We start from the raw sequence: 165,880 nt of genomic DNA on the forward strand, positions 1-165,880 counted from the left end.
GCGCGCGCCTGGGCGGCGAGGAATTCGCCGTGCTGCTGCCCGACGCCAACCTGGAGACCGCGCTGGCGGTGGCCGAACGCGTACGCGCCGCGCTCGACCGCGCGCTGCAGCCGGCGCCGGGCATGATTCCGGTTGCCTATACGGTGAGTATCGGGGTGGCGATGCTGGAGGAAGAAGAAAGCATCACCGGCCTGATGGCGCGCGCCGACAAGGCGCTGTACGCGGCCAAGGCCGCAGGCCGCAACCGCGTGGTGAGTGCGCCGCTGGCGCTACTCGACCGGCACGATAAACGCAGTGAGGGGCGCTAGCGCGCATGCGGTGTCAGTTTGATGATGAAACTGTCCTGTTCGTGTTCGCAACACTTTCGGTGATGCGCAGCAGTTCGTCCATGGACAGCGGTTTGACCAAGTGTTCATTGAACTGCGCCGAACGCGTCAGGAAGAAATCTTCATCGCGTCCAAGTCCAGTCAGAGCGAACAGTGGCAGTTTCCGGCCGGTTGACGTCGCCCTGATAGTCAAAGCAACTTGCACACCACTGATATCTGGAAGGCCGAGGTCGATGAACGCCATATCCAGCTGTTGCGACTGGGCGATACGGACGGCATCGTGTCCGGTAAATGCCGTCACGGCGCGATGCCCCATTGCGTCGAGCAGGGTGGCAAGCGTTGTTGCACCGTCGACGTTGTCGTCGACAACCAGGATGTCTAGCGGCGTGGGTGCCGACGACAACGGGGCGCCTTGTTGCGAACTGCTTTCGCGTGCCTGCGTCAGCGGCAAGGTCACGGTGAAACAGCTTCCCTGATCGAGGCCATCGCTGGAGACCGATACATCGCCGCCATGTAGTTCCACCAGCTGCTTGACCAGGCTGAGGCCAATCCCCAGCCCACCCTGGGATTGCACACCTACCGAATGCACTTGTACGAAGATGTCGAATACGTCCTGCATTTGCGATTCGGTCAGGCCGATGCCTTGATCGCATATATTCACCACCGCTTTGCCATTCACACTGAGCTGTTCGACCTTCACCGTGGTCTCGGGTGGAGAATACTTCGAAGCATTGGTCAGCACGTTCGTGAACACCTGCACCAGACGCAGTTCGTCCCCCATGATCCACATGTCATCGTCCGGCATCCGGAGGTCGAGCTGCTGGCGTTTAAGACTCAGATGTGGAGTGACGCTTTCCGATGCGCGCTCCATTATTCGCTGTAGCGGCAATGGTTTGTTCTCGATCTCGATCTTGCCCGCGCTGATGCGGCCAACTTCCATCAGGTCGTTGATCAGGGCTGACAGGCTGGCAACCTGGCGCTCGATGACTTCGCGGGCTTTCTCGCGTGCCGGCCTATGCGATGACAACTTGATGAGCTGGACGGCGGAGGATATCGGCGCGAGCGGGCCCCGCAACTCATGCGCGAGGGTGGCCAAGTACTCGTTCTTGCGGCGGTCGGCGACGCGCAAGGCTTCACTGATCGCCCGCGTTTGCGCGGCCGCGCGCTCTCGTTCGGTATGGTCGGACGAGATGACCAGGATATTCAGCAGCCGCCCGGACGTATCGAGCACCGGAACCGCACGAGCAATGAAAAAACGGTCCGCACCATGCCGGTCCGTGAAGTCGAAGTCGAACTCCCGCTCGCATTTGCTGCGCATCACCCCATCGAGGACTGCGTTCCAGCGTGTCGCAAAGGGATAGTCGAAGCCGCTTTGGTCGACCCGTCTGCCGATATAGAACGAAGAGGGTTGGCCGGTCAACTCTTCGATTTTCTTGGAAATGAATAGGAAGCGACCATCACCGTCGAAGCGGCTGATGATGTCCGGCAAATTTTCGGCGACCACCATCAATTCCATCTCCTGGTGTTGCTTCGAAAGTTGCATTTGGGTTAACTCCGTGACGTCGATCACGACGCCGTTCAAACCCGTAGGATTGCCTTCCTTGCCATAGACGACCTGCCGCTACTCTGGATGTACCGAACCTGATCGCTACCGACGACAAGGCGATAGCGCATCTGGTAGTCGGTGCGGTCGCGCGATGAAGCGGCAAGCGCGTCTTCGACCGCCGCCAGATCCTCAGAGTGGATAAGAGACCGGAACATGGCATAAGTCACGGGCGAACCGGGCTGCTGTCCAAACATGCGGTAGCTACAGGACGACCAGCTGAGCTGATCGCTCTCCAGATCCCAGGTATAAGTGCCAATACCTGCCAGGTCGAGTACATGTTCAAGTACGCTGACCCGCTGGCCGGCGCCCAGCGCATCCTTGCGTCGTTCGCTCGCCGGATCTCTAAGTAGAGGGGCGGGAACGCGCTGAAGACGACCGGTAAGCCCAGCGGCAAGGACGGTCAGTCCAGCTCCCGCCAATATTCCGATGCCTGCCGCTGCAATTGCCACGCCGTCCATAACTCATCCTCCGTCAAGGTCAGGATTGTGGCATTTGTCGAATTTGAGCGCCAGTAAAATTACAATCTTTCTATTTAGCTATGAAAAATGAGGATTTTGAAGGTTACCGGCACTCGGCCGCCATGGCGCCGGCGCGGGCGCTGCGCTGGGTGCGCTCGGCGTCGCTGAGATAGCGTTTCTGGCCATCCGGGCCCATTTCGGCAATGCGGATGCCCGAGTCGTACATCTGCTTGGCCTTGCGGACCTCGGAACAGTATTCGGCGTTCTGCGCGTCGATGCGCGCCTTTTCCTGGGCCTTGAGGTCGGCTTCCTGGCTCTCCTTCTGGCGCTTGCGGAAATCGGCGTCCTTTTCGGCCAGGGTCTGCGGGCCTTTCGGCGCCTTGGCAGCCGTGCCGTCGGCCGGGGCGCCTGGCGTGACAGCGGCCGTTCCCGGAGGCTGGGCAGGCGCGGACGGCGGCTGCGCCGGCTTGGCGGCAGCGGCGCTGGCCGATGCCGGTTGGGCTGCGAACGCAGGCAGGCCAGGCGCCTTCAGGATGCGCGCCGGCGGCGTGCCCGGCGGAGGCGGCTGGTCGGAATAATGGCGCACGCCTTTCGGATCGACCCACACGAATTGCGCCTGGGCCAGGCCGGCGGCAAACAGCAGGGCGACGGCGGCGACACGGCGCAACAGTGGAGCAGGGGAGGAGTGCTTCATCAAATATTTCCTTACGTAACTATTCGAGATTTCGCCATGATTCACCCCGGCTGTCAATCGCGGATAAGGCTGGGCTGGTATTAATTTCGAGGGTCCGTGCGCCGAGAACCACAGGTTTCTGTATAATTCACTTTTGCGCCTATAGGAAAATGCTATGCGTCTACTCCAAAAAGCACTCACGTTCGATGATGTGCTGCTCGTCCCGGCCTACTCCAATGTTCTTCCGGCTGACACTTCCCTCCGTACCAAGCTGACCCGGAACATTACGCTGAACATCCCGCTGCTGTCCGCGGCCATGGACACCGTGACCGAGGCGCGCCTGGCCATTGCGATGGCCCAGGAAGGCGGCATCGGCATTATCCACAAGAATTTGCGCCCGGCCGACCAGGCTAGAGAAGTCGCGCGCGTGAAGCGCTTCGAAGCCGGCGTGTTGCGCGACCCGATCACCGTCCCGCCGACGATGACCATCCGCGACGTCATCGCCCTGCAGCACCAGCATGGTTTCTCCGGCTTCCCTGTCGTCGAAGGCAAGCAGGTGGTCGGCATCATCACCAACCGCGACCTGCGTTTCGAGGAAGACCTGGATGCGGAAACCCGCACCAAGATGACCCCGCGCGAAAAACTCGTGTACGTCAACGAGGAAGCGGACACCGAAGAAGCCAAGCGCCTGATGAACAAGCATCGCCTCGAGCGCGTGCTGGTCGTCAACGAAGCCTTCGAGCTGCGCGGCCTGATCACCGTGAAGGACATCCTGAAGTCGCACGAGCACCCGTTCGCATCGAAAGACGCGCAGGGCAAGCTGCTGGTCGGCGCCGCCGTCGGCGTGGGCGAGAAGGACCGCGAACGCGTGGAACTGCTGGTCGCTGCCGGCGTCGACGTGCTGGTGGTCGACACCGCCCACGGCCACTCGCAAGGCATCCTGGACGCCGTCAAGACGATTAAAACCCGCTACCCGCACGTGGACGTCATCGGCGGCAACATCGCCACCGCGGCCGCCGCCAAGGCGCTGGTCGAGGCCGGCGCGGACGCCGTGAAAGTCGGCATCGGCCCAGGCTCGATCTGCACCACCCGTATCGTCGCCGGCGTCGGCGTGCCGCAGATTACCGCGATCTCGAACGTGGCCGAAGCATTGGCCGGCACCGGCGTGCCCTGCATCGCCGACGGCGGCATCCGCTTCTCGGGCGACGTCTCGAAAGCCCTGGCGGCAGGCGCCTCCACCGTCATGATGGGCTCGATGTTCGCCGGTACCGAGGAAGCGCCGGGCGAAGTCATCCTGTACCAGGGCCGCAGCTACAAGTCCTACCGCGGCATGGGTTCGCTGGGTGCGATGGCCGAAGGCTCGGCCGACCGCTACTTCCAGGATGCTTCGGCCAAGGCCGAGAAGTTCGTCCCGGAAGGCATCGAAGGCCGCGTCGCCTACAAGGGCAGCGTGCTGGCGATCATCTACCAGCTGGTCGGCGGCGTGCGCCAGTCGATGGGCTACTGCGGCTGCGCGACGATCGACGAACTGCGCGAGCGCGCCGAATTCGTCGAGATCACCTCGGCCGGCATGCGCGAATCGCACGTCCACGACGTCCAGATCACCAAGGAAGCGCCGAACTACCGTTCGGAATAATGCTTGATAAGCGGCCGATAACGGCCGCTTTTGGTATTAATCTGCGCTCAGCCGCCTTTGTAGGGTGGGCACTCGTGCCCACCGCTCGCCATGTGAACATCCGCGACACGCATCTACCGGCGACCACAACATTCTTACTTTTTGACTGCCTCAATGCACTCCAAAATCCTCATCCTCGACTTCGGCTCCCAGGTCACCCAACTGATCGCCCGCCGCGTGCGCGACGCCGGCGTCTTCTCCGAAGTCTTCCCCTACGACATCGGCGACGACTTCGTCCGCAACTACGGCGCCTCCGGCGTCATCCTCTCGGGCAGCCACAACTCGACCCTGGAAGGCGACTCCCCACGCGCCCCGCAAGCCGTGTTCGAACTCGGCGTCCCGGTGCTGGGCATCTGCTACGGCATGCAAACCATGGCCGCCCAGCTCGGCGGCAAGGTCGAAAACGGCAAAGTACGCGAATTCGGCTACGCCGAAGTGCGCGCCCGCGGCCACACCAGGCTGCTGAACGGCATCAACGACTTCGTCACCGGCGAAGGCCACGGCATGCTGAAGGTCTGGATGAGCCACGGCGACAAGGTCCTGGAAATGCCGGAAGGCTTCAAGCTGATGGGCTCGACCGACAGCTGCCCGGTGGCTGCCATGGCCGACGAAGAGCGCCGCTTCTACGCACTGCAATTCCACCCGGAAGTCACCCACACCACGCAAGGCGAAGCCATCATCGGCCGCTTCGTGCACGAGATCTGCGGCTGCAAATCCGACTGGAACATGCCGGACTACATCGGCGAAGCTGTCGAAAAAATCCGCGCGCAAGTCGGTTCAGATGAAGTCATCCTCGGCCTGTCCGGCGGCGTCGATTCCAGCGTGGCCGCAGCCCTGATCCACCGCGCCATCGGCGACCAGCTGACCTGCGTGTTCGTCGACCACGGCCTGCTGCGCAAGGACGAGGGCAAGATGGTCATGGACATGTTCTCGAAGAACCTCGGCGTCAAGGTGCTGCGCATCGATGCCGAAGACCAGTTCATGGGCCACCTGGCCGGCGTGACCGATCCCGAGCAGAAACGCAAGATCATCGGCCGCGAATTTGTCGAAGTGTTCCAGGTGGAGGCGGGCAAGCTGACCAACGCGAAGTGGCTGGCGCAGGGAACGATTTATCCGGACGTGATCGAGTCGGCCGGTAAAGGTAAAAAGGGCCAGACGATCAAGAGCCACCACAATGTGGGCGGGCTGCCTGAGACCTTGAATTTGAAGCTGCTGGAGCCGCTGCGCGAACTGTTCAAGGATGAAGTGCGAAAACTCGGCGTGGCGCTGGGGCTGCCGCATGACATGGTCTACCGTCATCCGTTCCCGGGGCCGGGCCTGGGCGTGCGTATCCTAGGTGAAGTAAAGAAGGAATACGCCGACCTGCTGCGCGAGGCGGATGCGATCTTCATCGAAGAGCTGAGGAATACGCCGTTCGAGCTGCCAGCGGTGGCCGGGATCGATCCGGGCAAGGCGCCGGTGAACTGGTACGAGGCGACGTCGCAGGCGTTTGCGGTGTTCCTGCCGGTGAAATCGGTCGGCGTGATGGGCGATGGCCGTACTTATGAATACGTCGTCGCGCTGCGCGCGGTGCAGACGCTGGACTTCATGACGGCGCAGTGGGCGCATTTGCCGCATTCGTTGCTGGGTAAAGTGTCGAACCGGATCATCAACGAGGTGCGTGGGTTGAATCGCGTTGTGTATGATATTTCGGGGAAGCCGCCGGCGACGATTGAGTGGGAATGATTCCGCGTCTGGCACAGCCAGGCACCTGATGGCATGAAATGCCGCTAAGCCCGCGTAATTGCGGGCTTTTTTTTGTTTGTGTTTGGCACGATCTGGCAACGGGAGGAAGCGCCAAGCACCGTTTGAGCATGGCATTAAAGCTGGTATTATGGTTTGGCGATGCCATGATTGATGCCGATACCATGCTGCGTTCTTTTGTGTGTTCATGGTATTAATATTCTATAAGTTACTGTTTCGTAAGAAAAAATACGATAAATTCGAGATTTTTTCAGCATGGTATCGGAGACGAAGAAGGACAAGGTACATGCTGACCGATACCAAGCTGCGCAATCTCAAGCCCAGGGACAAACTCTACAAAGTGAATGACCGGGAAGGTCTCTATGTGGCAGTGACTCCAGCCGGCTCCATCTCGTTCCGTTACAACTACTCAATCAACGGTCGGCAGGAGACCATCACCTTTGGGCGTTATGGTGTCGGTGGCATCACCCTGGCCGAAGCCCGCGAGCTGTTGGGTGACGCCAAGAAGATGGTTGCGGCGGGCAAGTCGCCGGCCAAGGAGAAAGCCCGAGACAAGGCGCGGGTGAAAGATGCAGAGACGTTCGGTGCCTGGGCGGAGAAGTGGCTGCGTGGCTACCAGATGGCCGACTCCACCCGCGATATGCGCCGCTCGGTTTATGAGCGTGAGCTGAAGCCGAAATTCAGCAATCAGAAGCTGGTGGAGATCACCCACGAAGACTTGCGGGCGCTGGCTGATGCCATTGTTGAGCGAGGCGCACCGGCCACCGCCGTTCATGTGCGTGAAATCGTGTTGCAGGTATTTCGCTGGGCCATCGAGCGTGGGCAGAAGGTCGAAAACCCGGCAGAACTGGTGCGCCCAACAAGCATCGCTCGATTCGAGCCACGTGACCGAGCGTTGACGCCAGAAGAAATTGGGCTGATGTACCAGTACATGGAGCGAGTGGGCACAAGCCCAACAAACCGTGCGGCGGCCAAGCTGTTATTGCTGACGATGGTGCGCAAGAGCGAGCTGACCAATGCGACCTGGAGCGAGATCAATTTCAGCGAAGCGTTGTGGACGATTCCAAAGGAGCGGATGAAACGCCGTAACCCGCACCTGGTATTTCTGTCCCAGCAGGCTCTGGATATTTTCATTGCCATGAAAACCTTTGCCGGTGGTTCCGACTTCGTTTTGCCATCACGGTACGACTCGGATGCGCCGATGAGCGCTGCCACACTTAACCAGGTGCTGACGCTGACTTACAAGGCGGCGCAGAAAGATGGGAAGTCACTTACCAAGTTCGGACCGCATGATTTGCGGCGCACAGCCAGCACGCTGTTGCATGAGGCCGGCTACAACACCGACTGGATCGAGAAGTGCCTGGCGCACGAGCAGAAGGGCGTGAGGGCTGTCTACAACAAGGCTGAGTACCGCGAGCAGCGGGCGGCGATGTTGCAGGATTGGGCCGATATGATTGATGAGTGGACTTCGGGAGGCAGTAAGGGTTGATGTTTTTGCTATCTTTGATAGCATTGAAGTTGATGCCGTGAATTTATAAATAAGGCCGCCATTGGCATCGGGCAGGTCAATTACCGATTAGCTGCTTCGCGCAGCTACTCGATGAATAGCAACTATTCATTTGAGAGGTATTGACCCATGCAAAATATAAAGACCCTCATCAACAGGAAGAAGCTCCTGGAGATGATCCCGCTTTCGACACGAACAATTTATAACCTGGAGCAGCGAGGGGATTTTCCACGCCGTATCGCGTTAACCAATAGAAATGTCGCCTGGGATTTGTCAGAGGTCGAAGAGTGGATTGAGGCACGTAAATCATCGGGTGATCAAGCTGCGCGACCTGGCCCTATAGAGGGCTAGTTATATGGCTCTTGATCTTATGGCGGCTTTCACGGAATTGCCGCCACCCATTGATTATGTTCTGCCTAATATGGTTGCTGGCACTGTTGGTGCTCTTGTGTCGCCTGGTGGGGCTGGTAAATCCATGTTGGCCCTTCAATTGGCTGCACAGATTGCAGGCGGGCCTGATTTACTTGAAATAGGCGAGTTTCCCACCGGGCAAGTGGTCTATCTGCCTGCTGAAGATCCACCGGCCGCTATTCACCATCGTCTGCACGCCCTTGGGGCACACCTCAGCGCAGCGGAACGGCAAGCCGTGGCTGATGGTTTGCTCATTGAACCCTTGATCGGTAAATGCCCAAACATCATGGCTGCTAGCTGGTTCGATGCTCTCAAACGAGCCGCTGAAGGTCGTCGCTTGATGATCTTGGACACTTTGCGGCGCTTCCACATTGAGGAGGAGAACGCTAGCGGGCCGATGGCGCAGGTTGTTGGGCACATGGAGGCCATAGCCGCTGATACAGGCTGCTCCATTGTGTTTCTGCACCACGCGAGTAAAAGCGCAGCCATGATGGGGTCGGGCGATCAACAGCAGGCCAGTCGTGGATCGTCCGTACTGGTTGATAACATCCGTTGGCAATCGTACCTATCCGGCATGACGCAAGGCGAGGCCGAGATACTGGGGGTCGATGATTGTCAGCGTGGGTATTTTGTCCGCTTTGGCGTCAGCAAGGCCAACTATGGCGCACCTTTTCAAGAACTCTGGTTTAGACGGCACGACGGCGGCGTGTTGAAGCCTGCTGTACTGGAGCGGCAGTGCAAGGTGAAAAGGAGACAGCGTGAAGAAGCCTAAGCATGACCTGACCCACGTCCGACATGATCCCGCGCACTGTTTGGCACCTGGCCTGTTCCGCAGCCTCAAGCGTGGCGATCGCAAACGCTGCAAGCTGGACGTGACCTACACCTTTGGCGAGGACGAATCCATGCGTTTCGTCGGATTCGAACCTCTCGGGGCCGATGATATGCGTCTTTTGCAAGGCATCGTGGCCCTTGGCGGCCCGAACGGCATCTTGCTAACCCCGGAACCGACCAGTGAGACGGGGCGACAGCTACGGCTATTCCTTGAACCCCGTTTCGAAGCCATTGAGCAAGACGGCTTGGTGGTTCGTGAGAGCCTGACCAAACTGCTCTCAGAAACGGGCATGACGGATAGCGGCGACAACATCAAGGCGCTCAAAGCCAGCCTGCTGCGCATGTCGAACGTCACCATCCTTGTGACGAAGGGACGGCGGCAAGCCGCGTTCCACCTGATGAGTCATGCTTTTGACGAGACGGACGGCAGGCTATGGGTTGCCCTGAATCCGCGTATTGCCGAAGCGATCCTGGGGCATCGTCCATATGCCCGTATCGACATGGCGGAAGTGCGGGTGCTACAGACTGATCCGGCACGGCTGATGCACCAACGGCTATGCGGCTGGATCGACCCCGGCAAATCCGGGCGCGTGGAACTGGACACGCTTTGCGGCTATGTCTGGCCAGATGAAGCCAATGCCGAAGCTATGAAAAAACGCCGTCAGACTGCCCGGAAGGCACTGGCCGAACTTGCCGCCGTGGGTTGGGTAGTGAACGAATACGCCAAGGGAAAATGGGAGATCAAGAGGCCTGGCCCCACGGCAACTGCACCCGTTTACCGTCGTAACGTTCCCTTGTTACCGTCGTAACGCTCCCCTTCTGCCGTCGTAACGTTCCCCGTCCCAATTTGGAAAACCCAGACGGTGCGCTGCTTTGCGGGCAGTTTGGGAAATCCATCCAAGATTATCTAAAGATAATCCATCATGCGCGGTGCAGCTCGCGCCTTGAGGGCGCGTTCTGACCTTGCCAATAAAGCCCTGGCGGGCTTTATCAATCGGCCATAGGCCGATGGTTTAACGCCAAGAAGAGAAGGCGGCTTCAGTGGCCGCTGAAACGCCTTGTGAGAGGGGAAAACAACCCGGAGTCCCTTATTCCATGAGCTGAAGCAGAATCTGCGTCTAACGGTGCTGGAGGGCCGCTGTGTGCACTTGTAGTTATCTGTACTGAAACCTTGGCTCGAAACGTGAAATGGCTAAGCAGTGCCCATTCGTTCGGTAAGAATAATAAGAAGATTATTATTCTTATTATTACCAAGCAGGAATGAGCCGTGTGTGTTGGACGCCCATAACCAGTAACCTGCGTGAAGGTGTCAACATCAGGAAAGGTTGCCCCTCAAGTATCAATACGTCGCCTTAGTGGTATGACGGGAGGGGAGGCAAATTTCTTGTGTTCATTGACACTTGAGGGGCGGGTTATGCCCTTCTTTTTTGGCGTCCAACTCGCCCCATCGGGGCGAATGGTTTGTGTCGATTGTTGGCATTTTAGGTTCCGATTTAAAGCCGATTGAGCAGCGATTTTGAAGCGACTATGTCGATTGCAGGCCGATTTGGTGACGATTACGGTTATGTTGCCAAGAATCGGTGTTTGTTTGACGATAAAACGCTTTACGTTCGATATGCGCTAGATTTTCAATAGTGGGTGAAATGCGGGCAGGATGGGTGAAGTTAGCTAACCGGCAAGCCGGTTATCTATCTTCACTGTCCCTTATTCGCGCCGGGGGCACTCAACGGGAATCCTGCCCTGCGGGGCTGATCGGCTACCGCCGGTTGCAAGAGTATAGGTCTTGCTATTTTTAATATCTTTGATAGCATGGTTGTCGGGTACACCAAAAGGGTATTGATATGGCAAATGTGCTTATCAGGAATTTACCCGCCGAGGTGCACCGTGCGTTGAAAGTTCGAGCAGCGCTCAACGATAGGAGCACCGACGCGGAAATACGCGAAATACTGACGGCGGCAGTACAGCCGCTAGAGCTTGAAGAGATTGGCCGGGAAGTTGGCTTGTCCGAAAGCGATAAAAAAACAGAGTAGTTTTACGTTTGTAAGTCCGGGCCTCAGCGCCAAGGGCAATACCGATCAGCTAGTGGCGTAGCTCTTCGATGAAACGTTGCCGAGAACAAGCACAACGCTTGGTCAAGGCAATGCCTTCTTTTCATCGACGGAGTACGACCATGAAGTCCAAAATTTTAGCGGCTAAAAAAACCGCTCTAGCCGTTGCACTCGCAACCGGCTTTATCACCACTACCACCGCCCCTGTGCAAGCTGGTATCCCCGTCATCGACGGCGGCAACCTGGCCCAGAACATCATGACGGCCATCGAGTCGGTGGCGCAGACGCTCAAGCAGATTGAGCAGTACCAGACCCAGTTGCAGCAGTACGAAAATCAGCTCCAGAACACGATGGCCCCAGCCGCGTATATCTGGGATCAGGCGCAGACTACGATCAACCGGCTGATTGCCGCGCAAAACACGCTGGCCTATTACGAGAACCAGCTAGGCAGCCTGGATCGTTACCTGGCCAAGTTTCAGGACGTGGCCTATTACCGCAGCTCGCCATGCTTCAACGGCAGCGGCGGATGCACGCCGGCCGAAAAGGCAGCGATGGAAGAGAACCGCCGCCTGGCGTCAGAGTCGCAAAAGAAGGCCAACGATGCCCTGTTCCAGACCGTTGCCGACCAGCAAAAGGCTTTGAAGGATGACGCCCGTACCCTGGAGCGGCTGCAAGGCGCGGCCCAGGGTGCAACTGGCCAGCTACAGGCCATCGGCTACGCCAACCAGCTCGCCAGCCAGCAGGCCAATCAGCTCTTGCAGATTCGCACCATGTTGACCGCCCAACACAACGCGGAGGCAGCCCGGATTGCAGCAGAACTCGATGCCGAGGCGCGAGGTGATGCCAGGGCCGAGCAAATGCGTACCTGGACGTTTCGCCCGAGTCCGGCAGACAACTACTAGGGAGGCGGTGAGATGAAAAAAATCTTTTTTACTACCGCGGCTACGTTGCTGTTGTTGGCTGGATGTGAACAGGAAAGGATGCCCGAACCAAATGCGGCGACGTGTGCCCCCGATGCGTTCCAGGCAGCACTGAATGAAATGCGCAGCGAAGCGAACCGAGAGGCCTTTACCGAGGAATGCAGAGCATTCCAGAAGGCCAAGCAGATGCGTCAGTGGGAGTTCAAGCCCAGCCCTAAAGATGATTATTGAGGTGGTCGCCATGAGAAAGAAAATTGCTCTAGGTGGCTTGATGATGGTCGCCACAATGGTGCTGGCTGAACCTGCAATGGCGCAGGAGCTAAGTAGCAGCGGTGTTATGAATGATGTGCTCAAGCGTTTTCATGATGCTGCCGCAACATGGGGGCCAGCTATTGAGTCCGCTGCATCGCGTTTGTTCTGGACGCTGGTTGTGATTTCGATGGTCTGGACATTCGGCATGATGGCTTTGCGCAAGGCCGACATTGGCGAGTTCTTCGCGGAGTTCGTTCGCTTCACGATCTTCACCGGCTTTTTCTGGTGGTTGCTGACGAATGCGAACCAGGGCATGAATATCGCCGGTACGATTGTTCAGTCATTGCAAACTCTGGGCGCGCAGGCGGGGGGACTTTCCAATAGCAATCTTGGGCCCTCCAGCATCCTTGATCTTGGTTTCGAGTTATACAACCGCACAGTACAGGCCACCTCGGAGCTGGGATGGCGGCAGATGGCAACTGCTCTGGTCATGGAGCTAATGGCCCTGGCTGTTTTGTTTGTCCTGGCGTTGATTGCGGTCAACCTGTTGCTGTTGCTCGCATCAGCCTGGATTCTGTTGTATGCCGGTGTGTTCTTCCTTGGCTTTGGTGGAAGTCGTTGGACTTCCGACATGGCGATCAATTACTACAAGACCGTGCTGGGCCTGGCCGCACAGCTTATGGCAATGGTGCTTCTGGTTGCGATTGGCAAAGAGTTCATCAATCACTACTACACGCAAATCAGCGAGAACATGGCATCCCAGGAACTGGCCGTGATGTTGGTTATATCGGTCATCTTGCTTTTCTTGGTCAACAAAGTTCCGCCGATGATTTCTGGTCTTGTGTCTGGTGGTGGTATTGGCGCAGCCGGTGGAATTGGAAACTTCGGTGCGGGTGCGGCAGTTGGGGCGGCGGTGACGGCGGCCAGTATGGCAACTGGCGGCGCTGCCCTGGCAGGTAAAGCGGTTATGGGTGCCGCAGCCGGTGCAGCCGGAGGTGCAAGTGCACTCCAAGCGGCTTTTCAGAAAGCATCAGCGAGTATGGAAACCGGCGGTGACATGTCCAGCATGGGGTCAGTTGTCAGCAGTGGCGGAAACGGTGGTGGTGAAGCGGGTACTGCTGGCAGTAGCCCATTCGCCCAAGCGGCTGGCTTTGGTGACAGCGGCAGTAGCTCAAGCGGTGGCGGCTTTGCCAAGGCCGCGAAGCTGGCCACAGGCACGGCCTCCGAGTTAGCCAAGGGTGTCGGCTCTCAAGTGAAGCAGGGATTCCAGGAGCGAGTGAGCGAAACCACAGGCGGAAAACTGGCTGCTTCGATACGCGAAAGCATGGAGCCGAAAGAAGCAAGCCAATCTGGCCAGTTCGAGGGCAATAGCTTGGGCGCCGATTCTGGCCCAGATAGTAACGAAGTCAGGAGTTAGCACGATGACGACATCAACATACATGGCCGCATTGGCGGCCCTGGATGAAGCGCCAAGGGAAGAAGTCAGCCAGGTATTTATTTCGCCGCTGGGTGATCAATCGACCGAGGTCGATGCAGAGACAGAAACAGCCGCTTTTGTATCACGGCCAGACCCTATGAGAGAGAGCGAAACTAAGCCGATAAGTATTGAGGTTAATGGCGGCAGGAATGAGCGGTCAGCATTCGCGGAGGCGGCGGGGCTGTACCTGTAGGCGCACCGGGCTGGCCACAACCAGCCCGGCACTTTCAATCAACACCTACTGGAGAGGTGAATTATGACAACACAACATATTATCGAACCAGGGCAAGCAGTGCATCAAGCAGCGGCTATTCTTTCTTCTTTGGAGTACATCAACCAAGCGGAAGCGCGGAGCCTTGGGCCATTGGCCGAAGCCGTCGCTAATGCTTTTATGGTGGTGTACTACCAAGCTGAAACGGGCCGGGCGACACAGGCTGATTTTCAAGAAGCAATGAACGCCTTGCGCCAAGCGTGCAGCTAATGACGAAAGGGCGGCCACTCGAACTGGCCGCCTTTTTCAATCTTCACTGTTTGGCCATTCCCGACCCACAGACGGCGCATCCATCCATTCGCGTTCCTCCGGCGGCAGCGGGTAAGCCCCGGATGCTTCCGCGTCGGCCAGTAGTTCGGCCAGTGTGTAGCGCACCCGACCAGTGGAAACGGCGCGGGCCGGGTCGGCCTTCTCATGCAGCCTGTTCTCTAGGTTCTTTGGGTCTGTCATCGGGCGACCTCAGCAAGCATGGATACTAGGTGTTCCAGGTCAGTGATCGAATGCGCCAGGAAGCGGCCGGCGCGGCAATCTGCAATCATTTCCTCAGTTTTTTCCTACTCATGTTCAACCTCGTTCGTACCAGCTCTTCGAGCGATTCACCACGCGCACGACCAGCAGCATCACCGGCACTTCGACCAGGACGCCGACCACGGTTGCCAATGCAGCGCCGGAGTGCAGACCGAACAAGCTGATGGCGGCCGCCACGGCCAGCTCGAAGAAGTTGCTGGCACCGATCAGGGCCGAAGGACAGGCGACAGAGTGCTTTTCCCCCGCCCGCTTGTTCAGCCAGTAGGCTAACCCGGAATTGAAGAACACTTGAATCAAGATCGGCACGGCTAGCATGGCGATCACTAACGGCTGCCGGATGATGGCCTCGCCCTGGAAGGCGAACAGTAGAACCAACGTCAGCAGCAGCGCGGCCATCGACCACGGCCCGATCTTCTGCATGGCCCGTTCAAAGGCGGCCTGTCCTTGCTTGAGCAGATGCCGCCGCAAGAGCTGCGCCAGGATCACCGGCACGATGATGTAGAGCACGACCGAAATCAGCAGCGTGTCCCAAGGCACCGAGATCGAGGACATGCCCAGCAGCAGGCCGACGATGGGCGCGAAGGCCACGATCATGATGGCGTCGTTCAGAGCCACTTGCGAGAGCGTGAAAAGCGGGTCGCCGTTGGTAAGGCGGCTCCACACGAACACCATTGCCGTGCAGGGCGCGGCGGCCAGCAAGATCAAGCCCGCGATGTAGCTGTCCAGTTGATCGGCCGGCAGGAACGGAGCGAACACTTGTCGGATGAACAGCCACCCCAGCAGGGCCATCGAGAATGGCTTGACGGCCCAATTCACGAACAGCGTGACGCCGATGCCGCGCCAATGCTCTTTGACCTGGTGCAGCGCCCCGAAGTCGATCTTGACCAGCATCGGGACGATCATTACCCAAATCAGCAGGCCCACCGGCAAATTGACCTGGGCCACTTCCATGCGGCCTATGGCCTGGAACACGTCAGGAAGGCCCTGGCCGAGCGCAACACCGGCGACGATGCACAGGGCCACCCACAGCGTCAGGTAACGCTCGAAGCCGCTCATCGGGGCCTGGCGCGGCTTCGCGGCGATGGCCTGTGCGCCGGCGCTCATGCTTCCTGCTCGGTCTTGCCGATGTTCGCCAGCTCGCGCTTGATGGCCGTCTGGTCAAGCATTTTGAGAGGCAGATTCACGAACAGGCGGACGCGGTTCATCATGTGCCGGAAGGTTTGTTCGAAGGCCCGGCGCTTCTCGGCGTCAGTGCCTTCGACGGCGGCCGGGTCTTCAAATCCCCAATGCGCCGAGATCGGCTGACCAGGCCACACCGGACACATTTCGCCGGCGGCGTTGTCGCAGACGGTGATGATGAAGTCCATCTTCGGTGCGTCGGGCGTGGCGTACTCGTCCCAGCTCTTGCTGCGCAGATTCTCGGTCGGGTAATTCACCGACTCCACCTTTTCGACGGCGAAGGGATTGACCTTGCCGGTTGGGTGACTGCCGGCGCTGTAGGCGCGGAAGCGCCCTTGCCCCATCGTGTTGATGAGAGCTTCGGCCATGATGCTGCGCGCCGAATTGCCGGTGCAGAGGATGAGGACGTTATAGATTCTTTCGGTCATGATGTTTCGCTTTCTGGTAGTGGCTGGGGAGCAATGGCGATGGATGAAAGATCGGTGGCCTCGTCGATGACGTGGCCGGCCGCTTTCCGTTCGGAATAGCGGTCTGTCAGTGCTTCACGGTGCGGCCGTACCAGCGCCGTGAAGCGCACCAGTTCTTCCATCACATCGGCTATTCGGTCGTAGTACGGCGAGGGCTTCATGCGGCCCGCCGCGTCGAACTCTTGGAACGCTTTGGCGATACTCGACTGGTTCGGAATGGTGAACATTCGCATCCAGCGGCCGAGCAGACGCAAGGTGTTCACGGCGTTGAAGCTCTGCGAGCCGCCGGATACCTGCATCACGGCCAGGGTGCGGCCTTGGGTCGGCCGGATGCCGGCCATTTCAAGCGGCAGATGGTCAATCTGCGCCTTCATGACACTGGTAATCTGACCGTGGCGTTCCGGGCTGCACCAGACTTGTCCCTCTGACCACTCGGACAGGGCGCGCAGCTCCTTGACGGCCGGGTGATCGTCGCTTTGCACTTGATCGGGCAACGGCAAATCGGACGGGTCGAAGATGCGTGTTTCTGCGCCAAAGAATTGCAGCAGCCGGGCCGCTTCCTCGACGGCCAGCCGTGAGAACGAGCGGGCGCGCAGCGAGCCATACAGCAGCAGGATACGCACCGGCGGGGCGTCGGGTGCCAGCCCGAGCGCCGGGCGCTCGATGGCAAAGGATTTGTCCAAAGCGGGCAAAGAATCGGGGTCGGAAAGATGGCGAAGTCTCATGCCAACACCTTCCCGGCTTCCGTGGTGCAAGACAGGTTGCACACCTGGCCGCCGCAGCAGTTTTCCGTGAGAAAGGCCACCAGGTTAGTGGCCGTCGAAAAGTTCGCCTCGTAGATCACAAATCGGCCTTCTTGCCGCGACGTGACCATGCCGGCGTGTGCCAGCTCTTTCAGGTGGAAGGATAGCGAAGACGGCGGGATGCCGGCCGCTTCGCTGATTTTTCCGGCGGCCATGCCGGCGGGGCCGGCCTGGACGAGAAGCCGGAACACCGCGAGGCGCGATTCTTGAGCGATGGCCGCCAGGGCGGCTACAGCATTTATCGTTTCCATGTTTCAATAATAGTCGAAATATGGAGTGTGCTCAATAGCTCATTTAAGCTGTAAAAATGAGCTAGGCGCATTTAGATCGATATGTGATAAATTGGCCTGCCAGTTTAAGATGGGTGCATTTGAGTATGCCCAAAGGAGCCCGCAAGTATGCGCAGGACGAAGCCAGTAGCCGCGCCGATGGTGGCGCGGGTCTATCTGCGCGTCAGCACCGACGCGCAGGACTTGGAACGCCAAGAGGCGATCACTACGGCCGCGAAGGCCGCCGGCTACTACGTCGCCGGCATCTACCGTGAGAAGGCATCCGGCGCACGCGCCGACCGGCCTGAGCTGCTGCGCATGATCGGCGACCTACAGCCCGGCGAGGTGGTCATTGCCGAGAAGATCGACCGCATCAGCCGCCTACCTTTGCCCGAGGCCGAGCGCCTGGTGGCCTCGATACAGGCCAAAGGCGCACGCCTGGCCGTCCCTGGCGTGGTCGATCTATCCGACCTGGCGGCCGAGGCCCAGGGCGTCGCCAAGATCGTGCTGGAAGCCGTGCAGATCATGCTTTTTCGCCTGGCCTTGCAGATGGCCCGCGACGACTACGAGGACAGGCGCGAACGCCAGCGCCAAGGCATTGAGTTGGCCCGCCAGGCCGGGCGGTACAAGGGCCGCCGTGCTGATCCGAAGCGCCGCGCCCAAGTTGTCGCGCTGCGCAAGTCCGGCTACAGCATCAACAAGACCGCCGAGCTGGCCGGGTACAGTGCGGCCCAGGTGAAACGGATATGGGCCGAGGTCAGCCAGGCCGAAGCGAAGCAGCACGGCGCGTTCGTGGAGGACGCATTGACGGAAGCCGATGCCCTGGCCGCTGTCGGCCAGGATGAGCGCCAGGAGGAAAGGGCATGAAGAAGCCGAACCAAGACGACGAGCCGTTTTTCATCACCGAGGAGATTGCGGCCGAAATGATCGCCGGCGGCTATGAGTTCGAGCTGCCGCCCATTCCTTGCACCATCCGCCTACGCGACGTGCTGGAGCGCATGACCGATGCTGAGCTAGCATTGCAGCCGGGCGAGATCGCCGACCAGGAGCGTGAACGCTGCCGGCGCAAGCCGTGTTCAACCTCATGATCTGGTCATGGTATTTTTCATGGCACTGAGCCTGATAGTTCTTGCAAATTGTTGTCACTAAAGGGTTTTGTGTGCTTGTTTACAATCGAGTGGGAGTGACGGGCACTGGCTGGCAATGTCTAGCAACGGCAGGCATTTCGGCTGAGGGTAAAAGAACTTTCCGCTAAGCGATAGACTGTATGTAAACACAGTATTGCAAGGACGCGGAACATGCCTCATGTGGCGGCCAGGACGGCCAGCCGGGATCGGGATACTGGTCGTTACCAGAGCCACCGACCCGAGCAAACCCTTCTCTATCAGATCGTTGACGAGTATTACCCGGCATTCGCTGCGCTTATGGCAGAGCAGGGAAAGGAATTGCCGGGCTATGTGCAACGGGAATTTGAAGAATTTCTCCAATGCGGGCGGCTGGAGCATGGCTTTCTACGGGTTCGCTGCGAGTCTTGCCACGCCGAGCACCTGGTCGCTTTCAGCTGTAAGCGTCGCGGTTTCTGCCCGAGCTGTGGGGCGCGGCGGATGGCCGAAAGTGCCGCCTTGCTGGTTGATGAAGTACTGCCTGAACAACCCATGCGTCAGTGGGTGTTGAGCTTCCCGTTTCAGCTGCGTTTCCTGTTTGCCAGCCGGCCCGAGATCATGGGGTGGGTGCTGGGCATCGTTTACCGCGTCATTGCCACGCACCTGGTCAAGAAAGCGGGCCATACCCACCAAGTGGCCAAGACGGGCGCGGTCACCCTGATCCAGCGTTTTGGATCGGCGCTCAATCTGAATGTTCACTTCCACATGCTGTTTCTCGACGGTGTGTATGTCGAGCAATCCCACGGCTCAGCGCGTTTCCGCTGGGTCAAGGCGCCGACCAGCCCAGAGCTCACCCAGCTGACGCACACCATCGCCCACCGGGTGGGTCGCTATCTGGAACGGCAAGGCCTGCTGGAACGGGATGTCGAAAACAGCTATCTGGCCTCGGATGCGGTGGATGACGACCCGATGACACCCCTGCTGGGGCACTCGATCACTTACCGTATCGCTGTCGGTTCACAGGCGGGGCGAAAGGTGTTCACTTTGCAAACTCTGCCGACCAGTGGTGATCCGTTCGGTGACGGGATTGGCAAGGTAGCCGGGTCCAGCCTGCACGCCGGCGTGGCGGCCAGGGCCGATGAACGCAAGAAGCTCGAACGGCTGTGCCGGTACATCAGCCGCCCGGCGGTATCCGAGAAGCGGCTGTCGTTAACACGAGGCGGCAACGTGCGCTACCAGCTCAAGACGCCGTACCGGGACGGCACCACGCACGTCATTTTCGAACCATTGGATTTCATTGCAAGGCTGGCCGCCCTGGTACCGAAGCCCAGAGTCAACCTAACCCGCTTCCACGGGGTGTTCGCACCCAACAGTCGGCACCGGGCGTTGGTCACGCCGGCAAAACGGGGCAGGGGCAACAAGGTCAGGGTGGCTGATGAACCGGCAACACCAGCACAACGGCGAGCGTCGATGACATGGGCGCAACGGCTCAAGCGTGTTTTCAATATCGACATCGAGACCTGCAGCGGCTGCGGCGGCGCCATGAAAGTCATCGCCTGCATTGAAGACCCTATAGTGATCAAGCAGATCCTTGATCACCTGAAGCACAAAGCCGAAACCAGCGGGACCAGGGCGTTACCCGAAAGCCGGGCGCCACCGGCTGAGCTGCTCCTGGGTCTGTTTGACTGACGAGCCTGAAGGCCAACGATACCAATCAAAATGCTGCGTTCACAGCGCCGCGGCAGGGATCCGCCGTGCTGGTTGTCGGAAAAGGAGCCGCTAGTGGGAAAGAGGAGGGTAAATTTTCAGCGTTGCTGGCTCCCCGTCAGCCGGATTGGGTTGCATCGCAGGGGTGTCGAAAGAGTCAACTGCGGTCCAAAGCTGTTGGACTTGGGTGAAAAGGGCGTTTATTCTTCCTATACGTTGTCGGCAGCGGGCCAAAAAGGAATACGTCCATGCCCATCGAGGTGAAACCGGCTGTGAGCGCGGGTTCAAGCATATAGCCCGACAGGCGCGTATCCTTGCCGATCACGACACGATGGCGGTGGTCACCGCGACGAAAGACACGGCCAGCCGCCATGCCGACGCGCAAGGCGGTTTCCGCCGTCATCGCGCCTTCGTTGGCTTTGCCACGAATACCGTCTGTGCCGAAATATTTGCGCACCATAAGGTCGATTATCCTGTCGTCGGGTCGCCCTCAAAGGGGACATGCCTGCTGAACCGCGAATATAGAGAAATATCCCGAATGTGCAGTTAACGAATTCTTGCGGTTTCTTTCAGCGCCGCCAATACCGCCAGCCCGTCGCGCAAGGGGCGCGGCTCGTGTGTGCGGATGAAGTCAGCTCCACCTGCGGCGGCGGCAAGCTCTGCAGCGAGTGTCGCGGCCCCGACATCCCCCGGACCACGGCCTGTGAGCGCGCGCAGAAAGGATTTGCGCGAAACAGACAGAAGCACCGGCAAATCGAAGCGCAGCCGCAATTCATCGAACCGCGCCAGCACCGAGAGCGAGGTTTCGGGAGCAGCCCCCAGAAAAAACCCCATGCCGGGATCAAGGACAAGGCGGTTGCGTTTGATACCGGCACCCGTCAGCGCCGCGATGCGCGCGTCAAAGAACGCCGCAATGTGATCCATGATGTCGCCAGCGGGTGCCTCGCGCCGATCTGCCTGCCCGTCTTGCACCGAATGCATAACGACGAGTTTGGCAGATGATTTCGCCAATTGCGGATAGAACGCAGCGTCTGGAAAACCGCGAATATCATTGAGATAGGCCACACCACGCGACAAGGCATAGGCTTGCGTCGCGGGTTGATAACTGTCGAGCGAGACGGGAATGCCATCTGCCTTGAGCGCGTCCAGCACCGGCGCGATACGCGCGATTTCTGTGTCGGACGAAACAGGCGCGGCGTCGGGATTGCTGGATGCCGGACCGAGGTCGATCACATCTGCCCCCTCGGCCATCAGCTTACGCGCCTGCGCAATGGCTGCGTCTGGCGCCAGATACCGGCCTCCATCGGAGAAACTGTCCGAGGTTATGTTGACGATGCCGAAAATGATGAGCGATTTATTCATGGGGGCTTCTATAATAATAATCGAGCATGAGTCTCATACGGATGCTCGGGTCGAAAGGGAATCCCCAGGCGAGTAACCTGTTTGCGGTGATCCATTAGCTGCAGGAGCAGAAGAGCATACATCTGGAAGCAAAGCCAGGAAAGCGGCCTATGGAGCTGTGCGGCAGCGCTCAGTAGGCAATTTTTCAAAATATTGTTAAGCCTTTTCTGAGCATGGTATTTTTCATGGTATTACCAATTAGCAGGAAAATAAGCCATTGAATATAAAAGATAAAAATGTCTTGTTTACAATAGAGTGGGAATAAATAACGGCTCCGCAGGAGCTGGCGAGCTCAGGCATTAGAGCACATCGAAGCCCCTGATTTCAGGGGCTTTTTATTTCCAATTTAACGGCGATACCAGTGGCCGACGCAGTAAAGCACGAATTATTGATGGAAACGACTTTTCGCGATTATGCTTACTTATCGCGCAATCCAAAGAGATTATTGCTCTGTAAGCGACAGCGACAGCGACAGCGACAGCAACACCGCGCCTGTCGTCACAAGGGTATCTGGCGTTTAGATAAACAACAAATCAGTTTCACTGCTTTCTGCAGGGCCGCAGTGTGGTGCGCTTCTCGGGATCCGGTCAGTTCAATGACCCGGTGGCAGAAGTGACGGAACATGTAAAAAATGCCTTTTTGAACGCACGGATATGATACCGCGGATTTAGGAATGCTTGGGCCGTCTATGAAAAAGATGACTTGGATTCAAAATGCAATTGACCGTAAAGTTGCTGAAGTAAGTTCCGAAAAGAGAATATTATCAATCGCTCTTGCCAAAGCGGCAAGTCAGAGAAGTCTTCTGCTGACAGAGAACGAAATTCAACAACTGTCGTCTGCAATTCTAAGCGCAGAGGATGGAGCACTCGAAATTGATCTGGATCCGCTATGTGTTCTCGGCGCGACCGAAAGCGACAGGCAGGTGAACTTGCAAGCCCTCGTCGACGATATAACGAAGTCACTGCCTGAGGTCATGGATGATGTCATTTCTGCGGTAACCGAAGCGATACCAGAGGCGCTGGCTTCGGTAGCCAGGATATTTAGTGACCATATGTCCGAGCATCTGATCGAACATATGGCCGAGCTCAAACTGGCACATGAAGTCCGTTCCAAGGCAGTGCATCGTATCTGGGGTGATGTATTCGACCAACTGGATTTTTTGAGGCATCTTGCGCTGGAATGGGGGCATCATGCGCAGGACCTTCAGAGTGGTCCTTACAAGCAACCGAACACGGCATTTGCATTGAATCGACTCGTTGGCCGGGCCTATGAGATCGTCGGCGAGATCGTCGCTTTGACAAAAGCAGGATATGCGGATGGGGCACTGGCCCGGTGGCGTTCGCTTCACGAGCTTTGTGTAATCAGCATGTTCATAGCTAAGCAGCCGGATCGATGTGCCGAAATGTATTTGGCGCATCACCAGATCGAGGAATTGCGACTCTTGGAAATAGACAGGGCCAGTGGGACGGACAATGACCGCGACCGCGACCGTGATCGCTTTGTGGCGCACTTGCGCAGACAAAAAGTTCAATTGACTAGTAAATATGGATCGGCTTTTGGGGGAGATCTAGGGTGGGCGTCTATTGAGCTTGGCCGTGCCCGGACAACGTTTAGAGAGCTGGAGAGCCTTGTAGGACTCGATATTCTAAGGCGTGGCTATCAGCGAGCAAACAGTACGGTTCATGGTGGAGCGCTGGCCACGCTGACGCGGATAAGTGTTGAAGTAAGTGGAGCCGATAGCACAGTTGTTCCTGCAGCATATGGCTGTGAAGTCGCAGCACACTATACGACCGCATCGTTATCGATGCTGGTCGCTGAACTTTGTCTCACGACGGAGAATGCCGACTTGATCACCATGAGCATCGTGATGCAAAACCATGCATCCAAAATTTGTGAGCAGATAGCGAAGGCACAACGTGGGATGTCTGCCCAAACGCCGCGCGCAAAAATACTGATGCGCAAGGCATCACAGCGTCAATCTGCATCAGAACGTAGCAAGACTCGCGGAATGCGCCGGGGTGTACGTGCACAGGGTACAAAGTGAAAACAGATGTTGAGCCAAGGAAGAGCCTCGGCAGTCTTTGTGCAAGTTTTCGTTTTTTATCTTATTGCTTGCTGGTCAGCACAGTGCGGATCACGGGGATGGGAGGGGCCGCCAAGCGAATCCACTTCAAGAATCTGCCGCAGTTGCCGGAATCGATCATCCCCCAGGAAATCGATCGCTCCCGCGCTTCCAAGCGCATACACGTCGCTGGCGCGTCGCAAGCGCTGCAACAGCGGAGAAACGATCCCATCAACCAATTCGGCAAAGCCGATCACGTCCGAGTAACCCGTGGGGATCTTGTAGCCTCGCGGCGAGCTGGCAATGATCACTCCACGGTCGCGCAGCTTCGAAACGACATTTGACCGCAGATAATGTTTGTCGACGTCCTTGAAACCGAGCGAGCCGAGGTGTTCGATCAGCTCCGGGGTCGACATGAACTCTTCGTCGGAAGGGAACTGGGCGCGAAACAGCAGATAGCTCAGGAACGCATGCTGAATGCGGGCTTCAGTTTCCTCAGCCTCGGCAAACTCGCATAGGAATTGCGTAGCGGCGCGAAGCGATATCGTTCGCACCTGCTGGTTCAAATCGCTGGTGCCAGGCGCGGCAGGGTAATGGGTTTCAAACCGCGGCGGCCATTCGTCGATCCTGATCCGCTTCTGGCCCAGGAAATCAAGGAAGACCTTGCGGACCTCGGCGCTTACCTTGTTTTCATAGATCTTGGCTGCCGTACCGACGAGGAAGTCCGCCAACTGCACCAGCACCTCGTGCCTACTATCGACGACTTCTACCTGTGGACGCGAGAACAAGTCAGGGGCATGGGCGGTTTCCAGATACTTCTTGAAGCTTTCGATGAATTCGGCGCCCCCGTGGCCGTCAGCGTACACCGTCAGGTCCGTGAGGTTCTGGAACAGCGCGTTGTAAAGCCGGCCATTGGCAAACTTGATGAACGAAGTCTTGTATGCGAGGCCGCTGTCCCGATCTACGCGCGACTTGTCTACTGCGACAGCATAGAAGCGGAACGGGAGTGGCGCCAGTGCACTCAGGATGCGTATCCGGCGGTCTTCCTTTACCCGGCTGGATTTCATCTCTCCCTGGCCGAAGTAGTCGGCTTTTATCTGCGTGACGCCAGCCGTCAACGCAGGCAGTGAGTTACGCTCGACCACCACGGCCAGGACAATAAAATATCGCGACGCACCATCTTTCTCGGTCGCCAGATCATGGTTTCCTGATTCATCAATATAGGCTGGGTAACTGGCCATCGTTGCTCCTGAGGATAGATCATATCTTGATTCAGAGGACTACAACTGGACGCCGGAATACTTACGACAGCGACGACTGAAAACCGGCGTCACTAATTTTCTGGATCGCCTGCGCTGCTTTGGCTGAGAAATCTGCCGTGAACAGCGGGTAAATTAGTGCTGTTTGCCTCCATAACCTAGATGTCGTCATGCACAATTTGACGAACTGGAGGTCAGACAATTTACCTGTGCTCAGCCGACAATACGTTAGCTAGTTTAACTCAGCAAATGACTGAATTGTTCATCAAGTAACCCCCCCGTGCGCGTTTGGCCGATTACGTACGCGGACCAGTCGAAGGTCAGTCTAGTTAAGCGCGAGCTACCTATACTTGCAACTAGTGCGATGTGCACCGTACACTTATCTCGAGAATGGATTGGACTTGTTCAGCTAATTCCACTGTTCCTTCATGCTGCTACATTCTCACGGGTTGTCGAATCTCTGCCACTGAAATTCTACTCATGCACATAGAACTAAACCGGACCTTTCGCGAACTTCTGCGCGACGAAAAAAAAGGTGACGACGCCAGAGCGCTTTCACCGGGCAACGCTACGCTGACCTTGCCCGACCTGCTCGCTGAACCACGTGTGGTCATACTCTCCGAAGCAGGCTCGGGTAAGACGGAGGAAATCCGCGAAGCTGCCCGGAGCTTGAGAGCAGACGGCAAGGCAGCGTTTTTCCTGCGCCTGGAGCATATCGTCGTTGATTTCGACAGTGCATTCGAGGAAGGATCACTGGACGAATTCCAGGAATGGCTGTCATCATCCGAGCAAGGCTGGATACTGCTTGATTCTATCGACGAGTCGCGCCTGCGATCGCCACAGGATTTCGAGACGGCGATGCGCAAGGTTAGTAGTCGAGTGTCTACAGCAAAGCAGCGGATGCATCTGCTCCTTACCGGGCGTGCGCCTGCTTGGCGACCGAAAACCGATCTGGAATTGTGCGGCAAGCTTTTCCCTGTCGCCGATGTAAAGGCTACGGTTCCGTTGCGCCAGACTGGCGAGATGAAAGGCGATCGCAAGCGGGTAACAAGCGTTGCGAGTCCGTCCTCTTTCAAGATTGTCGCGCTGGAGGATCTTGTCTCCGAGCAGGTCAAACGATTCGCCGAAGAAAGGGGCATCACCGATATACAAACCTTCCTTGATGCTATTGAGCGTGCCGATGCCTGGTCGTTCACTGCCCGGCCGCAGGACCTCGATGAACTGACGGGGTTCTGGCTCGACAACGGCGCCATTGGATCCCGTCTCGACTTGATGGAGAACAGCGTCAAGCGCCGACTGAAGGAGCCAGACCAGACCCGTGCTGAAGCACTGCCTCTCACGAGCGACCGAACCCTGCACGGCGTTCAGATCATTGCTGCTGCCCTGATGCTGACGAACCAGCAGATCGTCCAAATACCAGACGGCGGCCAGAGTGCTCAGGGCTTGAGACTTGACGCCGTACTGACGGATTGGACTGATAAGGAAATGAGCACGCTGCTCCAGCGGCCGCTGTTTGCCCAGGATATTTATGGCGCGGTCCGCTTTCACCATCGCTCGGTGAAAGAGTACTTGGCAAGTCAGTGGTTTCTCAAGTTGCTCAGCCAGGAAGTATCGCGCCGGAATGTAGAAGGACTGTTTTTTCGAGAGCAGTATTGTATCGAGGTGGTTGTGCCGTCGCTACGACCGCTGCTACCGTGGCTTGCCATGGCCGACAATCGCATTCTTGCCAGGGTACGCCGTGTAGCACCCGAGATCGTGTTCGAAGGCGGAGACCCGGTTCAATTGCCACCTGATGTGCGAAGCAACATGTTGGAGCAGATCTGTGATCAGCTTGCCAGCGGCGCATCAACAAGATTGATGGCCGACTTCGCCGCGATCCAACGTTTCGCTGCGCCCGACATAACTGCGACCGTGAGCCGCCTGATCCAAAAGTACCGGGAAAACGACGACAACCTTTTTTTCTTGCTGCGAATGGTCTGGCAAGGCCGTCTGGATGGTGCGCTTCCGGAAGCGATCTGCGTGGCCTGCACAGTCACGGCCGACAGCGCTTCGCGTATCGCGGCTTTCCGTGCTGTCGCCGATCTGGGCACGTCAGAGGACATGGCATCGATTCGTACTACGTTCCTGGCGCAAGAAGATGCACTCGATCGTGAGTGCATGGCAGACCTAGTCAGCCACGTCCAGCACCCGGACGAGCAAACGCTCCAGTGGGTGTTGGATTGCATCCCGCGCTTGATGGAATACAACGAATACGGGAGCACGGGACTGTCCAGGGAAGTCGCCTCGTTTTTTGAACGGGTTCCGTCGCGGCTGGTCTACCGTGCGGTCGAGATGCTCCATGAATTCCTGACCTCCCCACCGGTCATCGAACGCCGGTACTGCGAACTCTCACAGCGCTATCGATGGCTGAGCCGCGCTGCGGGAGTAGCCATTCGCCGCTTGATCCTTGAACGCGACGATGCGGCATTCGAACCCAAGTCGCTCGATGTCTTTCATATGCTGCAGGTAAGCGGAGAATACGACGCTCGTGCGTTCGACATCAAAAAGCTGGGCTTGGTCGAGGCCATTCAGCAGTGGCCTGAACTGAAGCTAGCTTTGTTTTGGCACATCGTGGGACAGGTGCGCGAGGACAGGGCGGAGAACGGTGAACGACTGGCCGAAGACTGGCCGGCCTTGGTTGTCGCCTCTTATCTGTCCTTCGACAGCGACGATTTCGAAAGTGCCGTGCAGGCAATTTCAGACCGCTCGATGGGCGATGACAAGTTAATTGCACTGTCGCTCGCGTTCAGGTTGTACGTAGTGACCGACCGCCAGCGCAGTCGAGCAAGCCAGCTGAGAAAAGCCGTCGGCGATGACGGTGCCCTTCAGGTGCGTCTGGCTGAGCTCATGAATCCCCCGAAGAAATCTGAAGAGCACAAGAAAATGGATCGCGACAATGCACGTTTGCGCCGTCGTTCTGCCGCGCGTCGCCAGCGGGAGGAGAAGGCTCGGCTCGAGGCTCCTGGGAAGCTCGAGGCCCAAGCTGCCACCTTGCGCGACCCCGGCTTTGAGAACCCCTCAGCAGTCTCTCGATCGCAGTACTACTTGTACAACCGCATGCGCGCACTTGAAGAAAACAAGGGCAGCGCGAAATGGACCCATTGCAATTGGCGCGCGCTTGAACATGAATTCGGTCCCGTTACGCCCCGGGCATTCCGAGACGGTATGGTCCGGTTCTGGCGTGATCATGTTCCTCAGCTGGTTTCGGAGGGTGCTGTCCTGCACATCACTCCTGCCGCAGATCTTTTCGGTCTCGCAGGACTTACTATCGAAGCCGCTGAAACTCCGATGCTGTTTCAAAGCATGCCGCCTGCAGAGGCAGGCCTGGCGTTTCGGTACGCGATGTCGGAGCTGAATGGGTTTCCAGACTGGTTCCCGGCGCTGTCAAAGACCCACATCGACCTAATAAAGCCCATGATCTTGAAAGAGGTCGTTTTCGAATTTCAGAACGTCCAGCAAAACGTCAGTAATCAGTACATCATTTACGACCTGAGCCGGTATGGTGACTGGTTATGGGAGAAGGTTGCGCCAGACATCGTGACGTTGCTGGGAACATATTCGACGAAGAGTCCCGAACGTTTGCTGTATCTGTTAAATATCGTTCAGGCGTCGCAGCTGCCTGGTGCGGCGATTGCGGCGCTGGCAGCTGATAAAATCGCATCCAATGGCGAAGCCGAACATTGGCCGCTGTGGGCGGCCGTCTGGACTGGAATCGATCCGGAGCGTGCCATAGAGGCCGTGGAAGCCCAGTTGTCCGCTCTCGCAGATGCGAAGGAGCGTACTGCTTACGTCATGAAATATGTAACGCACCTCCTTGGTAGCCACTGGATGTCATCGCGAGTGCGCGATAGATTCCGTTCGCCCGCCATATTGCGGCGCCTGTATATTCTGGTGCACGAGCATGTGCGGTCTCACGAAGACATCGCTCGCGCTAACATGGGCGCGTATTCCCCCGGACTGCGAGACAACGCGCAGGATGCACGTGAAAGACTGGTTGGCATCCTGAAGGAGATTCCCGGTCGGGATGCATATATGGCGCTCAAAGCTATCTCCGAATCCCATCCTGAAGTAAGAAAGCGGCCTTGGTTCGTTCTGCAGGCTAGGTCAAAAGCAGAGGCTGATAGCGAACGGCCGGCATGGAAGGCCGAGCAGGTGAGCCAGTTTGGAAAGGACTTCGAGCGTACGCCGGCAAACCACCGTGAATTGTTCGATCTGGCGGTGTTGCGGCTGCTGGATTTGAAGCATGAGCTGGAGAATGGCGACGCCAGTATAGCGTCGGTCCTGATCCAGGCTGATCGCGAAACGTTGGTACGCAATTTTATTGCGGCTTGGTGCGGCAAGAGCTCGCTAAACCGGTACGTGATACCGCAGGAAGAAGAATTGCCCGATGCCAAACGACCTGACCTACGGTGGCATGGTTTCGCATTCAGAGGCCCGGTACCAACCGAGCTCAAAATTGCGGATAAGTGGACCGGGCCAGAGCTTTTCGAGCGGCTTGAAGGACAGTTGGCGGGTGATTACCTACGTGATGACGCATCAAGCCGCGGCATTTACTTATTAGTTCATCGCGGCGTGCAAAAACGTTGGGAACTGCCTGGCGGCGAGATGGGGAATTTCGAGGAACTCATCCGGGGGCTGCAGATGCATTGGTTGTCAGTTGCGACGGCGCACCCGGCTGTCGAAGAGATCAAAGTGATCGGTATTGACTTGACCAAGCGGGCCGAAATTTCGGCGCACATAAAAGTAGCGAGGGCAAGAAAAGCCGCTAAACAGAAGAGCACGACCTCGAAAAGCGCCGCAGGTACGGGGCCGGGTGCTAAGAAAGCCGCTTAAGAAAATTCTGGTCAAGCCAGCGCTCACTACAGCAGCGGCACAGACAGGCTCTCCTCAAGACGTCGCGACGACTGTAACGACACGCAAAAGTAGTCAGCCGCTAAGGTTCATGCCGACGTTGGGGCGCTGCGAGCCGATGAATTCACTGGAAGGACTGTTACCGCGATGATTGCTAAGGCGAGCAGGCCTGACGGTATCACTATAACAAATACCGGCAGCAACATCGGTGAACATGAGAATGCCGCCGCATGCGACGGTGGCCACTGCCCAGGTAGATGCCACGCTAGTTAGCTCTCCGTCCTGAGTGCCAAACCACAACAAAATCAACAGGACAAGCGTAACGGAACATATCAAATGAAGACCAGGCTTGGCCGCGCGGGTCGAAAAATGTTCTTTCGTTCCAATGGCTGCCGACTCGACGTCGTTTTAATTTTCCAATGTCTGCTTCCCTGACGTAATGATGTCACATGCAGTCTGGTCCTAGCGCAGACTGAAATAAACGCGGCGTGATAGGACAAACCGTCCAGCATGGTGGGACAGTCCGCTCGGCGAGCTTTTTTGCAAGATTCAGCAATGCGCGGCTAGTCGCGTGGGCTTGCTTCAAACATGGTTCATCCGAGAATCCTGAGAGGATCGCACTTGCCTGGCGAACGGATCGCGATTCTAGATAGGTTATTTAGGCAACGTCTTGCTCGGCCGTACCCAGATAAAGGCGCAGACCGCCGCGGCAGCGGCACTTGCAGCACACACCGCCAGCGCCGCATGAAACGGTGCCAGCAGGGCGCGGCCCTGTGCAGTGAGCACCACGCCCAGCATCGCCGTGGCGATCAGCCCGCCGCCACGCGCCACCGCGCTGTTAAAGCCGGATGCGATCCCGGTATGGCTTTCATCCACTGACGATAGCACGGCCGTGGTCAACGGCGCCGCCACACACGCCATGCCCAGCGCGATCACCAGCATGGCCGGCAGTACCGTCGTTGCATAGCTGCCGCCCCCGATGCGCATGGCCAGCAGGAAGCCGCCTGCCACGATCAGCGCGCCGATGGATAACGGCAGGCGCGAGCCGTGCTTGGCGGCGAAGCGCCCCATGAACGGCGAACCGATCGCCAGCACGATCGGAAAGGGCAGTAGCGCCGCCCCGGCTTGCTTGGCCGAGTAATCCAGCGCCTGGATCAGCACGAACGGTATCAGCAGCATCAAGGCGCCGAGCGCGCCGTACAGCAGGAAGGTCATCAGGTTCAGCCCGGAAAAGCCGCGCTCACCGAACAGTGTCAGGGGCAGCATGGCGCGCTCGCCGGCGCGGCGCTCGATCCACACGAAGGCCAGCAGGATCACGACGCCGGCCGCGAGCGCCATTCCTGCCCACAGGGTCAGGTGTTTTTCGGCCGATGCCTCGGCCAGGCCCCAGGTGAGGCAGGCGAGCCCCAGGCTGGCGAGCACCGCGCCGAGCGGGTCGAGCGGAACCCGCTTGCCGTTCGTTTTTACCTGCACGAAGCGCCATGCCATGAAGATGGCCAGCGCTGCAATCGGCAGATTGATGTAGAAAACCGCGCGCCAGCCCACGGCGTCGATCAGCCAGCCGCCCAGAAATGGTCCGATTGCTCCGGCTCCGGCGCCGGCCGCGGCCCAGATACCGACAGCCCGGCCACGCTGCTCCCCTTCGAAGGTCGCGCTGAGGATGGCCAGGCTGTTCGGCAGCACCAGCGCTGCGCCAATGCCTTGCAGCACTCTCCCGGCGACCAGCAGCGACAGCCGCGGCGCAAGCGCGCATAGCAGCGCGGCCAGCGCGAACACGGCCATGCCGATCACGAGCATGCGCTTGCGCCCGTAGTGGTCGCCCAGCGCACCGCCCAGCAGCAACAGCGAACTGAGCGGAAGCAGGTAGCCGTTGACCACCCACGACAGGTCGGCGCCCCGGCTGGCCAGATCCTGTCCGATCGCCGACAGGCCGACGTTCACCACCGAGCCGTCGATGAACGCCAGGCTGCTTGCCAGGATCGAGGTGCACAGCACCAGGTTCGGATGAGCGGGCGACTCGACCTGGGCCGGCGCGGCGCCCGCGGCGAGCGCGCGGTCGCAGTCGCTGGGCAGGACGCTCACGCGCGGGCCTCCGGGAGTCGGGATTCATGCGATGGCAGCATGATTGCAGCATGCTGATCCGCCAGGTTGACGTCTGTTCGTATGCGCACACTTGAGCGCGTTGTCATTGCGGAGACAAAAGCGTGGCTGGCGACTTGGACAGCCAGATCCACACCGATTTTCAGGTCGCGTACTCAGCGTGACAAGGAGTCGGTTTGAACTCCCTGGTGCGATCCTTGTTGCGCTTCTTGCAGCGATCCCTGCTGCGATCCCTGCTGTAAAGCACCCGGCCGAACTGCCGCGTGCAAGGCCGATGGGCGCAGCACCGGCGCCGGCTGCGCTCCCGGGCGTGCGGACGATCCGCGCCTGCTGTTCAGCACCAGATCGCTAGGCCGGTTCAAGCCCGTTGCCACCACCGTCACGCGCATCTCGTCGCCCAAGGTCTCATCGAAGACCGCGCCGAACTTGATGATCGCGTCCTCGCCCGTTTGCGCGCAGATGGCGTTCATCACCTGCTTGGTTTCGCGCAGTTTCAACGAGTCCTCGGAGGCCGCGATGTTCACCAGCACCCCGCGCGCGGCGCGCAGGTTGGCGCCGTCGAGCAGGGGGCAGGCGATCGCTTCCTCGGCCGCCCTGGCGGCGCGGTCCTCGCCGGCGTGCTGGGCCGTGCCCATCATCGCCATCCCGGTCTGGCGCATCACCGTGCGCACATCCTCGAAATCGACGTTGATCATGCCCGGGACGGCGATGATGTCGGCAATGCCGGACACCGCCTTGCTGAGCACCTCGTCGGCGGCGGCAAAGGCCTGCTTCTGGGTGACATCCTCGCCCAGCACTTCCTCCAGGCGGCTGTTCAGTACGATGATGAGCGAGTCGACGCAACGCGCCAGCGTCGCGATACCTTCTTCGGCCACGCGCATGCGCCGCGGCCCTTCGAAAGCGAAGGGTTTCGACACCACGGCCAGCGTCAGGATGCCCAGTTCGCGCGCCACTTCGGCAATGACGGGCGCGGCGCCGGTGCCGGTGCCGCCGCCCATGCCTGCGGTGATGAACACCATGTCGGCACCTTTCAGCGCGTCGGCGATGATGCTGCGTTCGCGGGTAGCAGCCTCGCGTCCGAGTGCCGGGTCGCTGCCGGCGCCGAGGCCGCTCTCGCCAAGCTGGATGCGGTGTTCGGTACGCGTGTTGGCCAGGGCTTGCGCGTCGGTGTTGGCGCAGATGAAGTCGAAAGCGGGCGCTTCCGACGCCGCCATGTGGTTGACGGCATTGCCGCCGGCACCGCCGACGCCGATGATCTTGATGACGGTTGCTGGCTGGGAAATTTTTGATTCGGACAAGGGACACTCCGTATGAAGAAAGGGCAGTCGGCCGCCATGTTGCCGGCGCGCTATGTACTGCTTGCTAACAAGCCCTGTAGCCTACTTGCTCGACCGCGCACACGAAAGTGTGAAAAGGTTTCAATCGAAACGATTTGTAAGAGCGCGTGCAATCGCGCGAAAGGGCTGGCATGCGCGTCCTGCCGATATGGCGGGCATGACATCGGCTGCCCCCACCGTTATAATTTTGGTCTCGATCGACCAGGAACGCGCCATGTCTCTGCTTGACCACCAGCTCGAATTGCTGTCGCCCGCAAAAACCGCCGAGATCGGCCGCGAGGCGATCCTCCATGGCGCCGACGCCGTCTACATCGGCGGCCCCGCATTCGGCGCTCGCCACAACGCCAGCAACTCGCTGGAAGAGATCGCCAGCCTGGTCCAGTTCGCCCACCGCTACCGCGCCCGCATCTTCGTCACCATGAACACCATCATGCACGACGCCGAACTCGACCTGGCGCGGGAGCAGGCCTGGCAGCTGTACGAGGCCGGCGTCGATGCGCTGATCGTGCAAGACATGGGCCTGCTGGAACTCGACCTGCCGCCGATCCAGCTGCACGCCAGCACGCAGTGCGACATCCGCACCGTGGAGAAGGCGAAGTTCCTGGGCGACGTCGGCTTCTCCCAGCTGGTGCTGGCGCGCGAGCTGACCATTCCCCAGATCCGCAGCATCCGCGCCCAGGTCGACACGCCGCTCGAATACTTCATCCATGGCGCCCTGTGCGTCGCCTTTTCCGGCCAGTGCTATATCTCGCATGCCGATACGGGCCGCAGCGCCAACCGCGGCGACTGCTCCCAGGCCTGCCGCCTGCCATACACGCTGACCGATAGCCAGGGCGGTGTGGTGGCCTACGACAAGCACCTGCTATCGATGAAGGACAACGACCAGAGCCGCAACCTGGAAGCACTGATCGACGCCGGCATCCGCTCGTTCAAGATCGAGGGCCGCTACAAGGACATGGGCTACGTAAAGAACATCACGGCCCACTATCGCCTGCTGCTCGACGCGATCCTGGAGCGCCGCGCTGGCTTCGTGCGCGCCGCCAGCGGCCACACCCAGATCTTCTTCACGCCCGACGTCGACAAGAATTTCAATCGCGGCCACACCGACTATTTTGCCCAGGGCCGCCAGGACGACATCGGCGCCTTCGATTCGCCGAAGTACCTGGGTGTGGAAGTCGGCACCGTCACCAGGGTGGGCCTCGACCAGTTCGAGATGATGACCGATGCGCCGCTGGCCAATGGCGACGGCCTGAACTACATGAACAAGCGCGCCAGCGTCGGCATCGCAGTGAACACGGTGCAGAAGCTGGGCGAAAGCGAAGAGGGCCAGTGCTGGCGCGTGTTCCCGAACGAGCCGGTCAGCGCCTTGCCCGGTCTGAAACCTGGCACCGAGGTCCACCGCAACCGCGACCATGGATGGGAAGCGGCGCTGAACAAGCGCTCGGCCGACCGGAAAGTGGCTCTGCACCTGACCCTGTCGGAGCGTGAAGACGGCCTGGCGCTGACCCTGCGCGACGAAGATGGCATCGAGACGGTGACGCGCGCCCAATTGCCGCTGCAGCCGGCGCACAATTACGAGCAGGCCGACGCCGCGCTGCGCACCAGCCTCACCAAGCTGGGCAACACGATGTTCGAGTCCGACGGCATCGCCCTGGACCTGTCGCAACCGTGGTTCGTGCCGGCCGCCGCCATCAACGCCTTGCGCCGCGACGCGGTGGCGGCGCATGAGGCGGCGAGGCTGGCCGCGTGGGAGCGCCCGCAGCGCAAGGTGCCGGCCGAACCGCCGGCCGTGTATCCGGCAACCCAGCTGTCGTATCTCGCCAACGTCTACAACGAAAAGGCGCGCGCTTTCTACCACAAGCATGGCGTGGGCCTGATCGACGCGGCCTACGAGGCGCACCAGGAAGCGGGCGAGGTGTCGCTGATGATCACCAAGCACTGCCTGCGTTTCTCGTTCAACCTGTGCCCGAAACAGGCCAAGGGCGTGCAGGGCGTGCAAGGCCAGGTGCGGGCCGAGCCAATGACCTTGAAGTCGGGTGAGGACACCTACACGCTGCGCTTCGACTGCAAGCCCTGCGAGATGCACGTCGTCGGTGCGATGAAGCCGGGCATCCTGCGCTCCCCGCCGCCGTCCGCCGTGGCCTACAGCCCGCTGACTTTCCACCGCCAGCGACCTCGATGAGTGCCTGCGCGTCGACCAGATAGCCGCATCGGGCGCAGGCTGCGCTCAGGCGCCGCGGCTCGCCGGCCAGGCGATCTCGAACGTCGTTCCGCCGCCGGCCGACGGGCGGCACGCGGCTTGCCCGCTATGCGCGTGGGCGATGGCGCGCACGACCGCAAGTCCCAGCCCACTTCCCGACGGCCGGCGAGTCCTGGCTTCCTCGCCGCGCTGGAAAGCCTCGAACACTTTTGCCACCGCCTCAGGCGCGATACCCGGCCCGTCGTCGCTGACCGCCAGGCGCGCCTGGCCGCCGGCGCAATCGAGCACGATGCGCAGCGTGCCGGGCAGGGCATGGCAGCGCGCGTTCTCCAGCAGCGCCAGCAATGCCTGCCGCATGCGACCCGGATCGCAGTCGATCTCGTCTTCGGCAAGGTCCAGCGCGGGCGCCAGGCCCGCAGCCTGCAGGTCCGGACCCAGCAGGGCGACGACACCGCGGATGTCGTCGGCGAGGCGGCAGCGTTCCAGGCGCAGGCTGAGGTGCCCGCTGTCGGCCAGGCCGACCACGCGCAGGTCCTCGATCAGGCCGCCGAGGTGCTCGGCCTGGGCCAGCAGGCTGCGAAACAGCTTCGGCTCCGGCAAGAAGACGCCTTCGGCCAGGCCCTGCAGGCGTCCGCGCAGTACCGTCACCGGCGTGCGCAGTTCGTGCGCGATGGCGGCGTTCCAGAAAGCCTGTTCGCTGGCCATGCGTTCCAACCGCTCGGCCATCGTGTTGAAATCCTCCACCAGCAGCGAGGCCTCGCCCACCGTGCCGTCGGCGCCGGTGGCGCGCGCGGCCAGGTCGCCCTGCGACACGCGACGCAGGTTTTCCGCCACCGAGGTCAGGGGCACCAGAAGCCGCTGCGACAGCTTGATCGCCACGGCCGCCGCCAGCGCCACGGCGCCCAGCGTCGACGAGAGGATCCAGCCCCATTCCGGGCCGGTCGGGAGCCATTCTCCCGGGTTGGAAATATGGTCGGGCGCGTAGGTGAACATCAGGCCGTAGAACACGTAGGAGCCGATCACCGTGGCCACCATCACGCTCAGCACGAGCAAGGCCACCGCCAGCACGATCTGGCGCCGCAGCCCGTGCATTCCGCTCATCCTGCCGCTCCCGATGGTTCCCCTGATGCCGCTCATGCTGCGCCACCGAAGCGGTAGCCGACGCCGCGCACGTTTTCCGGAATGCCGGTCACGCCCGCGTCTTCGAGCTTCCTGCGCAACTTGCTGATGTGGCTGTCCACGGTGCGCTCCAGCGTGTCGCCTTCGGGCAGGCAGTGCGTCAGCAGCTCGCTGCGGCTGAACACCTTGCGCGGCGCACGGGCAAGATGGGCGAGCAGGCGGAATTCGGTCAGGGTCAGCGGCAGGGCCAGTTCGCGGCCGTCCAGCTGCGCGCTCGCTTCGTGCTTGCCGAGGTCGATCGCCAGCTGCGCGGCGCGAATCACGTCCGGCGCCGCGCCGGGCTGGCGCGACGTCCGGCGCAGCACCGCCTGCACCCGCGCCACCACTTCGGCGGGGTTGAAGGGCTTGACCACGTAATCGTCGGCGCCGGTGCGCAGGCCCATCAGCTTGTCGATGTCCCCGTCCATCGCGGTCACCATGATGACCGGCGTGTCGCCGCGGCGGCGCAGTTCCGCCAGCACCATCCAGCCGTCGAGCACCGGCATCTGCACGTCCAGCAGGACCAGGTCGGGCCTGGCCGACAGGTGCAGGTCGAGCGTGCGCTGGCCGTTTTCCGCACGCAGCGTCCGGAAGCCGCCGCGTGCGCAATAGGCGGCCAGGATCGCGGCGATCTCGTCGTCGTCCTCCGCGATCAGTACCAGCGCCTGGTCCTGCATGGCGTTGCCAACGGCGCCGCTCATGCGGGCCGGAGGCGCAATTTCGCAGCCATCTCCATCGAATCTCCATCAAGTTGCAACCGAATCTCGACACGCGGACAACATACTCCCGCCTTTCGCCCCAGCGCGACATTTTATCGAGGGACCGCCCGCTCATGCTGCCGGTGCCCGGGATTATCGACCATGCCCCAGTTTTTCATCAAGCGCCCCGTCTTTGCCTGGGTGCTCGCACTCTTCATCGTCCTTGCCGGGCTGATCGCCATTCCGCAACTGCCGGTGGAGCGCTATCCGGAGGTGGCGCCGCCGTCCGTCAGCATCAGCGCAAGCTATCCGGGTGCCTCGGCCAGGACCATGAATGACGCCGTCGTCGGGCTCATCGAGCGCGAGCTGTCGAGCGTCAAGGGCATGCTGTACTTCGCATCGAGCACCGATAGCACCGGCAGCGCGCAGATCACGGCCACCTTCAGACCGGGCACCGATCCCGAGCTGGCCCAGGTCGACGTACAGAACCGCCTGAAGGCGGTGGAGCCGCGCCTGCCGCAGGCGGTGCGCCAGAACGGCCTGATGGTCGAGTCGGCGACATCGAACTTCCTGATGATCATCGGCTTGACGACGCCGGACGGCAGCTTCAGCGAAACCGACCTGGGCGACTACATGGCGCGCAACGTGGTCGAGGAGCTGCGCCGGGTATCCGGTGTCGGCAGGGTGCAGCTGTTCGGCGCCGAGAAGGCGATGCGTATCTGGGTCGATCCGGCCAAGCTGGTTGCCTACCAGCTGGCAATGAGCGACGTGACCGCCGCGATCGCACGCCAGAACGCCCAGATCGCGCCCGGCCGCGTGGGCGACGCGCCGGCGCTGCCCGGACAGCAGATCACGGTGCCGCTCAGCGCGCAGGGACAGCTGTCGACACCTGAAGAATTCGCCCGCATCGTCCTGCGCGCCAACGTCAGCGGCGCCAGCGTGGTTCTGGGCGACGTCGCCCGCGTCGAGCTGGGGGCGCAGAGCTATGGCTTCAGCACGCGCGACAACGGCCACACCTCCACCGGTGCGGCAATCCAGCTGGCGCCCGGCGCGAATGCCGTGGCCACCGCCAGCGCCGTGCGCGCGCGCCTGCAGGAACTGGCGCCGTCGATGCCGCGCGGGATGGAATACGCGGTGCCGTTCGACACGGCGCCGTTCGTGAAGATCTCCATCGAGAAAGTCATCCATACGCTGGTCGAGGCGATGGTGCTGGTGTTCCTGGTCATGTACCTGTTCCTGCAGAACCTGCGCTACACCCTGATTCCGGCGCTGGTGGCGCCGATCGCGCTGCTCGGCACCTTGACTGTGATGCTGGCGGCGGGGTTCTCGATCAATGTGCTCACCATGTTCGGCATGGTGCTGGCGATTGGCATCATCGTCGACGACGCCATCGTGGTGGTCGAGAACGTCGAGCGGCTGATGGCCACCGAAGGCCTGGGGCCGAAGGAGGCGACGATCAAGGCGATGAAGGAGATCACCGGCGCCGTCGTCGGCATCACGCTGGTGCTGACGGCGGTCTTCATCCCGATGGCCTTCGCGGGCGGCTCGGTCGGCGTCATCTACCGCCAGTTCGCGGTGGCGATGTCGGTGTCCATCCTGTTCTCCGCCTTCCTGGCGCTGAGTTTCACGCCCGCGCTGTGCGCAACGCTGCTGCGGCCGGTCCCGGCGGGGCACCATGACAAGCAAGGCTTCTTCGGCTGGTTCAACCGGGGCTTCGACAGGCTCACGCGCCGTTACGGCGCCGCCACGGCGGCCTGCATTGCCCGCCCGGTACGGCTGATGCTCGCCTGGCTGGCGATCGCGCTCGTGCTCGGGCTGGCCTTCCGCTCGCTGCCGGCCGCCTTTTTGCCCGAGGAAGACCAGGGTTACTTCATGACCTCGTTCCAGCTGCCTTCGGACGCCACGGGCGAGCGCACCCTGGAGGTGGTCAAGGCCTACGAGCGCCACGTGGCGGCGCGGCCTGGCCTGGGCGGCAACCAGCTGATCCTCGGCTTCGGCTTTTCCGGCTCGGGCGCGAATACCGCGCTGGCCTATACCATGCTGAAGGACTGGGACGAGCGCGCCGGAGCCACCGCACTCGATGAAGTGGCGCGGGCGCAGGCCGCGATGGCCGACAGCCGCGCGGCATCGGTGATGAGCCTGATGCCGCCGGCGATCGACGGGCTCGGTACCTCGTCCGGATTCGCGCTGCGCCTGCAGGACCGTGCCGCCCAGGGCCAGGCGGCCCTGCTGGCGGCCGAACGCCGCCTGATCGCGCTGGCGGCGCAAAGCAGCGTGGTGGCCGGCGTGTATTCGGAGGGCCTGCCGCCGGGCGTCAGCGTGCGCCTCGACATCGACCGTCCGAAGGCGGAGACCATGGGCATCGCCTTTACCGACATCAGCGACACGCTGTCGGCGGCGATGGGATCGGTCTACGTCAACGATTTTCCGAACGCGGGGCGGATGCAGCAGGTGATCGTCCAGGCCGAGGCCGGCGCGCGCATGCAGGTCGACGATGTCCTGCGCCTGAACGTGAAGAACGCCGGCGGGACGATGGTGCCGCTGGGCGAGGTCGTGCGACCGGTATGGACCGAAGAGCCGCCGCAGCTGATGCGCTATCTCGGCTATCCGTCGGTGAGCATTTCGGGCGCAGCCGGACCGAATTATTCGAGCGGCGATGCGATGGCCGAGATGGAGCGCCTGGCCAGGCAGTTGCCGGCGGGTTTTGCCCTGGAGTGGAGCGGGCAATCGCTGCAGGAACGCGAGTCCGCCGCGCAGGCGCCGCTGCTGATGGCGCTGTCGATGCTGGTCGTGTTCCTGGTGTTGGCCGCCCTGTACGAGAGCTGGTCGATTCCGGTGTCAGTGATGCTGGTGGTCCCGCTCGGCCTGGTCGGCGCGGTCGCGGCGGTCTTGATACGCGGGCTGCCGAACGACGTGTTCTTCAAGGTCGGCATGATCACGGTAATCGGTTTGTCGGCCAAGAACGCGATCCTCATCGTCGAAGTCGCGCGGCAGTTCCGCGCGGAGGGCAAGGGCCTGGCCAGGTCGGCCGTCGAAGCGGCGCGCCTGCGGCTGCGGCCCATCGTGATGACCTCGCTCGCCTTTGGCCTCGGCGTGATTCCGCTGATGGTGGCCGGCGGCGCCAGTTCGGAGACCCAGCATGCGATCGGCACTGGTGTGTTCGGCGGCATGGTCAGCGCGACCCTGCTGGCGGTGTTCTTCGTCCCGGTGTTTTTCGTGGTCGTGATGGGTATCCAGGAGCGAATCGCCGCGCGCCGGGGCAAGCGCAAGCCGGCGCCCGCGCCTGAGCCGGTTTGCGAGGAGGGCAGTTGAACCAGGACGGGCCGCAAGAAAGCCGTTCCTGCGACTGTCTTGCGGCCCGTGCCATGATTTGCTCAGTTCTTCTTGTCTTCCTCCTGCGGCCACGCCACGCCGGTCCACGCGGCATTCATCGACTGCTGGGCCGCGCTCGTCTTGTCGAGGGGCTTGACCTTGGCCTTGCCTTTCGGCTGCAGCAGCGGGGTGACCGGCAGTGCGAGCAGTTCGTCGCGGCGGAACAGGTGGACCTGGAACGGCCCGGCCTTCGACAGCGCCATCTTGTCGCCGATGTCCTTGGCTGACACCCGCAGCCCGTTCACCGCCAGCAGGGTGTCGCCCGCGACCACGCCGGCCTTCCATGCCGGGCTGTCGCGCTCGACGACGGTGACCACAGCCGGGTCGCTGCCTTCGCGCAGGGTCCAGCCGGCCCACCATTCCTGCTTTTGCTCGGCATCCTTCGGCACGTCGATCAGCTTCTGCAGGCCGACCTGGGCCAGCAGGGTGTCGAACGGGATCTCGGCGGTGCCGTCCACGTACTGGCTCCACCAGGCGCGCCAGTCCTGGCCGCTGACACCGCGCAGCGCGGCGAGGACCGCCGCCACGTCGTAGCCGCCCTGCGCGGTGGAGTGCTGCTCGAACAGGATGCGGTGCACGTCTTCCAGGCCTTTTTTTCCACCCGTCTGGCGGCGCAGCTCGATGTCCATCGCGAGCGCCAGCAGCTGGCCTTTCGAATAGATGTTGACCGAGGCGTTGCGGGCGCGCTCGCCGCCGACGGCGATCCACTCGTCAAAGCTGGAATCGGCCGCGCTTTGCTGGAAGCGGCCCGGCTGGTGCTGGTAGTCGTCGATCAGCTTCGCGTACTCTTCATGGAATTCGTCGCGCTTTTCCAGGCCGGCGCGCAGCACGATCAGCTCTTCGAAGTAGGACGTGTGGCCTTCGGCGACCCACAGCAGGCGGTTGTAGTTCTCGTTCTGGTAGTCGTAGGGGACCATCTCCTTCGGACGGTAGGCCTTGACGTTCCAGGTGTGATAGAACTCGTGCGCGGCCGTGCGCAGGAAGTTCAGGTAGGCCTTGCGCGGCGCGAAGGTCCAGCGCGGCTTCTGGATCACGGTGGAGTTGGCGTGCTCGGTCGCGCCGCCGGCGCCGTCGGTCGCGTGGACGATGAAGAGGTAGCGCCCGAACGGGTACTTGCCGTTGTAGAGCTTCGCGGTCTCGCCGACGATCTTTTTCAAATCGATCATCATCTGCTTGCCGTCGTGGTTGCCGCGGCCCCAGATGGCCAGTTCGATGGTGCGGCCGTCGACTTTGTCGGTGTAGAACTCGTGCAGGCCGGTCTCGATCGGCGCGTCGACCAGCACGTCGTAGTCGGCGGCGACGAAGCAGTGCTCGCAGCTGCCCGCGTCCATGCCCGAGCGCGACTTCCAGCCCTGCGGCACGTCCAGCCTGACGTTCACCTTCTCCTTGCGGAAGGGCGCGGCGTAGACGAACACGCCGCTGGCGTCGAGGTAGGCATGGGTGTCGTCGATGTGGCGGGTGCGCTCGCCCAGGGTGTTCGCATACAGCTCGTACTGCACGGTGACCGCGTCGCCCGGCCGGGTCTTGACTTGCCAGGTGCCCTTGTCGGTCTTCTCGACCGGCAGCGCGGCGCCCCTGGCGTCGAAGGCCTTGAACAGGCGCACGCCATTGGCCAGGTTCAGCATGTTGTAGCGGCCGGTGCGCCAGTTCGGCATCGACACGTCGAGCGTGGTTCCGCGCGTGGCCGGGAAGGTGGCGCGCACTTCGGCGAGGTGCTGGGCGGCGTCGGTGATCTTCAGCTGGTAGTCGACGTCGGCGCGCGCGCTGGCGCTGGCGCCGAGGAGAAGGACGGGGAGGGCGTAGGCAAGGAAAGATGGTCTCATGTTCGCAATCTGGTGTACGTCCGGGATGGGCGCGATATTGTGCGCGGGAGTGTATACCAGTCGGCGTACGGCGGAGAGCCCTGTTTTTGCCGTACATACGGGGCGGCGGGCATGCGTGCGCCAGGCTTGCCGTCCTGTGCCTACGATAGACATGTCACCACAAACCGGAGAAAAGCATGCCCAGAGGAGCCAGCCCGAAACGCGAACGCGAAGCGAAGAAACTCGAACGCAAGTTCAAGAAGGAGAAGCGTTACAAGGGACGCGAGGACGAAGTCGCGGCCCGCATCGTCAACAAGCAGCGCGCCGCCGCCGGCGAAACCAAGACCGCGCACAAGCACAAGCCGCCGCGCCGCACGACCTCGCGCCGCAAGAGCCGCAGCAGCCATTCGCGCGCGCGCCGCGGTACGAAGTCGGCGTCCTGAGCCGAACCCGCCATGCGCTTGCCTTGCAGGCCGCTCAGGACCTGCCGGCGTCTGGCGGCTAGACGGCAGATTGCCCGCGCATGGTCCGGAAGGCCGAACGGACATGGGCCGCGAATACGGACGGATTTTCCATCGCCGCAAAATGTCCGCCCCGGTCGGCTTCTTCGAAGAACCGCAGATCCTCGAAGCGCTTTTCCGCCCACCGTCGCGACAGGCGCACTTGCTCTCCAGGGAACATGCTGATGCCGGCCGGCAGGGCAATTGGGGAAGAAGGCATGCCCTTGGCCATTTCCTGCGCTGCTTCCCAGTAAAAGCGTGCGGAACTCGGGCCGGCGTTCGGCAGCCAGTACAGCATGATGTCGTCGATGAGATGGTCGAGCGCGATCACGCTCTCGGGATGTCCGCTGCTGTCCGTGACATCCTGGAACAGGGCATAGATCCAGCTGGCCAGCCCGACCGGCGAATCCGCCAGCGCAAACGCCAGCGACTGCGGACGCGTGCACTGGAGCTTCATGTAGCCCGAAAACTCGCGGTTGTAGCGTTCGGCATCGTCGAGCATGCGCCGCTCGGCGGGCGTCGCGTTCCCGATTTCCTCCTCGGTCGCGCTAAACATCACCATGTTGAGGTGAATCCCGGCCAGGCCGGGGGCGCGCATGTGGGCAAGCGCGGTCGTGATCGCCGCGCCCCAATCGCCGCCCTGCGCAAACCAGCCTGCGCCATAGCCAAGCCGTTGCATCAGCTCGGCGAAGGCGCGCGCCGTGCGTCCGACTCCCCATCCCGGCTCTGCCGGTTTGTCCGAGAAGCCGAAACCCGGCAGCGAGGGGATCACCAGGTGAAACGCGTCCGAAGGCGCGCCGCCGTGGCGGCGCGGGTCGGACAGGGGGCCGATCACGTCGCGAAACTCGAGTATCGACCCTGGCCAGCCGTGCGTGAGGAGCAGGGGAGCTGCGCCGGCTTCAGGCGACCGGATGTGCAGGAATTGAATGCCGAGTCCGTCGACGATGGTGCGGCTGCTGCCCCAGGCATTGAGCATCGCTTCGGTACGGCGCCAATCGTATTCGCCGCGCCAGGCTGCCACCAGCGCCTCGATACGCTCGTGCCTGGGTCCCTGCGATCCATCCTGCACCGTTCCGGGATCGGGCCAGCGAATCCGGTCCAGGCGTTCCTGCAGGCCGTCCAGGCTGGCCTGGGAAATGTGTATCGGGAAGGGTGTAATGGCGGTGCTCACATTGGATCCTTGTCGAGGAAGTACGTCTGCCGGTGGTCTGGGCGGGGTGGTTTACAGCGCGATTTCGCCTTCGTCGCGTCCGGCCCAGTAGTGGATTCGCTCGGCAATAACGCGTATCATCACGATCCCGGGCGTGTCGACACCTTGCTCGAACCAGTGGTCGAGATCGGGCGTCCAGTGTGCCGCGAACTGCGCCTTGTCGCGAATCAGGTCGGCGTTTCCTTCGACCGAGATGAACAGCGGCGGAGCGCCCTGCGGGTCCGGCGCGCCGGAGAAGGTCAGTCCAACCTGCGGCGTGGCGTCGATGTCCGCGACGGTGCGCGCATTTTCGTAGGTAAAGAAGTAGCTGTGACCCTCGTACTCCACTTCACCATTATTGCTCATGGGGCGGCTGGCGAATGCACCGCCTTCGGTGCGTGTCGTCAGCATGCCGAAGTCGATCTTGCGCATGGCGTCGGACAGGTCGTGCAAGGTTTTTGTCATGATGTTCTCCATTGGCGTTAACAAGATATTAAACTGAACTATACCATTCCGTTCAATTAAATGATGGATCAGCAAATGCAATCGAATCCAGGGGGCACCCAGATTGCGCCGGCAGCGCGCAGGCGCGGCGGCCGGCCGCCGGCAGACCAGGCGGGCGAGGCGGACAGGCGTATCCTCGACGCAGCCACTCGTTTGTTTCTGGAATCGGGTTTCGACGCGACCAGCTGCGACCAGGTGTTGGCGCTGGCGGGCGCCGGCAAGGCCACGCTATATGCGCGCTATGCCAACAAGGAAGCGCTGTTTTTCGCCGTGATAAGCCGTGCCATGGCGCGCGCGTCTTTGCCGGTACTGGAGATAAAGCAGGGCATGCCAGTCCGTGAGCGCCTGCGTGCAGCGGGCCGCGCGCTCCTGGTACGGGCGCTGGCCGATGAAGCGGTCGAGCTGATGAGAGTCTGCCTGGCCATCGCGCGGCGGATGCCGGATTGCGCGCGCATGGCCGATCGGAGCGAACGGCAAAGCGCGGTGGAATGCGTCGTCCTCGCCCTGGCGGGGGAAGCGGCGGCCGAGGGCAAGGGCGGGCAGGCGGCGCATGTCGCCGAACTGTTCGTCGACATGGTTTTCGTGGCGCCACGGATGCGCGTGCTCATGGGGGACGACCGGGAACGGCTGGACGCCACGGGAGCACGCCGGGTAGACGAGGCAGTCGACCTCCTGGCGCGTGCCGGGTGGCTGGACGAGTTCGGAACGCCGTAGGACGCGGTAGTCCACTGCCGGCCTGCATTCTGACTGCCGGCGTTGTCGCATCACAACGGGTTTCGCGCGCCCATTCGTCGATACCGCGTTCGATTGGATTCTGAAAAGCAATAAACGTTTTATCCTGCTATCCTTGTTTCTGTTTGGAAATCCCCACTGAACTCCCAGCAAGCATGTCCCCAGGCCCGCCGGTCGGATCGATCACGTCCGTCCCGCACGCGGCATGGCGCGCCATCTCATCAACCGGACGACAACACAACAAGAATGCTCACTTCCGCCACTCTCGCTACTGCCGACAGCCGGCTCGACATGGCCCACGCCGCACTCGACGCCATCCAGCGCACCCAGGCCGTGGTCGAATTCGACATGCAGGGCCATGTCCTGCATGCCAACCAGAACTTCCTCGATGCGATGGGCTACACGCTGGGCGAGATCGTGGGCCGCCACCACCGCATGTTCTGTGCGGCCGACGACGCTGTGTCCGACGCCTACCGCGTCTTCTGGGATACGCTGGGCAGCGGCCACCCGACCCAGGGCGAATACATGCGCATGCGGCTCGACGGCGTGCCGGTCTGGCTGCAGGCATCGTACAACCCGGTGTTCGACGGCGAGGGCCGCCCGGTCAAGGTGATCAAGTTCGCCACCGACATCACCAGGTCCAGGCTGCAGCAGGCCGAGAACGCCGCCAAGATCGACGCCATCGACCGGGTCCAGGCCGTGATCGAATTCGGCCTCGACGGCAGCATCCTGCACGCCAACGCCCGGTTCCTCGACACGCTCGGCTACACCCTCGAGGAGCTGCAGGGCCAGCATCACCGCCTGTTCTGCGACCCGGCCTACGCGGCCTCGCCCGAGTACGCGCTGTTCTGGGCCCACCTGGGCAAGGGCGAATTCCACTCGGGCCAGTTCAAGCGCCGCCACAAGTCCGGGCGCGAGGTCTGGATCAGCGCCTCCTACAACCCGGTGTTCGGCGCCGACGGCAAGCCCGTGAAGGTCATCAAGTACGCCACCGACATCACCGAGCAAACCCTGCGCAATGCCGACTACGAGGGCAAGACCCAGGCGATCGACCGCGTGCAGGCGGTGATCGAGTTCGACCTGCAGGGCAGGGTCCTCGCCGCGAACGCCAACTTCCTCGATACGATGGGTTACGGCCTGGAAGAGATCCGCGGCCAGCACCACTGCATGTTCTGCGACCCGGCCCTGGCCGGGTCGGCCGAGTACCTGGCCTTCTGGGAGCGCCTGGGGCGCGGCGAGTTCAATGCCGGCGAGTACCGCCGCGTGACGCGCGCTGGCAGGGAAATCTGGCTGCTGGCATCCTACAATCCGGTCTTCGACGCCGACGGCAAGCCGATCAAGATCGTCAAGTTCGCCACCGACATCACGCAGCAGAAGCGCCAGGACACGGAAATCAAGGGCAAGCTGGAGTCGATCGGCCGTTCGCAGGCCGTGATCGAATTCGACCTGCGCGGCAATGTATTGAGCGCGAACGAGAACTTCCTGCGCACCATGGGCTACACGGCCGACGAAGTGACCGGCGCCCACCACAGCATGTTCTGCGACCCGGCGCTGGTGAAAAGCGCGGCCTACCGCCATTTCTGGGCCAACCTGGCGCAGGGCCAGTTCCAGTCCGGACGCTTCCAGCGGCGCGGCAAGCACGACGCCGACATCTGGATCGTCGCCACCTACAACCCCATCCTCGACGTCAACGGCAAGCCCTATAAAGTCGTGAAATTCGCAATGGACGTCACCGAGCAGGTGCACCGCGAAGAGCTGGTCAGCGCCAAGGTCAAGGCGATCGGCGGCGTGCTGAACGAGCTGACCGAGTCGATCGCGGCGATTGCCCAAGGCTCGCAGCAATCGAGCGAACTGGCTACGCGCACCCAGCAGGACGCTGCCGAGGGCAGCAAGCTGCTGGAGCGCTCGCGCCAGTCGATCGCGGCGATCCAGCAGGCTTCGGGCGACGTGCGCGAGATCATCGACACCATCAGCGACATCGCCGGCCAGACCCACCTGCTCGCCTTCAACGCGGCGATCGAGGCGGCGCGCGCGGGCGAGCACGGCAAGGGCTTCTCGGTGGTGGCCAACGAGGTGCGCAAGCTGGCCGAGAAATCGGCGCTGGCCGCGCGCGAGATCGCCAAGCTGATCAACGAGACCGTGACCCGCGTCGGCGAGGGCACGCGCCTGTCCGGCGAGGTCGAGGGTGCATTCGGGCGCATCGTCGATTCGGTGGAAAAGACCAGCGCATCGATCGGCGGCATCCACGCCTCGACCAGCGCCCAGGCCAGCGCCACGCGCAACGCCTCGGCGCTGCTGGGCGAACTGGAACGCATCGCCACGGAGCGCTGAGCGATGGCTTCGGCACCACTCCTGCACCTGGCCGAAGCCGCCATCGGCGCGGTGCGGGTCGGCGTTCCGGCGGACAGCGTGCTGCAGGCGATCACGCTGCCGGCTGCGCCGGCCCTGTTGCCGCGCCGCCAGGGCGCGCTGGCCGGGGTGGTCGAGCACGACGGCCGGCTGGTGCCGGTGGTCGACCTGGCGCGCTGGGTCGACGTCGGCACGGCGCCGGACGAGGGGCTCGGTCCGGCGGCGGCGCGTGTCCTGGTCCTGCACGCGTTCGGGCGCACGATCGGCCTGAAGGTCGACACCGTCGGCGGCCTGGTCGAGGTGGCGGCGCACGACGTCACGCGCCTGCACCATGACGATTGCGAGGATGAAGTCTTTCACTGCGCGGTGCGCGTGCCGGATAGCGGCCGCATCCTGAGCTTGCTCGACGTCGACCGGCTGGCGCGGCTCGCTTCGGCCTGGCACCAGGACGCCGATGCGGCGCCGGCGCCAGGCATGCTGGCTTCCATCGCGGATGGGCCGCCGCCCGGCTCCCGTTCGTATGCTGTGCTGCAGGCGGGCGCGGCGCGGCTGGCGCTGGCGGCCGGCGCGCTGACCGAAGTGCTGCCCATGCCGGCGCTGGAGACACTGGGCGCCGGTTCCGGCGTGGCCTACTGCACCTGGCGCGGACGGCATGTGCCGGTGCTGGCGCATGCGGTGCTGGGGCTGGAGGCGCTGGCGGACGGCGCGCCTCCCGCGTTGCTGGCCGTCGTCGAACACGGCGGCCTGGCGCTGGGACTGCCGGTGCACGCGGCGCTGAGCCTGCACACCTTCGATACGGCAGGGCTGGCGGCGGACGGCTTGCTGTCGACCGTGTTCGAAGAGGACGGATCGCCGCTGCGCGTGCTCGACCAAGCGTGCCTGTTTGCGCGTTTTTCGGAAGCGGAGCTCAGCCGCGATTCGGGCGCCCTGGCCGGCGTGCGCCCCGGCGCCGGGCGCGAGCAGGATCGGCACGCGGCCAACGCCACCGCCTACATCGTGTTCGATGGCGATGGCATGCTCGCCACCGCCATCGACACGGTGGAGCGCATCGTCAGCCTGCGCGAGGTGGCGAGCGACGGCATGGGCGCCATGGCATGGGAAGGCCAGTCGATCCCGATGCGTGATTTGCGTACCGGCGCGGGCAATGCTGGCGCTGCTGCCGATCCTGGACGCGGCGACGTGATGGTCGTGCGCAGCGGGGCGGGGCACGTCGGCTACGTGGTTTCGCGCGTGCACCTGCTGCTGCCGCCCGGCAGCGGGCGGATCTACCGCATGGGCGGCGCGCGGGCGGGATGGGATTTCATCACGACAAACGGTGACGACGCCGGGCAGGCCAGCTACCGGATCGTCGACATGGGCGCGCTGGCGGCCTGAGTTGGCGGCAGGCGCCGGGCTGCCGGCGGCATCGCGCCGTTCCGGTGACCACGCAGGCGCTCGCTGCCGCGTGGCCGCTGCGCTCGCTGCGGCGATCGGGTCCGAGTGTAAGGATGCTTGGTCTTGTTAGGTATATGCTTACTTATGACCACTATATTCCGCCTCCACTCTGTACGCGCGCAGTTTTTCCGATTCCTGTTACTGGCCTTCTGCCTGTCGGCCCATGCGGCCCAGGCCGAGGACATCCAGTCTCCGCACCGCAACCTGACGCGCCACTTTGCACTGGTTGCGGATGGCGAGCCCACCTACAGCCTGAACTACAAGGGCCGCCCCGGCATCAAGACCAGCCGCCTCGGCCTCGACCTGAAGGTAGGGCCTGGCCTCGCCAGCGGCTTTGGCGCGGCGTCCAGCAGCACCAGCACCTTCGACGAGCGCTGGAATCCGGTGTGGGGCGAGGTCAAGACCATCCGCAATCACTACAACCAGTTGACCGTCACGCTGATCCAGGCAGCCACGAAGCGCACCATGCTGCTGCACTTCCGCCTGTTCGACGACGGCCTGGGCTTGCGCTACGCTTTTTCAAAGCAGCCGAACGACCATCCTGCCGTTCAGCCGGCTGATCCGCGGGCCGATGGACTATACGCCCGGAATTTTCGAAACCCGGATCGGCGCCTACAACCCGAAGAACAAATCATTTGTGCACAGCGCGCTGGCGTGCCAGCTGGCCCTGTACGTGGCCATGTACTCGCCGCTGCAGATGGCGCCGATCTGCCGGAGACCTACGAGAAGTATCTGGATGCGTTCCAGATCATCGAAGACGTGGCCGTCGACTGGGACGATACCAGGGGGCTGGAAGCGGGGCCGGGCGACTACATCGCGATTGCGCGCAAGGCCAAGGGGCAGAGCAGCTGGTTCTTGGGAGCACGTGCGACGAGCAGGGGCGGAATTCGGATATCGATCTGGGCTTCCTCGATCCTGGCAAGAATCACACTGCCACGGTCTATGCGGATCGCAAGGATGCGCACCATGAAACCAATCCGAAAGCTTACGCCATCCGCAAGATGGAGGTGAGCAGCAGGACGAAGCTGAGCCAGTACTGCACACCCGGCGGCGGCTACGCAATCAGTCTCGTTGTGGAGTAAAACATCTGGCGGGCTGCGCCTGTGCGCGCAGCCCGCCTTTTCTGGAACCGCCTGCCCCTAGCGCCGCGCTGCGCGGCGGCGTACGGTGCCGGCCAGGCCCAGGCCGGCCAGCACCAGCGCCAGCGAGCCGGGTTCCGGCACCTGCGCGGCGCTGTCGAAGCTCAGGTCGTCCATTACGTACGACGCCGGAAATTCGCTGGCCACGACAATCGTGTCGATTGCCCCCGTCCACCCGCCGCCGAGGTAGGATGGCACGTCCGACAACTGTAGTGTGGCCGAGCTGGCAACCAGCTCGCCGCCGAAGTACAGGTCGAAGCGCACGCTGCTGTCGCCATATCCCGAGAACCATGCCCCGCCGAAGATCGTTGGCGACAGGAAGTGGATGGTGCTGGCAACCGGCCAGTTGTCGGTCCAGTCGGTGGTGACGCGGCCCTGGCCGGAGTGGGCCGTGAACGGCGCCTGCTCCCAGGTGTAGACGGACATGCCCGCCTTCGACCAGTCCAGGCCGCCGTAGTTCACGGGCATGGCGGCGTGGCCGTCCGGGCCGACGATGTCATCGAAAGTAAGCACGGTGGCGGAGGCGATGGGAGCGCACAGGGCAAAGGCGGCGCTGACGGCGAGATTGCGGATGATGGGATGCATACGATTCCTTTCGGTGAAGTGCGGATAAGCGGAAGCAGCCGGCTGCGCACTGGCGGCATGGATTGATGCGAATGCGCGTTGTCAGGCACGGCCCAGCGCCGGGTCGCTGACCGTATGGCGGCCGGTCTCGACGCGCCCGGCGAAGCGCCGCACATAGTCGGTCTGGCCCGACACCGTTGCGCTGATGTCGTACCAGTAGCCATTGCTCGCCACCGGAATGCGCACCAGGAGCTCGGAGCGTGGCGCAACCGTGTGCATCTGCCTCAGCGCGGCATAGGCATTCGCGTTCAGGTTGAAGGTGCACGGCGCCGCGCCGGCGTTCACCAGGCGTAGCACCAGCTCCCCGCTGGCCCCATCGCAGCGCACCTGCACGTCGGGGCGCGGCTGGCCCGCCGCAACGGCACGCAGCGCGCTGCCGGTGAAGTGCCGGTGGTAGCCGTTCGGTCCCAGTACCCACAGGTCGTAAGGGCCGCCCACGGCCGGCGTCCACGCGTCCGACAGCGTTTTGCCTGCTTCGACCGTATAGCGGCGCGGGACCGCTGCCAGGTTCTTGCGGTCGTACACGTGGAAAACGGCACCCTGGCGGCCGGTGTTCACGAAAGTCAGGGTCACCTGCACGGCGGCCATCGTGGCGCCGGGGAGCACTTCGCAGATGGTCGCCAGTTCATACGGCAGCGCTCGCGAGGGACGGGTGCCAATGGCCTGCAGCGGCAATTGCGGCGATGCCGGCGGCGCGATCTGCCCCAGGCGTCCCTGGGCGGCGCGCAGGGCGTCGGCCTGGCTTTTGCTCTTGCGGCCTGCCAGCACCGGCAGGGCCTCGCTGTTCGGCGACTCGAAATTGAAGGCGCTGGTCAGGTCGCCGCAGACGGCGCGGCGGAAGGGGCTGATGTTCGGCTCCCTGACGCCGAAGCGCGTTTCCAGGAAGCGCAGCACCGAGGTGTGGTCGAACACCTGCGAGTTGACCCAGCCGCCGCGGCTCCAGGGCGAGATCACGTACATCGGCACGCGCGGGCCGGGGCCGTAGACGCGGCCGTCCGGCGCCGGCTGGCGGGTGCTGCCTTCCGGCCTGCCGTGCGTGAAGTATTCCGCGCTTAGTGCGCCCGGCGCCAGCGTGGTCTTGCCCGCATAGCCGCCCTTGCCGTCGGGCGAAGGCGCGGAGGGCGAGGGCACGTGGTCGAAGTAGCCGTCGTTCTCGTCGAAGTTCACGATCAGCACGGTCTTGCTCCACACCTCGGGATTCGCCGTCAGCGCGTCCAGCACCTCCTGCAGGAACCAGGAACCCTGCACCGGGCTCGATGGGCCCGGGTGTTCGCAGTAGATCGACGGCGCGTTCATCCACGAGACCTGCGGCAGCTTGCCCTCGCGGATGTCGCGCCTGAATGCGTCCAGGTACTGTTCCGGCTGGGTGCCGGGCAGGGTATTCGCGATGCCCTTGTACAGCGGGTTGCCGGCGTTGTCGGTGGCCGCATCGTAGGCGTGGTAGGGCAGGGCCTGGCCGGTGTTGGTGTAGGGCTGGTTCGGTGCGCCGCCGCTGGACACCGGATAGCCCGATGCGATATTCGCCCGCTTGAACTGGCGGAAGGCGCCGAGCATGTTGTCGCCCCATTCGTCGGGCATGTTCTGGTAGCTGATCCAGCTGATGCCGGCCGCCTCCAGGCGTTCGGCATAGGTGGTCCAGGTGTAGCCGGTGTTCACGCCGGCCACGGTGCCGTCGATCGCGTCCCACTCGTTGGTGACGAAGGCCTTGCCGGTAGGGACCGCGCCGTTGGTGCCGGTCAGGAAGAACGAGCGATTCGCGTCGGTGCCGGTGTGCATCGCGCAGTGGTAGGCGTCGCACAGCGTAAAGGCGTTCGCCAAGGCGAATGCGAACGGGATTTCGTTTTCCTTGAAGTAGCCCATCGAGATCGCGTTCTTGTAGCGCGGCCATTGGTCCATGCGGCCGTTGTCCCAGGCCAGCTGGCTGTCGAGCCAGTCGTGCGGGGTGCCGTTGGCGCGCTGGGCATTGCCTTTGCTGCCGTCGAGGTGGAAAGGCATTATCGGGTTGCCGTTGGCCATGCGCTGCTGCCAGACGTTGCGGCCTTCGGGCAGCGGAATCGGGAAGCGGTCGCCAAAGCCGCGCACGCCGGCCAGGGTGCCGAAGTAATGGTCGAAGGCGCGGTTTTCCTGCATCAGGATCACCACGTGTTCCACGTCCTGGATGCTGCGGGTGGCGTTGTTGGCCGGGATGGCCAGGGCGCGCTGGATGGCCGGCGGAAAGGCCGCGTAGGTGGCAGCGGCGATGCCCGCCTGGGCACTGCCGCGCAAGAATCTGCGTCGTGAGGTCATAACGTTTCCGAAGAAGGTGTGTTTGCTCGGAGGCAACTCGTGTTGCCAAGTGTTGTCATGCCGATACGACTGCAGGACGCAGTGAATGTAAGCGGCGCGCATGACGGTGCGATGACACGTGCATGGCGTGCAGCGGGGATGCGGGGCGGATCAGGGCGCGGAGAAAGGCTGACTGGGCGAATCCCCGGCGCAGGCGGGAAGCGCAGGCTGGATCAGGGACAGGCGGCCTGCGCGGGATGTCGATTGGCTGACGACCGGGCGGCGTCAGGGACGCCGCCCGGTCCTTCCGGTTTTACTTCGCAGCTGCCTCGTAGCGGCGGTTGACCTCATCCCAATTGATGATGTTGAAGAACGCGGCAATATAATCCGGCCGGCGGTTCTGGTAGTTCAGGTAATACGCGTGTTCCCACACGTCCAGTCCCAGGATCGGCGTGCCGCCCGACAGGCCGGCAAGGCTGCCCATCTGCGGATGGTCCTGGTTGGCGCTGCTTTCCACCAGCAGCTTGCCGTCCGTGCCCACCGTCAACCAGGCCCAGCCGCTGCCGAAGCGCGTCTGCGCCGCCTTGGTAAAGGCTTCCTTGAACTTGTCGTAGCCGCCGAGATCGCGCTCGATGGCCTCGGCCACCGCGCCCGTCGGCTGGCCGCCGCCGCCGGCCTTCAGCACCGTCCAGAACAGCGAGTGATTCGCGTGGCCGCCGCCGTTGTTGCGCACGGCGGTCTGGATCTGCTGGGGCAGGGTGTCGATTCGCGTGATCAGCTCTTCGACCGGCGCGCTGTCGCTGACGCCGGCTTCCTTCAGCGCATTGTTCAGGTTGGTGACATAGGTCTGGTGGTGCTTGGTGTGGTGGATTTCCATCGTGCGCGCATCGAAATGCGGCTCGAGTGCATCGTATGCGTAAGGCAGAGGTGGCAGTTCATAGGCCATGATCGTTCTCCTTTTCGGTCGATGGGACGCCGGACAGGCGGAATCGGCATCGCGCCGCCTGTCCTGCAAGCGTGCTGCCCGCTGTGGACGTCCGCAGTTGGACATGAGGTCAAGCGCTGCCGCTTGCCCCGACCCTGTTAGCGTAACCAAGAGATCAAGACCGGGGCGCGCGGCTGACCGGACCCGGGCCATGCGCTCCCGGAGGCAACGCGAAGGATAGCTGCATGGTGGATGTCGAACGTTCTCTGCGGCAGCAAAAACAGAGCGCGTGTTGCATCTGGGCAAAGGGGCGCAACACGCTGCTGTCCGAGCGCAAAAACGGCTCTGGCGCAAGCTGCGCGTCACCCGTCGTGGCGACGCGCTGCTACGCCGGAGCCCTGGCTCGCTGAACGATGCGATGCCGGGCCGCCTGGCAAGGCCTGGCTTATTGTGCGGCTGCCGCGTTCGGTTTCGGTCCGACCGCCCTGGCCAGGATCCGGACAGCCGTCCGGTTTGCCGGATCCACGGTGCTTCCGGTCGGGCTGACAATGCCGACTGGCGTGATGCGGGCGGCGTAGCCGATGGAATTGGCCAGCACGAAGCCCGAGTCGATCGCCTGCTGCGGGGCGATGATCGCGAAATACCTGCCTGGCTCGAGCACGACGTTTCCAAGGCTGGCCGTCTCGAAGGAAACTGTGAGCGGATCACGATCGTTGGTCAGCGGGGCTGCCGCGACCACGAAGGTGGGATCGGGCGCGCCATTCACCGAGCGCCGAATCTGGAACACGAAAGGCAGGGTATTGGGACAATATGGAACGCCTGCGACAATCGATGCGCAGTTGTTGACGAAGGCCCCGACCTGGGTAAGAACCGCGCGGCGTTTCAAGGTAAATGGAGGCCCGACGAACGCGTCGGAGAAGACGGCATAGCCCCCGGAGCCGAAGACGCTGAAGGTCGTCCTGGGCGTGGCGGTGCCCAATGTGTTGAGCACGGTGAATTCCGGCACGTAGCCCGTGTTCGACTGCGCCGACGCCACATCGGTGACGGTCTGCGCCTGGTTCACGCCAGGGAGCGCGGATGCGATTGCCAGGAGCAGGGCTGCGGTCATCCTGATCTTCGGCTTCGCTTGGCCGGGGCGATGCGTTGGCGTCGCCGCGCTGTTCGTACTGTCCATGAATGCCTCCTCGCTAAACGATACCGTGACGAAACGACATGAGAGTTTTGAGCCCGAATCTCCCTGATAGGTTGCAGTCGCATTGTTGAGGAATCTCAACATCGTCAAAGAGGCGATCAGCCCAAGCCCGGTGGCGCCTGTCGCCAGCCGCATCGGCTCGGGCGCAATCACGGGGAACCTGGCACGGGCAACGCGATCTACCTCTCTGGACGCCGTGCTTGCGTCCTCGCGTTGTGGGATGGCGCCGTGCAATCCGGGAATGGCCATTCCCGGCTTCACCGTCCATGCGTCAGGCGCGTGCGGACGCGTTCACCTACCCAGGCTTTTCAAGCGCAGGAGGGATCAACATGTCCAGGCTGACGCATCCATCTTCCATCGAAGCCCTCGCGCCATTTCGCCGCTTGCGCGCATGCCACACGGCCGATCCCGCCGACATCGCGGGCGAGTTGCCAGGCTGGCTGCGCGGCGAGGTCGTGCGCACCTGCCCGGCGGTGTTCGACGCCCCAGGCTGGCACGCCCGGCACTGGTTCGACGGCCTTGGCATGGTCTACGCGTTTCGCATCGGCGAGGGGCGCGTCCACTTCCAGTCGCGCCTGCTGGAGTCGGAAGCGGCGCGCGACGCCTGGCAGGGCAAGGCCAGGCTGGGCAGCTTCGGGACGCCGACCGCGCGCCCCTGGTGGCAGCGGCTGGTCGAGCCGGTGCCGCGCATCACCGACAACAATAATGTCAACATCACGCGCATCGGCCCTGACCTGGTAGCCATGACAGAAGGCAATCGCCAGCTCATCATCGACGACGCCACGCTCGCCGCCGAGGGCCCGGTGCGCTATGCGGGCGATGCGCTGCACGGCGCGATCATGACCGCGCACCCGCATCTCGACGCCGCCAGGAATACGGTGGTGAACGTCGCCACCTCGTTTGGCATGCACGGCACGATCTCGGTGTACGAGCATGCGCCGGCCGCGCGCCGGCGCGAGGTCATCGGTTCCTGGCAAACCGCGCACGTGCCGTATGTCCACACCTTCGGGCTCACACCGGACAGTGCGATCCTGGTCGCCCATCCGTACGCTGTCAAACCCGCGAAGCTGCTGTGGTCGAGCCAAGGCTATATCGACCACTTCGACTGGCATCCGGAAGAGGGCACGCGCCTGGTCGTCATCGAGCGCGCCACGGGCGCCGTGCGCGAACACGTGACCAAGCCCTTCTTTGCCTTCCACACGATCAATGCCTTCGAACGCGGCGATGAAACCGTGCTCGACCTGCTGGCCTATCCGGACGCCGGCATCGTGGAGGCTCTGCGCATCGACCGCATGCTGGCCGGCCTGCCCGATCTCAGGCCGACCTTGTTGCGCATCGTCATGCGCCAGGGCGTGGAACGGGCGGGCGTCGAGAAGCTGGGCGACGTCGGCTTCGAGTTTCCGTCGACCAACTACAAGCGCGTCAATGGCCATCCCTACCGCTACGCCTATGGCGCAGCGAACTGGCCAGGGCCCGACCATGCCTACGCCTCGGCTGTCGTCAAGGTCGACGTCGACAGCGGCCGGTCGAGCGCGTTCAGTGACGAGCTCTATGTGTTCGGCGAGCCGCTATTCGTTGCGCGTCCGCATGGCGAGGGCGAGGACGACGGGGCGCTGCTGTCGGTCGGCTCGGCGCGGGACGACGAGTCATCGGTGCTGGCGGTAATCGATGCCCGGACCATGGCGGCGGTCGCGCGCGCAACGGTGCCCAGTGCGATACCGCTGGGTTTCCACGGTTCGTTCGTGCACTAGCGACCCGGGTGTTGATCATGCGGCAATGGCGGGCCGACATCCGCCGCGATGAACGCGACGCCTTCGGTTGGGCCGGGCACGCCGCTTGTTGCAAAGTGTTCAACAATCGGCCATGATTGACCGATGTGCTCACTCCCGCGCCGATACCCATGACCGATTTCCATCCAGCCGCTATGCACAGCGGCATCGCCGTGTATCACCGCGCGCAGACCGCCGCCTTGCTCGACTTTGCCGAACTGGTGGACGCCATCGCCGTGGCGGCAGAGGAGCTCGAGGCCGGCGCCATCCGCAGCCCCGAGCGCCTGGTGGTGCCGCTCGGCGCCGGCGCGGTCATGCTCAGCATGCCGGCCGCGGCGCAGGACATCGCGATTCACAAGCTGGTCAATGTTCATCCCGGCAACCCCGCAATCGGCCTGCCGGCCATCCACGGCGCCGTCACCATCTGCGACACGGCCACCGGCCAGGTCCGCTGCGTGCTCGACGGCCCCGAAGTCACCGGCCGCCGAACCGCCGCCGTCAGCATGCTGGCAATCCGCCGGCTGCTGCCGCAGGCGCCGCGGCAGATCCTGATCGTCGGCACCGGCGTCCAGGCGCGCCATCACGTGCAGGCCCTGCACGCGCTGTACCCGCAAGCCGAGGTCTGGGTGCAGGCGCGCACGCGCGATGCCGCCACGCGCTTCTGCGACGCGCACCAGGCCCTGCACGGCAGCTTGCGGCCCCGCGCCAGCGATGCGCCCGCGATGGACGTCGTGATCACGCTCACCACCAGCCTGGAACCGGTGTACGACGAAGCGCCTCGTCCCGGCTGCCTGGTCATCGGCGTCGGCGCCTTCAGGCCGGAGATGGCCGAGCTGGGCGCCACGACGCTCCACGGCAGCGAGCTGTATGCCGACGACCCGCCCGGCGCCCGCCATGAAGCCGGCGACCTGCTGCGTGCCGGTATCGACTGGTCGCGCGTGGGCTCGCTCGGCGCACTGCTGCGCGGGCCGGTCGACCACACGCGGCCTGCGGTCTTCAAGAGCGTCGGCACCGCTGCCTGGGACCTGGCGGCTGCGCGCGTGGCAATGCGCCACGGCGCCTGAAGCTTGCCGAGGGCGGCGCCGGCAGCGATTCGCATCCTTTGGCAGAATAGGCGTTCTGCCATTCATATCGGAACGCTTACGTGAGTCACGACTACCACTTCTACGAACCGGCGCGCGGCCATGGCCTGCCGCACGATCCCTTCAACGCCATCATCGGCCCGCGTCCGATCGGCTGGATTTCCAGCCGCAGCGCCGATGGCATCCTGAATCTCGCTCCCTACAGCTTCTTCAACGCGTTCAACTACATCCCGCCGATCATCGGCTTCTCCAGCCAGGGGCGCAAGGACACGCTGAACAACATCGAGGCCACCGGCGAATTCGTGTGGAACCTGGCCACGCGTCCGCTGGCCGAGGCCATGAACGTCAGCTGCGCACCGGCGCCGCCCGAGGTCAATGAATTTGAACTGGCGGGTTTGACGCCGGCGCCGGCGCGGGTGGTCAAGACGCCGCGCGTGGCGGAGTCGCCGGTGGCCTTCGAATGCCGCGTCACCCAGGTGATTGCGCTGCAGACCACGGCCGGCAGCGATACCGGCAACCGGCTGGTGCTGGGCGAGGTGGTGGGCGTGCATATCGCCCGGCATTTGCTGAAGGAGGGTGTGTACGATACCGCCAACGCTGGGCACATCCTGCGCGGCGGCGGGCCGGCGGATTATTTCGAGATCACGGCGGAGCAGCTGTTCAGGATGCATCGGCCGGGATATCCGCTCGAGCGCTGAGAAGGGTCTTTGACGGCCTGTCCGACGATCGCACTCCCGAATTGTTGCTGTCGTATCCCGTATGGTGGGCACGGAGTGCCCACCATACGGGCCCACCGTACGAGGAAGCGGTCAGTCGCTCCGCTCGACCATTGCATGCGACGCGACCGTGTGTACCGGCAGCACCAGCGTCGCCCGCAAGCCGGGCGCATTGTCTTCCAGCGCCAGCGTCCCGCCATGCAGCCGCGCCACCGCCGACACCACGCTCAGCCCCAGCCCCACACCCGGCGTGCCGCGGCTGCCATCCACGCGATAAAAGCGCTCGACCACCTTCGGCCGCTCGTCCTCGGCAATCCCCGGCCCATTGTCGACCACGGACAAGGCCAGTCCATTCGGTGCGCGCTGCGCCGCCACCGCAATCGTCCCCTGTTCCGGCGCATATTTCAGCGCGTTCTCGACCAGGTTGCTGAGCGCCTGCGCGATCAGCACCGGATCGCCCACCACCGTCAGCTCCTCGCCGGCCTCGAAGCCCAGCGCAATCTCCTTCAGCTCCGCCACCGGTGCATAAAACTCGGTGACTTCCTCGCCAAGGCGCGCCAGGTCCACCTCGACGAAGCCGTTGCGCCGGCTGCCGCTGTCGATCTCGGCCAGCCGCAGCAGGGCCTGGAAAATGCGCATCACGCGGTCGATGTCGGTGATCGCCGCATCGATCTCGGCATAGGTTTCGTCGGTATCGGGCCGCGTGATCGCCAGTTCCTCCAGCCGCGCGCGCAGTTCGCTCAGCGGCGTGCGCAGGTCGTGGGCGATCGAGTTCGACACGTTCTGTACGCCTGTCACCAGCTGCTCGATCTGGTCGAGCATGCGGTTGACGGTCTGCGTCAGTAATCGCAGTTCTTCGCCGTCGTGCGGCTCGGCCAGGCGGCGCGAGAGCTTGCCTTCGATGATGGCGGCGGTGGTCTGGCTGATGCCCTGGATCCGATCGAGCAGCGCGCGCCGGATCAGCATGCCGCCCAGGATGGCGCCTACCAGCACCGTCACCGCGCAGGCCAGCAGGCCGTACACGAACAGGCGTTCGAGCTCGTCGAAGCGGTTCAGGTTACTCGCCACCAGCAGGCGGTAGCCGCCGGGCAGGGTGACGCGCACCGACTCGATGCGGCGCGCCTTGCCGTCGACGTGGATGGTGCCCGAGCACAGGCCGTCGCGGTCGGGCAGGCCCTGCGGCCAGCTTGCAAGGTTGCCGGCGATGCGGCTGCCGTCGGGTGCGGCCAGCAGCATGATCTTGCGCACGCCGTCGTTGGTGCCGACCACCTGGCTGTCGATGGCGTTCGCCAGCGCGTGTTCGCCGCTGCGCGTGAACAGGTTCGCCAGGCGCTGGGCGTCGGAGCGCAGCAGTTCGGTGCGCACCTGCTCGATGTTCGTGTGCCAGGCGTACCACAGCGGCCCGGCGAACATCGCCAGCACCAGCAGGCTGACCACGCCATAGCCGATGGCGATGGTGCGGGCGGAGAAGGTGGGCAGCTTGAGCATCGAGGCGAAGCGTCGGGTCATGGCCGGTCGGTCAGCATGTAGCCGGCGTTGCGCACGGTCTTCAGCAGCGGCGTGCCGAAGGGCGCGTCGATCTTCTGGCGGAGTTTACTGATGTGGACGTCGATCACGTTGGTCTGCGGGTCGAAGTGGTAGTCCCACACGTTCTCGAGCAGCATGGTGCGCGTGACCACCTGGTTCGCATGGCGCAGCAGGTATTCGAGCAGCTTGAACTCGCGCGGCTGCAGGGCGATGACGGCGCCGGCGCGCGTGACCTTGTGCGCCAGCAGGTCGACGCTCAGGTCGCCCAGCGCCAGCGTGGTGTCGGGCGCCTGCACGTGCGAGCGGCGCAGCAGGGCATCCAGGCGCGCCAGCAATTCGCCAAAGGCGAACGGCTTGACCAGGTAGTCGTCGCCGCCGCGCTTCAGGCCCAGGATGCGGTCGTCCACGCCGTCGAGGGCGCTCAGCACCAGGATCGGCACCTGGTTGCCTCCCTGGCGCAGGGCCTCGATGATGGCCAGGCCGTCGATGCCGCCGGGGAGCATGCGGTCCATGATGATGGCGTCGTAAGGCTCGCTGACGGCGTGGTACATGCCGTCGCGGCCATTGTCGGCGTGGTCGACCGTATGGCCGGCTTCGACCAGGCCCTTGCAGACAAAGCGCGCGACGCGTTCGTTGTCTTCGACCAGCAGCAGCTTCACAGCGTTTCCTTCACGGCGTATCCCTCATGTTCCGCTCGCATTCTACGCGGCTTCATGGCTGACGGTTGCCGGCACTTCGTGCGCCTTGTGCGCCGCGACGGCCGGCGCCGGCGCGCCCTTGCGCCGCTTGATCGGCCGCGCGATCAGCACGAAGAACAGCGGGATCAGGTAAGTCGCCAGGAAGGTCGCCGCCAGCATGCCGCCGATGACGCCGATGCCGAGCGCGTTCTGGCTGGCCGCGCCGGCGCCGGTGGCAATCGCCAGCGGCAGCACGCCGAGCACAAACGCCATCGAGGTCATGATGATCGGGCGCAGGCGCAGCTTGGCCGATTCCAGCGCCGCCTCCAGCACGCCATAACCCTGCTGCTGCAGTTCGCGCGCGAACTCGACGATCAGGATCGCGTTCTTCGCCGAGAGGCCGATGGTGGTCAGCAGTCCTACCTGGAAGAACACGTCGTTCTGCAGGCCGAAGGCGGTGGCCGCGCCGAGCGCGCCGAGCACGCCGACCGGCACCACCATGATCACCGACACCGGCACGCTCCAGCTTTCGTACAGCGCGGCCAGGCTGAGGAAGACTACCAGGATCGACAGCGCGTACAGCAGTGGCGCCTGGGCGCCGGCCTGGGATTCCTGCAGCGAGATGCCGCTCCACTCGTAGCCGATACCGGCCGGCAGCTGCTTCGTCAGGCGGTCCATGATCGCCATCGCTTCGCCGCTGCTGACGCCGGGCGCCGGCTGGCCGAGGATCTCGGCCGATTCGATGCCGTTATAGCGCTGCATCGCCGGCGCACCCCAGGACCACTCGGCTTTCGCAAACGACGAGAAGGGCACCATGCGGCCATCGGCGTTGCGCACGTGGAGCAGGCGGATATCGTCCGGGTTCATGCGGAACTGCGCATCGGCCTGGACGTAGACGCGCTTGATGCGGTTGTCGGTGTCGAAGAAGTTGTTGATGTACTTCGCGCCCCAGGCGGTCGAGAAGATCTGGTCGACGGCGGACAGGCTGACGCCGAGCGCCGCCGCCTTTTCGTGGTCGATCGAGATTTTATAGGTCGAGCGGTCTGCCTGGCCGGTGTAGCGCACGCGCACCAAATCCGGCTCCTTGGCGGCGAGGGCCAGCAGCTGGTCGCGCGCCTGGCCCAGGGCTTCGTGGCCGAGGTTGCCGCGGTCCTGCAGCTGCATCGAGAAGCCGGCGGCCGAACCCAGGCCGCGGATCGGCGGCGGTTCCACCGGCGTGATGCGTGCGCCCTGGTAGTCGCCGAAGCGCGCCGCGATGCGCGTGCTGAGCGCCGACACGCTCAGGTCCTTGTCGGCGCGGTCGTCCCAGGATTTCAGGCGCACGAACAGGCGCCCCTGGTTCTGGCCGCGCGCCGGGTTGTTGGCGCCGATGGTCATGAAGGTGGCGTCGACCATGGCCTTTTCGTCGTTCAGCAGGTAGTGGTCGATCTGTTCCAGCACCTTGCCGGTGGTCTCCACCGTGCTGCCGGCCGGCGTTTCCACCTGCACGAACATGTAGCCCTGGTCTTCCTTCGGCAGGAAGCCGCCCGGCAGGCGCGCGAACAGGGCCAGCACCACGCCGATCATCACGGCGTACACCAGCATCCACAGGCCGCGGCGGCCGACGATGGCGGTGACGGCGCCGAGGTAGCGGTCGCGCTGGCGCTCGAACGAACGGTTGAACCAGCCGAAGAAACCGCGCTTCTCGTGATGGTTGGGATCGGGACGTTTCAGCAGCATGGCGCACAGGGCCGGTGTCAGGGTCAGGGCGACGAACACCGACAGCAGCATCGAGGCCACCACCGTCAGCGAGAACTCGCGGTAGATCGCGCCCACCGTGCCGCTGGAGAAGGCGACCGGCACGAACACGGCCGACAGCACCAGGGCCACGCCGATCAGGGCGCTGGTGATCTGGCCCATCGCCTTTTGCGTCGCCTCGTATGGCTCCAGACCGTCCTCGTGCATCACGCGCTCGACGTTCTCGACCACGACAATCGCATCGTCGACCAGCAGGCCGATCGCCAGCACCAGGCCGAACATCGACAGCGTGTTGATGGTGAAGCCGAGCGCCGACATGATGCCGAAGGTCCCGAGCAGCACCACCGGCACCGTGATCGACGGGATCAGGGTGACGCGGAAGTTTTGCAGGAACAAATACATCACCAGGAACACGAGCACGATGCCTTCGATCAGGGTCTTCACCACTTCGTGGATCGACACCTCGATGAAAGGCGTGATGTCGTTCGGGTAGACCACGCGCAGGCCTTCGGGGAAGAAGGCACTGAGTTCCTTCAGGCGCGCGCGCACGGCGTCGGCGGTGTCGAGCGCGTTCGCGTCGGGGCCGAGCTGGATGCCGAGGCCGGAAGCCGGCTTGCCGTTGTAGCGCACGTCGACGTTGTAGTTTTCCGGGCCGAGGGCCACCCGCGCCACATCGCCCACGCGCACGCGCGAGCCGTCCGGCTGGACTTTCAGCAGGATGCGCTCGAACTGTTCCGGCGTGCGCAGCAGGCTGGCCTGGTTGATGGTGGCGCTCAGGGTCTGGCCCGGCACGGCCGGCAGGCCGCCCAGCTGGCCGCCCGAGACCTGGACGTTCTGGGCTTCGATGGCGCTGTTCACATCGAGCGGCGTGAGGGCGTAGCTGGTGAGTTTGACCGGGTCGAGCCAGATGCGCATCGCGTACTGGGTGCCGAATAGATTCATGCTGCCCACGCCCGGAATCCGGCTGAGGGGATCCTGGACGTTCGAGGCCACGTAGTTGGCGATGTCGAATTTCGACATGCTGTCGTTGTCGGACACGAAGGCGGCCACCATCAGGAAGTCGCTGGTCGATTTGCTCACGCGCAGGCCGGCGTTCTGGACGTCGCGCGGCAGGCGCGGCACGGCCGCCTGCAACTGGTTCTGCACCTGCACCTGGGCGATGTCCGGGTCGGTGCCCGGGGCGAAGGTGAGGGTGGTGGTCGACTGGCCGGTCTCGTCGCTGCTGGACGACATGTAGAGCATGTTGTCGATGCCGGTCATCTGCTGCTCGATCACCTGGACCACGGTGTTCTGCATGGTCTCGGCCGAGGCTCCGGGGAAGCTGGCGCGGATCTGCACGGCCGGCGGCGACACCGGCGGATACTGCTCGACCGGCATGTTGTGCAGCGTGATGCCGCCGACCAGCATGATGAGGATGGAGATGACGATCGCGAAGATGGGCCGCTCGATGAAGAACTTTGGCATTGCGTGCGGTCCTCAGCGTACGGTGGGGGCGGAAATGGAAGCAGATGCGGCGGCGCGCACGTCGGCAGGGCGCACCTTCACCGTCATGTCGGGCTTGATCTTCTGGAGGCCGCTGACGATCACGCGTTCGCCTTCTTTCAAGCCTTCCTCGACCAGCCACTGGCCCTCGACCAGGGCCCCGGTGCGCACCGGGCGCAGCACGGTCTTGTTGTCGGCGCCGACCAGCATCACGCTGGCCTCGCCTTTCGGATTGCGCGTGACGGCCGGCGCCGGCACCTGCACCACGTTCGGGCGCATGCCCTGGTTCACCGAGGCGCGCACGAACATCCCCGGCAGCAGCAGGTGGTCCGGGTTCGGGAAGCGCGCGCGCAGCGTCACCGAGCCGGTGGCCGGATCGACCGTCACGCCGCTGACTTCCAGCGTGCCCTCGTGCGCATAGGTGCTGCCGTCCTCGAGCTGCAGCTTGACTTTGGTCTGCTTGCCGCCCGCGGTCAGCTTGCCGGCGGCGATGTCGCGGCGCAGGGCCAGGCCTTCGACGCTCGACTGCTGCAAATCGACGTACATCGGGTCCAGCTGCTGCACGGTGGTCATCAGGGTGGCCGAGCCGCCCTGCACGTAGGCGCCCTCCGTCACCTGCGAAATGCTGCTGCGCCCGCCGATCGGCGCGGTGACGCTGGTGTAGCCCAGGTTGATGCGGGCATTCGCCGCTGCCGCCTCGGCCGCGGCGACGTCGGCGGCGGCCTGCAGTTGCGCGGCTTCGGCGTCGTCGAAGTCCTGCTTGCTGATCGCGTTGCTGCCGATGAGGACCTTGTAGCGCTTCAGCTGGGCCGTGCTGCTGGCCAGGTTCGCCTGCGCGCGCTTCAGGGCCGCCTCGGCGCTGGCCAGGGCGGTGCGGTAGGGGGCCGGGTCGATCCGGTACAAGACCTCGCCCGCGCGCACGTCGCTGCCTTCGGTGAAACGGCGCTCCTGCACGATGCCGTCGACCCGCGCGCGCACCTCGGCCAGCAGCGACGGCGCGGTGCGCCCCGGCAGCTCGACGTCCAGGCGCACGGCGCTGCGCTGCACCGGCAGCACGGTCACTTCGGGCACGGCCGGGGCGGACGGTTTGGTGTCTTTGCTGCAGGCGGCGAGCAGGCATGCAAGAAGGAGGGCGCTGCCGGCAACCGGCAGTCCCTGGCGGCGTTGGAGGAAAAAGGGCATGAAGAGTTGGTAGTCGAGGTTGGTGGAGCAAGGGTGTGCCCGGCACTATGCCACCGCGCACCTAAATTGTGGATGTCTGGAACATTAAGGATTGTTAATGTACGTTTCACGGTGCGAGGAACAATCGCGTTAGACTTCATTCGTTTGTTTCTCATGTAAAGACAATGGACCGATTCCTGGAAATGAAGGTGTTCGCTGCCGTGGCCGAGGCCGGCAGCTTCACCCGCACGGCGGATGCGCTCGACATGTCGAAGGCGGCCGTCTCGCGCTACGTGGCCGAACTCGAGGAGCGGCTCGGCGTGCGCCTGCTGCACCGGACCACACGCAAGCTCTCACTAACCACCGAAGGCGAGATCTTCCAGGCGCGCTGCCGCGAGCTGCTGGCCAACCTGGGGGATGCCGAAGCCGAGATCACCTCGCGCACCGGCGCCGCCAGCGGCCTGCTGAAGGCCAACGTGCCGGTCACCTTCGGCCTGATGCATCTGTCCTCACTGTGGCCGGCGCTGCTCGCGCACCACCCCGGCCTGATGCTCGACCTGACGCTGTCGGACCGCGTGGTCGACCTGGTCGAGGAAGGCTTCGATGTGGCGGTGCGCATCGGCCAGTTGCCGGCGTCCTCGCTGATCAGCAGGAAGCTGGCCAGCACGCGCATGATCCTGTGCGCCGCACCGGCCTACCTGGCGGCGCGCGGCGAACCGGCACTGCCGGCCGAGCTGGCAGCGCACGACGTGATCTCCTACAGCCTGTTCGCGGCGGGCGAGAACTGGACGTTTACCGGTGCGCTCGGCGAGCAGACGGTGCGGGTGACGCCGCGCGTGCGCACCAACAGCGGCGACACCTGCCGCGCCGCCGCGCTGCTCGGCCAGGGCATCGTGCTGCAGCCGAGCTTTATCGTCGGCGCCGACCTGGCCGCCGGCCGGCTGGTGGAAATCATGCCCGGCTGGCGTGCGGGCGAGCTGGGTGTGTACGCGGTGTACCCGTCGCGTAAATTCGTGGCGCCCAAGGTGCGCGTGCTGATCGATTTCCTGGTCGAGTCGTTTGCGGAGCCGCCCTGGGACAATTGACGGCTTCATGAGATTGTCTCGATAAGTGAAACAGTCTGGCTCTGGATGGCTTATTTATCTCTTCGGAAGATAAAATTAAGATGAGCCCATGTTGATGCGGCGTGCGCCGCGCTGATGGAGAGTTCGATCATGGTGTCGCTTCCCGCTGTATTCGTATCGCATGGCTCGCCCATGCTGGCGCTGCAGGACAGTCCTGCGCGCCGCTTCCTCGAAAGCCTGGGCCGGTCGCTGCCCCGGCCGCAGGCCATCCTCGTCGTGTCCGCCCACTGGGAAACCGCTGGCGGCCCGGCGGTGAGCCTGGCGCGCCAGCCGGAGACCATCCACGACTTCGGCGGCTTTCCGCGCGCGCTGTTCGAAATGCGCTATCCGGCGCCGGGCGCGCCCGATACCGCCGAACGCGCCGCCGCGCTGCTCGAAGCGGCCGGCATTCCGATCGGCCGCAGCGCAGACCGTGGCCTCGACCACGGCGCCTGGGTGCCGCTGCGCCTGATGTACCCGGACGCCGACATCCCCGTCGCCCAGCTGTCGGTGGTGCGCGGCGCAAGCCCGGCCCGGCACGCGGCGATCGGCCGCGCCCTGGCCCCGCTGCGCGAGCAGGGCGTGCTGATCCTCGCCTCGGGCTCGCTGACGCATAATTTGTATGAATACCGCGGGCAGGGCATCGACGCGCCGGTGCCGGATTGGGTCGGCGCGTTCGAGGCCTGGATGAAAGCGCGGCTCGAAGCGAACGACGCGGCGGCGCTGCTCGACTACCGCCAGGCCGCGCCGTATGCGGCAGAGAACCATCCGACCGACGAACACCTGCTGCCGCTGTTCGTGGCCATGGGCGCAGGCGGGCCGGCCAGACAGATCCATGCGAGTTTCGAACACGGCGTGCTGGCGATGGATGCCTACGCCTTCGAATAACGGAAGCAACGACAACAACCACAAGGAGCCATCATGCACACCACGACCACCATCCGATCCACCGACGACGCGGGCAAGCTGCTGCTGCGCGCCGTCCTCGCCATCCTGCTGCTGTTCCACGGCGTCTCGAAGCTGAGCGGCGGCATCGGCTTCATCACCGGCATGCTGCAGGGGCTCGGTTTGCCAGCCTTCCTCGGCTACGGCGTGTACGTCGGCGAGGTCGTGGCGCCGCTGTTGATCCTCGTCGGCCTGTACACGCGTCCGGCCGCCCTGGTCGTGGCCATCAACATGGTCGTCGCGCTGCTGCTGGTGCACACGGGCCAGTTCTTCACCCTGAGCGACACCGGCGGCTGGGCGCTCGAACTGCAGGGCATGTACCTGGGCGGTGCGCTGGCCGTGGCCCTGCTGGGTGCGGGGCGCTACAGCCTGGGCGGCATCAACGGCCGCTTCAACTGAAGCAGCACCTGCCAGCGACATGATAGAGCCCTGTTTTTACAGGGCTTTTTTCGTTGTGCCTAGCGGCCGGGCGCGAAAGGACGGATAATGGCGCCCACTCATTTAGCGCAAGAATCTGGAACCCTCCCATGGAAATCAAAGTCAACTTCCTCGACAAGCTGCGCCTGGAAGCCAAGTTCGACGACTTCACCGTCATCGCCGACCAGCCCATCCGCTACAAGGGCGACGGCTCGGCCCCCGGTCCCTTCGACTACTTCCTGGCCTCGTCGGCCCTGTGCGCGGCCTATTTCGTGAAGCTGTACTGCGATACCCGCAACATCCCGACCGAAAACATCCGCCTCTCGCAGAACAACATCGTCGACCCGGAAAACCGCTACGCCCAGATCTTCAAGATCCAGGTCGAGCTCCCGGCCGACATCTCGGATAAAGACCGCCAGGGCATCCTGCGCTCGATCGACCGCTGCACGGTGAAGAAGGTCGTGCAGCAGGGGCCGGAATTCGTGATCGAGGAAGTCGAGAACCTCGACGCCGACGCCCAGGCGCTGCTGACCCTGCAGCCCGACGCGGCAACGCAGACCTACATCCCCGGCAAGGACCTGCCGCTGGAGCAGACCATCGCCAACATGTCGGCCAAGCTGGCGTCCTGGGGCATCAAGATCGAGATCGCGTCCTGGCGCAACATCGTGCCGAACGTCTGGTCGCTGCACATCCGCGACGCCCACTCGCCGATGTGCTTCACCAACGGCAAGGGCGCGACCAAGGAAAGCGCGCTGGCCTCGGCCCTGGGCGAGTACATCGAACGCCTCAGCAACAACCACTTCTATGCCGGTTCCTACTGGGGCCAGGAGATCGCCAACGCCGACTTCGTGCACTACCCGAACGAGCGCTGGTTCAAGGCCGGCCGCCGCGACGCGCTGCCGAAGGAGATCCTCGACGAATACAGCCTGGAGATCTACGACCCCGAGGGCGAACTGCGCGGCACCCACCTGGTCGACACCAATTCCGGCAACGCCGAACGCGGCATCGTCGCGCTGCCCTACACCCGCTACTCGGACGGCGAGACCGTGTACTTCCCGGTCAGCCTGATCGAAAACCTCTACGCCAGCAACGGCATGAGCGCCGGTAACACCCTGGCCGAAGCCCAGGTGCAGTGCCTGTCCGAGATCTTCGAGCGCGCGGTGAAACGCGAGATCCTGGAAGGCGAATTCGCCTTGCCCGACGTCCCGCAAGAGGTGCTGGCGAAGTACCCCGGCATCGTGGCCGGCATCAAGGGCCTGGAAGAGCAGGGCTTCCCGGTGCTGGTGAAGGACGCCTCGCTCGGCGGCAAATATCCGGTGATGTGCGTGACGCTGATGAACCCGAAGACCGGCGGCGTGTTCGCTTCCTTCGGCGCGCATCCGAGCCTGGAAGTGGCGCTGGAACGCAGCCTGACCGAACTGCTGCAGGGCCGCAGCTTCGAAGGCCTGAACGACTTGCCGCAGCCGACCTTCGCCAGCGAAGCCGTCACCGAACCCTATAACTTCGTCGAGCACTTCATCGACTCCAGCGGCGTGGTGTCGTGGCGCTTCTTCAGCGCCAGGTCCGACTACGATTTCGTCGAGTGGGATTTCTCCGGCCACGGCGAAGACTCGAATGCGCAGGAAGCGGCGACCCTGCTCGGCATCCTGCAGGAGATGGGCAAGGAAGTCTACACGGCCGTCTACGACCAGTTGGGCGCGGTGGCCTGCCGCATCCTGGTGCCGGGTTACTCGGAAGTCTATCCGGTCGAAGACCTGGTCTGGGACAACACCAACAAGGCGCTGCTGTTCCGCGAAGACATCCTGAACCTGCACCGCCTCGACGACGAGCAACTGGCCGACTTGCTGGAACGCCTGGAGACCAATGAACTGGACGAATACGGCGACATCGCCAGCCTGATCGGCATCGAGTTCGACGAGAACACGGATTGGGGCCAGTTGACCGTGCTCGAACTGCGCCTCCTGATCAACCTGGCGCTGAAGCAGTTCGACCAGGCCCACGAACTGGTCGGGGCGTTCCTGCAGTACAACGACAACACGGTCGAACGCCGCCTGTTCTACCAGGCGCTCAACGTGGTGCTGGAAGTGGTGCTCGACGACGAGCTGGAACTGGACGACTACGTGCTCAACTTCCGCCGCATGTACGGCGACGCGCGCATGGATGCGGCGCTGGGTTCGGTGGACGGCAATGTCCGCTTCTTCGGCCTCACGCCAACGAGCATGGGCCTCGAAGGACTCGACCGCCACCACCGCCTGCTCGACAGCTACCGCAAGCTGCACAAGGCGCGGGCCGACGCGGCAAAGCTGCGTTAAGGCGGAACCGCGCAATCCGGAACGGCGCGATCGACGACGTGGACAAGTCTTCCTTCAGGGAAGACTTGCGACACGCCGGCGCTGACCGGGTTGTGCGCCATCCAGCGTGCGCGCTGGAATGCGCGTTTGCTAGATGCCTTGCACCAAGTCTTGGCAAACCCTGGCTTCGCCATCCTTGCCAGCCCCGGCAATCGTCCGCGCGATTTCTTCCCTGGTCAGGGCCAGCACGTCGCGGTATTCGGCCGACTGCCGCGCGGTTTTCATCTCGGACCGTTCTTCCGGCGTCAAGCGCCACATCATGTCCGCGAATTTTTTCCGGATTGTGGCGCGATTGACCGCGCCGCAACGCTGTTCGATCGCATCGTACATTGCCAACTGGGCCGACACCGAATAGTCCCAGTCGGCATGGGCATGCCCCCACGCCGGCGCGCAGCCGAGGACAATGTAGAGCAGGATCCGCGACATGGCTTCCCTTTATAAAAACGAAAATAGTGCAAGAGTTGGCACATTTTATCTATTCCCATTCTTTTTGCTCAGGACTAGGCTCATCGGACGAAAGCAGGGTGTGCGGCCATCCGTCACGCCATGTCGAGATGACAAATTCTAAAAGGAGACAAGAACATGCGCCATTCTGAGCAAGAAAAAGAATTTTTGAAGCGACGGAAGTTTCTCGCACTGGGCGGCGGACTGGCCTCGGCCATGGCGGCGGCGCCGCTGCTCGGCTTCGCCCAGGAGGCGGGACGGGCATCGGCGTCCGCATCGGCACCGACTGGCACCATCGGGCCGGATCGGCTGGTACTGCTCGGCACCAAGGGCGGACCGCGGGTCGGCGGCACGGGTAGCAACCTGGCCAACCTGAGCAGGATGAATCCGGCGAACCTGCTCGTGATCGGCGGCGTGCCTTATGTGATCGATTGCGGCTATGGCGTGTCGATGCAGCTCGTCAAGGCCGGCGTCCCGCTGCCGCAGCTGCGCTACGTGTTCATCACCCACCACCATTCCGACCACCAACTGGAGTATGGCAATCTCCTGTACGCGGGATGGGCGGCGGGCCTGAACCATCCTGTCGACACCTACGGTCCTCCGGGAATCGAGAAGATGACGCGCGACTTCCTGGCCTTGAACGGGATCGATATCGACACGCGCACCCATGATGAAGGCAAGCCCGACCTGCGCCGCCTGATCCGGCCACACGACATCCGCAAGCTGGACAGCGTATTCGACAACGGTCGGGTCAAGGTCAGCGCCATGCGTTCGCTGCATCCGCCTTTCCACGACAGCTATGGCCTGAAATTCGAATTCGACGGCAAGACCGTCGTTTTCTCGGGCGATACCGCGTATAACCCGAAGCTGGCCGAATTCGCGAAAGGCGCGGATTACCTGGTGCACGAGGTCCAGTATGCGCCGGGCGTGGAGGCCCTGGCTAAACGCCTGCCGAATGCGAAACGCGCATTGGAGCATTTCATCGCCTCGCACACCATGACGGACGACGTCGGCCGGATTGCCGCCGCGGCGGGCGTGAAGAATCTGGTGCTCAGCCATTTCGTGCCGGGCGACGACCCCTCGATTACCGACGAGATGTGGGCGGAAGGCGTACGCAAACACTACAAGGGAAACATCCTGGTCGGGCATGACCTGATGTCGATCGACCTGTAGTACCAGATAGCCGGAATGAACGCATCCGCTCCGGCTTGTCGTTTATGGGTAACATTTTCGTAATGTTGCGCGTTGTTTTGTAAAGTTTTGCAAGCAAAGGCACTGCCCGATCGCCAAGTTGTTCGGCGAAACGGCCGTGCTTTGTAAAGTTATGTTAGCGGCGGCGTCAACTGCCGAGCACAATATCAATAAAATCATATGCTTATGATGTAAGGGCCGGCTTCTGGCCATGTAGCAACACGGCTGTTAGCATGAATTATTCATAACACGGAGACATTCATGCACCAGTCCACCAGCCGCTCCCCGGCCGCTGCACAGCCGACGACACAGGCCGCGCCATGGAAATGAGCGTCGACCACGCCGGCAACGGCGCAGGCAACGGTACAGGCAACTCCAGGCGCGAAGTCGTGGTCGGCATGCTGTTCGTCGGCCTGCTGTTCTTCATCCTCGGCTTCGTCACCTGGCTGAACGGTTCCCTGGTGCCCTTCCTGAAGATCGTCTGCAGCCTGAACAACTTCCAGGCACTGTGGGTCACCTTTGCCTTCTACATCGCCTACACCGTGATGGCGCTGCCGTCGGCCGCGCTGCTCACCCGCACCGGCTACAAGAAGGGCATGACCCTGGGCCTGGGCATCATGGGCATCGGCGCCTTGCTGTTCATCCCGGCCGCGCAAAGCGCGCGCTACGAGTTCTTCCTGCTCGCGCTGTTCACGCTGGCTTCCGGCATGACGCTGATGCAGACCGCGATCAATCCCTACATCGTGCGCCTCGGTTCGCACGAAAGCGCCGCCATGCGCATCAGTATCATGGGCCTGTTCAACAAGGGCGCGGGCGTCGTGGTGCCGCTGGTCTTCACCTCGCTGATGCTGGCCGATATCGACAGCTATTCGCATACCGCGCTCGAAGCCTTGCAGCCGGCCGCGCGCGACGCCGCCCGCGCCACGCTGTCGCAGCGCCTGGTCTTCCCGTATGCCTGCATGGCGCTGGCGCTGTTCGTGATCATGGTGTTCATCCACTTCTCGAAGCTGCGCGATTTGCCGCCGGAGCCGGCCACGGCGACTGCCGGCGTCGAGCGCAGGAGCGTGCTGCAGTTCCCTCAGCTGGTGCTCGGCACGCTGGCGCTGTTCGCGTATGTGGGCGTGGAAGTCATCGCCGGCGACACCATCGGCCTGTACGGCCATGAGCTGAACGTCGAGCACTTCGGCGTGCTGACCTCCTACACCATGATGTGCATGGTGATCGGCTACCTGATCGGCGCGGTGGCGACGCCGCGCTACCTGTCGCAGCAGGGGGCCTTGCTGCTGTCGGCCGTGGCCGGGCTGCTGCTGACGATCGGCGTGGCGACCGGCTCGCCAACGGACACCGGCGTATCGCAGGTGCTGGTCGGCTGGGCCGGCGTGCCGGCGGTGCCGAACACCGTCATGTTCCTGGCCTTGCTCGGCCTGGCGAATGCCATGGTCTGGCCGGCGATCTGGCCGCTGGCCCTGCAGGGCTTGGGCCGCTACACCGCGAGCGGTTCGGCCCTGCTGATCATGGCGATCTCCGGCGGCGCGATCCTGCCGGTGGTGTACGGCCACTTCGCCGACCTCGGCAGCTCGCGCGGCGCCTACTGGATGCTCTTGCCCTGCTATGCGCTGATCTTCTGGTACGCCGCTGTCGGCCACAAGCTGCGCAGCTGGGGCCGCACAGCGACCTGAACCGCACCGTTTTTCCCGTAACAGAGTTGAACAGACCCCAGCCCCGCTGCGGCCATCGATTTCATTCATTCAGGAGCACCCGGATGTCTCTATTGAACACAAAACAAACGCTCATCAGCATGGCCGTGGCCAGCGCCTGTGTCGCCATGCCGGCCCTGGCCCTGGCGCAGGAACAGGCCGCGGCAAGCGCGGCGCCGCAGGAAAACAGCAACGTCATTCCCGAAGTGCGCGTCACCGCCACCCGCCATTCGACCTCATTGCTGCGCACCCCGGTCTCGGTCACCGCCGTGACCCAGGACGAGCTGACCCGCAAGGGCATCACCGACGTGCGCGGCCTGAGCGGCGAAGTCCCGAACCTGCAGCTGGGCAGCGCCACCGACGGCAGCTCGGGCGTCAAGATCTCGATCCGCGGCGTCAGCAGCAACGACTTCACCGAGATCGGTAACCCGGCCGTCAGCCTGAACGTCGACGGCATCTACACGCCGCGTCCGCAGTCGGCGCTGGCGCTGCTGTTCGACCTGGAACAGGTGGAAGTGCTGCGCGGCCCGCAAGGCACCCTGTTCGGCCGGAATGCCACCGGCGGCAGCATCAACATCATCCCGAACAAGCCGCAGTTCGATCAAAGCAATGGCAACGCCAGCCTCACCTTCGGCAAGTACAACCTGCGCCAGGTGACGGCGGTGCAGAACATCCCGGTCAGCGACAACTTCGCCATGCGCGCCACCGTGATGGCGGTCAAGCGCGATAGCTACCTGAACCAGGAACAGGATTTCTACGCCGCGAACTTCCCCGAGTTCGGCGTGACGCCGGCACGCGACGCCGCCGGCAACATCATCCCCGACGTCGACCAGCGCCACAACCGCAAGGTCGGCCCGAGCGAGTCGTACATGAACAAGAACGAGTGGGCGGCCCGCCTGCAGGGCCGCTGGCGCGCCACCGACAAGCTCGAATGGCTGGGCGCCTACGAGCGCTACACCAACCGCGGCGCCGGCGACATCGCGCTGAAGGACTGCAGGATGGCGGCCGGCACCGCCTACGCCTGTCCGGGTGGCCAGTGGGACGTGAAGATCAACGTGCCGGGTGAACTCGACTGGACCATCGACACCTTCCGCAACCGCCTGACCTGGAATCTGTCGGATGCGGCCACCGTCGAATACAACGTCTCGCACTCGGTGCAGAAGCGGCGCCAGATCCGCGACGGCGACTCGGGCTACCAGCCGCTGGCCGCCGACATCAACATCTACGGCGGCTTCGTCAACGATTCGGCCGGCTTCACCAATTCCTCGAAGTTCAAGACCACGGTGCAGGAACTCCAGCTGCGCGGCGAGCAGGGCAGCCTGCGCTATGTGACCGGCCTGTTCTGGATGCACGAGAAGAACGCCATCGAGTTCGGCGAAGATTCGATCTCGGCGATGGTGAACGCGCCGGGCGTCCCGTACTACAACCTGTACAGCCAGACCGACCGCCAGGCAGATTCGATGGCCGTGTTCAGCCAGCTGGACTGGGCCTTTGCGCCGAAGTGGAACCTGACCGTGGGCGGGCGCATGACGCGCGACGTCCGTGAAGACAAGAACGGCCTGTTCTACGATTCGGGCACGTCCAGTGATCCATATTCCTACTTCCAGGGCCAGTACACGCCGGTGCCGGGCCGCTTCTTCAACAGCTCGGACCTGAAACCGGGCATGGGCGCCTACTATGGCGTGGCCGGCATGGACCCGTCGATCATCCCCGACGTCAGCAACAACCGCGACGCCTGGAACAAGTTCACCTGGCGCCTCGGCCTGAGCTACCAGCTGACGCCGAACGACTTCGTGTTCACCTCGCTCTCCACCGGCTACAAGGCGGGCGGCTTCAGCGACAAGCAGAACATCTGCGCACGCGGCCTGGGCGGCAACTGCGCCGACCGTACGCCAGGCCCGCACTACACCTTCCTGCCGTGGAAGCCGGAAACCCTGACCAACTTCGAGATCGGCTACAAGGGCCGCCTGCTCGACAACCGCCTGTCGTTCTCGGCCACCGCCTTCCACAGCCGCTACAAGGACATGCAGATGACCGGCGCGGTCGAGATGGGCAAGATCATCCCGGCGATCCCGTGTACCGCCGCGAACCCGTCCTGCGATTCGGCCGTGTTGTACGGCACCACGAATGCGGCGCGCGCCAAGATCTCGGGCCTGGAACTGGAAGGCAAATACCGCCCGTGGGCCGGCACCGAGATCAACATGCAGTACTCGCACCTGCGCGCCAAGGTCACCTCGTATCCCGACTACACGCAAACCTGGCGCGACGTGCCGTGCGGCCCATTCCGCGAGACCTATGGCGTCGAACCCTGCGTGCGCTACACCGGCCCGAACCCGGCACTGGTGGGACGCTTCCCGGCCAACGTGGTCGGCAATGACCTGCCGAACGCGCCGCGCAACTCGGCGCGCATCGAGGCCTCGCAGCGCTTCGAGGTGGCCGGCGGCTACCAGCTGACCCCGCGCCTGTCGGCACGCTGGCAGGACAAGATGTACTTCAGCATCCAGAACCTGGACAACCCGATTGTCGGCAACATGCAGAAGGCCTATGCCACCTACGACGCCTCGCTGCGCCTGAGCGCACCGGACGGCGCATGGCGCGCGGAGCTGTACGTGAACAACCTGAGCGACGTCTTCGCCAAGAACAATGCGCGCATCGTCGACCCGGGTTACGTGATCGGCCAGTACAACGAGCCGCGCATGTTCGGCCTGCGCCTGATGGCGGACTGGTAAGCGGGTTCGCCGGCATGCTGCGACGCGCGCTCTTGCTGGCCATGCTGGCGCTGGCGGCCTTCCGGCCCGCCGGCGCCGGCACGCTCGTCATCGAAAGCTGGCGCGTGGACGACAAGGCGCTCTGGGAGGGGGTGATCATTCCCGCCTTCCAGCGCAGCCATCCCGGCATCGAGGTGAAGTTCGCACCGACCGCGCCTACCGAGTACGACGCCCGCCTGCGCGCGCGTTTGCAGGAGGGCAGTGCGGGCGACCTGGTCGCCTGCCGGCCCTTCGACGCTTCGCTCGCGCTGTACACCGAGGGCCATCTCGAACGCCTGGACGGCAAGCCCGGCATGCAGTACTTCGAGCCGGGCGCGCGCGTGGCCTGGCAGACGGCGGGCGGCAAGGAATCCTTCTGCATGCCGGTGGCCTCGGTGATCCACGGCTTCATGTACAACAAGGCGATCTTCCGCAGGCTGGACCTGCAGGCGCCGAAGACGGTGGACGAATTCTTCGGCGTGCTCGATGCGCTGCGTCGGAACGGCGTGGCGCCGCTGGCGCTGGGCACGGCCGAGCAGTGGGAAGCGAGCCAGCTGGTGTTCACGAATATCGGGCCGAATTTCTGGCGCGGCGAGGTCGGCCAACAGGCCTTGATCGAAGGGCGCGCCAGGCTCACCGACCCGCCTTTCGTCGAAGCCCTGGCCTTCGGCGCGCGCATGGGCGGCTACCTCGGCAAGGGCGCCCCCGCGCAAACCTATGCCCAGAGCCGCGCCATGTTCGCCGAAGGACGGGCCGCGATCTATCCGGCCGGTTCCTGGGACATCGCCTACTTCGGCCGCGCACCGGGCCTGGAGCTGGGCGTCTTTGCGCCGCCGCTGCGCCGGCGCGGCGACGCCTGCTACATCTCGGACCACATGGACCTGGGCATCGGCATCAACCGCAAGTCGCGCAACAAGAAGGATGCGTTGACCTTTTTGGCCTGGGTCGGCTCCCAGGAGTTCGCCGACATCTACAGCAACCGCCTGACCGGTTTCTTTACCCTGTCGAACCATCTGATCGCGCTGCGCGACCCGGTGGCCAAGCAGATGGCCGAGTGGCGCCGCAGCTGCGCCTCGACGATCCGCCTGAACGCCCAGGTGCTGCACCGCGGCCAGCCGAGCATGGAAAGCGTGCTGTGGAACGTGAATGCGCGGGTGCTGGAAGGCAGCCTGGCGCCGCAGGAAGCCGCAACGCGCTTGCAAAGCGATTTCGACCGGTGGTACAAACGGTCGCAACAATAAATGGAGATACGCGTGAAAAGAACAGGAATCATGCGCGCATGCGCACTGGCATCGCTGGTATTGGCGGCGCCGCTGGCAGTTGGCGCGCAGGCTGCGCCGCAGGCCACGCAGACCGTGGCCGCGCCAGGCGGCGTCGCCAACGGCGCCAGACTGCAGATGCGCTGGGAACTGGTGCGCAACGAATACACGCCCGCGTTTCGGGAAGGCCGCGCCCAGGCGCGCATGATCCTGACCAACCGCGACAGCCAGCCCCTGCCGGCGTCGGGCTGGACGCTGTACTTCAACAGCATGGACGGCGTCGTCACCGGCAGCCTGCCGAGTAAAGTCAGGCTGGAGCAGGTGGCCGGCAACTTGTACCGCATGCGTCCCGATCCCGGCTTCCCCGGCCTGGCGCCGGGCCAGACCGTGAACGTCGATTACACCCACCCGCAGGCGATCATCAAGATGGCGCGGGCGCCGCTCGGCCCTTATCTGGTATACGACGCCGCTCCCGATACCGCGGTGGCGATCAGCGACTACGCGCTGCTGCCGGTCACGCGCCAGGAACAGCTGGACAAGGGACCGGTCCCCGGCCACCCGACCATCACCGCGGCCGACACCTACCGCAACAATACCCACGCCGACCGCCTGCCTGCGGCCAGCGTGCCGCTGGTGCTGCCGACGCCGCTGCATCTGGAGAAGGGCAAGGGCATGCTGCGCCTTGCGAAGATGCCGACTGTGATGGCCGCCGCAAGCCTGGCGGGCGAGGCAGCGCTGGCGCGCTCGCTGTTCCCGGCGCAGCTGGCGGCGGGCGGCCCGGCGCTGCGCCTTTCGGTCGGCAAGGTCGAGGGCCAAAGCTCGCCGGAAGCCTACAGCCTGACGGTGCAAGGCAGCGGCAAGGACAGCGGCATCGCCATCGTCGGCAACAGCCCGGCGGGCGTGGCCTATGGCCTGCAAACCCTGCGCGACTTGCTGCCGCTGCCGGGTGCGGCCACGCTGGCCTTGCCCGAGGTGCGCATCGTCGACGCCCCGCGCTTTCCCTACCGCGGCTTCCAGCTCGACGTCGGCCGCAACTTCCATACGAAGGAAACCGTGTTCAAGTGGCTCGACCTGATGGCGCGCTACAAGCTGAACAAATTCCACTTCCACCTGACCGAAGACGAGGGCTGGCGCCTCGAGATCGCCGGGCTGCCCGAGCTGACGAGCATCGGCGCCGTGCGCGGCCACAGCGCGAAACCCGGCGTGCGCCTGCAGCCGGCCTATGGCTCCGGCCCCGACCCGGCGGACCCGCACGGCAGCGGCTATTACACTCGCGCCGACTACATCGACATCCTGCGCTACGCCGCCGCGCGCCACATCGAGGTCATTCCCGAGATCGAGATGCCGGGCCACGCCCGCGCCGCCGTGCAGGCGATGGAAGCGCGCTACCACCGCCTGAAAGCGGCCGGCGACCCGGACGCGGCCAAGTACCTGCTGAACGACTTCGACGACAAATCGGTCTATAAATCGCCGCAGCTGTACAACGACCATGTGCTGAATCCCGGCCTGGAGTCGAGCTTCACGTTTGTCCAGCACGTGGTGAACGAGGTCGTGGCCCTGCACCGCGAAGCCGGCGTCCCGCTGCGGACCATCCACATGGGCGGCGACGAGCTGCCGAACGGCGCGTGGGAACAGTCGCCGCTCGCACGCGCCACCATGGCCCGCCTGAACCTGGAGTCCACGGCCGACCTGTGGGATTACTTCTACGAGCGCGTCGACGGCATGCTGCGCGCCCACGGCCTGTACACTTCGGGCTGGGAAGAGCTGGCGGCGCGCAAGACCCAGCTGCACGGCCGCAACAAGCTGATCCCGAACCCGCGCTTTACCCGCAACGGCTTCACGGCCTGGGTCTGGAACAACACCGAAGGCGCCGAGGACCTGGCTTATCGCCTGGCGAACGCCGGCTACGACATCGTGCTGGCGCCGGTGACCAAGATGTACATGGACATGGCCTATAACGCCAACCCGGAGGAGCCGGGCATGAACTGGGGCGCCTACATCGAACTGCAGGACACCTACGATTTCATCCCCTTCGACTACCTGAAGAACGCCGGCGACGCCGCCCGCATCGGCAAGGACGGTCTGACCGACTACGGCAAGCGGCGTGTGCGCGGACTGGAAGCGACGCTGTTCACCGAGACCCTGCGCGACCCGGCCGGCATCGACTACCTGGTGATGCCGCGCCTGCTGGCCGTGGCCGAACGCGCCTGGGCCGCCGACCCGGCCTGGGCCCTTGAAGCGGATGCCGCCAAGGCCGCCGCGCTGCACCGCACGGCCTGGTCCGGCTTCGTGAATGCGCTCGGCCAGCGCGTGCTGCCGCGCCTCGACCTCGACAAGGCCGGCGTGGCCTACCGCATCGCGCCGCCCGGGCTGCTGGTCGAAGGCGACAAGGTGCTGGTCAACCACGTCCTGCCCGGCATGACGCTGCGCTACACGACCGACGGCAGCGCGCCGACCGCCGCCAGCCGCCTCGTCGACGGTCCGATCACGGAACGCGGCGTGATCCAGGTGGCGGCCTTCGACCGCAATGGCCGCGCCGGGCTGGTGTCGCGCATCGAGCGGCGCTAGCCGGCATGGCCGGTCACGTAGGGTGGACGGGTTCCCCGTCCACGCGGTGATGGTTTGCAGCAAGATCATTCGGCACGAAAGCGGAGCCGCAAGCGATCACCGCGTGGACGGCGCAGCCGTCCACCCTACCTGATGGGCCGATTCAGCCAGATACACCCTGACCGGAATAACAATGAATGCAGCCAGGGTAGGCCACGGCAGAGCTATAATCAGCGTTTTCAGCGGGATAGCGTGTGATAGCGTCGATGGGAAAGGCAGCTCGGTCTGGTGGTGATGCGGCATGGTCCCGAACCTGGGGCGCAGCGGGGCGCGCCTTGATCCTCGCGGCTTGCGCCCTGCACGGCATGGCGGGTGCGGCCCAGCAGCCCGCCGCGCCGGCCCCGGCGCCGGCATCCAGCCTGCAAGTGCTGCACTGGTGGACCTCGCCCAGCGAGCGCAAGGCGGCCAATGTGCTGGCTGCGCGCCTGGCCGCCGAAGGCGTGCAGTGGCAGGACGCCGCGATTCCCGGCGGCGCCGGCATCGGCGCCGGCAAGGTCTTGAAGGGCAGGGTGCTGGCGGGCGACGCGCCCGAGGTCACGCAGATCATCGGCGTCTCGGTGGCCGAATGGGGCGAGATGGGCCTGCTGCTCGAACTCGACAACGCCGCCGCCGCCGACAACTGGAACAGCTTCCTGTTCCCGACCGTCCGCAACCTGATCGAATACCGCAAGCACACGCTGGCCGCGCCGCTCGGCATCCACCGCGTGAATACGCTGTTCTACAACCGCGCGCTGTTCGCGCGCCTGAAGCTGGCGCCCCCAGGCACCTGGAACGAATTCGAGGCCGCCGCGCAGCGCCTGCTGGCGCTTGGGGTGCAACCGCTGGCGCAAAGCAGCGAGCCCTGGCAGGTGGCGACGCTGTTCGAGAACCTGGTGCTGGCCGAGAGCGGTCCAGCGTTCTACCGCGAGCTCTTCGTGCGCCGCAGCCCGCAAGCCGCCGCCGACCCGCGCACGGCGCGCGCGCTGCAGCGCCTGCGCACCGTAAAAGGCTGGGCCAGGGGCGCGCCGGCCGAACGGCCGTGGACCGAGGTGGTGCGCCGCTTCGCGCGCGGCGAGGCCGGCATGATGATCATGGGCGACTGGGCCAAGGCCGAACTGAACGAACACGGGATGACGCAGGGCGGCGACTACGGCTGTGCCGGCGCGCCGGGCAGCAGCCAGTACCACCTGTACAGCGTCGACACGCTGTCGATGTTCGCCGGCGACTACAGCCACGTGCAGGCCCAGGAAAAGATGGCGCGCCTGCTGCTGGCGCCGTCGACCCAGGCCGATTTCAATGTGCTGAAGGGCGGGGTGCCGGTGCGGCGCGATGCCGACCCGGCGCGGATGGACAGCTGCGCGCGCGCCTCCTGGACCCTGTTCGGCAAGGGCGCCGCCGTGCAGGCGCCGAGCATGGTGCACCGCATGGCCGTGGACGAAGCCAGCCGCGACGCCATCATCGCCGAGGTCCACCGTTACTTCATCGACGACCGGGCGCCGGTGGCCGTGGCCCAGCGCCGCCTGGCCGCCCTGTTCCGACTATTCAACCTCACCAGCCAGGGAGCACCCGGTGCGCAAAATACTGATCGTGGACGATGACCGGAAGACGCGCGACCTTCTGAAGACCTACCTGGAAAAGAACCAGTACGAGGTGATCCTGTCGCACAACGGCGAGAGCTTCCTGGCCGAGCTGCAGGCCCACGCCGACACGCTGTCGCTGGTGATCCTCGACGTGATGCTGCCCGATACCGACGGCTTCGTGCTGTGCAAGAAGGTACGCCAGCGCTCGAACGTACCGATCATCATGCTCACCGCCAGCTCGGACGAAACCGACCGCATTGTCGGCCTGGAGCTCGGCGCCGACGACTACATCGCCAAGCCCTACAGCCCGCGCGAGCTGCTGGCCCGCATCAAGGCGATCCTGCGCCGCGCCGCCCCTGAAACGCCGGCGGCGCGCTACTACCGCTTCGTCGGCTTCACGCTCGACGCGCTGGAGCGCACCGTCACCGACAGCGAAGGCAGGCAGCTGGCGCTGACCGGCCTCGACTTCCAGCTGCTGAAATACTTCATCGAGCATCCGGCCCAGGTGCTGGACCGCAGTTTGCTGTGCGAGGAGACGCGCGGCCGCGACGCCGGGCCGCTGGACCGCTCGCTCGACGTTCAGATCAGCCGCCTGCGCCTGCGCCTGAACGACGACGGCAAGCAGCCGGCGCTGATCAAGACCGTGCGCGGCGCCGGCTACGTGTTCTCGGCCGACGTCAGCGTGACCAGTGTTTAGGCGCGCGGGCGCCAGGCTGTCGCCGCGGTTGGCACGCCTTTGGCCGGCCTCGCTGCTGGGACGCCTGACCCTGGTGATGGTGGCCGGCGTGCTGGTGACCCAGCTTGCGGCCAGCGCCATCTGGGCCAGCCAGCTGCGCGCCAAGTCGCAGGTCGAGGCGGAGTCGGCGGCGCAGTACATGGCGCACAGCGCGGCCGGCGCGATCCGCTTCTTCCGCAGCCTGCCGCCCGCCTACCGGTTGCTGATCATCCAGCAGCTGCGCGAGATGGGCGGCACGCGCTTCTTCGTGAACCTGAACCACGCCTACGTGCCGATCGAGCAGATCGCGCCGCATCCGCTGGCGCAAAGCGTGATCGACACCATCGGCACGGCGCTGCGGAAGGACTTGCCGAATTCGCCGGGCTTCCGGCTGGCCTTCGGTCGCCCCGACCGGCTGGTGGTGGCCGAACACGACGTGCGCCTGGAAGACTTGCCGAACACCTGGGTCCAGCACGTGCTGCTCTTGAAACCCGACCCGGCGCCGATCCTCGTGATCCAGACCGAGATCGAGCCGGGCAACTGGCTGTACATGGCGGCGCTGATGCCGAACCCCTATTTTTTGGACAGCAGCGATCCTTTTGCCTGGGACCGGCTGATGCCGCAGGCCTTGTCGCTGGCGGTGGTGCTCTTGCTGTGTTTACTGGTGGTGCGCTCGATCACGCGCCCGCTGGCGGCACTGTCGGAAGCGGCCGCGAAGCTGGGGCAGGGGCATGACGAGGAGGTGCAGCCCTTGCCGGAAACCGGCAGCCGCGAGTTCATCAACACGGCGCGCGCCTTCAGCGCCATGCGCGAGCGGATCGCCCGCTACATCGAGGACCGCGACCGCCTGTTCATCTCGATCTCGCACGATTTGCGCACCCCGATCACGCGCCTGAAGCTGCGCGCCGAACTGCTCGACGACGAGGCCCTGCGCAACGAGTTCGAGGAAGACCTGGACGAACTCGACATGATGGTGAAGGGCGCGCTGCAATGCGTGAAGGACAGCGACATCCACGAGAACCCGACCGAGATCAAGCTCGACGCGCTGCTGGGGCGCATGGTGCGCAGCGCCCAGCTGGCCGGGCACACGGTGGCGTTCGAACCGTCCGGCGTAACGGTGCGCGCCAAGCCGCTGGCGCTGAAGCGGGCGCTCGGCAACCTGCTCGACAATGCGCTGTTCTACGGCGCCCGTGCCGAGATCTCGGTCAGCCAGGAGCCAGGCGAGGTCGTCATCCGCCTGCGCGACCATGGGCCGGGCGTGCCGGAGGATGCCTTCGCCAGCCTGTTCGATCCTTATGTGCGGCTGGCGCATGGGCGCGAGCAGAACGACGGCGGCCTCGGGCTGGGACTGGGGATTGCGCGCAGCGTGATCGAGGCGCATGGCGGGAGGCTAGAGCTGGCGAATCATCCCGAGGGCGGGCTGGTGGCGTCGGCGCGCCTGCCCATACACGAGGTTAAACGCCCTCACTAAAAGCGCACAGAATAATTTAAGTTTCTTGTAGGCTGCATATCGCGCTACTTCTCCTCCGATTGAATAATTACCGCGAATCGCCACTCTACTAATTCGCGTGCTTTGTCTCAACGTCGAGCCAAGCATCTGACCACACCATCGCGCCAATCTACAAGCGTAGGTTTAACCGCTTTTTTCTCCAGCTGATTGGCATCGTTGTAGCTAGCTGCTTCGATGCGTGCCGGCAGGGTTTAAGGCTCAGTTACTGAAGATCAGGTAAAAGTTTTAGCATCGGCACGCTGAGCCACAACAAGCCATGCTACCCGCATAAAATGCAACTTCTAGTTGCAAAATTTATAACCATCTTACATACTGTTTGTATGCGTTGACTTGGCGTAGCGCATCCAACCATTGCGCTACGACGTTCATTCATCTTCGTGTCAACGGTGGCCAATTCAGTGCTCAGAGAACAATAAATATTTTAAGTCGGGGGTATTGTGAGTCGGAAATTTACGAAAACCTTTGAAGAGCTTCGCGTAACATTATCCCCTATCGGCACGGAGTGGGACGAGTCTCAAGCCGGGAAGAAAGTATTAAGACGGAGCGGGGGCGTCTTGAACTGGTTTCAATCGACAGGGAGTTTGCAGTTTCAAGGTAAGCCCGAAGCCAGAGAGAAACTGGAAAGAGAAGCTTTAAGTTTACTTTATCCAAAAGAATTCTCAAGTGAGCTACCGCATTCTGCATTAATGGTAGAGCCAGCTATCGAAAGTGCTGACATTCATATTGGGCAAGAGCATTCTTTGCCAATTCAATACCTTCTAAACGGCTTGCGGAACAGTGAAATTGTTATCGGGATCGTTAGTGCAGTTGGAACGAAATCTAAGAGAGTCGTTGATCTGTTAGTTGATAGATTGGGGATATTTGGTTATGTTGCCGAAGAAATTCGGGTCTCGAAGATTTTACCGGAATGCCCGTCGGGTGGCGGGGAATACAAACGCATTCGCCATTACATGGAGGCGGGCGACGCCTTACGTCAAAAATCAAGTAATAACGCTATCCTTGCGGCAGGAGTTGCTAAATCTATATCTAGCAAGCGTGATTTATCTAAGGCAGTCGAGAAACGTGCATTCATCGTTAATTCTCTTAAGCACCCGGATGAAGTGGCCTTTCTAAGGAAAGTTTATGGTGACGGTTTTTACTTATTTGGGTTGCACGCGGACGAAAAGCGACGTCATAGATACTTGACTGAAGACAAGGGGTGCAGCCAAGCAGAAGCTGGCGACTTGATAAGAATAGACGAAAACGAAAATTTTGATTACGGTCAGAAAACTCGCGATACATATCATCTTTCCGACCTGTTCTTAAGTTTAGGACGCAATGAAGATCATGTGGAAAAGACCATTCAACGGTTTCTTGATCTTATATTTTCCGACCCATATAAGAATCCAACCTTTGATGAGTTTGGAATGTTTATGGCATTCAATAGCGCAGTTAGATCAAGTGACCTATCGCGTCAAGTCGGTGCCGTAATTTCTAAAAACAGGCAAATTATTGCAACCGGGGCAAATGATGTGCCACAGTCCGGCGGAGGACTGTATTGGGCAGAAGTCGACCCTGAAACCGGTGAAGTAACAGATCAACCCGGAGGGAAAGACTATACCCGCGAAGAAGACTCTAATAAACGTGCTCAGATAGAGATTATTGATGAAATTACTTCCTCAGCACTCAAAGGGCAATTAGTCTCGATCGAACAAGAAGAAAGGTTTAAAGAAATTTTACGGAAGAGCAAAATCTCCGACTTAACAGAATTTGGACGGGTAGTTCACGCAGAGATGGAGGCGTTGTTGTCATGCACGAGGGCTGGGATTCCTACAGCAGATGCAATCTTATACTGCACAACCTTCCCTTGTCACAACTGTGCAAAGCATATTATTGCGGCCGGCATAAAACGAGTAGTGTATGTAGAGCCCTATCCGAAGAGCAAGGCGCTTGAATTTCATTCGGAGTCCATCCATTTGAAAACCCATCTCGATGGAAAAGTTGATGAGTCTCTAGTTGTGTTCGAACCGTTCGTAGGCGTCGGACCACGTCGATTCCTCGATTTATTTTCTATGAATTTGGGTTCCGGCTCAAAGCTAAAGCGAAAAGGGAGTCAGGGAACGACGCTTAGCTGGTCAAGAGTAGACGCCGTGATTCGAACCCCATTATTACCATGTTCGTACCTTGATGTTGAGGCAGCGGCGATTGATGTTTGGGAGAGAGAGAATCGTTAGCGAAACACGGAGATTTGGTTTCCCTGCTTAAAAAAGAAACGCTATTCAATTAAAAATGGTTGGCGACGAACGTGAAATACGGGAGAGGGGCCGAATTGAAGCGGACTTTTCATTAGTCTCTACTTTAAAAAATTTCTGAAAAGAAATGAAAATCTAGGTGAGCAAAAAACCTGGTTAGAATATTTGAGGTCATAAGAGGAAAATTATAATTATTATAAAATTCTGATGTCGATACGCTGGCAGGCGCTGCTTTAACAAAAATAAGTGCAGTATTTCGAGAGCGACAGATGTCGAACGGCTTTAGTGCTCCGTTCGACCACGCTGTCTCACCTTAATGTTGAAAGGATGTCCGCCATGCCCACGATCAGCATCAACGGTTCTGATCACCCCTTGCCGCAAGATACGCGGGTGTCCCTGCTGAACTTCCTGCGCAAACACCTGCAGCTGAGCGGCACCAAGGTCGGATGCAACCAGGGCGCTTGCGGCGCCTGCACCGTGCTTGCCGATGGCGAGCGCATCCTGTCCTGCCTGGCGCTGGCCGTGCAATACGAGGGCCGCGCGATCACCTCGATCGAAGGCCTGGGCACCGACGGGCAATTGCACCCGCTCCAGCAAGCTTTCATCGAATACGATGGTTTCCAGTGCGGCTATTGCACGCCGGGCCAGATCTGTTCGGCCATCGGCATGGCAGCCGAGTTGGGCCGCGGCGTACCGAGTCACGTCACCGCTGACCTGTCCACGCCCACGATCGCCCCTAGCCATGACGAAGTCCGCGAGCGCATGAGTGGCAATCTGTGCCGCTGCGGCGCCCATAACGGCATCATCGCCGCGATCAACGAGCAGCTGGCCGCGGCCGGACAGGAGGCGCCATGACACCGTTTACCTATGCCCGCGCCCAGGATGCAGGCGACGCCATCCGGCGCGCCGCGCTGGCCGATGCTAAATACCTCGGCGGCGGCACCAACCTGGTCGACCTGATGCGCGAAACCGTGGAGCGGCCGGCGGCGCTGGTCGACGTCACCGGACTCTCAGCTGCGATCGAGGCGCGCCCGGACGGCAGCATCCTGATCGGCGCGGCGGCAAGGAACACCGCCGTGGCCGAACACCGCGCGGTGCGCGAGCGCTTCCCTCTGCTCAGCCGTGCAATCGTCGCTGGCGCCTCGGCCCAGATCCGCAACATGGCCACGGTCGGCGGCAACCTCCTGCAGCGCACCCGCTGCGCCTATTTCTACGACAACGAAGGTTCACGCTGCAACAAGCGCGAGCCGGGGCAGGGCTGCGATGCGATTGGCGGCTTCAACCGCATGCATGCGGTGCTGGGCGCGTCGAACGCCTGCATCGCCACCCACCCGTCCGACATGTGCGTGGCGCTGGCCGCGCTCGGCGCCATCGTGCACCTGCAGGGCGCACAGGGCACCCGCTCCCTGCCGCTGACCGAACTGCACCGGCTGCCGGAAGACCACCCGGAACGCGAGACCGAGCTGGCGCCGGGCGAACTGATCACCGCCATCGAACTGCCGGCGCTGCCGTTCGCCACCCGCTCCGCCTACCGCAAGGTGCGCGATCGCTCCAGCTATGCGTTCGCGCTGGTGTCGGTGGCCGCCGCCATCGACCTGCAGGATGGCGTCGTGCGCGATGTGCGCCTGGCGCTGGGCGGCGTGGCGCATAAGCCCTGGCGCGCCTGGAAGGCGGAAGGCGCACTGAAGGGGCAGCCGGCGAACGCCGACAGCTTCCGCGCCGCCGCGGCACTGGAGCTGGCCGACGCCCGCCCGCAAAGCGCCAACGGTTTCAAGATCGGCCTGGCGCAGCGCACGATGGTCGCTGTCCTGCAAGGCTTGAGCGCGAAGGAGAAGCAGCCATGAACATCGTCAAGGAAAAAGCGCAGCAGGTCATGAAAAAGGCGATCGCGCTCGCGCCCGACAAGTGGATGCCCGGCGGGCGTCCCGATCCCCTGGGCGACAGCCGCGACGGCTACATCGGCATGCCGGTGTCGCGCATCGACGGCCCGCACAAGGTCGCGGGCCAGGCGCGCTTTGCCGCCGAGTTCGCGCTGGACGGCATGCTGTACGCTGCCTTGGTCTATAGCACGCTGCCGAAGGGCCGCATCGCCGCCATCGACACGGCCGCGGCCAAGGCGGCGCCCGGCGTCGCGCTGGTGATGACGCACGAGAACGCGCCGACGATGGCGCCGATGCCGCTGTTCATGAGCGCGCAAAAGGCGGCGGCGGGCGAAAAATCGGCGGTCATGCAGGACGAGCGCGTTGGCTACAACGGCCAGCCGGTGGCGCTGGTGCTGGCCGCGACCCAGGAGCAGGCCGACCATGCCTGCACGCTGGTGAGGGCGGAGTACGAGGCCGAGCCGGCGGTCACCTCGCTGGAGGCGGCGAAGGCGCGCGGCAGCGAGCCGGGCGCCTTCATGGGCGAGCCGCTCAAGAAGGAAGTAGGCGATGCCGAAGACCGGCTGGCGCGCGCCGCGCACAAGGTCGACGCCGTGTACCGCACGCCGCGCCACAGCCACAATGCGATCGAGCTGCATGCGGTAACGGTGGCCTGGGAAGGCGATACCCTGCGCCTGCACGACGCCACCCAGGCCGTTGCCCACACCGCCTGGTCGCTGGCCCAGGTGTTCGGCCTGAAGGAAGAGCAGGTGCGCGTCAGTTCGCCCTTCGTTGGCGGCGGCTTCGGCGGCAAGACCCTGTGGCGGCACCAGGTGCTGGCGGCGGCCGCGTCGAAACTGGCGGGGCGGCCGGTGCGCCTGACCCTGTCGCGCGCCGGGGTTTACCGCGTCGTCGGCGGACGCGCGCCGACCGAGCAGCGGGTCGCCATCGGCGCGGGCGCCGACGGCAAGTTCGAGGCCATCGTCCACACCGGGACCACGGTCATGTCGCCGAATAACGAATTCCCGGAACCCTTCATCCTGGCGACGCAATGCATGTACGGCGCCCAGAGCTTCAAGCTCGACGTGGAAGCGGTGCGCATGGACATGCTGGCGAATACCTTCATGCGCGCGCCCGGCGAGGCGGTCGGCACCTTCGCCCTCGAATGCGCGGTCGACGAACTGGCCGAGCGGCTGGACATCGATCCGGTCGAGCTGCGCATCCGCAACGAGCCGGAGAAAGATCCGCTCGAAGGCAGGCCGTTCTCGTCGCGCCACCTGGTGGCTGCCTGGCGCATGGGCGCCGAACGCTTCGGCTGGGATGCGCGCCAGGCCAGGCCGGGCATGCGCCAGGAAGGCGAATGGCTGGTCGGCCTGGGCTGCGCCGCCGCTACCTATCCCTACCACCGCATGCCGGGCGGCGCGGCGCGCATCACCTTGCGCCGCGATGGCAGCGCGCACATCGCATTCGCCGCCCACGAGATGGGCATGGGCACATCGACCACGCATGCGATGGTCGCTGCCGAACGCCTCGGACTGGCGCTGGAGCAGGTGACAGTGGCGTATGGCGACTCGACGCTGCCGGGCATGATCCTGGCCGGCGGCTCGCAGCAGACTGCCTCGGTAGGGCACGCGGTGATTGCGGCCCAGCGCGCACTGGTAGCGAAGCTGCTCGAACTCGCGCCGAAGGAATCCGCGCTGCACGGCCTGGCGCCCGACGACCTGGCCGCCCGCGACGGCGGCCTGTGCAAGCGCGACGAACCGCAGTGCTTCGAGACCTACGCCGCGCTGCTCGAACGCGCCGGCCGGGAAGAGCTGAGCGCCGAGGGCGAAGCGCCGCCGCCGCTCGAGTACATGCACTGGTCGATGCACTCCTACGGCGCCATCTTCTGCGAGGCCCGCGTGAACGCGGTCACGGGCGAGACACGCGTGACCCGCCTGCTCGGCGCCTACGATTGCGGGCGCGTGGTCAACCCGAAGACGGCCAGCAGCCAGTTCCGCGGCGGGATGATCATGGGGATGGGCATGGCGCTGATGGAGGAAACCGGGTTCGACGAGCGCAACGGCCGCATCATGAACCCGAGCCTGGCCGAGTACCACGTGCCGGTGCACCTGGACGTGCCCGAGATCGAGGTGATCTGGACCGACATCGCTGACCCGCACGCGCCGATGGGGGCGCGCGGCATCGGCGAGATTGGCATCACGGGAACCAGTGCGGCGGTCGTGAACGCGATCTACAACGCCTGCGGCAGGCGGGTGCGCGAGTTGCCGGTCACGCTGGACAAGCTGGTGGAGTGAACGGGATGGGGCAGCGCTGACGCATCCGGGCGCCGCCGTGTTGTCGTGGCGCCTTAACGAGGCGTCGATGGAGGAGTGCCAGGGGCACTGCCGCGCTTATTTGCCGGGCTTACTTGCCGCTACAGCGCGGACAGGTTCCCCGGATCAGCAGATCGACTTCCTCGCTGGTGAACCCTTCCGGCATCTTGACGCGGCGCGGCAGCGGGGTGTCGTTGAAGCAGGTGACCGCATCGCAGCTGGTGCACTGGAAGTGGGCGTGGTCGTGGTCTCCCTTTCCGGCGCCCGCGCCGCTGCCGCTGCCGAAGCGCCAGACCTGGTCGGCGCCGGCGATGCGGTGCGCCATGCCGTTGGCGGTGAGCCAGTCGAGTACGCGGTACAGGGTGACGGCGTCGAGCGCGTCGCCCGCAAGCCGGGAAAGGATCTCGTGATGCGTCAGGGGCTGGTCCTGGTCGAGCAGGAAGGACAAGACCCGGGTGCGCGGACGGGTCAGTCGCGCACCCGTTGCCCTGATCAGTTCTTCCGCCCGCTGTTCCGTTGTCGTTCGCATGCCCGTTCCTCTTCACGCGGATTCTAGCATGGCGGGCGCTGACGTTCCGGCAGGCGGCAGCCCGGGCGGCAGGTCAGAAGAAGTAGCGCAGCGATGCCCCCGCCTGGCGTTGCGGCACGGTCGACACCAGCAGCCCGGCCGCGGTGCCGTAGGCAATGTCGCTGGCAAACGCGTGCGGCTGCAGCGTGGCCCACAGCGCACCCTGGAACTTGCCGAGATCGTAGGTCGCCTTCAGGTCGTGGCGCACGTAGGTCGGCATGTCTCGCCGGCGCAGGGGCGTGCCCATGTAGTAGGGATTGCCGCGGGTGACGTACACGTCGCCATTCAGCGTGAGCGTGCCGGGGCCGACGGCGCTGCGGTATTGCGCACCCGCCTTCCAGGTATGTTCCGGCACCGAGAGCCGCGCGCCCGTGCCCGGCGCCGGGTTGTCGAGCTGGGCGCGCAGGATGCGGCCATAGCTGAGGTAAGCGCCGAGCGCGCGGGTCGCCTGCCAGCGCGCATCGAACTCGACGCCCTTGCGCGTGGTCTGGCCCGACGCAACGAACACGTCGGGCGCCGTGTTGATGATCTCGTCATCGTTCTGGATGTAATAGACGGCGCCGGAGAAGGCCAGGCCGGCAGCAGGGCGCAGATTGAATCCGAGGTCGTGCGAGCGCACCTTGCTCGGATCGATGGCGGCATTGATGCGGCCACCCGGCGCACCAAGCGGCCCGAGGCTCCCGCTGGAGCTGATCTGCTCTGCGGCCGGCGAACGGAAGCCCTCGGCCACGTTGGCGAACACCTCGAACCCGTCCCGCGCCTGCCAGGTGGCGCCGAGCTTCGGCGTGACCGCCGAGCCGGTGTAATCGGTCGACGCGGCCGGCAGCTTGCGGTTCACGAGATCGTAGTCGAAGCGGTCGTAGCGCGCGCCGCCATGCAGCTTCAGCGCCGGCAGGATGCGGTACTGGCCCTGGACGAAGAGCCCATAGGTCAGCAGGTCGAGGTCCTGGTTGTTGATGTAGTTGGCCGAAGGCTGCAGGCGCACATATTGGCGGCGGTAGGCGTCGCCGGCATCCTTGCGCGCCTCGACCCCGGCGGTGAGCACCGCAGCTTCGCCGAAGACCCAGGTATTCCCGGCGCGGGCGCCGTAGATGGCGCGGTCGTCATATCCGTAGGTGTGCTGGGTGGTGCTGGTGGTGATCGCGCGGCTGCGTTCGAAATCCTCGGCATACACGGTGGCGAACCAGCCGGCGTCGCCGGCAAGGGGGCGGCGGTTGAACACCAGGCTGGCGCGGCGGGCGTCGCCGAAGCCGGGCAGGCCGAACTGGGTGGCGTGCGGATCGAGCCCGGTCTCGAGCGACGGCAGCAGCAGGTAGCCGGCGCCGGCGTACTCCGAGCGGTACCAGCTGGCGCGCAGGCTGTACACACCGTCGCCGATCGTGCGCGAGAGCTTCCAGAACAGATTGCTGCGGTCGTTGCCGGCGCCGTGGCGGAAGCCGTCGACGCGGTAGCGGTCGGCCACCAGCAGCGAGCGCACATCGCCGAACTCGTTCGAAATCGTCAGCGAGGCGCGCCGGCCGCCGTAGCTTTCCAGGGTGAGGGCGGCGCTCGACGGCGTCGCGGCGCCGCCTGCGCGCGTGTCGATGACCACCGCGCCGGCGCGGTTCTGGTCGCCGTACAGGGCCGAGACCGGGCCCTTGATCACGTCCACGTTCGCGATCATGTCGGGTGTCAGCCATTCCAGGAAGGCCGGGCCGTGGCCGGCGCCGCCCTGGCTGGACGGGATGTTCTGCGGTACGCCGTCGATGTAGATGGCGGTGTCGGCGCCGTGCGTGCCCTGGGTGGCGAAGCCGCGCATGCGAAAGCCGTTGCCGGTATCGCCCTGGTCGATGTTGTTGGCCACCACGCCGGGCACGCGGCGGAAGATGTTCGAGATGTCGCGGCCGACGTTGATGGTGGCGATGTCGGCGGCCGTGACGCCCGTCACCGAACCCGGCAACGCACGGGCATCGCTGCCGGGGGCGAGGCGGCTGTCGTCCTCGCGGCTGCCCTTGACCTCGACCACCTGGACCGGGGCATCCTCGCCGGCCGGATCGGCGCTGGCCATGGCATGGCCGGCCAGGGCGCAGGTGAGGAAGGCGGCTCGGGAGAGGGCGCGCATCGGAAGCGCATGGAAAAGGTGGGGCGCCGGTTGGCGGGACGGATACAAGATGAAGACTCCAGGCAGTAAGGGAAGGGAAATGCTGCCGCCGCCGGCGCGGTACGAGCCGGTTGCTATTGCAAGCGGCTTGCATCATATGCGTGGCAATTCGTAAACGCAAGGGAGTTGCATTAACTTTCAGCCTGCGCGCTCTTCTCTCGACTTAACTAGTGCACACCAGCATTTAATGAGATAACATTCTCATTAGTATTGCAATTGTATTGCACGAAAGCCGACACCGTCCAATCAGGAGAACCGTTTGACCACCGATCCACAACAAGCCGCCGCCCCCGGCTCCCACTTTGTGCTTGAAGCACGCGGCGCCGCCGCCGGCTATGGCGACAAGACCATCCTGCACGCGCTCGACCTGGCGATCCGACCCGGCGAGCTCTATGCGCTGCTCGGCGCCAACGGCGCCGGCAAGACCACCACGCTCAGCCTCTTCCTCGGCTTCGTGGCGCCGACCTCGGGCCAGGTGCGGGTGAATGGCGTCGACCCGGCCGCGCAGCCGGCCGAGGCGCGCCGCTACCTGGCCTACATCCCGGAAAATGTGGCGCTGTACGAGCACCTCACTGCCCGCGAGAACGTCGCCTACCTGCTGGAACTTGCCGGCCAGCGCGAATCGCGCGCGGCGATCGGCGCCGCACTCGGCACCGCCGGTCTCGACGCCGCTGCGCACGACCGCCGCGTGGCCGGCTTCTCGAAGGGCATGCGCCAGAAGGTGGCGATCGCCCTGGCCTCGATGCGCCGCGTGCCGGCGCTGCTGCTCGACGAACCGACTTCCGGCCTCGATCCGCAGGCCACCGCCGAATTCAACCGCCTGCTGGAACAGCTGCGCGCCCAGGGCACCGGCATCCTGATGGTCACCCACGATTTGCTCAGCGCCGCCGACGTGGCCGACCGCATCGGCTTCCTCGACGGCGGGCGCCTGCGCGAGGAAGTGGGCGCCAGCGGCGCCGAACGCTTCGACGTGCGCGCGCTGCACCGCCGCTACGGAGGGCAGGCTGCATGAGCATGCTTCACTCCGTCGCCGCCCCCGTCGGCCGCGTCGCTGCGCCCGCCATCATGCGAATCGCGCGCGAAGAATGGCGCGCACTGCTGCGCGACCGCGCCGCCGTCATCGGCCTGCTGCTGCTCATGGTCCTGACCCTGCTGGCGGCCTTCAACGCCCATGAGTACCAGCGCAACGCCGATGCCGAACGCGCGCGCTACCAGGACCGCGCCAACCATGAATTCCAGGCCCAGCCCGACCGCCACCCGCACCGCGTGGTCCACTTCGGCCACTTCCTGTTCCGGCCCCTGAACCCGCTCGCCGCCTTCGATCCCGGCATCGACGGCTATACCGGCCACACCCTGTATCTGGAAGGCCACCGCCAGAACAGCGCCAATTTCGGCGACGTGCGCCAGAACTCGCTGCTGCTGCGCTTCGGCCAGATGTCGCCTGCCTTTGTGCTGCAGGTGCTGGCGCCGCTGCTGCTGGTGTTCTTCGGCCATGCCGGCGTGGCGCGCGAACGCGAAAGCGGGACCCTGCGCATCCTGCTGGCCCAGGGTGTGCGCAGCCGCCAGCTGGTGCTGGGCAAGCTGCTGGCGCTGGCCGGCTTTGCCGCGCTGGCCTTGCTGCCGGCCCTGGCGGCGCTGGCCTGGTTCACCCTCGACGGCGGCACGCCCTGGCCGCTGGCGCTGGTGCTGGGCGCCGGCTATGCCGGCTGGCTGCTGCTGTGGGCGCTGGTCGTGGTGCTGGCCTCGACCCTGGCCGCGCGCGGCCGCGACGCCTTGCTGGTGCTGCTGACGGTGTGGGCGCTGGTGGTGATCCTGCTGCCGCGCTGGGCGCCGGACATGGCGAATACGGCGGTCGCCTTGACCACGCGCTTCGAGGACGGCATCCATGTGCAGCGCGATTACCTGGCGCTGGGCGACGCGCACAACCCGAACGATCCGAAGTTCTCGGCCTTCCGCGACAAGCTGCTGAAGCAGTACGGCGTGGCGCGCGTCGAAGACCTGCCGGTGAACTACAAGGGCCTGGTCGGCATGGAGGGCGAGCGCCTGTCCACCGAACTGTTCAACGGTTACGCCGAGGCGGCTTTCGATCGCCAGGCGCGCCAGAACGCCATCGTCGACGGTTTCGGCTGGCTCAGCCCGACGCTGGCCCTGCGCCGCCTGTCGATGGCGGCGTCGAACACCGACCTGGCCAGCTACCGCCGCTTCCTCGACCAGGGAGAGCGCTACCGCTACGACCTGGTGCAGGGCCTGAACCGTCTCCAGGCCGAAGAACTGCGCTACGCAGACGATACCAACCCGAACAAGGAGAACCGCGTGTCCCGCTCGCACTGGGAAGCTTTCCCGGAATTCCATTACGAACCGGCGCCGCTGCGCGACACGCTGGGCCGCGCCGTCCCCGCCGGCCTGGTGCTGCTGGCCTGGCTGGCCGCGCTGGCGCTGCTCGCCTGGCATCTTGCCGGCCGCCTCGGGAGGACCGTGCGATGAGCGTCATCGCTTTCGAACTGAAACTGATCCTGCGCTCGCGCCTGATGCTGGCGGCGCTGCTGCTGTTGCTGGCGCTGGCGGCGTTTGCCGCCTGGTCCGGACTGCACGAGGTGGAACGCCAGCGCCAGACCATCGCGCGCGTCCAGCCGCTGAACGACCAGGACGTGGCCTCGGTGGCCAGGCGCTACCCGAACAGCCCGGACGGCGGCCAGCCCGCCTACTACACCTTTTATACGACCTGGGACGCGCCGTCGAACGCCGCCTTCATGGCGCTCGGCCTGCGCGACGTCGCGCCGTATGTGCTGCGGATACGCGCCCTGGGCCTGCAGGCCCAGCTTTACGAAGGCGAGACCTTCAACCCCGAGCTGGCGCTGGCAGGGCGCTTCGACTACGCCTTTATCCTGATCTACCTGGCGCCGCTGTTCGTGATCGCGCTGCTGCACGACCTGGTATCGAACGAACGCCAGTCCGGCAGGCTGCGCCTGCTGCTGTCGCTGCCGGGCGGCGCGCAGCTGTGGCGCCGTCGCGTCGGCCTGCGTGCATTCCTGGTGTTCGCCTGCCTGGCCCTGCCGCTGGTGGGCGCGGCGCTGGCGGCCGGTATGCCGCTTGCAAGCCTGGCTGTTGCGCTGGCCGTCACGGCGGCCTATCTCGCGTTCTGGACCGGGCTGTCGCTGCTGGTCGGCACACGCGGCTGGCAGTCGGTGGCGAATGCGACCGCGCTGATGGGCAGCTGGGCCGTCCTGACGCTGGTGCTGCCGGCGCTGGCCAACGTGGCATTGATGCGCGCGATTCCCGTGCACCAGGGCGTCGACCTGATGCTGGCCCAGCGCCAGGACGTGCATGGCGCCTGGGAGATTCCGCGCGAGGACACGATGCGCCGCTTCTTCGCCGGCCACCCCGAGTGGCAGGATACGGCGCCGCTGCCCGCGGGCTTTCACTACAAATGGTATTTCGCCTTCCACCAGCTGGGCGACGAAAGCGTGGCGGGGCAGGTAAGCGATTACCGCGCGGGCCTGGGCGCGCGCCAGCAATGGACCGGGCGCCTCGGCTGGCTCTTGCCCGGCGTCGGTGCGCAAGCCATCCTGCACCGCCTGGCCGGCACCGACCTGCCGGCCCAGCTGGCCTACCAGGACAGGATCGCGAACTTCCACCGCGAGATCCGCACCTTCTATTACGGCTACCTGTTCAAGGATCGCCCATTCGGCCAGGACGACTACGCGAAGCGGCCGGTGTTCGCGCCGCGCGTGGCCGAGCCGGCGCTGCCCTGGGCCGGGCTGGCCGGCATCGGGCTGTTGTCCCTGGCCGTGCTGCTGGCGGGGCTCGGCCGCCTGGGGCGCCTGCGCCTCCTTGCCCGCAGCTGAGGGCAGCGCCTGAAGGCAACGCCTGGAGTTTTGTATCGTAAGTTTTCCCGCAGCGTTTGAGTGTTGCTGCGGAAATACTTTTATGGCAAGGTTCCTGGAACACGTGGACGATCTCGTCTCCGTGATTCCACGAACTCGACAGCACGGAGAAACGGTTCATGCAACAACATCTGTTACGCGGCCTGGCCGGGGCCACGCTGGCCCTCGGCATGACGGCCATCCCGGCCGCAGCGGCCGCAGCAACCACCGCGCCGGCGCCCGCCGCGAGCGCCTACAACCAGCCGCCCAAGGAAATCCTCGACGTGATGCGCGCCCCGGCCTCGCCGACGCCCTCGCTGAGCCCGAAGCGCGACAAGCTGATGCTGGTGACGATGGAGGAATACCCGTCGATCGCCAAGGTCGCCATGCCTTTCCTGCGCCTGGCCGGCGTGCGCATCGAGCCGGGCAACCATAGCCAGCACGACACCCCGGGCGGCTACGGCATCCCGCCTTGCGTCAGCGCGATCGACCTGGTGCAGGTGGCCAATGGCAAGCAGACGGCGGTGAAGCTGCCGGCCGGCGCCTGCCCGCGCCGCCCGCTGTGGAGCGCCGACGGCCAGCGTTTCGCCTTCGAGAACATCACGAACGAGGCGGTCGAACTGTGGATCGGCGACGCCAATACCGGCGCGGTGCGCCGCCTGCCCGGCGTACGCCTGAACCAGATGTTCGGCGACCAGGTGCAGTGGATGCCCGACCAGAAGACCCTGCTGGTCAAGCTGGTGCACGCGCAAAAGGCGCCGCCTGCCGCGCCGCCCGGGTCGGACGGCCCCGGCATCCAGGAGTCGCTCGGCGCCACCGGCCAGAGCAGCACCTACGAGAACCGCGACACCCTGCGCAACCGCCACGACGAAGCCCTGTTCGAACACTACGGCAAGTCGCAGCTGGCGCTGGTCGATGCCGCCAGCGGCAAGATCACCCCGGTCGGCAAGCCCGGCCTGTATGAAGAACTCGACGTGGCGCCGGATGGCCGCCATGCGGTCGTGACGGAAATTCGTCCGCCTTACTCCTATGTGACCACCTTCGACCGCTTCCCGAAAGCGATCGATGTGTGGGACCTGGCAGCGGGCAAGGGCAAGGCCGCGAATCCGGTCGTGCGCGCCATCGCCGCGCTGCCGCTGGCCGACCGCGTGCCGAACCGCGGCGTGCCGACCGGTCCGCGCAGCTTCAGCTGGCGCCCGACGGAAGCCGCGACCCTGGTCTGGGCCGAAGCCCTGGACGGCGGCGACCCGAAAGCCCAAGCCGCGCAGCGCGACAAGCTGATGATGCTGAAGGCGCCGTTCAAGGACGTGCCAAAGGAACTCGTCCGCACCGAGCAGCGCTATGCCGGCCTGACCTGGAGCGAGCAGCCGGGCGTGGCCCTGCTGTCCGACTACGACGTCAACCGCAAGTGGTACCGCACCTGGCAGCTGAATGTCGACGATGCGCAGAACGGGCAGGACACGCGCCGCCTGGTCTGGGACATGTCGAGCGACGAAAAGTACGCGAATCCGGGGACGCCGGTGCGCCGCACGCTGGCGAACGGTTTCTCGGTGATCCGCCAGGACGGCGACACCATCTATTTGTCCGGCGCCGGTTCCTCGCCGGAAGGCGACCGTCCTTTCCTGGACAGATTCGACCTGAAGACCCAGAAGGCGGAACGCCTGTACCGCAGCACGGCCAGCTCGTACGAGCAGTTCATCGGCTTCGCCAACGACGACACGCGCCGCCTGCTCACCTGGTACCAGTCGGCCGCCGAAACGCCGAATGCCTTTGTGCGCACGGTCGGCGCCGGCACGTCGGCCGCCGCCGGCGAGCCATCCTACGCCTCGACGAGTGTGGCGCTGACCCATCTGCTTGATCCATCGCCGCAGGTACGCGAGATCAAGAAGCGCCTGGTGAAGTACAAGCGCGCCGACGGCGTCGACTTGTCGTTCACGCTGTACACGCCGCCCGGCTACAAGGAAGGTACGCGCCTGCCAACCATTCTGAACGCCTATCCGCTCGACTACGCGGACGCCTCGAAAGCAGGGCAGACCACCGGCTCGCAGGCCACCTTCACGCGCCTGCGCCAGTACCGCCTGCTCCTGCTGTCGGGCTATGCCATCATCGACAGCGCCGCCTTCCCGATCGTGGGCGACCCGCGCAAGGCCTACGACACCTACACCGAGCAGCTGGTGGCGAATGCCAAGGCCGCCGTCGACGAAGCCGTGCGCCTGGGCGTGACCGACCCCGACCGCGTGGGCGTGACCGGCCATAGCCACGGCGCCCTGATGACGGCCAACCTGCTGGCCCACTCGACCCTGTTCAAGGCCGGCGCGGCGACCAGCGGTTCGTACAACAAGTCGCTCACGCCTTTCGGCTTCCAGAACGAGCGCCGCTCGGTGTGGGAAGCGCCCGACGTCTACACCAAGGCGTCGACCTTCTTCTACGCCGACAAGCTGAAGACGCCGCTCTTGATCGTGCACGGCGGCGACGATGCCAATCCGGGCACCACGCCGCTGCAGTCGACCAAGCTGTACGAAGCCATCCGCGGCAACGGCGGCATCACGCGCCTGGTGATGCTGCCCTACGAACCGCACTGGTACGCGGCGCGCGAGTCGAACGAGCAGCTGGTGTACGAGATGCTGCGCTGGTTCGACAAGTATGTGAAGAATGCACCGGTGGGTGCGGGGGCGGCGACGGCAACCGCCAAACCGTAATTGCACGCACCGATCGACGCGATCCGCCCCTTCGGCCATTGGCAGGAGGGGCGGTTTTTCATTTGCGAGCATGTGTCGTCTGTGAACATGTGAGAATTTTCGAATAGAAAATATTGGTATAGTGGCCGACGGACTGTCCATTTTCTTTTTCACATCCCAACCGCCATGGCGAACATCTTCTCGACAATCTGCCTGTTTTCTCTGCTGGCTTTTCCCGTCGCCGCATTCCCGGAACCGGCGGAAAAGCGCGCACCCCGCACCGAGCAGCAGATCAGGAAGCAGATCATCGAGGAATCGATTGCCGCGTACCCTGGCCGCTGTCCCTGCCCGTACAATGTCACCCGCAACGGCAGTGCCTGCGGCGGCCGCAGTGCCTGGAGCCGCCAAGGCGGCTACGCCCCGATCTGCTACGAGCGCGAGGTGACAAAGGAGATGGTGAGGGAGCGCCAACAGCAGCAGCGTGCCGACGCGCCGCAGGAAAGCTGATCGTGTGTTTTTAACAACAGGGGTCAAGTCTGCCATCCGGACACGGCCCCAGCTGTAGAGCCGCACGAAACCGCTCCAAATCTCTGCCGTAGGCGCATAATGTCCCTGTCTTCTCGGGAGGAACCGGATGCGCGACGCCATCATCATCGGAGCCGGCCACAACGGCCTGGTCTGCGCCTTCTACCTGGCCCGCGCCGGGCTGAAGGTCACCATGCTCGAACAGCGCCCGGTCGTCGGCGGCGCCGCCGTCACCGAGGAATTCCACCCCGGCTTTCGCAACTCGGTGGCCGCCTACACCGTCTCCCTGCTCAACCCCAAGGTCATCCGCGACATGCACCTGGCCGCGCACGGCTTGCGCGTGGTCGAGCGCCCGCTGTCGAACTTCCTGCCGCTCGACGACCATCGCTACCTGAAGCTCGGCGCCGGCAAGACGGCACAGGAGGTCGCCAAGTTTTCGCAGCGCGATGCCGCCCGTCTCGACGACTACGCCCGCCACCTCGATAGCGCCGCCGACCTGCTGCGCGAGCTGGTCCTGCAAACCCCGCCGAACCGCGTGCAGGGCAGCTGGCTCGCCGCGCTGCCGGAGCTGATCAAGGCCGGCAAGCTGGGCAACCGCATGCGCGCACTCTCGCTCGACACCCAGCGCGAACTGCTCGACCTGTTCACCAAGTCGGCCGGCGACTACCTCGATGGCTGGTTCGAGAGCGCGCCGATCAAGGCGGCCTACGGCTTCGACAGCGTGGTCGGCAACTACGCCAGTCCCTACGCGCCCGGCTCGGCCTACGTGCTGCTGCACCACGTCTTCGGTGAAGTCAACGGCAAGAAGGGCGCCTGGGGCCATGCGGTCGGCGGCATGGGCGCCATCACCCAGGCAATGGCAAAGGCGGTGCAGGCGCTCGGTGTGGAGATCCGCCTGGACGAGGGCGTGCGCGAGGTGCTGCTGGAGGGGGGCCGCGTGGCCGGCGTGGTGTCGAGCAAAGGCGAACGCTTTAACGCGCGCCGGGTCGTCTCCAACCTGAATCCGCGCCTGCTGTACACGAAGCTGGTCGATCCCGGCGCGCTGCCGGGCGACTTCCTGCGCCGGATGCAGTCCTGGCGCTGCGGTTCCGGCACCTTCCGCATGAACGTGGCGCTGTCCGAACTCCCGAGTTTTACCTGCCTGCCCGGCAAGGAGGCGGCCGAACACCACGGCAGCGGCATCATCATCGCGCCCAGCCTGGCTTACATGGAGCGCGCCTACCACGAGGCGCGCGCCAGCGGCTGGTCGGGCCAGCCCATCGTCGAGATGTTGATCCCGTCCACGCTCGATCCAAGCCTGGCGCCGCCCGGCCAGCACGTGGCCAGCCTGTTCTGCCAGCACGTCGCGCCCACGCTGCCGGATGGCGCCAGCTGGGACGATCACCGCGAAGAGGTGGCCGACCTGATGATCGCCACGGTCGACCGCTGGGCGGCGAACTTCAAGCGCTCGGTGCTCGGCCGCCAGATCATGAGCCCGCTCGACCTGGAACGCACCTTCGGCCTGGTCGGCGGCGACATCTTCCACGGCGCGCTCGGGCTCGACCAGTTGTTCGCGGCGCGGCCGATGCTGGGCCACGCCGACTACCGCGGCCCGATTCCCGGCCTGTACACCTGCGGCGCCGGCACCCATCCCGGCGGCGGCGTCACCGGTGCGCCGGGGCACAACGCCGCGCGCGAGGTGCTGCGCGACGTGCGCAGGCGCTTCGCATGAGCAGGGCCTGCGTCCTTGCCGTGCTGCTGCTGGCCACTGCGGCAGCGAATGCATCCGCCCCGGCCGCCGACCTGGTCTACCGCAACGGCTACGTCCATACCGTCGACGCGCGGGACAGCGTGCAGCAGGCATTGGCCGTGCGCGCCGGGCGGATCGTGTATGTCGGCGCAAATGCCGGCGTTCAGGCCCTGGTCGGCAAGCGGACCCGCGTCATCGACCTGCACGGCCGCATGCTGATGCCCGGCCTGGTCGACGCCCACATGCATCCGCAATCCGGCGGCAGCCGCCTGCTCAACTGCAGCCTGGATTACGCACGCCTCACGGTGCCGCAGTTCCAGGCGCGCATCCAGGCCTGCATCGATCGCGACAAGCACGCCGCTTCGGACCGCCCGCTGCTGGTGGTGAACTGGTTCCAGCAAGGCATGCAGCCCGACGGCGTGGGAACGACTGCCGCCACACTCGATGCGCTCAAGACCACGCGTCCGGTGATCGTGCGCTCCTCGTTCGGCCACTCGGTGCAGCTGAATTCGCGCGCCATCGCGCTGGCCGGCATCCGCCGCGCTACGCCGGATCCGACCGGCGGCAAGATCGTGCGCGATGCGCATGGCGACGCGACCGGCCTGCTGGAAGACGCGGCCCAGGACCTGGCAATGCGCTTCATTCCTGCCTTGAATGCGAAGGAAAACCTGGCCGCCTCCAGCGCCGCCTTGAAGGCGATGCGCCGCCAGGGCATCACCAGCTTCCTCGACGCCTGGACCGACCCGGAGACGATGACGGCCTTCAACGCGCTGCAGCGCCGCGGCAAGCTCACCGCGCGTGCCCATTTCGCCGTGCTGATCGACCTCGACAAGGGCACCACGCCGCAGGCTGCCGTCGCCGAGCTGCTGCGGCAGCAGCGCCGGTTCGACCAGGGGCCGACGCGGGCGGCGCCGTCGATGCAGGTGCGCCACGCCAAGCTGTTCATGGATGGCGTGATCGCGGCGCCCGCATTCACCGGCGCCATGCTGGCGCCTTACCTGGTGAACGCGGGCAGCGACGAGCAGCCGGACTGGCGCCCCGGCCCCAGCAAGGGACCGGCAGGCTACTTCTCGGCGCAAGCCCTGCGCAGCACGCTGCGCGAACTAGCCAGGAACAGCATCGACCCGCACATCCACGCCGACGGCGACCGCGCGGTACGCGAATCGCTCGATGCCATCGCCAGCCTGCGCGCCACCGGGGAAGGCAAGCGCATACGGCCGGCGCTGGCCCACGCCGAGATCGTCGACCCTGCCGACTACCGGCGTTTCGCGCAACTGGACGTCACGCCGGTACTGTCCTTCCAGTGGGCCAAGCCGGCGCCGGACACGGTCGGCGCGCTGAAAGATTACCTGGGGCCGGCGCGCTATGCCGGCGTCGAACCGCAGGCGGTGCTGAAGAACGCCGGCGCCCGCATCGCCTACGGCAGCGACTGGCCGGTCGATCCGCTCGACCTCTGGTTTGCGCTGAAGGTGGCGGTGACGCGCACCGCCGCGCCCGACGCCGGCCCCGAGTACGCCGGCCGCCTGACCGCGCAGCCGGGCATGACGCGCGCCGCCGCCCTGCGCGCGGCCACCATCGACGCGGCCTGGACGCTGCGCCAGGAAGCGTCCACCGGCTCGCTGGAGGTGGGCAAGCTGGCCGACCTGGTCGTCCTCGACCGCAACGTGTTCGGCATCCCCGACGAGGACATCGCCAACGTGACAGTGCTGCAAACCGTGGTCGGCGGCAAGGTCGTGTACGAGTCCGGGCAGGTGCGGCGCAAGCCGGCGCGCTCCGGCAACGGTGCGGGGGGCTGTGTGATCGGATGCTAGACTTTGCGTTCAGCTCACTCGATACCAAGGAGCCGTTTTGCGCTTTCGTCCTTTCTTCACCATCCTCTTCCTGTTTGTTCTCACACTCGCCGGTCCGGCCCAGGCCTTGCCCGCCGCACCCGATACCGAGGCGCCGGCCGCCGAGGAAACCCACCCCGATCCGCTGCGCCGCGAAACGCCGCGCTCGATGGTCTCGGGCCTGATCGAAGCCCTGGCCGAACTCGATTACGACCGCGCCGCCCAGTACTTCGAGCTGCCGACGGCCACCAGCAGCCGCCAGCGCATGAGCGCGGTCAGCCAGGCGCGCGCCTTTCATTCGCTGCTCGACAATGGCGGCTCGCTGAAAGCCTTTGCCACCCTGTCGAACCAGGCCAGCGGGCGGGTCGACGACGACCTGCCGCTCGACCAGGAAAACGTCGGCGAGGTCACGGTGCAGGACAAGAAGACCCCGATCCTGATCACCCGCTCCGAAGTCGACGGCCAGCAGGTCTGGCGCATCTCGTCGGCCACGCTGGGCCAGATCGCGGCCGCGACCAAGCGCGCCCCGGTGGCCGAGACGGCGTCCCAGGACGAGTACCTGGTCGCCGGCGCGCCGCTGAAGGACTGGGGCCTGCTGATCGGGCTGGGCGTGATGATCTTCGGCGGCCTGTGGCTGGTGTCGGCCCTGGTGGTGGCCGCGATGCGCCGCCTGGTGGCCGATTCCGCGGCCAGCGGCATCTACCGCTTCTTCGAGGCGGCGCTGCCACCGGCCAGCCTGCTGCTGGCGGTGGCCATCTTCTATACCTGGGCCGAGCGCCTGCCGGTGGCCATCGTCGCGCGCCAGACCCTGCTGCGCTATACCGGCATCGTCACCGTCATCGCCCTGGTCTGGTTCGGGCTGCGCCTGGTCGACGCGGTGGCCGAGCTGGTGATTGCGCGCATGCAGCGGCGCCAGCGGCGCCAGATCGTTTCGGTGGTCACGCTGCTGCGCCGCACCGTCAAGATCCTGTTGCTGGTCTTTTCCGGCATCGGCATCCTCGACACCTTCGGCATCGACGTCACCACCGGGATCGCGGCCCTCGGTATCGGCGGTATCGCGCTGGCGCTGGGCGCCCAGAAGACCGTGGAAAACCTGGTCGGCAGCGTGACCGTGATCGCCGACCGCCCGCTGCAGGTGGGCGACTTCATCAAGGTCGGCGACGTGGTCGGCACCGTGGAGGACGTCGGCATCCGCTCGACCCGCATCCGCACCCTGGAGCGCACGGTCGTCACCATCCCGAACGGCGATTTGTCGGCGCGCCAGATCGAGAACTTCGCGGCGCGCGACCGCTTCCTGTTCAATCCGACCATCGCGGTGAGCTACGCGACGCCGTCGGCCAAGCTGCAGGAGGCGCTGACCATCGTACGCGGCGTGCTGGCGGAAGAAGAAAAGATCGCCGAAGGCCATCGGGCACGCCTGGGCGGCATCACCGACCGCGCGTTCAACATCGACATCTTCTCGTATATCGACACGCCCGAGTTCGACGTCCAGGTGGTGGTGCGCGAACATCTGCTGCTCACGATCTACGCGCGGCTGGAAGCGGCAGGCATCCGCCTGGCCTATCCGAGCCAGACCGTCCTGTTCCAGGGCGATGGCCCGGGGGAAGACGAGCGCAAGGAGGACGGGAAGGAAGAGGGCGGGCCGGCGCCGCGCCTGGAGAAGGACGAGCGTCCCGGACGGTAAGAAAGGCCGGGTTGCGGATGCCGCTGCACGCTGCGCGTGTAGCGGTTATCATGTCCGTCTCACCCAACACAGGATCGACTCGCCATGACCACGTCCAGCTATCCCGACACCCGCCTCCTCATCGCCAACGAGTGGATTGACGCCACCGGCGGCAAGACCATCCCGGTACTGAACCCGGCCACGGGACAGGAAATCGGCACGGTGGCGCATGCATCGATCGCCGACCTGGACCGCGCCCTGGCCGCCGCCCAGAAAGGCTTCGAGACCTGGCGCGACGTGCCGGCCGCCGAGCGCGCCGCCACCATGCGCCGCGCCGCCAACCTGCTGCGCGAACGCGCCGGCGACATCGCCCGCCTGCTGACCCAGGAACAGGGCAAGCCGCTGGTCGAAGCCAAGGGCGAGGCCCTGGCCGGCGCCGAGATCATCGACTGGTTCGCCGCCGAAGGCATGCGCGTGTATGGCCGCATCGTCCCGTCGCGCAACCCGAAAGCCCAGCAGCTGGTGCTGAAGGAGCCGGTCGGCCCGGTCGCCGCCTTCACGCCGTGGAACTTCCCGATCAACCAGATCGTCCGCAAGCTGTCGGCCGCGCTGGCCACCGGCTGCTCCTTCCTCTGCAAGGCGCCGGAAGAAACCCCGGCCTCGCCGGCCGCGCTGCTGCAGTGCTTCGTCGACGCCGGCGTGCCGCCGGGCGTGGTCGGCCTGGTGTTCGGCGACCCGGCCGAGATTTCCGGCTACCTGATCCCGCACCCGATCATCCGCAAGGTCACCTTCACCGGCTCGACCCCGGTCGGCAAGCAATTGGCCGCCCTGGCCGGCGCCCACATGAAGCGCGCCACGATGGAACTGGGCGGCCACGCGCCGGTGATCATCGCCGAAGACGCCGACGTCGCCCTGGCCGTGAAGGCCGCCGGCGCCGCCAAGTTCCGCAATGCCGGCCAGGTCTGCATTTCGCCGACCCGCTTCCTGGTGCACAACGCGATCAAGGACGAATTCACCCGCGCCTTCGTCCAGCACGCCGAAGGCCTCAAATTGGGCGACGGCCTGCAGGAAGGCACGACCCTGGGTCCGCTCGCCAACGCGCGCCGCCTGACGGCCATGGCCAAGGTGGTGGAAGATGCGCAGGCCAAGGGCGCCACGCTGGCGCTGGGCGGCAAGCGCGTCGGCGAGACCGGCAATTTCTTCTCGCCGACCATCCTGTCCGACGTGCCGCTCGAAGCCAGCGTGTTCAACGACGAGCCTTTCGGCCCGGTGGCGGCGATCCGTGGTTTCGACAGCCTGGAGGACGCGATTGCGGAAGCGAACCGCCTGCCTTACGGCCTGGCCGGCTATGCCTTCACGCGCTCGATCAAGAACGCGCAACTGCTGATGAACCGCGTCGAAGTCGGCATGCTGTGGATTAACCAGCCGGCTACCCCGAGCGCCGAGCTGCCGTTCGGCGGCATCAAGGATTCGGGCTATGGTTCGGAAGGCGGTCCGGAGGCGCTGGAGTCCTACCTGAACACCAAGGCGGTATCGATGGTCGGCGTCTGAGCCGTCCGTCACGAAGGCCGGTGCGAACCGGCCTTTTTCAATGCAAGAGAGAGAACATGGTACCCGAGAGTGCGGCGCTGCCAATTAAAGCCGGTAGGGTGGACTCCTGAGTCCACGCGGTACTACTTTTGTATATCGAAATGCGTACCCTGGCCCTGGAATGCATTCTGCAACGGATGTTCTCAATCACCGCAGTGTGCAAAGGGACGACCGCGTGGACTCGGGAGTCCACCCTACGGAGCACTGTTGAACCGAACGGCATGACGGCGCGAACCCGCCTTTTTTTCTAAAGAGAGAGATATATGGTACTCGAGAGTGCGGAACTGACGATCAAGGCCGGCATGGAAGCCGAGTTCGAAGCCGGCGTGCGCCAGGCGACGCCGCTGTTCCAGCGTGCGCGCGGCTGCCGCGGCATGTGGCTGGAGCGTGGTGTCGAAAACCCGCTGGCCTACCGCCTGCTGGTGCGCTGGGATACGGTGGAAGACCATAATGTCCACTTCCGTGGCAGCGAGGATTTCCAGGAGTGGCGCCGCCTGGTCGGCCACTGCTTCGACGGCGCGCCCAGCGTCAGCCACCTGGAAACGGTGCTCGAAGGCTTCTGAGGCAGGTTCACCATGTGCGTCAATTACCGTCCGCCGACACCCGAGCAGTTCGGGTCGATCGGCGCCTTCAGCGAGCTGCCGACCGACTGGCGCTGGCCGGAAGAAACCTGGAAGGATTACCTGGCGCCGATCGTGCGGCGTGGGGCCAGCGGCCGCCCGGAAGCATTGCTCGCCACCTACGGCATGGTCCCAAGGCGGCAAATCCCGCCCGACATCAAACCCTTCGACACCATGAATGCGCGCGCCGAATCGCTGGTCGAGCGCCGCTCCTTTGCACCGGCCTGGCGCCGCCTGCAACTGTGCGCGGTGCCGATGGCCTGGTTCTACGAGCCTTGCTACGAAAGCGGGCGCGCCGTGCGCCATGCGATCGGCATGGCGGACGAATCGCTGTTCTATGTGGCCGGGCTGTGGCGCGACTGGCCCGAACCCGACGGCGGTGTCGCCTCGTCGTTCACCCAGATCACCATCAACGCCGACGACCATCCGCTGATGAACCGCATGCACAAGCCGGGCGACGAAAAGCGCTCGCTCGTGATCCTGCCGCACGAGGACGTCGAGGACTGGCTGGCCTGCCGCAGCATGGACATGGCCCACACCTTCCTGCGTCACTATCCCGCCGAGCGCATGCGCGACTGGGCGGCGGCGCCGGCGCCGGTGCGGCGCAAACCGGCCGAGCCGTCGCCGAACCTGGAACTGTTCTGACGCGCCGTCCGGCGCCTACATGAAGCCGGTGTCCAGGTCCAGGCAGGTCTGGCCGACGTGGTACAGGGCCAGCGCCTTGCCGACGCCTGGCGCGGCCAGGTAGCGCGCCAGCAGCCTCGCCGGGGCGTCCAGGCCCAGCGCCAGCAGCGAAGGGTGCAGGGCGCGCAGCGCATCATCGGGTCTGGCCAGGTGCAGGTGGCCGCTCATCGCCTTGTGTTCGAGCTGAGTCAACAGCGCCTGCAGCACGCGCATGTGGGCCAGGGGCGCCTGGGCGGCGGCTGGCGCGGTGCGCCCGCGCAGCATGCGCCCCAGGCGCGCCGCCAGCGAGGGCCGCACCGGCCCGCGCTCGTAGTCGAGCGCGACCGCCCGCAGCTGGCCGCTGCGCTCCAGCACCAGGGTCACCGGCTCCAGCAGGCCCTGGGTGCCGCGTTCCAGGCGCGCGACCACGCCGGCGATGGCCGCGCCGGATGTCGCCCAGGCTTCCAGGCTGTCCAGGCGGCTGGCTTTCCAGTGTTCGTAGGGCAGGCGCAGGGTCAGCGCGCGCCGCTCGCGGTCCAGTACACACCACGTGAGTTCCTGCTTCACTTCGTCTAGCCGTGGCGGCTCGACGGTGAGCGGCCGCAGCAGCACCAAGTCCAGCGGCTCGCCCGTCAGCCCGACGCTGGCGGCGACGGCGCAGCGCAAGGCGGTCCAGTCGTCGAAGCCGGCCTGCAGCCAGCGCGGATCGCTTGCCGCCCAGGCATGCCGCATGCCGGCGCGCGTGACGCCGCCCAGCCCCAGGCGGCCGTCCTCCGAGAGGCGCGGCTGTTCGAGCGCCAGCGCTCCCCGCGCCAGGCCGTGCGCCGGCCCCACGCCCGGCCATAATGCGTGGTGCTCCCAGGCGCTGCTCCTGCTGAAACCCGGGTCGCTGTCGTCGCGCCGCGCCAGCACTGCCTGGCGCAGCAGCCCGGCGTCGGCGTCCCAGAAGGCGTAGGTCAGGCCGCGTGCGCCGCTGCGGTTCTCCCACCAGTAGGCGCCCAGCGGCAGCAGTTCCATGGCGTCGCCGACGTCGAAGCTGCGCCGCGCCGTGCCCCGCAGGCGCGCCAGCAGCACCGGATCCGCTTGCGGCCCGGCCGCTTGCAATGCCAGGGTCAGGACGTGTACTTGGGCGCACAGGACCAGGGCCTGGCCCTCGTCGACGCCGAAATCGCGCTCGACCAGCAGATCGGCGATGCCGGCCAGCCCGCGCAGCAGGCCCGCCAGGCGCGGGAAGGATTCGACCCGGGCCGAGGTGGCGAGGGCGCGCAACTGGGGCGCGGCGATGTCGCTCGCATGCGACCAGCCGCCGGCGCAGAGTTCATGCACGAGCGCGCGCGCCTGGGCCAGGAAGCGGGTTTCGTCGTCGCCCAGGCCGTCGGGCGGAGCGGCCGCCGCTTCGGCCTGCCCGGGCCAGGGGAAGGATTTGCCGTGCGCGCGCCATACGGCTGCGAGGGCCAGCAGGTGCAGGGCCTTGCGCAGGCGCGGCTCGGCCTCCGACACCATGCCGGCATAGCCGGTGCCGGCGACATAGCGGCAGACCAGGTCGAGGGCGGGCAGGCGGATGTTCAGCACCGCGCCCTGCACCGCGATCTCTGCGGTGTCGAGGATGTCCTGCATGCCGGCCGCCTTGCGCACGGCGGCCACGCCGGCGGCCTTGAACAGCGCGTCGGCGTCGAGCGCCAGCACTTCGTCCAGTACGTTCGCCTGCTCCACCGGCGCGGCGTCCAGCGCCGCCGCATCGGCGGAAGGCGCGGGGTCCGGTGCGCTACGCAGCCACAGCGCGGCGGCCAGGATGTGCTTGCACACGCCCGGCGCCGGGCAATCGCAGCGCGCCGCGCCCGGGCCTTGCGGCGCCAGCTGCACGCGCTGGCCGTCGGCCGCGACCACGCCTGCGGCCGCGCCGCCGTCCGCCTGCCAGCCGACCTTGCCGGCCTCGACATCCTTGGCCGCACGCCGCAGCAGGCCGGTGCTGGCCAGCGCCGCGAGCGCATCGTCGTCGTAGTTGCCGTAGACGGCGCGCCAGTCAAGCGGTGCGCTCATGCCATCGCCTCGGCCAGCCATTGCGCGAAGTGGGTCGGTGTCAGCGCGGCCACCTGCATGCCGCGGTCGGCCAGGCGCTGGGCCATGGCGTGGTCGTAGACCGGCTGCGCCTCCTGGTCGAGCGCCGCCAGTCCCAGCAGCTTGACGCGTGCCTCGTTCAGGCGCTTGACACTGCCCAGCAGCGGGCCGGGCATGGCGCCTTCCATGAAGTCGCTGATCAGGGCCAGCACGGTGCGCTGGGGCGACTGCACCAGGCTCTCGCAATACTGCATCGCGCGGCCGATGTCGGTGCCGCCGCCCAGCTGCACGGTCAGCAGCACCTGCACCGGATCGTGGGCCAGGTGGCTGAGGTCGACCACGTTGGTGTCGAACACCACCAGGCGCACCCGCACCGCCGGCAGGCTGGAGAGGATGCCGGCGACGATCGCGCTGTACATCACCGAGTCGAGCATCGAGCCGCTCTGGTCGACGCACAGGATCACTTCCCAGGGCAGCTGGCGCTTGATGCGGGCGTTGAAGCGCGGGCGTTCGATCAGCAGGCGGCGCAGCTGCGGGTCGTAGTGCTTGAGGTTGGCCCCGATGGTGGCGCGCCAGTCGAAGTTCTGGAAGCTGCGCAGCGACGACTGGCGGAAGCGGTTGCGCCGGCCCTGCAGGGCGTTGACGAAATCCTGGCGCAGGGTGCGCGTGATTTCCTCGACCACCTTGCGGATCACGCTGCGCACGGCGTCCAGGGTGGCCGCGTTCATGCGGCCGCGCATCTGCAGCAGGGTGCGCGCCAGCGCCTGGTTCGGTTCCAGCGAGAGCAGGGTGGCCGGGTCGTCGAGCAGTTCGCGGATGCCGTAGCGGTCGAGCGCATGGCCTTGCACGCGCTCGAACACCTCGCGCGGAAACAGCTTGCGGCTGCGCTGCAGCCAGTCGAGCGCCTTGATCTGGCTCGGATCGAGGCCGGCGCCGCGCTGTCCATTGCGCGGGGAGCGGACCTTGCCGGCGTACTCGCGCCCGTACAAATAGTCGAGGGTGGCGTCGATCTCCCCGTCGCGCCCGTTCAGGCCGCCCCCGCCCAGGTTGTCGCCGGCATAGCGGCCCAGCACCAGGCGCCAGCGGCGCGCCGCTTCATTGCTCATGCCGTTTCCTCCGCCAGCCAGGCGTCCAGGCCATCGCGCGCCAGGCACAGCGCCAGCGCGCCTTGCAGCCGGGCGCCGGCGGCCATGTCCGCTTCCGAGAAGCCGTACTGGACCGACGCCAGCGCGTCGTCCAGCCCGGCGTGGGTCTGCGCCAGGGCTTCGGCCAGGCGCGCCGTCTCGAAGGGCTTGAGCTGGGCAAAGGCCAGGCGCAGGTCGGGCAGGTAGGTGATGAAGGCGGCTTCGTCCCAGCCCGCCAGGATGCGGTCGAGGTCGCGCTGCAGGCCGGGCTGGGTGAGCAGCAGCTCGGGCGCCGCCGCCATCAGGCCGCCCAGCGCGCGCACCGCCTCCGCCGGCCGTGCACCCGAGCCGAAGTGGGCGCCGAGCATGGCGCCCAGCCGCGCCGCGTCCCAGGCGCCGTCGAGGAAAAGCAGGGCGCCGGCGGCCACGGCGATGCCGGGCGCGGCGGGCGCCAGCGCCAGGCGTGCCAGGGCTTCGTGCCAGGCATCGTCGGATTCGGCCCCGGCCAGCGCGGCGCGCACCGCGCGCAGGTCGACCAGGGTGCGTACCGCGGCGGCTTCGCCATCCTGCTTCACATTGGCCAGGTCGGGCAGCAGGCCGAGGCCGATCGAACAGGCCAGTTCCAGCAGCGCCCGCACGCCATCGTCGTCCTGCACGCCGAGCGGTTCGCGCGCACGGTGCAGGTTCAGCAGCTGGTGCGCGCAGTCGGTAACCGAGGCCAGGCTGGCGTCTTCGGCCAGGTGGCGCGCCAGCAGGTCCATCAGGCGCGGCAGGCGTTCGTGCAGGCCGATCACGCAGGCGCGCACCAGCAGCCTGACGGCGGCGCCGGCGCTGCGCCCCTGGCCCTGGGTGGCGAGCAGCGCTTCCTCGCGCCGCAGCCGCGCCAGCGCCGCGTCCTGCAGGGTACTGCCGTCGCCGGCCACCTCGATCAGGCGCGCCTCGACCAGCGGGTTCCAGGCCACCTGCCATTCCTCGATCAGGAGTTCCAGGCGCATCCCGCCCAGGAAGTCGGGGCCGCCCTGCCAGCGGCCCACACCGGCGCCGAGGTAATCCATCAGGTGCAGGAAGCGGCTGCGCAGGCGGTGGCTTTCCTTGCGATACAGGTCGAGGCGCACGGTGCGCGGCGTGCTGTCGTCGAGGCGGATGCGCTGGGCCTGGGCCTGGCGCCGCGCGTCTTCCAGCAGCGGCGGCGAACCGGCCGACGGCGGCACGTCGCCCAGGGCGCTGCCGCCCAGGAAGCGGCGCAGGTCGTCCGTGAAGCCGGCCATGCCTTCGTCGATCGCGCCTTTCACGAAGCAGGAGCGCAGCGCGTCGAGCACGTCTTCGCGGCCCGGCCCGGCGTGCCCGCGCAGGGCAGCCAGGCGCTGGGCCTGCAGGACGGCGGCCTGCACCTCGGCGGTCGATACCTGTTCGCTCAGGCCGCGCTCGCGGCCCTGGCGCGCATACCGGGCCAGGGCTTCGGCGGTCACCTGTTCCAGGTGCGGACCGTCGGCGCTGGCCTGGGCGCTTTCCCATACCCACTGGTGCCAGGCCGGCGAGGGCATGCCGGCGCCGTAGCCGTTCAGCGCATCGAGGCGGTCGAAGCTGTAGCGGATCAGGAAATCGGCGGCCGCCGCCGGCGCGGTCCTGCCCGGCTTCGGGGCCGGCCCGGCCAGCATCTGCTGCAGCGCCAGGGTATGGAAGCCGCCGGTCACCACCATGATGGCGCGCCCGTCGCCGGCCGCGCGCAGGGCGGCGTGGCGGCGCCGGATGTGGCCGGCCATGTGGCGTTCGCGCGCCAGGCTGCCCTCGGCTTCCAGCACCGCCGTTTCGTAGCTGCTGCGCGCCAGGGCGCAGTAGGCGAAGACGTCGGCGAACAGGCTGCGCCAGTCGCGCAGGGCCGGCGCCGGGCGCAGCTCGAACAGGTGATCCCAGAGTTCGTCGTGGCTGCGGCAGCCGCTGGCGCGCGCCAGCGCGGCCAGGTAATCGCTGTGGGCCAGGTAGCGCTCGGCCATCAGGCTGCGTGCATGTTCGTCCTCGCCTGCATCCGCATCGTCGTCGCGCGCTGCCCAGGGCAGGTCGATGAAGTTGAACTGCGCACCGAGTTCGTGCGCCAGGCGCAGGGCTACCCATTCCGGGCTGTAGTCGCAAAAGGGGAAAAAGGCGCTGCGCGTGACCGGCCCATCGCCGTCGCGCGCCGCCTCGGCCTGGGACAGGATGGCCACCGGCGGCCGCGTGCGCTCATCCAGCAGCAGCGGCAACAGGGCGTCGAAGCTGTCGGGTCCCTCGACCAGCACCGCGGCCGGACGCAGTTCGCGCAGCATGGCCTGCAGCGCCAGGGCGCAGGCCGGGCTGTGGTGGCGCACCGGCGCGAAATGGATGCCGTCCATCTCCATGCGCGCCAGGCCGGCCGCGACTTCCGCCGGCAATGCATCGAGGCTTGCCGTCATGCCCACAGGCTGCGTGCGGCGTCGCCGAAGCTCTTCCAGGCGCTGTCGCGGCGGCCGCGCTCGCGGACCACGGTGTCGAAGTAGTGCTGCACGCGCTTGACGTCGTCGGCGCTGTCCTTGATCAGCACGCCCTGCAGGCCGTTCGCCATGTCGCGCGGCGTGACCTGGCCGTTGCCCAGGAAGCTCGCTTCGAGGGCGGCGGCATGCAGCACGTTCACCGCTTCGGCGGTCGACATCACGGCGTCGAGGTTCTTCAGTGGCGTGCCTTCGCGCGTGCTGCCGGCGCGCAGTTCCTGGAACACCGTTACCAGGAGGCCGACCACGTCGCGTTCGATGCGCGCCTGCAGGCCGGCGCCATCGAGCTCGCGCCGCACCTGCGCCAGCACCAGCTCGACCTCGAAGGCATGGTCGCGGATCGGGCGCACGGTCTCGAAATTGAAGCGCCGCTTCAGCGCCGACGACATTTCGTGCACGCCGCGGTCGCGCAAATTGGCGGTGGCGATAACGTTGAAGCCGCGCCGCGCGTGCACGCAAGCACCGTCACCGAGTTCGGGCACCACGATCTGCTTTTCCGACAGCAGCGAGATCATGGTGTCCTGGATCTCGGGCGGGCAGCGCGTGATTTCCTCGAAGCGCACCAGCTTGCCGGCCACCATGGCGCGGTACATGGGCGAGGGCACCAGTGCGCGTTCGCTCGGCCCTTCGGCCAGCAGCAGCGCATAGTTCCAGGCGTAGCGGATATGGTCCTCGGTGGTGCCGGCCGCGCCCTGGATGGTGAGCGCCGAGTCGCCGCTGATCGCCGTGGCCAGCAGTTCGGACAGCAGCGACTTCGCCGTGCCCGGTTCGCCGACCAGCATCAGGCCCTGGTTGCCCATCAGGGTGACGATGGCGCGCTCCACCAGCGGGTCGTCGCCGTAGAACTTGCGGCTGACGCCCAGTTGCGCGTCGCCCAGGATGAAGCGGCGCACCGCGCGCGGCGACAGTTGCCAGCCTTCGGGACGCGGATCGCGGTCGGCGCCGCGCAGGGTGTCGAGTTCGGCGCGGTAGCGCTGCTCCGCGCTGCTGCGCAGGACCCGGGAAGTATCTGTTGCTTGCATCGTCATCTGTCTCGTTCCGTTCTCACGCTCCGCTTACCACGGCATCTTGCGTTCCCACTCGGGATCGAAGCCCTGGCAGGCGGCGGCCACGGCGTGGTAGTCGCCGTAGGCTTCGGCCAGCAGCACCGGCGGCACCTTGGCCAGCGGCAGGTTGCCGCCGCCATAGCCGCCCGCGCCGAGGCGCACGAAGCCGAGCGTCTTCAGCGCCGCCGGCATGTTCTCCTCGGGCAGGGCGCTGCCCGAGAATTCGATGCGCACCTGGATGCCGAGGCTGGCGAAATCCTTGACGTACTCGAAGAACACCCCGCCATCCTCGGCCGAGCCGCGCGCATAGCCCTGCTTGCCGAAGGCGCCGCGCAAGGTGAAGGTGTCGCCCATCCAGCCGAGGCGGTCGGCGATCGCATCGGCGCCCGCATCCTGCGCTGGCGGCGGGCGCCGCGCCAGCTGGGCGAACAGCGGCGTCACCTTGTAGTCCTTGAAGTGGGCTTGCCAGGCCTTGACCTGCGCCTCGTCGAGCAGGCTGGCATGGGCCAGGCCGATCCCTTCATCCGGGCCGGGTTCGACCTCGTCGTCGGCGGCGTCGATCAGGCTGCCGTCCTCGGTCGGGCGCAGCAGGCCCAGTACCTGGCCCTCGGCGTCGAAGCGCATCCACACCAGGCGCTGGACCAGGCGTCCGACCACCGGATGGCGCCGCAGGTATTCCTCCCAGTCGGCCACCGGCCAGCGCCGGCCGGCGCACATCGCTTCGTACAGGCGCGCGCTCTGCATCTCGACCACCTGCTTGACTTCCTTCTTGCAGGTCGTGAACAGCGCCTTGCCTTCCTTGATGGATTCGGGCGTGTCGTTCTGGCGCGCGGCGGGCAGGGCGGCGATCGGCTTGCCCTCGGCGTTGTGCAGCACGGGTTTCAGCTTGTCGTCGAGCACCACGGTGAAGCTGCGCGCGCCGTAGGCGAAGGTCATGCGGCCGCTTTCGTCCAGGCCGCCGGTGGGCACGGTGCGGTCGGCCAGCTGGTCCTGGGTCCAGCCGTTGCGCTCGGCGATGCGCTCGACCAGCAGGCGCGCCTTCTGCTGCACCGACGCCGTGCGGTAGCGCCGCGAGACGCCCAGCACGAACTGGATCACGGCCGGATCGTCCGAGACGCTGGCCGCTTCCAGCATCGCCTCGACCTGGAAGCGGCGCACGTAATGGTCGCGCATGTAGAGGCGGATCGCGTCGGCCAGCTCGTGGCCCGGCACGCCGCAGGTGAGCGCCAGGATGCCTTTTTCGTTGATCGCGGTGCCGGTGTATTCGGCCAGCTTTTCGCGCTTGGCCTCCTCGAAGACCTGTTCCTCGGTCAGCTTGCCGACTTCGGCATAGTATTCGGGATACTTCTTGAAGCCCTGTTGGTAGGACTGGTAGCGGCCCGGCGCATGCAAGTTGGCGTAGGCGATGGCTTCTTCCAGCGGCGGGTTGGCGGTGTCGCGCGCGATGAACTGGTGCAGCAGGAAGCGGCCGAGGGCGGCGCGGCTGCTTGCGTCGAGCAGGCCGAGGTAGCGCACCAGCAGGGCGTTGGCGGCCGGCTCCTTCAGCTTGGCGGCCAGGATCACCCACCAGCGGATGATGTCGGGGTCGACCACCGCGTCCGGCCCCGCGCCATGGGCCCAGGCGCAGGCCGGCAGCTGTTCCAGGTTGAGCCAGGCCAGGCCGGACGGCGGCCTGGCCTTCAGGCCCTTGCGCGCCTGCTTCAGCAGCGCCTCGGACGACAGGCGCGGCGAGATGTCTTCGCCCAGGCGTTCCAGCGCGGTCATGAATTCCGCGCTGACCGGTTCGCGGGTTTCCTTGTCCAGCGCCGTGTACAGCGCCGGGACCGCGGCGCGGTAGCCGATGCGCGCCAGCCAGCGCGCGGCCTCGATGCGCAGTTCCTGCTTGTTCGACCCGAGCACCTCGGTCACGCGCTTGCCGATGTCGGGCAGCTTGCCGAGCACGCGCTGGGCGGCCTGGCGCTGCACCCTGCTGTCGCCGAGGGCGAGTTCCATCACGCGCGGCAGCCAGCGCGCCGGCACGATGGGGAAGGTGTCGAGCGCGCTCAGCGCCTCGGCGGCGCCCGGCTCGCCGTAACCCTTGCGCCCGGTCGGCACCAGGCCCAGGGCTTCGTCGATCGGCTGCGGGAACTGGATCAGCAGCGGCCACACGCGCTCGGGCGGCAGCGTCGCCTGCGGCAGGGCGGCCGCGCGCCAGCTCTGGTACAGGCAGGTCCTGGCGAACAGTCCGGGCGCCGCGCCGCAGCGGATGGCCGCCGCGTCCAGCTGGCGCAGGTCCACCGCATGCGGGTCCTGGCGCCGCAGCCAGCCCTGCAGCCGCGGGCCGAACCAGGCCCAGCTCTCGCCCGGGCGCGAGCCCAGTTCCCAGCGCATGGCCTGCAGCAGGCCGAAGTCGGCGCGCGCTTCCAGCTGGCCGCCCAGGGCCAGGGTCTGGACCACTTCGTAGTCCGAGAAGATCTTGGGGTTGCCTTCGCCGTTCAGGGCCGCCAGCGCATCGCGCAGCTGGCCGGCGCCCAGCCTGCGGTAGGCCGCGTACTGCTGGCTCTTCCAGCGCGACTTGTGCTTGCTGGTGCGGTTGGCTTCCTCTTCCTGCTCCGCGTCCTGGCGCCGCTTGTCGAGCAGCTGCTTGTGGTTGGCCAGCAGCAGGTCCATGGCATCGTCGGCCAGCCGGGTCTCAAGCAGGTCCGGCAGCGGCGGCGGTTCCGGAAGCGCGACTTCGGCGGCGTCGCTGGCGGCCTCGATGCGCGACAAGGCATGGCGGATCGCTTCCTGCACCGCCTTGCTGGTCTCGCGCGCCAGCGCTTCCTCGAGCACGGCGCCGGCGGCGTCTCCCTGCATGCGCGCCAGCTGGGCGGCGGCGTGGCCGCGTTCCTCGCCCTTGCCGTCGCGGAGCAGGGCGCTCAGCTCGGCCAGGCACAGGTCGCGGTCGAGCGCGTCGAGGTGGCGCGTGGCCTCCAGCCGCACGGTCTTGCTGTCGCTCGCCGCCAGGCGCACCAGCACGGCGGCGAAGCGGGCGTGCAGGGCGGGTGCACCGGCAATGCGCCCGGCCAGCACCACCCGGCCATCGGCAGACAGGCTGCCGACGAGTGCATCGACCTCGTCCGCGTGGGCCAGCATGTCCTCGTCGAGGGCGCCCGGGACCAGCAGCGGCCGGTACACCTGGTCGCGGTAATGCGAGCGCAGGCCGCCGCGCTCGAAGACGATGGGCAGGGCCAGCGACTGGGCCAGGCCGGTCTCGTCCAGCAGCGCGCGCAGCAGGCGGATGTCCCAGGCGCGCCGCGCCGCCAGCAGCCTGGCGGCGTCCTCTTCGTGTTTGTTGCTGGACGGCGCGCTGGCCCAGAGCGCGTCGTTCAGCACGTACTGCAGCCAGTCCGGCGCCTTTGCTCCGCTGCGGTCGAGCGTGATGCCATGGTCGGCCGCTTCGAACAGGCGGCCGAGGCGTTCGAGCAGGGCGAGGTCGGCGGGCGTGGACGCGATGCGGCCGTACAGGGTGTGGCGCGCCGCCATGCCCGACTCGATGCTGGCGCGTTCGGCCTTGTCGTTGTCGACGTACCAGAAGATGCTGCGCAGGCGCCCCGGCTGGCCGAGCAGGGTGCTGGCCTTTGCCGCGCGCTGGGCCAGTTCGGCGAGCACGGTCGCCTCGCTGCCGTCGGCGAGGTAGGCGGCGGCGCGCGCGGCCAGTTGCGGGTCGATGCGCTCGAGGGGCGCAACAAGCTGGCGGATCAGCGACGTGTTGGAAGACAGGGCTTTGCGCGCGCTGTCGAGTGCACCGAGGATCGAATTGAGCATGGCCTGGCCGTAGGAAGTGGTGCGCCATGCTGCCATGAAATATACTCAAGTGCAATATTGGCAAGCCCGGCCGTGGCCTGGGTATGCGCCCTGCATGGAATGCCTGGCATGTACCGAAATATTGCGGTCCGGAATCGGCAGATGGGAGAGAATAGGGAATCGCACTTGAGGGGGAGGGAGCATGAAGGAATTGACACGCGGCGAGCGCCTGCCGCTGGCGCAGTATGCAAGCGATGGCACGCTGCAGGCCGGCCTGTCGGCACAGGGATTGACGCTCGACTTCGCCTGTTTCGGCCTGGATGCCGGCGGCAAGCTGGTCGACGACCGCTACATGACCTTCTTCAACCAGCCGGAAAGTCCCTGCGGCGGCGTGCGCGCCGGCGCGGTGGGCGGCGACACGCACGGTTTTCTGTTCCAGCTGGCCCGGCTGCCGGCATCGGTCGAGCGCGTGACGATTACCGCCAGCATCGACGGCGGCGGCACCATGTCCCAGCTGCAGTCCGGCTGCCTGCGCCTGCTGAATGGACAAGGCGAATTCGCGCGCTTCGCATTCAGCGGCCGCGATTTCGCGGCCGAGCAGGCCGTGATGCTGGGCGAGTTCTACCGCAAGGATGGCCAGTGGCGCTTCATGGCGGTGGGGCAGGGCTTCAATGGCGGCCTGGCCGCGCTGGTGCAGCACTTCGGCGCCGACATCGCCGACACGCCGCCTCCGCCCCCGGCGCCGCCGCAGCCATCGTCGATCAACCTGGAAAAGCGCGTCGAGCAGGCCGCGCCCCAGCTGGTCAGCCTGGTCAAGTCGGCCGGGGTCTCGCTGGCGAAGGTTGGCCTGGACAAGCACCGCGCCCGGGTCTGCCTGGTACTCGATATCTCGGGCTCGATGGGCACGCTGTATAAAAAGGGGCTGGTGCAGCGCTTCGCCGAACGCATCCTGGCGCTGGGCTGCCGCTTCGACGACGACGGCGAGATCGACGTCTTCCTGTTCGGGCGCAACGTGCACCAGGGCGAGGCGATGGGCCTGGATAACTTCTCGAATTATGTCAGGGAGATCATCGCGCGCCATCCGCTCGAAGGCGACACCCGCTACGGCGCCGCCATGGAAGCGGTGCGGCGCCATTATTTTCCTGATGCGCGCGGCGGCGAACGCAAGGCGCCGGCCAGGGCGGCGCTGCCGGTGTACGTGATGTTCGTTACCGACGGCGGCACCTCCGACAAGCCGCTCACCGAGCGCCAGCTGCGCTGGTCGAGCCGGGAGCCGATCTTCTGGCAGTTCATGGGCATCGGCAAGGGCAAGAAATCGAAGAGCAAGCGCCTGGCCAGCTTCGCGGATTCCGACTTCCCTTTCCTGGAAAAGCTGGACGAACTCGACGGCCGCCTGATCGACAATGCCGGCTTCTTTTCCGTGGAAACGCCCGACGAGCACGCCGACGCTGCGCTGTACGACCTGCTGATGGACGAGTATCCGGAGTGGGTGAGGCAGGCGAAACAGCAGGGGCTCATTTCCGAATAAACAACATATTCTCCGGAGCCACGTTGACGCGTGTCCGCCGCATGCCGTAAGATTTCTTAACAAAAATTTCACAAAGCGGCATGCGCGATTCATCGTCCACCCGGTTCATCCGCTTTCACCTCAAGACGCGCCACATGGTGCTGCTGGTCGAGCTGGGCCGCCATGCCTCGATCCTGCACGCGGCCGAGGCGGCCGGACTGACCCAGCCCGGCGCCTCGAAACTGATCGGCGAGCTCGAACACGCGCTCGGCGTGCCGCTGTTCGAGCGCCTGCCGCGCGGCGTGGTGCCGACCTGGTACGGCCAGGTGCTGATCCGCCGTGCCGGCGCGGCCCTGGCCGAAATGGATGCGGCGCACCAGGAAATCATGCAGGGCCAGGCCGGCTTCGGCGGACGCGTGGCGATCGGCAGCGTGCGCGCACCGGCGGCCTCGCTGCTGCCGCAGGCGGTGAAGCTGCTCAAGGAGCGCAACCCGCGGGTCCAGGTGGCGGTGTCGAGCGACACCAGCCAGGCCATGATCGAGGGGCTGCGCGCGGGCGAACTCGACATCGTGATCGGCCGCATCCTCGACCCCGCCGCCGCCGCCGAACTCGACTTCGAACCGCTGGCCGACGAGCCGCACAGCCTGATCGTGCGCGCCGGCCATCCGTGGCTGAACCGGGCCGACCTCGGTTTCGACGAGCTGTCCCGGGCGCCCTGGATCCTGCCGGCGCCGGGCCGCCTGCGCGACCAGCTGATGGCGCTGTTCATCGCGCGCGGCCTGCCCCAGCCCGACGACGTCGTCGAAACGATTTCCCTGCCGCTGATCACGCGCCTGCTGGCCGACAGCGAGCGTGTGGTGGCGCTGCCGCCCGAACTGGTACAGTCCGCGCTCGATGCGGGCACGCTGGCCGCGCTGCCGCTCGACGTCGACCTGCGCGCCGGCGTCTACGGCATCGTCACGCGCAAGCGCCACCACCTTGCCCCTTCGGCCGAGGCGATGCTGGCGGCCCTGCGCGAAGCGGCCGGCCTGACGCCGCCTGTACATACCTGATCAATACGGATTTGGCATACATCGCGCGTGTTTCGTTATGGGGAGCGCAAGGGGTGCGCCGTATGATCTCGGCAATGACAAGAGGAGGAGAGACGATGGCGGCATTTCTACCAAACGCGAATCCGGGCGAGGGCGAGGCATGATGCGCCCGGCCGGGCTACCACTGTCCCTGTCCGTGGCGCTGCTGGCGGGGTGCGCGTCGACGCATCCGGTCACGAGCTCGATCGGCAACTTCCCCGACCCCTTCGTGTTGCCCGACGCCGGCGGCTACTACGCCTACGCCACCAACGGCGACGGCAAGAACGTCCCGGTCCTGCATTCGGGCGACCTGCAATCCTGGCGCGCGCTGCCCGATGCGATGCCGTCGCTGGCCAGCTGGGTACGCAAGGAGGTGCCGCACGTCTGGGCGCCGGAAGTCATCAAGCTGGGCGAGCGCTACGTGCTGTACTACACGGCGCACGACCTGGCCTCGGACCGCCAGTGCGTGGGCGCGGCGGTGTCGCAGTCCCCGGCCGGCCCCTTCGTCGACAGCGCCGGCAAGCCGCTGATCTGCCAGGCCGAACTCGGCGGCACCATCGACGCCAGCCCTTTCCTCGAAGGCGGCCACCTCTATTTGTACTTCAAGAGCGACGGTAACTGCTGCCAGCAGCCGACCCACATCTTCGTGCAGGAGCTGCGGCCCGACGGGCTTGCCGTCAGCGGCCAGCCGACCAGGCTGCTGACCAACGGCCGCAGCTGGGAAGGCAAGGTGATCGAGGCGCCGACCATGGTGCAGCGCGACGGCAAGTACATCCTGTTTTATTCGGCCAACGACTTCGGCAACGGCTCGTACGCCGTCGGCTACGCCAGCTGCGCCGGGCCGGCGGGGCCGTGCCAGCCGGCAGACGATTCGCCCTTCCTGAAGAGCCGGGCCGAACGCAACCTCTACGGCCCCGGGCACCAGGTGGTGTTCCGTGTGGGCGAACAGGATTTCATCGCCTATCATGCGTGGGAACTGAAACTTGACGGCACCCGCGCCGAGCGGCGCTTCCTCTACATCGACAAACTCGACTGGGTGAGCGGCAAACCGGTGGTGCAGGGTACCACCCTGATCAGGTAAGAAGCATGGCGGACCGGCCGGGACAGGCCAGCCGCACGAGAAACACGGAGACAAAGTGGCGCAACGCAGACGTTTTATCGCGGCTTCCCTGCTGCTCGGCGGGGGGGCGACCCTGGGCTTGCCCTCCCTGGCGCGGGCACAGCGGCCGATCGAGGTGCGCATGTGGACCCTGCTCAGCGGCGGCGACGGCGCACGCATGCGCGCAATGGTGGACGACTTCAACGCCAGCCAGCGCGCGGTGCGCGTGACCAGCACCACCCTGAAGTGGGGCGAACCTTTCTACACCAAGCTGATCACCTCGTCGGTGGTCGGCGCCGGCCCCGACATCGCCACCGTGCACCTGTCGCGCCTGCCCAACCTGGCCGGCGGAGGCGTGCTGCGTCCGATCGGCGACGCCGAGCTGGCGGCGGCCGGCCTGAAGGGCAGCGACTACTTCCCGCGCCAGTGGGACAAATCGCGCTACGAAGGCCGCAACTACGCCATCCCGCTCGACATGCACCCGATGGTCCTGTACTACAACAAGACCCTGGCCGCCAAGGCGGGGCTGCTCGACGGCGCCGGCACCCTGAAGCCCATCGTCGGCTACGAGGCGTTGACAAGCGCCTTTGCCGGCGTGCGCGAGCGCAGCGGCAAGGCCGGGCTGGCGATGGAATCCGGGCAGGGCTCGTACGCCATCTGGCGCCTGTGGCTGTCGCTGCTGAACCAGCGCAAGGCCACGCTGATCGAGAACGGACGCTTTGCCTATGGCCGCGCCGGCGTCGAGGAACTGGCCAAGGTCAGCGCCTGGTTTACGCGCGGTTACGGCCCATCCGGCCTGGACTATCCCGCCTCCACCAGCCAGTTCATGGGCGGCGGCGCCGGCTTCATGCTCAACGGCGTGTGGGAAGTGCCGGAACTGGTGCGCGCCACGCGCCAGCGCACGCTCGGCTTCGAGTACGGCATCGTGCCGCTGCCACGCCTCTACCAGGACGCCAGCGTCTGGACCGATTCCCACGCCTTTGCCATTCCCGCCAACGAAGGCACACCCATGGCGCCGGAAAAGCTGCGCGGCGTGCTCGCCTTCATGGCGTATGTGAGCCGCCATTCGATGGGCTGGGCCGAGGGCGGCCACGTGCCGGCCTACCGTCCGGTGGCCGAATCGGCCGCGGCCAGGGCGCTGATGCCGAACGCGATGTATGCCGAAGCGGCGCAGAACGTGGTCTACGACCCGGACGGCTGGTACATGGGCGCGGCCGGGCCGGTCGAATCGATGGCCTCGAAGTTCATGCCGGGCGCGCTGTCCGGCCAGCTGACCCCGGCCGAAGCGCTGGACATGTTCGAGAAAGAGGCCTTGCGCTTGCTGCGCAAACGGCCGCCTCGCTACTGATGGAGACCACCACCTTGACACCTGTTGTCACGAAGGCACGCGGGGAGGGCCGCAGGGAAGGGCTGCCGGCGGCGCTGCTGCTGGCGCCGTTCGGCGCCGCCTTCCTGCTGTTCTTCCTGGTGCCGGCCCTGCACACCTTCTACATGAGCCTGACGGAGAGCAGCCTGACGCGTACCAGCGCCTTTGTCGGCCTGGCGAATTACGCGACGCTGGTGCAGGACCCCTCGTTCTGGTCTTCGCTCTGGAACACCTTTTATTTCGCCCTGCTCACCGTGATCCCGCTGACGGCCTTCGGCCTGCTGATGGCGCTGCTGGTGAACCGCTTCGTGCGCTTTCAATCCTGGCTGCAGGGCGCCTTCTTCCTGCCTTACGTGCTGCCGATCTCGGTGATGACCCTGATCGCCGACTGGATGCTGCAGCCGTCGTCGGGCGTGATCAACCACCTGGTCGGCGGCCAGCGCGCCTGGCTGTCCGACGTGCACTGGGCGCTGCCGGCGGTGGCGATCGGCACCATCTGGTGGACGGTCGGCTTCAACATGCTGATGCTGCTGGCCGGCCTGCGCAACATCCCGGGCGAGCTGTATGAGGCGGCGGCCCTCGACGGCGCGCGCGGCTTCACGCTGTTCCGGGCGATTACCTGGCCGGCCCTGCGGCCGGTGGTCGGCACGGCCCTGCTGATCCAGCTGATCGCCTCGCTCAAGGTCTTCGGCCAGACCTACATCCTCACTAGCGGCGGACCCTACAACACCAGCCGCGTCACCCTGCACTATATGTACGAGACCGCGTTTACCCAGAGCGACGCCGGCTATGCCGCCGCCGTGGCCATGGCCTTCATGTTCGTCGTGATCGCCCTGTCGCTGCTGGCCCGGGTGGCCGCGAGGAGGGCGGCATGAGTGTCCGCTTCCATATCGCGCGCTCGCAACTCGGGTGGACCGTCGCCGCCGTCGTCGCCAGCGTGGTGCTGGCCGCCTTGTGGCTGTTCCCCTTGCTGTGGGCGCTGTCGACGGCGCTGCGGCCCGAACATGAGACCGTGTCCGCCGTGTTCCACTGGCTGCCCCAGACCTGGACCCTGGATGCCTTCACCAAGACCCTGGGCGCCGGCAACGTGCCGCGCTGGCTGTTCAACAGCGCGCTCGTCGCCTCCCTAGTGACGGTGGTGACGATGGCGATCAGCCTGATGGCGGCCTACGCTTTTTCCCAGCTGCGCTTCCGCGGCCGCTCGCTGCTGTTCGGCCTCGCCATGCTGGCCTTTTTGCTGCCCTTCGAGGCCTTGCTGGTGCCGCTGTTTCGCACCATGCACCAGCTGGGCATGATCAACAGCTATGCCGGGCTGGTGCTGCCGCAGGTGGTGTCGCCGGTGGTGATCTACGTGTTCAAGCAGTTCTTCGATGCGATTCCGGCCGACTTCCGCGAGGCGGCGCTGATGGACGGCGCCAATCCGCTGCGCGTGCTGTGGAGCGTCTACCTGCCGATTTCCGGCAACATCGTCTGGGCGATGGCGATCGTCACCTTCATCGGCGCCTGGAACAACTTCCTCTGGCCCTTCATCATCGTCACCTCGAACGACATGATGACGATTCCGCTGGGCCTGACCCAGACCTACGATGCGTTTGGCGTGCGCTATGCGCAACTGATGGCGGCGGCGCTGCTGGGCGCCTTGCCGGTCGCGCTGGCCTACGTGGTGTTCCAGCGCCGGGTGACCCAGGGCTTCCTCGCCGCGAGCGGCCTCAAGGGATAAGTCAAAAGATTAAACGCAGGAGTAGAACATGGCATCGGTCAGCCTTCGCGGCATCAAGAAGCAGTACGAGAAGAACAGCGTCATCAAGGGCGTGGACCTGGACATCGCGGATGGCGAATTCGTCGTCTTCGTCGGGCCTTCGGGCTGCGGCAAGTCGACCCTGCTGCGCATCGTCGCCGGGCTCGAGGACATCACCGAGGGCACCCTGGAAATCGGCGGGCGCGTCGCCAACGACATCGAGCCGGCGCGGCGCGGCATCGCCATGGTGTTCCAGAGCTATGCGCTGTACCCGCACATGAGCGTGGCCGAGAACATGGGCTTCGCCCTGAAGCTGGCCAAGGTGCCGAAGGCGGAGATCGCCGAACGGGTCGGGCGCGCCGCCGAGATCCTGCAGATCGGCCACCTGCTGGAGCGCAAGCCGAAAGCCCTGTCGGGCGGCCAGCGCCAGCGCGTGGCGATCGGGCGCGCCATCGTGCGCAAACCCGAGGTCTTCCTGTTCGACGAACCGCTGTCGAACCTGGATGCGGCCCTGCGCGGGCAAACGCGGGTGGAGCTGGCGCGCCTGCACCGCGAGCTGAAAAGCACCATGATCTACGTGACCCACGACCAGGTCGAGGCCATGACCCTGGGCCAGAAGATCGTGGTGCTGAACAGCGGACGCATCGAGCAGGTGGGCACGCCGTCCGACTTGTACGAGCGTCCGGCGAATAAATTCGTCGCCGGCTTCCTCGGTTCGCCGCGCATGAATTTCTTTGACGCGACCCTGGTCAAGCAGGGCGCGCGCAGCGCCACCGTCGAACTGGCGGGCGGCGAGCGGGTCGAGGTGGCGGCCGACGTGGCGCGCGCACAGGCCGGCGCCCGCGTCACCCTGGGCGTGCGCCCCGAGCACCTGCAGCTGGCGCGTCCCGGCCTGGAGGGCGGCGGGATCGCCGCCACCGTGGCGCTGGTCGAATACCTGGGCGACGTGACCCTGGTGTACGCCCAGGCGGGCGAGGGCGGCGACATGGTGGCGGTAAAAACCGACGCCGACAGCGCGCCGCCGGCCCTGGGCAGCCGGGTCGAACTGGTGTTCCCGGCCACGCGCGCCTTCCTGTTCGACGAGCAGGGCGCCGTATTCGCCCCCGGTTGGGTGGCCAGCACGGCCGAAGCGATGGCTTGAATTCCATGATGCGTTTGGACGCACGTCATGTGCGCAGCCAGCCATGACGATTTCGGATAGCTCCTGCGTGTTTCGTTATCGGTGGCGCGGGGCTTGCTCTTTTAGGATGTGAAGATACCGAGCCGGCGCCGACCGGCAGGCGAATGACTTTTCATAATAAATTCAGGAGACATGCATGACACGATTCGAAGTCAAGCCGATCTGCGCCGCCATCATGCTGCTGTCGGCCTATGGTGCGCCCGCACTCGCGCAAACCACGACGGACAACGCCGCGCCCAGCGCCAACACGAGCGCGGCCACCAGCGCCAGCAGCGGCGCCAGCGCAAGCGGCGACATGGCCTCCGGCGCCGACGCAGCCCAGGCCCAGCCCGCCCAGGCCTTTCCCGCCACCGCCCAGCCCTTGCCCGAAACCGCCCAGGCGCCCGCCGTGGTCCAGGTCACCGGCCTGCGCGGCAGCCTGCGCTCGGCCGAGGCCATCAAGCGCGATTCGCTGCAGGTGGTCGACGCCATCAATGCCGAGGACATCGGCAAATTCCCCGACCGCCAGGCCGGCGACGCGCTGCAGCGCGTGGCGGGCGTGCAGGTGGGGCGCGACCGCGGCCAGACCAGCACCGTAATCATCCGCGGGCTGCCCGACGTGGTAACCACCATCGACGGCAACGAGATCTTCACGGCGGCGGCGCGCCGCCTGTCCTACGAGGATTTGCCGGTGCAGTCGATCGGCGGCCTGGAAGTCTACAAGTCGGCCACCCCGAATCAGCTGGAAGGCGGCATCGCCGGCGGTGTCAACGTGCGCCTGCGCTCGCCCTTCGACGCGAAAGGCTACAGCTTCACCGGCTACATCGAAGACCGCATGAACCAGACCAACGGCAGCGACGCCAGCAAGGACACGCACAATCCGGGCGGCGGCTTCTCGGTCAGCAACCGCTGGGATACCGGTGTCGGTGAAATGGGCGCGTTGCTCGACGTCGCCGTCAACCGCGAAAAATGGACTTTCCCGGTGCAGTGGGTCGACCGTCCGGACGGCATCTTCTCGGTCAGTCCCGACGGCACCGCCACCCGGCTCGAGAATGCGGCGCAGTACACGGCGGCGCCGGGCGACGTGCTCGGCCAGTTGCCCAACATCGGCGGCATCTACAACAGCGGCACGCGCGAGCGCCAGAGCATCCACGGCGCCTTCCAGTGGAAGATCAGCCCGCGGCTGCAGGCCACTGCCCAATACCTGGGAACCGGCTACCAGGGTCGCAACGCGGTGAACTACATCCTGAATATTGCCACCGGCGCGCCGCGCCTGACGAACGTGGTACTGGCGCCCCAGGGCGATTATTGCAATACCTCGCGCGGCGTGATCTGCCCGATCATGTCGGCGACTGCCCCGGCCTTCCTGTCGCCGCGCGACCCGTACGACTGGTTCCCCTACACGGCCACCAGTACCTGGGGACAGAAGGAACGCACGTACACCCACTTCCTGAACCTTGCCCTGCGCTACGCCGATGGCCCGGTAACGGTGAATACCCACGTGGCCTACACGCGTTCGAAGTTCGTCAACGACACGGTCATCGTCGACCAGCAGGTGCCTGGCGCGAGCTCCAGCGTATACGCGGTCGGCAGCGACGGCCATGGCGGCTACAACGCGATCACGACTCCCGGCAGCGCGAATGCCCTGCGCGACCCGAACCAGTTCGTGCTGCGTGGCCTCGTGCAGAACTGGAGCGAGCAGGCCGGCCAGCAGTTCCAGTGGCGTTCCGATGGCACCTACCGCTTGGGCGGCGATGGTTTCTTCAGGGCCGTGCTTGCAGGTGTGCGCCTGTCCGAGCGCAAGGTCAGCAACCATAGCGCCGAACGCGCGTCCGACCTTGCCGGCAGCGTTCGTCCGACCCCGGCCGGCCTGTTCGGGCCAGGCTTCGAGGAACTGGTGCCGGGCCTGGACCGCCTGGGCGGCCCCTGGTACACGCCTTCGGCGAACTACCTGATCGAGAACGCCGACACCGTGCGCAACGCCTATGGCCAGCCAAGCGGCCGCGTGCCCGACGACCCGACGCGCCTGTTCGACCAGCGCGAGCGTAACGCGACCTTCTACCTGTCCGGCCGCTTCGAAACCGAACTCGGCGGCATCAAGGTCAGCGGCGAAGCCGGCGCGCGCGTGCTGAAAGACAAGCGCAAGCTGCGCGGCCAGAACCGCATCGGCGACGTGGTGACCGACGTCGACCTGTCCACCTCCGAGACCAATGTGCTGCCGAGCATGTCGGCGATCGTCAACTGGAACGAGCAGTGGCAGTCCCACCTTTCGGCCGGCAAGACCCTGACCCGTCCGGGCTTCCGCGAGCTGAACCCCGCGCTGTCGCTGATTCCTCCGACCGTGAACGCGCCGGGCAGCGGCGGCGCCGGCAACCCCGACCTGTCGCCGACCAAGTCGAAGAACATCGACGCCACGCTCGAGTACTACTTCGCGAAGAACGGCTATGCACAGATTGCCTTGTTCCATCGCGACATCGACGGCTACCTCCAGAACTTCACCCAGGACGAAACGATCAACGGCGTCACCTACCGTGTGAGCCGGCCGCAGAACTCGGGCAAGGGCACGCTGCGCGGGGCCGAACTGAGCGCCCAGAAATTCTTCGATTTCCTGCCCGGCTTCTGGCGCGACTTCGGTGTGCAGGCCAACTACACCTGGATCGACGGCGACAACGAAACCAGGACCTCGCTCAATAGCGACCAGTTCACCAAGACGGCGCTGATCGGCGTGGCAAAGCAGAACTACAACCTGGCATTGCTGTACGAAGGCAACGGCATCACCGGCCGCCTGGCCGCGACCCGCCGCGGCGATTACGTCGAGCAGATCGCCGAAGATCCGTTCCGCCAGGACCGGGTAGTCAAGGCCACCACCTTCGTCGACCTGAGCATCGGCTACGAGCTGACGCCGAACGTGTCGCTGCACTTCGACGCGATCAACCTGACCAAGGCAAAGTTCGAAAGCGAGCTCGGCCCTTACCAGCCGCGCGACATCCGCTACAACATGACGACCTATGGCCTGAGCCTGCGCTACAAGATGTAAGCCATGACCGTCGGGCCGCCCGCACGCGTGGGCGGCTTTTTGCTTTCTCCAGGAGACACGCTGTGCCCCGCACCTACCAGAACCCGGTCTATCCCGACACCATGGCCGATCCCTTCGTCCTGAAACACGAAGGCGTTTACTACGCCTACGGCACTGCGCCCGGCGGCGCCGACGGCCGCCAGATCCCGGTGCTGCGCTCGACCGACCTGGTCGACTGGGAAGCGCTCGGCCACGCCCTCGTGCCCACCGGCGCCGCGCACTACTGGGCGCCCGAGGTGGCCTTCCACGAGGGCCGTTTCTACATGTACTACTCGTCCGGCTCGGCCGATGAAGGCACCGACCAGAAGCTGCGCGTAGCGGTATCCGACGATCCGGCCGGACCCTTCGTCGATACCGGCAAGATCCTCGTGCCGGACCAGCCATTCTCGATCGATGCCCATCCCTACCGCCACAGCGACGGCCAGTGGTACCTGTTCTACTGCGTCGACTTCCTGCACGTGGCGGACGACCACCGGGTCGGTACCGGCATCGTGGTCGACCGTTTGCTGGACATGGACACGCTGGCCGGCGAACCCGTGATGGTGGTGCGTCCGCACCAGGACTGGCACATCTTCCGCAAGGACCGCACGATGTACGGCAGCGTCTACGACTGGCATACGGTGGAAGGCGCGTCGGTGCAGGAGCACGACGGGCAGCTGTACTGCTTCTACAGCGGCGGCGCCTGGGAGCGCGACAACTACGGCGTCAGCTACGTGGTGGCCGACCATCCGCTCGGGCCATGGCATCGGCCCGACGGCGGGGAAGAAGCGCTGCTGATGCGCAGCGTGCCCGGCGCGGTGATCGGGCCGGGACATAATTCCTTTACCACCTCGCCGGACGGCAGCCAGACCTGGATCGTGTACCACGCCTGGGATGTGGCGCAGACGACGCGGCGCATGTGTATCGACAGGTTGGAGTGGAAGGGCAAGCGCCCCGTCACGGCAGGCCCCAGCCACGGCCCGCAACCAGCTCCGTAAACCGGACCGCGCCAGCGCCGCCCCAGTGCGGCATGCCGGGCAAGGACGCCTGTCCTGCGGGCGTCAGCGCCGCATCCGGACGCGCCTGCGAAGCCTTGCGGCCACCGGCGCCGCCAGCAGGATCGCCACGAAAGACACGGCAATATCGACCAGGAGCGCTCCGGCAGACAGCTGGTCTTCACCGAACGACAGCTTGCGTTCCACGGATACGCCCGGCGCATCGAACAGGTAAGGCACCGGGAAGCCGCCCTTCAACGCGGGCTTGTAGCAGGGATCGTTCCCTTGCGGCCCGCACATATTCCCGTACTCGACCGGTTCGGGCCCGATGCGCTCAATCGATACCGAAAGTACTGCAAGGATGATCGCCACAACCAGGGCGAAGCCGATGCGAGGCAGGCTGGCAATCCGCTTGTTCATGGTGTCGAGTATCCCCTCGCATTCAGGATGGTTGCGCTGCACCGGCGTTGCCGACCCGGTGCCGGCCCCATACAGTGTACGTTGTATCTCCTGCATCCAGGGCGTCATGCCGCCGGCTTGTCCATGCGTGACCGATCAGTGCTCATCCATGGCTAACGGTGGCAGCGCCAAGAAAAAAGCCCGCGCGTACGCGGGCTGGCAAGATCCAACAGGAGACCATCAGAACTTGTAGCGCAAGCCCGCCAGGAACTCGCGCCCGGTCACGTTGTTCACCACCACGCTGTTGCGCGCGCGGCTGATGAACTGGTCGTTCGGCTCGTTGGTCAGGTTTACACCCTCCAGCGTGAACTCCAGCTTGTCGTTCCACTTGTAGGTCAGCGACACGTCGACGTTGAAGGTACCGTTCTTGCCCTCGACGTCGTTGTTGTTCTGCCCCGGCACGCGGGTCAGGAAGCCGGAACGCTTGGCGCCTGAGACGCGCGCGCTGAACTTGCCGTCGTCGTAGTACAGCGTGGCGTTCCACGACTTCGGCGACAAATTCAGCAAATCGTCGACGATGCGGTCGCTGCTGGTCGGCGAAATCGCGTACTCGATGGTCGAGCTGACCTTGGTGTAATTCAGTACCGTGCCGAAGTTCTTGCCCCAGCCCGGCAGGAAGGTGAACGGCTGCTGGTAGTTCAGCTCGAGGCCCTTCAGCTTGCCGCCGTCGGTGTTGATCGGCGCCGTCACCGCGAACACTTCCTCGCCGGTGAAGTTCGACGGCAGCAGGGTCAAAGGCAGGCCGGTTTCGCGGAACGGCACGTTGGTGCGCAGGCTCTGGATATAGGTGTCGATGTTCTTCTGGAACAGGCCCAGGCCGACAAAGGCGTTCTTGCCGAAGTAGTACTCGAAGCTCGAATCGAAGGTCTTGGCGCGGAAGGGTTTCAGCAGCGGGTTGCCGGTGTTGATGGTCAACGTCCCGGTGGTCGAGATGGTGCCGCCAGGCGACAGGAAGCCTAGCTGCGGACGCGTCATCACCTTCGCCGTACCGAAGCGCACGATGAAGTTGTCGGTGACATTCGCCGCGATGTTCAGCGAGGGCAGGGTGTCCTTGTAGTCGTGGTTCACCTGCACCGCGGTGCCGCCGCCGGCCGCCTGGTAGCCGATCGCTTCGAGTTCCGTCTTCACGTGGCGTACGCCGACGTTACCCCGCACCGGAATGTCCCACAAATCGGCCTTGAACTCGCCCATCAGGTAGAAGCCGTCGTCGCGCTCGCGCACGGTGCGGTTGTTGCCGCGCGCATTGCCGTTGGTGATCGACGACAGGGTAAAGTCGCCCGGCCCGCCGGCCGGTCCGGCCTTGATGCAGTTGCAGTAGATGTCGTAGGCGGCCGCAATCGCCTTCAGGTTCGGGATCACCCAGCCGGTCACGTTCCCGCCCGGCATATCCAGGCCCTTGCCGAAGCCGGTGATGGTGCTGGTCAGCCCGGTGGCGCCGGCCGGCGGCGCGAAGATGGTGTCGTTCTGGTTCACGCGGCGGTACTCGTAGGTATCGGACTCGTACTTCTTGCGGTTGATGCCGCCCTTGATGATGAATCCATCTGCCGCTTCCCAGGCCAGGTCGAACTGGCCGACGTCGTTGACGTTGGTCGCGCCTTGCGGACGGATGCGGATTTCGCTGGTGGTGGTGTTCGGCACCGTGGTCGGCTGGGTGCCGCTCGCCACCTGCGGCACGCCGATGATGCCGAGCGCGCCGTTCTGCGCGGCCGGGTCGAACGGATAGCCGATGATGGCGGCGCGGTCGTCTTGGCGGAAGTCGAGCGTGTAGCCGTTCACGTTCAGGGCGTCGAGCGTGACCGTGGTCTGGACCGGATTGCGGAATTTCGAGTTGGCGCGGCCGATCTTGGCGCTCATGCTGAGCGTGTCCGTGAACTTGTGTTCCAGGGTCAGGGTCGGCTGGGTGAAGGTGGTGGTCAGCTCGTCGTAGCGCGACTCCGAACGGATGTCGACGCCGTTGTACTTGCCGTAGAGGAGGGCGCCGTTCGGTGCGTACTGGGCCTCGACCACGCTGATCTGCGGCTTGCCGCCCTGGCTGGCGCTGCGGCTGAACGAGATCGCCTCCAGGAAGTCTTCCTGGCGCGTCGCGTCGAGCTTCGAGTACAGCATGTCGAAGGTCAGCAGGGTGCCCTTTTGCGGGCGCCATTGCATCGATGCGGTCAGGCCCAGGCGGTCCTGGTCGTGGGTCAGGCGGCCGTAGCGCGGCAGGCGCGGGTGGAAGTTGTTCGGGTCGCTGGCGGCATTGTAGGCGGCGATGTTTTCCGGCGTGTTCGGCAGGCGCGGCACGCCCTGGGCGGCCGGGCCGCAGGTGGTGGCGGTGGAGTTCGACGGATTCGCGGTCACGCCCTGCGGCGCGCACCAGCCGCCCGACGACGGGCCGTTATCCCAGCGCACGGTGCTGAAGCCATCTTCCAGCACGCGGCGCTTGGAGAAGGCGCCCGAGACCAGCACGCCGAATTTGCGGTCGAAGAAGGTGTCCGACACCATGAAGGCGACGCGCGGGTCGACCTTCTCCGAGCCGTCGTTGTACTTGCCCTTGGCCGCGACCGTGGCGTTGAAGCCGCGCAGGTCGAAGGGACGCAAGGTTTGCAGATCGACGGTGGCGCCGAGCGAGCCTTCGTCGACGTCGGCCGAGGAGCTCTTGCGCACGGTGAGTGACGAGAACAGTTCGGAAGCGAACACGTTGAAGTCGAAGCCGCGGCCGCGGTTGGTGCCGCCCGAGCTGTCGGTGCCGCCGGTGGTGGCCAGGCCTTCGATGCCGTTGATGCGCACGCGGGTGAAGTCCTGGCCCAGGCCGCGCACCGTGATGTTGCGGCCTTCGCCGGCGTCGCGGTCGATCACCACGCCCGGCACGCGCTGCAGCGATTCGGCCAGGTTCGTGTCGGGGAACTTGCCCATGTCCTCGGACTTGATGACATCGACGATGCCGTTGTCCTGGCGCTTGGCGTTTAGCGCGCTTTCGAGCGAGGCGCGCAGGCCGGTCACCTGGACGGTCTGCATCTGCTGGGGTGCTTCGGCCTGAGCCGTGGTTTGCGCCACCGCCTGCGCAAACGCGGGGCCGATCGACAGGGCGGAAATGGAAGCCGTGCCGAGCAGGCACAGGGTGAGTTTGCGTAAGGCTGCACTATGCTGATTATTGGTCATGCTGTCTCCATACGTTTTTATTGAGGCAGGTGCCAGTCTGCGCGCCCACCGCTACGGCAATATTAGATTTGGTCAGGCCGGTTTTGGGATTCTAAGGCAATATTTGCAATTTTGGTCAGTCCAATACAAATAAATACAGTAATTGGTCGGGCCTGTGTGGGAAGGGGGTGTAGCGAGGAAGTCATGCGCGGGGCAAGGAAGGACGCGGACGCACGCCACGCACGGTACGTATCCGCCAGTCAGAACGGTGGGTTCGAGAACCCACCCTACCGTCAACGTAGGGTTGGTTCTCGAACCCACCAGCGACACCCGACAACGTAGGGTGGGTTCTCGAACCCACCAGCGACACCCGACAACGTAGGGTGGGTTCTCGAACCCACCAGCGACAACCGTCAACCTATGGTCGGTTCCCGAACCCGCCAGCGGCAACCGTCAACGTAGGGTGGGTTCTTGAACCCACCAGCGCAACCGTCGACGTAGGGTGGGTTCTCGAACCCACCAGCCACAACCGTCAACCTAGGGTCGGTTCCCGAACCCACCAGCGACAACTACGGCTTGCGTGCAAGCGTGACCCGGACCGGATTGCCGTCGCGCGCCGCCATGTCCTGCGCCAGGCGCAGCCACTGTTCGAGCGAGGTGATCTCGCCGGCGCGGCTCCAGGCGCCGCCCGCGTAATAGCGCAGCGGCTTGCCGGAACTTGCCTTCGCCAGTATCAGCTCGTTCAGCGCATCCTGGGCAAAGCCTTCCGCGCCCGGCACCACGACCGCCGTGCCGAAGGCGTCGTTGCTGGCCTGCCCGACCCACTGCAGCAGCACCGCGCCTTCGCGCCTGGTGGCGATCTGCGGGTTCTGGCCCTTGTCGCTCGGGGTGCGGTTCAGGCCCGCCGCCACCGTGACCGGTTCGAAGCCGGTAAAGCTAAAGGTGCTGTCGATGCGATCCAGGTAATGGCCGGCGTCGACCGTGAAGCGCTTCACTTCGCTCACCTGCCTGCCGCCCGCATCCCAGTTCGCGTAATGCAGCTCGAAGACCGCGCGCACCGGGCCATTCGCCAGCACCTTCCAGGATGCGTAGTTCACGCCGGTGTAGAGCTGCTTGCCGTCCCAGACGCCGGTGCCGCCGGCGCCGCGCGACTTGCCGACGTTGTACATGTCCATGCCTTCGCCTTCGTCATGGTGGTAGTGGTCGTGGCCCTTGTTGTACCAGCGGTCGACAATCGGATACTCGACGCGCTTGAACCACAGGTCCAGGCCACTCGTCACCAGCACTTCCTTGGTCACGCCGGGCTGCGCCGGGGCGGCCAGCGCCGGCCCATAGGTACGGTGCGCGATCTTGTCGTTTTCCCAGGCGAAGTCGTCGAGGCGCTCCGGCACGTAGCGCGCAAAGGCTTTCACCGGGAATACCGGCGCCAGGGCTTCGGTCTTCTCCACCGTGAAGGCGGCGCGTTTCTCGCCCGGCGCGAAACTGTGCTGAAACAACAGCTCGCCATAGGCGATGCCGGCGTTCTTCGGGTCCTTGGCCAATGGCGCCACATTCGTCACCTGGTGCGGCAGCACGCGGCCCTGCGCATCCTTGACCGCGATTTTCTGGATCAGGGCGCCCGGCAGCACGGCATTCACTTCGCTCCAGGGAATCGAGATGGTCTCGGACGGGCGGGCGATCGCCAGGTCGTGTTCGACGGTGACGGCCAGGCGTTCCGCGGCGTGGACCGACGGTGCCGAAAAGGACGCTGCCAGTGCGGCGGCGAGAATCAAGCGTTTCATACCTGCCTCCTCAGTGGTGTTCGCGGTAGTCGGTCTGCCCGCCCTTGGGCAGGTAGTGGTAGGTGCGCACCTTGTGCTGCACCTCGAAGGCGGGATTCGTCACCAGCTTGATGATCTCGGCGCCGGCCAGCAGTGCCGGGCCATAGCCATGCAGGGCGTCGGCGCTGGTCGGGCGGTGGTAGTAATAGACCATGTCGCCCGCGAGCGTGGTGCCGACGCAGGTGCCTTCGACCTGGCCCTGGGCCGTGATGCGCGTCGACAGCCCGGCCCATCCGGCCTGGGCGATCGAGCCGTAGGTGGTCGCGGGAATCCAGCCCTGGTTCACCGCGTGCGCGATCACATACGTGAAGATCGCGCTGGCCGAGGTCTCGAGGTAGGAGTCGTTACGGTCGATCATCTGGTGCCACAGGCCGCTGCCCGACTGCAGCTCGGCGATGCCCTTGATCGAAGCGCGCAATTGGGCCAGCACTCTCGGGTAGCCCGGGTGGTCCTTCGGCAGCACGTCGAGCAGGTCGGACATCGCCAGCACCGCCCAGCCGTTGGCGCGCGCCCAGTAGAAGCGCGGCGCGTCCGGGTGATTCGCGTGCCAGCCGTGGGTGTACAGGCCGAGCTGCGGATTGAACATGCGGCTCGACATGCCGATCACGTTGTTCACGGCGTCGTCGAAGTGCTTGCGCTTGCCGGTGAGCCGGCCCATCTCGGCCAGTGCCGGGATGCTCATGTACATGTCGTCCGCCCACAGCGACACTTCCTGCGGCCGCTTGCGCGCCATGGTGCCGTCGTCCAGCCGGAACTGTTTATTCGCCACCCAGTCGCTGCAGGTGTCGATCATCGGTTTGAGATCCGGGCCGACTTTCGCCAGGCGCGCGCGGATCAGGGCGGCGCACATCGAGCCGGCGTCGTCGAGCGAGCGCGGGTCGAGGAAGCGCGAGAAGCTGTTGCCGCGCTCCAGGTGGAAGGCCCCCTCCTGGGCGCGGAAGTAGGGAAGGGTCTGGGCGAAGAACTGGAAGTGGCGCTGGCTCATCGCCGTGAAGCCCGCGTCGCCCGTGGCTTCTGCCGCCCTCAAGAGGCCGGAATGGACCACGCCCATTTCATATACCTGGATGCCATAGTCGCCGGCGGCGGGCTGGAAGATGGCGTCGCGGTCCGGTTTCGACAAGTCGGTGATCGGCGCGCCGCTGCGCTTGTTGATGATGCGGGTTGGGGTGGCGTCGTCCATGAAGCCGCGGATCGCCTTCAGCTGGGCCGTAACCTCGGCCACCACGGGCTTTTTATACGGGACCGGGTAGGTGCCTTCGCCCGGATCCTTCAGGTTCTTGTTGTCGGGATTGCGGAAGGGGCCGTCGGCCAGGGCGGGGCCGCAGGCAAGCGCGCAGCCGAGGAGCGCGGCAGCGGATGCCGCCAGCAGGGTTTTCTTCATGTGTCTCCAGTCCTCTCTATTGTGGGAACTGCTTATTTGGTCAGGCCATTCTAATTTGGTCCGGCCAAAATCGCAAGGTGGACTAGCCACCTTTCGAATTTGTATGGCATACTGAAAAAGAACCGACCAACAAGGCATCACACAAGGTAATGCATAAGGCGACGCATATGAGCACCCACGTACCACGTACCATCCGCATGCAGGCCAGCGACAACGTCGCCATCGTCGTCAACGACGGCGGCCTGCCGACGGGCACCGTCTTCCCGGACGGGCTGACCCTGGTCGAAGGCGTCCCGCAGGGTCACAAGGTGGCGCTGCAAGACCTGGCGGCCGGCGAGGCCGTGGTCCGCTATGGCGTGATCATCGGCTATGCGAATGGCCCGATCGCACGCGGCAGCTGGGTGTCGGAACGCGTGCTGACCATGCCGGCCGCCCGTTCGCTCGATGACCTCCCGATAGGCACCCGCGCGGTGTTCGCCACCGAGCCTCTGGAGGGCTATACCTTCCAGGGCTACCGCAACAAGGACGGCTCGGTCGGCACACGCAATATCATGGCCATCACCAGCACCGTGCAGTGCGTGTCGGGCGTGATCGACTACGCCGTCAAGCGCATCAAGGACGAACTGCTGCCGCGCTACCCGAACGTCGAAGACGTGGTCGCGCTCGAGCACGTGTACGGCTGCGGCGTGGCCATCGACGCCCCCGGCGCCGAGATCCCGATCAAGACCATTCGCAATTTGTCGCGCAATCCGAACTTCGGCGACAGCGTGATGGTCGTCAGCCTCGGCTGCGAAAAGCTGCCGCCGGCGCGCCTGTTCCCGGCCGGCGCCATCCCGATCGGCACCAACGCGCCATCGGTGGTCACGTTGCAGGACCAGCAGCACGTCGGCTTCATGTCGATGATCGATTCGCTGATGACCACTGCGGAGAAGCACCTGCAGGAGCTGAATGCCCGCCAGCGCGTAAGCTGCCCGGCCTCCGACCTGGTGGTCGGCGTGCAGTGCGGCGGCAGCGACGCCTTTTCCGGCGTGACCGCGAACCCGGCCGTCGGCTACGCCACCGATTTATTGGTGAGCGCCGGCGCCGCCGTCATGTTCTCGGAAGTGACCGAGGTGCGCGACGGGATCGACCAATTGACGGCGCGCGCCGCCACGCCGGAAATCGCCCAGGCCATGGTGCGCGAGATGCAGTGGTACGACGATTACCTGGTGCGCGGCGGCGTCGACCGCAGCGCCAACACCACGCCCGGCAACAAGAAGGGCGGTCTGTCGAACATCGTGGAAAAAGCCATGGGCTCGATCGTCAAGTCGGGCACCACCGCGATCACCGGCGTGCTGTCGCCGGGCGACAAGCTGCAGCAAAAGGGCCTGATCTACGCCGCCACGCCGGCCAGCGATTTCATCTGCGGCACGCTGCAGATGGCGGCCGGGATGAACGTCCACATCTTCACCACCGGGCGCGGCACGCCGTATGGCCTGGCCGCCGTCCCGGTGATCAAGGTGGCGACCCGCACCGAACTGGCCAATCGTTGGCACGATTTGATGGACCTGGACGCCGGGCGCATCGCCAGCGGCGAAGCGAGCATCGAGGATGTGGGCTTCGAGCTGTTCCAGATGATCCTGGACGTGGCGAGCGGACGCAAGACCTGGGCCGAACACTGGAAACTGCATAATGCGCTGGCGCTGTTCAACCCGGCGCCGGTGACCTGAACGATCTACAAGGAGTTGGGAATGACTGAAGCAGTCAAGGGAAAACCTTTCAAACGCATCCTGCTGACCGGCGCCGCTGGCGGCCTCGGCAAGGTGCTGCGCGACCGCATCAAGCCCTGGGCCGAGGTGGTGCGCCTGTCCGACATCGCGGATTTGGGTGAAGCGCGCGAGGGCGAAGAGATCGTCCAGTGCGACCTGGCCGACAAGGAAGCGGTCTTGAAACTGCTCGAGGGCGTGGACGCGGTGCTGCACTTCGGCGGCATCTCCACCGAACAGCCCTTCGAGCCTATCATGCAGGCGAACATCCTGGGCGTGGCCAACCTGTACGAAGCGCTGCACAAGGCCGGCACCCGGCGCGTGATCTTCGCCAGCTCGAACCACGCCATCGGCTACCACCCGGTGACCACGGTGCTGGATGCGAATTCGCCGACCCGCCCGGACAGCTACTACGGCCTGTCGAAGGTGTTCGGCGAACAGATGGCGCGCTACTACTTCGACCGCTTCGGCATCGAGACCGTGTGCGTGCGCATCGGTTCCAGCTTCCCGGAACCGGCCAACAAACGCATGATGAGCACCTGGTTCTCCTACGACGACCTGACGGAACTGCTGCGCTGCGCGCTGTTCGCGCCGCGCGTCGGCCACACCATCGTCTACGGCATGTCGGATAACGACAGCGTCTGGTGGGACAACCGCCTGGCCTCGCACCTGGGCTACAAGGCCAAGGACAGCTCGTCGCAGTTCGCGCACCTGTTCCCGGATACCTCCGCGTTCCCGGCGCAAGACGACGTCACCACGATGTACCAGGGCGGCAAGTTCCTGCTCGACGGTCCGCAGTACAGCTAGGCGCATGCTGCAACGGCTCACGCTGCAGAGCGACCGCCTGCTGGCCCAGGTGGTCCCCGCCGTCGGCGGCGGCCTGGCGCGGCTGGACTGGCTCGGCGGCGCCGAGCCGGTAGCGCTGTTGCGGCCACTGCCCGACGATTTCGCCGGCACGCCGCTGCCCGGCCAACTGGCCTGCTTTCCCTTGCTGCCATGGTCGAACCGCATGGCGCCGTCCGGCTTCGAATTCGAAGGCAAGCGTCATGTGCCAGGGCCGAACCGGGAAGGGGAGCCTTGCCCCATCCATGGCGATGGCTGGCTACACGCCTGGACAGTCGCCGCGCACGACGACAGCGCGTTGACCCTGACGCTCGACCGCGCCCGTGCCGAGCCGTTTGCGTATGGCGCCGAGCTGCGCTACACGCTGGCCGGCGAGGCGCTGGTCGTCGAGCTGACCGTGCGTAACGCGGGCGAGGCCGCACTGCCGTTCGGACTCGGCCTGCATCCGTGGATGCCCGACCCGCAAGGCGCCTTCCTGCAAGCCGGCGCCGACGCCGTCTGGATGGCCGGCCCCGACAAGCTGCCGCTGGGCCGCGAACCGGTTCCCGACTACTGGCGCTTCGATCGCCTGCGCTCGCTGCCCTGGGACGGCGTCGACCATCCGTTCTCGGGCTGGAACGGCGAAGCGCGCATCGCCTGGCCGCGGCGCGGCGTCGCCTTGCAGGTCCAGGCCGACATGGACTTCTTCATCCTGTACGTGCCGCCGGGGCGCGACTTCTTCTGCTTCGAGCCGGTCGACCATCCGGTGAATGCACACAACCTGCCCGGCTATCCGGGCCTGACAATACTGGCGCCGGGCGCCACCTTGCACCGGCGCTGCGTATTCCGGGGTTCCGCGCTGTGAGGCGCCTGCCGGCCGGCCTGCTGTTGTTGCTGGCGCTGGCGCCGGTCTTCGCCCAGACGCCATACAACGCCGAAACCACCTACCGCAAGCTGGTCCGCGACTATCCGTTTATTCGTATCGCCAGCGCGGACGCGCCGGCGCCGGTGCAGGTGCGGGAAAACCTCGTCTACGCCCGGCGCGGCGACCTGGCGCTGGGACTCGACCTCTACTTGCCGGGACCAGCCGGGAAGCCGGCGCCGCTGGTCGTGCTGGTGCATGGCGGCGGCTGGAGCAGCGGGGAACGGTCCAACATGGCGCCCCTGGCTGCGCGGCTGGCCGCGCGCGGTTATGCCGCCGCCACGGTCAGCTATCGGCTGTCCGGCCAGGCGCGCTACCCGGCAGCAATCGATGATGTCAAAGAAGCGCTGCGCTGGCTGCGCGCGAATGCGGACAGTTTCGGCATCGATCCGGCCCGCGTGGCGATTGCCGGCGGCTCGGCCGGCGGCCAGATTGCCTCCCTGGTCGGGATGACCAGCCCGGATGCGGTGCGCGCCGTGGTGAACATCGACGGCCTGTCCGACTTCACTTCCGAGGAGGCGCGCAGGCACGAGGACGACCCGGCCAAAAACCCGTCGGCTGCCGGGGCCTGGCTCGGCGGGCGCTATGCCGAGAAGTCCGCACTGTGGCATGAAGCGTCACCGATCACCCATGCCGGCAAGGACAGTCCGCCGCTACTGTTCATCGTCAGCGGTGTGGCGCGCTTCTCCGTGGGCCGCGAGGCGATGATCGACAAGCTCGCGCGGCACGGCGTGTTCACCGACACCGTCGCGCTGCCCGGCACGCCGCATTCGTTCTGGCTGTTCGATCCCTGGCTGGCGCCAACCGTCGACGCGATGACCGGCTTCCTCGAACGCGTGCTCGGCCCGATGCCCGCGCGAGCGCCCTGGTCACCCGACCTTGGGGATGGCCGTTACCGCAACCCCATCCTGCATGCAGATTATTCGGACCCGGATGTGATCCGCGGCGGCGATAGCTACTACATGGTGTCGTCGAGCTTCGCGAATGCGCCGGGCCTGCCCTTGCTGGTGTCGAAGGACATGGTTAACTGGGTGCTGAAAGGGCATGCCTTGCCCAAGCTGGTGCCCGATGCCCGGTTCGCCGCGCCCCAGCACGGCAAGGGCGTGTGGGCGCCGAGCCTGCGCCACCACGACGGCCGCTTCTGGATCTTCTATCCCGACCCGGACCAGGGCGTGTACGTGACCACCGCCCCCGATTTCGCCGGACCGTGGAGCACGCCGCACCTGCTCCTGCCGGGCAAAGGCATCATCGACCCGGCGCCGCTGTGGGACGAGGACGGCAAGGCATACTTGATCCACGCCTGGGCCAGGAGCCGCGCCGGCTTCAACAACGTGCTGACCTTGCGCCGCATGGCGCCGGACGGGCGCAGCCTGCTCGACAGGGCGGGCAAGGTCGTCATCGACGGTAACGCGCTGCCCGGCTACCGCACGCTGGAAGGACCGAAGCTGTACAAGCACGAGGGCTGGTACTACGTGTTCGCGCCGGCCGGCGGCGTCGAGCATGGCTGGCAATCGGTGTTCCGCTCGCGCCGCATCGAGGGGCCGTACGAGGCGCGCATCGTGATGGCCCAGGGCGCTACCGCCATCAACGGCCCGCACCAGGGCGCCTGGGTGCGCACGCCGCAGGGCAGCGACTGGTTCTTCCATTTCCAGGACCGGCGCGCCTATGGCCGCGTGGTGCATTTGCAGCCGATGCGCTGGCAGGATGGTTGGCCGCTGATCGGCGTAGCGTCGGCGACACCCGGCGTCGGCCAGCCCGTGCTCGAGCATGCCAAGCCGGTGGCCGGCAGTTTTCCGCGGAGCGCGCCGGCGACGGGCGACGCGTTCGACACCCCGGCGCTGGGGCCGCAGTGGCAGTGGGCGGCCAACCCGCAGCGCAGCTGGTATGCACTCGATGCGCGGCCTGGCCAGCTGCGCCTGTTCGCCCAGCCCGAAGCGCCGCTGCGCAGCCTGCCTTCCGTGCTGACCCGGAAATTCCCGGCGCCCGCGTTCACCGTCAGCGCCAGGGTCGAGCTGCATGCGCTGCGCGACGGCGACCAGGCCGGCCTTGGCGTCGTGGGACTGGCGAACCACTGGTTCGGCCTGCGCCGCGTCGACGGCCAGCCGCGCATGGTGGCGGTGCTTTGCGCAGTCGACGGCAAATGCGAGGAAGCGCTGGACGCGGCGCTGCCCGGGCAGGCTGTCCACCTGCGCATGCATGTCACGGCCGGCGCCTACGTCTCTTTCTCGTACAGTGCCGACGGCCTGCGTTATACCCAGCTCGGCTTGCCTTTCGAGGCCGCGATGGGGCGCTGGGTCGGCGCGCAAATCGGCCTGCTCGCGACTGGAACGCCGGGCGCCTGGGCCGACATCGACTACGTCCGCATCACGCCCTGAGGCGCGCACCGGTTGTCACAAGATCGGCCGCCATGTATGCTGCTGCGGCGCCCGCTACGGGCATTCATCACGAGAGACCACCTTGAACAAACTGCTTTCCTGCTGCGTCATCGGCGCGGCCCTCACCCTGTCCCTGGCCGGCTGCAAGCGCGCCGAAGCGCCTGCATCCACCGAGGCTTCCGCTTCGGCCGCACCCGCCGTCGCCTTCCAGAAGATCGACACCGTCGTCGGCACCGGCAAGGAAGCCGTCAAAGGCGCCACCGCCGTCGTCAACTACACCGGCTGGCTGTACGAGCCGAACGCCCCGCAGCAGCGCGGCGCCCAGTTCGACTCCTCGGTCGGCCGCTCGCCCTTCAGCTTCAACGTCGGCGGCGGCCAGGTCATCACCGGCTGGGACGAAGGCGTGCCGGGCATGAAGGTCGGCGGCAAGCGCACGCTGATCGTCCCGGCCAGCATGGGCTACGGCGAAGGCGGCGCAGGCCCGATCCCGCCGAATGCCACCCTGGTGTTCGAAGTCGAACTGCTCGACGTGCAATAAAAAACAACGGGGGGCAGGTCTGCCATCCGGACACGGCCTCTGCTGTAGTCGTCTTGCGCCACACGGGCAGCGAGCCGCTCCGAAGCGTGCGCTGCCCGATCGCCCAACCCGGACCAGCTCACACGCACACGCATGGATCACGCCCACATCGCATCGGCCTACGACAGCATCGCAGAGCGCTGGCTGGACGCGCGGTTCGATCGCGACAACGGCCTGCGTCAACACGAGCATGCCCTGCGCTTCCTGCCGCCCGGCGAGGGTGGCTGGGCGCTGAACGTCGGCTGCGGCTGCAACACGCGCTTCAATGCGCTGTTCAGGCATGCGGGCCTGCGGATCGAAGGCGTCGATCTCTCCGCGCGGATGATTTCCCTGGCCAGGGAAGCCGATCCCGACGTGCTGCTGCACCATGCCGACATCTGCGCATGGCAGCCGCGCCGCAGCTACCGCTTCATCTCGGCATGGGACAGCATCTGGCACGTGGGACTGGCCGAGCAGCGGCCGTTGATGCTGAAGCTGATGCGCGCCCTCGACACGGGAGGCATCTTCATCTTCTCTGCCGGCGGACTCGATCAGGAGGATGCACACGTGGATTCGGCGATGGGTCCGGAGGTCTATTACGCCACGCTCGGGATACCCGGCCTGCTCGAGGTGATTGCGGAGGCGGGCTGCATCTGCCGCCATCTCGCATTCGACCAGCTTCCGCACAAGCATCTCGTGATGGTCGTCCAGCGGATCGACTGACAGGACGCCGCCCTCAGGACAACGGGCTCAGCCAGCTTCCAAGGCTGAGCCCGTGTCCGGATGTCAGACCTGACCCTCGTTGTGTTATGCGGACAAGGTCGTGTCGTGCACCTTCCCGGCTATGGTGACGTTGGTCAGCTTCACATTGCGCACGTTATAGAGGAACCACGGCTGCGCCGCGTTCACCGGCGTGCCGAAGTCGCAGTCGGTGATCGTCACGTCGCGGATCGGCAGGATCTCCGCCGGCTTGTCGCCGTTGTAGTCGAAGTCCACCGGGCCCAATAGCAGCAAGGCCTGGTAGCACGAACGCGGGCCGTCCTTCGTCTGCACGTTCCCGACCTTCACGCCCGAGATATGGATGTTCTCGACGATGGGCGGCCGGGTGCGCACGTTGTCGGCGGTCGGGGCGTAGTCGCAGTCGATGGTCACCACCGCGCCGGCCGACGAGCCAACCGCGTTCGGCGGAATCGGCGAACCGGGCAGGGGTTTGTAGACCAGGGGTTTCAGCGACACGCCGTTCGGCATCGTCACGTTGCGCACGTAGAAGTGGCGCAGGAAACCGCCGCGGTTCATGTTGGTCTTCATGCGGATCGCGGTGTTCAGCGGGTCGGTGGCCCAGTGCGCGTTGCGGAACTCGATGTTCTGCGCGTACACGTGCTGGATCCCGCCCGACATCTCGCTGCCCAGGGTCACGCCGCCATGGCCGCTGTTCATCACGCAGTTCTGGATCACCACGTTCTGGGTCGGCCCGAACTGGGTATCGAGGTTCTTGCCGGCCTTGATGGCGATGCAGTCGTCGCCGCTGTTGAAGGTGCAGCCCTCCACCAGCACGGTGTTGCAGGCTTCCGGGTCGAAGCCGTCGCTGTTCGGACCCAGGCTTTCCATCAGCACCTTTCGGATTTCCAGCTTGCTGCAGTTAACCGGGTGGTGCTGCCAGAACGGCGCCGCGTTCAGCTGGTAGCCCTGCAGCAGCACGTTCGAGCAGCCGATGAACTCCACCATGCACGGCCGCAGCCAGTGTCCGCGCCCGAAGATGCGCTGCGCCGCCGGCACGCCGGCCTCTGACAGCGTCGGCAGGTAGGCTTCGTCGGTGCGCCATTTGTCGTCCTTGCCTTCCATGAGCGCCACCTGGGCGTCGCTCAGGCCAGGCGCCACGTCGCGGATCGACTTGGGATTGTTCGGGTTGACCAGGTTCTGGGCCTGGTGCTGGCGCGGCCCGGCCTTGCGCTTGCCCTTCCAGTCCCACCAGGCGTCGCCGTTGGCCTGCGGCACGCCGCCCTGGCCGTCGATGATGCTGGTCCAGTCTTCGCCGGTGAGGGCAATGTTGGTCTGGCCGTAGGCATAGACCATGGGCGAGTAGTTCAGGCAGTCGTTGCTCTGCCAGCGCGAGATCACCAGCTTGCCGTTGGCGCCGCAATCGTACTCGCCGTATTTGGCGAAGTCGTCGGGGTCGTTACTGAAGTAGACGTGGGCGCCTTTCGCCAGGTGCACGTTGACGTTCGATTTCAGCACAATCGGGCCTTTGACGAGCCAGTTCCCGGCCGGGATCAGCACACGCCCGCCGCCGGCCGCGCTGCAGGCGGCAATCGCCGCCGCAATCGCCGCGTAGCAGTCGCTGGCGCCGGGCGCCGGGGTGCTCACCTGGCCCATCTCGTGGTGCGCGACGTAGCCGGCCACCATGATGGTCTTGCAGGGTTTGGCGCCGTAGGCGGTGATGTTGAAGTCACGCTGCGGGAAGACCAGTGGCGTTTTGAACTGGTCGACGATGCCCTGGGCGCGGGCCCAGGCCTGGTCGATGGCGCTGGCCTGGCCGGTGGCGGCGAGAGCCGGCGCACCGACCGAGAGGCCGGCCACCGATGCCGAGGCGGCGCGCAGCAGCGAGCGGCGTTGCGGGTTGATGGTGGTGATGGTCATATCGTCTCCATTGTATGTCGGTGTTCAGGGCGCGGCCTGTTTGCCGGCGCCGGCATGGGCGCGCACGTGGGCGGGTACGTCGGCGGCAAGGAGCGGCGCAAAGGCATACGGCACGGTCCATGCCGGGTCGCCGGTGGCGCTGCACGCGCCGAGTGGGCCGCCGTTCAGCAGCGAACCCTGGTCCTTGAAGGCGCCGGGATTCGTGGCGGAGGCGAACAGGCTGANCCATGCCGGGTCGCCGGTGGCGCTGCACGCGCCGAGTGGGCCGCCGTTCAGCAGCGAACCCTGGTCCTTGAAGGCGCCGGGATTCGTGGCGGAGGCGAACAGGCTGACCGCGTTCGTGCAATTGCGGGCGTCGGCGATCTCGAAGGCGTTCGCATGCGAAACGATGCGCGCACCAAAAGCCACGCCGACGCTGTAGCCGTGCTTGTAGCTCGGGTGACGGCGCTCGCCCACGTAGTAGTTGTTGAACAGGTGGACCTGGCCGAAGCGCACGCGCGGTGCGCGGCTGGTCACGTGCTCGAACAGGTTATTGCTGAGGGTGATGCGCAGGTGGCCGGCATCGCCCACCGCCTTGTCGCTGGCGCCGATCAGCATGGTTTTCGCATGCAGGGCGAAGTGGTTGTACGACACGGTGACGAAGTCGCTGGCGTCGCGGATGTCGAGGGCGCCGTCGTGGCACTGTTTCGGCTTGCCGTGTTCGACCGGCAGCGTATCGTCGGTGACAGGGGCGTCCGTGAAACTGTTGTGGTCGACCCAGACATGACGCGCATCGACAATCGAAATGGCGTCGAACTGGGCGTTCCAGCCGCCCGTGGGACCATCCTGCGGATCCCATTCGGGCGCGACGTCGCAGGGATTGCGCAGATTCAGGTTGCGGATCACGACCTGCTCGACCTTGGCCACCAGCAGCTGCGCGTTGATGAAGCCCGATGCGGCGCCGGCGCCGGCCAGGGTGGTGTTCGACGGCAGGCGCACCAGGCCGCGCCTGGCCTGGTCGGCAGTGCTGGCATAGGGCCGGCCTTCGCTCATGTCGATGACGCCGTCGACCAGCACGATGCGGCTGCCTTTGATGGCAGGGTCGAGCGCGCGCCGCAACTGGGCGGCGTCGTTCACGGTGACGACGGCGGTGGCGTCCGCCCCGCCGCGCGTGCCGCCGGCCTGGGCCGCCCAGCCGTCCGGCGGCGCCTCCTGGCGCAGCTGCAAAGGTGCGGCAGTCGCGGACCACGCCGCTGGCCAGGCCAGGGCCAGAAACAACATCAGGAAATTCGGTTTCATGGATGGGACGCCTCGATGTGAAAGCCGGAAAAGCGAACAAAGCCACGCAAGCCGCCGGCCTGCATGACTTTGTTCTCCACGGACCGCGCTCCGCTTAGAAGCTGTAGTCCGCGCGCAGCGTGTAGGTGCGGCCGATCGGCTTGGCCACGTTACGCGCGAACACCACGCGCGAGCTGAGGCGCTGGTTCGACAGCGGCGGATCGGTGTCGAACAGGTTGTTCACGCCGAAGCCGATCTTGATCTGCGGGCTGAACTTCCAGCTGGTCGACAGGTTGTACACGCGGTAGGGGTCGATCACGTTGTAGAAGGGCTGGCCCGGCTTCTGGGTGGCGAGGGCGTTGGTGTCTTCGTAGCTCGACGCGTATTGCTGCGTCAGCTGGGCGAAGAAGGGGCCGTAGGACCAGTTCACGCGCGCCTGGTGCTTCCACTTGAAGATGTAGGTGTTGGCCGAGGTGGCGGCGGTCGACAGCGCGCCGTTCTTGCCGACGCTGTCGTTCCAGGCGCCGCCGACTTCGTTCTGGCCTTCGTACTTGTCGGTGAAGGTGCCGTCGAGCGAGAAGCCGAAGCGGCCCCAGTTCGTGGTCGGATACACGTAGTTCAAGTTCAGGTCGATACCCTGGGTGCGCAGGCCGCCCATGTTCAGGCGCGTCTTGGTGATGTACTGCAGGGTGCCGTCCGGGTTGCGCACGAACAGGTCCTGGTACTGGTCGACGTTGCCGAAGATCGTGTCTTCCGAAATCTGGGCGATGGTGCCGGTCATGTCGATCTTCCAGAAGTCGACGCTGGCCACGAAGTTCCTGAATGGCTCCACCACCAGGCCCACCGTGACGGTCTTCGCTTTTTCCGGTCCCAGGTCGGGGTTGGCGCCGGTCAGCGTGGTCAGGCGCGTGTTGCAGACGCGGGTGGCATCGAGGTCCAGGTTGGCGAAGCGCGGGTCGGTGGTGAGCGTACCGGTGCCGGCCACGCCGGGCGTGGCGCTCGGGCAGAGCAGCGGATCGTCCCAGTTCGAGCTGGATGGCACCAGCTGGCGCGGGGTGCCGTACAGTTCCGGCAGCGTCGGCGCGCGGAAGCCGCGGCTGACGGTACCGCGCAGCATGACCTCCTTCATCGGCTGGTAGCGGAAGCTCGCCTTCGGATTGAAGGTCGAGCCGAAGTCGCTGAAATGGTCGCCACGGATCGCCACGTTCAGGTTCAGTTCCTTGGTCACCGGCGCATCGAGTTCGGCATACATGCCAGCCACGCGGCGGGCGCCGCTCGGGTTGGCGCCCGGCGTGCCCGATACTTTGTAGGTGACTTCGTTGGCGATCATGTCGACCCGCTCCTCGAAGGTCTCGCGATGCCAGTCGGCGCCGACGGCCAGGCCGAGCGAGCCGCCTTTCAGGTCCATCAGGGTGCGCGAAAAGTTGACGTCGGCGCCGTAGTAGCGCACGTCGGCCTTGCGGTAATCCATGCCGTCGGCCGAGATGCTTTCCAGGTAGGCCAGGCCGGCCGCGTCTTGCGGACCGAAGGGATTCAGGATGCCGTTCGCCACGCCGGCATACAGGCCCGGGGTGCGGACAAAATTGTCCTTGAAGCCGATGTTGCGCTGGCTGTAGGCGTAGGAGACGCCGGCGCGGTAGTCCCAGCCGGCGACCATGCCTTCGTCGGCCACCACCAGGCGGTGGTTCAGCTGCTCGTCGTGGTTGGTGACGGCGCCGAGTTCGTCCAGGCTCCAGGTCAGTGCCAGGTCTTCGCCGTTCAGGCCGGCCACGGCAGGCACGCCGCCGCTGCCGCCCGGGTACCACTTGCTGGCGCGGGTCATCATCAGCGGCTGGCGCGAGGCGGTCAGGCGATCGTAGTCGGTGTTCGCGCCGAAGGGCTGCGGCGCATCGGAGGCGTCGATGTAGGACTTGGACAGCTGCAGTTCCACCGTCAGCACCTTGCCGTCGCCGTGGGCCAGGCTGCCCTTGGTGAACAGGGTCGCTTGCTGGGCTTCCGGCAGCAGCTCGGGATAATAGGCCGGGTCGGTGATGCAGGTCTTGCCGCCGTTGGCATTGGTGCGGGTCGACGGCACCGTGGTCTGCACGGCGAAGGGCGACACGCAGCCGGCCGCGAAATACGGGTTGCCGGTGATGTTGGCCGACTTGCCGTTACGGTAGATGGTGAAGTTGGCCGGCGAGGCCGAGCCGCCCGAGGTGTTCGAGGTGAACGGGGTGCCGCCCAGGGACAGCAGCTTGTCCGGATCGGTGATGTTCGGGCGGTCGCGCTGCAGCAGCGAATCGCGGCGCTGGATGTCGAAGGCGGTGTAGATGTTCCAGCCGTCGTCGGCCATGCTGCCCTTGCCGGCCACGATGGCCAGGCGCTTCTGCGAGCCGCCGCCCGAGGCTTCCGGCTTGACGCCGCTGGCGCTGACGGTGACACCGGTGATCGACTTCTTGGTAATGAAGTTGACCACGCCGGCGATCGCGTCGGTGCCGTACAGGGCCGAGGCGCCGTCGCGCAGCACTTCCACGCGGTCGATCGCGGCCATCGGGATCACGTCGACGTTCACCGAGCTGGCGCCCAGCGCCTCGTTCGCAAGGCGGCGGCCGTTCAGCAGCACCAGGGTGCGGTTGGTGTTCAGGCCGCGCATGTTGATCATGGTGCCGCTGCCGCCGCCCCCCACGGGTTCGTTGGTGGTGGCCACCGTCAGGGCCACGGCCACTTCCGACATCGTGGTCAGGCCGCGGTTGGCCAGCTCTTCCGACTTGATGGTGGTGAGGGGCAGGGCGTTTTCGCTGGCGAGGCGCTTGATCGAGGAACCCGTGACTTCCACGCGCTGCATCGGCGCTTCCTGGGCGCCGGCGCCATTGGTCAGCGCCAGGACCGCGACGGCGACTGCCGACAGAAGGAAGCGCGGTTCGGCAAAACGGGGCGCATTGATACTGTTCTGGTGTTTCACTGCATGTCTCCTGCTTGTTATCGTCGATTGCGTCAGGGTGTCTCCCCGGATCGCGCGTAATGACCGCTCCAATGCAAGGCGTTGCGTTCTCGCCAGAGATTGGTATGTTGAGGATTCTACTTTGGTCCGACCACTTTAGCAATCTGGATGAGCCAGTTATTTTGCGGTCCAAACAGATGTGGTGTGACGGGCGTGTACGGGCCACGGCCCGGAGTCGAACCGGCAGGCGCGGAACAGCGGAGGATGCGGCCGGACGCGCATGTCCGGCCCGGCCCTGAAGGGGTGGCGCCGAAGGGACGGCGCCGAAGGGGCACGCTGAAGGGCGGCGTTCAGCCGCGCGAGAAGGTGCGGGTCACGCGGTCGAGGTGGGCGCGCATCGCGGTGCGGGCGCCGGCGACGTCGTGCGAGGCGATGGCGGCAAAGATGTTGCGGTGGTCGATCAGGGTCTGCTGGCGCAGTTCCTCGGTCTGGAAGTGTTCCTTCAGCTTGTGCCAGAGCGAGCCGCGCTGGCTCCACAGGTATTCGATCACGCCGACCATCGCGCTGTTGCCGGTGGCGCGGGCGATCGCCAGGTGGAAGTTGCGGTCGGCCGATTCGTTGCCGCTGCGGTCTTCGTGGTGCTGCTCCATCTCCATGACGGCCACCAGGATGGCGTCGATGTTGGCGTCGCTGGCATGCTTGGCCGCCATCGCCGCCACCTCGACCTCGATCAGGCGGCGCGCCGCCAGCACTTCGAAGGGGCCCGGGCCGGCGGTCGGTACCTCGGCTTGCGGCTTGGCCTGTTCGCTCACGTACACGCCCGAGCCGCCGCGCACCTCCACCGTGCCGCCCAGTTCCAGCGCAATCAGGGCTTCGCGCAGCGAGGTGCGGCTGACGCCGAGCTTGGTGGCCAGTTCGCGTTCGGCCGGCAGGCGCTCGCCGGGGCGGATGTTCTCGGCCCGGATCAGCTCCTCGATCTTGCTGGAGACGACACGGTACAGCCTCGGCTCATTGGCGCCGGTTTCGGTCGGCGCGGCGGTTTTCTTCATCGGTGGTTTGTCCTGGATTATGCGTGGCCGTTGCCAAACTAGCGAATCTTAGTTTGGTACGGTCAATGTTGCAAGTGGACCAACCAAAACCGTGTGCGCGCCTTGCAGGCGACGCTTGTTCCGACGCGTCAGGGTTTGGTCGTCACTTTCATCGCCAGCGAAAACAGGGCGTCGCCGTCGCCGACGCGGACGGTGGCTTGTTCGCCGAGGCGGGTGAGCAGGGTGGGCGTGCTGACCAGGGTCTTGTCCTTGTAGAGTTTACCGGCCAGCCAGACCTGGTCGGCGGCGTCGCCCTGGCGCAGCGTCATGTCGATGCGCCACCCGTCCGAGGCGACGCTGAACGACTCTCCGGACCGGGCCAGGATGTGGAGCGGCGACGCCGTGTCGCTTGCGTCCCTTTCCATGGCATTGAAATGGAGACGGATGGATTCCGGTTCCTGGACGCCGCCATCGAGGGACAGCGCAACCGAATACATGGGCGCGGACGCGGCGGGCTCGGCCCGCACGCCCAGGGTGGCGCCGAACGCCCCCGCGGCAAGCACGACGACGGCACAACGGCCGAGGACACGGCGTAAGCTTCCAGGCAAAGCATGCTGCAGGTTCATGATGCGCTCCTTGGTTGGGTGAGGGGATTGCCAGTGGCAGTGCAGGCCGGCGCCGCCGACGCGGGTATGGCATTTCAGCAGCGCTTCGGCATACACGCCGCGCTGCTGTGGGTGGCGCGCCATCACCGCAGCGTCGCATGCGAGTTCCTGGTCCTGGCGCATGCGGCGCACGCCAAGGTGGACCAGCGGGTTGAACCAGAACGCGCACTGGAAGCAGGCGGCGACCAGGTTGGCGATGGCGTCGCGGCGCTTGATGTGGGTCTGCTCGTGGGCGATCACCAGCGCCTGTTCGTCTGGCGTATAGCGCTGGGCGAAGTCATGCGGCACCACGATCTTCGGACGCAGCAGCCCGACCGAGGCCGGGCCGGCGCCGGCGGCGCTGACGTACACCGCGCCGTGTGGCGCCAGCCGTCCGGCGCGGCGCAGGAAAGCCCGGTGCGCGTGAACGCACCACCATGCCCAGGCCAGCGCACCGGCAGCCCAGACGGCCAGCAGCACGTCGGCTGCCGCCGGCGAGGCAGCGGGCGTGGCCTGCGCCGCCAGCGCCTGCACCGGATGCGGCAGCTGGAGCGTCAGCACCTGCGGCGCCGAACGCCCGGGCAACAGCGCCGCAATGGCCACCATCGGCACGATCAGCCAGGCCAGGTAGGCGGATGAGGCCCCGCACCAGCGCCGCAGCGGCTGGCGCAGGAGCAGCAGCAGCACGATGGCGGCGCCCGTGCACAACGTCACACGCAGCAGCAAGGGCGCGAGTTCACTCGCCATCGCGTTTGCCATCGTCGAGTTTGTCGATCAGCTGGCGCAACTCCTGCAAATCCGCCTGCGACAATTTGCGCTGGCTGCCGAAGTGCGCCACCAGCGGCGCGATGCGGCCGCCGAACAGGCGCTGCACCAGGCTCTCGCTTTCGCGCGCCAGCCAGGCTTCGCGCGGCAGCACTGCGTGATAGAGGAAGCGCCGGCCATCCTTTTGCGCCGCGATGGCGCCCTTCTTCAGCAGGCGATTCAACAGGGTCTTGACGGTCGCGGTCTGCCAGTGCTGGCTTTCGGACAGGGCCACCACCACCTGCTCGGCCACCACCGGCCCCGGCGCGCGCCAGAGTACTTCCATGACATGCGACTCGGCGTCGCTGATGTTGGTTGAGGGAGGGTTCGACATCTGAGCACCATTTACAGTTGTAATCTTGAGGCGATGATTACAGCTGTAAACGGTGCTGTCAAGCGATATCGATCAGGGCTGCGGGTTCCAGCCGCGTGCGGCGAACACCGCCGCCCGGCTCGACAGGCGCGCCGCTTCGTCTGTGCCGAGTTGCGTACCGCCGAAGCCGCGCGGCTCGCCATTATCGAGCTTGTTGCCATACTCGCGCCAGCCGCCTTGCGCCGGATTCGGCTCCGGCTTGTGCAGCCAGGCCTTGGCCGCGATGTGCGGACCGACCGTGCAGCCGATAAAGGCGACGTGGTCCCAGGTGTTGGCGGTGCCGGGCGAGCGCGCGAAGTAAGTGGCGCCATCCGGCGGCGAATTTCCGGCAGGCCCGGGTCCGCGCGTCAGGCGCGCGCGCAGGAAGATGAAGCCCGGCTGGTCCGGCCCCACGGTGCGCGCCTGCACCAGGTAGCCGCCGCTGTCCGGGTTCGCGCTGTCGCCCACGGTCCGCAGCTCGCTGTCCTCGAACAGGGCCGCGCGGTTGTTCCCCCAGATGAAATCGACGTTGCCCTCGATGAGCGATTTGTGGAACCAGGCGTAGCCGGTCAGCTGCAGGGTGTCCTGCTCGCTGATGAAGTGGGCGTTGCGCACCGCCAGGCGGCCCTGGTCGCTGCTGAAGAACAGGGCCTCGGCCTGGGCCGAGTGGCCATCGCTGCGCAGGGTGGTGTTGTGCAGGGCGATGTCGCGGATCTCCAGCAGGTCGCTGTCCTGGGCCAGGAACAGGGCGCGGCCGCCCAGCACGCCGGGGCTGCCCGGCAATTGGCCGGTGCCCGAGCCGGGGTTGCGCGTCTCGCTGTTGGCGGCGCGGATGATGGTGGCGTCGCGGCTGGCGCCGCGCAGGCTCAACTTGTCCTTGTCGCGCAGGTAGAGCAGTTCGGGATAGACGCCGTCGCGCACGTTGATTGTCAGCGCCTGGCCGCGCGGCAGTCTCATGGCGTAGTCGAGCGCGCCCTGTACGGTGCGAAAGTCGGCGCGGGCGTCGTCATCCACGGTGATGCTGTCGCCCACCGGCTGGTAGGGCGTGGTGCGGAAGGTCCAGCGTGCACCCTTGAATGCGCCGCCACGCAGCAGGCGGCCTTCGGCCACGGCTTCGTATTCGGTGTCGTAGTCCAGCGCCTGCGGCAGGCGCACCCGCAGCTCCTTGTCCTGCACGGCGATCGGCTGCAGGCGCACCAGGCGCTGGCGCGGCGGCGGGCCGAGCGCGGCAACCGTTTCGCCGGGGCGGACGACAGCCACCAGCGCCCGGTCCTGGCGGCGGTAGATGCGCACGCTGCCTTCGCCGCTGAGCACCGGCGCCTGCGCGAAAGCCAGGCGCAACGGAGTGTCGGGCGGGACGCCGCGTTCGCCGCTGGCGGGCAGCAGCGTGACGCTCTTGTCGGGCGCGGCGACCGGCGCCGCGAAGGGGGCGCCTACCTCGACGCCGAACGCCGCCTGCGCCCAGGGATCGTCGACGCTGACGACGGTGACGGCCGTGCGCCCGACAGCATGCGGCGTGATGCGCAAGGCGCCATCGCTGACCTCGGCCGAGGCAATGCGCGGATCGGCGGCGCTGGCCCGGATGGCCGACACGGCGCCGATGCGCACGGTCTCCGTTGGGTCGCCGGCTTGCAGCAAGAGCCGGTCGCCGCCCACCTGCACGCTGACGCCGCCGGGCGCCGTGCCGGCCGCGCCGGAACGCAGGCCGAGCAGCGTATGCGCTCCCGCTTCCCAGGACAGGGGGCGATCGGCGGGGAGGGGCGCGGCGAGGGCGCTGGTGACGCGTTCGCCGTCGAGGAAGGCCGCCAGCTGGCCCTGCTCGGCCGCGAAACGCAGCACCAGCGGCGCGCCGGCAGGTGGAGCGCGCCGGCGCACCCCCTTCAGGCGCTCGACCTTGGCGCCGCGACCGGCCAGCAGCTCCACCAGCAGCACCTTGCCGCCATCGGTCAGCTGTACGCTGGCGCCTTGCCAGTTGCCCTGCGCATCCTGGCGCGCGCGCAGGAGGAAGGGCGCGCCGGCGGCGGGAGCGATGCGCGCCTCGGCGTAGCCTGGCCCCGGCCCGTCCAGCAGGCGTGGCCCGGCGTTTTCCTGCACGTGGCGCGCCACCTCGGTCGCCGGCAGGGCCGCGTAGGTGTAGGGCGGGCGCCAGCCGGCGTCGCCGGTGTGGGGGCAATTCGCCAGCGGCTGGCCGTTCAGCAGCGAACCGGTGTCGGCGAACACGCCGGGGCTGGCCGCCGGATCGCGCACGACCTGGCGGCAAGCGGTGGCGCCGGCCACCTCGAAGGCGTTCGCATCCGAGACGATGCGCGAGGCATGCGCCACGCCCACGCTGTAGCCGTGGCGGTAAGCCGGGTGCTTGCGGTCGCCGACATGGTAATTGTTCAGCAGGTGCACCTGGCCGTAGCGCACGCGCGGCGCGCGTTCGGCCACATGCTCGAACAGGTTGGCCTTCAATGTGACGCGCAGGCGGCCGGTGTCGCCGGTGGCACGGTCGCTGGCGCCGATCAGCATGGTCTTTTCGTGCAGGGCGAAGCGGTTGTAGGTCACGCTGACGAAATCCGAGCCCTGGGTGATGTCGAGCGCGCCGTCGTGGCACTGCTTGCGCATGCCGTTCTCCACCGGCTGCCTGTCGTCGGTGTCCGGTGCGTCGGTAAAGCTGTTATGGTCGATCCACACATGGTGCGAGCCCGACACGGTGATGCCGTCGAACAGCGCGTTCCAGTTGCCTTTCGCGCCATCCTGCGGGTCCCAGCGCGGGCCGACATCGCAAGGATTGCGGATAGCCAGGTTGCGGATCACCACCTGCGACACGTTCGCCACCAGCAGGCTGCCGTTGACGAAGCCGGCGCCCGGCGCGCTGCCGATCAGGGTGGTGTTCGCGGGCAGGCGCACCGCACCGCGCCTGGCCTGGTCGTCGCTGCTGGCGTAGGGGCGGCCTTCGCTCATGTCGATGCTGGCCGCCACCCGCACGATACGCGCGGGCGCCGGCGCCGCCAGCGCAGCGAGCAGGCCGGCGCGGTCGCGCACCGTGTACACGTGGGCGGGATCGGCAAGCGCGCCGCCCTGGGTGCCGCCTTCTTGCGCGGCCCAGCCGTCGACAGGGGCATGCTGGCGCTCGGCCAGCGCGCCCGGCATGGCGGCCCCGGCGGGGGATGCGGCAAAGGGTGCGGCGAAGGATGCGGCGGCCAGCGCCAGTGCAGCGAGCGGCGCGTTCAAGGTTGGCCCCGCAGCGCGGGCGCCAGCGCCGGCACCTGGCGCGCCAGTTCCTGCGCCATGATGCGGGCAAAGCGTTCGGCGCCCAGCGGACCGACGTGGGTGTAGTCGAAATGCTCGCCGCTGCGCGCCAGCTTGTCGGCCTCCTTCGGCCCCATGGCCTGTACCGCGGCCAGCGACAGGGCGTTCAGGTCGACCAGCGGCGTGTGCGTGCTGCGCGCAATGCCGCGCACGGCGCCGGCCCAGGGCGCGAGGTCGTTGTGCACATAGCCGGCCTTGAAGCTGCGCCGCGTCAGGGGCGTGACCAGCACCGGTTGGGCGCCGAGGGTGCGCGCTTCCTCGACATAGCGCGCCATGTTGACGGGGAATTCGGTGGCGAAATCGGTGGAGCGGCCCGGTTTTCCCGGCTGGTCGTTATGGCCGAACTGGACCAGTACATAGGTGGTGCGAAAGCCCGCGCCGTCGCGCAGCAGTCCCTGCACCTCGTCCCAGCGGCCCTCGGCGCGGAAGCTGCCCGAACTGCGGCCGCCACGCGCCAGGTTGATGCAGGCCGTCTCGGGTGTGAAGCGTGCGCACAGGGCGTCGCCGTAGCCGGTGGTGCTGGCCATGGTGGAGTCGCCGACCAGGATGACGCGATCGGGCAGGGCGGCGGCGTGTCCGGCACAGGCGCATGCCGCGAAGACGAAGGGGATGAGACGGGCGAAACGTGGCATCGGCAAGCTCCTGAAGTTTGCACGATTCTATTTTGGCCTGACCAATTTATCAAGCGGTCAGGCCGCGCGTGGCCGACGATCCGGGCGAAAGCTCAGCGATCGCTGCGGGCGCCACCCTTTTCGCTTCGCCAAACAGACACCTTCTTGCCAGACATCGTACAACATGGGCCAGGTTATAATACTGCCATCGCCCTCAACAACGCTCCAACATGATCCCAGCACAGCGCAAGCCCCGCAACCTCGCCCAGGGCGTGGTCGAACATATCGGCGGCAGCATCCGCCAGGGCCTGCTCAAGCCGGGCGAAAAGCTGCCGACCGAGTCATCCCTGATGAGCCAGCATGGCGTCAGCCGCACCGTGGTGCGCGAAGCCATCTCGCACCTGCAGGCGTCGGGCCTGGTGCAGACCAGGCACGGCATCGGCACCTTCGTGCTGGAGCCGCCGCAGGCCGGCCTCGGCTTCGATGCCGAGAGCATCCTGACCCTGCGCGACGTGCTCGCGATCCTCGAACTGCGCATTGCCGTGGAGAGCGAAACCGCCGGCCTGGCCGCGGTGCGCCGCGGCGACGAACAGGTAGGGGAGCTGGGCGCTGCCCTGGCCGAGATGCAGGAGGCAATGGCCGTCGGCCGCTCGGCCGTGGACGCCGACAAGCGCTTCCACCTCCTGATCGCCCAGGCCACGGGCAACCGCTATTTCGTCGATATCCTCGGGCAGCTGGGCAACGCCATCATCCCGCGTGCACGCCTGAATACGGCCGAGCTGGAGCAGGACAAGCCGGCCGATTTCCTCGAACGCGTCAGCCGCGAACACGACGACATCTACCGCGCCATCGAGCGGCGCGATCCGGAAGCGGCGCGCGCCGCGATGCGCACCCATCTCTCGAACAGCCGCGAACGCCTGGTGCAGGCACAACGCCGGCTGGAATCCAAAATAAATTAAAAAGTTCAACATTCTGCTTGCGAGGTCATCCTTTCGGTTGTACGATGACTTACAACCTGACCGGTAGCTGATCCTGCCTGTCATTCATAACCAGTCCTGGAGACCCGCATGCACCCACTCGAATTACAAAAAGTCCTGTCGCACGGCCTGTTGTCCTTCCCGATCACCGACTTCGACGCCAACGGCGATTTCAACGCGGCCGGCTATGCCAAGCGCCTCGAGTGGCTGGCGCCCTACGGCGCGACGGCGCTGTTCGCCGCCGGCGGCACCGGCGAATACTTCTCGCTGGCCGGCGACGAATACGGCCAGATCGTCAAGACCGCGGTCGACACCTGCGCCAAGACGAACGTCGCCATCCTGGCCGGCGTCGGCGGCCCGACCCGCATGGCCATCGCCCACGCCCAGGAAGCCGAGCGCCAGGGCGCGCAAGGCCTGCTGCTGCTGCCGCACTATCTCACCGAAGCCAGCCAGGACGGCCTGGTCGCCCACGTGGAAGCGGTGTGCCGCTCGGTGGACATCGGCGTGGTGGTCTACAACCGCGCCCAGTGCCGCCTGAGCCCGGATTCGCTGGCCAGGCTGGCCGAGCGCAACCCGAACCTGATCGGCTTCAAGGACGGCATCGGCGACATCGAACTGATGGTCTCGATCTGGCGCCGCATGGGCGACCGTTTCAGCTACCTGGGCGGCCTGCCGACCGCCGAAGTGTATGCCGGCGCCTATAAGGCCCTGGGCACCCCGGTGTACTCGTCGGCGGTGTTCAACTTCGTGCCGCAGCTGGCGATGGACTTCTACCACGCCACCGCCGCCGGCGACACCGCCACCACGAATCGCCTGCTCGACGAATTCTTCCTGCCTTACCTGGAGATCCGCAACCGCAAGCCGGGCTACGCCGTCAGCATCATCAAGGCCGGCGCCCGCCTGGTCGGCCATGGCGCCGGCCCGGTGCGCGCACCGCTGACCGACCTGACCACCGCCGAAGACGAGATGCTGCTGGCGCTGATCAACAAGCAGCAGAAGGCGCTGTAAGCCATGGCGCTCACTGGTGAAATGATCATCGGCCGCGCGCGTGTGCGCGGCAGCGGCGGCGAGCAGCTGGCCTACAACCCGGCCACCCGCGCCGAGTTCGAACCGGGCTTCGGCCAGGCCACGGGCGAAGATGTGGAACACGCCTGCGCCCTGGCGGCAAGCGCCTTCGACCCTTACCGCAAGCTGCCGCTTGAACAGCGCGCGCGCTTCCTGGAAGCGGTGGCCGAGCAGATCCTGGCCATCGGCCCGGAGCTGATCGAACGTGCCGGTGTTGAGACCGGCCTGCCGGCCGCGCGCCTCGAGGGCGAGCGCATGCGCACCGTGAACCAGCTGCGCCTGTTCGCAAAAGTGGTCCGCGACGGCCACTTCCTCGGCGCCACGGTCGACAGCGCGCTGCCGGAGCGCGCGCCGCCGCGCCCCAGCCTGCGCCTGGCCAAGATCGGTCTCGGTCCGGTGGCCGTCTTCGGCGCCAGTAACTTCCCGCTGGCGTTCTCGGTGGCGGGCGGCGATACCGCATCGAGCCTGGCCGCCGGCTGTCCGGTCGTGGTGAAGGCGCACGGCGCCCACCTCGGCACCTCGGAATTGGTCGGCCGCGCCGTGCAGCGCGCCGCCATCGAGACCGGCATGCCGGAAGGCGTGTTCTCGATGCTGTTCGGCGACGGCCGCACGATCGGCCAGCAACTGGTGGCCCATCCCGCGATCAAGGCGGTCGGCTTCACCGGTTCGCGCGCCGGCGGCACCGCGCTGATGCGCACCGCCGCGGCACGCCCCGAGCCGATTCCCGTATATGCCGAGATGAGCAGCGTGAATCCGGTGTTCCTGCTGCCGTCCGCACTGCAGAACAACGGCGCGCTGCCCCAGGGCTTCGTCGATTCGCTGACCCTGGGCGTAGGCCAGTTCTGCACCAACCCCGGCCTGGTGTTCGCGGTCGATGGTCCGGCGCTGGACGCCTTCATGGCAGCGGCCAAGGCGGCCCTCGCAGGCAAGGGCGCCGGCACCATGCTCACGGCAGGCATCCACGACGCGTATGGCAGCGGCATCGCGCGCCTCGGCGGCAGCGCCGGCCTGCGCCTGGTGGCGCAAGGTTCGACTGAAGGTATCGGGTGCGCCGCCCAGGCCGCGCTGTACGAATGCGTGGCCGGCGACTTCCTGGCCAATCCGGAACTGCAGGACGAGGTCTTCGGGCCATGCGCCCTGGTCGTGCGTTTCGACAGCGCCGAACAGATGCTGGCGGCGGCCGAACAGCTGCACGGCCAATTGACCGCCACCGTGCACGCCGAGGAAGGCGACTACGCGCTGGCCGCACAGCTGCTGCCTGTGCTGGAGCGCAAGGCGGGCCGGGTGCTGTTCAATGGCTTCCCGACCGGCGTCGAGGTGTCGCATGCGATGGTGCATGGCGGCCCCTTCCCGGCCACCAGCGACAGCCGCACCACCTCGGTCGGCGCCACTGCCATCGACCGCTTCCTGCGGCCGGTGTGCTACCAGAACCTGCCGGACGCCTTGCTGCCGCAGGCGCTGCGCGACGACAATCCACTGCGCCTGGCGCGCGTGCAGGACGGGGAGCTGAATTTGGCGGGTTAATACTCTGTATGTGATTCGATCGCTGCACCAGCCGGAGGAGACGCCGGCTGTCTCACTTGAAAAGAACTGATCCATGAATCAGCAAGTCATGAGCTTTACACCAGAGCGTACAACGGTGGTGGGCAGGTATCGCTGGACGATCTGCGCGCTGCTGTTCTTCGCTACCACCATCAATTACCTCGACCGCCAGGTCCTGAGCCTGCTCGCGCCGGTCCTCACCAAGGAATTCGGCTGGACGAATACCGATTACGCGAACATCACCGCGACCTTCCAGTTCGTGTATGCGATTTCGATGCTGTTTGCCGGCCGCGTGATCGACCGCATGGGCACCAAGCGCGCCTATATATTGGCGATCATCGTCTGGTCGCTCGGCGCCATCGGCCATGCCTACGCCATCGGCATCGGCACCGCCGTCAACAGCGTGCTGACCACCGTCGGCCTGGCCGCCGTGCCGGTCTCGATCGCCGGCTTCATGGTCGGACGCGCGGTGCTCGCCCTGGGCGAGGCCGGCAACTTCCCGGCCGCGATCAAGGCCACCGCCGAATACTTTCCGAAGCGCGAACGCTCTTTTGCCACCGGCATCTTCAATTCGGGCGCGAACGTGGGTGCGGTGCTGGCGCCCTTGTCGGTGCCGCTCATTGCGGAATACTGGGGCTGGCAAGCCGCCTTCATCGCGGTCGGCGCGGTCGGCTTCATCTGGATGGGCCTCTGGATCTGGCTGTACGACGCGCCGGAACGCCAGCGCCGCCTGAGCGCGGGCGAACTCGCCTACATCAACAGCGACGCGCCCACGTCGGCCCCGGCGACCGAGGCCGCGCCCAAGGCATCGTGGTTCAAGCTGCTCGGCTACCGCCAGACCTGGGCCTTCGCCTTCGGCAAATTCATGACCGACGGCGTGTGGTGGTTCTTCCTGTTCTGGCTGCCGAAGTACATGTCGGCCCAGTATGGATTGTCGGGACCGGACATGGTCGTGCCGCTGGCGGTCCTGTACAGCATGACCATGATCGGCAGCGTCGGCGGCGGCTGGCTGCCGACCTGGTTCCTCGACCGCGGCTATAACATCTACCAGGGCCGCATGCGCGCCATGCTGCTGATCGCCCTGTGCCCGCTGGTGGTGCTCGCGGCGCAGCCGCTCGGCTACCTGGGTTACTGGGTGCCGGTGCTCCTGATCGGCATTGGCGCCTCGGCGCACCAGGCCTGGTCGGCGAACCTGTTCACAACCGTCTCCGACATGTTCCCGAAGCATAGCGTCGGTTCGGTGGTCGGCATCGGCGGCATGGCCGGCGGCCTGGGCGGTGTGCTGCTCACCAAGCTCGGTGGCGCGCTGTTCGACCATTACGGCGCACTGGGCCAGCTGCAGTCCGGGTATATGATCATGTTCTCGATCTGCGCGCTGGCTTACCTGGTGGCCTGGTGCGTGATGAAGGCCCTGGTGCCGGCGCACCGCGAGATCACGAACCTGTAAGGATGGGCATGGAGATTCAACGCATCCCCGGCGTGCACTGCGCCACCGGCGAAAGCCCGTTCTGGCACGCGGCGCAGGCGGCCTGGTACTGGGTCGATATCCCTGCGCGCCGCATCTGGCGCATGGACCACGCCAGCGGCGCACTGCGCAACTGGCTCGCGCCCGAGATGGTCGCCTGCGTCGCGGCCGGCGCCGACGGTTCGCTCGTGGCCGGCATGGAGACCGGGATCTTCCGCCTGCAGCTGGGCGAAGACGGTCTGGCGCAGGCGAGCCGGCTGGCGGCGCCGCCCGACGCCGAACTGGGCGAGGGCATGCGTTTCAATGACGGACGTTGCGACCGCCAGGGCCGTTTCTGGAGCGGCACCATGTTCATGGACATGGGCGCCGCGCGCGCGGTGGGCGGCTTGTACAGCTACAGCGGAGAACAGGGTTTGCGTGGGCCGGTCGTCTCCGGCATGCTCACGCAGAACGGCCTCGCCTGGTCGCCCGACGGACGCACCATGTACCTGTCGGACTCGCATCCGATCAAGCGCACCGTATGGGCCTTCGACTACGACGTCGACAGCGGCACGCCGCACAAGCAGCGCGTCTTCCTCGACCTGAGCGGCCAGAAGGGACGGCCGGACGGCGCCGCGGTCGATGCCGACGGCTGCTACTGGACCTGTGCCAACGACGGCGGGCTGCTGCAGCGCTTCACACCCGCCGGGCAGCTGGACCGGGAAATCGCGCTGCCGATGGCGAAACCGGCGATGTGCGCATTCGGCGGACCGGCGCTCGATACGCTGCTGGTGACCTCGATCGATCCGGGCACGGGCGGCGATGCCGGGAGCGTGGTACTGTTGCGTCCGGGCGTGCAGGGCGTGGCGGAGACGCCGTTCGCCGGTTGAGGATCCATCCTGACTTGTTCGAAAGCCCGCAGCAGCGGGCTTTTTTTTGTCGGCGAGCGTTTTGTACTGCACAGTACCCGGCCGGCCTTTCCCGCACACTCACTCTCTATATAACGATCTGCGAAGCGGAGATGACACGATGACGACCATGAACATGACGGTGGAGCAGGGCATACGGACGGCCGGTGTCGGCAGGTTCCAGTACCGCCTGTTCGTGATCTTCGGCCTGGTCTGGATGGCCGATGCCATGCAGGTGCTCTCCATCGGCTTCAGCGCGCCCTCGATCGCCAAAACCTTCGGCATCGCCATGCCGCAGGCGCTGGAGACCGGTACGGTGTTCTTCGTCGGGATGCTGATCGGCGCCTTTGCCTTCGGCCGCCTGGCGGACCGCATCGGACGCCGGCCGGTGCTGCTGGCCGCCGTGGTGCTCGATGCCTGCTTCGGCGTGGCATCGGCGTTTGCACCGGACTTCACCTGGCTGCTGGTGCTGCGCTTCCTGACCGGCATCGGCGTCGGCGGGACGCTGCCGGTCGACTACACGATGATGGCCGAATTCCTGCCGAGCGACCGGCGCGGACGCTGGCTGGTGCTGCTCGAATCCTTCTGGGCGGTCGGCACCATCCTGCTGGCGATCCTGGCGCTGGTGGCCGTGCGTTGGGGCGACGATGCCTGGCGTGTGATCTTCTTCGTTACGGGATTGCCGGCGTTGGTCGGCGTGGTGCTGCGCCTGTCGGTGCCCGAGTCGCCGATGTACCTGAACCGCAGCGGCAAGGGTGCGGAGGCGCGCGCCGTGCTGGAGCGGGTGGCAAAGGCAAACGGACGCCAGGTGACGATTCCGCCGCTGCATGCCGAAAGCCCGGTCAAGCACTCGATGGCGGCGCTGTTCTCGTCGCAGCTGCGGCGCCGCAGCGTATGCCTGTTCCTGGCCTGGATGCTGATCTCGATTGCCTACTACGGCGTGTTCGTTTACTTGCCGGTGCGCCTTAGCGCCGAGGGCTTCGGCTTCATGCGCGGGCAGGAGTTCCTGATACTGCTGGCGCTGGTGCAGTTGCCGGGCTTTGCGCTGTCGGCCTACGGCGTCGAGCGCTGGGGTCGCAAGCCGACGCTGGTCGGCTTCCTGGTCCTGAGTGCGATCGGCTGCATGCTGTACAGCTTCGGCAGTGCGACCGTGGTAGTGGTGGGCTCGACCCTGCTGATGAGTTTTGCGCTGCTCGGGACCTGGGGTGCGCTGTATGCGTTCACGCCGGAGGTGTATCCGACCGATTTGCGCGCCAGCGGCATGGGGCTGGCCGGCGCCGTCGCACGTTTCGGCGGCTTGTTTGCGCCAGCGATTGTCGCGCCGGTGATGGCAACGCACTTCACGCTGGCGCTGGCGATGCTGGCCGGTTTCCTGGCGATCGGCGCGATTGCCATCCTGTGCGTGGACGTGGAGTCGCGTAACCTGGTGCTGGAGTAAGCTGGCCGGGCACTGTCCGATATTGATAAGATGTCTCTTTTTTCGAGAGGCCATCCATGTCAGTCAGCAGCAAGCCCAGCATCCAGTGGACGATCACCGATATCGACGTGGGTGCGCGGCTGGTCGAGGCCCTGGTACAGCACGTGACGGCGAACGGGCCGGTGCCGATCTCGTATGCGGATGTACTCGAGCGCGCCCGCATCATGTATCCGCATGATGGGGTACTCGGGCGCGCAGTACCGGTCGGGATCAGGCCCAAGCTGGGCTTTGTCTCTGCGTTTTGTGCGGCTGGCGGGTTTCCCGACCTGAGCAGCCTGGTGGTTAAGGAGGCGTCGGGCACGGAGTCGGTTGCCGAGAGGTCGTCGATCTCTGGCGCGGACTGGTCGGCCGCATTGGCGCAGCTCGATGCCTATGCTGCCCAGGCCAGGGCAGCACTGCCGCGTAACCTGAAGCCACGCAAGGAACGGCCGGCGGAAGTGGCCTGGTACGCCTATTTCTGTTCGCATCGCGAAGCCTGCGCCAAGGTGACGAGCGAAGACAAGAAAGAAATCGTCAACATGCTGATGTCCGGCCTCGATCCTGACACGGCACTGCGCCGCTTCCTGGCGGCGAAGGCCGAATTCGCCAACGCGTCGTGAGGACTTGCGCAGTACGGATCCGTTTGTTATAGTTCGGTCCCTCGCGAAAACGACAACGAAATCAAGTAGTTGAAGTGCTAACGAGATCCGCAGGTTCTGCGGTGTAGCAAAAAAGAGGTTGACGAGTATCACGAAACACTTTATGATTCTGCCCCTCTGCTGCTGACGAACAAAACGATTCGCAAGCGCAGCAAGATGAAGTACGGAATAAGTTCTTTAACAATTAACAGTCGATAAGTGTGGGCGTTTGATGAAGGTGCCAGCTGACTCGTTCAGCTGA

General features: G+C 65.4%; 121 protein-coding genes and 4 pseudogenes (1 of these 125 only partly in view). 79 read left to right on the top strand and 46 right to left on the bottom strand.

What is annotated here, in order from left to right:
• A protein-coding gene (locus QPK31_RS18620) for a diguanylate cyclase (RefSeq protein ID WP_290424391.1) crosses the window boundary here: on the top strand, positions 1-308 show its 3' end. Its footprint begins 883 nt before the window's first position; the window shows 308 of its 1,191 coding nt (coding positions 884-1,191); its start codon lies off the left edge, out of view; the stop codon is at positions 306-308.
• Positions 309-321: 13 nt separating this feature from the next.
• Here QPK31_RS18620 and QPK31_RS18625 read toward each other — a convergent pair whose 3' ends face one another.
• From QPK31_RS18625 to QPK31_RS18635, 3 genes are all read right to left on the bottom strand, one after another.
• On the bottom strand, positions 322-1,869 hold the full coding sequence (locus QPK31_RS18625; protein WP_290424392.1) for an ATP-binding protein: 1,548 nt from the start codon (positions 1,867-1,869) through the stop codon (positions 322-324).
• A 35-nt stretch (positions 1,870-1,904) separates the two neighbouring features.
• A complete protein-coding gene (locus QPK31_RS18630; RefSeq protein WP_290424393.1) occupies positions 1,905-2,390 on the bottom strand; it encodes a PAS domain-containing protein in 486 nt (161 codons plus the stop codon).
• 103 nt (positions 2,391-2,493) lie between these two features.
• Positions 2,494-3,084, bottom strand: a complete 591-nt coding sequence (locus QPK31_RS18635) for a DUF4124 domain-containing protein (RefSeq protein WP_290424394.1) — start codon at positions 3,082-3,084, stop codon at positions 2,494-2,496.
• A 154-nt stretch (positions 3,085-3,238) separates the two neighbouring features.
• On the opposite strand from QPK31_RS18635, the gene guaB reads away from it, so the two are divergent.
• The 12 genes from guaB (at position 3,239) to QPK31_RS18695 (ending at position 14,408) form a co-directional block, all read left to right on the top strand.
• Entirely contained in the window at positions 3,239-4,699 is a 1,461-nt protein-coding gene (guaB, locus tag QPK31_RS18640; RefSeq protein WP_290424395.1) for an IMP dehydrogenase, read from the top strand.
• A 153-nt stretch (positions 4,700-4,852) separates the two neighbouring features.
• On the top strand, positions 4,853-6,463 hold the full coding sequence (gene guaA / locus QPK31_RS18645) for a glutamine-hydrolyzing GMP synthase (RefSeq protein ID WP_290424396.1): 1,611 nt from the start codon (positions 4,853-4,855) through the stop codon (positions 6,461-6,463).
• Positions 6,464-6,767: 304 nt separating this feature from the next.
• Complete coding sequence (locus tag QPK31_RS18650; RefSeq protein WP_000954590.1) at positions 6,768-7,970, top strand: site-specific integrase; 1,203 nt, start codon at positions 6,768-6,770, stop codon at positions 7,968-7,970.
• Between the two features lie 147 nt (positions 7,971-8,117).
• Entirely contained in the window at positions 8,118-8,339 is a 222-nt protein-coding gene (locus QPK31_RS18655; RefSeq protein WP_290424397.1) for an AlpA family transcriptional regulator, read from the top strand.
• 4 nt (positions 8,340-8,343) lie between these two features.
• Positions 8,344-9,171, top strand: a complete 828-nt coding sequence (locus tag QPK31_RS18660) for a helicase RepA family protein (RefSeq protein ID WP_001162384.1) — start codon at positions 8,344-8,346, stop codon at positions 9,169-9,171.
• The gene (repC, locus tag QPK31_RS18665) at positions 9,158-10,039 is read left to right on the top strand and encodes a replication protein C, IncQ-type (protein ID WP_000743064.1); all 882 of its coding nucleotides are present in this window, start codon (positions 9,158-9,160) and stop codon (positions 10,037-10,039) included. The genes QPK31_RS18660 and repC overlap by 14 nt, the downstream gene beginning before the upstream one ends.
• A 1,032-nt stretch (positions 10,040-11,071) precedes the next feature.
• On the top strand, positions 11,072-11,260 hold the full coding sequence (locus QPK31_RS18670; protein ID WP_000024442.1) for a stabilization protein: 189 nt from the start codon (positions 11,072-11,074) through the stop codon (positions 11,258-11,260).
• Between the two features lie 140 nt (positions 11,261-11,400).
• Positions 11,401-12,180, top strand: coding sequence for a P-type conjugative transfer protein TrbJ (trbJ, locus tag QPK31_RS18675; RefSeq protein WP_000836966.1), 780 nt, complete (start codon positions 11,401-11,403; stop codon positions 12,178-12,180).
• Positions 12,181-12,192: 12 nt separating this feature from the next.
• Entirely contained in the window at positions 12,193-12,429 is a 237-nt protein-coding gene (trbK, locus tag QPK31_RS18680) for an entry exclusion lipoprotein TrbK (protein ID WP_000718002.1), read from the top strand.
• Positions 12,430-12,439: 10 nt separating this feature from the next.
• Positions 12,440-13,867, top strand: a complete 1,428-nt coding sequence (gene trbL / locus QPK31_RS18685) for a P-type conjugative transfer protein TrbL (protein ID WP_001405816.1) — start codon at positions 12,440-12,442, stop codon at positions 13,865-13,867.
• A 4-nt stretch (positions 13,868-13,871) separates the two neighbouring features.
• Positions 13,872-14,120: a hypothetical protein gene (locus tag QPK31_RS18690; RefSeq protein WP_000213809.1), complete on the top strand. Its 249-nt coding sequence runs from the start codon at positions 13,872-13,874 to the stop codon at positions 14,118-14,120.
• A 63-nt stretch (positions 14,121-14,183) separates the two neighbouring features.
• The gene (locus QPK31_RS18695) at positions 14,184-14,408 is read left to right on the top strand and encodes a type I toxin-antitoxin system ptaRNA1 family toxin (RefSeq protein ID WP_000211355.1); all 225 of its coding nucleotides are present in this window, start codon (positions 14,184-14,186) and stop codon (positions 14,406-14,408) included.
• A 36-nt stretch (positions 14,409-14,444) separates the two neighbouring features.
• Here QPK31_RS18695 and QPK31_RS18700 read toward each other — a convergent pair whose 3' ends face one another.
• The 5 genes from QPK31_RS18700 to QPK31_RS18720 form a co-directional block, all read right to left on the bottom strand.
• Complete coding sequence (locus QPK31_RS18700; RefSeq protein ID WP_000131871.1) at positions 14,445-14,648, bottom strand: hypothetical protein; 204 nt, start codon at positions 14,646-14,648, stop codon at positions 14,445-14,447.
• Between the two features lie 114 nt (positions 14,649-14,762).
• The gene (gene arsB / locus QPK31_RS18705) at positions 14,763-15,830 is read right to left on the bottom strand and encodes an ACR3 family arsenite efflux transporter (protein WP_001272375.1); all 1,068 of its coding nucleotides are present in this window, start codon (positions 15,828-15,830) and stop codon (positions 14,763-14,765) included.
• Positions 15,827-16,333, bottom strand: coding sequence for an arsenate reductase ArsC (locus QPK31_RS18710; protein ID WP_000140066.1), 507 nt, complete (start codon positions 16,331-16,333; stop codon positions 15,827-15,829). The genes arsB and QPK31_RS18710 overlap by 4 nt, the downstream gene beginning before the upstream one ends.
• Positions 16,330-17,097 (bottom strand): arsenical resistance protein ArsH, encoded by a 768-nt coding sequence (arsH, locus tag QPK31_RS18715; protein WP_001239389.1) that lies wholly within the window; start codon positions 17,095-17,097, stop codon positions 16,330-16,332. Before arsH ends, QPK31_RS18710 begins: the two co-directional genes overlap by 4 nt.
• Positions 17,094-17,426 (bottom strand): helix-turn-helix transcriptional regulator, encoded by a 333-nt coding sequence (locus QPK31_RS18720; RefSeq protein ID WP_000447876.1) that lies wholly within the window; start codon positions 17,424-17,426, stop codon positions 17,094-17,096. The genes arsH and QPK31_RS18720 overlap by 4 nt, the downstream gene beginning before the upstream one ends.
• Positions 17,427-17,573: 147 nt before the next feature.
• Here QPK31_RS18720 and QPK31_RS18725 point away from each other — a divergent pair, with 147 nt between their 5' ends.
• The 3 genes from QPK31_RS18725 (at position 17,574) to QPK31_RS18735 (ending at position 20,236) form a co-directional block, all read left to right on the top strand.
• Positions 17,574-18,311: a recombinase family protein gene (locus tag QPK31_RS18725; RefSeq protein WP_001366550.1), complete on the top strand. Its 738-nt coding sequence runs from the start codon at positions 17,574-17,576 to the stop codon at positions 18,309-18,311.
• The gene (locus QPK31_RS18730) at positions 18,308-18,532 is read left to right on the top strand and encodes a hypothetical protein (protein ID WP_000743213.1); all 225 of its coding nucleotides are present in this window, start codon (positions 18,308-18,310) and stop codon (positions 18,530-18,532) included. The genes QPK31_RS18725 and QPK31_RS18730 overlap by 4 nt, the downstream gene beginning before the upstream one ends.
• A 210-nt stretch (positions 18,533-18,742) precedes the next feature.
• The gene (locus QPK31_RS18735; protein WP_001120888.1) at positions 18,743-20,236 is read left to right on the top strand and encodes an IS91-like element ISVsa3 family transposase; all 1,494 of its coding nucleotides are present in this window, start codon (positions 18,743-18,745) and stop codon (positions 20,234-20,236) included.
• A 235-nt stretch (positions 20,237-20,471) separates the two neighbouring features.
• Here QPK31_RS18735 and glmM read toward each other — a convergent pair.
• Positions 20,472-20,714 (bottom strand): annotated as a pseudogene (gene glmM / locus QPK31_RS18740) (phosphoglucosamine mutase); the annotation flags it as partial.
• A gap of 86 nt (positions 20,715-20,800) precedes the next feature.
• A complete protein-coding gene (gene sul2, locus QPK31_RS18745; protein ID WP_001043260.1) occupies positions 20,801-21,616 on the bottom strand; it encodes a sulfonamide-resistant dihydropteroate synthase Sul2 in 816 nt (271 codons plus the stop codon).
• A gap of 727 nt (positions 21,617-22,343) precedes the next feature.
• Here sul2 and QPK31_RS18750 point away from each other — a divergent pair.
• Positions 22,344-23,699: a DUF5677 domain-containing protein gene (locus tag QPK31_RS18750; protein ID WP_290424398.1), complete on the top strand. Its 1,356-nt coding sequence runs from the start codon at positions 22,344-22,346 to the stop codon at positions 23,697-23,699.
• A 56-nt stretch (positions 23,700-23,755) separates the two neighbouring features.
• Here QPK31_RS18750 and QPK31_RS18755 read toward each other — a convergent pair whose 3' ends face one another.
• Positions 23,756-24,958 (bottom strand): DUF3800 domain-containing protein, encoded by a 1,203-nt coding sequence (locus QPK31_RS18755; RefSeq protein WP_290424399.1) that lies wholly within the window; start codon positions 24,956-24,958, stop codon positions 23,756-23,758.
• A 498-nt stretch (positions 24,959-25,456) separates the two neighbouring features.
• Here QPK31_RS18755 and QPK31_RS18760 point away from each other — a divergent pair, with 498 nt between their 5' ends.
• Positions 25,457-29,848 (top strand): hypothetical protein, encoded by a 4,392-nt coding sequence (locus tag QPK31_RS18760; protein ID WP_290424400.1) that lies wholly within the window; start codon positions 25,457-25,459, stop codon positions 29,846-29,848.
• 672 nt (positions 29,849-30,520) lie between these two features.
• Here the strand turns inward: QPK31_RS18760 and QPK31_RS18765 are convergent.
• On the bottom strand, positions 30,521-31,948 hold the full coding sequence (locus QPK31_RS18765; RefSeq protein WP_290424401.1) for an MFS transporter: 1,428 nt from the start codon (positions 31,946-31,948) through the stop codon (positions 30,521-30,523).
• 173 nt (positions 31,949-32,121) lie between these two features.
• On the bottom strand, positions 32,122-33,264 hold the full coding sequence (ftsZ, locus tag QPK31_RS18770) for a cell division protein FtsZ (protein ID WP_290424402.1): 1,143 nt from the start codon (positions 33,262-33,264) through the stop codon (positions 32,122-32,124).
• 253 nt (positions 33,265-33,517) lie between these two features.
• Here ftsZ and QPK31_RS18775 point away from each other — a divergent pair, with 253 nt between their 5' ends.
• The gene (locus tag QPK31_RS18775; RefSeq protein ID WP_290424403.1) at positions 33,518-35,485 is read left to right on the top strand and encodes a U32 family peptidase; all 1,968 of its coding nucleotides are present in this window, start codon (positions 33,518-33,520) and stop codon (positions 35,483-35,485) included.
• A 45-nt stretch (positions 35,486-35,530) separates the two neighbouring features.
• Here QPK31_RS18775 and QPK31_RS18780 read toward each other — a convergent pair whose 3' ends face one another.
• A complete protein-coding gene (locus QPK31_RS18780; protein ID WP_290424404.1) occupies positions 35,531-36,604 on the bottom strand; it encodes an ATP-binding protein in 1,074 nt (357 codons plus the stop codon).
• A gap of 32 nt (positions 36,605-36,636) precedes the next feature.
• Positions 36,637-37,362: a response regulator gene (locus QPK31_RS18785; protein WP_290424405.1), complete on the bottom strand. Its 726-nt coding sequence runs from the start codon at positions 37,360-37,362 to the stop codon at positions 36,637-36,639.
• 159 nt (positions 37,363-37,521) lie between these two features.
• Between QPK31_RS18785 and QPK31_RS18790 the strand changes: the two genes are divergently transcribed.
• On the top strand, positions 37,522-40,671 hold the full coding sequence (locus QPK31_RS18790; protein ID WP_290424406.1) for a multidrug efflux RND transporter permease subunit: 3,150 nt from the start codon (positions 37,522-37,524) through the stop codon (positions 40,669-40,671).
• Between the two features lie 62 nt (positions 40,672-40,733).
• Here the strand turns inward: QPK31_RS18790 and QPK31_RS18795 are convergent, their stop codons facing one another.
• The gene (locus QPK31_RS18795) at positions 40,734-42,554 is read right to left on the bottom strand and encodes a M61 family metallopeptidase (RefSeq protein ID WP_290424407.1); all 1,821 of its coding nucleotides are present in this window, start codon (positions 42,552-42,554) and stop codon (positions 40,734-40,736) included.
• A 176-nt stretch (positions 42,555-42,730) separates the two neighbouring features.
• Between QPK31_RS18795 and QPK31_RS18800 the strand changes: the two genes are divergently transcribed.
• Positions 42,731-42,976, top strand: coding sequence for a hypothetical protein (locus tag QPK31_RS18800; RefSeq protein ID WP_290424408.1), 246 nt, complete (start codon positions 42,731-42,733; stop codon positions 42,974-42,976).
• 58 nt (positions 42,977-43,034) lie between these two features.
• On the opposite strand, the gene QPK31_RS18805 is transcribed toward QPK31_RS18800, so the two are convergent.
• Positions 43,035-44,204, bottom strand: coding sequence for an epoxide hydrolase family protein (locus QPK31_RS18805; protein ID WP_290424409.1), 1,170 nt, complete (start codon positions 44,202-44,204; stop codon positions 43,035-43,037).
• Between the two features lie 51 nt (positions 44,205-44,255).
• On the bottom strand, positions 44,256-44,687 hold the full coding sequence (locus QPK31_RS18810; protein ID WP_290424410.1) for a pyridoxamine 5'-phosphate oxidase family protein: 432 nt from the start codon (positions 44,685-44,687) through the stop codon (positions 44,256-44,258).
• Positions 44,688-44,762: 75 nt separating this feature from the next.
• Here QPK31_RS18810 and QPK31_RS18815 point away from each other — a divergent pair, with 75 nt between their 5' ends.
• The 6 genes and pseudogenes from QPK31_RS18815 to QPK31_RS26275 all read left to right on the top strand — a co-directional run.
• Positions 44,763-45,440: a TetR/AcrR family transcriptional regulator gene (locus QPK31_RS18815; RefSeq protein ID WP_290424411.1), complete on the top strand. Its 678-nt coding sequence runs from the start codon at positions 44,763-44,765 to the stop codon at positions 45,438-45,440.
• Positions 45,441-45,704: 264 nt separating this feature from the next.
• Positions 45,705-47,789 carry a PAS domain-containing methyl-accepting chemotaxis protein gene (locus QPK31_RS18820; protein WP_290424412.1) on the top strand — a complete coding sequence of 695 codons (2,085 nt, stop codon included), beginning with the start codon at positions 45,705-45,707 and terminating at the stop codon, positions 47,787-47,789.
• Between the two features lie 3 nt (positions 47,790-47,792).
• Positions 47,793-49,181, top strand: a complete 1,389-nt coding sequence (locus QPK31_RS18825) for a chemotaxis protein CheW (protein ID WP_290424413.1) — start codon at positions 47,793-47,795, stop codon at positions 49,179-49,181.
• 144 nt (positions 49,182-49,325) lie between these two features.
• Positions 49,326-49,754 (top strand): annotated as a pseudogene (locus QPK31_RS26265) (glycoside hydrolase family 97 N-terminal domain-containing protein); the annotation flags it as partial.
• A gap of 46 nt (positions 49,755-49,800) precedes the next feature.
• Positions 49,801-49,884 (top strand): annotated as a pseudogene (locus tag QPK31_RS26270) (hypothetical protein); the annotation flags it as partial.
• Between the two features lie 185 nt (positions 49,885-50,069).
• Positions 50,070-50,323: pseudogene (locus QPK31_RS26275) on the top strand (glycoside hydrolase family 97 C-terminal domain-containing protein); the annotation flags it as partial.
• Positions 50,324-50,380: 57 nt separating this feature from the next.
• Here QPK31_RS26275 and QPK31_RS18835 read toward each other — a convergent pair.
• The 4 genes from QPK31_RS18835 to QPK31_RS18850 all read right to left on the bottom strand — a co-directional run bounded on the left by QPK31_RS18835 (position 50,381) and on the right by QPK31_RS18850 (position 55,635).
• Positions 50,381-50,965: a PEP-CTERM sorting domain-containing protein gene (locus QPK31_RS18835; RefSeq protein WP_290424415.1), complete on the bottom strand. Its 585-nt coding sequence runs from the start codon at positions 50,963-50,965 to the stop codon at positions 50,381-50,383.
• A gap of 81 nt (positions 50,966-51,046) precedes the next feature.
• Positions 51,047-53,290 (bottom strand): phosphocholine-specific phospholipase C, encoded by a 2,244-nt coding sequence (locus QPK31_RS18840; protein ID WP_290424416.1) that lies wholly within the window; start codon positions 53,288-53,290, stop codon positions 51,047-51,049.
• Positions 53,291-53,582: 292 nt separating this feature from the next.
• The gene (locus tag QPK31_RS18845; protein ID WP_290424417.1) at positions 53,583-54,215 is read right to left on the bottom strand and encodes a superoxide dismutase; all 633 of its coding nucleotides are present in this window, start codon (positions 54,213-54,215) and stop codon (positions 53,583-53,585) included.
• Between the two features lie 424 nt (positions 54,216-54,639).
• Positions 54,640-55,635: a hypothetical protein gene (locus QPK31_RS18850; protein WP_290424418.1), complete on the bottom strand. Its 996-nt coding sequence runs from the start codon at positions 55,633-55,635 to the stop codon at positions 54,640-54,642.
• A gap of 80 nt (positions 55,636-55,715) precedes the next feature.
• Here QPK31_RS18850 and QPK31_RS18855 point away from each other — a divergent pair, with 80 nt between their 5' ends.
• From QPK31_RS18855 to QPK31_RS18865, 3 genes are all read left to right on the top strand, one after another.
• Positions 55,716-57,137, top strand: a complete 1,422-nt coding sequence (locus tag QPK31_RS18855) for a carotenoid oxygenase family protein (RefSeq protein ID WP_290424419.1) — start codon at positions 55,716-55,718, stop codon at positions 57,135-57,137.
• A gap of 149 nt (positions 57,138-57,286) precedes the next feature.
• Entirely contained in the window at positions 57,287-58,219 is a 933-nt protein-coding gene (lhpI, locus tag QPK31_RS18860; RefSeq protein WP_290424420.1) for a bifunctional Delta(1)-pyrroline-2-carboxylate/Delta(1)-piperideine-2-carboxylate reductase, read from the top strand.
• 80 nt (positions 58,220-58,299) lie between these two features.
• On the top strand, positions 58,300-58,935 hold the full coding sequence (locus QPK31_RS18865) for a flavin reductase family protein (protein WP_290424421.1): 636 nt from the start codon (positions 58,300-58,302) through the stop codon (positions 58,933-58,935).
• A 111-nt stretch (positions 58,936-59,046) separates the two neighbouring features.
• Here QPK31_RS18865 and QPK31_RS18870 read toward each other — a convergent pair whose 3' ends face one another.
• Genes QPK31_RS18870 through QPK31_RS18885 form a run of 4 tightly spaced genes read right to left on the bottom strand, consistent with a single transcriptional unit; the run spans position 59,047 to position 65,558 of the window.
• Positions 59,047-60,462 (bottom strand): ATP-binding protein, encoded by a 1,416-nt coding sequence (locus QPK31_RS18870; RefSeq protein WP_290424422.1) that lies wholly within the window; start codon positions 60,460-60,462, stop codon positions 59,047-59,049.
• Positions 60,459-61,139 (bottom strand): response regulator transcription factor, encoded by a 681-nt coding sequence (locus QPK31_RS18875; RefSeq protein ID WP_290424423.1) that lies wholly within the window; start codon positions 61,137-61,139, stop codon positions 60,459-60,461. The genes QPK31_RS18870 and QPK31_RS18875 overlap by 4 nt, the downstream gene beginning before the upstream one ends.
• Before the next feature lie 42 nt (positions 61,140-61,181).
• Positions 61,182-64,358, bottom strand: coding sequence for an efflux RND transporter permease subunit (locus tag QPK31_RS18880; RefSeq protein ID WP_290424424.1), 3,177 nt, complete (start codon positions 64,356-64,358; stop codon positions 61,182-61,184).
• 12 nt (positions 64,359-64,370) lie between these two features.
• On the bottom strand, positions 64,371-65,558 hold the full coding sequence (locus QPK31_RS18885; protein ID WP_290424425.1) for an efflux RND transporter periplasmic adaptor subunit: 1,188 nt from the start codon (positions 65,556-65,558) through the stop codon (positions 64,371-64,373).
• A gap of 164 nt (positions 65,559-65,722) precedes the next feature.
• Here QPK31_RS18885 and QPK31_RS18890 point away from each other — a divergent pair, with 164 nt between their 5' ends.
• From QPK31_RS18890 to QPK31_RS18905, 4 genes are all read left to right on the top strand, one after another.
• The gene (locus QPK31_RS18890; protein ID WP_290424426.1) at positions 65,723-66,622 is read left to right on the top strand and encodes a LysR family transcriptional regulator; all 900 of its coding nucleotides are present in this window, start codon (positions 65,723-65,725) and stop codon (positions 66,620-66,622) included.
• A gap of 129 nt (positions 66,623-66,751) precedes the next feature.
• Positions 66,752-67,528, top strand: coding sequence for a class III extradiol ring-cleavage dioxygenase (locus QPK31_RS18895; protein WP_290424427.1), 777 nt, complete (start codon positions 66,752-66,754; stop codon positions 67,526-67,528).
• A gap of 51 nt (positions 67,529-67,579) precedes the next feature.
• Entirely contained in the window at positions 67,580-67,984 is a 405-nt protein-coding gene (locus QPK31_RS18900) for a DoxX family protein (protein ID WP_290424495.1), read from the top strand.
• Between the two features lie 128 nt (positions 67,985-68,112).
• Positions 68,113-70,314 (top strand): OsmC domain/YcaO domain-containing protein, encoded by a 2,202-nt coding sequence (locus tag QPK31_RS18905; RefSeq protein ID WP_290424428.1) that lies wholly within the window; start codon positions 68,113-68,115, stop codon positions 70,312-70,314.
• Between the two features lie 129 nt (positions 70,315-70,443).
• Here QPK31_RS18905 and QPK31_RS18910 read toward each other — a convergent pair whose 3' ends face one another.
• A complete protein-coding gene (locus QPK31_RS18910; protein WP_290424429.1) occupies positions 70,444-70,779 on the bottom strand; it encodes a hypothetical protein in 336 nt (111 codons plus the stop codon).
• Positions 70,780-70,965: 186 nt separating this feature from the next.
• Here QPK31_RS18910 and QPK31_RS18915 point away from each other — a divergent pair, with 186 nt between their 5' ends.
• From QPK31_RS18915 to QPK31_RS18970, 12 genes are all read left to right on the top strand, one after another.
• Positions 70,966-71,970 carry an MBL fold metallo-hydrolase gene (locus QPK31_RS18915; RefSeq protein WP_290424430.1) on the top strand — a complete coding sequence of 335 codons (1,005 nt, stop codon included), beginning with the start codon at positions 70,966-70,968 and terminating at the stop codon, positions 71,968-71,970.
• 338 nt (positions 71,971-72,308) lie between these two features.
• Positions 72,309-73,667, top strand: coding sequence for a sugar MFS transporter (locus tag QPK31_RS18920; RefSeq protein WP_290424431.1), 1,359 nt, complete (start codon positions 72,309-72,311; stop codon positions 73,665-73,667).
• Positions 73,668-73,750: 83 nt separating this feature from the next.
• Complete coding sequence (locus QPK31_RS18925; protein WP_290424432.1) at positions 73,751-76,414, top strand: TonB-dependent receptor; 2,664 nt, start codon at positions 73,751-73,753, stop codon at positions 76,412-76,414.
• Between the two features lie 14 nt (positions 76,415-76,428).
• The gene (locus QPK31_RS18930; RefSeq protein ID WP_290424433.1) at positions 76,429-77,673 is read left to right on the top strand and encodes an ABC transporter substrate-binding protein; all 1,245 of its coding nucleotides are present in this window, start codon (positions 76,429-76,431) and stop codon (positions 77,671-77,673) included.
• Between the two features lie 12 nt (positions 77,674-77,685).
• Positions 77,686-80,259: a family 20 glycosylhydrolase gene (locus tag QPK31_RS18935; RefSeq protein ID WP_290424434.1), complete on the top strand. Its 2,574-nt coding sequence runs from the start codon at positions 77,686-77,688 to the stop codon at positions 80,257-80,259.
• Between the two features lie 314 nt (positions 80,260-80,573).
• Positions 80,574-81,875, top strand: coding sequence for an ABC transporter substrate-binding protein (locus QPK31_RS18940; RefSeq protein WP_290424435.1), 1,302 nt, complete (start codon positions 80,574-80,576; stop codon positions 81,873-81,875).
• Positions 81,847-82,554: a response regulator transcription factor gene (locus QPK31_RS18945; protein WP_290424436.1), complete on the top strand. Its 708-nt coding sequence runs from the start codon at positions 81,847-81,849 to the stop codon at positions 82,552-82,554. The genes QPK31_RS18940 and QPK31_RS18945 overlap by 29 nt, the downstream gene beginning before the upstream one ends.
• A gap of 28 nt (positions 82,555-82,582) precedes the next feature.
• Positions 82,583-84,043, top strand: a complete 1,461-nt coding sequence (locus QPK31_RS18950; protein WP_374045825.1) for an ATP-binding protein — start codon at positions 82,583-82,585, stop codon at positions 84,041-84,043.
• A 593-nt stretch (positions 84,044-84,636) separates the two neighbouring features.
• Positions 84,637-86,295, top strand: coding sequence for an anti-phage dCTP deaminase (locus QPK31_RS18955; protein ID WP_290424437.1), 1,659 nt, complete (start codon positions 84,637-84,639; stop codon positions 86,293-86,295).
• Positions 86,296-86,649: 354 nt separating this feature from the next.
• On the top strand, positions 86,650-87,168 hold the full coding sequence (locus tag QPK31_RS18960) for a 2Fe-2S iron-sulfur cluster-binding protein (RefSeq protein WP_308633971.1): 519 nt from the start codon (positions 86,650-86,652) through the stop codon (positions 87,166-87,168).
• Positions 87,165-88,157, top strand: coding sequence for a xanthine dehydrogenase family protein subunit M (locus QPK31_RS18965; protein ID WP_290424439.1), 993 nt, complete (start codon positions 87,165-87,167; stop codon positions 88,155-88,157). The genes QPK31_RS18960 and QPK31_RS18965 overlap by 4 nt, the downstream gene beginning before the upstream one ends.
• Complete coding sequence (locus QPK31_RS18970; RefSeq protein WP_290424440.1) at positions 88,154-90,469, top strand: xanthine dehydrogenase family protein molybdopterin-binding subunit; 2,316 nt, start codon at positions 88,154-88,156, stop codon at positions 90,467-90,469. Before QPK31_RS18965 ends, QPK31_RS18970 begins: the two co-directional genes overlap by 4 nt.
• Before the next feature lie 109 nt (positions 90,470-90,578).
• On the opposite strand, the gene QPK31_RS18975 is transcribed toward QPK31_RS18970, so the two are convergent.
• Together QPK31_RS18975 and QPK31_RS18980 are read right to left on the bottom strand one after the other, a co-directional pair.
• Complete coding sequence (locus QPK31_RS18975) at positions 90,579-91,016, bottom strand: Fur family transcriptional regulator (RefSeq protein WP_290424441.1); 438 nt, start codon at positions 91,014-91,016, stop codon at positions 90,579-90,581.
• A gap of 73 nt (positions 91,017-91,089) precedes the next feature.
• Positions 91,090-93,156: a TonB-dependent receptor gene (locus QPK31_RS18980; protein WP_290424442.1), complete on the bottom strand. Its 2,067-nt coding sequence runs from the start codon at positions 93,154-93,156 to the stop codon at positions 91,090-91,092.
• Positions 93,157-93,454: 298 nt separating this feature from the next.
• Between QPK31_RS18980 and QPK31_RS18985 the strand changes: the two genes are divergently transcribed.
• From QPK31_RS18985 to QPK31_RS19035, 11 genes are all read left to right on the top strand, one after another.
• A complete protein-coding gene (locus QPK31_RS18985; protein WP_290424443.1) occupies positions 93,455-94,207 on the top strand; it encodes an ABC transporter ATP-binding protein in 753 nt (250 codons plus the stop codon).
• Positions 94,204-95,679, top strand: coding sequence for a DUF3526 domain-containing protein (locus QPK31_RS18990; RefSeq protein WP_290424444.1), 1,476 nt, complete (start codon positions 94,204-94,206; stop codon positions 95,677-95,679). The genes QPK31_RS18985 and QPK31_RS18990 overlap by 4 nt, the downstream gene beginning before the upstream one ends.
• The gene (locus QPK31_RS18995) at positions 95,676-97,040 is read left to right on the top strand and encodes a DUF3526 domain-containing protein (protein WP_290424445.1); all 1,365 of its coding nucleotides are present in this window, start codon (positions 95,676-95,678) and stop codon (positions 97,038-97,040) included. The genes QPK31_RS18990 and QPK31_RS18995 overlap by 4 nt, the downstream gene beginning before the upstream one ends.
• 158 nt (positions 97,041-97,198) lie before the next feature.
• Positions 97,199-99,757 (top strand): prolyl oligopeptidase family serine peptidase, encoded by a 2,559-nt coding sequence (locus tag QPK31_RS19000; protein ID WP_290424446.1) that lies wholly within the window; start codon positions 97,199-97,201, stop codon positions 99,755-99,757.
• A gap of 165 nt (positions 99,758-99,922) precedes the next feature.
• Positions 99,923-100,243: a hypothetical protein gene (locus QPK31_RS19005; protein WP_290424447.1), complete on the top strand. Its 321-nt coding sequence runs from the start codon at positions 99,923-99,925 to the stop codon at positions 100,241-100,243.
• 127 nt (positions 100,244-100,370) lie between these two features.
• Positions 100,371-101,972: an NAD(P)/FAD-dependent oxidoreductase gene (locus QPK31_RS19010; RefSeq protein ID WP_290424448.1), complete on the top strand. Its 1,602-nt coding sequence runs from the start codon at positions 100,371-100,373 to the stop codon at positions 101,970-101,972.
• Entirely contained in the window at positions 101,969-103,801 is a 1,833-nt protein-coding gene (locus QPK31_RS19015; protein WP_290424449.1) for an amidohydrolase, read from the top strand. Before QPK31_RS19010 ends, QPK31_RS19015 begins: the two co-directional genes overlap by 4 nt.
• A gap of 37 nt (positions 103,802-103,838) precedes the next feature.
• Positions 103,839-105,503: a mechanosensitive ion channel family protein gene (locus QPK31_RS19020; RefSeq protein WP_290424450.1), complete on the top strand. Its 1,665-nt coding sequence runs from the start codon at positions 103,839-103,841 to the stop codon at positions 105,501-105,503.
• 84 nt (positions 105,504-105,587) lie between these two features.
• Positions 105,588-107,033: an NAD-dependent succinate-semialdehyde dehydrogenase gene (locus QPK31_RS19025; protein WP_290424451.1), complete on the top strand. Its 1,446-nt coding sequence runs from the start codon at positions 105,588-105,590 to the stop codon at positions 107,031-107,033.
• A gap of 302 nt (positions 107,034-107,335) precedes the next feature.
• Complete coding sequence (locus QPK31_RS19030) at positions 107,336-107,635, top strand: antibiotic biosynthesis monooxygenase (protein WP_290424452.1); 300 nt, start codon at positions 107,336-107,338, stop codon at positions 107,633-107,635.
• A 12-nt stretch (positions 107,636-107,647) separates the two neighbouring features.
• Positions 107,648-108,337, top strand: coding sequence for an SOS response-associated peptidase (locus tag QPK31_RS19035; protein ID WP_290424453.1), 690 nt, complete (start codon positions 107,648-107,650; stop codon positions 108,335-108,337).
• 15 nt (positions 108,338-108,352) lie between these two features.
• On the opposite strand, the gene QPK31_RS19040 is transcribed toward QPK31_RS19035, so the two are convergent.
• From QPK31_RS19040 to QPK31_RS19060, 5 genes are read right to left on the bottom strand one after another with little or no spacing between them, the layout of a single operon-like run.
• Complete coding sequence (locus tag QPK31_RS19040) at positions 108,353-110,395, bottom strand: SWIM zinc finger family protein (protein WP_290424454.1); 2,043 nt, start codon at positions 110,393-110,395, stop codon at positions 108,353-108,355.
• Complete coding sequence (locus QPK31_RS19045; protein WP_290424455.1) at positions 110,392-111,519, bottom strand: VWA domain-containing protein; 1,128 nt, start codon at positions 111,517-111,519, stop codon at positions 110,392-110,394. Before QPK31_RS19045 ends, QPK31_RS19040 begins: the two co-directional genes overlap by 4 nt.
• Complete coding sequence (locus tag QPK31_RS19050; RefSeq protein WP_290424456.1) at positions 111,516-113,966, bottom strand: DUF5682 family protein; 2,451 nt, start codon at positions 113,964-113,966, stop codon at positions 111,516-111,518. Before QPK31_RS19050 ends, QPK31_RS19045 begins: the two co-directional genes overlap by 4 nt.
• Positions 113,963-115,069 carry an AAA family ATPase gene (locus QPK31_RS19055; RefSeq protein WP_290424457.1) on the bottom strand — a complete coding sequence of 369 codons (1,107 nt, stop codon included), beginning with the start codon at positions 115,067-115,069 and terminating at the stop codon, positions 113,963-113,965. The genes QPK31_RS19050 and QPK31_RS19055 overlap by 4 nt, the downstream gene beginning before the upstream one ends.
• A gap of 27 nt (positions 115,070-115,096) precedes the next feature.
• Entirely contained in the window at positions 115,097-118,909 is a 3,813-nt protein-coding gene (locus QPK31_RS19060; protein ID WP_290424458.1) for a DUF4132 domain-containing protein, read from the bottom strand.
• 145 nt (positions 118,910-119,054) lie between these two features.
• Here QPK31_RS19060 and QPK31_RS19065 point away from each other — a divergent pair, with 145 nt between their 5' ends.
• The 9 genes from QPK31_RS19065 to QPK31_RS19105 all read left to right on the top strand — a co-directional run bounded on the left by QPK31_RS19065 (position 119,055) and on the right by QPK31_RS19105 (position 130,844).
• Positions 119,055-120,380 (top strand): VWA domain-containing protein, encoded by a 1,326-nt coding sequence (locus QPK31_RS19065; RefSeq protein ID WP_290424459.1) that lies wholly within the window; start codon positions 119,055-119,057, stop codon positions 120,378-120,380.
• Between the two features lie 80 nt (positions 120,381-120,460).
• Positions 120,461-121,411: a LysR substrate-binding domain-containing protein gene (locus QPK31_RS19070; protein WP_290424460.1), complete on the top strand. Its 951-nt coding sequence runs from the start codon at positions 120,461-120,463 to the stop codon at positions 121,409-121,411.
• Between the two features lie 139 nt (positions 121,412-121,550).
• Positions 121,551-122,510 carry a glycoside hydrolase family 43 protein gene (locus tag QPK31_RS19075; protein ID WP_290424461.1) on the top strand — a complete coding sequence of 320 codons (960 nt, stop codon included), beginning with the start codon at positions 121,551-121,553 and terminating at the stop codon, positions 122,508-122,510.
• 55 nt (positions 122,511-122,565) lie between these two features.
• Positions 122,566-123,876, top strand: coding sequence for an extracellular solute-binding protein (locus QPK31_RS19080; protein WP_290424462.1), 1,311 nt, complete (start codon positions 122,566-122,568; stop codon positions 123,874-123,876).
• A 14-nt stretch (positions 123,877-123,890) separates the two neighbouring features.
• Positions 123,891-124,769 carry a carbohydrate ABC transporter permease gene (locus QPK31_RS19085; RefSeq protein ID WP_290424463.1) on the top strand — a complete coding sequence of 293 codons (879 nt, stop codon included), beginning with the start codon at positions 123,891-123,893 and terminating at the stop codon, positions 124,767-124,769.
• Positions 124,766-125,614: a carbohydrate ABC transporter permease gene (locus QPK31_RS19090; protein ID WP_290424464.1), complete on the top strand. Its 849-nt coding sequence runs from the start codon at positions 124,766-124,768 to the stop codon at positions 125,612-125,614. Before QPK31_RS19085 ends, QPK31_RS19090 begins: the two co-directional genes overlap by 4 nt.
• Before the next feature lie 28 nt (positions 125,615-125,642).
• Positions 125,643-126,773: an ABC transporter ATP-binding protein gene (locus QPK31_RS19095; RefSeq protein WP_290424465.1), complete on the top strand. Its 1,131-nt coding sequence runs from the start codon at positions 125,643-125,645 to the stop codon at positions 126,771-126,773.
• Positions 126,774-126,948: 175 nt separating this feature from the next.
• Positions 126,949-129,828 carry a TonB-dependent receptor gene (locus tag QPK31_RS19100; protein WP_290424466.1) on the top strand — a complete coding sequence of 960 codons (2,880 nt, stop codon included), beginning with the start codon at positions 126,949-126,951 and terminating at the stop codon, positions 129,826-129,828.
• 62 nt (positions 129,829-129,890) lie between these two features.
• Positions 129,891-130,844: a glycoside hydrolase family 43 protein gene (locus QPK31_RS19105; protein WP_290424467.1), complete on the top strand. Its 954-nt coding sequence runs from the start codon at positions 129,891-129,893 to the stop codon at positions 130,842-130,844.
• A 63-nt stretch (positions 130,845-130,907) separates the two neighbouring features.
• Here the strand turns inward: QPK31_RS19105 and QPK31_RS19110 are convergent, their stop codons facing one another.
• From QPK31_RS19110 to QPK31_RS19125, 4 genes are all read right to left on the bottom strand, one after another.
• The gene (locus tag QPK31_RS19110) at positions 130,908-131,369 is read right to left on the bottom strand and encodes a hypothetical protein (RefSeq protein WP_290424468.1); all 462 of its coding nucleotides are present in this window, start codon (positions 131,367-131,369) and stop codon (positions 130,908-130,910) included.
• 111 nt (positions 131,370-131,480) lie between these two features.
• Entirely contained in the window at positions 131,481-134,441 is a 2,961-nt protein-coding gene (locus QPK31_RS19115; RefSeq protein ID WP_290424469.1) for a TonB-dependent receptor, read from the bottom strand.
• A gap of 548 nt (positions 134,442-134,989) precedes the next feature.
• A complete protein-coding gene (locus tag QPK31_RS19120) occupies positions 134,990-136,201 on the bottom strand; it encodes a DUF4861 family protein (protein WP_290424470.1) in 1,212 nt (403 codons plus the stop codon).
• Positions 136,202-136,211: 10 nt separating this feature from the next.
• Positions 136,212-137,621, bottom strand: a complete 1,410-nt coding sequence (locus QPK31_RS19125; protein WP_290424471.1) for a glycoside hydrolase family 105 protein — start codon at positions 137,619-137,621, stop codon at positions 136,212-136,214.
• A 167-nt stretch (positions 137,622-137,788) separates the two neighbouring features.
• On the opposite strand from QPK31_RS19125, the gene garD reads away from it, so the two are divergent.
• From garD to QPK31_RS19155, 6 genes are all read left to right on the top strand, one after another.
• Positions 137,789-139,330 carry a galactarate dehydratase gene (garD, locus tag QPK31_RS19130; RefSeq protein ID WP_290424472.1) on the top strand — a complete coding sequence of 514 codons (1,542 nt, stop codon included), beginning with the start codon at positions 137,789-137,791 and terminating at the stop codon, positions 139,328-139,330.
• A gap of 21 nt (positions 139,331-139,351) precedes the next feature.
• Positions 139,352-140,173, top strand: a complete 822-nt coding sequence (locus QPK31_RS19135; RefSeq protein WP_290424473.1) for an NAD(P)-dependent oxidoreductase — start codon at positions 139,352-139,354, stop codon at positions 140,171-140,173.
• 4 nt (positions 140,174-140,177) lie between these two features.
• Positions 140,178-141,053 (top strand): aldose 1-epimerase, encoded by an 876-nt coding sequence (locus tag QPK31_RS19140; RefSeq protein ID WP_290424474.1) that lies wholly within the window; start codon positions 140,178-140,180, stop codon positions 141,051-141,053.
• Positions 141,050-143,485, top strand: a complete 2,436-nt coding sequence (locus tag QPK31_RS19145; RefSeq protein ID WP_290424475.1) for an alpha/beta fold hydrolase — start codon at positions 141,050-141,052, stop codon at positions 143,483-143,485. The genes QPK31_RS19140 and QPK31_RS19145 overlap by 4 nt, the downstream gene beginning before the upstream one ends.
• A gap of 82 nt (positions 143,486-143,567) precedes the next feature.
• Entirely contained in the window at positions 143,568-144,023 is a 456-nt protein-coding gene (locus QPK31_RS19150; protein WP_290424476.1) for an FKBP-type peptidyl-prolyl cis-trans isomerase, read from the top strand.
• A 132-nt stretch (positions 144,024-144,155) separates the two neighbouring features.
• Positions 144,156-144,764 (top strand): class I SAM-dependent methyltransferase, encoded by a 609-nt coding sequence (locus QPK31_RS19155; RefSeq protein ID WP_290424477.1) that lies wholly within the window; start codon positions 144,156-144,158, stop codon positions 144,762-144,764.
• 84 nt (positions 144,765-144,848) lie between these two features.
• On the opposite strand, the gene QPK31_RS19160 is transcribed toward QPK31_RS19155, so the two are convergent.
• The 8 genes from QPK31_RS19160 to QPK31_RS19195 form a co-directional block, all read right to left on the bottom strand.
• Entirely contained in the window at positions 144,849-146,678 is a 1,830-nt protein-coding gene (locus QPK31_RS19160; RefSeq protein WP_290424478.1) for a glycoside hydrolase family 28 protein, read from the bottom strand.
• Between the two features lie 24 nt (positions 146,679-146,702).
• Complete coding sequence (locus QPK31_RS19165; RefSeq protein ID WP_290424479.1) at positions 146,703-147,956, bottom strand: polysaccharide lyase family 1 protein; 1,254 nt, start codon at positions 147,954-147,956, stop codon at positions 146,703-146,705.
• A gap of 94 nt (positions 147,957-148,050) precedes the next feature.
• Complete coding sequence (locus QPK31_RS19170; RefSeq protein ID WP_290424480.1) at positions 148,051-150,876, bottom strand: TonB-dependent receptor; 2,826 nt, start codon at positions 150,874-150,876, stop codon at positions 148,051-148,053.
• Positions 150,877-151,205: 329 nt separating this feature from the next.
• Positions 151,206-151,904, bottom strand: a complete 699-nt coding sequence (locus tag QPK31_RS19175; protein ID WP_290424481.1) for a FadR/GntR family transcriptional regulator — start codon at positions 151,902-151,904, stop codon at positions 151,206-151,208.
• Between the two features lie 128 nt (positions 151,905-152,032).
• Positions 152,033-153,274, bottom strand: a complete 1,242-nt coding sequence (locus tag QPK31_RS19180) for a M56 family metallopeptidase (RefSeq protein WP_290424482.1) — start codon at positions 153,272-153,274, stop codon at positions 152,033-152,035.
• Entirely contained in the window at positions 153,264-153,665 is a 402-nt protein-coding gene (locus QPK31_RS19185) for a BlaI/MecI/CopY family transcriptional regulator (protein WP_290424483.1), read from the bottom strand. Before QPK31_RS19185 ends, QPK31_RS19180 begins: the two co-directional genes overlap by 11 nt.
• Positions 153,666-153,737: 72 nt before the next feature.
• A complete protein-coding gene (locus QPK31_RS19190; protein ID WP_290424484.1) occupies positions 153,738-156,899 on the bottom strand; it encodes a pectinesterase family protein in 3,162 nt (1,053 codons plus the stop codon).
• Positions 156,896-157,609, bottom strand: coding sequence for a rhamnogalacturonan acetylesterase (locus QPK31_RS19195; protein ID WP_290424485.1), 714 nt, complete (start codon positions 157,607-157,609; stop codon positions 156,896-156,898). Before QPK31_RS19195 ends, QPK31_RS19190 begins: the two co-directional genes overlap by 4 nt.
• Before the next feature lie 209 nt (positions 157,610-157,818).
• On the opposite strand from QPK31_RS19195, the gene QPK31_RS19200 reads away from it, so the two are divergent.
• The 7 genes from QPK31_RS19200 (at position 157,819) to QPK31_RS19230 (ending at position 165,600) form a co-directional block, all read left to right on the top strand.
• On the top strand, positions 157,819-158,547 hold the full coding sequence (locus QPK31_RS19200) for a FadR/GntR family transcriptional regulator (RefSeq protein WP_290424486.1): 729 nt from the start codon (positions 157,819-157,821) through the stop codon (positions 158,545-158,547).
• Positions 158,548-158,655: 108 nt separating this feature from the next.
• Positions 158,656-159,573, top strand: coding sequence for a 5-dehydro-4-deoxyglucarate dehydratase (gene kdgD, locus QPK31_RS19205; protein WP_290424487.1), 918 nt, complete (start codon positions 158,656-158,658; stop codon positions 159,571-159,573).
• Positions 159,574-159,576: 3 nt separating this feature from the next.
• On the top strand, positions 159,577-161,154 hold the full coding sequence (locus tag QPK31_RS19210; RefSeq protein ID WP_290424488.1) for an aldehyde dehydrogenase (NADP(+)): 1,578 nt from the start codon (positions 159,577-159,579) through the stop codon (positions 161,152-161,154).
• Between the two features lie 88 nt (positions 161,155-161,242).
• A complete protein-coding gene (locus QPK31_RS19215; RefSeq protein WP_290424489.1) occupies positions 161,243-162,619 on the top strand; it encodes an MFS transporter in 1,377 nt (458 codons plus the stop codon).
• A 2-nt stretch (positions 162,620-162,621) separates the two neighbouring features.
• Positions 162,622-163,506: an SMP-30/gluconolactonase/LRE family protein gene (locus tag QPK31_RS19220; RefSeq protein WP_374045826.1), complete on the top strand. Its 885-nt coding sequence runs from the start codon at positions 162,622-162,624 to the stop codon at positions 163,504-163,506.
• 139 nt (positions 163,507-163,645) lie between these two features.
• Positions 163,646-164,962 carry an MFS transporter gene (locus tag QPK31_RS19225; RefSeq protein WP_290424491.1) on the top strand — a complete coding sequence of 439 codons (1,317 nt, stop codon included), beginning with the start codon at positions 163,646-163,648 and terminating at the stop codon, positions 164,960-164,962.
• Positions 164,963-165,018: 56 nt separating this feature from the next.
• Entirely contained in the window at positions 165,019-165,600 is a 582-nt protein-coding gene (locus QPK31_RS19230) for a hypothetical protein (protein WP_290424492.1), read from the top strand.
• Positions 165,601-165,880 lie beyond the last annotated feature (280 nt).

Source organism: Massilia sp. YIM B02769, from assembly GCF_030411995.1.
Taxonomy (GTDB): Bacteria; Pseudomonadota; Gammaproteobacteria; order Burkholderiales; family Burkholderiaceae_D; genus Telluria.

Coding starts and splice junctions, on each gene's coding strand:
- QPK31_RS18980 (WP_290424442.1), bottom strand. CDS start 93,156: ATGCGCGCCCTCTCCCGAGCCGCCTTCCTCACCTGCGCCCTGGCCGGC.
- QPK31_RS18845 (WP_290424417.1), bottom strand. CDS start 54,215: ATGGCCTATGAACTGCCACCTCTGCCTTACGCATACGATGCACTCGAG.
- QPK31_RS18825 (WP_290424413.1), top strand. CDS start 47,793: ATGGCTTCGGCACCACTCCTGCACCTGGCCGAAGCCGCCATCGGCGCG.
- QPK31_RS18835 (WP_290424415.1), bottom strand. CDS start 50,965: ATGCATCCCATCATCCGCAATCTCGCCGTCAGCGCCGCCTTTGCCCTG.
- QPK31_RS19160 (WP_290424478.1), bottom strand. CDS start 146,678: ATGACCATCACCACCATCAACCCGCAACGCCGCTCGCTGCTGCGCGCC.
- kdgD (WP_290424487.1), top strand. CDS start 158,656: ATGCACCCACTCGAATTACAAAAAGTCCTGTCGCACGGCCTGTTGTCC.
- QPK31_RS18760 (WP_290424400.1), top strand. CDS start 25,457: ATGCACATAGAACTAAACCGGACCTTTCGCGAACTTCTGCGCGACGAA.
- QPK31_RS18725 (WP_001366550.1), top strand. CDS start 17,574: ATGCGCAGGACGAAGCCAGTAGCCGCGCCGATGGTGGCGCGGGTCTAT.
- QPK31_RS18700 (WP_000131871.1), bottom strand. CDS start 14,648: ATGACAGACCCAAAGAACCTAGAGAACAGGCTGCATGAGAAGGCCGAC.
- QPK31_RS18840 (WP_290424416.1), bottom strand. CDS start 53,290: ATGACCTCACGACGCAGATTCTTGCGCGGCAGTGCCCAGGCGGGCATC.
- QPK31_RS18775 (WP_290424403.1), top strand. CDS start 33,518: ATGTCTCTGCTTGACCACCAGCTCGAATTGCTGTCGCCCGCAAAAACC.
- QPK31_RS18970 (WP_290424440.1), top strand. CDS start 88,154: ATGAACATCGTCAAGGAAAAAGCGCAGCAGGTCATGAAAAAGGCGATC.
- QPK31_RS19010 (WP_290424448.1), top strand. CDS start 100,371: ATGCGCGACGCCATCATCATCGGAGCCGGCCACAACGGCCTGGTCTGC.
- arsH (WP_001239389.1), bottom strand. CDS start 17,097: ATGAGACTTCGCCATCTTTCCGACCCCGATTCTTTGCCCGCTTTGGAC.
- QPK31_RS18890 (WP_290424426.1), top strand. CDS start 65,723: ATGGACCGATTCCTGGAAATGAAGGTGTTCGCTGCCGTGGCCGAGGCC.
- trbK (WP_000718002.1), top strand. CDS start 12,193: ATGAAAAAAATCTTTTTTACTACCGCGGCTACGTTGCTGTTGTTGGCT.
- QPK31_RS18895 (WP_290424427.1), top strand. CDS start 66,752: ATGGTGTCGCTTCCCGCTGTATTCGTATCGCATGGCTCGCCCATGCTG.
- QPK31_RS18855 (WP_290424419.1), top strand. CDS start 55,716: ATGTCCAGGCTGACGCATCCATCTTCCATCGAAGCCCTCGCGCCATTT.
- QPK31_RS18660 (WP_001162384.1), top strand. CDS start 8,344: ATGGCTCTTGATCTTATGGCGGCTTTCACGGAATTGCCGCCACCCATT.
- QPK31_RS18755 (WP_290424399.1), bottom strand. CDS start 24,958: ATGGCCAGTTACCCAGCCTATATTGATGAATCAGGAAACCATGATCTG.
- lhpI (WP_290424420.1), top strand. CDS start 57,287: ATGACCGATTTCCATCCAGCCGCTATGCACAGCGGCATCGCCGTGTAT.
- QPK31_RS18920 (WP_290424431.1), top strand. CDS start 72,309: ATGGAAATGAGCGTCGACCACGCCGGCAACGGCGCAGGCAACGGTACA.
- QPK31_RS19050 (WP_290424456.1), bottom strand. CDS start 113,966: ATGACGGCAAGCCTCGATGCATTGCCGGCGGAAGTCGCGGCCGGCCTG.
- QPK31_RS18730 (WP_000743213.1), top strand. CDS start 18,308: ATGAAGAAGCCGAACCAAGACGACGAGCCGTTTTTCATCACCGAGGAG.
- QPK31_RS19000 (WP_290424446.1), top strand. CDS start 97,199: ATGCAACAACATCTGTTACGCGGCCTGGCCGGGGCCACGCTGGCCCTC.
- QPK31_RS18795 (WP_290424407.1), bottom strand. CDS start 42,554: ATGAGACCATCTTTCCTTGCCTACGCCCTCCCCGTCCTTCTCCTCGGC.
- guaB (WP_290424395.1), top strand. CDS start 3,239: ATGCGTCTACTCCAAAAAGCACTCACGTTCGATGATGTGCTGCTCGTC.
- QPK31_RS18650 (WP_000954590.1), top strand. CDS start 6,768: ATGCTGACCGATACCAAGCTGCGCAATCTCAAGCCCAGGGACAAACTC.
- QPK31_RS18885 (WP_290424425.1), bottom strand. CDS start 65,558: ATGCCCTTTTTCCTCCAACGCCGCCAGGGACTGCCGGTTGCCGGCAGC.
- QPK31_RS18925 (WP_290424432.1), top strand. CDS start 73,751: ATGTCTCTATTGAACACAAAACAAACGCTCATCAGCATGGCCGTGGCC.
- sul2 (WP_001043260.1), bottom strand. CDS start 21,616: ATGAATAAATCGCTCATCATTTTCGGCATCGTCAACATAACCTCGGAC.
- QPK31_RS18635 (WP_290424394.1), bottom strand. CDS start 3,084: ATGAAGCACTCCTCCCCTGCTCCACTGTTGCGCCGTGTCGCCGCCGTC.
- QPK31_RS19125 (WP_290424471.1), bottom strand. CDS start 137,621: ATGAAGAAAACCCTGCTGGCGGCATCCGCTGCCGCGCTCCTCGGCTGC.
- QPK31_RS18960 (WP_308633971.1), top strand. CDS start 86,650: ATGCCCACGATCAGCATCAACGGTTCTGATCACCCCTTGCCGCAAGAT.
- QPK31_RS19005 (WP_290424447.1), top strand. CDS start 99,923: ATGGCGAACATCTTCTCGACAATCTGCCTGTTTTCTCTGCTGGCTTTT.
- QPK31_RS19200 (WP_290424486.1), top strand. CDS start 157,819: ATGATCCCAGCACAGCGCAAGCCCCGCAACCTCGCCCAGGGCGTGGTC.
- QPK31_RS18870 (WP_290424422.1), bottom strand. CDS start 60,462: ATGACCCGACGCTTCGCCTCGATGCTCAAGCTGCCCACCTTCTCCGCC.
- QPK31_RS18910 (WP_290424429.1), bottom strand. CDS start 70,779: ATGTCGCGGATCCTGCTCTACATTGTCCTCGGCTGCGCGCCGGCGTGG.
- QPK31_RS19095 (WP_290424465.1), top strand. CDS start 125,643: ATGGCATCGGTCAGCCTTCGCGGCATCAAGAAGCAGTACGAGAAGAAC.
- QPK31_RS19040 (WP_290424454.1), bottom strand. CDS start 110,395: ATGAGCGCACCGCTTGACTGGCGCGCCGTCTACGGCAACTACGACGAC.
- QPK31_RS18710 (WP_000140066.1), bottom strand. CDS start 16,333: ATGACCGAAAGAATCTATAACGTCCTCATCCTCTGCACCGGCAATTCG.
- QPK31_RS19015 (WP_290424449.1), top strand. CDS start 101,969: ATGAGCAGGGCCTGCGTCCTTGCCGTGCTGCTGCTGGCCACTGCGGCA.
- QPK31_RS19115 (WP_290424469.1), bottom strand. CDS start 134,441: ATGACCAATAATCAGCATAGTGCAGCCTTACGCAAACTCACCCTGTGC.
- QPK31_RS19075 (WP_290424461.1), top strand. CDS start 121,551: ATGATGCGCCCGGCCGGGCTACCACTGTCCCTGTCCGTGGCGCTGCTG.
- QPK31_RS18905 (WP_290424428.1), top strand. CDS start 68,113: ATGGAAATCAAAGTCAACTTCCTCGACAAGCTGCGCCTGGAAGCCAAG.
- garD (WP_290424472.1), top strand. CDS start 137,789: ATGAGCACCCACGTACCACGTACCATCCGCATGCAGGCCAGCGACAAC.
- QPK31_RS18750 (WP_290424398.1), top strand. CDS start 22,344: ATGAAAAAGATGACTTGGATTCAAAATGCAATTGACCGTAAAGTTGCT.
- QPK31_RS18655 (WP_290424397.1), top strand. CDS start 8,118: ATGCAAAATATAAAGACCCTCATCAACAGGAAGAAGCTCCTGGAGATG.
- QPK31_RS19045 (WP_290424455.1), bottom strand. CDS start 111,519: ATGAGCAATGAAGCGGCGCGCCGCTGGCGCCTGGTGCTGGGCCGCTAT.
- QPK31_RS18965 (WP_290424439.1), top strand. CDS start 87,165: ATGACACCGTTTACCTATGCCCGCGCCCAGGATGCAGGCGACGCCATC.
- QPK31_RS18720 (WP_000447876.1), bottom strand. CDS start 17,426: ATGGAAACGATAAATGCTGTAGCCGCCCTGGCGGCCATCGCTCAAGAA.
- QPK31_RS18695 (WP_000211355.1), top strand. CDS start 14,184: ATGACAACACAACATATTATCGAACCAGGGCAAGCAGTGCATCAAGCA.
- QPK31_RS19070 (WP_290424460.1), top strand. CDS start 120,461: ATGCGCGATTCATCGTCCACCCGGTTCATCCGCTTTCACCTCAAGACG.
- QPK31_RS18690 (WP_000213809.1), top strand. CDS start 13,872: ATGACGACATCAACATACATGGCCGCATTGGCGGCCCTGGATGAAGCG.
- QPK31_RS19230 (WP_290424492.1), top strand. CDS start 165,019: ATGTCAGTCAGCAGCAAGCCCAGCATCCAGTGGACGATCACCGATATC.
- QPK31_RS18815 (WP_290424411.1), top strand. CDS start 44,763: ATGCAATCGAATCCAGGGGGCACCCAGATTGCGCCGGCAGCGCGCAGG.
- arsB (WP_001272375.1), bottom strand. CDS start 15,830: ATGAGCGCCGGCGCACAGGCCATCGCCGCGAAGCCGCGCCAGGCCCCG.
- QPK31_RS19195 (WP_290424485.1), bottom strand. CDS start 157,609: ATGCCACGTTTCGCCCGTCTCATCCCCTTCGTCTTCGCGGCATGCGCC.
- QPK31_RS19100 (WP_290424466.1), top strand. CDS start 126,949: ATGACACGATTCGAAGTCAAGCCGATCTGCGCCGCCATCATGCTGCTG.
- QPK31_RS18880 (WP_290424424.1), bottom strand. CDS start 64,358: ATGCCAAAGTTCTTCATCGAGCGGCCCATCTTCGCGATCGTCATCTCC.
- guaA (WP_290424396.1), top strand. CDS start 4,853: ATGCACTCCAAAATCCTCATCCTCGACTTCGGCTCCCAGGTCACCCAA.
- QPK31_RS19215 (WP_290424489.1), top strand. CDS start 161,243: ATGAGCTTTACACCAGAGCGTACAACGGTGGTGGGCAGGTATCGCTGG.
- QPK31_RS18990 (WP_290424444.1), top strand. CDS start 94,204: ATGAGCATGCTTCACTCCGTCGCCGCCCCCGTCGGCCGCGTCGCTGCG.
- QPK31_RS19180 (WP_290424482.1), bottom strand. CDS start 153,274: ATGGCGAGTGAACTCGCGCCCTTGCTGCTGCGTGTGACGTTGTGCACG.
- QPK31_RS19110 (WP_290424468.1), bottom strand. CDS start 131,369: ATGACGCCCTGGATGCAGGAGATACAACGTACACTGTATGGGGCCGGC.
- QPK31_RS19065 (WP_290424459.1), top strand. CDS start 119,055: ATGAAGGAATTGACACGCGGCGAGCGCCTGCCGCTGGCGCAGTATGCA.
- QPK31_RS19090 (WP_290424464.1), top strand. CDS start 124,766: ATGAGTGTCCGCTTCCATATCGCGCGCTCGCAACTCGGGTGGACCGTC.
- QPK31_RS18735 (WP_001120888.1), top strand. CDS start 18,743: ATGCCTCATGTGGCGGCCAGGACGGCCAGCCGGGATCGGGATACTGGT.
- QPK31_RS19140 (WP_290424474.1), top strand. CDS start 140,178: ATGCTGCAACGGCTCACGCTGCAGAGCGACCGCCTGCTGGCCCAGGTG.
- QPK31_RS18930 (WP_290424433.1), top strand. CDS start 76,429: ATGCTGCGACGCGCGCTCTTGCTGGCCATGCTGGCGCTGGCGGCCTTC.
- QPK31_RS18800 (WP_290424408.1), top strand. CDS start 42,731: ATGCCCAGAGGAGCCAGCCCGAAACGCGAACGCGAAGCGAAGAAACTC.
- trbL (WP_001405816.1), top strand. CDS start 12,440: ATGAGAAAGAAAATTGCTCTAGGTGGCTTGATGATGGTCGCCACAATG.
- QPK31_RS19225 (WP_290424491.1), top strand. CDS start 163,646: ATGACGACCATGAACATGACGGTGGAGCAGGGCATACGGACGGCCGGT.
- QPK31_RS19120 (WP_290424470.1), bottom strand. CDS start 136,201: ATGAAACGCTTGATTCTCGCCGCCGCACTGGCAGCGTCCTTTTCGGCA.
- QPK31_RS18780 (WP_290424404.1), bottom strand. CDS start 36,604: ATGAGCGGAATGCACGGGCTGCGGCGCCAGATCGTGCTGGCGGTGGCC.
- QPK31_RS19060 (WP_290424458.1), bottom strand. CDS start 118,909: ATGGCAGCATGGCGCACCACTTCCTACGGCCAGGCCATGCTCAATTCG.
- trbJ (WP_000836966.1), top strand. CDS start 11,401: ATGAAGTCCAAAATTTTAGCGGCTAAAAAAACCGCTCTAGCCGTTGCA.
- QPK31_RS19155 (WP_290424477.1), top strand. CDS start 144,156: ATGGATCACGCCCACATCGCATCGGCCTACGACAGCATCGCAGAGCGC.
- QPK31_RS19175 (WP_290424481.1), bottom strand. CDS start 151,904: ATGAAGAAAACCGCCGCGCCGACCGAAACCGGCGCCAATGAGCCGAGG.
- QPK31_RS19210 (WP_290424488.1), top strand. CDS start 159,577: ATGGCGCTCACTGGTGAAATGATCATCGGCCGCGCGCGTGTGCGCGGC.
- QPK31_RS18670 (WP_000024442.1), top strand. CDS start 11,072: ATGGCAAATGTGCTTATCAGGAATTTACCCGCCGAGGTGCACCGTGCG.
- QPK31_RS19220 (WP_374045826.1), top strand. CDS start 162,622: ATGGGCATGGAGATTCAACGCATCCCCGGCGTGCACTGCGCCACCGGC.
- QPK31_RS19055 (WP_290424457.1), bottom strand. CDS start 115,069: ATGACGATGCAAGCAACAGATACTTCCCGGGTCCTGCGCAGCAGCGCG.
- QPK31_RS18975 (WP_290424441.1), bottom strand. CDS start 91,016: ATGCGAACGACAACGGAACAGCGGGCGGAAGAACTGATCAGGGCAACG.
- QPK31_RS18790 (WP_290424406.1), top strand. CDS start 37,522: ATGCCCCAGTTTTTCATCAAGCGCCCCGTCTTTGCCTGGGTGCTCGCA.
- QPK31_RS19030 (WP_290424452.1), top strand. CDS start 107,336: ATGGTACTCGAGAGTGCGGAACTGACGATCAAGGCCGGCATGGAAGCC.
- QPK31_RS19025 (WP_290424451.1), top strand. CDS start 105,588: ATGACCACGTCCAGCTATCCCGACACCCGCCTCCTCATCGCCAACGAG.
- QPK31_RS18820 (WP_290424412.1), top strand. CDS start 45,705: ATGCTCACTTCCGCCACTCTCGCTACTGCCGACAGCCGGCTCGACATG.
- QPK31_RS18630 (WP_290424393.1), bottom strand. CDS start 2,390: ATGGACGGCGTGGCAATTGCAGCGGCAGGCATCGGAATATTGGCGGGA.
- QPK31_RS19185 (WP_290424483.1), bottom strand. CDS start 153,665: ATGTCGAACCCTCCCTCAACCAACATCAGCGACGCCGAGTCGCATGTC.
- QPK31_RS18785 (WP_290424405.1), bottom strand. CDS start 37,362: ATGAGCGGCGCCGTTGGCAACGCCATGCAGGACCAGGCGCTGGTACTG.
- QPK31_RS18810 (WP_290424410.1), bottom strand. CDS start 44,687: ATGACAAAAACCTTGCACGACCTGTCCGACGCCATGCGCAAGATCGAC.
- QPK31_RS19135 (WP_290424473.1), top strand. CDS start 139,352: ATGACTGAAGCAGTCAAGGGAAAACCTTTCAAACGCATCCTGCTGACC.
- QPK31_RS18625 (WP_290424392.1), bottom strand. CDS start 1,869: ATGCAACTTTCGAAGCAACACCAGGAGATGGAATTGATGGTGGTCGCC.
- QPK31_RS19035 (WP_290424453.1), top strand. CDS start 107,648: ATGTGCGTCAATTACCGTCCGCCGACACCCGAGCAGTTCGGGTCGATC.
- QPK31_RS18995 (WP_290424445.1), top strand. CDS start 95,676: ATGAGCGTCATCGCTTTCGAACTGAAACTGATCCTGCGCTCGCGCCTG.
- QPK31_RS18850 (WP_290424418.1), bottom strand. CDS start 55,635: ATGGCCATTCCCGGATTGCACGGCGCCATCCCACAACGCGAGGACGCA.